This is a genomic window from Pseudidiomarina tainanensis, assembly GCF_004214835.1.
Taxonomy (GTDB): domain Bacteria; phylum Pseudomonadota; class Gammaproteobacteria; order Enterobacterales; family Alteromonadaceae; genus Pseudidiomarina; species Pseudidiomarina tainanensis.
In genome coordinates this window covers 864,151-1,092,611 of sequence record NZ_PIQJ01000001.1, presented here as the reverse complement: position 1 = coordinate 1,092,611, position 228,461 = coordinate 864,151, and the positions used below count along the sequence as shown (strand labels likewise).

Annotated in this window: 240 protein-coding genes, 14 tRNA genes, 1 other RNA gene and 1 pseudogene (2 of these 256 only partly in view); 97 read left to right on the top strand and 159 right to left on the bottom strand. The window is 47.7% G+C overall.

Annotation, left to right across the window (positions count from 1 at the left end; all coding sequences use genetic code 11):
* The 4 genes in view from truD to ftsB are tightly spaced (at most 27 nt apart) and all read right to left on the bottom strand, a layout consistent with a single transcriptional unit that may run on beyond the window.
* On the bottom strand, window positions 1-605 hold the 5' portion of the coding sequence (gene truD, locus CWI82_RS05400) for a tRNA pseudouridine(13) synthase TruD (protein WP_165383881.1). Its footprint begins 466 nt before the window's first position; the window shows 605 of its 1,071 coding nt (coding positions 1-605); it begins with the start codon at window positions 603-605; its stop codon lies off the left edge, out of view.
* Window positions 598-1,083, bottom strand: a complete 486-nt coding sequence (gene ispF / locus CWI82_RS05395) for a 2-C-methyl-D-erythritol 2,4-cyclodiphosphate synthase (protein WP_092855184.1) — start codon at window positions 1,081-1,083, stop codon at window positions 598-600. The genes truD and ispF overlap by 8 nt, the downstream gene beginning before the upstream one ends.
* Window positions 1,084-1,110: 27 nt before the next feature.
* Entirely contained in the window at window positions 1,111-1,818 is a 708-nt protein-coding gene (gene ispD, locus CWI82_RS05390) for a 2-C-methyl-D-erythritol 4-phosphate cytidylyltransferase (RefSeq protein WP_092855186.1), read from the bottom strand.
* 5 nt (window positions 1,819-1,823) lie between these two features.
* Window positions 1,824-2,111, bottom strand: a complete 288-nt coding sequence (gene ftsB, locus CWI82_RS05385; RefSeq protein WP_092855188.1) for a cell division protein FtsB — start codon at window positions 2,109-2,111, stop codon at window positions 1,824-1,826.
* Between the two features lie 108 nt (window positions 2,112-2,219).
* Here ftsB and CWI82_RS05380 point away from each other — a divergent pair, with 108 nt between their 5' ends.
* Window positions 2,220-2,945: a sulfite exporter TauE/SafE family protein gene (locus CWI82_RS05380; protein WP_130202873.1), complete on the top strand. Its 726-nt coding sequence runs from the start codon at window positions 2,220-2,222 to the stop codon at window positions 2,943-2,945.
* On the opposite strand, the gene CWI82_RS05375 is transcribed toward CWI82_RS05380, so the two are convergent.
* The 16 genes from CWI82_RS05375 to rpoE form a co-directional block, all read right to left on the bottom strand.
* Window positions 2,942-3,514: a hypothetical protein gene (locus CWI82_RS05375; protein WP_165383880.1), complete on the bottom strand. Its 573-nt coding sequence runs from the start codon at window positions 3,512-3,514 to the stop codon at window positions 2,942-2,944. The two genes, CWI82_RS05380 and CWI82_RS05375, sit on opposite strands and share 4 nt — an antisense overlap.
* 72 nt (window positions 3,515-3,586) lie before the next feature.
* A complete protein-coding gene (eno, locus tag CWI82_RS05370; RefSeq protein WP_130202872.1) occupies window positions 3,587-4,885 on the bottom strand; it encodes a phosphopyruvate hydratase in 1,299 nt (432 codons plus the stop codon).
* Window positions 4,886-4,919: 34 nt separating this feature from the next.
* A complete protein-coding gene (locus CWI82_RS05365; protein WP_092855196.1) occupies window positions 4,920-6,557 on the bottom strand; it encodes a CTP synthase in 1,638 nt (545 codons plus the stop codon).
* Between the two features lie 146 nt (window positions 6,558-6,703).
* The gene (gene mazG, locus CWI82_RS05360; RefSeq protein WP_130202871.1) at window positions 6,704-7,519 is read right to left on the bottom strand and encodes a nucleoside triphosphate pyrophosphohydrolase; all 816 of its coding nucleotides are present in this window, start codon (window positions 7,517-7,519) and stop codon (window positions 6,704-6,706) included.
* The gene (gene relA, locus CWI82_RS05355) at window positions 7,516-9,705 is read right to left on the bottom strand and encodes a GTP diphosphokinase (protein WP_130202870.1); all 2,190 of its coding nucleotides are present in this window, start codon (window positions 9,703-9,705) and stop codon (window positions 7,516-7,518) included. Before relA ends, mazG begins: the two co-directional genes overlap by 4 nt.
* Before the next feature lie 4 nt (window positions 9,706-9,709).
* On the bottom strand, window positions 9,710-11,017 hold the full coding sequence (rlmD, locus tag CWI82_RS05350; protein ID WP_130202869.1) for a 23S rRNA (uracil(1939)-C(5))-methyltransferase RlmD: 1,308 nt from the start codon (window positions 11,015-11,017) through the stop codon (window positions 9,710-9,712).
* Window positions 11,001-11,747 carry a pyridoxine 5'-phosphate synthase gene (gene pdxJ, locus CWI82_RS05345; protein ID WP_130203213.1) on the bottom strand — a complete coding sequence of 249 codons (747 nt, stop codon included), beginning with the start codon at window positions 11,745-11,747 and terminating at the stop codon, window positions 11,001-11,003. Before pdxJ ends, rlmD begins: the two co-directional genes overlap by 17 nt.
* Before the next feature lie 14 nt (window positions 11,748-11,761).
* Window positions 11,762-12,463: a DNA repair protein RecO gene (recO, locus tag CWI82_RS05340; RefSeq protein WP_130202868.1), complete on the bottom strand. Its 702-nt coding sequence runs from the start codon at window positions 12,461-12,463 to the stop codon at window positions 11,762-11,764.
* A gap of 3 nt (window positions 12,464-12,466) precedes the next feature.
* A complete protein-coding gene (gene era / locus CWI82_RS05335) occupies window positions 12,467-13,375 on the bottom strand; it encodes a GTPase Era (RefSeq protein WP_092855207.1) in 909 nt (302 codons plus the stop codon).
* On the bottom strand, window positions 13,372-14,067 hold the full coding sequence (rnc, locus tag CWI82_RS05330; protein ID WP_092855209.1) for a ribonuclease III: 696 nt from the start codon (window positions 14,065-14,067) through the stop codon (window positions 13,372-13,374). The genes era and rnc overlap by 4 nt, the downstream gene beginning before the upstream one ends.
* A 3-nt stretch (window positions 14,068-14,070) precedes the next feature.
* On the bottom strand, window positions 14,071-15,006 hold the full coding sequence (gene lepB, locus CWI82_RS05325) for a signal peptidase I (protein ID WP_092855211.1): 936 nt from the start codon (window positions 15,004-15,006) through the stop codon (window positions 14,071-14,073).
* 35 nt (window positions 15,007-15,041) lie between these two features.
* A complete protein-coding gene (gene lepA / locus CWI82_RS05320; protein ID WP_092855213.1) occupies window positions 15,042-16,853 on the bottom strand; it encodes a translation elongation factor 4 in 1,812 nt (603 codons plus the stop codon).
* Window positions 16,854-16,945: 92 nt separating this feature from the next.
* On the bottom strand, window positions 16,946-17,380 hold the full coding sequence (locus CWI82_RS05315; RefSeq protein ID WP_092855216.1) for a SoxR reducing system RseC family protein: 435 nt from the start codon (window positions 17,378-17,380) through the stop codon (window positions 16,946-16,948).
* Window positions 17,377-18,369 carry a MucB/RseB C-terminal domain-containing protein gene (locus CWI82_RS05310; RefSeq protein ID WP_092855218.1) on the bottom strand — a complete coding sequence of 331 codons (993 nt, stop codon included), beginning with the start codon at window positions 18,367-18,369 and terminating at the stop codon, window positions 17,377-17,379. The genes CWI82_RS05315 and CWI82_RS05310 overlap by 4 nt, the downstream gene beginning before the upstream one ends.
* Complete coding sequence (locus CWI82_RS05305; protein ID WP_130202867.1) at window positions 18,362-18,991, bottom strand: sigma-E factor negative regulatory protein; 630 nt, start codon at window positions 18,989-18,991, stop codon at window positions 18,362-18,364. Before CWI82_RS05305 ends, CWI82_RS05310 begins: the two co-directional genes overlap by 8 nt.
* Window positions 18,992-19,011: 20 nt before the next feature.
* A complete protein-coding gene (rpoE, locus tag CWI82_RS05300; RefSeq protein ID WP_092855222.1) occupies window positions 19,012-19,590 on the bottom strand; it encodes an RNA polymerase sigma factor RpoE in 579 nt (192 codons plus the stop codon).
* A gap of 174 nt (window positions 19,591-19,764) precedes the next feature.
* Here rpoE and nadB point away from each other — a divergent pair, with 174 nt between their 5' ends.
* On the top strand, window positions 19,765-21,366 hold the full coding sequence (nadB, locus tag CWI82_RS05295) for an L-aspartate oxidase (RefSeq protein ID WP_092855224.1): 1,602 nt from the start codon (window positions 19,765-19,767) through the stop codon (window positions 21,364-21,366).
* Here the strand turns inward: nadB and CWI82_RS05290 are convergent.
* Window positions 21,310-21,609 (bottom strand): YgfX family protein, encoded by a 300-nt coding sequence (locus CWI82_RS05290; protein ID WP_143434062.1) that lies wholly within the window; start codon window positions 21,607-21,609, stop codon window positions 21,310-21,312. The genes nadB and CWI82_RS05290 overlap by 57 nt on opposite strands.
* The gene (locus CWI82_RS05285) at window positions 21,610-21,882 is read right to left on the bottom strand and encodes an FAD assembly factor SdhE (RefSeq protein ID WP_092855226.1); all 273 of its coding nucleotides are present in this window, start codon (window positions 21,880-21,882) and stop codon (window positions 21,610-21,612) included.
* A 108-nt stretch (window positions 21,883-21,990) separates the two neighbouring features.
* On the opposite strand from CWI82_RS05285, the gene ygfZ reads away from it, so the two are divergent.
* The 3 genes from ygfZ to CWI82_RS05270 all read left to right on the top strand — a co-directional run bounded on the left by ygfZ (window position 21,991) and on the right by CWI82_RS05270 (window position 24,674).
* Window positions 21,991-22,935, top strand: a complete 945-nt coding sequence (gene ygfZ, locus CWI82_RS05280; protein WP_130202865.1) for a tRNA-modifying protein YgfZ — start codon at window positions 21,991-21,993, stop codon at window positions 22,933-22,935.
* Window positions 22,932-23,420 (top strand): FKBP-type peptidyl-prolyl cis-trans isomerase, encoded by a 489-nt coding sequence (locus tag CWI82_RS05275; protein ID WP_092855230.1) that lies wholly within the window; start codon window positions 22,932-22,934, stop codon window positions 23,418-23,420. Before ygfZ ends, CWI82_RS05275 begins: the two co-directional genes overlap by 4 nt.
* A gap of 105 nt (window positions 23,421-23,525) precedes the next feature.
* On the top strand, window positions 23,526-24,674 hold the full coding sequence (locus tag CWI82_RS05270; protein WP_130202864.1) for a trans-sulfuration enzyme family protein: 1,149 nt from the start codon (window positions 23,526-23,528) through the stop codon (window positions 24,672-24,674).
* A gap of 114 nt (window positions 24,675-24,788) precedes the next feature.
* Here CWI82_RS05270 and lysS read toward each other — a convergent pair whose 3' ends face one another.
* The 5 genes from lysS to xerD form a co-directional block, all read right to left on the bottom strand.
* Window positions 24,789-26,297 (bottom strand): lysine--tRNA ligase, encoded by a 1,509-nt coding sequence (gene lysS, locus CWI82_RS05265; protein ID WP_092855234.1) that lies wholly within the window; start codon window positions 26,295-26,297, stop codon window positions 24,789-24,791.
* Window positions 26,298-26,344: 47 nt separating this feature from the next.
* A protein-coding gene (gene prfB / locus CWI82_RS05260; protein ID WP_130202863.1) for a peptide chain release factor 2 occupies window positions 26,345-27,443 on the bottom strand; the annotation gives its coding sequence in 2 pieces (ribosomal slippage) (window positions 26,345-27,367 and window positions 27,369-27,443; 1,098 coding nt in all).
* A gap of 59 nt (window positions 27,444-27,502) precedes the next feature.
* Window positions 27,503-29,215, bottom strand: a complete 1,713-nt coding sequence (gene recJ / locus CWI82_RS05255; protein ID WP_130202862.1) for a single-stranded-DNA-specific exonuclease RecJ — start codon at window positions 29,213-29,215, stop codon at window positions 27,503-27,505.
* A 2-nt stretch (window positions 29,216-29,217) separates the two neighbouring features.
* The gene (gene dsbC / locus CWI82_RS05250) at window positions 29,218-29,949 is read right to left on the bottom strand and encodes a bifunctional protein-disulfide isomerase/oxidoreductase DsbC (RefSeq protein ID WP_130202861.1); all 732 of its coding nucleotides are present in this window, start codon (window positions 29,947-29,949) and stop codon (window positions 29,218-29,220) included.
* Window positions 29,950-29,981: 32 nt separating this feature from the next.
* Window positions 29,982-30,905, bottom strand: a complete 924-nt coding sequence (gene xerD, locus CWI82_RS05245; protein ID WP_092855242.1) for a site-specific tyrosine recombinase XerD — start codon at window positions 30,903-30,905, stop codon at window positions 29,982-29,984.
* A gap of 86 nt (window positions 30,906-30,991) precedes the next feature.
* On the opposite strand from xerD, the gene CWI82_RS05240 reads away from it, so the two are divergent.
* Window positions 30,992-31,076 (top strand) — tRNA-Tyr (locus CWI82_RS05240).
* 38 nt (window positions 31,077-31,114) lie between these two features.
* On the opposite strand, the gene CWI82_RS05235 is transcribed toward CWI82_RS05240, so the two are convergent.
* The 17 genes from CWI82_RS05235 to rpsB form a co-directional block, all read right to left on the bottom strand.
* Complete coding sequence (locus tag CWI82_RS05235) at window positions 31,115-32,086, bottom strand: NAD(P)H-quinone oxidoreductase (RefSeq protein ID WP_233340195.1); 972 nt, start codon at window positions 32,084-32,086, stop codon at window positions 31,115-31,117.
* 43 nt (window positions 32,087-32,129) lie between these two features.
* Window positions 32,130-32,960, bottom strand: coding sequence for a pirin family protein (locus CWI82_RS05230; protein ID WP_092855244.1), 831 nt, complete (start codon window positions 32,958-32,960; stop codon window positions 32,130-32,132).
* Window positions 32,957-33,916: a glutathione S-transferase family protein gene (locus CWI82_RS05225; protein WP_130202860.1), complete on the bottom strand. Its 960-nt coding sequence runs from the start codon at window positions 33,914-33,916 to the stop codon at window positions 32,957-32,959. The genes CWI82_RS05230 and CWI82_RS05225 overlap by 4 nt, the downstream gene beginning before the upstream one ends.
* 138 nt (window positions 33,917-34,054) lie before the next feature.
* Window positions 34,055-35,200, bottom strand: coding sequence for a lipid-A-disaccharide synthase (lpxB, locus tag CWI82_RS05220; protein ID WP_092855249.1), 1,146 nt, complete (start codon window positions 35,198-35,200; stop codon window positions 34,055-34,057).
* Window positions 35,201-35,238: 38 nt separating this feature from the next.
* Entirely contained in the window at window positions 35,239-36,006 is a 768-nt protein-coding gene (lpxA, locus tag CWI82_RS05215) for an acyl-ACP--UDP-N-acetylglucosamine O-acyltransferase (RefSeq protein WP_092855251.1), read from the bottom strand.
* The gene (gene fabZ / locus CWI82_RS05210; RefSeq protein WP_092855254.1) at window positions 36,007-36,459 is read right to left on the bottom strand and encodes a 3-hydroxyacyl-ACP dehydratase FabZ; all 453 of its coding nucleotides are present in this window, start codon (window positions 36,457-36,459) and stop codon (window positions 36,007-36,009) included.
* 28 nt (window positions 36,460-36,487) lie between these two features.
* Complete coding sequence (gene lpxD / locus CWI82_RS05205) at window positions 36,488-37,507, bottom strand: UDP-3-O-(3-hydroxymyristoyl)glucosamine N-acyltransferase (RefSeq protein WP_092855256.1); 1,020 nt, start codon at window positions 37,505-37,507, stop codon at window positions 36,488-36,490.
* 4 nt (window positions 37,508-37,511) lie between these two features.
* Window positions 37,512-38,027: an OmpH family outer membrane protein gene (locus CWI82_RS05200; protein ID WP_092855258.1), complete on the bottom strand. Its 516-nt coding sequence runs from the start codon at window positions 38,025-38,027 to the stop codon at window positions 37,512-37,514.
* 20 nt (window positions 38,028-38,047) lie between these two features.
* On the bottom strand, window positions 38,048-40,564 hold the full coding sequence (gene bamA / locus CWI82_RS05195) for an outer membrane protein assembly factor BamA (protein ID WP_130202859.1): 2,517 nt from the start codon (window positions 40,562-40,564) through the stop codon (window positions 38,048-38,050).
* 38 nt (window positions 40,565-40,602) lie between these two features.
* Window positions 40,603-41,958 (bottom strand): sigma E protease regulator RseP, encoded by a 1,356-nt coding sequence (gene rseP, locus CWI82_RS05190; protein ID WP_130202858.1) that lies wholly within the window; start codon window positions 41,956-41,958, stop codon window positions 40,603-40,605.
* Window positions 41,958-43,148 (bottom strand): 1-deoxy-D-xylulose-5-phosphate reductoisomerase, encoded by a 1,191-nt coding sequence (ispC, locus tag CWI82_RS05185; RefSeq protein WP_130202857.1) that lies wholly within the window; start codon window positions 43,146-43,148, stop codon window positions 41,958-41,960. The genes rseP and ispC overlap by 1 nt, the downstream gene beginning before the upstream one ends.
* 1 nt (window position 43,149) lies before the next feature.
* Window positions 43,150-44,013, bottom strand: coding sequence for a phosphatidate cytidylyltransferase (locus CWI82_RS05180; RefSeq protein ID WP_130202856.1), 864 nt, complete (start codon window positions 44,011-44,013; stop codon window positions 43,150-43,152).
* A 1-nt stretch (window position 44,014) separates the two neighbouring features.
* On the bottom strand, window positions 44,015-44,788 hold the full coding sequence (uppS, locus tag CWI82_RS05175) for a polyprenyl diphosphate synthase (protein WP_130202855.1): 774 nt from the start codon (window positions 44,786-44,788) through the stop codon (window positions 44,015-44,017).
* A gap of 81 nt (window positions 44,789-44,869) precedes the next feature.
* Window positions 44,870-45,391: a ribosome recycling factor gene (frr, locus tag CWI82_RS05170; RefSeq protein ID WP_407681423.1), complete on the bottom strand. Its 522-nt coding sequence runs from the start codon at window positions 45,389-45,391 to the stop codon at window positions 44,870-44,872.
* 76 nt (window positions 45,392-45,467) lie between these two features.
* The gene (gene pyrH, locus CWI82_RS05165; protein WP_092855274.1) at window positions 45,468-46,214 is read right to left on the bottom strand and encodes a UMP kinase; all 747 of its coding nucleotides are present in this window, start codon (window positions 46,212-46,214) and stop codon (window positions 45,468-45,470) included.
* Window positions 46,215-46,327: 113 nt separating this feature from the next.
* Window positions 46,328-47,206 carry a translation elongation factor Ts gene (gene tsf, locus CWI82_RS05160; protein ID WP_130202854.1) on the bottom strand — a complete coding sequence of 293 codons (879 nt, stop codon included), beginning with the start codon at window positions 47,204-47,206 and terminating at the stop codon, window positions 46,328-46,330.
* 25 nt (window positions 47,207-47,231) lie between these two features.
* The gene (gene rpsB, locus CWI82_RS05155; protein ID WP_092855279.1) at window positions 47,232-47,963 is read right to left on the bottom strand and encodes a 30S ribosomal protein S2; all 732 of its coding nucleotides are present in this window, start codon (window positions 47,961-47,963) and stop codon (window positions 47,232-47,234) included.
* A 269-nt stretch (window positions 47,964-48,232) separates the two neighbouring features.
* Here rpsB and map point away from each other — a divergent pair, with 269 nt between their 5' ends.
* The 3 genes from map to dapD are packed head-to-tail and all read left to right on the top strand — an operon-like array spanning window position 48,233 to window position 52,496.
* On the top strand, window positions 48,233-49,021 hold the full coding sequence (map, locus tag CWI82_RS05150; protein ID WP_092855282.1) for a type I methionyl aminopeptidase: 789 nt from the start codon (window positions 48,233-48,235) through the stop codon (window positions 49,019-49,021).
* 3 nt (window positions 49,022-49,024) lie between these two features.
* Window positions 49,025-51,628: a [protein-PII] uridylyltransferase gene (gene glnD / locus CWI82_RS05145; protein WP_092855284.1), complete on the top strand. Its 2,604-nt coding sequence runs from the start codon at window positions 49,025-49,027 to the stop codon at window positions 51,626-51,628.
* Between the two features lie 43 nt (window positions 51,629-51,671).
* On the top strand, window positions 51,672-52,496 hold the full coding sequence (dapD, locus tag CWI82_RS05140) for a 2,3,4,5-tetrahydropyridine-2,6-dicarboxylate N-succinyltransferase (RefSeq protein ID WP_092855286.1): 825 nt from the start codon (window positions 51,672-51,674) through the stop codon (window positions 52,494-52,496).
* Here the strand turns inward: dapD and truC are convergent.
* Window positions 52,493-53,218: a tRNA pseudouridine(65) synthase TruC gene (truC, locus tag CWI82_RS05135; protein WP_130202853.1), complete on the bottom strand. Its 726-nt coding sequence runs from the start codon at window positions 53,216-53,218 to the stop codon at window positions 52,493-52,495. The genes dapD and truC overlap by 4 nt on opposite strands.
* Window positions 53,211-53,555 (bottom strand): YqcC family protein, encoded by a 345-nt coding sequence (locus CWI82_RS05130; RefSeq protein WP_092855290.1) that lies wholly within the window; start codon window positions 53,553-53,555, stop codon window positions 53,211-53,213. Before CWI82_RS05130 ends, truC begins: the two co-directional genes overlap by 8 nt.
* Before the next feature lie 72 nt (window positions 53,556-53,627).
* On the opposite strand from CWI82_RS05130, the gene CWI82_RS05125 reads away from it, so the two are divergent.
* Both CWI82_RS05125 and CWI82_RS05120 read left to right on the top strand, forming a co-directional pair.
* Window positions 53,628-54,677 carry a DUF3549 family protein gene (locus tag CWI82_RS05125; protein ID WP_165383878.1) on the top strand — a complete coding sequence of 350 codons (1,050 nt, stop codon included), beginning with the start codon at window positions 53,628-53,630 and terminating at the stop codon, window positions 54,675-54,677.
* Window positions 54,674-54,985 (top strand): DUF3301 domain-containing protein, encoded by a 312-nt coding sequence (locus CWI82_RS05120; RefSeq protein ID WP_165383877.1) that lies wholly within the window; start codon window positions 54,674-54,676, stop codon window positions 54,983-54,985. Before CWI82_RS05125 ends, CWI82_RS05120 begins: the two co-directional genes overlap by 4 nt.
* A 4-nt stretch (window positions 54,986-54,989) precedes the next feature.
* Here the strand turns inward: CWI82_RS05120 and CWI82_RS05115 are convergent, their stop codons facing one another.
* The 3 genes from CWI82_RS05115 to syd all read right to left on the bottom strand — a co-directional run bounded on the left by CWI82_RS05115 (window position 54,990) and on the right by syd (window position 56,682).
* Window positions 54,990-55,316 carry a DUF962 domain-containing protein gene (locus tag CWI82_RS05115; protein ID WP_130202851.1) on the bottom strand — a complete coding sequence of 109 codons (327 nt, stop codon included), beginning with the start codon at window positions 55,314-55,316 and terminating at the stop codon, window positions 54,990-54,992.
* On the bottom strand, window positions 55,303-55,965 hold the full coding sequence (locus tag CWI82_RS05110) for a GNAT family N-acetyltransferase (protein ID WP_092855298.1): 663 nt from the start codon (window positions 55,963-55,965) through the stop codon (window positions 55,303-55,305). The genes CWI82_RS05115 and CWI82_RS05110 overlap by 14 nt, the downstream gene beginning before the upstream one ends.
* A 144-nt stretch (window positions 55,966-56,109) precedes the next feature.
* Window positions 56,110-56,682 (bottom strand): SecY-interacting protein, encoded by a 573-nt coding sequence (gene syd / locus CWI82_RS05105; RefSeq protein WP_092855300.1) that lies wholly within the window; start codon window positions 56,680-56,682, stop codon window positions 56,110-56,112.
* Between the two features lie 96 nt (window positions 56,683-56,778).
* On the opposite strand from syd, the gene queF reads away from it, so the two are divergent.
* The 4 genes from queF (at window position 56,779) to CWI82_RS05085 (ending at window position 60,480) form a co-directional block, all read left to right on the top strand.
* Window positions 56,779-57,609 (top strand): NADPH-dependent 7-cyano-7-deazaguanine reductase QueF, encoded by an 831-nt coding sequence (queF, locus tag CWI82_RS05100; protein WP_092855302.1) that lies wholly within the window; start codon window positions 56,779-56,781, stop codon window positions 57,607-57,609.
* 19 nt (window positions 57,610-57,628) lie between these two features.
* Entirely contained in the window at window positions 57,629-58,984 is a 1,356-nt protein-coding gene (gene ppnN / locus CWI82_RS05095; protein ID WP_092855304.1) for a nucleotide 5'-monophosphate nucleosidase PpnN, read from the top strand.
* Between the two features lie 22 nt (window positions 58,985-59,006).
* Window positions 59,007-59,378: a DUF3192 domain-containing protein gene (locus CWI82_RS05090; protein WP_092855306.1), complete on the top strand. Its 372-nt coding sequence runs from the start codon at window positions 59,007-59,009 to the stop codon at window positions 59,376-59,378.
* A gap of 97 nt (window positions 59,379-59,475) precedes the next feature.
* Window positions 59,476-60,480: an isocitrate dehydrogenase gene (locus CWI82_RS05085; protein ID WP_092855308.1), complete on the top strand. Its 1,005-nt coding sequence runs from the start codon at window positions 59,476-59,478 to the stop codon at window positions 60,478-60,480.
* An 80-nt stretch (window positions 60,481-60,560) separates the two neighbouring features.
* Here the strand turns inward: CWI82_RS05085 and rlmM are convergent, their stop codons facing one another.
* The 8 genes from rlmM to CWI82_RS05045 form a co-directional block, all read right to left on the bottom strand.
* The gene (gene rlmM, locus CWI82_RS05080) at window positions 60,561-61,652 is read right to left on the bottom strand and encodes a 23S rRNA (cytidine(2498)-2'-O)-methyltransferase RlmM (RefSeq protein WP_130202850.1); all 1,092 of its coding nucleotides are present in this window, start codon (window positions 61,650-61,652) and stop codon (window positions 60,561-60,563) included.
* Window positions 61,653-61,780: 128 nt separating this feature from the next.
* Window positions 61,781-62,416, bottom strand: a complete 636-nt coding sequence (locus CWI82_RS05075; protein WP_130202849.1) for an alpha/beta family hydrolase — start codon at window positions 62,414-62,416, stop codon at window positions 61,781-61,783.
* Window positions 62,409-63,311, bottom strand: a complete 903-nt coding sequence (locus tag CWI82_RS05070) for a transcriptional regulator GcvA (RefSeq protein ID WP_165383903.1) — start codon at window positions 63,309-63,311, stop codon at window positions 62,409-62,411. The genes CWI82_RS05075 and CWI82_RS05070 overlap by 8 nt, the downstream gene beginning before the upstream one ends.
* Before the next feature lie 6 nt (window positions 63,312-63,317).
* Window positions 63,318-64,082, bottom strand: a complete 765-nt coding sequence (locus CWI82_RS05065; protein WP_092855316.1) for an SDR family oxidoreductase — start codon at window positions 64,080-64,082, stop codon at window positions 63,318-63,320.
* Between the two features lie 10 nt (window positions 64,083-64,092).
* Window positions 64,093-64,986: a 3-hydroxyisobutyrate dehydrogenase gene (gene mmsB / locus CWI82_RS05060; protein ID WP_092855318.1), complete on the bottom strand. Its 894-nt coding sequence runs from the start codon at window positions 64,984-64,986 to the stop codon at window positions 64,093-64,095.
* A gap of 102 nt (window positions 64,987-65,088) precedes the next feature.
* A complete protein-coding gene (locus CWI82_RS05055) occupies window positions 65,089-66,213 on the bottom strand; it encodes an enoyl-CoA hydratase/isomerase family protein (protein ID WP_130202848.1) in 1,125 nt (374 codons plus the stop codon).
* Window positions 66,214-66,245: 32 nt separating this feature from the next.
* Window positions 66,246-67,403 (bottom strand): acyl-CoA dehydrogenase family protein, encoded by a 1,158-nt coding sequence (locus CWI82_RS05050; RefSeq protein ID WP_092855322.1) that lies wholly within the window; start codon window positions 67,401-67,403, stop codon window positions 66,246-66,248.
* A gap of 12 nt (window positions 67,404-67,415) precedes the next feature.
* On the bottom strand, window positions 67,416-68,915 hold the full coding sequence (locus CWI82_RS05045) for a CoA-acylating methylmalonate-semialdehyde dehydrogenase (RefSeq protein WP_092855324.1): 1,500 nt from the start codon (window positions 68,913-68,915) through the stop codon (window positions 67,416-67,418).
* Between the two features lie 215 nt (window positions 68,916-69,130).
* On the opposite strand from CWI82_RS05045, the gene CWI82_RS05040 reads away from it, so the two are divergent.
* Window positions 69,131-70,018 (top strand): helix-turn-helix transcriptional regulator, encoded by an 888-nt coding sequence (locus CWI82_RS05040; RefSeq protein ID WP_092855326.1) that lies wholly within the window; start codon window positions 69,131-69,133, stop codon window positions 70,016-70,018.
* A 14-nt stretch (window positions 70,019-70,032) separates the two neighbouring features.
* Window positions 70,033-70,881, top strand: a complete 849-nt coding sequence (locus CWI82_RS05035) for an EamA family transporter (RefSeq protein ID WP_130202847.1) — start codon at window positions 70,033-70,035, stop codon at window positions 70,879-70,881.
* On the opposite strand, the gene CWI82_RS05030 is transcribed toward CWI82_RS05035, so the two are convergent.
* Entirely contained in the window at window positions 70,878-72,056 is a 1,179-nt protein-coding gene (locus CWI82_RS05030) for an acetyl-CoA C-acyltransferase (RefSeq protein ID WP_177203780.1), read from the bottom strand. The two genes, CWI82_RS05035 and CWI82_RS05030, sit on opposite strands and share 4 nt — an antisense overlap.
* A 191-nt stretch (window positions 72,057-72,247) precedes the next feature.
* On the opposite strand from CWI82_RS05030, the gene CWI82_RS05025 reads away from it, so the two are divergent.
* The 10 genes from CWI82_RS05025 to CWI82_RS04980 all read left to right on the top strand — a co-directional run bounded on the left by CWI82_RS05025 (window position 72,248) and on the right by CWI82_RS04980 (window position 85,531).
* The gene (locus CWI82_RS05025) at window positions 72,248-72,673 is read left to right on the top strand and encodes a MerR family transcriptional regulator (protein ID WP_092855331.1); all 426 of its coding nucleotides are present in this window, start codon (window positions 72,248-72,250) and stop codon (window positions 72,671-72,673) included.
* 2 nt (window positions 72,674-72,675) lie between these two features.
* Window positions 72,676-73,845 (top strand): isovaleryl-CoA dehydrogenase, encoded by a 1,170-nt coding sequence (locus CWI82_RS05020; RefSeq protein ID WP_130202846.1) that lies wholly within the window; start codon window positions 72,676-72,678, stop codon window positions 73,843-73,845.
* A gap of 32 nt (window positions 73,846-73,877) precedes the next feature.
* Window positions 73,878-75,485, top strand: a complete 1,608-nt coding sequence (locus CWI82_RS05015) for a carboxyl transferase domain-containing protein (RefSeq protein ID WP_092855335.1) — start codon at window positions 73,878-73,880, stop codon at window positions 75,483-75,485.
* Between the two features lie 11 nt (window positions 75,486-75,496).
* Window positions 75,497-76,282 carry an enoyl-CoA hydratase-related protein gene (locus tag CWI82_RS05010; protein ID WP_130202845.1) on the top strand — a complete coding sequence of 262 codons (786 nt, stop codon included), beginning with the start codon at window positions 75,497-75,499 and terminating at the stop codon, window positions 76,280-76,282.
* Window positions 76,283-76,295: 13 nt separating this feature from the next.
* Entirely contained in the window at window positions 76,296-78,254 is a 1,959-nt protein-coding gene (locus CWI82_RS05005) for an acetyl/propionyl/methylcrotonyl-CoA carboxylase subunit alpha (RefSeq protein WP_130202844.1), read from the top strand.
* Between the two features lie 9 nt (window positions 78,255-78,263).
* Window positions 78,264-79,172 (top strand): hydroxymethylglutaryl-CoA lyase, encoded by a 909-nt coding sequence (locus CWI82_RS05000; RefSeq protein ID WP_130202843.1) that lies wholly within the window; start codon window positions 78,264-78,266, stop codon window positions 79,170-79,172.
* Between the two features lie 22 nt (window positions 79,173-79,194).
* The gene (locus CWI82_RS04995; RefSeq protein WP_130202842.1) at window positions 79,195-81,138 is read left to right on the top strand and encodes an acetoacetate--CoA ligase; all 1,944 of its coding nucleotides are present in this window, start codon (window positions 79,195-79,197) and stop codon (window positions 81,136-81,138) included.
* 10 nt (window positions 81,139-81,148) lie between these two features.
* Window positions 81,149-83,362 (top strand): bifunctional diguanylate cyclase/phosphodiesterase, encoded by a 2,214-nt coding sequence (locus CWI82_RS04990; protein ID WP_130202841.1) that lies wholly within the window; start codon window positions 81,149-81,151, stop codon window positions 83,360-83,362.
* 3 nt (window positions 83,363-83,365) lie between these two features.
* Window positions 83,366-85,009, top strand: coding sequence for an electron transfer flavoprotein-ubiquinone oxidoreductase (locus CWI82_RS04985; RefSeq protein WP_092855347.1), 1,644 nt, complete (start codon window positions 83,366-83,368; stop codon window positions 85,007-85,009).
* A gap of 117 nt (window positions 85,010-85,126) precedes the next feature.
* Complete coding sequence (locus tag CWI82_RS04980; RefSeq protein ID WP_092855349.1) at window positions 85,127-85,531, top strand: H-NS family histone-like protein; 405 nt, start codon at window positions 85,127-85,129, stop codon at window positions 85,529-85,531.
* Window positions 85,532-85,597: 66 nt separating this feature from the next.
* Here CWI82_RS04980 and CWI82_RS04975 read toward each other — a convergent pair whose 3' ends face one another.
* Window positions 85,598-86,245 (bottom strand): hypothetical protein, encoded by a 648-nt coding sequence (locus CWI82_RS04975; RefSeq protein ID WP_092855351.1) that lies wholly within the window; start codon window positions 86,243-86,245, stop codon window positions 85,598-85,600.
* Window positions 86,246-86,460: 215 nt separating this feature from the next.
* Here CWI82_RS04975 and tsaA point away from each other — a divergent pair, with 215 nt between their 5' ends.
* On the top strand, window positions 86,461-87,189 hold the full coding sequence (gene tsaA / locus CWI82_RS04970; RefSeq protein WP_130202840.1) for a tRNA (N6-threonylcarbamoyladenosine(37)-N6)-methyltransferase TrmO: 729 nt from the start codon (window positions 86,461-86,463) through the stop codon (window positions 87,187-87,189).
* A 70-nt stretch (window positions 87,190-87,259) separates the two neighbouring features.
* Window positions 87,260-88,966 carry a proline--tRNA ligase gene (locus CWI82_RS04965; RefSeq protein ID WP_130202839.1) on the top strand — a complete coding sequence of 569 codons (1,707 nt, stop codon included), beginning with the start codon at window positions 87,260-87,262 and terminating at the stop codon, window positions 88,964-88,966.
* An 86-nt stretch (window positions 88,967-89,052) separates the two neighbouring features.
* Here the strand turns inward: CWI82_RS04965 and gpt are convergent, their stop codons facing one another.
* Both gpt and CWI82_RS04955 read right to left on the bottom strand, forming a co-directional pair.
* Window positions 89,053-89,538: a xanthine phosphoribosyltransferase gene (gene gpt / locus CWI82_RS04960; RefSeq protein ID WP_092855357.1), complete on the bottom strand. Its 486-nt coding sequence runs from the start codon at window positions 89,536-89,538 to the stop codon at window positions 89,053-89,055.
* 5 nt (window positions 89,539-89,543) lie between these two features.
* Window positions 89,544-90,845 (bottom strand): NCS2 family permease, encoded by a 1,302-nt coding sequence (locus CWI82_RS04955; RefSeq protein WP_092855359.1) that lies wholly within the window; start codon window positions 90,843-90,845, stop codon window positions 89,544-89,546.
* A gap of 135 nt (window positions 90,846-90,980) precedes the next feature.
* Here CWI82_RS04955 and CWI82_RS04950 point away from each other — a divergent pair, with 135 nt between their 5' ends.
* On the top strand, window positions 90,981-91,301 hold the full coding sequence (locus CWI82_RS04950) for a 2Fe-2S iron-sulfur cluster-binding protein (protein WP_092855361.1): 321 nt from the start codon (window positions 90,981-90,983) through the stop codon (window positions 91,299-91,301).
* On the opposite strand, the gene CWI82_RS04945 is transcribed toward CWI82_RS04950, so the two are convergent.
* Genes CWI82_RS04945 through prmB form a run of 5 tightly spaced genes read right to left on the bottom strand, consistent with a single transcriptional unit; the run spans window position 91,298 to window position 95,138 of the window.
* Window positions 91,298-92,440, bottom strand: coding sequence for an ATP-NAD kinase family protein (locus CWI82_RS04945; RefSeq protein ID WP_165383876.1), 1,143 nt, complete (start codon window positions 92,438-92,440; stop codon window positions 91,298-91,300). The genes CWI82_RS04950 and CWI82_RS04945 overlap by 4 nt on opposite strands.
* Window positions 92,433-92,567, bottom strand: a complete 135-nt coding sequence (locus CWI82_RS04940) for an entericidin A/B family lipoprotein (RefSeq protein ID WP_233340194.1) — start codon at window positions 92,565-92,567, stop codon at window positions 92,433-92,435. Before CWI82_RS04940 ends, CWI82_RS04945 begins: the two co-directional genes overlap by 8 nt.
* Window positions 92,564-93,100 (bottom strand): elongation factor P hydroxylase, encoded by a 537-nt coding sequence (locus CWI82_RS04935; protein ID WP_130202837.1) that lies wholly within the window; start codon window positions 93,098-93,100, stop codon window positions 92,564-92,566. Before CWI82_RS04935 ends, CWI82_RS04940 begins: the two co-directional genes overlap by 4 nt.
* A 32-nt stretch (window positions 93,101-93,132) precedes the next feature.
* Window positions 93,133-94,233, bottom strand: a complete 1,101-nt coding sequence (gene aroC, locus CWI82_RS04930) for a chorismate synthase (protein ID WP_130202836.1) — start codon at window positions 94,231-94,233, stop codon at window positions 93,133-93,135.
* 32 nt (window positions 94,234-94,265) lie between these two features.
* A complete protein-coding gene (prmB, locus tag CWI82_RS04925; RefSeq protein WP_092855370.1) occupies window positions 94,266-95,138 on the bottom strand; it encodes a 50S ribosomal protein L3 N(5)-glutamine methyltransferase in 873 nt (290 codons plus the stop codon).
* 140 nt (window positions 95,139-95,278) lie between these two features.
* Between prmB and smrB the strand changes: the two genes are divergently transcribed.
* Complete coding sequence (smrB, locus tag CWI82_RS04920) at window positions 95,279-95,785, top strand: endonuclease SmrB (protein WP_092855372.1); 507 nt, start codon at window positions 95,279-95,281, stop codon at window positions 95,783-95,785.
* Between the two features lie 85 nt (window positions 95,786-95,870).
* Here the strand turns inward: smrB and sixA are convergent, their stop codons facing one another.
* The 3 genes from sixA to CWI82_RS04905 are packed head-to-tail and all read right to left on the bottom strand — an operon-like array spanning window position 95,871 to window position 97,178.
* The gene (gene sixA, locus CWI82_RS04915) at window positions 95,871-96,362 is read right to left on the bottom strand and encodes a phosphohistidine phosphatase SixA (RefSeq protein ID WP_130202835.1); all 492 of its coding nucleotides are present in this window, start codon (window positions 96,360-96,362) and stop codon (window positions 95,871-95,873) included.
* A 3-nt stretch (window positions 96,363-96,365) separates the two neighbouring features.
* Window positions 96,366-96,737, bottom strand: coding sequence for an RnfH family protein (locus CWI82_RS04910; RefSeq protein WP_092855376.1), 372 nt, complete (start codon window positions 96,735-96,737; stop codon window positions 96,366-96,368).
* A gap of 3 nt (window positions 96,738-96,740) precedes the next feature.
* Window positions 96,741-97,178, bottom strand: coding sequence for a type II toxin-antitoxin system RatA family toxin (locus CWI82_RS04905; protein WP_092855378.1), 438 nt, complete (start codon window positions 97,176-97,178; stop codon window positions 96,741-96,743).
* A 140-nt stretch (window positions 97,179-97,318) separates the two neighbouring features.
* On the opposite strand from CWI82_RS04905, the gene smpB reads away from it, so the two are divergent.
* The 7 genes from smpB (at window position 97,319) to trpA (ending at window position 104,834) form a co-directional block, all read left to right on the top strand.
* Window positions 97,319-97,798 (top strand): SsrA-binding protein SmpB, encoded by a 480-nt coding sequence (gene smpB, locus CWI82_RS04900; protein WP_092855380.1) that lies wholly within the window; start codon window positions 97,319-97,321, stop codon window positions 97,796-97,798.
* A gap of 368 nt (window positions 97,799-98,166) precedes the next feature.
* A complete protein-coding gene (locus tag CWI82_RS04895; RefSeq protein WP_267899168.1) occupies window positions 98,167-99,783 on the top strand; it encodes an anthranilate synthase component 1 in 1,617 nt (538 codons plus the stop codon).
* Window positions 99,784-99,787: 4 nt separating this feature from the next.
* Window positions 99,788-100,414: an aminodeoxychorismate/anthranilate synthase component II gene (locus tag CWI82_RS04890; protein WP_130203209.1), complete on the top strand. Its 627-nt coding sequence runs from the start codon at window positions 99,788-99,790 to the stop codon at window positions 100,412-100,414.
* A gap of 2 nt (window positions 100,415-100,416) precedes the next feature.
* A complete protein-coding gene (gene trpD / locus CWI82_RS04885; protein ID WP_092855384.1) occupies window positions 100,417-101,421 on the top strand; it encodes an anthranilate phosphoribosyltransferase in 1,005 nt (334 codons plus the stop codon).
* A complete protein-coding gene (gene trpCF, locus CWI82_RS04880; RefSeq protein WP_165383875.1) occupies window positions 101,414-102,826 on the top strand; it encodes a bifunctional indole-3-glycerol-phosphate synthase TrpC/phosphoribosylanthranilate isomerase TrpF in 1,413 nt (470 codons plus the stop codon). The genes trpD and trpCF overlap by 8 nt, the downstream gene beginning before the upstream one ends.
* The gene (gene trpB / locus CWI82_RS04875) at window positions 102,823-104,028 is read left to right on the top strand and encodes a tryptophan synthase subunit beta (RefSeq protein WP_092855388.1); all 1,206 of its coding nucleotides are present in this window, start codon (window positions 102,823-102,825) and stop codon (window positions 104,026-104,028) included. Before trpCF ends, trpB begins: the two co-directional genes overlap by 4 nt.
* Window positions 104,025-104,834, top strand: coding sequence for a tryptophan synthase subunit alpha (gene trpA / locus CWI82_RS04870; protein WP_130202833.1), 810 nt, complete (start codon window positions 104,025-104,027; stop codon window positions 104,832-104,834). The genes trpB and trpA overlap by 4 nt, the downstream gene beginning before the upstream one ends.
* On the opposite strand, the gene CWI82_RS04865 is transcribed toward trpA, so the two are convergent.
* Complete coding sequence (locus CWI82_RS04865) at window positions 104,806-105,711, bottom strand: TIGR01777 family oxidoreductase (RefSeq protein WP_130202832.1); 906 nt, start codon at window positions 105,709-105,711, stop codon at window positions 104,806-104,808. The two genes, trpA and CWI82_RS04865, sit on opposite strands and share 29 nt — an antisense overlap.
* 128 nt (window positions 105,712-105,839) lie before the next feature.
* Here CWI82_RS04865 and CWI82_RS04860 point away from each other — a divergent pair, with 128 nt between their 5' ends.
* The 3 genes from CWI82_RS04860 to CWI82_RS04850 are packed head-to-tail and all read left to right on the top strand — an operon-like array spanning window position 105,840 to window position 107,559.
* A complete protein-coding gene (locus CWI82_RS04860; protein ID WP_130202831.1) occupies window positions 105,840-106,394 on the top strand; it encodes an inner membrane-spanning protein YciB in 555 nt (184 codons plus the stop codon).
* A complete protein-coding gene (locus tag CWI82_RS04855) occupies window positions 106,394-106,693 on the top strand; it encodes a YciI family protein (protein WP_092855396.1) in 300 nt (99 codons plus the stop codon). Before CWI82_RS04860 ends, CWI82_RS04855 begins: the two co-directional genes overlap by 1 nt.
* Window positions 106,694-106,698: 5 nt before the next feature.
* Window positions 106,699-107,559: an alpha/beta hydrolase family protein gene (locus CWI82_RS04850; protein WP_130202830.1), complete on the top strand. Its 861-nt coding sequence runs from the start codon at window positions 106,699-106,701 to the stop codon at window positions 107,557-107,559.
* Here CWI82_RS04850 and CWI82_RS04845 read toward each other — a convergent pair.
* Both CWI82_RS04845 and CWI82_RS04840 read right to left on the bottom strand, forming a co-directional pair.
* Complete coding sequence (locus CWI82_RS04845; RefSeq protein ID WP_092855400.1) at window positions 107,556-110,081, bottom strand: ABC transporter permease; 2,526 nt, start codon at window positions 110,079-110,081, stop codon at window positions 107,556-107,558. The genes CWI82_RS04850 and CWI82_RS04845 overlap by 4 nt on opposite strands.
* Complete coding sequence (locus CWI82_RS04840) at window positions 110,071-110,751, bottom strand: ABC transporter ATP-binding protein (protein WP_092855402.1); 681 nt, start codon at window positions 110,749-110,751, stop codon at window positions 110,071-110,073. The genes CWI82_RS04845 and CWI82_RS04840 overlap by 11 nt, the downstream gene beginning before the upstream one ends.
* A gap of 2 nt (window positions 110,752-110,753) precedes the next feature.
* Here CWI82_RS04840 and CWI82_RS04835 point away from each other — a divergent pair, with 2 nt between their 5' ends.
* Window positions 110,754-111,377 carry an arylesterase gene (locus CWI82_RS04835; protein ID WP_130202829.1) on the top strand — a complete coding sequence of 208 codons (624 nt, stop codon included), beginning with the start codon at window positions 110,754-110,756 and terminating at the stop codon, window positions 111,375-111,377.
* A 128-nt stretch (window positions 111,378-111,505) separates the two neighbouring features.
* On the opposite strand, the gene CWI82_RS04830 is transcribed toward CWI82_RS04835, so the two are convergent.
* From CWI82_RS04830 to gltX, 7 genes are all read right to left on the bottom strand, one after another.
* Window positions 111,506-111,581: transfer RNA gene (locus CWI82_RS04830), tRNA-Glu, on the bottom strand.
* A gap of 86 nt (window positions 111,582-111,667) precedes the next feature.
* Window positions 111,668-111,743: transfer RNA gene (locus CWI82_RS04825), tRNA-Glu, on the bottom strand.
* 107 nt (window positions 111,744-111,850) lie between these two features.
* Window positions 111,851-111,926: transfer RNA gene (locus CWI82_RS04820), tRNA-Glu, on the bottom strand.
* A 49-nt stretch (window positions 111,927-111,975) separates the two neighbouring features.
* Window positions 111,976-112,051: transfer RNA gene (locus tag CWI82_RS04815), tRNA-Ala, on the bottom strand.
* Window positions 112,052-112,192: 141 nt separating this feature from the next.
* The gene (locus CWI82_RS04810) at window positions 112,193-112,804 is read right to left on the bottom strand and encodes a class I SAM-dependent methyltransferase (protein ID WP_130202828.1); all 612 of its coding nucleotides are present in this window, start codon (window positions 112,802-112,804) and stop codon (window positions 112,193-112,195) included.
* 19 nt (window positions 112,805-112,823) lie between these two features.
* Window positions 112,824-113,456, bottom strand: a complete 633-nt coding sequence (gene can / locus CWI82_RS04805) for a carbonate dehydratase (protein ID WP_092855409.1) — start codon at window positions 113,454-113,456, stop codon at window positions 112,824-112,826.
* A gap of 59 nt (window positions 113,457-113,515) precedes the next feature.
* On the bottom strand, window positions 113,516-114,925 hold the full coding sequence (gene gltX / locus CWI82_RS04800) for a glutamate--tRNA ligase (RefSeq protein ID WP_130202827.1): 1,410 nt from the start codon (window positions 114,923-114,925) through the stop codon (window positions 113,516-113,518).
* Between the two features lie 237 nt (window positions 114,926-115,162).
* Here gltX and CWI82_RS04795 point away from each other — a divergent pair.
* Together CWI82_RS04795 and CWI82_RS04790 are read left to right on the top strand one after the other, a co-directional pair.
* Window positions 115,163-115,238, top strand: a tRNA-Val gene (locus CWI82_RS04795).
* Window positions 115,239-115,265: 27 nt separating this feature from the next.
* Window positions 115,266-115,341, top strand: a tRNA-Val gene (locus CWI82_RS04790).
* A gap of 109 nt (window positions 115,342-115,450) precedes the next feature.
* Here the strand turns inward: CWI82_RS04790 and CWI82_RS04785 are convergent.
* From CWI82_RS04785 to CWI82_RS04770, 4 genes are all read right to left on the bottom strand, one after another.
* Window positions 115,451-115,918 carry a DUF2919 family protein gene (locus CWI82_RS04785; protein ID WP_130202826.1) on the bottom strand — a complete coding sequence of 156 codons (468 nt, stop codon included), beginning with the start codon at window positions 115,916-115,918 and terminating at the stop codon, window positions 115,451-115,453.
* A 31-nt stretch (window positions 115,919-115,949) separates the two neighbouring features.
* Window positions 115,950-116,159 carry a DUF2061 domain-containing protein gene (locus CWI82_RS04780; protein ID WP_130202825.1) on the bottom strand — a complete coding sequence of 70 codons (210 nt, stop codon included), beginning with the start codon at window positions 116,157-116,159 and terminating at the stop codon, window positions 115,950-115,952.
* A gap of 192 nt (window positions 116,160-116,351) precedes the next feature.
* Entirely contained in the window at window positions 116,352-118,367 is a 2,016-nt protein-coding gene (gene uvrB, locus CWI82_RS04775) for an excinuclease ABC subunit UvrB (RefSeq protein ID WP_130202824.1), read from the bottom strand.
* A complete protein-coding gene (locus CWI82_RS04770; RefSeq protein ID WP_130202823.1) occupies window positions 118,364-119,758 on the bottom strand; it encodes an MATE family efflux transporter in 1,395 nt (464 codons plus the stop codon). Before CWI82_RS04770 ends, uvrB begins: the two co-directional genes overlap by 4 nt.
* A 154-nt stretch (window positions 119,759-119,912) precedes the next feature.
* On the opposite strand from CWI82_RS04770, the gene CWI82_RS04765 reads away from it, so the two are divergent.
* From CWI82_RS04765 to CWI82_RS04755, 3 genes are all read left to right on the top strand, one after another.
* Window positions 119,913-121,100, top strand: coding sequence for a pyridoxal phosphate-dependent aminotransferase (locus tag CWI82_RS04765; protein WP_130202822.1), 1,188 nt, complete (start codon window positions 119,913-119,915; stop codon window positions 121,098-121,100).
* A gap of 631 nt (window positions 121,101-121,731) precedes the next feature.
* A tRNA-Asn gene (locus tag CWI82_RS04760) sits at window positions 121,732-121,808 on the top strand.
* A 37-nt stretch (window positions 121,809-121,845) separates the two neighbouring features.
* A tRNA-Asn gene (locus CWI82_RS04755) sits at window positions 121,846-121,922 on the top strand.
* A gap of 1 nt (window position 121,923) precedes the next feature.
* Here the strand turns inward: CWI82_RS04755 and CWI82_RS04750 are convergent.
* On the bottom strand, window positions 121,924-122,982 hold the full coding sequence (locus CWI82_RS04750) for a glycosyltransferase family protein (RefSeq protein ID WP_130202821.1): 1,059 nt from the start codon (window positions 122,980-122,982) through the stop codon (window positions 121,924-121,926).
* Window positions 122,983-123,009: 27 nt separating this feature from the next.
* On the bottom strand, window positions 123,010-123,537 hold the full coding sequence (locus CWI82_RS04745) for a phosphatase PAP2 family protein (protein WP_092856887.1): 528 nt from the start codon (window positions 123,535-123,537) through the stop codon (window positions 123,010-123,012).
* A 198-nt stretch (window positions 123,538-123,735) separates the two neighbouring features.
* Between CWI82_RS04745 and rsxA the strand changes: the two genes are divergently transcribed.
* The 11 genes from rsxA (at window position 123,736) to CWI82_RS04690 (ending at window position 131,988) form a co-directional block, all read left to right on the top strand.
* A complete protein-coding gene (gene rsxA / locus CWI82_RS04740) occupies window positions 123,736-124,320 on the top strand; it encodes an electron transport complex subunit RsxA (RefSeq protein ID WP_092855427.1) in 585 nt (194 codons plus the stop codon).
* On the top strand, window positions 124,317-124,889 hold the full coding sequence (gene rsxB / locus CWI82_RS04735) for an electron transport complex subunit RsxB (protein WP_092855429.1): 573 nt from the start codon (window positions 124,317-124,319) through the stop codon (window positions 124,887-124,889). The genes rsxA and rsxB overlap by 4 nt, the downstream gene beginning before the upstream one ends.
* A complete protein-coding gene (gene rsxC, locus CWI82_RS04730; protein WP_092855431.1) occupies window positions 124,889-126,487 on the top strand; it encodes an electron transport complex subunit RsxC in 1,599 nt (532 codons plus the stop codon). Before rsxB ends, rsxC begins: the two co-directional genes overlap by 1 nt.
* Complete coding sequence (gene rsxD, locus CWI82_RS04725; RefSeq protein WP_130202820.1) at window positions 126,484-127,542, top strand: electron transport complex subunit RsxD; 1,059 nt, start codon at window positions 126,484-126,486, stop codon at window positions 127,540-127,542. Before rsxC ends, rsxD begins: the two co-directional genes overlap by 4 nt.
* Window positions 127,539-128,186 (top strand): electron transport complex subunit RsxG, encoded by a 648-nt coding sequence (rsxG, locus tag CWI82_RS04720; protein WP_092855436.1) that lies wholly within the window; start codon window positions 127,539-127,541, stop codon window positions 128,184-128,186. The genes rsxD and rsxG overlap by 4 nt, the downstream gene beginning before the upstream one ends.
* On the top strand, window positions 128,183-128,884 hold the full coding sequence (locus tag CWI82_RS04715) for an electron transport complex subunit E (protein ID WP_130202819.1): 702 nt from the start codon (window positions 128,183-128,185) through the stop codon (window positions 128,882-128,884). Before rsxG ends, CWI82_RS04715 begins: the two co-directional genes overlap by 4 nt.
* Window positions 128,885-128,888: 4 nt before the next feature.
* Window positions 128,889-129,524, top strand: a complete 636-nt coding sequence (gene nth / locus CWI82_RS04710) for an endonuclease III (RefSeq protein WP_130202818.1) — start codon at window positions 128,889-128,891, stop codon at window positions 129,522-129,524.
* Between the two features lie 12 nt (window positions 129,525-129,536).
* Complete coding sequence (gene gloA / locus CWI82_RS04705) at window positions 129,537-129,941, top strand: lactoylglutathione lyase (RefSeq protein WP_092855441.1); 405 nt, start codon at window positions 129,537-129,539, stop codon at window positions 129,939-129,941.
* Window positions 129,938-130,567 carry a ribonuclease T gene (rnt, locus tag CWI82_RS04700; RefSeq protein ID WP_130202817.1) on the top strand — a complete coding sequence of 210 codons (630 nt, stop codon included), beginning with the start codon at window positions 129,938-129,940 and terminating at the stop codon, window positions 130,565-130,567. The genes gloA and rnt overlap by 4 nt, the downstream gene beginning before the upstream one ends.
* A 98-nt stretch (window positions 130,568-130,665) precedes the next feature.
* Complete coding sequence (locus CWI82_RS04695) at window positions 130,666-131,358, top strand: DUF5020 family protein (RefSeq protein WP_130202816.1); 693 nt, start codon at window positions 130,666-130,668, stop codon at window positions 131,356-131,358.
* 33 nt (window positions 131,359-131,391) lie between these two features.
* On the top strand, window positions 131,392-131,988 hold the full coding sequence (locus CWI82_RS04690) for a DUF2238 domain-containing protein (protein WP_130202815.1): 597 nt from the start codon (window positions 131,392-131,394) through the stop codon (window positions 131,986-131,988).
* A 12-nt stretch (window positions 131,989-132,000) separates the two neighbouring features.
* On the opposite strand, the gene CWI82_RS04685 is transcribed toward CWI82_RS04690, so the two are convergent.
* The gene (locus CWI82_RS04685) at window positions 132,001-132,438 is read right to left on the bottom strand and encodes a nucleoside deaminase (RefSeq protein ID WP_130202814.1); all 438 of its coding nucleotides are present in this window, start codon (window positions 132,436-132,438) and stop codon (window positions 132,001-132,003) included.
* 83 nt (window positions 132,439-132,521) lie between these two features.
* On the opposite strand from CWI82_RS04685, the gene CWI82_RS04680 reads away from it, so the two are divergent.
* The 3 genes from CWI82_RS04680 to CWI82_RS04670 all read left to right on the top strand — a co-directional run bounded on the left by CWI82_RS04680 (window position 132,522) and on the right by CWI82_RS04670 (window position 134,891).
* On the top strand, window positions 132,522-133,799 hold the full coding sequence (locus CWI82_RS04680; protein WP_130202813.1) for a hypothetical protein: 1,278 nt from the start codon (window positions 132,522-132,524) through the stop codon (window positions 133,797-133,799).
* Entirely contained in the window at window positions 133,796-134,149 is a 354-nt protein-coding gene (locus CWI82_RS04675; protein WP_130202812.1) for a VOC family protein, read from the top strand. The genes CWI82_RS04680 and CWI82_RS04675 overlap by 4 nt, the downstream gene beginning before the upstream one ends.
* 100 nt (window positions 134,150-134,249) lie before the next feature.
* A complete protein-coding gene (locus CWI82_RS04670; protein WP_130202811.1) occupies window positions 134,250-134,891 on the top strand; it encodes an outer membrane beta-barrel protein in 642 nt (213 codons plus the stop codon).
* 181 nt (window positions 134,892-135,072) lie between these two features.
* On the opposite strand, the gene CWI82_RS04665 is transcribed toward CWI82_RS04670, so the two are convergent.
* From CWI82_RS04665 to CWI82_RS04605, 13 genes are all read right to left on the bottom strand, one after another.
* Window positions 135,073-135,567: a gamma-glutamylcyclotransferase family protein gene (locus CWI82_RS04665; protein ID WP_130202810.1), complete on the bottom strand. Its 495-nt coding sequence runs from the start codon at window positions 135,565-135,567 to the stop codon at window positions 135,073-135,075.
* 85 nt (window positions 135,568-135,652) lie between these two features.
* Entirely contained in the window at window positions 135,653-136,507 is an 855-nt protein-coding gene (locus CWI82_RS04660; RefSeq protein ID WP_130202809.1) for a hypothetical protein, read from the bottom strand.
* Between the two features lie 212 nt (window positions 136,508-136,719).
* The gene (locus CWI82_RS04655; RefSeq protein WP_130202808.1) at window positions 136,720-137,547 is read right to left on the bottom strand and encodes a DUF7946 domain-containing protein; all 828 of its coding nucleotides are present in this window, start codon (window positions 137,545-137,547) and stop codon (window positions 136,720-136,722) included.
* Window positions 137,548-137,995: 448 nt separating this feature from the next.
* Window positions 137,996-138,496 (bottom strand): flavodoxin family protein, encoded by a 501-nt coding sequence (locus tag CWI82_RS04650; protein WP_130202807.1) that lies wholly within the window; start codon window positions 138,494-138,496, stop codon window positions 137,996-137,998.
* Window positions 138,497-138,718: 222 nt separating this feature from the next.
* Window positions 138,719-139,585, bottom strand: a complete 867-nt coding sequence (locus CWI82_RS04645; RefSeq protein ID WP_130202806.1) for an AraC family transcriptional regulator — start codon at window positions 139,583-139,585, stop codon at window positions 138,719-138,721.
* Window positions 139,586-139,651: 66 nt separating this feature from the next.
* On the bottom strand, window positions 139,652-140,056 hold the full coding sequence (locus CWI82_RS04640) for a hypothetical protein (RefSeq protein WP_130202805.1): 405 nt from the start codon (window positions 140,054-140,056) through the stop codon (window positions 139,652-139,654).
* Between the two features lie 133 nt (window positions 140,057-140,189).
* On the bottom strand, window positions 140,190-140,570 hold the full coding sequence (locus CWI82_RS04635; protein ID WP_130202804.1) for a hypothetical protein: 381 nt from the start codon (window positions 140,568-140,570) through the stop codon (window positions 140,190-140,192).
* 12 nt (window positions 140,571-140,582) lie between these two features.
* A complete protein-coding gene (locus CWI82_RS04630; protein ID WP_130202803.1) occupies window positions 140,583-141,032 on the bottom strand; it encodes an acyltransferase in 450 nt (149 codons plus the stop codon).
* A 9-nt stretch (window positions 141,033-141,041) separates the two neighbouring features.
* A complete protein-coding gene (locus tag CWI82_RS04625) occupies window positions 141,042-141,443 on the bottom strand; it encodes a GFA family protein (RefSeq protein ID WP_130202802.1) in 402 nt (133 codons plus the stop codon).
* Window positions 141,444-141,469: 26 nt separating this feature from the next.
* Complete coding sequence (locus CWI82_RS04620; RefSeq protein WP_130202801.1) at window positions 141,470-142,054, bottom strand: cold shock and DUF1294 domain-containing protein; 585 nt, start codon at window positions 142,052-142,054, stop codon at window positions 141,470-141,472.
* A gap of 63 nt (window positions 142,055-142,117) precedes the next feature.
* Window positions 142,118-143,074 (bottom strand): DUF429 domain-containing protein, encoded by a 957-nt coding sequence (locus CWI82_RS04615; protein ID WP_130202800.1) that lies wholly within the window; start codon window positions 143,072-143,074, stop codon window positions 142,118-142,120.
* Window positions 143,074-143,391: a DUF2845 domain-containing protein gene (locus tag CWI82_RS04610; protein ID WP_130202799.1), complete on the bottom strand. Its 318-nt coding sequence runs from the start codon at window positions 143,389-143,391 to the stop codon at window positions 143,074-143,076. Before CWI82_RS04610 ends, CWI82_RS04615 begins: the two co-directional genes overlap by 1 nt.
* A gap of 41 nt (window positions 143,392-143,432) precedes the next feature.
* Window positions 143,433-143,981: a DUF924 family protein gene (locus CWI82_RS04605; protein WP_130202798.1), complete on the bottom strand. Its 549-nt coding sequence runs from the start codon at window positions 143,979-143,981 to the stop codon at window positions 143,433-143,435.
* A 75-nt stretch (window positions 143,982-144,056) separates the two neighbouring features.
* On the opposite strand from CWI82_RS04605, the gene CWI82_RS04600 reads away from it, so the two are divergent.
* Window positions 144,057-144,746 (top strand): aspartate/glutamate racemase family protein, encoded by a 690-nt coding sequence (locus tag CWI82_RS04600; protein WP_130202797.1) that lies wholly within the window; start codon window positions 144,057-144,059, stop codon window positions 144,744-144,746.
* 8 nt (window positions 144,747-144,754) lie between these two features.
* Entirely contained in the window at window positions 144,755-145,240 is a 486-nt protein-coding gene (locus tag CWI82_RS04595) for a GNAT family N-acetyltransferase (RefSeq protein ID WP_233340192.1), read from the top strand.
* 80 nt (window positions 145,241-145,320) lie between these two features.
* Here the strand turns inward: CWI82_RS04595 and CWI82_RS04590 are convergent, their stop codons facing one another.
* Both CWI82_RS04590 and CWI82_RS04585 read right to left on the bottom strand, forming a co-directional pair.
* Entirely contained in the window at window positions 145,321-145,926 is a 606-nt protein-coding gene (locus CWI82_RS04590) for a peroxiredoxin (protein ID WP_130202796.1), read from the bottom strand.
* Window positions 145,927-145,952: 26 nt separating this feature from the next.
* A complete protein-coding gene (locus CWI82_RS04585; RefSeq protein WP_130202795.1) occupies window positions 145,953-146,291 on the bottom strand; it encodes a Grx4 family monothiol glutaredoxin in 339 nt (112 codons plus the stop codon).
* Window positions 146,292-146,540: 249 nt separating this feature from the next.
* Between CWI82_RS04585 and sodB the strand changes: the two genes are divergently transcribed.
* Window positions 146,541-147,122, top strand: coding sequence for a superoxide dismutase [Fe] (gene sodB, locus CWI82_RS04580; RefSeq protein WP_092855485.1), 582 nt, complete (start codon window positions 146,541-146,543; stop codon window positions 147,120-147,122).
* Between the two features lie 133 nt (window positions 147,123-147,255).
* Window positions 147,256-148,332, top strand: a complete 1,077-nt coding sequence (locus CWI82_RS04575; protein ID WP_130202794.1) for an NADH:flavin oxidoreductase — start codon at window positions 147,256-147,258, stop codon at window positions 148,330-148,332.
* A gap of 39 nt (window positions 148,333-148,371) precedes the next feature.
* Here the strand turns inward: CWI82_RS04575 and fadR are convergent, their stop codons facing one another.
* On the bottom strand, window positions 148,372-149,082 hold the full coding sequence (fadR, locus tag CWI82_RS04570; protein ID WP_130202793.1) for a fatty acid metabolism transcriptional regulator FadR: 711 nt from the start codon (window positions 149,080-149,082) through the stop codon (window positions 148,372-148,374).
* A 186-nt stretch (window positions 149,083-149,268) separates the two neighbouring features.
* On the opposite strand from fadR, the gene dsbB reads away from it, so the two are divergent.
* The gene (gene dsbB / locus CWI82_RS04565) at window positions 149,269-149,790 is read left to right on the top strand and encodes a disulfide bond formation protein DsbB (RefSeq protein WP_092855491.1); all 522 of its coding nucleotides are present in this window, start codon (window positions 149,269-149,271) and stop codon (window positions 149,788-149,790) included.
* On the opposite strand, the gene CWI82_RS04560 is transcribed toward dsbB, so the two are convergent.
* The 10 genes from CWI82_RS04560 to CWI82_RS04515 all read right to left on the bottom strand — a co-directional run bounded on the left by CWI82_RS04560 (window position 149,787) and on the right by CWI82_RS04515 (window position 159,298).
* Complete coding sequence (locus CWI82_RS04560) at window positions 149,787-150,245, bottom strand: YcgN family cysteine cluster protein (RefSeq protein ID WP_092855493.1); 459 nt, start codon at window positions 150,243-150,245, stop codon at window positions 149,787-149,789. The two genes, dsbB and CWI82_RS04560, sit on opposite strands and share 4 nt — an antisense overlap.
* A gap of 3 nt (window positions 150,246-150,248) precedes the next feature.
* Entirely contained in the window at window positions 150,249-150,893 is a 645-nt protein-coding gene (locus CWI82_RS04555) for a fumarylacetoacetate hydrolase family protein (RefSeq protein ID WP_092855495.1), read from the bottom strand.
* Window positions 150,894-150,899: 6 nt separating this feature from the next.
* Window positions 150,900-151,859 carry a lytic murein transglycosylase gene (locus tag CWI82_RS04550; RefSeq protein ID WP_233340228.1) on the bottom strand — a complete coding sequence of 320 codons (960 nt, stop codon included), beginning with the start codon at window positions 151,857-151,859 and terminating at the stop codon, window positions 150,900-150,902.
* 38 nt (window positions 151,860-151,897) lie between these two features.
* Window positions 151,898-152,179 (bottom strand): YcgL domain-containing protein, encoded by a 282-nt coding sequence (locus CWI82_RS04545; RefSeq protein WP_130202792.1) that lies wholly within the window; start codon window positions 152,177-152,179, stop codon window positions 151,898-151,900.
* Between the two features lie 2 nt (window positions 152,180-152,181).
* Window positions 152,182-153,315: a ribonuclease D gene (gene rnd / locus CWI82_RS04540; RefSeq protein WP_130202791.1), complete on the bottom strand. Its 1,134-nt coding sequence runs from the start codon at window positions 153,313-153,315 to the stop codon at window positions 152,182-152,184.
* Window positions 153,316-153,318: 3 nt separating this feature from the next.
* A complete protein-coding gene (gene fadD, locus CWI82_RS04535; RefSeq protein ID WP_130202790.1) occupies window positions 153,319-154,998 on the bottom strand; it encodes a long-chain-fatty-acid--CoA ligase FadD in 1,680 nt (559 codons plus the stop codon).
* A gap of 79 nt (window positions 154,999-155,077) precedes the next feature.
* Window positions 155,078-155,989 carry an alpha/beta fold hydrolase gene (locus CWI82_RS04530; RefSeq protein WP_130202789.1) on the bottom strand — a complete coding sequence of 304 codons (912 nt, stop codon included), beginning with the start codon at window positions 155,987-155,989 and terminating at the stop codon, window positions 155,078-155,080.
* Between the two features lie 23 nt (window positions 155,990-156,012).
* Window positions 156,013-156,585 carry a Slp family lipoprotein gene (locus CWI82_RS04525; RefSeq protein ID WP_130202788.1) on the bottom strand — a complete coding sequence of 191 codons (573 nt, stop codon included), beginning with the start codon at window positions 156,583-156,585 and terminating at the stop codon, window positions 156,013-156,015.
* A gap of 86 nt (window positions 156,586-156,671) precedes the next feature.
* A complete protein-coding gene (tsaB, locus tag CWI82_RS04520; protein ID WP_092855507.1) occupies window positions 156,672-157,376 on the bottom strand; it encodes a tRNA (adenosine(37)-N6)-threonylcarbamoyltransferase complex dimerization subunit type 1 TsaB in 705 nt (234 codons plus the stop codon).
* Window positions 157,373-159,298: an ATP-dependent DNA helicase gene (locus tag CWI82_RS04515; RefSeq protein ID WP_130202787.1), complete on the bottom strand. Its 1,926-nt coding sequence runs from the start codon at window positions 159,296-159,298 to the stop codon at window positions 157,373-157,375. Before CWI82_RS04515 ends, tsaB begins: the two co-directional genes overlap by 4 nt.
* Before the next feature lie 428 nt (window positions 159,299-159,726).
* Here CWI82_RS04515 and hisG point away from each other — a divergent pair, with 428 nt between their 5' ends.
* From hisG to hisIE, 8 genes are read left to right on the top strand one after another with little or no spacing between them, the layout of a single operon-like run.
* Complete coding sequence (hisG, locus tag CWI82_RS04510) at window positions 159,727-160,635, top strand: ATP phosphoribosyltransferase (RefSeq protein ID WP_130202786.1); 909 nt, start codon at window positions 159,727-159,729, stop codon at window positions 160,633-160,635.
* A 3-nt stretch (window positions 160,636-160,638) separates the two neighbouring features.
* Complete coding sequence (gene hisD, locus CWI82_RS04505; RefSeq protein ID WP_130202785.1) at window positions 160,639-161,937, top strand: histidinol dehydrogenase; 1,299 nt, start codon at window positions 160,639-160,641, stop codon at window positions 161,935-161,937.
* A complete protein-coding gene (gene hisC / locus CWI82_RS04500) occupies window positions 161,934-163,028 on the top strand; it encodes a histidinol-phosphate transaminase (protein WP_130202784.1) in 1,095 nt (364 codons plus the stop codon). The genes hisD and hisC overlap by 4 nt, the downstream gene beginning before the upstream one ends.
* On the top strand, window positions 163,025-164,110 hold the full coding sequence (hisB, locus tag CWI82_RS04495) for a bifunctional histidinol-phosphatase/imidazoleglycerol-phosphate dehydratase HisB (protein WP_130202783.1): 1,086 nt from the start codon (window positions 163,025-163,027) through the stop codon (window positions 164,108-164,110). Before hisC ends, hisB begins: the two co-directional genes overlap by 4 nt.
* Complete coding sequence (hisH, locus tag CWI82_RS04490) at window positions 164,107-164,724, top strand: imidazole glycerol phosphate synthase subunit HisH (protein WP_130202782.1); 618 nt, start codon at window positions 164,107-164,109, stop codon at window positions 164,722-164,724. Before hisB ends, hisH begins: the two co-directional genes overlap by 4 nt.
* A complete protein-coding gene (gene hisA, locus CWI82_RS04485) occupies window positions 164,705-165,442 on the top strand; it encodes a 1-(5-phosphoribosyl)-5-[(5-phosphoribosylamino)methylideneamino]imidazole-4-carboxamide isomerase (RefSeq protein ID WP_130202781.1) in 738 nt (245 codons plus the stop codon). Before hisH ends, hisA begins: the two co-directional genes overlap by 20 nt.
* A complete protein-coding gene (gene hisF, locus CWI82_RS04480) occupies window positions 165,424-166,200 on the top strand; it encodes an imidazole glycerol phosphate synthase subunit HisF (RefSeq protein WP_130202780.1) in 777 nt (258 codons plus the stop codon). Before hisA ends, hisF begins: the two co-directional genes overlap by 19 nt.
* A gap of 21 nt (window positions 166,201-166,221) precedes the next feature.
* Entirely contained in the window at window positions 166,222-166,836 is a 615-nt protein-coding gene (hisIE, locus tag CWI82_RS04475; protein WP_130202779.1) for a bifunctional phosphoribosyl-AMP cyclohydrolase/phosphoribosyl-ATP diphosphatase HisIE, read from the top strand.
* Here hisIE and CWI82_RS04470 read toward each other — a convergent pair.
* The 21 genes from CWI82_RS04470 to CWI82_RS04375 form a co-directional block, all read right to left on the bottom strand.
* Window positions 166,827-168,224: an MATE family efflux transporter gene (locus CWI82_RS04470; protein WP_233340191.1), complete on the bottom strand. Its 1,398-nt coding sequence runs from the start codon at window positions 168,222-168,224 to the stop codon at window positions 166,827-166,829. The genes hisIE and CWI82_RS04470 overlap by 10 nt on opposite strands.
* A 10-nt stretch (window positions 168,225-168,234) precedes the next feature.
* On the bottom strand, window positions 168,235-169,410 hold the full coding sequence (locus CWI82_RS04465) for an aminotransferase class V-fold PLP-dependent enzyme (protein WP_130202778.1): 1,176 nt from the start codon (window positions 169,408-169,410) through the stop codon (window positions 168,235-168,237).
* Complete coding sequence (locus CWI82_RS04460; RefSeq protein ID WP_233340190.1) at window positions 169,407-170,210, bottom strand: alpha/beta fold hydrolase; 804 nt, start codon at window positions 170,208-170,210, stop codon at window positions 169,407-169,409. Before CWI82_RS04460 ends, CWI82_RS04465 begins: the two co-directional genes overlap by 4 nt.
* Window positions 170,207-170,611 (bottom strand): MAPEG family protein, encoded by a 405-nt coding sequence (locus CWI82_RS04455; protein WP_233340189.1) that lies wholly within the window; start codon window positions 170,609-170,611, stop codon window positions 170,207-170,209. Before CWI82_RS04455 ends, CWI82_RS04460 begins: the two co-directional genes overlap by 4 nt.
* Before the next feature lie 106 nt (window positions 170,612-170,717).
* A complete protein-coding gene (adk, locus tag CWI82_RS04450) occupies window positions 170,718-171,362 on the bottom strand; it encodes an adenylate kinase (protein ID WP_130202777.1) in 645 nt (214 codons plus the stop codon).
* A gap of 163 nt (window positions 171,363-171,525) precedes the next feature.
* Window positions 171,526-173,412, bottom strand: coding sequence for a molecular chaperone HtpG (gene htpG / locus CWI82_RS04445; RefSeq protein WP_130202776.1), 1,887 nt, complete (start codon window positions 173,410-173,412; stop codon window positions 171,526-171,528).
* 124 nt (window positions 173,413-173,536) lie between these two features.
* Window positions 173,537-174,145, bottom strand: a complete 609-nt coding sequence (gene recR / locus CWI82_RS04440) for a recombination mediator RecR (RefSeq protein ID WP_130202775.1) — start codon at window positions 174,143-174,145, stop codon at window positions 173,537-173,539.
* Window positions 174,146-174,158: 13 nt separating this feature from the next.
* Window positions 174,159-174,491, bottom strand: a complete 333-nt coding sequence (locus CWI82_RS04435) for a YbaB/EbfC family nucleoid-associated protein (protein WP_092855538.1) — start codon at window positions 174,489-174,491, stop codon at window positions 174,159-174,161.
* A 21-nt stretch (window positions 174,492-174,512) separates the two neighbouring features.
* Window positions 174,513-176,546, bottom strand: a complete 2,034-nt coding sequence (gene dnaX / locus CWI82_RS04430; RefSeq protein WP_130202774.1) for a DNA polymerase III subunit gamma/tau — start codon at window positions 176,544-176,546, stop codon at window positions 174,513-174,515.
* Window positions 176,547-176,594: 48 nt separating this feature from the next.
* A complete protein-coding gene (apt, locus tag CWI82_RS04425) occupies window positions 176,595-177,113 on the bottom strand; it encodes an adenine phosphoribosyltransferase (protein WP_092855542.1) in 519 nt (172 codons plus the stop codon).
* An 8-nt stretch (window positions 177,114-177,121) separates the two neighbouring features.
* A complete protein-coding gene (locus CWI82_RS04420; protein WP_092855544.1) occupies window positions 177,122-177,517 on the bottom strand; it encodes a response regulator in 396 nt (131 codons plus the stop codon).
* 24 nt (window positions 177,518-177,541) lie between these two features.
* The gene (locus tag CWI82_RS11510; protein ID WP_267899167.1) at window positions 177,542-177,667 is read right to left on the bottom strand and encodes a hypothetical protein; all 126 of its coding nucleotides are present in this window, start codon (window positions 177,665-177,667) and stop codon (window positions 177,542-177,544) included.
* A gap of 44 nt (window positions 177,668-177,711) precedes the next feature.
* Entirely contained in the window at window positions 177,712-178,473 is a 762-nt protein-coding gene (locus tag CWI82_RS04415; RefSeq protein ID WP_130202773.1) for an HvfC family RiPP maturation protein, read from the bottom strand.
* Window positions 178,470-179,297 (bottom strand): HvfB family MNIO-type RiPP peptide maturase, encoded by an 828-nt coding sequence (locus tag CWI82_RS04410; protein ID WP_130202772.1) that lies wholly within the window; start codon window positions 179,295-179,297, stop codon window positions 178,470-178,472. Before CWI82_RS04410 ends, CWI82_RS04415 begins: the two co-directional genes overlap by 4 nt.
* Window positions 179,270-179,698 carry an HvfA family oxazolone/thioamide-modified RiPP metallophore gene (locus CWI82_RS04405; RefSeq protein ID WP_092855550.1) on the bottom strand — a complete coding sequence of 143 codons (429 nt, stop codon included), beginning with the start codon at window positions 179,696-179,698 and terminating at the stop codon, window positions 179,270-179,272. The genes CWI82_RS04410 and CWI82_RS04405 overlap by 28 nt, the downstream gene beginning before the upstream one ends.
* A gap of 145 nt (window positions 179,699-179,843) precedes the next feature.
* A complete protein-coding gene (locus CWI82_RS04400; protein WP_233340188.1) occupies window positions 179,844-181,151 on the bottom strand; it encodes a tetratricopeptide repeat protein in 1,308 nt (435 codons plus the stop codon).
* Between the two features lie 3 nt (window positions 181,152-181,154).
* Window positions 181,155-181,766, bottom strand: coding sequence for an energy transducer TonB (locus CWI82_RS04395; RefSeq protein ID WP_092855552.1), 612 nt, complete (start codon window positions 181,764-181,766; stop codon window positions 181,155-181,157).
* A 2-nt stretch (window positions 181,767-181,768) separates the two neighbouring features.
* A complete protein-coding gene (locus CWI82_RS04390; protein WP_092855554.1) occupies window positions 181,769-182,170 on the bottom strand; it encodes an ExbD/TolR family protein in 402 nt (133 codons plus the stop codon).
* 12 nt (window positions 182,171-182,182) lie between these two features.
* Window positions 182,183-182,707, bottom strand: coding sequence for a MotA/TolQ/ExbB proton channel family protein (locus CWI82_RS04385; RefSeq protein WP_092855556.1), 525 nt, complete (start codon window positions 182,705-182,707; stop codon window positions 182,183-182,185).
* 4 nt (window positions 182,708-182,711) lie between these two features.
* Window positions 182,712-184,073 (bottom strand): MotA/TolQ/ExbB proton channel family protein, encoded by a 1,362-nt coding sequence (locus CWI82_RS04380; RefSeq protein ID WP_092855558.1) that lies wholly within the window; start codon window positions 184,071-184,073, stop codon window positions 182,712-182,714.
* Entirely contained in the window at window positions 184,070-184,852 is a 783-nt protein-coding gene (locus CWI82_RS04375) for a DUF3450 domain-containing protein (RefSeq protein ID WP_092855560.1), read from the bottom strand. The genes CWI82_RS04380 and CWI82_RS04375 overlap by 4 nt, the downstream gene beginning before the upstream one ends.
* A gap of 371 nt (window positions 184,853-185,223) precedes the next feature.
* Here CWI82_RS04375 and priC point away from each other — a divergent pair, with 371 nt between their 5' ends.
* Complete coding sequence (priC, locus tag CWI82_RS04370) at window positions 185,224-185,526, top strand: primosomal replication protein PriC (RefSeq protein ID WP_092855562.1); 303 nt, start codon at window positions 185,224-185,226, stop codon at window positions 185,524-185,526.
* Window position 185,527: 1 nt separating this feature from the next.
* Here priC and CWI82_RS04365 read toward each other — a convergent pair whose 3' ends face one another.
* The 4 genes from CWI82_RS04365 to CWI82_RS04350 all read right to left on the bottom strand — a co-directional run bounded on the left by CWI82_RS04365 (window position 185,528) and on the right by CWI82_RS04350 (window position 188,772).
* Complete coding sequence (locus tag CWI82_RS04365) at window positions 185,528-186,622, bottom strand: tryptophan 2,3-dioxygenase family protein (RefSeq protein WP_092855564.1); 1,095 nt, start codon at window positions 186,620-186,622, stop codon at window positions 185,528-185,530.
* 132 nt (window positions 186,623-186,754) lie between these two features.
* Window positions 186,755-186,852: signal recognition particle sRNA small type (ffs, locus tag CWI82_RS04360), an RNA gene on the bottom strand.
* Between the two features lie 89 nt (window positions 186,853-186,941).
* Window positions 186,942-187,688, bottom strand: a complete 747-nt coding sequence (locus CWI82_RS04355) for an enoyl-CoA hydratase-related protein (RefSeq protein ID WP_130202771.1) — start codon at window positions 187,686-187,688, stop codon at window positions 186,942-186,944.
* Window positions 187,681-188,772 carry a ketoacyl-ACP synthase III gene (locus tag CWI82_RS04350; RefSeq protein ID WP_130202770.1) on the bottom strand — a complete coding sequence of 364 codons (1,092 nt, stop codon included), beginning with the start codon at window positions 188,770-188,772 and terminating at the stop codon, window positions 187,681-187,683. The genes CWI82_RS04355 and CWI82_RS04350 overlap by 8 nt, the downstream gene beginning before the upstream one ends.
* Window positions 188,773-188,874: 102 nt before the next feature.
* On the opposite strand from CWI82_RS04350, the gene CWI82_RS04345 reads away from it, so the two are divergent.
* The 4 genes from CWI82_RS04345 to CWI82_RS04330 are packed head-to-tail and all read left to right on the top strand — an operon-like array spanning window position 188,875 to window position 192,781.
* Complete coding sequence (locus CWI82_RS04345) at window positions 188,875-189,990, top strand: methyltransferase (RefSeq protein WP_092855570.1); 1,116 nt, start codon at window positions 188,875-188,877, stop codon at window positions 189,988-189,990.
* A gap of 2 nt (window positions 189,991-189,992) precedes the next feature.
* Window positions 189,993-190,577 carry a peptidylprolyl isomerase gene (locus tag CWI82_RS04340; protein WP_092855572.1) on the top strand — a complete coding sequence of 195 codons (585 nt, stop codon included), beginning with the start codon at window positions 189,993-189,995 and terminating at the stop codon, window positions 190,575-190,577.
* Entirely contained in the window at window positions 190,574-191,908 is a 1,335-nt protein-coding gene (locus tag CWI82_RS04335) for an AmpG family muropeptide MFS transporter (RefSeq protein WP_130202769.1), read from the top strand. The genes CWI82_RS04340 and CWI82_RS04335 overlap by 4 nt, the downstream gene beginning before the upstream one ends.
* Window positions 191,909-192,781 carry a ketopantoate reductase family protein gene (locus CWI82_RS04330; protein WP_130202768.1) on the top strand — a complete coding sequence of 291 codons (873 nt, stop codon included), beginning with the start codon at window positions 191,909-191,911 and terminating at the stop codon, window positions 192,779-192,781. It abuts the gene before it with no gap.
* On the opposite strand, the gene ribBA is transcribed toward CWI82_RS04330, so the two are convergent.
* The 4 genes from ribBA to glyA are packed head-to-tail and all read right to left on the bottom strand — an operon-like array spanning window position 192,782 to window position 196,742.
* Entirely contained in the window at window positions 192,782-193,912 is a 1,131-nt protein-coding gene (gene ribBA / locus CWI82_RS04325; RefSeq protein ID WP_092855578.1) for a bifunctional 3,4-dihydroxy-2-butanone-4-phosphate synthase/GTP cyclohydrolase II, read from the bottom strand.
* Complete coding sequence (gene ribD, locus CWI82_RS04320) at window positions 193,909-195,024, bottom strand: bifunctional diaminohydroxyphosphoribosylaminopyrimidine deaminase/5-amino-6-(5-phosphoribosylamino)uracil reductase RibD (RefSeq protein WP_130202767.1); 1,116 nt, start codon at window positions 195,022-195,024, stop codon at window positions 193,909-193,911. The genes ribBA and ribD overlap by 4 nt, the downstream gene beginning before the upstream one ends.
* Window positions 195,017-195,466 carry a transcriptional regulator NrdR gene (gene nrdR / locus CWI82_RS04315; RefSeq protein ID WP_092855582.1) on the bottom strand — a complete coding sequence of 150 codons (450 nt, stop codon included), beginning with the start codon at window positions 195,464-195,466 and terminating at the stop codon, window positions 195,017-195,019. Before nrdR ends, ribD begins: the two co-directional genes overlap by 8 nt.
* 19 nt (window positions 195,467-195,485) lie before the next feature.
* On the bottom strand, window positions 195,486-196,742 hold the full coding sequence (gene glyA, locus CWI82_RS04310; RefSeq protein ID WP_092855584.1) for a serine hydroxymethyltransferase: 1,257 nt from the start codon (window positions 196,740-196,742) through the stop codon (window positions 195,486-195,488).
* 147 nt (window positions 196,743-196,889) lie between these two features.
* Here glyA and ettA point away from each other — a divergent pair, with 147 nt between their 5' ends.
* Window positions 196,890-198,557, top strand: a complete 1,668-nt coding sequence (ettA, locus tag CWI82_RS04305; RefSeq protein ID WP_092855586.1) for an energy-dependent translational throttle protein EttA — start codon at window positions 196,890-196,892, stop codon at window positions 198,555-198,557.
* Between the two features lie 47 nt (window positions 198,558-198,604).
* On the opposite strand, the gene CWI82_RS04300 is transcribed toward ettA, so the two are convergent.
* Both CWI82_RS04300 and CWI82_RS04295 read right to left on the bottom strand, forming a co-directional pair.
* Complete coding sequence (locus CWI82_RS04300) at window positions 198,605-200,905, bottom strand: acyl-CoA dehydrogenase (protein WP_130202766.1); 2,301 nt, start codon at window positions 200,903-200,905, stop codon at window positions 198,605-198,607.
* Between the two features lie 64 nt (window positions 200,906-200,969).
* The gene (locus CWI82_RS04295; RefSeq protein ID WP_092855590.1) at window positions 200,970-201,602 is read right to left on the bottom strand and encodes a TetR/AcrR family transcriptional regulator; all 633 of its coding nucleotides are present in this window, start codon (window positions 201,600-201,602) and stop codon (window positions 200,970-200,972) included.
* Between the two features lie 140 nt (window positions 201,603-201,742).
* Here CWI82_RS04295 and CWI82_RS04290 point away from each other — a divergent pair, with 140 nt between their 5' ends.
* On the top strand, window positions 201,743-202,372 hold the full coding sequence (locus CWI82_RS04290) for a hypothetical protein (RefSeq protein WP_130202765.1): 630 nt from the start codon (window positions 201,743-201,745) through the stop codon (window positions 202,370-202,372).
* A 65-nt stretch (window positions 202,373-202,437) separates the two neighbouring features.
* Here the strand turns inward: CWI82_RS04290 and kdsA are convergent, their stop codons facing one another.
* From kdsA to hemA, 8 genes and pseudogenes are all read right to left on the bottom strand, one after another.
* Window positions 202,438-203,283: a 3-deoxy-8-phosphooctulonate synthase gene (kdsA, locus tag CWI82_RS04285; protein WP_092856901.1), complete on the bottom strand. Its 846-nt coding sequence runs from the start codon at window positions 203,281-203,283 to the stop codon at window positions 202,438-202,440.
* Window positions 203,284-203,323: 40 nt separating this feature from the next.
* On the bottom strand, window positions 203,324-204,574 hold the full coding sequence (locus tag CWI82_RS04280) for a DUF819 family protein (RefSeq protein ID WP_092855594.1): 1,251 nt from the start codon (window positions 204,572-204,574) through the stop codon (window positions 203,324-203,326).
* A 23-nt stretch (window positions 204,575-204,597) separates the two neighbouring features.
* Window positions 204,598-205,401 (bottom strand): SirB1 family protein, encoded by an 804-nt coding sequence (locus CWI82_RS04275; RefSeq protein WP_092855596.1) that lies wholly within the window; start codon window positions 205,399-205,401, stop codon window positions 204,598-204,600.
* A 123-nt stretch (window positions 205,402-205,524) separates the two neighbouring features.
* Window positions 205,525-205,896 carry a SirB2 family protein gene (locus CWI82_RS04270; RefSeq protein WP_092855598.1) on the bottom strand — a complete coding sequence of 124 codons (372 nt, stop codon included), beginning with the start codon at window positions 205,894-205,896 and terminating at the stop codon, window positions 205,525-205,527.
* A 116-nt stretch (window positions 205,897-206,012) separates the two neighbouring features.
* Window positions 206,013-206,516 (bottom strand): annotated as a pseudogene (locus CWI82_RS04265) (response regulator); the annotation flags it as partial.
* Entirely contained in the window at window positions 206,506-207,351 is an 846-nt protein-coding gene (gene prmC, locus CWI82_RS04260) for a peptide chain release factor N(5)-glutamine methyltransferase (protein ID WP_092855603.1), read from the bottom strand. The pseudogene CWI82_RS04265 and the gene prmC, both read right to left, overlap by 11 nt.
* A gap of 11 nt (window positions 207,352-207,362) precedes the next feature.
* A complete protein-coding gene (gene prfA / locus CWI82_RS04255; protein ID WP_092856903.1) occupies window positions 207,363-208,451 on the bottom strand; it encodes a peptide chain release factor 1 in 1,089 nt (362 codons plus the stop codon).
* 15 nt (window positions 208,452-208,466) lie between these two features.
* Window positions 208,467-209,717, bottom strand: a complete 1,251-nt coding sequence (hemA, locus tag CWI82_RS04250) for a glutamyl-tRNA reductase (protein WP_092855605.1) — start codon at window positions 209,715-209,717, stop codon at window positions 208,467-208,469.
* 100 nt (window positions 209,718-209,817) lie between these two features.
* On the opposite strand from hemA, the gene lolB reads away from it, so the two are divergent.
* From lolB to ychF, 6 genes are all read left to right on the top strand, one after another.
* Entirely contained in the window at window positions 209,818-210,450 is a 633-nt protein-coding gene (gene lolB / locus CWI82_RS04245) for a lipoprotein insertase outer membrane protein LolB (protein WP_165383874.1), read from the top strand.
* The gene (gene ispE, locus CWI82_RS04240; protein ID WP_092855610.1) at window positions 210,438-211,316 is read left to right on the top strand and encodes a 4-(cytidine 5'-diphospho)-2-C-methyl-D-erythritol kinase; all 879 of its coding nucleotides are present in this window, start codon (window positions 210,438-210,440) and stop codon (window positions 211,314-211,316) included. Before lolB ends, ispE begins: the two co-directional genes overlap by 13 nt.
* A 1-nt stretch (window position 211,317) precedes the next feature.
* Complete coding sequence (locus tag CWI82_RS04235; RefSeq protein WP_130202764.1) at window positions 211,318-212,265, top strand: ribose-phosphate pyrophosphokinase; 948 nt, start codon at window positions 211,318-211,320, stop codon at window positions 212,263-212,265.
* Between the two features lie 126 nt (window positions 212,266-212,391).
* On the top strand, window positions 212,392-213,063 hold the full coding sequence (locus CWI82_RS04230) for a 50S ribosomal protein L25/general stress protein Ctc (protein WP_092855612.1): 672 nt from the start codon (window positions 212,392-212,394) through the stop codon (window positions 213,061-213,063).
* Between the two features lie 6 nt (window positions 213,064-213,069).
* On the top strand, window positions 213,070-213,663 hold the full coding sequence (pth, locus tag CWI82_RS04225) for an aminoacyl-tRNA hydrolase (RefSeq protein WP_092855614.1): 594 nt from the start codon (window positions 213,070-213,072) through the stop codon (window positions 213,661-213,663).
* 2 nt (window positions 213,664-213,665) lie between these two features.
* Entirely contained in the window at window positions 213,666-214,757 is a 1,092-nt protein-coding gene (gene ychF / locus CWI82_RS04220) for a redox-regulated ATPase YchF (protein ID WP_092855616.1), read from the top strand.
* A 50-nt stretch (window positions 214,758-214,807) separates the two neighbouring features.
* Here ychF and CWI82_RS04215 read toward each other — a convergent pair whose 3' ends face one another.
* The 6 genes from CWI82_RS04215 to CWI82_RS04190 are packed head-to-tail and all read right to left on the bottom strand — an operon-like array spanning window position 214,808 to window position 221,404.
* The gene (locus CWI82_RS04215) at window positions 214,808-215,722 is read right to left on the bottom strand and encodes a sulfurtransferase (RefSeq protein WP_130202763.1); all 915 of its coding nucleotides are present in this window, start codon (window positions 215,720-215,722) and stop codon (window positions 214,808-214,810) included.
* A gap of 24 nt (window positions 215,723-215,746) precedes the next feature.
* The gene (locus CWI82_RS04210) at window positions 215,747-217,123 is read right to left on the bottom strand and encodes a YfcC family protein (protein WP_130202762.1); all 1,377 of its coding nucleotides are present in this window, start codon (window positions 217,121-217,123) and stop codon (window positions 215,747-215,749) included.
* Between the two features lie 27 nt (window positions 217,124-217,150).
* A complete protein-coding gene (locus CWI82_RS04205) occupies window positions 217,151-217,567 on the bottom strand; it encodes a group I truncated hemoglobin (protein ID WP_092855622.1) in 417 nt (138 codons plus the stop codon).
* Between the two features lie 11 nt (window positions 217,568-217,578).
* On the bottom strand, window positions 217,579-218,430 hold the full coding sequence (locus CWI82_RS04200; RefSeq protein WP_092855624.1) for a DUF3034 family protein: 852 nt from the start codon (window positions 218,428-218,430) through the stop codon (window positions 217,579-217,581).
* A complete protein-coding gene (locus CWI82_RS04195; protein ID WP_130202761.1) occupies window positions 218,423-220,729 on the bottom strand; it encodes a putative bifunctional diguanylate cyclase/phosphodiesterase in 2,307 nt (768 codons plus the stop codon). Before CWI82_RS04195 ends, CWI82_RS04200 begins: the two co-directional genes overlap by 8 nt.
* Entirely contained in the window at window positions 220,730-221,404 is a 675-nt protein-coding gene (locus CWI82_RS04190; RefSeq protein WP_130202760.1) for a cupredoxin domain-containing protein, read from the bottom strand. It lies immediately after the preceding gene.
* A 145-nt stretch (window positions 221,405-221,549) separates the two neighbouring features.
* Here CWI82_RS04190 and CWI82_RS04185 point away from each other — a divergent pair, with 145 nt between their 5' ends.
* The 8 genes from CWI82_RS04185 to CWI82_RS04150 all read left to right on the top strand — a co-directional run bounded on the left by CWI82_RS04185 (window position 221,550) and on the right by CWI82_RS04150 (window position 225,020).
* Window positions 221,550-222,935, top strand: coding sequence for a class II fumarate hydratase (locus CWI82_RS04185; protein WP_130202759.1), 1,386 nt, complete (start codon window positions 221,550-221,552; stop codon window positions 222,933-222,935).
* A 9-nt stretch (window positions 222,936-222,944) separates the two neighbouring features.
* The gene (locus CWI82_RS04180; RefSeq protein ID WP_130202758.1) at window positions 222,945-223,610 is read left to right on the top strand and encodes an SDR family oxidoreductase; all 666 of its coding nucleotides are present in this window, start codon (window positions 222,945-222,947) and stop codon (window positions 223,608-223,610) included.
* A 32-nt stretch (window positions 223,611-223,642) separates the two neighbouring features.
* Window positions 223,643-224,380 (top strand): SIMPL domain-containing protein, encoded by a 738-nt coding sequence (locus tag CWI82_RS04175; RefSeq protein ID WP_130202757.1) that lies wholly within the window; start codon window positions 223,643-223,645, stop codon window positions 224,378-224,380.
* A gap of 148 nt (window positions 224,381-224,528) precedes the next feature.
* A tRNA-Met gene (locus CWI82_RS04170) sits at window positions 224,529-224,605 on the top strand.
* Window positions 224,606-224,622: 17 nt separating this feature from the next.
* Window positions 224,623-224,707: transfer RNA gene (locus CWI82_RS04165), tRNA-Leu, on the top strand.
* Window positions 224,708-224,735: 28 nt separating this feature from the next.
* A tRNA-Gln gene (locus CWI82_RS04160) sits at window positions 224,736-224,810 on the top strand.
* A gap of 30 nt (window positions 224,811-224,840) precedes the next feature.
* Window positions 224,841-224,915: transfer RNA gene (locus CWI82_RS04155), tRNA-Gln, on the top strand.
* An 18-nt stretch (window positions 224,916-224,933) separates the two neighbouring features.
* Window positions 224,934-225,020 (top strand) — tRNA-Leu (locus CWI82_RS04150).
* Window positions 225,021-225,178: 158 nt separating this feature from the next.
* Here the strand turns inward: CWI82_RS04150 and CWI82_RS04145 are convergent.
* Both CWI82_RS04145 and CWI82_RS04140 read right to left on the bottom strand, forming a co-directional pair.
* Entirely contained in the window at window positions 225,179-226,303 is a 1,125-nt protein-coding gene (locus CWI82_RS04145; RefSeq protein WP_092855637.1) for an FAD-dependent oxidoreductase, read from the bottom strand.
* 14 nt (window positions 226,304-226,317) lie between these two features.
* Window positions 226,318-226,671 (bottom strand): DMT family protein, encoded by a 354-nt coding sequence (locus CWI82_RS04140; RefSeq protein WP_092855638.1) that lies wholly within the window; start codon window positions 226,669-226,671, stop codon window positions 226,318-226,320.
* A gap of 44 nt (window positions 226,672-226,715) precedes the next feature.
* On the opposite strand from CWI82_RS04140, the gene CWI82_RS04135 reads away from it, so the two are divergent.
* On the top strand, window positions 226,716-227,600 hold the full coding sequence (locus CWI82_RS04135; protein ID WP_092855639.1) for a DMT family transporter: 885 nt from the start codon (window positions 226,716-226,718) through the stop codon (window positions 227,598-227,600).
* Window positions 227,601-227,690: 90 nt separating this feature from the next.
* Window positions 227,691-228,461, top strand: the 5' portion of a protein-coding gene (gene miaB, locus CWI82_RS04130; protein ID WP_130202756.1) for a tRNA (N6-isopentenyl adenosine(37)-C2)-methylthiotransferase MiaB. The gene runs 672 nt beyond the window's last position; the window shows 771 of its 1,443 coding nt (coding positions 1-771); the start codon lies at window positions 227,691-227,693; its stop codon lies off the right edge, out of view.

Genomic DNA, 228,461 nt, shown 5'->3' with positions numbered 1-228,461 from the left:
AACGACCGGGCGGCAGATAAGTACAGCCCCATTTGATTGCGGTTGAGTCGGCGTTTCAGCTGGCCGCCAAACCAACGCTTGGCTTGCTCGATATTTTGACCGTTGTGCCCAAACCGTTGCGCACCGAAATAGTTCGGTACGCCAGTTTCTATAATCTGTTGCCAGCGCTTTTCAAATGCTGCCGCGTCATCGATTTGTCTGATTTTTAATACGAAATGATTGGCGCGGTGCGTCCCTATTTTCAGCTTTTTGGGTTGCAGCGCCGCTTGCAGAACCTCAAATTCAGGATGTTCAAGGGTGTTCCACGGCAAGAGTGCCTGACCAGGCAACTGCACTGAGAACCATTGAAAAGTTATTGCATGACGATCTTTTAGGCCAGAAAAGCTAACATCGCGTTCTTTAACGCCAGCAAATTTGGCTATTTGCCCTGCCACAAACGCGGTATTCGCGCCAGTTTTCTTGACCCATAGCCACTGATGTTCGCCAACTTGTTGACTGGCCTCGGTAACCGGCAACTCTAACAGTTCGGTAACCTGAAAATCCTCAGCTGAGGCTTTAAATTGGCCGTGACACAACGGTATTCCATGGAGATACGCTTCAGTCACGGGCAACGCTCGGCATCACGAGTACGACAGCATGGCAGGCAATGCCTTCTTTGCGACCAACAAAGCCGAGCTTCTCGGTGGTGGTTGCCTTGACGTTAATATGACTTACTGGGGTAGCTAATAAGCTGGCAATACGCTCACGCATGGCTGGAATATGGGCTGCTAATTTAGGGGCTTGCGCAACCACCGTAACGTCAAGGTTACCTAATTCAAAACCTTGTTCTTGTACCAGTTTGTATACATGTTGGAGTAATTGACCACTGTCAGCGCCGGCATATCGCGCGTCGGTGTCGGGGAAATGTTGACCAATATCGCCTAAAGCAACAGCACCAAGCAGTGCATCAGCCACCGCATGCAAAATCACATCACCGTCGGAGTGCGCAAGCAAACCTTGTTCATACGGGACCTGAATCCCGCCGAGTGTTAACGGCCCTTCGCCACCAAATTTATGCACATCATAGCCGTGCCCGATTCGCATGCTTTCTCCTTTATCCTTTGTTTGCCGTTACTGTTTCATAAGAGCAATAAAGCTTGCAGCCAGCTGTTCATCGCCCGGCTGCGTAATTTTAATGTTCGTTTGCCGCCCCACCACTAACTTAGGATGCCCGCCAGTTAATTCAATTGCTGACGCTTCGTCGGTAATGGCTGCGTTGTCGACCCCAAGTTTGGTTAACGCATTGCTCAGCTGTACCGTGTTAAACACTTGCGGAGTTAATGCTCGCCAAAGCCTGTCGCGCGGAATACTTTGAGCGATATCCTGTGGCCCTGAGGCTTGCGCTTGTTTGATGGTATCGGCAATGGGGAGCGCTAAAATAGCGCCATCTTCATGCGTAACGCCCGCATCAATAACAGCTTTGAGCTCGTCGGATTGCAAACACGGACGCGCCGCATCGTGCACCAGTACCCAGGCAAAGCCATCCGTTTTTGCAGCACTGACGCCGGCATAGACTGAACTTGCTCGACTAGCGCCACCCACCACCAAACGCACCGGGCAGCGCTCAGTAAAGTTTAACGTTTTAATCCACGTATCATTTGCCGCAACCGCAATATAAATGGCTTCAACCCGCGGATCAGCGGCTACCGCAGCAACACTATGCTCAAGAACGGTTTTACCGGCAATGTGAAGATATTGTTTGGGTTCAGTCAAGCCCATGCGGCTGCCAATACCGGCAGCAGGAATCACCGCGGCAATCCGAATCTGGTTCTGCATCATGTCTATTAGTTGGTTGGTTGTTTTACAGGCACTATGCGAAAAAACGTTTCATGCCGCTTGATTAAACCAAGTTCGTTACGAGCGCGCTCTTCAAGTGCAACCTGCCCTTCACGTAAATCAGCGATATCTGCCGCGAGTACCTGGTTGCGCTGCATTAATCGTGTATTGGTTTCAGCTTGTCGCACCACGTCTGACTGCAAATGCCAATAATCTGGTAAGCTGTTTTTACCGAACCACAGCCGATATTGCAGCGCAATCAAAGCGACAATAAAGATGAGTTTCAATAATCGCATAGCTGTCCCCAATTGCTGTTGTTCGTTATTATAAATAATTGCAGCAGTACTGCTAGTATATCGACCTTTATCATAAAGCCCAACGATTAATCGAGAGCGTCTTTGTCTATGGATTACACACTGATCACGTTGATTATTTTTGTTGGCGCGTGTTTACAAGGTATTACTGGCTTCGGTTCAGGCTTAATTGCCGTCCCTCTATTGACCTTACTGTTGCCCTTAAGCGTGATCACACCAACCTTATCAATTATTAATTTTGCCATGGCAACCTACCTTGCTTGGATGCTTCGTCATGCGGTACGCATTCAGCAATGGCGTTGGTTGCTAGCCACTGGCATTATCGGTACTTTAGTTGGTAACTGGCTGCTTAACCATATTCGTCTTGATTGGTTGCAAATGGGCATGGCTGTACTAGTAATTAGTGTTGCGGCATTATTTTGGTTTGGGGTGCAATTCAAGCACCGGAGCACCCCAACTCTACAAAGCTTTAGTGGGTTATTAGCTGGTTTTAGTAACGGCGCATTAACCTTAGGCGGTCCACCCGTCGTTTTATTTCTCACCGGCAATGGGCTCGATCGTATTGCCTTTCGTGCCACCCTCACCGTGTTTTTCTGGGCTCTGGCACTCACAAATATTGTGTCGTTTGGCGTTCAGCGTCGCTATGAAGCAGATCACTTCCCAATTGTTATTTGCCTGCTCATCGGCGCTATCGGTGGTGCTTGGCTGGGGCATCGCATTAGTGACAAGTTATCAGAACAGCTGTTTCGTAAAATCAGTCTGCTTCTCGTGATAATTGCCGGCTTGATTGCTTTTGTGGGCGCTTGGAACGCTTAAAATTCAACAGTGGTTGCCAATAACACTTCACGTAGCGACAACGTGCGCGGGTCAATACGGCCTTTGTGATTCCACTGGTGACCGCAAAAGGCTGGAGCCAAATTTGAGTTATCTGGGCGAACGAGATGCAGCAACTCTCCGTCTGGCTCTAAACATTCCCCTTGGAAAGAAAACCAACCGTGCATATTACAGTGCACGCGCTGTTGCTCGTGGTCAATACGATCAATGGAGTCGAGACGAACTTGTTGCAGTGGCAATCGCAAATCAACAATCGGAACAGTGTCGCCTAAACGTGCCGAATGTCTTAGCCAACGCTGCAGTTTGCTTGGTTGAGTTGCACTAATACTCAGCTGACGTTTTTGCGGAGCTTGCCAACTCGCATTCTGCACATCAAGTGTGTACGGTGCATCGCTTTCTAACATGCCTTGAGCGGCGTTTTTGACATGATACGGCAGACTTTGTAAGCGCCTTTGTAGCAGTGATATTGAAGCTTGCGGCTGTTGCGCAAGTTGTTTCAATTCGCGCTCATACAGCGCCATGCACAGCTCTGCAAAAACAGCAGAGCTCACACCTACCGCGTTGGTAGATGTGAGCTGCTGAAAAATATCACTTTGATGTGTCACAACTGTGACCAGCTCAGCTTAGCCGTGCTTCGCATTCACTTCAGCGCGACCACGATATGGCGCTTGGCCATTCAGCTCGGCTTCAATGCGTAGCAACTGGTTATACTTAGCAACACGATCTGAGCGGCATAACGAACCGGTCTTGATTTGACCCGCAGCGGTGCCTACTGCCAAATCTGCAATGGTTGCGTCTTCAGTCTCACCTGAACGATGTGAGATCACAGCTGTAAAGCCAGCTTCACGCGCCATGCGAATAGCAGCTAAAGTCTCTGACAAACTACCGATTTGATTAAACTTAATCAAAATCGAGTTACCAATGCCTTGCTCAATACCACGTTGCAAAATCTTTGTGTTGGTCACGAACAAATCGTCACCCACCAACTGCACGCGATCACCAATACGGTCGGTTAATACTTTCCAACCATCCCAATCACTCTCATCTAAGCCATCTTCAATCGAGATAATTGGATACTTCTGGCACAAGCCGTCGAGGTATTCAGCAAATCCAGCAGCGTCGAAAGATTTCCCTTCACCAGCCAGATTATATTTGCCATCGCGATAGAACTCAGATGCCGCGCAATCTAGTGCCAAGGTGATATCATCACCCATGCGATATCCAGCTTTTTCAACCGCTTCAACGATAACTGCTAATGCTTCTTCGTTACTTGCCAAATTCGGCGCAAAACCACCTTCATCACCGACAGCAGTGCTTAAGCCGCGTGCTTGCAATACTTTTTTCAAGGCATGGAATACTTCAGCACCCATGCGTAAGCCTTCTTTAAAGCTTGATGCGCCAACTGGCTGAATCATAAACTCTTGAATATCAACGTTATTATCTGCGTGCTCGCCGCCATTGAGAATATTCATCATAGGTAATGGCATGCTAAATTGACCAGCCGTACCGTTAATTTCAGCAATATGTGCATACAGTGGCATGCCTTTGCTATTAGCCGCTGCTTTTGCAGCCGCTAATGACACTGCCAAAATCGCGTTAGCACCCAACTTTTCTTTGTTCTCGGTGCCATCAAGATCAAGCATAATCTGGTCAACACGCTGTTGGTCGGTCGCATCAACACCAGTAAGCGCTGGCGCAATAGCATCATGAATATTTGCCACGGCCTTCTCAACGCCCTTACCCAAGTAACGTGATTTATCGCCATCACGTAATTCTAATGCTTCACGTGAACCAGTTGATGCACCGCTTGGCGCAGCCGCACGGCCCCAATGTCCGTTTTCTAGATAGACATCAGCTTCAACGGTTGGGTTGCCGCGTGAGTCCATGATTTCACGAGCTACAATTTTACTGATTGCTGCCATGACAGTAGCCTACTCCTGTTAATACACGCAACGCTTAAGCGCGACGCTTTTTCTGATAAATACCTGCGGCTTCAATAAAGCCACGGAACAATGGATGTCCGTCACGTGGTGTTGAGGTGAATTCCGGATGGAATTGTGCCGCCACAAACCAAGGATGCTCAGGAATCTCAATAATTTCGACAAGTCGATTATCATGTGACCAACCTGAAATTTTCAAGCCCGCCTGCTCCAACTGTTCAATATAATGGCCATTCACTTCGTAACGGTGACGATGACGCTCTTGAATAACGTCCTTACCGTAAAGGTTACGCGCCTTCGTGCCTTTGACCAAATTACATGGTTGCGCACCAAGGCGCATGGTACCACCGAGATCCGAACTTGAATCACGAAGTTCCTTTTGACCTTTTGCGTCCATCCACTCAGTAATCAAGCCAACAACCGGATGTTCAGCTTTCGCATCAAACTCTGTGCTATTTGCACCTTTAAGGTTGGCAACGTTACGGGCGTATTCGATTAACGCAATTTGCATTCCCAAACAGATACCTAGATACGGAATACCGTTCTCGCGAGCATACTGTGCAGCCATGATTTTGCCAAGAATACCACGCTCACCGAAACCGCCCGGCACGATGATGGCATCAACGTCGGCTAGTTTTGCAACGCCTTTGGTTTCCACATCTTGTGCATCAATATAGCGAATATTAACGGTTAAGCGATTCTTCAAACCAGCGTGAGCTAAGGCTTCATTTACCGACTTATAGGCATCAGGTAATTCAATGTATTTACCGACAAAACCAATAGTCACTTCACCACTTGGATTAGATTCTTGATAGAGAACTTGTTCCCATTCTGACAAATCGGCCTCTGGGCAATCCATACGGAACCGATGCACAACTAACTCATCGAGCCCTTGCGACTTCAAAATCGCTGGAATCTTGTAGATACTATCAACGTCTTTTAAGCCAATAACGGCTTTTTCTTCAACGTTGGTGAACAACGCAATCTTAGCGCGTTCGTTCGCCGGTAACGCGCGGTCTGAGCGACACACTAAAATGTCCGGCTGAATACCAATCGAACGCAGTTCTTTAACCGAATGTTGCGTTGGTTTAGTTTTCACCTCGCCTGCAGCACCCAAAAATGGTACTAAGGTGAGATGCATAAACAATGTATGATCACGTCCAACTTCGGTGGCTAACTGACGGATCGCTTCTAAAAACGGTTGTGACTCAATGTCACCCACTGTGCCACCAATTTCAATAATCGCAACATCATAGCCAGCACCGCCGTCAATAATACGACGTTTAATTTCATTGGTGATGTGTGGAATAACCTGAATGGTCGCGCCAAGGAATTCACCGCGACGTTCGCGACGAATAATATCTTCGTATACACGGCCAGCAGTGAAGTTATTTTTCTTGGTCATACGGGTACGAATAAAACGCTCGTAGTGACCAAGGTCAAGATCGGTTTCAGCACCGTCTTCGGTGACGAATACTTCGCCATGCTGAATCGGGCTCATAGTGCCCGGATCGACGTTGATATAAGGATCAAGTTTTAGAATCGTGACCTTCAGGCCACGAGCTTCAAGAATTGCCGCCAAAGAAGCTGCAGCAATGCCTTTGCCCAGCGAAGATACAACACCGCCGGTGACGAAAATATAATTAGTTGTCATGCGAAACCTAAGTCGTCAGGTTAAAAAGGGATTTGCTTCAAGACGGGAAAACAGTATACCTGAAGCATCGCTTGCCGACAATTTAAAATCGCATTGTCAGTAACATTTGCCCCTGCTGACACCAACCCGTCAACTCAATCAACCAATCAATCTTTGGCCTTCACTGCTTGCCAATGGCTTTCAAGTTCATCCAGATTCAGTTCCTCTGGATGTTTATTTAATTCACGCAAACGTTGTTCAATCGCTTGAAAACGTTGTTTAAATTTCAGATTAGTTCGCCGCAACGCATGCTCTGGATTAACTTGTGCGTGGCGGGCTAAATTCACTACCGCAAATAACACATCGCCAATCTCCGCTTCAAGCGCGGTTTGATCGCGTTCACTGCGTGCAAGTTCCTCTTCAACTTCGGCTATTTCTTCACGGATTTTAGCCAGCACCGGTTGGATTGTAGGCCAATCAAAGCCAACATTGGCAGCGCGTTTTTGTAGCTTGAGAGCTAGTAGAATACTCGGCAAATTATCTGGTATACCGTTAAAAACACTGTCTTGCTCACCTTTTTTAGCGCGTTCCTCTGCTTTAATTTGCTCCCACTGTGCTTTTATCTCTTCATCGGTTTGCGTCGTGCTGTCACCGAAAACATGCGGGTGGCGTCGAATCAACTTGTCCGCCGTTTGCTGCGCAACTTCATCGAAAGTAAACTGCTGTTGCTCTGTGGTCAGTTGCGTATAAAACACTACCTGAAATAACAAATCTCCCAGTTCATCCTTAATCTCGGCACTGTTGCCTTCAGTGATAGCGGCAGCAACTTCATAAGCCTCTTCGATAGTATAGGGAATTAAACTGGTCATCGATTGCTTCAAATCCCACGGGCAACCGTTTTTAGGGTCGCGTAAACGACGCATTACTTCCAATAACGCAGCAACGCCGGAGAAATTTTCTGTTTGGCTCAGTGAATTCGTCATTGTGTCACCCTTACTACCTTATGAATTCCTTTTAATTGACCGAGACGGCTCAGCAAACGCTGCACGTCATCGGCGTCAGCAACTATAATACCGACGGTGACAAAAGCTTGACGAGTGTTGGTATCTAAACGCGAATCAAGTTGCGCCACGTTGACCTTTTCATTAGCAAGCACGCTCGTAATGTCATGTAACAACCCTTGATGATCATCCGCATCAATACGCAAGTTAACGCGATAATTACCACGTTTCGCTTGGCTCCAACTCACTTCCAAAGCACGTTCAGGATGTTGCTCAAGCAAATGTTTCAGTTGCTCGCAATCGGTTCGATGTACCGATACCCCGCGCCCCTGCGTTACAAATCCTAAAATTGAATCACCAGGCACAGGCTGACAACATTTGGCAAACTGCACTAACAAGTTGCCGATACCCTCAACGGTGACATCACTTTGTTTGCCACTGCGCGTGGGTTTCGTCTTGCGCGCAGTTAACCGTTCAATGCGCTCAGCAGCACTATCGGTTTCTGGTCGCAATTGATTCACAACCTGCTGCAGACGTACATCACCTGCACCAATAGCGGCTAACAAATCATCTAAATGCATCATATTAAAGCGTTCTAACACGCTTTCGGCCTGCGCTAATGGAACGTTATGTTTGGCGAGCTCGGTCTCGAGTAATTCTTTACCGGCTTTTAAGTTTTTATCGCGATCGAGCTTTTTAAAATAAGTGATCACCTTGCTACGGGCACGAGCGGTCTGCAAATAACCGCTTGCTGGATTAAGCCAATCACGCCGTGGTTGCGCATTTTTTTGGGTCAGTATTTCGACTCGTTCGCCGTTTTTCAATTGATAAGTAAACGGCACAATATGTCCATCTACTTTCGCTCCCACGCAACGGTGACCAACTTGCGAATGAATATAATAAGCGAAATCGAGCGGTGTCGCGCCAGCCGGTAAATCAATCACTTCACCTTTCGGCGTAAAAACATAAACTCGGTCTTCAAATACTTGCGAGCGAATTTCATCGACTAACCCGTCATTGCCAGCCATGTCATCGTGCCATGCCAGTAACTTACGCAACCAAGCAATTTTCTCTTCAAATCCTGAACCTTTACCAGCGCTTGTACCTTCTTTGTACATCCAATGCGCAGCTACCCCGAGCTCCGCATCATCGTGCATCGCTTGCGTTCGAATTTGAATCTCGACATGCTTTTCTTGTGGGCCTAATACAACGGTATGAATCGACTGATAGCCATTTGCCTTAGGAGTGGCAATATAATCATCAAATTCAGACCCAATATGGCGCCATAAACTATGGACGACACCTAAAGCGGCATAACAATCTTTGAGTGAATCGGTAATGATGCGTACGGCACGGATATCATAGAGTTGCTCAAAGCTAAGATGCTTCTTCTGCATCTTACGCCAAATGGAATAAATATGTTTCGGCCGCCCATAAACAGTGGCCTTCACACCTTCATTATCCAATGCCTGCTGTAAGCTTTGCACAAAATCAGTTATGTAAGTTTCCCGATCAATGCGTCGTTCGTGCAACTGTGTGGCGATTGTTTTATAGGTGCTCGGATGTAAATAGCGAAAGGCTAAATCCTCAAGCTCCCATTTTAACTGACCGATACCAAGCCGATTCGCTAACGGGGCATAAATCTCATTACATTCTTTCGCAACTAAAACACGAGTTTCTTCATCCAGCGTTTTCACTTCGCGTAAAAAACAGATACGCTCGGCCAACTTGATGAGCACGGCGCGCACATCAGTGACCATAGCAAGTAGCATGCGCCGCACATTATCAATCTGAACTAAGCTGGGTTTACCATGCTGGAAGTGTTGTAAGGCGCTGATGGTTTGCATTTGCTGAACCGCTTCCAGCAGAATCGGCAAACTCTTGCCGCCCCACTGTTGCGCTTCTTCTAAGTCAATCAATTGCGCTTCAAATGCGGGACTATATAAAGCGGCAACAAGCGATTCTTGATCGAGATTGAGACCGATAAGGATCTCAACCATCTCTTCACCTTTCACCAGCAGTTGGGGCTGTTTCGCACGTTCACAAATCAGTTTTAGCCGCTCAGCGTGTTCGCGCAGTTGTGCGCAGCGTTCTTTTGAATCTAATTCTGCTAGCCAATCGCCATGTTGATTTGGCTTATCAACATGCGTACTGCGCACCCAAACCACCGCGTTACTCCCTTTCGAATCGTGTCATGACCTCAATGTGATGGGTCTGCGGAAACATGTCAACTACTTGTGCTTGCTTTAACTGGTAGCCATGTTCTTTTAAAACTTTTGCATCGCGTGCTAGTGTATCCGGTGCGCAGGAAATATAAACAATTCGCTGTGGTCGCAGTTGCGCCACTTCATGAATCGCGTGCGGAGCTCCCGCCCGAGCAGGATCCAGTAACACTTTACCGTAACCATCCTGCCGCCAGCTTTGACGATGCCATGGCTGCTCAAGGTCGCAACAAAAAGCCTCAATACTCACCTGCGCATTCTGAGCATTGGCTTTGAGTTGCTCAACCATTGTCGCAACACCTTCAATAGCCGTAACTTGCGCCCCAGCTAACGCCAACGGTAGCGTAAAGTTTCCACTACCGGCGTAGAGTTCAAGCACTTTTTCATTAGGTTGAATATCTAGCCAAACTAACGCTTGCTTCACCATTTGCTCGCTCAATTGGCGATGCGCCTGCATAAAATTAGTCGGTAAACAGCTAATACTCGTACCCACCGTGCGATAGCTGAGCGGTTCATTCGCAACTAATGGCGCCAACTGCTGATCAGATTCACACCACAGACTGACTTGATGCGCTGTTGCAAACTCTTGCAGTTGGTTTAGGTCTTGTTCGTCTGGCCATTGTTTGACGCGCAGTAACACCACCACCTGATGCTCAAATTCAATCAGTTCAACATGGCCGAGTTGTTTAACGAGTGCTAGCTGCGGCAAGAGTTGCTGCAAGGGCTGCAGCAACTTATTCAAACTCTCGGCTAACACTAAACAGTGATCAATCACGCATATTTGTTTGCTTTTAGGTGCCCGAAAACCCACCTTGAGTTGGTGCCGCTTCGCGTCATAATGCACGGCTAAACGGGCGCGCCGGCGATAGTTCCAGGCATCACCCGTTAACGGCGGAAGCCACTGCTGTGCTTCTACCTGCGCAAACTTCGCCAACATCTCAATCACAACTTGCTGTTTGTGCGCGCGCTGAGCGTCAAGCTCAAGATGCTGTAGGTCACAACCACCACATTGCTCATAAAATGCGCATGGTGGTTCAATTCGCTGTGTGCTCGATGTTTGAATGCGATCTAAATGCGCCTCATGCTTACCCTGAACGGTAATTGCGATACGTTCTGTCGGTAACGCTCCGGCTACAAACTTAACCCCTTTCGGTGTACGAACTACACCGCGCCCCTGGTGGTCCAGCCCGACGACGAGCTGATCCGTTAAGCGTTGCGGTTGACTCGTTCGTGCCTGCGGCTTATAAAACTGAGCCATGTAACCGCGCCTGTTGCATGATCGCTTTCATATCTCGCACTGCTTGCTCAAGCCCTACTAATACTGCACGCGCGATAATGGCATGGCCAATATTAAGTTCCACTAACTGCGGAATTGCCGCTATCGGCGCCGTATTGTGATAGTGCAAACCATGTCCAGCATTTACCTGAATACCCGCTGCTTGAGCGTATTCAGCGGCATCGCGTAACTGCGCCAACGCTTGTAACTGCGCCTGCTCGTTAGTTTGCTCAGCGTAATGTCCCGTATGAAGCTCGATAATCGGCGCACCTGTCGCAACAGCGGCATCAATCTGCCGTTTATCGGCATCAATAAACAAACTCGTGGCGATACCATGTTCGGCAAGCTGCGTCACTGCCGCAGTAATTTTCTGTTGCTGCCCGGCGACGTCTAAACCACCTTCTGTTGTTAACTCTTCTCGTTTTTCGGGTACCAAACAACAAAATGTTGGTTTAATACGACACGCAATACCGAGCATCTCTTCAGTGACCGCCATTTCCAAATTCATGCGGGTTTGCAACGTTTGCGCAAGAATTTCAACATCGCGATCTTTGATATGACGACGATCTTCGCGCAAATGCACCGTGATCCCATCGGCTCCAGCTTGCTCGGCTAGTGCGGCCGCTGACACAGGATCAGGATAACTTACGCCCCGGGCATTACGAACGGTGGCGACATGGTCAATGTTGACACCTAAGTAAATCGGTGGAATTCCTACGCTTGAATTCATGACAAATCCTTAAATTGAACAAATAATTGCCGACTCCGCAGTGGTTGCGGCCCAAGATAAGGTTGCAATGCCACGCGCATGAGTCGTTTAAATAAGTTTAGCAAGCGCTGTTCAGACACAGCAAAGTCGCTCAAACGAATAATATCAGCACCACTCAACAACAGCACATCGGCCTGTTCTTCGGCATTGGTTAAGCTAAATCCTGCTTCGGGAATAAATTGATACGTTTGTGTGGCACTAATGGGTTGCTCCTGCGTGTCCATATGCCAATCAAAACCGTGCCCTAAATGACACAATAACTGCCATTCGAAGCGTCGTAAAATAGGCTCAACATGGGTAACTTGGGTCAGTAGTTCGAGGGTTTCGCGGTAATCCTGAAATAGCCCGTCAACCAGGTGATATGGCGTGGTCAGTCGTTGTACCAACTCATTCACGTAAAAGCCGCTGTATAGGGCTGTCCCGCTTAACTTAAGACTGGAATCGAGCGCCTCTGCTGCCACTAAGGTTTGTAACTCGTGACGGCCACGTGTGCTGATTTGCAGTGGTGTAAAGGGCTGTAGAATACTGCGCCACGGACTTTTAGGGCGTTTTGCACCTTTAGCAATTGCGCGAAAACGCCCCTGTTCAGCAGAAAATAACTCAAGCAATAAACTGCTGTCTTGGTAGGGCCAGCGATGCAGGACAAACGCCGGTTCCACAGCTTAATCCTCGCCGTAGCCTAAGCTACGCAGAGCGCGCTCATCATCAGCCCAACCGGATTTCACTTTGACCCAAAGTTGCAGGTGTACTTTGCCACCAACCAAGGGTTCGATATCGCGTCGCGCTTCAGAGCCAATCGTTTTTAATTTGCTACCACCAGCACCAATCACCATCCGTTTCTGTCCATCACGCTCAACTAATATAAGAGCGTGTATATGCGTGGTTCCTGATGGTGCTGTTTTAAATTGCTCAATTTCAACTGTCGTACTGTAAGGTAATTCATCACCCGTAAAGCGCATGAGTTTTTCACGAATGATCTCAGCAACCATGAAACGGAGCGACCGATCGGTGACGTAATCTTCAGGAAAATGGTGAACGCCCGGCCGCGCGTATTTATGCACGATATCGCGTAATGCTTCTACTTGAGCACCAGTCGCCGCAGATAATGGAATAATTTCAGCGAAATCATGCTTCTCTGCTAATTGCTGCAGATACGGCAATAGCTCTGTTTTGTCTTTAAATTGATCAATTTTATTGATCACTAAAATAACTGGGCGTGCCGATTTTTTAAGTTTATTCAGCACCATTTCATCATCACTGGCCCACTTACCAGCCTCTACGACAAATAATACGACTTCCACACCACTTAATGAACTTGCCGCAGCACGATTCATTAAACGGTTAATAGCGCGTTTTTCATCTTGATGTAACCCCGGCGTATCAACGTACACGATTTGTCTGTCACCTTCGGTTTCTATACCTAAAATGCGGTGACGTGTCGTTTGCGGTTTACTCGAGGTAATACTAATTTTTTGCCCAAGAATACGATTCAGTAACGTTGATTTACCTACATTTGGACGCCCGACAATGGCAACAAACGCTGATTCTGAGCTGTATTGCGGTTCAGTCATGAATTATCCTGCTGAAGAAGTTGTTCAAGTGCTGCGGTAGCCGCCTGTTGTTCGGCCTTACGCCGGCTAGTGCCGGTACCACGAATCGGTTGTTCTAACCCGTCAACTTGGCAACTTACAGTAAATTGTTGGTTGTGCGCCTGCCCTTGTGTTGCCACAACTTCATAAACAGGCAGCCCGCGCTGGCGGCCTTGTAAATATTCCTGAAGCCGAGTCTTCGGATCTTTGTGACTTGCTCCGGGCTTAATTGCGGCCAGTTGGTTTGCAAACCAGTTTAGTACAACCGTGCGACAAGTGGTTAAATCACTTTCAATATACATAGCGCCGAGCAACGCTTCCATGGCGTCCGCAAGGATAGATTCGCGGCGATGACCGCCACTTTTCATCTCGCCGGGGCCAAGTACCAAAAATTTACCTAACTCGAAGCGTTGCGCTAATTTAGCCAAACTACGCCCGCACACCAAGGTAGCGCGCATGCGGCTCAAATCACCTTCATCAATATTTGGAAACTGCTCGAACAGCGCTTCGCTGATGATGATGCCGAGTACCGAATCACCTAAAAATTCCAAACGTTCATTATGTTTGGCTGCGGCACTTCGATGCGTTAACGCTTGCATCAGGGCATCACGATTTTTAAACGTATAACCAAAAGATTTCTCAAGTTGTTTCAGTGGTGGTTTTGGTAAACTCACGCCTTACTCCACAGTGCCTAGACGATGCCAACGCACGCCGGATGGAACCCAGTCAGGCAACCAATCAGGCACCCATGAATCAGCACCGCGCTTGAATTCTAAACTCATCCAAATAAACGTCGCTTGGCCAACTAAATTCTCATACGGAACAAAGCCCCAATAACGGCTATCTTCCGAATTATCACGGTTATCGCCCATCGCAAAATAATGCCCTTCTGGCACAATCCACTCATCAGCTGCGGTGCCCGCCTGCTGGAAATAATATGCCGTACGTGGTGCCACGGTTGGATCAATCAAGATTTCGTGTTCTATCTCACCAAGTTGCTCTGAATAACGCTGCAACGGCGTCGTGCGGCTAAAATACACCTCGTCTTGTTGTTGCACATTACGTTCAATAACTTGCAATTGCGGACACTGAGCTGATTCGGCTACGCATGCTGGCTCTAAATAAAGCGTCTTATTACGATAAATAATGCGGTCACCCGGTGTCGCAACAATACGTTTAATGAAGTCCACTTGCGGATTCAATGGGAATTTAAATACCGCGACGTCGCCCCGCTGCGGCGTTCCAGTTTCAAACAACTCAGTTCGGAATAGTGGGTCACGCACGCCATAACTAAACTTTTCAACCAGCACAAAGTCGCCCGCTAACATGGTTGGCATCATTGATGCAGACGGAATCCGAAACGGCTCATAAAAGAACGAGCGCACAATTAAAATGATGAATAAAATCGGGAACACGCTTTGCGCAAATTCAGCCACACGGCCTTGCGGGGCTACCCGTTCACGTTCTTCATCATCGAGTTTTTTGCTGGTCTGCTCTTCTAGTTTAGCGATAGTAGCCAAACGCCCAGGCTTCTTCATTTTGGCATCGTAGAGCCAAATCAAACCTGCCGCGATGGTCACCAACGTCAGCACAATCGAGTAAAAGTTTGCCATGTAATTTAGATTCCTAGCGCATCAAGCAAACAGCGTTACTTACCAACTTTGAGAACGGCAAGAAATGCTTCTTGCGGAACTTCAACGTTACCAAGTTGCTTCATTCGCTTTTTACCTTCTTTTTGTTTTTGTAAGAGTTTTTTCTTACGACTCACGTCACCACCATAACATTTAGCGGTAACGTTCTTACGTAATTGCTTCACTGTCGAACGCGCGATAACGTGAGTGCCGATAGTTGCCTGAATGGCGATATCAAACATTTGACGTGGTATGAGTTCACGCATTTTATCAACCAACTCACGACCACGACCTTGTGAATTATCGCGGTGCGTAATCATCGCTAAGGCATCCACCTTATCGCCGTTAATCAATACATCAACACGCACCATGTCGGCTTCTTGGAAGCGCTTAAAGTTATAATCCAACGACGCATAACCGCGACTCGTTGATTTTAAGCGATCAAAGAAGTCCATCACCACTTCAGCCATTGGCAATTCGTAGGTCACTGCCACTTGGTTGCCGTGATAAGCCATTTTGGTTTGTACACCACGCTTATCAACACACAGTGTAATCACGTTACCAAGGTACTCTTGTGGCACCAAAATATTCGCTTCAACAATTGGTTCGTAAATTGTTTCGATATCGTTCACTGCGGGCAAGTTAGCTGGGTTATCAACCTTGTGCTCTTTGCCATCTTTAGTGATGACCTTATACACAACCGTTGGTGCCGTGGTAATCAAATCGATATCGTATTCACGTTCCAATCGCTCTTGGATAATCTCCATGTGGAGCATCCCCAAAAAGCCGACGCGGAAACCAAACCCGAGTGCCGCTGAGTTTTCTGGTTCATAAAATAGCGACGCATCATTTAATGACAACTTCGCTAATGCATCGCGGAAGTTTTCATAATCGTCCGATGAAATTGGGAACATACCCGCATAAACCTGCGGTTTTACTTTTTTAAAGCCCGGCAGCGGCTGCGGCGCTGGCTGTTTTGCCAAGGTCAAGGTGTCACCCACCGGCGCACCATGAATTTCTTTAATGCCGGCAATGACGAAGCCTACTTCACCGCAGCGTAAAATACCGGTTTCGGTTGGTTTTGGTGAGAAAAATCCAACTTTATCAATCTGGTGCGTTTGTCCAGTTGACATGACTTTCATTTTGTCACCAGCACGTAACACGCCGTTTTTCACGCGTACGAGACTTACCACGCCTTGGTAATTATCAAACCAAGAATCGATAATCAGTGCCTGCAATGGCTCTTCAGGATCGCCCTGCGGCGGTGGAATTTGTGTGACAATGCGTTCGAGGACTTCGTCGATACCAATCCCTGTTTTCGCTGAACATTGCACGGCGTCAATCGCTTGGATACCAACAATATCTTCAATCTCTTCGGCAACGCGCATCGGATCAGCCTGCGGCAAATCGATTTTGTTTAATACCGGAACCACTTCAAGGTCCATTTCAATTGCGGTATAGCAGTTCGCCAATGTTTGCGCTTCAACGCCTTGGGCGGCATCAACCACCAACAACGCACCCTCACAACCCGCCAAGCTACGTGAAACCTCGTAAGAGAAGTCAACGTGTCCCGGTGTATCGATGAAGTTCAACTGATAAGTTTCGCCATCTTGCGCGGTATAGTGCAACGTCACACTCTGCGCTTTGATAGTAATCCCGCGTTCGCGCTCAAGATCCATTGAATCAAGGACTTGCTCAGCCATTTCACGATCGGTTAACCCGCCACAATGCTGAATGAGACGATCAGAAAGAGTCGACTTACCATGGTCGATGTGCGCAATAATCGAAAAATTGCGAATATTTGCTTGCTTAAACGCCTTCTCTGGCATTAATGCCCCCGCAACAACAAAAAATAAGGAATAAATACTAACCGCTGATCATACTGATTTATGCGGTTCGGGACAAAGAATTTCGGGTAAATTTAATCGATTTGTTGCACGCTCAACAGTTGCGCAACCTGAATATCACGATGTTGCAACCAGCGTTTAAGCAAATAAAAGCTCACTGCGAAGCCACTAAAGGCGCTCAGAATCACCCAGCCTTCTGACCACGACAATAGCTGGCCGGTGAATATGGCCATCACCAGTAAAGCGAAGAGAGGAACCATGTATACCAGTAACGAATAGCGTGTTAGCGCTTGCTCTGGAAGTAAAAGTTCGATTTGTTGACCTGGACGAAAGTGCCCTTGCGGCTTATGGACACGAAATTCAGCGCGACGATCAGAGAATGCTTTCGAGATGACCCCTGCACCACAAGTATTTTGCTGCGCACAACCGCTACAACCGGTTTTTAACTCAGTTGAGACCAACAAAAAGTCACTTTCCACACTGACAACTTCTGCTAGCTCTCGAATCACTGCTGCGCACTCTCAGTGGTAATGACCATGTTTTCAGCAATACGTTGTAACGTGTCCGCTGGTAATTTACCAACAACGGTAACCGCATAACCTTCAACAAACGTATTCACGAGTGACTCTGGCCCTTGATAGGCCAAACTTGGCAATTTCTGTGCTTGTTGCTCGGTGACATAAATTGATACTTCGGTCAGCCCATCACTAAACAAAAAGTAATCGGTCGGCAACTGGGTATCATATAGTTGACGATGATGAGCGCGACGCAAATCAAATCCACCCGGTAACCAATTCGGCCGCAACGCGAAGCGTAATTCACTCAGTTGTTGTGTATCGTAAAGCTTTGGAGGACGTTGAATAGCGCTAACTTCAGTGAGTTGTTCAGGAATTTCGTCGGAAAACATAATCGACGTGAGCTGTAATTGTTCTAACACTTCACCTTGGGGCGTCATCATCTGCAGTTTTAATAACATGCCCGAGTCGCGGTCAACCCATAGATCATAATGGTAACGGTAATCATCACGGCTAATCAGCCGCAGATATTGTGCTGGTCGGCCAGTAACACGCATACCACCGCTGGCGATAACTTGGTAGTGTTGAGCGATGTTAGCAAACGGTTCATAAAAGGCTGGAGGGATTAATCCAACCGTCACATCTGATTGTAACGTGTAGGAACCGCCGATTTGCGAATAATAGTATGTTTGATCACCGACCCGTAAAGCTCGGTTATCCGCGCCGTTTAAATAAATAAGAAGTTCAAGATCGGTTTGATGATCATAGTTACCATGTAACCATACCAACGGTTGTATACGTTGGCCTTGGCTCTGCACGAGAGTTGCTTCGAAATTGAGGTCACGCAATGAACGAGCCATGCGGTCAAACCAAATCTGGCCCATATTGGCGGCGCGTTCTACGCTCACTTCGGATTGTCCAGAAGCGCCAAAAGGAGCGATTGCTACAAACCAAAGAGCAATCGCGGCGACATATTTAATCATTCTGTTCGTTTAACTTCTCAACGGTTGATGATTCTTGCTGCTGTTCTTTATCCGCCTGTAAGGAAAGCTGTAACTGGCGTTGGTGATCAAGCATATAGGAATGCAGTAACTGGCGTTGCTGCGCAACTTCAGCCGCGGACGGAGCTTGTGACTCAATTACCGTGTTATAACTCACCGGATTACGACCACCGAACGGATTGGTAATTAAAGCTGGTGATGTCACGCTTGGGGTAGCTTGCTCTGTTTCAACTACCGGCTGTTGCACCGACAGTACCGCAACTAATGCAACACTTGCTGCAATCGCAATACTACCCGCCGGTTTTAACCAACGGCTAGCGGCTCGCGCCATAGCTCCGCCTTGCTGAATTGACGGTTGAACCACCACCGATTCCTGAGAAATTTGTAGCGCTACGCGAGCACTAATATCAATGTGTTGATTCGCCTGTGCATCGCCACGCATCACATGTCCCATCAACGCGTAGCGTTGCCATGTGGCACGTGCCTGTTCATCGTCCAACAATGCTGACAACTCAGCATTAAAAGGACGTTCAGCATCAGCACCTGAATCACCGAAGTGATTATCTAACAATGCTGAGGCATTTTGTTTGCAACGATCAGACATAAAGCTTCCTCAAATTCAGTTTAGCGCTCTAATAACGGCCGTAATTGTTGATCTATCGCCTCACGCGCTCGAAAAATTCGTGACCGCACGGTGCCAATAGGACAATCCATTTCAATGGCTATTTCTTCATAACCCAAACCTTCAATTTCACGTAGCGTTATAGCACGACGTAAATCTTCCGGTAAGTCATCGATGGTTCGCATTACGACGTCACGAATCTCATCCGTTAACAACATACTTTCTGGCGAAGCGCTATCTTTCAATGCGCCACTACCTTCATAAAACTCGGCTTCGTCAGCATCAACATCATTGGCTGGCGGCTTTCGCCCTTGTGCAACCAAATAGTTTTTCGCTGTATTCACCGCAATTCGGTACAACCAAGTATAAAAAGCGCTATCGCCACGGAAATTCGCTAAGGCACGATAAGCTTTTACAAATGTTTCCTGCGCTACGTCTGGCACATCTGCCTGTTGTTTAACGTAGCGCGATATCAGACTCATCACTTTGTGCTGATATTTCTTTACCAACAAATCAAAGGCTCTTTGGTCGCCCTGTTGCACTCGTTCTACCAGGGCTTTATCTGTTTCTTGTTCGCTCATCCGAGCCCGCTCTCCTCAACCCCTAGCTACGTCAGATATATAGGCCCGTTGCGTACTTGCAAACTATGACCTATGTGTGCGTAAAAAGTTCGCAAAAAAAATTCAAAAGAGTAAAATCGCCTCTATTCCTTTAGCAGATCAGCGTGTTAGCACGCTAAATATCCCACATACTTTATGGAACAAATGTCACATTATCAATGCGATGTACTTATTATTGGTAGCGGCGCTGCTGGTTTAACCTTAGCTTTACAACTCGCTGACCATGCCCGCGTTACGGTACTTTCGAAAGGTCCGTTAACCGAAGGCTCAACATACTACGCACAAGGTGGTATCGCTGCTGTATTCGACGAGAATGATAGCATTGAAAGCCACATTGAAGACACTTTAGTTGCGGGTGCCGGTTTATGTGACATCGAGGCAGTGAAGTTTACCACAAGTCACGCAAAAGAAAGTCTGCAATGGCTTATTGATATTGGGGTTGGCTTCGATCGTATTGATGATGGCCAGTTTCATCTTAACCAAGAAGGTGGCCATAGTCATCGCCGCATTCTACACGCAGCCGATGCGACTGGTCGCGCGGTGCAAACTACGCTGGTAGAACAAACCAAGCAACATCCAAATATCACCATTTTAGAACGCGTGAATGCGGTTGATTTAATCACAAATAAGCACGTCGGTGGCGAACAACGTTGCTATGGCGCTTATATTTTAAATCGGATCAATCAGCGTGTCGAAACGATTTCAGCGCGTTTTGTCGCACTTTGCACAGGCGGTGCCAGTAAAGTTTATCAGTACACCAGTAATCCAGATGTCGCCAGTGGTGACGGCATCGCTATGGCGTGGCGCGCTGGCTGTCAGGTTGCCAACATGGAATTCAATCAATTCCATCCAACCTGTTTATTCCATCCCAATGCACAGTCATTCCTGCTAACTGAAGCGCTACGCGGTGAAGGGGCAGTATTACGTCGTCCTGATGGCAGCCGTTTTATGCCAGAATTTCATCCGGCCGCAGAGTTGGCACCACGCGACGTGGTTGCACGCGCCATTGACTACGAAATGAAACGCTTGGGCGCGGATTGTATGTACTTAGATATTTCGCATAAGCCTAAGGAGTTTATCCAAGAGCATTTCCCGAATATCTATGATAAATGCTTGAGTTTAGGCATTGATATCAGCCGCGAACCGATGCCAGTCGTTCCTGCCGCCCACTACACCTGCGGCGGTGTGAAAACAGATCTGCAGGCTAGAACAGCCGTGAATAATCTCTATGCCATTGGCGAAGTTGCCTACACTGGCTTACACGGTGCGAATCGCATGGCGAGCAACTCTCTATTAGAGTGCTTAGTTTTTGCTCGCGCTGCAGCTTCTGACATCATCGCTCAGCTTGATCAGGTGTCACTGCGCACCAACCTCCCGGCGTGGGATGAAAGTCAGGTCAACGATTCAGATGAAGAAGTTATTATTCAGCATAACTGGCATGAGTTACGCTTGTTTATGTGGGACTACGTGGGTATTGTGCGCACGAACAAACGGTTACAACGAGCGCTGCGCCGCATTGAATTGCTGCAGCAGGAAATTCACGAATATTACAGTAACTTTAAAGTTAGCAATAATTTATTAGAGTTGCGTAACTTGGTACAAGTTGCTGAACTCATTGTCCGTAGCGCCATGGCACGTCACGAAAGTCGTGGCTTGCACTACAATCTCGATTATCCAGAATTACTTGCTGAAGCTCAGCCGACCGTACTGACGCCAGCGCAGCAAAAATCGAGCTAAACGGCGATATTGCGCATCACCTAACCAACTGCGCGGCAACCATAACCAACGCCGTGCAGTATCTGGACGCTGCAAAATGAGCAAAGCGCCCCACGGCGTCACCCACGATAATGGTTGCAGGTGCCAACAGACCTGATCAAGGTCATTCAGTTGTACCCAGACGCCCCGCTGCTGATCGACACCCCAAACTTGCTGCCGCAACCGCAGCCAAGCCCAAGGTTGCACGGTGAATTGCGACAGCAACTAAACTTTTACGCGACTGAGAATGTACGCCACCATGGCTGCTAATTCCTCGTCTTCGCATTTTTGATGCCCCATAAACCAAGCAAATAAGTCAGGGTCATCACAAGTCAGTAAGCGCCGAAATGCATCTTGTTGCTGCGCATTCAAATCGTCGTAGGCTTCTTCGACGAATGGCATAAATAAAACATCAAGTTCTAACATGCCACGACGACACGCCCAACGAAGTCGATTTTTATCTTTCAATGTATCGGCATTTTGTTGCAACTTTTCCATGCGAATCCTTCTTTTACGACAAAAATTATACGTCGCGAAATAAAACGGCTTGTATAATGAAAAAACATCCCCATCTATTCGAATATCGATGAGAAAGCGAGGTTTCTTGTGTTAGATACAGAGTTTACCAAAGCTCAGCCTGAATACGTAACGGTTTCATTAACAGATTACGGCGTTATTCGTCTGACGGGTCCACAAACTGACGAATTTTTGCAGGGCCAATTAACCTGCGACATGAAGCAGTTGACGGATCGCAATTGGCTGTACGCCGCGCACTGTGACAACAAAGGCAAAGCGATGAGTACATTGTTTGTCACCCGCTTCGCTGACAGTGTGCTATTGCTGAGTCATAAAGACGCAATTGCCGCCAGTTTGGCGCAGTTACAAAAGTTTGGGGTATTTAGCAAAACTGACATCGTCGATGCTTCTGAACAGTTATCACTCTTTGGTGTTTTCGGTACGGCGGCGCCTGCGCGTTTAGCTGAATGGCTTGAGCAACCGTTGAATGTCGATGAATCACAAGCGGTAACCAAAGTTGCTGATGGCGTGACCTTAACCCTAGGCAGTCACCCCGATCAGTACTTGCTTATCACCGAACGTGATAACTTTCCAACCAACGCACCAATGGATGCTTGGAATGCACTTGAAATTGAACGTGGTCGACCGACCCTCATTTCAGGTACACTATTAGAGTATGTGCCCCAAATGCTTAACGTTCAGGCGTTACATGGTATTAGCTTTACCAAGGGGTGTTATATCGGCCAGGAGACCATCGCTCGGATGAAATATCTGGGCAAGCAGAAGCGAGCACTGTTTCGTTTAGTTGGCCAAGGGCCGTCGGTTAACGCCGGCGCCACGCTAGAACAGCAACTTGGTGACAATTGGCGACGTGCCGGCACGGTAATTAATGCAGTGAGCCGTGCTGACAATCAACTCGATCTTTTAGCTGTACTGCCAAGCGATATCGAGGCAGATACCAAGCTGAGAGTGAAAGATGATGACGCGAGTCTCTTGGAAATTTACCCACTGCCTTATAACTTGGATGAATCATGAGTCAAACTATTAGCCAGGACAAAGTTGTTGGAATTCACTACACCGTGAAAACCGCCGAAGGCCAAGTTCTGGATCAATCAAAAGAAGGTCAACCGCTACAATTTATCTTTGGTCGCGGAATGTTGATCAAAGGTCTTGAGAACGCACTTGACGGCAAAGCGACTGGCGACAAATTTGAAGCTGAAATTCAACCAGCTGACGCCTATGGCGAACGTCATGAAGGTCTTATTCAAACCGTTCCACGTAGCTTGTTTGGCGACAACGAAGTAGCTGTTGGTATGCAGTTCCGTGCAAGCACTGACGCTGGTGAGCAATCAGTCATGATTGTTGACGTAAGCGACGACGAAGTTACTGTAGACGGTAATCATCCGTTAGCAGGTACTGCGTTAAACTTTGACGTTGAAGTTGTTGAAGTTCGTGATGCTGATCCAAGCGAATTGGACCACGGTCACGTTCATGCCGATGGTAACCACAACCACGGTTAATCCGCATGAATTTGCGATAAAAACGCACCTCCGGGTGCGTTTTTTTATGCGCAAATCAGCGTATACTGATGGTCACAACTGCTTATTTGACAAGTGACATCAGCCATGACGAACAACAAAGCCTATCCATATAGCTCTGCCACCGCTCTCGCGCAAGCGCTTGGTAAAATAGACCAAGAAAGCCAAGGCGTTGTATTGCCGATTCATGTTGCCACCACCTACATTCGTGGCGCCGATAATACTTATCCAACCGGCAATGTTTATTCGCGCGCTGACAATCCAACCTACAAACCAGTTGAGCAGTTATTATGCCAACTCGAGGGTGGCGAACAAGCGCTATTATTTGGTTCGGGCATGGCTGCTGCAACCGCAGTATTTTTAGGCTTAAAGCCCGGCGATCATGTTGTTGCACCTATAGTGATGTATTGGGCGCTGCGTAACTGGTTACTAAATTTTGCGACTGACTGGGGTTTACGAATCGACTTTGTCGACATGACTGATTTGAATGCAGTTGCCGCGGCGATCAAACCTAAACAAACCAAGCTGGTCTGGTTAGAAACCCCAGGCAACCCGATGTGGACAATCAGCGATATTGCCGCTATCAGTGAGCTAGCGAAATCAGCAGGCGCCGCCGTTGCGGTTGATTCAACCTGTGCCACACCACTATTAACCCAACCGCTGGCCATTGGCGCAGATATTGTCATGCATAGTGCCACGAAGTATCTCAATGGTCACTCTGATGTTATCGCGGGTGCGTTAGTAACGAAACAAGATTCAGCCTATTGGCAACGTATTCGTGCGGTACGAGCGCAAGGTGGCGCAGTTCCAAGCCCACACGACGCCGCGCAGTTATTACGCGGCATGCGCACCATGCACTTGCGGGTCCGTGAAAGTTGTAGCAACGCGATGTTTCTAGCTGAGCAACTGCAACAACATCCACAAATTCTCGAAGTCTTGTACCCAGGCTTACCAAGTTTTGCAGGCCATAACGTCGCTCGCAAACAAATGCACGGCGGCTTCGGTGGCATGCTTTCGATTCGCGTTAAAGGTGGTGAGCAAGCAGCGGTGCATTTGGCCGCCAACACCAAATTATGGAAACGCGCAACGTCACTTGGTGGCGTGGAAAGCTTAATTGAACATCGCGCCAGCGTTGAAGGCGAAGGGACGCCCTGCCCGCCTGATTTGTTACGTTTATCAGCCGGTATTGAGGACAAACACGAATTACTCGCCGATTTATTGCAAGCAATGCGTTAATCGTTAATCGTTAATCGTTAATCGTTAATCGTTAATCGTTAAAAAAATAACCCGGCGTATAACGCCGGGCTACCTCTAATATCCAATATCTAACAACTAATATCGCTTTTGCTGTTATTTCCGTGGACGCATGTGTGGGAACAGCAACACATCACGAATCGATGGCGAATCAGTCAACAACATCACCAACCGATCAATGCCAATACCTTCGCCCGCAGTCGGTGGCAAGCCGTGTTCTAACGCTGTCACATAATCTTCGTCATAGAACATCGCTTCGTCATCACCCGCTTCTTTTTGCTGCACTTGTTCACGGAAGCGTTCGGCTTGATCTTCGGCGTCATTCAGCTCAGAGAAACCATTCGCCAACTCGCGACCACCGACAAAAAACTCAAAACGGTCGGTAATAAACGGGTCGTTATCGTTACGACGCGCTAACGGTGATACTTCTGCTGGGTACGCAGTAATAAAGGTTGGCTGCATTAATTTATGCTCGGCAACCTCTTCAAAGATTTCAATTTGGATTTTACCTAAGCCCCAAACCGGTTTGACTTTAATGCCCAGAGATTCCGCGAGTTCAGTCGCTTGTTCAATACTATCCAATTGCGCTTCGGTTGCTGAAGGTAGATGTTCTAAAATCGCTTCTTTTACCGTCATTCGCGCAAATGGCTTACTAAAGTCATACTGCACGCCTTCGCTTTCAAACTGCGCTGAACCGAGGATTTCCGTGGTCATGCCGCGCAGCATGTCTTCCGTTAAGTCCATCAAGTCTTGATAATCAGCATAAGCCCAATAGAACTCAAGCATGGTGAATTCTGGATTGTGACGCGTTGATAAACCTTCGTTACGGAAATTGCGGTTGATTTCAAATACTTTCTCGAATCCGCCTACAACTAAACGCTTCAGGTACAACTCCGGTGCAATACGTAAATATAACTGCATATCTAACGCATTATGATGCGTCACAAACGGACGTGCGGCTGCACCACCTGGAATGGTTTGCATCATTGGTGTTTCAACTTCCAAGAACTGCTTATTCGCCAAATAGCGGCGAATATAATCAACCACTTTGGAGCGAACAATAAACGTATTACGCGATTCTTGATTGGTGATTAAATCCAAGTAACGCTGACGATAACGCATTTCTTGGTCAGACAAACCGTGGAATTTATCTGGTAACGGGCGCAACGCCTTAGTTAATAAGCGCACGTCATCCACTTGCACACTCAACTCACCTGTTCCAGTAATAAACAAGGTTCCTGAGGCACCAACAATGTCACCTAAATCCCATTTTTTAAATTCTTCGTTGTAAAAACCCTCAGGCAGATTATCACGCGCCACATACAATTGAATTTGGCCCGACATATCCTGAATGGTTGCAAAGCTTGCCTTACCCATAATCCGACGCGTCATCATCCGACCAGCCACACTGACACGAATGCCTTTCGCTGCTAGCTCTTCTTTTTCCGAACCGTCATATTGCTCGTGCAACTCAGCTGCTAAGCTGTCGCGACGGAAATCATTCGGGAATGCTACGCCTCGCTCGCGCAACGCAGCAAGCTTAGCCTTGCGCTGGGCGATTTGTTCATTGACGTCCAACTCAGGGGCTTGCGTTTTATCGTTCATCGGTAAGTTTCCTCTTTACGCAGAGCCGTTCGCCCTGCAACTTCAATTTATAAACCTGATTTCAAACTTGCTTCAATAAATGGGTCAAGAGCACCATCGAGTACCGCTTGCGTATTACGGTTTTCAACACCGGTACGCAAATCTTTGATACGCGCATCATCAAGCACGTATGAGCGGATTTGACTGCCCCAACCAATATCTGATTTCGAATCTTCGAGCGCTTGTTTTTCAGCGAGTTGCTTTTGCAATTCTAACTCAAACAATTTCGCGCGTAATTGTTTCATCGCGGCATCGCGGTTTTTATGCTGTGAACGGTCGCTCTGACACTGCACCACAACACCTGTGGGCTCGTGCGTAATACGAATCGCCGAGTCAGTACGGTTAACGTGCTGACCACCAGCACCTGACGCTCGATACGTGTCTACGCGCAAGTCTGCTGGATTGATCTCAATTTCAATTGAGTCATCGACTTCCGGATAGACAAACACCGAAGCAAACGACGTATGCCGACGATTACCTGAGTCAAATGGTGATTTGCGCACTAATCGATGAACACCCGTTTCGGTGCGTAACCACCCATAAGCGTATTCACCTTGCACCCGCACTGTTACCGATTTGATGCCGGCCACTTCACCTTCAGAAAGCTCAGTGATTTCAGCTTTAAAATCATGTGATTCGGCCCAGCGTAAATACATACGCAACAGCATATTTGCCCAATCTTGCGCTTCAGTCCCGCCGGAACCGGCTTGAATATCTAAATAGCAATCAGACGCATCGTGGTCACCAGAGAACATGCGACGGAACTCAAGTGTTGCCAGTTGTCCTTCTAATTGGTCAAGTTCGGCTACGGCTTCGTTGTAGGTGTCTTCATCGTCAGCCTCGACGGCTAACTCAACCAAACCTTCAACATCGTCCAGCCCTTGAGCCAGATTGTTCAATGTTTCAACGACTTGCTCTAAGCTCGAGCGTTCTTTTCCTAACGCCTGCGCGCGCTCTTGATCATTCCACACACCTGGATCTTCCAGCTCACGAGTGACTTCTTCAAGACGCTCTACTTTCTGAGCGTAGTCAAAGATACCCCCGAAGTAGCTCGCTGCGTTTTCGCATTTCTTTTATCGCAACATATGTAGCATTCGTTTCGAACATAGTTTTTCAATCTCAATAGCAATCGTTGTTTGCAAGGTTGTTTACAAAGGGGGCGTATTCTACCGCAAAGCGTAAAAATGCTCTAGTTGTAGCTGCACCGAAGTGCGACCACGAAAGTGATTTAATTGAACTTTGTATGCAGCATGCATGCGTTCGATGGAGGTATCTGGCCACACTTGTAAATCAACGTTAAACGCTATTGCATCAATGACGACACGTTGTGGTGTTTCCAATACTAATTTCAAGTGTCGCTCACCCACCAAACGTTGCTGCGCTATACGAAATTCCCCATCAAAAATCGGCTCAGGAAACCCTTGCCCCCAAGGGCCATATGCTTCAAGTTGACGCACAAACGGTTCTTGCAAATATTCGGCATCCAGTTCACCATCTGACCAGATGGTATGAGTCAAGTCATCTGCACCTAACCAGTCAGCCACTTGTTGCGTAAATGCTTCACGAAATGCCCCTAAGTTTTCCCGCGCTAGCGTCAAACCTGCCGCCATTGCGTGACCACCAAAGCGTTCAATTAATTGTGGATGCAGACTGTGCACGCGTTCTAATACATCACGAATATGTAATCCGGGAATTGACCGAGCGGAACCTTTGAGGAAGCCATCATCGCTATCGGCAAATGCGATAACCGGTCGATGACATTGTTCTTTGACCCGCCCAGCGACAATACCAACCACACCTTGGTGCCACCCAGCTTGATAGAGAACCAGTGCGGCTGGCAGTTGGTCGCTGTCAGCATTTAATTGTGCGACATAGGCTTCAGCTTCTTCGCGCATTTCAGTTTCAATACTGCGGCGCGCTTTATTTAATTCATCCAGCTTTGCCGCAAGTTGTTGCGCTTGCGTCAAATTTGTTGCCAACAGACATTCAATGCCGGCGGCCATATCATCTAATCGTCCCGCAGCATTAATACGTGGTCCTATCGCAAAGCCGAGATCGCTGGCCTGTAACTGTTGCGGATCGCGATTGGCAACTTGCAACAACGCGGCAATACCTGGGCGACAGTAACCGGCTCGAATCCGCTGCAAACCTTGTTGCACCAAAATACGGTTGACGCCATCGAGTTTGACCACGTCGGCAACCGTGCCAACAGCCACCAAATCCAACCACTGAGCCAAGTTAGGTGTATCTATGCCGCGTTCGCGCAATTCATGTCGTAACGCTAAAAGTACATAAAATGCGACACCAACTCCGGCAATATTGGGGCTGGGGAAATCGCAAGCGGGTTGGTTCGGGTTTACAATCACATCAGCTGGCGGTAATTGTGGTCCGGGTAAGTGATGGTCGGTAATAATCACTGTCATCCCTGCTGCTTTTGCCGCAGCAACGCCAGCATGACACGAGATGCCACTATCCACCGTCACAATCACCTCAGCGTCTTGTTGTTGCGCTTGTGCAACAACCGCTGGTGATAAACCATAACCATCTGCGAAACGATTCGGCACAATATAACCAACGCGTTCGGCGCCCAGCGCTTGTAATACCGATACCATCAACGCCGTGGAAGTGGCGCCATCAGCATCAAAGTCACCACAGATACATATGGCCTGCTGCTGTACAATAGCATCTGCCAGAATGCACGCCGCCGTCTCAACACCGCGAAGCAAGTTAAAGTGTGGCAGTTGTTTCGCGCTGAGATCGAGCTGAGGTGCGTCAACAATACCGCGTCGAGCTAAAATTTGCGCCAGCACAGGCGGTATACCAGTAGCCCAATCGCCTACAGTAACCGTAGGTCGACGTTGAATGCTAATTTCAGCCATTATTATTTATTCAGTTCCGCTGCGAGGCGCTCAGGTGGCACATAGCCAGGTAACATTCGGCCCGACTCAAACACAATGGCTGGCGTGCCGCGTACGCCAAATTTTTGCCCCAGCGCAAAATGCTGCGCCACTGGGTCATCACACTCTGTTGAATTGAATGGTTCGTCGTGCTTCGCAGCACTTAGTGCAGCTTGCTGATCTTCGGCGCACCAAACATTCTTCAAATCATTCGCGGCGTTACTTTGCATCCCATTTCGCGGCCATGCCAAATAACGCACGGTAATGCCGGCTGCGAGATATTCATCAATACGCTCGTGCAGTTGTCGGCAGTAGCCACAGCTCGTATCGGTAAATACATGAATAATGTGTTTTTCATTTGGCGCTTGGAATTCAATCACACTGTCTTGCACCTGTTCTAAGTCTCTCACCCGCATACTTTCAAGCACCGTTTCACTGACGTTATCAGGCTCACTGCCAGTAATTTTAAATATACGACCACTGACAATGTGGCGACCGTCGTCACTGGCATACACAAGTCCTTGATCAGTAATAACTTCCATTAATCCGTCAATATGTGCTGGTTTTGCAGATTCAACGACAAACCCCATCCGTTGCATATGAGTGGTATCAAACTCGACCTGTCCACTTTGTGACTCAACCGGCACTGTCGACGCTTGCTCAGGCGAGCAGGCCACTGCGACAATACTTAAACCTAAAACTGCCAAGTACTTCATGAAATATCCTATGTTGGCTATGTTCAATAAAATTATGCCCGCGGGTGATGGCTTGCATGCAATTGCTGCAGCCGTTCGCGCGCGACATGTGTATATATTTGTGTTGTCGATAAATCGCTATGCCCCAACAACATCTGTAACACACGTAAATCAGCGCCATGATTCAATAGATGCGTGGCAAAAGCATGTCGCAATGTGTGCGGTGACAAATGCGAACGAATATCGGCTCGTTGCGCATAATAACGAATTCGATGCCAAAATGCTTGTCGGGTCAATGGTCCACCCCGTCGGGTGACAAACACCCAATCGCCAGGTTCCGAAAACAGTTGCTGACGTCCATGTTTAAAGTAGCGTTGTAGCCACTCCAGTGCTTCCTCGCCAAGCGGAACCAGTCGCTCTTTATTGCCTTTACCGACCACCCGCACCAGTTCCTGCTGCAAGTGAATTTGGTCTACCTGCAAATGTACCAGCTCGGTAACTCGCAAACCGGTTGCATAAAGCACTTCCAGCATCGCTTTATCGCGAAGCTGCACAGGGTCATCCACCTCAGGCGCATTAAGTAAATCATCAACCTCAGCTTCGGACAAACTATGCGGAATGGATTGTGGTTGTTTCGGACGCGCCAAACGTGTCGTCGGGTCACTGGAGCACAAGCGTTCAGCTAATGCATATTGGTAGAATTTTTTGAGTGCACTTAACGCTCTAGAGGTACTGCGCGGCGAAAATCCCTGTTGTCGACGCCACAGTAAATAACGTTCCAAATCATCACTCGTCACCTGCAATAGCTCGACTTTTTGAAACGTCGTTAAGAAGCGTTGAAAACTTCTCAAGTCGGTTTGATAAGCCGCACTCGTGTGTTTACTAACGCCCTGCTTTAACCATAACTTATCGAGAAATTTTGCAATTTCTTCATCGACCGCAGGTGGAATTGGGACCGGTTGGTTCGCTGAGCTCATTGGTTCACTTTGTTGATTCATTCCAATGGCATCATCATAAACGGGTTTACAGCGACTCTCAATCTGCTATTATGCCGCCCTCGCGTGGAGGGGTTCCCGAGCGGTCAAAGGGATCAGACTGTAAATCTGACGGCTCAGCCTTCGCAGGTTCGAATCCTGCCCCCTCCACCACTTTTCTTTCGGTATTTCTTGTTGCGCTTAATTCGCGACTACCAAACCAGAATTAATTTACCTTGGGTCGTATTGTCACGTAAACGCTGAAACGCGCCGGTGACTTCACCCACGGGTACAATACCGTCAATATTTGCTGTTATTTTTTGCTGCTCAAATAATGGCCATACATGATTGTATAAATCTGCCATGATTTTTGCTTTAACGGTGAGTGGTTGGCTGCGCAAGGTGCTACCGATAATACGTTGACGCTTCATCAACAAACGCCCGGCATCAATTTCCGCGGTTCGGCCCCCCATCAAACCGATCACAATAAGGCGACCATCTTGGTTTAAGACTTGTTGATTCCAGTGTAGGTAATCACCAGCCACCGGATCTAAAATAATATCTGCACCACCCCAGGCTTTCACTGCATCAACAAAACTCCCGTCGCGGCGGTTCCAACACGCTTCAGCCCCCAGCTGCTTGGCTTGCGTAAGTTTCTCAACACTGCCAGCGGTGGCAAATGTCGGGTTGCCACGCTCTCGGGCTAACTGCAACAACGCTTGCCCCACACCACTAGCGGCTGCATGAACCAGCACTTTTTCACCTGGCTGTGCACAAGCAATGCCATAAACGTTATACCAAGCGGTGGCAAAGACTTCGCAAATACCGGCGGCCTGCGCAAGTTCCATACCGTTTGGCACGGGTAACACTTGACTTGCAGGCACCGCCACAAATTCAGCGTAACCACCACCAGCCAACAAAGCACAAACTTTATCGCCAACTTGAACCGAACTCACTTTAGCACCAACCGCATACACGATACCGCTGACTTCAAGACCCAATACATCTGAAGCACCAGGCGGTGGCGGATAATGCCCAGCAAGTTGCATCAAATCCGCCCGATTCATGCCGCTATAGGCTACTTTAATAAGAACTTCATGTGCCCCAACTTCTGGTCGCGCCCGGTGTTGCCACTGAACCTGCTGGTTTTCACCGGCAACCATCACTTGCATGTTTGTTGACATAACATCTCCTTATAAGGCACACAAATTTCTACAATGACTGCGTCTACGCAGTCAGTTTACCTGCTTGATAATCACGCAATGCCTGCTCTATCTCAGCCTGTGAATTCATTACAAATGGCCCGTATTGGGCAATTGGTTCACCAATCGGTTCACCAGCTAAAATAATAACACCGGCAGAACCCTCTGCGGCGACAATATGCAAATCGTCAGTATCATTCAATCGCACCAACTCACCACGAGCAACCGCACTTTCGTTGATAGTCACGCCACCGGCGTACACGTAAGCTAAACGTGTTTTTTGCTGTTGACTCGGAATTGTCACCTTGGCATTCGGTTCCAATCGCGCGTCGAGCATTAAGAAGCGCTGTTCAGGTTGTTGAATTGGTCCGATGCCACCGTCAAACTCGCCCGCGATGACCCGAACCTGTGCTTTTTCATAATCAATATGAGCCAATTTATCTTGCGGATAATCAGCCCAATCTGCCGCTTCCATTTTGCGTGCAGCCGGCAAATTGATCCACAACTGAAAACCCCACATCAAACCATCTTCTTGCTTTGGCATTTCAGCATGAATAATACCACGCGCGGCTTTCATCCACTGTGCACCGCCAGACTCAACCACACCTGTATTGCCGTTCGAGTCTTTATGTTCCATACGTCCAGCTAACATGTAAGTTAGCGTAACAAAACCACGATGCGGATGCGGTGGAAAGCCAGCAATATAGTCATTCGGATTATCCGAACGAAACTCATCCAGCATTAAAAACGGGTCTTGATGACGCAAACTGGGTTGATTCACAATTCGCGTAAGCTTCACCCCAGCGCCATCTTGGGCTGGCATACCACGGTGACGACTTAGAATAACCTGACTCATAACACCACCTCTTTACGCGTATGCGATGCAGAAAAATCGAGTTGTGGTCCAACTGGAACCACGCCGGTTGGATTGATCATATGATGACTACCGTAATAATGCTGTTTGATATGGTCCATCACCACGGTCTCCGCCACACCTGGCACTTGGTACAATGCTTTCACGTAATTCCAAAGATTCGGATAATCAACAATGCGTCGCTTATTGGTTTTGAAGTGCCCCACATAAACCGCATCGAAACGTACCAAGGTTGTAAATAACCGCCAGTCGGCTTCCGTTAAGGTATCGCCTACCAAGAATTGTTGGCTAGCAAGACGTTGTTCAAGCGAATCGAGCGCATCAAACAGGGCGTCGAATGCCTCTTCGTAAGCCGCTTGTGCGGTTGCGAAGCCACACTTATAAACACCATTATTAACGCGGTCGTAAACCATGTCATTAATCGCATCAATGTCGCTGTGCAAGGCCGCTGGATAAAAATCCAACGTATTGCCCGTGAGATCATTAAACGCACTATTAAACATACGAATGATGTCAGCAGATTCATTGCTCACAATCGTTTGCTCTTTCTTGTCCCACAGCACCGGCACAGTGACGCGACCACTGTAGTTCGCATCGGCTTTCAGATATAGCTGATACAAAAACTCTAAATTATATAATTCGTCATGCAACGGTTGTTCAGCAAACTCCCAGCCATTCTCTAACATCAATGGATGTACCACAGATACCGAAATATGATCTTCTAATTGCTTCAGTTTGCGAAATATCAAAGTCCGATGCGCCCAAGGGCACGCATAACTTACATATAAATGATAACGACCTGATTCAGCTGGGAATCTTGCCGACGCATCCGCTTCTATCCAATTACGAAACTGCGCTGCACTGCGTTCAAACTTCCCGCCAGTGCTATCGGTGTCATACCATTTATCTTGCCATTTGCCGTCTACGAGTAATCCCATGACGCTCTCCTTAAAACATTTTAAAATCTTAAAAAGGAGTATAACGGGTAAGTAATCGAATGATTATTGAGAAAATCACGGCTTTATATTCGAAAAAATCGAATTTAGATGGAGCTATTGTTACGGTTGAAGCCTAATTCAGCTGTTTAATAGCTGACTAACCACGTCCGCACTGAGCATGTCTGCGCGCTGCTGTAACTGTTCATGGAGCTCAGTAAAACGAGTGATGGTTTGCTCAGCGCTAGGTTGTAACTGCGTTGTCAGCGCCTGACAGAGATTCTCTTCAGTCGCTTCATGTTGCGCAAACTCAGGCACCAACAGGGTGTTAGCAAGAAGATTTGGCAAGCTGAAGAATGGTGCTTTAAATAATCGCTTGATAAGTTGATAAGTGAGCCAGTTAAATTTATAAGCCACCACCATCGGGCGCTTGATTAACATCGCCTCTAATGTCACCGTCCCGGAAGTAAGCAACAGCGCGTCACATGCCGCCATCGTGTCGCGTGATTGCCCATCAATTATGGTTAATGGTAAATCTGGTGCTATCTGTTGCTGTAAGTTTCGAAACTGCTCGGCTCGAGCAGCGCTGATCATGGGTGTGACAAATTTTAAATTGGGCTGCTCTGCGTGTAGGCGTTGAGCAACCTTTAAAAATAACGGCGCCATGCGTGCGATTTCACCCTTGCGGCTGCCCGGCAACACACCAATCCATTGCTGCTCAGTAGCTAACTGAAGATGCTCTCGTGCCGCCAGCTTTGACCAGGTCATCGGAATGCTGTCTGCTAACGGATGACCGACAAAAGTTGCCGGCAATTCATGTTCGTCATAAAAGGCTTTTTCAAATGGCAACAAGCATAATACGTGATCAACAGCTTGCTTGATGCCGTGAATGCGCCCTTGCCGCCACGCCCAAACAGATGGGCTGACATAGTGCACCGTTTTAATACCTGCAGCTTTTAAGCGTTTAGCGATAGGTAAATTAAAATCCGGCGCATCAATACCAATAAACACGTCTGGCCGGCGCTCTAAAAACGTATTGACCAACAACCGTCGATGCCCGAGTAACTTGAACAAACTCCCCAGCACCTCTGCAATACCCATGACCGCAAGATCCTCCATCGGAATCAAGCTTGTCAGGCCTTGCGCTTGCATGAGCGGACCGCCGACACCAATGAATTCGGCATCAGGATAACGATTGCGGAGTTCGCGAAGCATGCCAGCGCCGAGCAAATCACCCGAGTGTTCGCCGGCAATGACTGCAATGAGAGGAGCTGTTGAACTGGTCATGATACTTCGCCGCTACTTCGCCATTACTTCGCCGTAGCTTAGCGAATAATGCCCCGCTGACTGTTCTGGACAAAATCAATCAGTGGCGTAAGTTCAACGTCAGCATCAAGCTCGCGCATTTTTTCGACAGCTTCACTAATCGTCAAACCTTGACGGTAAAGTAATTTAAAAGCGCGCTTAATATTCAGAATCTGATTTGGTTGGAAGCCACGGCGCTTCAAACCTTCAGCGTTTATCGTACGCGGTGCGGCATTATGCCCCTGCGCCATGATATACGGTGGAATATCTTGTACCACAACCGAATTAACAGCGGTGAATGCATGCGCACCAATGTGACAGAACTGATGCACACCGGTAAAACCACCCAAGATGGCCCAGTCGCCAACATGCACGTGCCCTGCTAAGGTCGTGTTGTTCGCCAATATGACGTTATCACCAACCATACAGTCGTGAGCGACATGAACGTATGCCATGAGCAAATTATTGCTACCAATTTGAGTTAAGCCTTGGTCTTGGACAGTACCGCGGTGAATTGTCACGCATTCACGAATAACATTATTGTCACCGATCACGAGCCGTGTTGGCTCACCGTTATACTTTTTATCTTGGCAATCTTCGCCAACCGAAGCAAATTGAAAAATCCGGTTATTTTTGCCCAAAACCGTTGGTCCACGCAGCACAACGTGTGGACCAATGACGCAATTGTCTCCAATTTCGACATTCGCCCCAACAATTGAGTACGGACCAATTTCGACATTGTTGCCAATGCGGGCTGAGTCATCAATAATCGCGGTTGGATGAATCACTTAGACTTCCCTTCTTGCACAAATAATATCGCAGCTACATGCCAACTCACCGTCAACGTCTGCGCGGCCTTTGAATACCCAAATACCACGACGTTCTTTTTCAAAAGTGACGTGCAAGTTCATGGTATCACCGGGTAATACTTGACGTTTAAAACGAGCGTTATCGACACCTGCAAACAAGTATAGGTCATTCGACCCTGGGCTGCTTGCAGTTATCTTGAAGCCAAGTAAACCGGCTGCTTGCGCTAAAGCTTCCAAAATTAATACGCCAGGGAAAATCGGGTTCTCTGGAAAATGCCCAGTAAAAATAGGTTCATTGACTGAAACATTTTTTACCGCATGAATGGTTGATTGATTGTCACAAGCAACCACCTTGTCCACTAACAAAAATGGATAGCGATGCGGTAATAACCGAAGAACTTCTTTAATATCAAATGCGCCATCTGCAGACAAAGCGTCATCCTCGTTTTTACATGAATAATTATTGTTCGAGTTGTTTTTCTATTTTCTTTACGCGCTGGAACAAATCGTCTAACTGACGATAACGAGCGCCATTACGACGCCACTCTCTTTGTGGCGCAGCTGGAATACCGGAAGCATAGGCTCCAGGCTCAGTAATCTCTTTGATAACCATTGAGAAACCACTGATTTGTACGTCATCGCAAATCGAAATATGTCCGTTAATTGCGGTAGCACCACCGATCAGACAACGTTTACCAATACGACAACTACCAGCTAATACCGTACAACCAGCAATCGCAGTATCTTCATCGATAAACACGTTATGCGCAATCTGGCACTGATTATCAATAATCACACCATTGCTAATCACAGTATCGTCTAGGGCTCCGCGATCAATCGTCGTGCTCGCACCAATATCGACTCGATTGCCGATGACGACACGACCAAGCTGTGGAATTTTAATCCATTTACCGCCTTCATTGGCCCAACCAAAACCATCGGCTCCAATCACACTACCGGCGTGCACCAAACAGTGCTCACCAATCACGCAGTTGTGATAAATCACCACGTGTTGCCATAACTGCGTATGCGCGCCAATGCGTGTACCAGGGCCGACATAGCAGCCAACACCAATGGTTACATTGTCGGCGAGCTCAACATTTTCAGCAATCACCGCATTCGCACCAATGGCGACATTTTTCCCGATCTTTGCACTTGGATGAATCTGCGCACTGGCATGGATGCTTTCAGCAGCCTTTGGCGTGGTATCTAACAGCTGCGCAACTTTCGCAAATCCCGCATATGGATTTGATGTGCACAAAACTGACATGCCTGCCGGAACCTCGATATTCGGAGCCACGATGACGGCACTTGCTTTCGACGTATCAAGCTGACTTCGATATTTTTCATTCGCCAAAAAGGCAATTTGCCCCGGCTGAGCCGAGGCAAGAGTTGCAACACCGGTTACCGTGAGGGCGGCATCGCCCTGCACCTGCGCACCAATTGCGTCAGCAAGCTGCTGCAATGTGAGTGTTTGCATTAACTTAGTTTCCACCAGTCATTTTTTTCACAACTTCATCAGTCAAATTAGCTGAGTCAGCGGCGTAAATTAATGCACTGCTTTGTAATACCACATCAAAGCTTTGCTCGCTGGCAACAGCTTGTGCATTGCGCATCACGTCAGTCATCAATTTGTCACGTAATTCATTACCACGACGGCCCATGTCTTCGCGCAAAGCTTTCATTTTAAGTTGACGAGTGGTGTCGAGCATTTCCATTTCGCGTTCCATTTTAACGCGCTCAGCTGGTGACATGATTGACGCGTCACGCTGTGCTTTTTCACTCAAAGCACGCATTTGCTCTTCAAGTTTAGTCACTTCGTCAATTTGACCTTTAAATTCGTCTTGAACTTGTTGTTCAAGGTTGCGCGCTTGTGGCAAGTTCGCAAAAACTTCTTGCATGCTAACAAAACCGATTTTTTGCTGTGCTTCAGCAGCATTTGCAAACATTGCAGATGACAACAAAGCCACTGCGATACTAGATTTAACGATAGCTTTCACTATTAACTCCTTGATACTTATTAGAATGTTGTACCGATATTGAACGTAAACGTCTGCGTACGATCGGTCTCTTCTGATTTAATCGGCCGACCAAATGATAACGTGATAGGTCCCATAGGTGAAATCCATTGTATAGAAATACCGGCGGCAGCGCGATAGTGCGTTGGCTCGCTGTAATCCTTCAATGCTTCTGAGTTACCGATGAGCTCGAGTTGACTATACGTTGCGTAGTCAAACTCGGTATCCCAAACGTTACCAACATCGATATAGAAACTTGTTCTTACCGTGTTTTTATTCTCTTCAGAAATAAACGGTGTTGGCACAATTAATTCTAGACCACCAACAGCCATCGCGTTACCACCAACCGAATATTGGCTTACCGCGAGTTGATCTGCTCCTGGGTATGCTGGCAGTCCGGTTGGAATACCATCATATCCTGGCTGACCAGGAATCGTTTGTGGATAGCGATAAATCGCACGTGGGCCAATGGTGTTGCCCTCAAAGCCACGCAAGTTATCACGACCACCTAAACGGAAGTTCTCATAAAATGGGAACAAGTACTCGTTACCGTTATCATCGGTGCCATAACCATTACCGTAGCCAATACGTAAGCGTGTCATAAACACAAAGCTATGGCTGTCGGTAATTGGGAAATATTGACGATAGTCGTAGTTAGTACGGAAGTAATTCACGTCACTATTTGGCGTCGCAACTTCAAAACTTAAGCTATTCGATGAACCTGCCGTTGGAAACATCCCACGGTTCAATGTCACGCGGCTGATACCCGCCGATAACTCAAAAATATCGAATTTAACGCCAAGATTAGGATTTTGCTCATCAAGGTACGGACGATAGAAGCGTGATACTTGCTCATAACTATCAACGTTACTGATTTGCTCGTTACGGTAAGTTGCACCGAAATTCAAGCTGGTCACTTCGTTAATTGGGAAACCAATAGAACTGCCAATACCATATTGTTTTTTGTTGTAACGAATATAGTTTTCAAGGTTACCGGCATCAAACTCGCTGATATAAACCTGTCCAGACAAGCTCACACCGTCTTTGGTTAAGTAGCGGTCGGTATACGATACCGAGGCACTTTTGTTATAGCGGTTGGTATTGACGTTAATGGCAGCACGGTTACCCGAGCCTAAGAAGTTTTCTTGCGACAAACCAAGGCCAATTTGGAAACCTGAATAATCACCGTAACCCAAGGTGAAGTTGAAACTGCCTGACGGCTGTTCTTTTACGGTAAAATCGACTTCTACCCGATCATCTTCGGTGTCTGATTTGCGGGTTGAGGTTTCGACGGTCTCAAAATAACCAAGGCGTTCAAGTCGCACCTTACTTTGTTCAATCAATTGATCGTTTAATGGCGCACCTTCAAGTTGACGCATTTCACGACGCAAGACTTCATCGGCAGTAATGTTGTTACCAATGAAGTTAATTCTATCAACATAGATACGTTGACCAGGATTGACTGAAAACGTTAGATCAACCTCGTTACTACCTTCTTGCATATCTGGTATGGCGCGAACTTCTGGATACGCATAGCCAAATCGGCCGTAATAGCGCGATATCGCATCTTCAAGGAAAGTGATTTGTTCTGCGTTATAACGCGTACCAGGGTCGATAGCAGTCAGTCGTTTAATAACTTCTTCGTGCCCTTTCAGGTCGCCAATGACATTGACGTCGCGAATATCGTATACGTCGCCTTCGTTCACATTAATTGTAATGTAAACGCCCTCTCTATCTGGGGTCATGCTGACTTGAACAGATTCAACCTGAAACGCTAAATAACCACGATTACGATAAAAGCTTTCCAACTTTTCCAAATCGCCGGTTAACTGCTGCTTCTGGTAGCGGCGCTCGCCGATAAAGTTCCACCACGGCAACTGGTCTTTTAATTCGAAATCAACCAGCAACTGCTCATCAGTGAAACTACTGTTACCAACGATATTGATCTGTTGAATTTCGGCTGAATCACCTTCTTCGAATTGTAATTCGAGACGCACTCGGTTACGCGGTAACTCAATCACGTTGATATCAACTGTCGCGTTATATTTACCAACGCCATGGAAGAAATCTTCAAGACCGGTTTCAATCGATGAGATCATCGTGCGATCAAGCTGTTCGCCAACAACGATACCGCTGTCGGTCAAACTCTCTTCCAACATTTCGTCTTTAATTTCTTTGTTGCCATCAAATTCGATACTTGAAATAGTCGGCCGTTCGATGACTTCAAACACCAACGTATTACCGTCGCGTTTAACGATAATATTCTCAAAATACGCGGCAGAGTTGAGAGAACGAATACTCGCGCGGATACGATTCGCATCCACTTCGTCACCCACTCGAATAGGAATGTAGGTTAACGCCGCACCTAATGCGACACGTTGTAAACCGCGCACCCGAATATCTTCAACAACGAATTTTTCGGCATTTACTTGTGAATTATTTTCTGCACTACTCGCCTCGTGGGCCGGCAGTGACGCCGCTGCAACGAGGGCGCTTAAAAACAGCTGTTTCAACGTCATTCTGTGCTACTTAATTGTTTTATGTTGTACATGTCGTTTCATTGCGACAATCGCAAAATATCATTACTGATTGCGATTGCCATGAGTGCAAAAATTAGAATACCGCCAATACGGTAACAAATTTCTTGAACACGTTCTGAAACGGGTTTGCCTCTCGCGCCTTCAATGGCTAAAAATGCGAGGTGCCCGCCATCCAATACCGGTAACGGTACCAAATTAATGATGCCCAAGTTGACACTAATTAATGCTAGAAACCCTAAAAAATAAACGAATCCATAGCTCGCTGTTGCTCCAGCACCTTCAGCTATCGCAACAGGCCCGCTTAAATTACTTACCGAAACGGTTCCAGTAACCAGTTTACCCAGCATTTTTACGCTAAGAACCATCAATTCCCAGGTGCGCTCTGCACCCTGCCATAGCGCATCGATAACCCCAAATTGTTGGGTGAATCGATAGGCTTCAGGATACGGGGCAACGGTAGGTTCAACCCCTAAAAAGCCGATTTGTTGGCCATTTGCTTCGCGACTACCTAAACGCGTTGTCACAACCATCTGCTGGCCTTGGCGTTCGATGGTCAAATCGACCACTTGCCCTGGCGCCTGCATGATTAAGTCTCTCGTTTGAGGCCAATCAGTTACAGGAGTTCCATTAAATCCGAGAATTTTATCTTGAAGCTGTAAACCAGCCTCAGCTGCCGGCGAATTTTCTGCAACGTAACTTAACGTTAATGACACTTCCGGCTGGAACGGACGCATGCCCAACGCCACAAATGTTGGCTGTTGGTTATCATCTAAACGCCACTGTTTGATGTCTAACGTGTAGTCACGCAGGCGATTATTTTCGTCGCGGATTTGTAGCGTCACAGTTTCGTTACCAAGTGCTGCCGCCAAGTTCAGGTTAACCTGTTGCCAGTCAGCCGTACGTTGGTTATCCACCGAGACAATTTCGGCTGGCGTTTCAATTCCTGCAGCTGCTGCAATTGAGTTAGCGTCTGTGGTGCCGATAATCGGCTTCACTGATGGCACCCCCAATAGGAACATTAACCACAATACCGCAATTGCCAAAATGAAATTAGCGATTGGCCCCGCTGCGATGACTGCAGCGCGTTGCGCGACAGATTTTGAATTGAAACTTAAATGACGTTGCTCTGCAGGCACTTCATCTACGCGCTCATCGAGCATTCGCACGTAGCCGCCGAGTGGAATAAGACCAACTTGGTACACGGTACCGTCTCGCGCTTGGCGTTGCCAAATTGGTTTACCAAAACCAACTGAAAACGTCAGTACTTTCACACCACAACGACGGGCTACCCAATAGTGTCCAAATTCATGAAAGGTCACCAAAATACCAAGGGTGATGACAAAGGCACCAAGCGACCAAATAATACTGCCCATTACGAAACTTGCTCCACCTGCTGCCGCGCCATGGCGCGTGCTTCAGTATCTAAATCGATTAACGCTTCAACCGTTGTCAGTTCAGTTGCGTTCAGTTGCTGTAACACACTATCACAAATTTTAGCGATTGCGGTGAATGGAATACGTTCTTGTAAGAATGCTGCAACAGCAATTTCATTGGCTGCATTTAAACTGGTGGTCGCCCACTGTCCTTCCCAACACGCATCAATCGCTAATTGCAAGCATGGATAACGCGCCGCATCAGCAGGCATAAAGGTTAGCGCACTAAGCTGGAGAAAATCCAATGCTTGAACGCCACTCTCAATACGCGTCGGGTAACCTAAACCATAGGCAATCGGCGTACGCATATCGGGCTGACCTAGTTGCGCAATAACCGAACCGTCACAATAGCTCACCATCGAATGAATGACACTTTGCGGATGCACCAACACCTGTAGTTGTTGCTTGTTACAATTAAACAACCAGCGCGCCTCAATATACTCGAGACCTTTATTTAACATGGTTGCCGAATCAACAGAAATTTTTTGTCCCATCGACCAGTTGGGATGGTTACACGCTGCCGCCGGTGTTTGTTGCGCAAGTTGGCTTATCGGTAATTCGCGGAAAGGACCACCTGAGCCAGTTAACAAAATTTGATGGATGCCCGCTGCAGCGAGATCAGCATGCCCTAACGGCTGTTGCACTTCTGGCGGTAAACACTGATAAATCGCATTATGCTCGCTGTCGATTGGCAATAGCTCAGCGCCATGCGTCGCCACGGCATCCATAAATAGTTGCCCTGACATGACTAACGCTTCTTTATTTGCCAATAGCACGCGTTTACCTGCTTTAACGGCCGCCATCGTTGGCAGCAATCCCGCTGCCCCAACAATCGCAGCCATAACCGTATCAACTTGCGGTTCAGCGGCGACCGCAATAACGGCCTCGGCACCGCCTAAAACTTCGCAGTCAAGATCAATTAATTCTTGCTGTAAACGCAGCGCAGCTTGTTTATCTGCCATTACCGCTACCCGCGGCTTAAACTGACGACATAGTGTCGCCATATCAGTCACGTTACCGTTTGCGGTTACCGCAAACAGCTCGAAGTGCTCAGGGTGATTTGCCATCACAGCTAAAGTATTCTGGCCAATTGAGCCAGTTGCGCCAAGAACGGTAACTCGTTGCTTCATATCAGGCTAAGAACCACAAATAAGCGAGCGTAAAAATCGGTAACGCAGCGGTTAAACTATCAATACGATCAAGAATGCCACCATGACCCGGCAACAATGAACCACTGTCTTTTACGCCGGCACAGCGTTTAAACATACTTTCATTGAGGTCACCGAATACGGATGCGACAACTGTGACTAAACCTGTTACGTAGTAACCGCTAAACTGCTCGGCAGGAATTTTCAACCAATGTGCCAATACCATCATCACCACAAAAGCTAAGGTGATACCGCCACACAGGCCTTCCATTGTTTTGCCTGGGCTCACTGCTGGCATCAGTTTGTTACGGCCATAGCGCACACCGGCGAAATAGGCACCGACATCGGCAGCCCACACAAGAAGTAGTACAAACAATACCGCAAAACCGCCAAACAACGGTTGCTCAGCATAATTTAGTGAACGTACGGCAACCAAGCCGGCCCATGCTGGAACGAGGGTCAATAAACCAAACACCCCTACAATTGAACGAGTTCGTGACCACACACGACGACTTTTCGGATAATTAATCACCAGAGCTATCGCCAGCAACCACCAGACGCATCCAATTACTATTAATGCATAAATAATCGGGTCGAGCTCACCGTCTAACCAAATCTTATTCAGTGGCACTAACCACATGAGACAACCCAGTAAGATCGCGACAAACGCCGTGTATGCAATGCGAGCGCTGGTGCGCGTCACATTCATCAGTGGCGCCCATTCCCACGCTCCTGCTGCCATTAACCCAATCACGGCAATCGCAAACCAAAATAATGGCAGCCCAAACACCGCATATAAAGCTAATGGGATTAAAATAATTGCAGTTATTAAACGTTGTTTCAGCAAACTAATCCCCGGTTGTCACGTCGGTATCTAAAATGGCTTGTTGTAATTGCTCACTCGTAAGCCCGAAGCGTCTTTCCCGACAGCTAAAGTCTGCAATAGCTGCGGCAAATTCACGATCGTCAAAGTCTGGCCATAATACCTTACTAAAATAAAACTCCGCATAGGCTAATTGCCACAGCAGAAAATTGCTAATTCGGTGTTCGCCACCTGTTCTTATTAATAAATCTGGCACTGGCTGTTCAGCTAACTCAAGCTGGCCAGCCAGTTTTTCTTCGGTAATATCTGCTGGCGTGAGCTCTCCCGCCTCAACTTGTACTGCCAACTTCCGAGCGGCTTGGGTGATATCCCAATGACCACCGTAATTCGCTGCAATATTCAAGTTTAACGCCGTATTACCCGCAGTTAATGCTTCGGCCTCGTGCATTTGTCGTTGCAAACGCTCGCCAAAAGCTGACTTATCGCCGATGATTCGTAACCGAACATTATACTTGTGAAGTTTTTTGACTTCACGTTTTAGCACAGTCATGAATAATTCCATGAGCACTGAAACTTCCTGTTCTGGCCGCTTCCAGTTTTCACTACTAAACGCAAACAAGGTTAATGACTCAATACCTTTTTTGCGAGCAAATTCAACTGCTTCACGCACCGCTTGCGCGCCCGCCTTATGACCTGCGGTGCGGCGCTTGCCACGCATTTGCGCCCAGCGCCCGTTACCATCCATGATGATTGCCACGTGCCGTGGAATTTTTATTGTCGAGACTTCCGTTGTTGTCATAGGTAATGCCATACAAGAAAAAACGCCGTGCGAGTATACCTGACACGGCGCTCTCCACCAACGTGGAATACAAATGACTGCTTAAACTTCCATCAAATCTTTTTCTTTTTCAGCCAGCAGTTCATCAATTTTTGCGATGTAAGTGTCAGTAAGCTTCTGAATTTCATCAGTGCCTTTACGTTCTTCATCTTCAGTGATTTCTTTTTCTTTCAATAATTCTTTCAAATCATTATTCGCATCGCGACGAATGTTGCGAACCGCAACACGCCCCTGCTCAGCTTCAGCGCGCACAACTTTCACTAAATCGCGACGACGCTCTTCGGTCAGTGGCGGTAGTGGCACACGAATAACAGTACCTGCCGCGGCCGGATTCAACCCTAGATCTGAGGTCATGATGGCTTTTTCAACTGCAGCGCTTGAAGATTTATCAAACACCGTAATCGCCAGTGTTCGTGAATCTTCAACAGTAATGTTAGCCAGTTGCTTCAATGGCGTATCAGCGCCGTAATATGGCACCATAATACCGTCTAGAATGCTTGGGTGCGCACGCCCGGTGCGAACCTTTGAAATTTGTGAGCGCAGCGCTTCAACACTCTTTTCCATACGCTGCTTGGCGTCTTGCTTAATTTCGTTTATCACGTTTTTATCCTTTCAATTCTTAGTGCACAAACTCTTTGGTTTATGCTTGCTCAATCACGCTTTCACTGGCTATTAGTGTACCTTCTTCTTCGCCCATAATCACGGCTCTTAACGCACCGGGTTTATTCATATTAAACACACGAATCGGTAAATTATGGTCGCGAGCAAGCGTAAACGCCGCTAAATCCATGACTTTAAGCTGTTGTTGTAGTACGTCATTATAACTGATTTGACGGAACAATTTGGCGTTTGGATCTTTGACTGGATCCGCAGAGAACACCCCGTCAACTTTCGTTCCTTTGAGCACTAAGTCAGCTTCGATTTCAATGCCGCGTAGGCAAGCTGCTGAATCAGTGGTAAAGAATGGGTTACCGGTACCGGCCGAAAATATCACGACTCGACCCGATTTTAATAAACTAATCGCGTCTGCCCAATTATAGCTATCGCAAACACCATTTAATTCAATGGCTGACATCAATCGTGCGTTCACAAACGCACGATGCAGTGCATCACGCATCGCCAAGCCGTTCATTACGGTTGCCAACATGCCCATATGATCACCAACCACACGGTTCATCCCAGCTTTAGCGAGGCCTTCACCGCGAAATAGGTTACCACCGCCAATCACTAATCCAACTTGAACGCCCAGTTCAACCAATTCTTTAATTTCCTGAGCCATGCGGTCTAAAACTTTTGCATCAATGCCAAAAGGCTCATCGCCCATTAGCGCTTCACCGCTTAATTTTAAAAGTACACGGCGGTATGCAGGTTTGCTACTTGGTGTCATAAGTTCGCTCCATGTTCAGGTTTTGAGGGGGTTCACCTTAAAAAAAACCGCATCCTGCCGAGCAGGATGCGGTTTCTATTATCGACTGTCTGTCGTCGGCAGCGTCATTGGCATTAAGCCTTTTTCGCAGCTGCCATTTGCGCTTGTACTTCAGCAGCGAAGTCTTCAGCTTTCTTCTCAATACCTTCACCCACTTCAAAGCGAACAAAAGTAAGAACGTCAGCGCCTTTCTGCTTCAGTAAATCTGCAACAGTGATTGATGGATCTTTCACGAAAGCTTGACCAGTTAAGCTGATTTCGCCAGTGAATTTACGCATACGGCCTTCAACCATTTTCTCAGCGATGTCTTGTGGCTTGCCACTTTGCATTGCGATATCAAGTTGAATAGCACGCTCTTTCTCAACCACTTCAGCTGATACGTCTTCAGGCTTCACAAACTGTGGAGCGCTTGCTGCAACGTGCATTGCTAAATCTTTAGCTAGGTCAGAATCACCACCAGTGATTGCAACCAATACACCAATACGGCCGCCGTGAACGTAAGCTTCAACCAAGTCACCACCTTCAATAGTGATCACACGGCGAACGTTCATGTTCTCACCGATTTTCGCAACGAGTGCTTCGCGAACTTCTTCAACAGTGCCGTCACCGATGTTGGTCGCTTTCAGCGCTTCAACGTCAGTGTGCTTATTAGCGAATGCCGCATCGATAACTTTGCTACCAAATGCTAAGAAGCTTTCGTCACGTGCAACGAAGTCAGTTTCACAGTTCAATTCAACCAAAGTACCTACGTTACCTTCAGTCTTAGTCAGGATTACACCTTCAGCAGCTACGCGACCAGCTTTCTTAGCTGCTTTCGCTTGACCACTTTTACGCATGTTTTCGATCGCCGCGTCGATATCGCCGCCGGTCTCTTCCAATGCTTTTTTGCAATCCATCATGCCAGCGCCAGTGCGCTCGCGCAGTTCTTTAACCAGAGCTGCTGTAATAGCCATGTATTTGTCCTCTAATCAGATGACTTTATTCAGTTTCTTCAGCTTCAACGAAGTCGTCAGCTTTACCTTCAACAACAACGCCGCGCGCGTCGTTGATAGCTGCAGCTGCTGCGTTCAAGTACAGTTGTACTGCACGAATCGCATCGTCGTTACCAGGAATTACGTAATCAACGCCATCAGGGTTTGAGTTAGTATCAACAACCGAGATAACTGGGATACCCAGGTTATTCGCTTCTTTAATTGCAATGTGCTCGTGATCAGCATCAATTACAAACAATACATCTGGCAAGCCAGCCATATCTTTGATACCACCAAGGCTCTTCTCTAGCTTTTCCATTTCGCGGGTATTAACCAACGCTTCTTTCTTGGTCAGCTTTTCGAAAGTGCCGTCTTGGCTCATGGTTTCAAGTTCTTTTAAGCGCTTGATTGATTGACGGACAGTTTTCCAGTTCGTCAACATACCACCTAACCAACGGTGATTTACATAAAACTGCTTACAGTTAACTGCAGCTTCTTGTACTGAGTCTGCTGCTGCACGTTTAGTACCAACAAACAAAATTTTACCTTTGTTTGAAGCAACGTGTTGCAAGAAGTTCAACGCGTCGTTGAACATCGGCACAGTTTTCTCAAGGTTGATGATATGAATCTTGTTACGCGCGCCAAAAATGAATGGCTTCATTTTTGGGTTCCAGAAACGGGTTTGGTGACCGAAGTGTACACCAGCTTTCAGCATGTCACGCATAGACACGTTTGCCATGATAATTTTCCTTTTTAAGGGGTTATGCCTCCATACATCCCATAGTTCGACCCGTAACGTCATTGCGTATTTGGGCACCCCGAGCTATGTGTCGATGTATGTGTGTGTTTAAGTTAGTTTTCGTGCAATCAGAAATTGCGGGCGCTTTATACCATAAACCTTTACTGCAAATCAAGTTTTATGCGGCTATCACCATGCTTCACGATGCTCAGGTTTACTGGTAAACTATGCGCAATTTTATTGACTTAAGCAGGGACTTAACAAGCCTCATGAGTATTAGTATTAAAACGCCTGAAGAAATCGAAAAAATGCGTGCGGCCGGAAAGTTGGCGGCGGACGTATTAGAAATGATTGGTCCATACATCAAAGCTGGCGTTACCACCGCTGAGATTGACCAGATCTGTCACGATTATATTGTTTCTCACGGCGCTATCCCTGCTCCACTAAATTATCACGGCTTCCCGAAGTCGGTATGCACCTCATTAAATCATGTTGTTTGTCATGGCATTCCAAATGAAAAGCCATTGAAAGAAGGCGACATCATGAACTTGGATGTGACCGTTAAACTCAATGGTTACCACGGCGACACTTCGAAAATGTTTGTTGTTGGCAAACCGAGTATTTTGGCTGAGCGTCTGATTCGCGTCACTCAAGAGTCACTCTACATGGCTATCAAAATGGTCAAACCGGGTATGCGCACTGGTGACTTCGCGGCGGTTATTCAAAAGCATGCTGAACAGCACGGTTACTCGATTGTACGTGAATATTGTGGTCACGGCATTGGCGCCGTATTCCATGAAGAGCCACAGATTTTGCATTATGGCACCGCAGGTACCGGCGACCTATTACAGCCGGGCATGTGTTTTACTATCGAACCGATGGTTAACGCGGGCAAACGTCACACCAAACTCATGCGCGACGGTTGGACGGTACTCACCAAAGACCGCAGTTTGAGCGCTCAGTGGGAACACACACTGTTAGTCACCGAAGACGGTGTCGAAGTATTAACGTTGCGTAGCGATGAAGACTTGCCGCGCGTTATTCGCCACACGAGTTAAATCATGCTTAGCGCCCCACCCCGTTGGCCAAACCCGGTCACCTTAAGCACGGGGCGCGAATGCCTTGAAGCTTATCATCAATGGCAGGCCGATGCGTTTGTAACGGCCGACATCGAGTTTTTACTTGCTGATCGCAGTGCATTTATCGATACACTGCTACAACAGCTATGGCAGCAATTTGAATTAAATCAAAGCCAACTCAGTTTAATTGCGGTCGGCGGTTATGGCCGCGGCGCCTTGCATCCCCAGTCCGACATCGATTTATTATTTCTGCATGCTGAGCCGCTGTCATCGCGTGAAAAAGAACATATTCAACACATCATTCAGTTTCTCTGGGATCTGCGCCTCGATGTTGGGCATAGCGTGCGCACACCGAGCCAATGCATCGAGCAAGCTGCAGACGATGTCACTGTTGCCACCAGCTTATTGGAACAACGTTTACTCTGTGGAAACAAAGCGCTTGCCGACCAGTTTTTATGGCAAGTACAACGAGAGTTTCCATGGTCGAGTCGTGCTTACTATCAAGCGAAATACGCCGAGCAACAAGAGCGCCATCAACGCTACCATGGCACTGCGTATAATCTAGAGCCAAACGTTAAGAGCACACCAGGCGGCTTACGCGATATTCAAACCATTAGTTGGATTGCCAAGCGTCACTTTCATACGCAAAACGATGAAACCCTAGTCCAACACGGCTATATCACTGCCGAAGAGTTACTCGAGCTCAGAGAATATCAACAGTTATTGGGCCGGATTCGGTTTGCTCTACACCTTGAGGCAGCAAAAAAAGAAGACCGTTTACTGTTTGATTATCAACCGGGTGTTGCCGCTCGCCTCGGTTATGGCGAGCCCGGTAAGCATGCGGTTGAAGCCTTAATGAAGGACTACTTTAATGCCGTGGTCGGTGTCACTGAACTCAACGAAATGTTGCTGCAGTTTTTTGAGCAGAGCATCCTAAGTAGTAAACATATCGAGCCGTTGCATCTTAACGAGAATTTTGAAGCCTACGGGCCATTGATTGCGGCCCGTCACGTCAATGTATTTGACGATCCTCGTCATTTATTACAATGCATGCTGTTAGTTGCTGAGCACTCTCAATTAAAGCAGCTGCAGGCACAAACGCTCCGTTTATTGCGTAATGCGAGACGGCAACTACGCCAGCCATTAAATAATGATGCGGCGTGTCGGCAGTTGTTTATGCGACTATTACGCCATCCGAATGGTTGTGGCGATGCTTTCCGCCTCATGCATAAGCATCAAATATTGGCGAATTATTTGCCGCAGTGGCAGCAAATTGTTGGGCAAATGCAATTCGATTTATTTCATGCCTACACCGTCGATGAGCACACGTTCCGTTTGGTTCGAAACCTATACCGTTATACCGATAGCGACTACAACGAAGAGTTTCCGCTGTGCGCCGAAATCGTCAGCAGCATGGACAAACCTGAGCTGCTCTATCTTGCCGGAATTTTTCACGACATCGCCAAAGGGCGCGGCGGTGATCACTCTGAGCTTGGCGAAATTGACGCATTAAACTTTGCTCGCTTACACGAGTTGAAAGCTGAAGATGGCAAGTTGATCGCTTGGCTTGTGCGCAATCATTTAGTGATGTCTGTCACTGCGCAAAAACGTGATATCCATGATCCTGAAGTGGTTCGACAATTTGCTGAACAGGTCGGTAATCAACGATATCTTGATTATCTCTACTGTTTAACGGTGGCTGATATTCGCGCCACCAACAGTAGTTTGTGGAACAACTGGAAAGCGACATTACTTGAGAATCTCTATCAATCCACCAAGCAGTTTCTAGCCCAAAGTAAACCGTCGGCAGCTGGCGAAATGCGCCAACGGATTCATCAGCACCAAGCGCATGCAATGGGCTTGCTACTGAGCCTTGGGTTTGCCGCACAAGCAGTGAACGAATTGTGGAGCCGGTTTACAGCCGACTATTTTTTACGCCATCAACCTGAGCAGATTGCTTGGCACTCACAATATATTTTGCAAGTTCACTCGGATGAGCAATTACCACTGATTTTAGTCGGTGACGAAAATAATCAAGGTACTACCGAGCTATTTGTTTATCACCTAGAGCATGAAAACTTATTCGCTGCGGTGGCCGCGGTACTGGATAGCCAAGCACTGAGCATTCACGATGCACAAATTTTGGCGACACGCGATGGTTATGTCATGGATACCTTTGTGGTGTTGCAAGACGATGGCGAGCCTCTGACGGATATTCGTCGTATCGAATCATTGAAACAGCAACTGCACGATGTATTACGTCAACGCCAATCTGCACCAAATGCTCAACGACGACTACCGCGGCGTTTGCGTAGCTTTAATGTGGCAACCAAAATTGAGTTTGTCAGCGAACGCAATCCGCGTCGCACAGCGTTTGAATTAACGGCACTGGATCGACCCGGGTTAGTGGCACGAGTGGCAAAAGTCCTCCAAGCATTGGATTTAAATATACTTACCGCTAAAATCACCACGGTTGGCGAGCAGGCGGAGGACTTATTTATTATCACCACCCGCCGCAATGAAGCCTTAGATAACGAACAAAAGCAGCAATTGCGCAAGCAAATCATTGCTGCACTCGACCATTAAAACGTCTCATTTGACGTACGATTAAGTAGTAATAGGATATTTCATGAGCACATTACAAGCACGTATTGAAGCCGCATTTGAGCAACGCGCGGATATTTCACCCAGCCGAGTTCCGGCCGAACTACAACGTGATTTGACTGACGTGATTCAAAAAATTGATCAAGGAGAATACCGTGTCGCCGAAAAAGTTGACGGCAAGTGGGTTGTCAACGAATGGCTGAAAAAGGCCGTGCTACTGTCGTTTCGCACGCAAGATAACCACGTCATGAACGGCGGTGAAACGCGCTTCTTTGACAAAGTTGATAGTAAGTTTATTGGCTATGACGATGCTCGTTTCCGTGCCGAGGGAATGCGTGTGGTGCCACCAGCAATGGTACGAAAAGGTGCATTTATCGGTCGCAACGTCGTCCTTATGCCATCGTATGTGAATATTGGCGCTTATGTTGATGAAGGCACCATGGTTGATACGTGGGCTACGGTCGGTTCATGCGCTCAGATTGGTAAAAATGTACATTTGTCAGGCGGCGTGGGGATTGGTGGCGTCTTAGAGCCATTGCAAGCTGCCCCAACAATCATTGAAGACAACTGTTTTATTGGCGCACGCTCAGAAATCGTTGAGGGCGTAATCGTCGAAGAAGGCGCGGTGATTTCTATGGGGGTTTATATTGGCCAAAGCACCCGTATTTATGATCGTGAAACCGGTGAAATTCACTATGGCCGTGTGCCTGCAGGTGCCGTTGTTGTGCCAGGCACCCTGCCTGCAAAAGACGGTACTCACAGCCTCTATGCCGCCATCATTGTGAAAAAAGTTGATGCGAAAACACGTGCAAAAGTTGGCATCAATGAGTTATTACGTGCCGCCGACTAATCTTCGTTAGCAAACGGTAATAACAAATCCTGCGGTAACGGCAGTTCGATTCGAACTGCCGTTTTCGTATACGGATGTTCAAATGCGAGTGTCGTTGCCGCAAGCATCAAGCGGTGTAAGTTGAAGTGCTCTCTAAAAAACCGGTTATGGCGCCCGTCACCATGATGACTGTCACCAATAATTGGATGGCGTAAATGCGCCATATGGCGCCGCAGTTGATGCTTGCGGCCAGTGCGCGGCTTCAGTTCCATTAACGAGTAACGCGATGTTGCATGCCGTTTGCCAACCGCAAACGGTAACTCAATTTGTTTCAAGCAACGATACTCAGTTACGGCAGTTTGAGCTTCTTTGTTCGGATCGGCCTGAGCATCCGCAATTTTGTCGAGTTCTTCTTTTAGTGGGTAGTCCAAAACACCGTCTTGCAAATACCCACGCACCACAGCATGGTAGATTTTCTCAACCTGACGACTTGCAAATAATTCAGTGGTTAAACGGGCCGTATCGGCATCTTTTGCGAACAATAAAATACCGGACGTTGGACGATCAAGACGGTGCACGGGATACACCCGCTGACCGATTTGATCGCGCACCTTTTGCAGCGCAAATTCAGTCGCTTCGCGCGCTATCCAACTGCGGTGAACGAGCAACCCACTAGGTTTATCAATCGCCACGAAATAATCGTCATGAAAGACGATGGGCAATTCGTTGGTCGCACTAGACATCTTCGGCTAGTGGGTCTGCCCCACTGAGTAAGATATCGAATTCACGTAAACTTGAGATAAGCCCTTCATGATGCTCGAGCTCTTCACGATACACATGCGTTGCCATTGGACTTACCGCGATATTCTGCGGTAACGGATGTTCACCATCGAGCATCGCCCACATTCGTGGCAACATTATAAATTGCAGCCATTGATGAAAATCTAAGGTATCCATTGCAAACGGTTCCGTACTTTCAAGCGCTTGCGCTGACGGATAATGGGTTTGCCATAAGCCCAAACAATTTAGTTCTGCTTCAATTCGTTCCAGTAAACGCGCTGCGCGTTGTCGTTGGTCCATGACTACCTCCACGACTTATTTTAGTTATAATGGGCGACATCTTTAAGCAAAATGATAAATGTTGCAAGTTTCATGACCATGACAAACCTGGCTGAGTTACTCAGCGAAAGCCATAGTGATTACCTCGTTTACGATTTAGGCCGCCGTGTTCAGCCACTTGAATCACAAGTATTTGATGCCATTTGTGCGCAACAGCGCCCTTATCCGTATCCGCTACAAGACCATGCGTGGTTTGCTGTCGTGTTTTGGCCCAAACTGCAAGCTGAGCAGCCCGAGCCATTCTTATGGTTCCTTAAAATGCCGCTCGACGAGCGCGGTTTATTAAACCATGCCGCACAACAGGAATTCATGGCCCACGTGATTGCACTGCTTGGTCAGCAAATTACTGGCGCGCTAAGCGATGAACAAGAGCAACAATTGCAGCAATCGGCTTATTTGTTCACCCCATCAGAAGCGAAACGCGCTGCCCTTCATGCTCAGCTCATTACGACTTGGCAGCGTCCGCCCTCGCGTTATTTTAGCGCTGCGCTTACTGAGTTCCAAACGCCAACGCCTGATGGTTGGCAGCATCTTGGTCTGCAAGGTATTCATGATGTCGCGATGCGTTTGGCTGAGCATCCGGAGGTGGTTAAGGCGATAACAGAAAACTTTGCCACCTACCCTGAGCCATTACAGAATGCGTTAGCCGAAGCATTAGAACATACTCAGCCGCCCGTTCAATTACGCGATAAATTGTTACCTCTTTTAAACGCTGAGCAGATGCAGTTACGAATGAATGCACTGCGCGCCCTCGCAGGCTTTGCTAACACCGCCGAAATGCAACAAGCACTCGGCCAACGCATTCCTCTCGCAACGGCCGATGAACTGGTTATTATAACCGCGCGGCTATGGCCAGCCTTGATTGGTGCTTCACCTGAAGGTGCAAGTAGTGGTTCAAGTTTAATGGAAAGCTATCTCCTGCGCTTAGCCGAGCTCAATAATGCTGCCCTGTTTGCTGGCATTGTGCGTGACCTTTTACGATTACCAGAAACTCGTATATTTGCTTTAGGTCTAGTTCAACGCAATGACTTACCGACGCCTTTATATCAGGTATGGCAACAGTTTATTGGAGCAAAATCATGATACTAGGCGATGCTATTCTGCTTATCGTCGTTGGCTTTATTGTGCTTCTTTTCTGGCAGGGGCGACGCCAAGCTGAACAGGCTCGACGCCATGTTGAACACTACTGTAAACAACATCAATTACAGTTTTTGGATATTGCGTGGCAACGAGGGCGTCCAGCGAAATGGGCACGCCATATTGGTTGGCTGAGTACGTATGAGTTTGGTTTTAGTAGCGATGGCGAAAGCCGTTACGTCGGCCAAGCGAAATTGCTTAATTTGCGTTTGGTCGACGTGCAAGTGCCACCACACCGAGTGCCGAGTGCATAATCAATTAGTTCGGAGCCTTGGGACCCGTTTTCACGCCAATTAGGCGCAACAAGAACTGCCCATACATGACCCAGTCACCCAACAATGAGTATGCCGGATACTTAAATGTCGCCGGCTTATTATGTTCGAAACCTAAATGCCCAAACCATGCAAAACCATAGCCGACAACCGGTATAGCGAATAACCAAAGCCACTGCTGAGTAAAAATAGCGTAGGCTAACACTGCCAACACGAGTGTGCTGCCAATATAATGCATAGCACGACAGCGCGGATCAGAATGCTCAGCTAGGTAATAGGGATAAAACTCTGCGAAACTATTAAACTGCACGATTCACCTCATTCGCTTGAGCCCGTGATTGAAACAACAATTTGCCATGCACATCGCCAACGTCAAGTTCTTGAACGAGTTCATAGCCATTTTGCTCGAATAGTTTCAGGTGCTGCGGTTGTGTCACATAAACCGCCAAACCTCGCGATTGTGGTTCTTCATCAAGTGCCGCTTGAGCTGCACGAACTAACAAATCACCCCAACCTTGTTGTTGATAACGCGGGCTTACTGCAATAAACGCCAACATATGGTAATCGTCACCACCAACAGCTTCTTGAATTAAACGCTCTTTCTCAAGCAACTGCATCGTACTCACGTAACCTGCTGTTAACAGCATTTTTAAGCGCCAATGCCAATATTTGCCGGGACCAAAGCTCTTACCCGGCTGGGTCAAACAAACCACGCCGATGAGCGAGTCACCGTCAAACACGCCCAGCATCGGCTGCTGAGCTTCCCAAAACGCCATTAACTCTTCGCGTATAGCCGCACGCAAACGCTTTTCGTAGTCCGGCTTTTCCGCTTGGAAAATGGCCATCAATAACGCGTCGTCATGATAGGCTTGATAAAGCAATGAGGCCGCCATTTTTAAATCTTCAGCGACTAAGTAAGTTAACTGACCTTCACGCAATTGAGCTGGATTTATTGTTGTCATTATGTGCCCTTTCGTTCGTACTCGGTTTGGTGAGCGTTACTACACCGTTACAACCTCAACGCTCGGATACGTCACTTCTACAACGTGCTTATGCTCAAATTACTTGATCTCAATCAATTTGGCTACACCCTATTAGGCTTCTTATTACGCTGCGTTAGTGACAACTCGTGGTTGAACAATCGTCATAAGCTCGGCGAGCGACGGTGCCAAAATTTCGTGCTGCGGTTGACCGACAAACTCAAGTCCAACTTGGCCGGTCTCATTATCCACCGTAATCAACAAGTCATCGGACTCTTCAGCTAATCCAATAAATAATGTCATGGGTTGACGCAAGCGGCGTTTCATCAGTACATGACCCGCTAGATTAGCTTGTAAGCGTTCGCCGTCTTCATGACAGTGGTTTTGTAATAAAACCAGTGGATGATTATCGTATGACACATTGAGATCTGCAGCATACCAACGTCCGTAGAACGTGGCGATATCCGGATGAAATGGTTGTTCAAGTGCATTTGCAAGGTCTTGAAATTGCAGCGGCTGTTGTTGACGTACGGGTTGCCATACAACGTCTTCGCCCTGCGCTTCCGTTGCCGTTGTTTGGCGTTGATATATCGGCGCCTGCCAATCGTCATGTGCTTCGGTTAAAAGTGGTACATTAGCAGCTGCATAGGCAGCAGTATAACGTTGAATAAAGTCATCAAATACGGTATCAAGCGACATGAAACAGCCCTATGGTTTTTGCTGGTAACTCATTGACAGCGGCGCTACAATGACCGACTGCATTAAAAATGGTAGTGTAACAGGTAATTAAAATCGATGAAGCATGAGCTTGCCCATTTAAACTTGGGTCAACCCACACAATATCCCACGCATTATGACGCCTCGCTGTTGCAGGCGGTTCCACGCCAACTCAACCGGACGCCAATCGGCCTCGCCGAAGGAGCCGAAATACCCTTTCATGGTGACGATATTTGGCATGGTTATGAGCTATCTTGGTTAAACGCGCAAGGCCTTCCGCAGGTTGCGATTGCGGAATTTCGAGTGCCCTGCACGAGTAAAAATTTAATTGAATCGAAGTCGTTTAAACTGTATCTCAATAGCTTTAACGAAAGCCGCTGGGCGCACTGGCAGGACGTACAAGAACAGCTCGCACTTGATCTCTCACATTGTGCTGGGGCACCGGTATCTGTGCGCCTAAACACGGTACAACAGGCGCAACGTATGCCATTCGGTGAATTACCTGGGCACTGCATTGACGAGCAAAATATTGCAATTGAATGTTATGACTACAACCCTGAGCTTTTGCAGTTAAGCTCAACCAAGATCGTGTCTGAAACACTTCACAGTCACTTGTTGAAATCAAACTGCCTTATAACCAATCAACCGGACTGGGGGTCAGTTCTCATTCGCTACCACGGTCCGGCAATTGACCATGCAGCCCTGCTTCGCTATATCGTCTCATTTCGACATCATAATGAGTTTCACGAGCAATGCGTAGAACGGCTCTATATGGATATAAAAACGCGACTCAAACCAACACAGTTAACTGTTTATGCGCGTTATACGCGCCGCGGTGGCTTGGATATAAATCCTTTTCGTTCAGATTTCGAGCCAACACCACAGTCTGTGCGGTTAAGTCGCCAATAATAATGAACAAGGAAACACTATGAGATTCAAGATATCTCCACGTGGCAGCATGAGTTTGCTGTCGCAATTAGAAATTAACCGCTTACAACAAAGCAGTGACGAGCAATTGTATCGTCTGTTTCGTAACTGCTGCTTAGCAGTTTTAAACGCGGGCAGTAATACTGATAGCAGTGAAGAGATTTTCGAAAAATATAAAGATTTTGATGTGAACGTCATTAAATGTGAGCGCGGCGTGCAACTCGAATTAGTGAACCCACCGGCGGAAGCGTTTGTTGATGGTAAGCTGATTGCTGGTATGCAAGAGCTCGTTGAAGCGGTGCTTCGTGATATTCTATTCACGGGCGAACGTTATAATGCACAAACGCTCGATTCAGCCGACACGCATACCCTCACTCACGTTGTTTTCGACATCTTACGCAACGCCCAAGTCGTCCAACCGAACCTCGACCCGAACGTCATTGTTTGTTGGGGCGGTCACTCAATCAACGAAGTTGAGTATAAGTACACGAAAGAAGTGGGTTATCAACTCGGTTTACGTAGCCTCAATATCTGCACCGGTTGTGGACCCGGCGCAATGAAAGGACCAATGAAAGGTGCCACGATTGGCCACGCTAAACAACGGATTGTCGACGGTCGTTACTTAGGCTTCACTGAGCCTGGAATTATTGCTGCAGAGCCACCGAACCCTATCGTGAACGAATTGGTTATCCTGCCGGATATCGAAAAGCGTCTTGAAGCGTTTGTTCGCTGTGCACACGGTATTGTGATATTCCCAGGTGGTGCTGGTACTGCCGAGGAATTGCTATATATTTTGGGTATTTTGATGCATCCAAATAATCAGCGTCAGGTATTACCTATCATTTTAACTGGTCCCGAAAGCAGCCGCGGTTACTTTGAGGCAATTGACGATTTCATTGCTGAAACGCTCGGTCACGAAGCACGTAAACTGTATCAAATCATCATTGCTGATCCTGCCACTGTGGCGAAGACGATGACCCAAGGCGCGCAAGCGGTGAAAGAATATCGCCGTGATACCGGTGATTCTTATTGCTTCAACTGGACCTTACATATTGACGAAGCATTCCAGCGTCCATTTGTGCCCAATCATGATAATGTGCGTAATTTAAACCTGCATCGCGACCAAGAACCTCAAGCTCTTGCGGCTGACCTACGTCGTGCATTTTCCGCAATTGTTGCGGGCAACGTGAAAGACGATGGCATTCGTGCCATTCGTAAGCACGGTGTGTTTGAAATTCATGGTGAGCGCGACATGATGAAGAAGTTGGACGTATTGTTGCGGGCATTCGTCGAACAAAGCCGGATGAAATTGCCAGGATCGGTGTATCATCCATGTTATCGTGTCATTACTGATTAGAATTGCTAGGGAGGCGCAGTCAATGTCGAAAATGCTGAAGGTCGTATTAATCGGCTTTGCTATTTATGCGGCAGCCGCTGCGCTGGTCCTGCACTTTTATCAAGCCGATCCAGAGAATATGAGTTGGCAGGAACGTGAAACGTTCAATTTAAAGCAAATTGGACGATTAAATTTGGGCACGCCACGCGACGACGTAATTCGTTTACTTGGCTCACCAGATATCAGCGAAGCTAAGGCCACTGATAGTGGTGAAGTCCTCATTTTGTTTTATCGTACCCACCACGTAAAGTCTGATGGTATAACAACTCGTGATGAGTGTACGCCACTGCTATTCAAAGACAACGCACTGATCGCTTGGGGTGCTGATGCTTATAGTGAGTATCAATCGTTTTAATGACGCTTAACACCATTCGTTAGGTCAAAATCTGCTATAGTTCGCGCCAATTTCGTACACACATTTTGACGACCCTAGAAGTAAGAAGGTACCCGCAATGAGCACCACAATTACCGTAATCCCAGGTGATGGAATTGGTCCAGACATCATCGATGCAACACTAAAGATTCTTGATAAAGCAGGCTGTGATTTCAACTATGAATTTGCTGATGCCGGTTTAGCTGCGTTGGAAAAAACTGGCGAGCTATTACCCCAAGCAACGCTTGATGCCATTGCGCGTAACAAAGCGACTTTAAAAGGCCCACTGACGACACCAGTCGGTGAAGGCTTTACCTCTATCAACGTGAGTCTGCGTAAACAGTTTAACCTTTACGCCAATGTGCGCCCGGTTAAATCATTTAAAGGTACCAAAGCACGCTACGAAGATATCGACATTATTACCGTGCGCGAAAATACTGAAGGCATGTACTCAGGCCTCGGCCAAGTGGTGTCTGAAGACGGCTCTGAAGCACAAGCGATGAGTAAAATTACCCGCGCGGGTGCTGAGCGCATTGTGCGTTTTGCCTATGAGCTCGCACGCCGTGAAGGTCGCAAAAAAGTAACTGCGGTTCATAAAGCCAATATTTTGAAGTCTACTTCAGGTTTATTCCTGAAAGTAGCGCGCGAAATTGCTGCGGAATACCCAGATATTCAATCGGATGAGATGATTGTTGATGCGGTATGTATGAAGCTGGTGATGAACCCAGAACAGTTTGACGTGATTGTTACCACCAACCTGTTCGGTGATATTTTATCTGATTTATGTGCCGGTTTAGTTGGCGGTCTAGGTATGGCTCCGGGGGCTAACATTGGTGATAACTCTGCTATCTTTGAGGCCGTTCATGGTTCAGCACCGGATATCGCGGGTCAAAACCTAGCGAATCCAACCTCAGTTATTTTAGCTGCTATCCAAATGTTGGAATACCTTGGCATGCAAGATCAGGCGAAACGTATTCTTGCAGCGGTTACCGATGTGATTGCCACAGGCGATCGCACAACCCGCGATTTAGGCGGCAACGGCGGTACTACTGACTTCACTCAAGCAGTGATTGACCGACTGTAATAATTATTGTCGTTGGTTATGAAAAGCCCGATTCCAGTTGGTCTCGGGCTTTTTTGTGATTAACGCAAATGATTTAAAACCTACAACCAGCGAATATGAACGGTGATTTCTTCACGATCGTGATACAGCTGCTTGGCTTGTAACTCAAACCGACCACGCCCCTGCTCTACCAACGTTTGTTTAATATGTTCAAGATACTCAGCAACCGCCGCATAACGTCGTTTCATCGGTAGTTTTAAGTTAAAAATAGCTTCTTTACAGTCGCCGTCAATTAACCAACTTGTCATGAGTTCACCAACGCGCGCTGGCTTTTCCACCATGTCGCACACCAACCAAGTGACATTCTTCTTTTTCGGGCGGTATTTAAAACCGTCCTCACGAACATGTTTCACTTGGCCTGTCTCCATCAAACTTTCTGCCATGGGGCCATTATCAACCGCTTGTACCATCATCCCGCGGCGCACTAACTGATACGTCCAACCGCCCGGCGCAGCCCCCAAATCTACCGCATTCATGCCTGACGTAATCCGTTCTTCACGCTCATGCTCAGGCACAAACACCTGAAAAGCTTCGTCTAGCTTCAATGTCGAACGGCTTGGTGCGTCACTTGGGAAGCGTAGGCGTGGAATACCCATAAGCCATGGCGATTGGTTAAACGAATAAGAAAAACCAATATAGACTTCTTGGTTACTTAAAAAGAATGCATGTAAAGTTGGACGGCGATCGCTCTCTTTTGCCGTCAGCCATTCAATTTTACGCAAGCCCTGACGCAGTGGCACAGTGAACTTACGGCAAAACTTGGACAGCTCTTTGCCATCGTTGGTATCCGGTGTTTCTACCCGAATATCGCCACACGGTTTAACGCCTGCAAAAGCCTCTTGCACGTCTTCATCTAACAATGCGACCTGCACCGCACTCACCCTATCTTCTTGAGGTAAGTCTGTCACATGCGCCAAAATAACGATGAATTGCCGGGTAAAAATAAGTTCACTTAATATCAGCTTCTTAGCTAAGTGTTCGGCCTCTTCAGACTGGCAGCGATACACCACAAACCCCTGCTGTGGTTTGGTTTGGCAATAGCCATAAATACCCAGCGCTGCAGTTTTGTCTTGCAACTCGGCGGCACTATCGTTTTCAAATCCAGGCCGGCAATAGGCCACAATTCCAGTCATTCATAACCCCTTGGTGAAAACGTTTTTCGTTGTTCGATAGCTTCGCTGTTCGTCCGCTACGCTCTTCGTAGATTGATTTCACGAACGGCGCGAAGCGCGCACGAACAGTGAACGAAGTGAACGGACGACTAACGAATAACGCTCTTAATTAATTTCGTTACTTCGTTTACTGCTGCTTGCCATAATTGCTCGCGCGCATAGCCGCTGCGCTTAGTCGGCTCAAGACTGTGATCACCACCCTCAATCCATTTTACGGCAACATTAGCAGGCAAATCATAACGGCGCACTTGTTCAGGTTTGCCAAAATTATCACGCGTACCTTGAATAATCAGATTCTGTACGCAGCAATTATTTAAGTCATCTAGCCTGAGTTTTTCAGGTTTACCAATCGGATGAAATGGAAAACCTAGGGCAATAGCGGCTTTCGCATCCAGCTCATTGGCAAGTCGAAACGCCACACGGGATCCCATCGACTTACCCATTAAAAACAATGGCTTACCATCGTCAAACTGGCTTGCTACGGTGCGCATACAATGCTCGAGTTCAGGCATGCGATTAGGTGGTCGACGTACGCCAGAATCCATGAACTTTTGCCAATACGGAAAGTTGAAGCGCACGACTTCAATATCATTTAATGCCAGCGCTAGTGCGAAATACTGCATGAAATCACTTTGCAAGCCTGCACCAGCGCCATGAGCAAAAATAATCCGAGCCTTACCTTCGGCGTTGTCACGATGAATCGCAACCCGCTGACTATCACTCATAACTGTCCTCTTCTTCTTCGACTACTTGAAGTAGCCAATTTCGGAAGGTGGCGATTTTACCGACTTCTGACTGAGAGTCACGACAAACCAGATAAAAAGACTTTTGCCGCGGTAATGCTTCAGGAAAAATTTGAATCAAATGACCCGCGTCAATCTCTGGCTTTACCAACACGTTGTTGGCTAATGCAATGCCTTGCCCATGCACAGCAGCCTTCAGCGCAAGATTAGAGTGACTAAAAATAGGACCGTTATCACCTTTATCTTTATCGATTCCGACTAATTTGAACCAATCTTTCCAGGCGTTGCGGGTTTCATCATGCAATAGCGTGTGATTCAGTAAATCACGCGGTTCACGTAGCGGCTTCGTGCCGTTTAATAACAACGGCGAACAGACTGGTATCAGATATTCATTATGAAGTTTATACGCTTTTAAGCCCGGCCACTTGCCGGCACCGTAGTATATGGCCACGTCAACATCATCGGTCAACGAGCCATCCACTTCATCGACGGCGCGGATACGCACATCAATATCCGGATAAGCTTCGCGAAATCGACTTAAACGCGGTACAAACCATAAAATGGCAAAGCTAGGGGGTAATGAGATGGTCAAAGAACCACGTTGACTCGCAAACCGAACTTTTTCGGTGGCTTGCACAATGTGGTCAAAAATTTCTTTGAGTTCGAGGTAGTAGGTTTGGCCCTCTGGAGTAAGCAATAACGACCGATTGCGGCGCAAAAATAATTGTACCCCCAAAAAATCCTCAAGTGCTTTCACTTGGTGACTTACCGCAGCTTGGGTGACAAACAACTCATCAGCTGCCCGAGTAAAACTCAGTTGTCGGGCAGCTACTTCAAACGCTTTTAAGGCATTTAATGGGGGTAATTTACGCATCAGTACTCGTTATAGTCGAACGCCACCATCTATTTCTATCACACGTCCACTAAAGAAGTCATTCTCAATAATATAACGCGCACTGTGGGCAATCTCATCAGGCTGTCCCCAGCGGCGTAATGGCACCATGCTCAACGCACGCTCAATTGCCTCAGGCTTCATTTGCGCAGTCATTGGTGTTTCAATAAATCCTGGCGCAATCGCACCACAACGGATACCAAAACGGCCCAGTTCACGTGCCCAAGTTACTGTCATAGCAACCACACCAGCTTTTGTCGCTGCGTAGTTGGTTTGACCAATGTTACCTGCACGCGCCACGCTTGAAATATTTATAATCACGCCGCCATTACCAGCTTTTGCCATATGCGCAGACGCTTCGCGACCACACAAGAAGCTACCGGTTAAGTTGACGTCTAAAACCGACTGAAACTGTTGCAGCGGCATTTTATGAGTAATTTCGCCATCTTTGCATTTAATCAGCATACCATCGCGCAAAATGCCGGCATTGTTGATGAGTACGTTAACCGCACCAAAATCAGCAACGATATCATTAAATACTTGCTCAACAGCCGCTTCGTCAGTCACATTGACCACGTAACCTTTCACTTTTGGGGCGCCTTTCGCGGTACAAATACCTTCCGCTTCAGTCAACGTATCGGCATTCATATCAATCAGTGCCAATTGCGCACCTTCTGCTGCAAAATGTTCGGCCATAGCGCGGCCTAACCCTTGCGCGCCACCAGTAATTACAATGGTACTTTCAGCAATTTTCATAATTTATCCGTTATTTTTGATTCGCTTTAACGAAATTAAAGATACTGGAAAAGTCTTCGCGACCGTGTCCTAACTGTGACCAGCTACGATACAAGTTATGCGTTAGGCCACCCATTGGGGTCGCCGCACCGCTTGCCAACGCTGCTTGTTGCGCCAAACCAAGATCTTTGCTCATTAGGTCAACCAAAAAGCCACCTTGGTAGTCGTTGCTAGAAGGCACATTATCCATCACACCAGGGCACGGATTATATACATCTAAAGTCCAGTTACTACCGGAACTTTTCGACATGATCTCCGACAGCACTTTGGGATCAAGACCGTGCGCAATACCTAATTGCAATGCTTCCGACGTACCGACCATCAGCACCGATAACAACATATTGTTACAGATTTTCGCCACCTGACCAGCGCCAGTATCACCAGCACGGAAAATATTCTTACCCATGTGCTGCAGCACGTCGCGTGCGCGCTCAACCGCTGCTGGCTCGCCGCCACAAATAAACGTAAGCGTACCGGCCTTAGCGCCACCCACACCGCCGGAAACTGGCGCATCGATAAACGCAATGCCTTCTGCGGCTAGAGCTTGTCCTACCTGACGTGCGGTTGTTGCACTTATGGTACTACAATCAATCACGAGCGTGCTTTTTGGCAGATCGTGAATCAAACCGTTATCGCCTAAATAAACACCCACAACGTGCTTATCCGCCGGCAACATTGTTATCACAAAATCAACGTTTTTCGCGGCATCATGTGCCGATGCGGCGACACTGCAACCCGCTTCTTTCGCTGCTTGCAACGCTGCTTCAGCTAAATCAAAAACTTTAACTTGATGACCGCCTTTGACCAAATTAGCGGCCATCGGTCCGCCCATATTGCCGAGCCCAATAAATCCAACATTAGCCATAATTAAAATCCAATTCGATATTTGATAGTGGATATTAGATATTAGAAACCCCTATGCTACGGGCTAATATCTAATATCTAATAGCTAAAAGCGTTTTTGCTCTTATTTACCTAAATTTGCAAGTGGGTGCTCATCGGCTGCCCACGGCGACGTAAAGAAACCATCCACCTCTTGCGCAGAAACATCCGCAACCGAGGCATGCTGCCATTTCGGTTGTTTATCCTTGTCAATTAACAGAGCACGAATACCCTCGGCGAAATCACCACGCATCGCACACTGAACTGACAAGGTTAATTCCAGACGGAAACAATCAACCAAACTTAAATCAGCGCCGTGCTGTAACTGATTCCATACGATATGTGCGGTCATCGGACAGCCTGCGGCAAGCGTCTGACGCGCCCGTGCTAACCACTTGTCGTCAGTGCTGTCATTCACAATGGCTGCAACCACGGTTTCGATATCGGCGCCTTGTGTAAGCTTTTTAATCAACTGTTGATGCGCTTCAACCTGTCCCGCCGGGCGCTGACTGCTGTCACGTAAACCAATACCGTTAAGAACATCGGTAACTTTTTGGTGATTAAGCGCCGCGGTATCGCCCCATTTCACTTCTTTTAAGCCCTGCAACACATCATCTTTGCTTGAACTCGCCACAAAATGATCGGCGAGCTTTAAATAGAGCGCGTCGGTGGCATTCATGTGCGCCCCAGTTAGCCCTAAAAACAAACCGCAGCCTTCTGGCATTTGATTCAAAAAGTGAGTTGCACCAACATCTGGGTATAAACCAATGGTGACTTCCGGCATCGCTAATAACGAGCGTTCAGTCACAATACGATCGCTCGCACCGTTCATCAGGCCCATGCCGCCGCCCATAACAATGCCATGCCCCCACAACACAATCGGTTTGGGGAAAGTATGTATGGCGTAATCAAGACGATATTCTTGGCTAAAAAAGTCAGCCACTTCATCAACAAGCACACCTGGTTTGGCTTGCATCGCTTTATACATAGCCACGATATCACCGCCAGCACAGAACGCCTTATCACCAGCACCTTGCATAAATACACAAGCAATGGCATCGTCTTCTGCCCACTTTTGTAATTGTGGTTGCAGCAGTTGAATCATTGGTAGACTTAGCGCATTCAATGATTTTTCAGAATTCAGAGTGATGATGCCAATACGTTTATCATTGCTGGCATCAAGTTCTTCGAATAAGACCACTGGATCCATGATGACCTCCTTTTAAAACAGAAAAGCCACCCTTAAAGGATGGCTCGGTCCATATCGGCGAGTAAGCGACGGGCAATAATCACGCGCATAATCTCGTTAGTACCCTCAAGAATTTGATGCACCCGCACGTCGCGCACATGGCGCTCCAACGGATATTCTTTGATATAGCCATAACCGCCATGAATTTGCAGTGCTTCGTTACAAACTTGGAAGCCAACATCGGTCGCGAATCGCTTCGCCATTGCGCAGTATGTGGTTTTGTCAGAATCATTACTGTCCACTTTAAATGCCGCCAAACGCACCATTTGACGCGCAGCAACCAATTCGGTGGCCATATCGGCTAATTTAAATTGTAACGCTTGGAAATGACCTAGCTCCTTGCCGAATTGCGTGCGTTCATGCATATAGTTACGCGCTGTATCCAAGGCCGCCTGGGCAGTGCCCACAGAGCAAACAGCGATGTTAATACGGCCGCCGTCTAAGCCCATCATGGCAAACTTGAAACCTTCACCTTCTTCACCCAACAAATTGCCCGCTGGAATGCGCACATCTTCAAACGTGACGAGGCGAGTCGGTTGTGCGTTCCAACCCATTTTCGCCTCTTTTTTACCGTAACTAATACCGGCAGCATCAGCTGGTACCACAAATGCAGAGATGCCTTTTGGACCCGCTTCACCGGTGCGTGCCATAACCACTAGCACATCGGTGCTACCTGCACCTGAGATGAACATTTTTGAGCCGTTCAATACATATTCATCGCCATCTTTTTTGGCGGTTGTACGCAAGCTTGCGGCGTCAGAACCAGCACCTGGCTCAGTTAAGCAATACGAACCTAACTTTTCACCAGTAACCAACTCCGGAACCCACTGTTCAATCACGTCAGGTTTGGCAAATGAGCCAATCATCCAAGTGACCATATTGTGAATGGTCATCATCGCGGTGGTTGCCGTACAACCCATGGATAACTGTTCGAAAATCAACGCCGCATCCAAACGGCTCATACCAAAACCGCCGGCGTCTTCCGGGGTGTACATACCCATGAAGCCCATTTCGCCAGCTTTACGGAACACCTCAATCGGGAAGTGTGATTCTTCATCCCACTGCGCCGCAAAAGGCGCCAGCTCTTTTTCAGCAAAAGCTTTTGCCGTATCGACAAAAGCTTGTTGGTCGTCAGTTAAATTAAAGTTCATGACAACGTCCTATTACTTCAAATGAATCGTCATATTCGGACCATTGGCGTCAGCGATATCGCTTTCGAACCAACGGGCAGTGATGGTTTTAGTTTCGCTGTAGAAACGCACAGCTTGCTTACCGTAAGCATGCAAGTCGCCAAAGAACGAACCTTTCCAACCGGTGAATGAGAAGAATGGTAATGGCACCGGAATTGGAATGTTGATACCCACTTGGCCAACTTCGACGTTATGTTGATATTTACGCGCAGCCGCACCACTCGCCGTAAAGATCGACGTTCCGTTACCGTATGGGTTAGCGTTTACCATCGCCAAAGCGTCGTCGAGTGTTTCAACTTCAGTGGCACAAAGTACCGGACCGAAAATCTCATTTTTGTAGATTTCCATATCGGTGGTTACTTTGCTAAACATGGTCGGGCCAACCCAGTTGCCATTCGGGAAGCCTTCAACTTGGCAGTTGCGGCCATCAACCAACAACTCAGCACCTTCTTTTTGACCTTGTGTAATAAAGTTCTCAACACGCTGTTTCGCTTGTGGGCTAATCAACGGACCGTACGCCGCGTCTTTATCGTTCCAGCCGCCCGGCTTCACTTTTGCAAGTTCAGCGGCAACTTCAGGAATCCACTCACGTGCTGCGCCCACAAATACTGCGACAGAAATCGCCATACAACGCTGACCTGCTGCACCAACAGAGGCTCCAACCAAGTTGCTAATAACCTGTGACTTGTTTGCATCAGGCATAATCACGCAGTGGTTTTTGGCACCAGCAAACGCTTGTACGCGCTTCATGTTCTCGGTACCACGACGATAGATATACTGACCAACGGCCACGGATCCAACAAAAGAAATCGCTCGAACTGCAGGCTCGTCTAATAAGAAATCAACCTGCTCTTTACCACCGTGAATCACTTGCAATACGCCTTTTGGCGCGCCAGCTTGCTCAAATAATTCAACCAAACGGGTTGGCGTTAACGGATCTTGCTCTGATGGCTTCAAAATAAAAGTGTTACCGCAAGCAATGGCCAGTGGGAACATCCACAATGGAATCATGGCTGGGAAGTTAAATGGGGTAATCCCTGCACACACACCCAATGGTTGGGTGTAGCTGTAGCTATCAATACCACGCGCAACGTTTTCAACGGTTTCACCCATCAACAACGATGGAATGTTCGCCGCATGTTCGACGACTTCGATACCACGCCAAACATCGCCTTTCGCATCATCAAAGGTTTTACCGGTTTCACTCGCAAGAATTTCAGCAATTTCATCGTGATGCTCTTTGAGCAATGCTTGGTAACGCATCATCACGCGTGCACGCTCAGAAACTGGTACTTCTTTCCACGTCAAAAACGCTTTCTTGGCGCTCTCAACCGCTTTTTTCATCTCGTCTTGAGTTGCACAAGGTGCTTGCGCAATCACTTCCTGCGTGGCCGGGTTGGTCACGTCAATCCAGTTGCTGGTATTCGACTGGACGAATTCGCCGTCGATAAATAAAGGAACTTTCTTGCTCATCTGTATTACCTCTTTATTGAATTCTTCAACTGCGATATCAGCTATTGGATATTAGATATTAGTAAAAACACAAATGCCCGAAACATCAGTGCTAATATCCAATATCCAATAGCTGTTATCGTTTTTGCATTTATCCATTGTCGTTGTTTTCGAGGCCCTTTAACATCGACTATTTTGCCCCTATAATGGACAAAATTGCGATCTCGGAGCCTTCCATGAGTCAACCATCATCGTGGCCACTTCCGCCCGGAAGCTCACGGGTAGTTTTGCCACTACAATTGACCAGACAATTGTCCCGTCATCCATTGACAAAACATTTATATCCGCTTGCATACGGGCATTATGTCGATGCTCAAGGACACCAAGTTGAACGCCAACAACATACCGATTACTTACTCATATTCTGTCATCGTGGTAGCGGTTGGTATCGCACTGAGAGCGTCAGCGGCATACTGAGTGCTGGACAATTATTGCTATTACCTGCTGGCGAAGCTCACGCTTATGCCGCGCATTCAGATCATCCATGGAGTATTTATTGGGCGCATTTTCAAGGTTCTGCCGCTAGTGCCTGTCTCGAATTTCTTGAGTTGTCACAACAGCAGCCAGTGTTAACTCTCGCCCGTTGGCGTCAGTTGATTCCGGTGGTTACCGACTTGCTAAACCTGCAAACACAACGTCATCAATTTGCGGCAGCTGTCGTTGCCGCAAGCTTGTTACAGCGCATTATTGCTGAATTACCGCGCTTAACGGCAACCATGCAAGCGCCGCAAGGCTTTGACTTACCCGCCCTAGAGCGATTCATGTACGACAACTCGCATCGCGACTTAAGCCTAGACGATTTTGCTGATTTTGCTGGTCTATCGCGCTTTCATTTCAGCAAAAAGTTTAAACAATTCACTGGCACCAGCCCGATGCGTTACTTTAATCAAATTCGAGTTAAAATAGCCTGTCAGTTGCTCGACGCATCAACCGACTCAATTCGCCAAATCAGCCAACAACTTGGCTTTGATGACCCGTATTATTTTTCGCGTCTGTTCAAAAAAACGATGGGGATTTCCCCTCAACACTATCGCGAAAGCTCTGCGACCAAGAGCATTCAATAAACCAGGAGAACGCTATGTGGATTTTATGGGCAGTAACCGCACTTTGGGCTGCAAGCTTTTCGCTCATCGGAGAGTTTCTTGCCGGCCACGTCGACGGTTATATCGCCGTATTTATCCGCATGGTTCTTGCCTTAGCCCTATTTTTGCCGCTATGGCGTCCTGCTCGCCTGGCATTTAAACAACAATGGCAACTCGCAATCATTGGTGCCATTCAAATCGGCGTCATGTATCTGTTTCTCTATCACGCCTTTCTTTATTTGTCGGTACCCGAGGTACTGCTATTTACCATTTTCACCCCGCTTTACGTGACGCTAATTGACGACGTTATCTTTCAACGCCGCCACTTACCAGCGCGCTGGTGGATGGCAGCTCTCGTCGCTGTTATTGGAGCCGCCGTAATACGGTTTGAAACCCTCAGCGACTCTTTTGTGATCGGCTTTTTACTCATCCAAGCAGCCAATATTTGTTTTGCTGCGGGACAAGTGTTCTATAAGCGACTTGAGCTCGGTGATACCCGTAACCAAGTGCATGCGTTTGCGTTATTTTTTATTGGTGCTACCGCCGCTTCAGGCATTGCGATGGCACTCTTTGCCGACTTCTCGAAAGTTCCGACCAGCCCATTAGAATGGGGTATTTTACTCTGGCTTGGTCTTGGAGCCTCTGGGCTTGGTTACCTTGCTTGGAACCTTGGTGCGAAACGCGTTAACGTCGCACAGCTCGCCACCATGAACAATATGCTGATTCCCGCAGGACTTCTAATCAACTATGCCTTTTGGGGTCAAGCCGTGGACTGGCCACGGCTTGCCGCCGGCGGTGTGATCTTAATTAGCTCAGTATGGCTCGCATCACGAAAGCCGACTTAGATCATTTCAACAGCAACAGCAACCGCTTCGCCGCCACCAATGCACAGTGAGGTGACGCCGCGCTTCTTGCCACGTTGTTTCAATGCGTGCAACAAGGTGACAAGCAAACGTGCACCGCTGGCACCAATTGGATGACCAAGTGCACAAGCACCACCATGAACGTTAACTTTGTCATGGTCGATATCCATCTGTTGCATGGCCAGCATCGTCACCATCGCAAACGCTTCGTTGATTTCCCACAAATCAACGTCATCTTTGTTCCATTGCACTTTGTCGAGTAACTTGTTCATGGCACCAATTGGAGCAACGGTGAATTCAGCTGGAGCTTGTGAATGTGTTGCATGACCAACCACCCGCGCCAAAGGTTTTAAACCACGTGCTTTGGCGTCGCTTTCGCGCATCAACACTAACGCGGCTGCGCCATCTGAAATCGAGCTTGAGTTGGCGGCAGTAATGGTGCCATCTTTCGCAAACGCTGGGCGCAAACCAGGAATTTTCTCTGGCATTGCTTTACCCGGTTGCTCATCGATTTCAACGGTCACATCACCCTTACGAGTGCTGTAGGTCACTGGCGTAATTTCATCTTTAAACAAACCATCTTTAATCGCGGTTTGAGCGCGGTTCAACGAAGCTAACGCAAAGTTATCCATCGCTTCACGACCAAGACCATATTCATCTGCCGTGCTCTGTGCATAACAACCCATCGCTTTGCCTTCGTACGCGTCTTCAAGACCGTCCAGCATCATATGGTCATAAATCGCATCGTGCCCCATCCGGAAGCCAGCACGCGCTTTCTTCAGCAAATATGGCGCATTCGACATACTCTCCATACCACCAGCCACAACAACGTCTGCAGAACCCACGTGAATCAAGTCATGCGCAAACATCACCGCTTTCAAACCAGAACCACACACCTTGTTGATGGTCGTCGCACCAGCACTACGCGGTAACCCGGCATATAATGTTGCCTGACGCGCCGGCGCTTGTCCCAATCCGGCTGGCAACACATTACCCATAATCACTTCTTGCACATCGCTACCTTGCAAACCACTCTCGGCAAGCGCGGCTTTAATGGCGATAGCACCTAAATTAGGCGCGCTCACGTCGGTTAAACTGCCTTGAAAACCACCCATTGGGGTGCGTTTGGCGGCAACAATGACTACTGCATCAGACATAAAAACTCCCATGAAGATCAACTTCGATATTAGCTACTAGATATTGGATATTAGATGAAACACAAAAGCTCGATACATCAGTTCTAATATCTAATATCTAGTAGCTAATATCGTTTTCGGCCTTTCTTACCTTTACGTTAACGTCAACTTGTTTTAAGCTTAACGCCCTCAACCATGACAAGCAAGCAAAAATGAACGCAACAACCATTTACAGCATCGGCGAACTCGCCCGCGAATTCGACATCACCACTCGTAGCATCCGCTTTTACGAGGACCAAGGGCTACTGTCGCCACAGCGACAAGGACAAACACGACTTTATACCAATAAAGACCGGGTGCGGCTGAAACTGATTTTGCGTGGTAAACGGCTTGGATTCTCATTGGCAGAAACCAAAAATTTGTTTGATTTGTATGACATGGAAAATAGCAGCGCGCGCCAGTTGCATACCGTATTAGCGTTGATTGATGACAAGAAAATGTCACTCAAGCAACAACTTGAAGATATTAAGGTTCTCTTAGTGGAACTCACCAACTTAGAAGACCGTTGTCGTGATGAGCTTGCTGATATTGAAGCAAATCAGAGCACAGCGAATTCTGCAGTAACAAATCAGGAGTAAATATGATTAGTCAGTACACCACGTTTAACTTTGGTCTGGGTGAAACCGCCGAGATGATCCGCGAAACTGTGAATGCTTTTGCGCGTGATGAAATTGCACCGCGCGCTGCAGAAATTGACGAAAAGAACGAATTCCCTGCTGATTTGTGGCGCAAAATGGGCGATCTTGGCTTGCTTGGCATGACCGTGCCTGAAGAGTTTGGTGGTTCTGGTTTGGGTTACCTCGAGCACGTGGTTGCCATGGAAGAAATTAGTCGCGCATCAGCATCTGTTGGTCTAAGTTACGGCGCCCATTCCAACTTATGCGTGAACCAAATTGCTCGCAATGGTAACCAAGCGCAAAAAGAAAAGTATTTACCAAAATTATGCAGTGGTGAACATGTTGGCGCATTGGCAATGAGTGAGCCAAATGCGGGTTCGGACGTGGTCAGCATGAAACTGCGTGCCGAGCTGCAGGGTGACCATTACGTGCTGAACGGCAATAAAATGTGGATCACCAATGGACCTGACGCTGACGTGTTGGTGGTGTATGCGAAAACTTCGCCAGAGAAAAACTCTCGCGGTATCACAGCATTTATCATTGAGAAAGATTTTGCTGGTTTCAGTACAGCGCAAAAGCTCGATAAGCTCGGCATGCGCGGCTCCAACACCTGTGAGCTCGTCTTCGAAAACTGCAAAGTGCCAGTGGAAAACGTATTGGGTACCTTAGATGGCGGCGTTGAAGTACTCATGAGTGGTCTCGACTACGAACGCGCCGTACTCGCAGCTGGTCCGTGTGGCATTATGCAGGCATGTTTGGATGTGGTGATTCCATACGTTCACGATCGCAAACAATTCGGTAAAGCCATCGGCGAATTCCAACTTGTACAAGGCAAAGTTGCTGACATGTATACCCGTACCAACGCGGCTCGCGCCTACGTATATGCGGTAGCGCAGTCATGCGATCGCGGTGAAACCACGCGCAAAGACGCCGCAGGTGCAATTTTATATGCCGCAGAATTAGCCACACAATTAGCGCTTGATGCCATTCAATTATTGGGTGGGAACGGTTACATTAATGAGTATCCAACAGGACGCCTCCTGCGTGACGCCAAACTGTACGAAATTGGTGCGGGTACCTCTGAAATTCGTCGTATGTTGATCGGCCGCGAACTTTTCAGCGAATCAGCTTAATTCTGCGCAACTAATTATTAGGAGTCGCTATCGTGACGGTATTAACCAGCACAGTGAACCCAAAAGACGAAACGTTTTTGGCGAATCAACAAGCCATGCAAGAAGTGGTGAATGATTTATTCGCCAAAGCTGAACAAATTAAACAAGGTGGCGGCCCGAAATACCAGGAACGCCATCTTTCTCGCGGTAAATTACTCGCACGCCAACGTATCGAAAAGCTCCTCGACAGCGGTTCACCATTTCTAGAAATTGGTCAATTTGCCGCTTGGGATTGTTACGAAGATTACGTACCTGCAGCCGGTGTGGTTGCGGGTATCGGTCGTGTTGAGGGTGTGCAATGCATGATCGTCGCCAACGACGCCACCGTCAAAGGCGGGACTTATTATCCACTGACGGTGAAAAAGCATTTACGCGCGCAGGAAATTGCAGAGCGTTGCCACCTGCCCTGTATTTATCTCGTTGACTCGGGCGGTGCGAACTTGCCACGCCAAGACGAAGTATTTCCAGATCGGGACCACTTCGGTCGTATTTTCTTTAATCAGGCCAACATGTCCGCCAAAGGAATTCCCCAAATCGCCGTGGTGATGGGCCTGTGTACTGCAGGTGGCGCGTATGTTCCGGCTATGGCGGATGAAAGTATCATTGTTAAAGAACAAGGAACCATCTTCCTTGCCGGGCCTCCGCTCGTCAAAGCAGCAACTGGTGAAGAAGTAAGCGCCGAAGAGCTAGGTGGTGCCGATGTTCACACTCGCGTTTCGGGTGTTGCGGACCACTTTGCGATGAACGATGAGCACGCTTTAGCGTTGGCTCGACGTTCAGTTGCACGGCTGAATTATCAAGGCGCCAAGCCAGTACAGCCAAGCGCAGTAAAAGAACCCCGTTTCGATGCTAAAGAACTCTATGGCATTGTCGGTACCGATCTGCGCAAGCCTTACGATGTGCGTGAAGTCATTGCTCGTATTGTCGACGACTCTGATTTTGACGAATTTAAACAGAATTATGGGAATACCTTGGTCACTGGTTTTGCCCGTATTCATGGCTATCCAGTTGGGATTGTCGCCAACAACGGTATTTTGTTCTCTGAGTCGGCACAAAAAGGCGCGCACTTTATTGAGCTCTGTGCCCAACGCAAAATTCCATTAGTGTTCCTGCAAAATATTACCGGCTTCATGGTGGGTAAAAAGTACGAAGCTGAAGGTATCGCAAAACACGGTGCCAAAATGGTAACCGCAGTAAGTTGCGCACAAGTACCTAAATTCACCGTATTAATTGGCGGCAGTTACGGTGCCGGTAACTACGGCATGTGTGGTCGCGCTTATGACCCGACTCTGATGTTTATGTGGCCAAACGCGCGAATTTCCGTGATGGGTGGTGAGCAAGCCGCTGGCGTGATGGCCCAAGTGACCAAAGACAACTTGGCACGCAAAGGCGAAAGCATGAGCGCAGAAGACGAGCAAAAGCTAAAACAGCCAATTATCGATACCTATGAAAAGCAAGGACACCCCTACTACGCTTCAGCACGATTGTGGGACGACGGTATCATCGATCCGGCGCAAACGCGCACTGTTTTGGGATTGAGCTTAGCTGCTGCCAACAATGCACCAATTGCCGACACCAAGTTCGGCGTATTCCGCATGTAAAGGAGCGATAGATGGCATATCAAGCAATTGATCTCAGCATAACTGGTCATGTCGCGTACCTGACGTTAAATCGTCCTGAAGTGCACAACGCTTTTGATGATCGCATGATCGCGGAGCTATTAGCTGCGCTCGGCGCAGTTCGTGGTAACGACCACGTTCGAGCTCTGGTTCTGCAATCCAACGGAAAGAATTTTTCGGCCGGCGCGGACTTAGGCTGGATGCGTTCAATGGCAGCGAAAGATTATGATGAGAACATGGCCGACGCCGGCGAGCTTTCGCGCCTAATGCAAGAGCTCGATGAACTACCAAAGCCAACCATTGCGCTCGTACAAGGTGCAGCATTTGGCGGCGCAGTTGGTTTAGCCGCTTGCTGTGATATCGCGTTGGCGACGCCAGCGAGTAGCTTCTGTTTGAGCGAAGTGAAAATTGGTCTTATCCCAGCAGTGATTAGTCCATATGTCATGCGCGCCATGGGTACTCGCCAAGCGCGCCGTTATATGGTGACGGCCGAACGCTTTGGCGCGGGAATCGCGCAACAAATTGGTTTAGTTCACGACGTTGTCGATGACCTGCAAACTGCAGTGCGCCCGCTACTTGATACGTTGGTTGGCAACAGTCCTGCCGCGGTTACCGCAGCTAAACAACTAGCACTCGATATCGACCAACAACCGTTGAACGCAGGAACACGGCGCGTGACTATTGAACGAATCGCAGCAATTCGGGTATCGGCTGAAGGCCAAGAAGGTCTGAGCGCATTTTTAGAAAAGCGCACACCGAACTGGAAAAACACTCAATAATTAAGGAACAGCAATGTTGCAAAAATTGCTAATTGCTAACCGCGGCGAAATCGCTTGCCGCATTATTAAAACGGCTCGACAGCTTGGTATCCGTACCGTAGCTGTTTATTCCGATGCCGATCGTCGTGCGCAGCACGTCCAACTTGCCGATGAAAGTATTCATATCGGCGCGGCACCAAGTGCTGAAAGCTATTTGGTTATCGACAAAATTATTGCCGCAGCCAAGCAAACTGGTGCTGATGCTATCCATCCAGGCTATGGATTTTTGTCTGAGAACGAAGATTTCGCCGATGCTTGTGCCAGCAACAATATTATTTTCGTTGGCCCGCCAACCAGTGCCATTGCAGCAATGGGTTCAAAAAGCGCGGCCAAGGCCATCATGAGCGAAGCCGGCGTGCCTTTGGTGCCTGGCTATCATGGCAGTGACCAAAGCGCAGAGGTATTGCGCGCTGAAGCTGAAAAAATTGGCTTCCCCGTGCTTCTCAAAGCAGCCTATGGTGGCGGCGGTAAAGGGATGCGCGTGGTTGAAAATGCTAAACAATTTGACGAAGCATTAAGCTCAGCGAAACGCGAGGCGCAAGCGGCGTTTGGTAATGACAAAATGCTCGTGGAAAAGTTTATCGGTAATCCACGTCATGTTGAAATCCAAGTATTCTGTGACGAACACGGTAATGCCGTTTATCTTGCTGAACGTGATTGCTCGGTACAACGTCGCCATCAAAAGGTTATTGAAGAGGCGCCGGCACCGTCCATGAGTTCAAGCACCCGCCAAGCCATGGGTGAAGCAGCTGTTCGTGCCGCGCAAGCAATTGATTATGTGGGTGCGGGTACCGTTGAATTCTTGCTTGATACCGACAACAAGTTCTATTTCATGGAAATGAATACACGCTTGCAGGTTGAACACCCAGTAACCGAAATGGTAACCGGTCAAGATCTGGTAGCCTGGCAATTAATGGTTGCCAGCGGCGCTCCCCTGCCACTGGCGCAAGATCAAATTGAAGTCAACGGCCACTCGTTTGAAGCGCGAATCTACGCTGAAGACCCAGATCACGAATTTTTACCAAGTACTGGCACGTTACACGTATTGCAACCGCCGCAGAGCAATGATTACGTGCGTATTGACAGCGGTGTCGTTGCTGGCGATGAAGTGAGTTCGTACTATGATCCAATGATCGCAAAACTCATCGTCTGGGGTGAGAATCGAACCATCGCGCTACGTCGTCTCATTCAAGCATTGAACGATTATCGCGTAGCTGGTGTGCGCACCAACATCGATTTCTTACGCCGAATTACCAGCCATAAGAAATTTGGCCAAGCCGAATTAACCACGCGCTTTATCGAGAAATATGAACAAGACTTGTTCCCAGACACCAGCCATTTGGTCAACGACTATGCCATTATGGCGACCTTGGCTGAACGTTTTGATGAAAAGGCTACAGACAATGAAAACCCGTGGTTTACCCAACATAGTTTTCGCCTAAATCAACCGCGTCAATTCGCCTTGAGTTTACAGTTCGGTGATAACTTACATGAAATTCAGCTGATTGAACGTGACCAATCATGGTTCCAAGTTGACAGTGATGATGCTTGGCAAGTTGAACGCATCAACGACCAATGGTTCTTCAGTAAAAACGGACATCGCTTCCAAGCGCATATTTTGCGTGCAGAACACGATATTGTCGTGATGACCGAACACGCAAGTTTACGCTTCAATCGTCACAACGTGACCGATACGCTTGAGCAGGAAACCGCTGCGGGTAGCCTAACTGCACCAATGAACGGCACGGTTGTTCAAGTTATGGTGAAAGCTGGCGATAATGTAACTGCAGATCAAGCACTTGTGATTATGGAAGCAATGAAGATGGAATACACGATTCGCGCACCACGGGATGGCGAAATTGCGCAAGTATTCTATCAAGCTGGCGATTTAGTCAGTGACGGTGCTGAATTAATTAGTTTGAAAGATGAATAAGGACGCTTTATGAGCTTGCCACAACAAGTGAAAATTGTTGAAGTTGGCCCGCGCGATGGCTTGCAAAACGAGCAAGCCGTGCCCGTTGAGGCAAAAATAGAACTTGTTAATGCACTGGCTCATGCAGGGCTGTCTTATATTGAAACAGGCGCCTTCGTAAGCCCCAAATGGGTGCCGCAAATGGCCGATAGTACGGCTGTTTTTGATGGTATTGAACGCCTCGATGGTCGCACTTATGCTGCGTTGACGCCTAATTTGAAAGGCTTTGAGGCAGCTATCGCAGCAAGTGCCGATGAGGTTGCAATTTTCGGTGCGGCTTCAGAAGCGTTCAGCCAGAAAAATATCAACTGCAGTATTGCCGAAAGCCTCAAACGGTTTGCTCCTGTTATCGAGGCAGCAAAAGCGCACAACATGAAAGTTCGTGGCTATGTGAGTTGCGTACTGGGTTGCCCGTATCAGGGCGAGGTCGCACTCAGTGATGTAGCTTATGTTGCGGAACAACTGTGGCAGATGGGCTGTTACGAAGTATCGTTAGGCGATACCATCGGGGTCGGTACACCGTTACATGCGCAGCGTATGCTTGCGAGCGTTGCCGAGAAAGTACCGATGCAACAATTAGCCCTGCATTTTCATAATACCTATGGCCAAGCCCTAGCGAATATTGCGAGTTGTTTACCAATGGGCGTTGCAACCATCGACAGCGCGGTCGCTGGGCTTGGTGGTTGCCCGTACGCAAAAGGTGCAAGCGGCAACGTCGCCACTGAAGATGTAGTTTATATGCTGCATGGGATGGGTATTGATACCGGTATTGATTTGAACCAATTAGTGCAAGCTGGCGCGACAATCTGTCAGCACTTAAACCACGGGCCGCGCTCAAATGTCGCGCTTGCCGAGCTGGCCAAGCGCAACGCTTCATAAACTTGCTCAACAGGAACACAAAATGACAACGAAAATAATGTGGCAACCTGATTCAAGCCAAATTGCAGCCACTCGCATGAATGATTTCATGCAACATATCAGTCGCGCGCAAAACCTTGAGCTAAATTCCTATGCGCAGCTACACGACTGGTCTGTTCAGCATCACGAAACATTTTGGCGCAGTATTTGGGATTATTTTGATGTGCTCGGCGAGGCTGGCGAACGCACTTTAGTTGATGGTGACAAACTCCCAGGGGCACAATGGTTTCCAGATGCTCAACTGAACTTCGCCGAAAACCTATTGCGCTATCAAGATGATCACATCGCACTGATTTTTCGTGGTGAAAACGGTGCTCGACAACAACTCACGTATGCCGAATTACGCCATGAAGTCGCTGCTTTAGCAGCAGCATTTAAACAGCAAGGTGTAGTTGCAGGTGACCGCGTAGCAGCGATGATGCCAAACTGCATTGAAACCATTATTGCGATGCTGGCAACCACCAGCTTGGGTGCCATTTGGTCAAGCTGCTCGCCTGATTTTGGCGTACAAGGGGTTGTTGATCGCTTTGGTCAAATTGAGCCGAAGCTATTTATCACGGTCGATGGCTACTTTTACAACGGTAAACAACTTGATATTAGTGAAAAAGTTAACGCCATTCGCACCGAATTAAAGACTCTAGAAACCACTATCATTGTCGATTTTGCCGGTCTTGAACATCGTTACGATGCAACATCGGTGGCATGGAATGATTATTTAGACCGCTCAGCAACCACGCTTGAGTTCGTCAAAATGCCATTTAATGCGCCGTTGTATATCATGTTTAGTTCAGGCACCACCGGTGTACCAAAATGTATCGTGCACGGTGTTGGTGGTACGTTGTTGCAGCATCTTAAAGAACATGCACTGCATACCGATATTGATCGCGATGACGTGTTTTTCTATTTCACCACCTGTGGTTGGATGATGTGGAACTGGCTGGTCTCAGGTCTCGCACAAGGTGCCACGCTGGTATTATTCGACGGCTCACCATTCTATCCAGCCCCTACTGTGCTATGGGATATCGCCGAACAAGAAAAAATTAGCGTGTTCGGTACCAGTGCGAAATATTTATCTGCGCTTGAGAAAGCCGAATGCACACCGCGCACCACCCACCGTCTTGACTCCTTACGGGCTATTTTGACGACCGGTTCTGTACTTGCGCCTGAAAGCTTTGATTATGTGTATCGCGATATCAAAGCCAACTTATGTTTATCGTCAATTTCCGGCGGCACTGATATCGTCTCATGCTTCGCATTAGGTAATCCGATTTTACCGGTATACCGCGGTGAATTGCAGTGCAAAGGGCTCGGCTTAGACGTCCAGGTATGCAACGACAACGGCGAGGCCATCACTCAAGAAAAAGGCGAACTAGTTTGTCGTAATAGCTTCCCTTGCATGCCAATCGGTTTTTGGAATGATGACGACGGTCAACGCTACTTCAATGCCTACTTCGCGCGCTTTGAAAACACTTGGGCACATGGCGACTATGCTGAAATTACCGAGCACGATGGCGTGATCATTTACGGTCGTTCAGATGCTGTATTGAATCCAGGTGGCGTCCGCATCGGTACTGCAGAAATTTATCGCCAAGTTGAAAAGATTGATAGCGTGCTCGAAAGTATCGCCATCGGTCAACGTTGGCAAGATGATGAACGCGTTGTTTTGTTCGTGCGCTTGCGCGACGGCGTTACACTCGACGAGCAATTGGAACAAGACATTCGTAAAATCATTCGAAGCAACGCAACGCCAAGACACGTGCCCGCCATTATCGCACAAGTCACCGACATACCGCGTACCATTAGCGGAAAAATCGTTGAGTTAGCCGTGCGCCAAGTCGTCCATGGTGAAACCGTTAAAAACACTGATGCTTTAGCGAATCCTGAAGCGCTCGAGCAGTTCCGCAATCGCGCCGAACTGAACCAATAGGAATACTGGCATGAAGCAATGGCGCTCGTTGATCATCACTGCCGCAGTTGGACTTGTACTTACCATTGCGGCAGCACTGCTGCTTGAACAGTATGACCACAAGCGCATTGCTGAACGTATGCGCGCCGATGCGCAAAGTTTAGAAGGGAATGTGCGCGGTAGCTTAATTCGCTTGCTTTATGCCGGTGAAATTGCCGGCGAATTATTAAAAGTAAGCGACAACGAGCCAGCACAATTACTGCCACAACTGCGCCGCGCAGTGAATTCGTTCTATCAATCAGTGCAGCATATTACAGTGCTCGATCAACAACTCAACTTTGTTGATCAAGAACTCTTAAATGGTTCCGAAGAAATTATCATTGAAAGCTATCAAGGAAACCCTGAGCAACGACTCGAATTACAACAGTCCAACAACACGACAGTGTTGATGCCTGCACTGAACCTCTCACTTAAGCCCCATGACTTAGCGTTATTCTTGCCAATAATGAATGTCGACCAACATTATTACGTGGCGATGGTGATTGATGCGCAAGAACTGTTAAAAAGCACCATTCATCATCACATTATTGAAGGCTATCAAGTTGAGGTAAAACAGAATAATGAAACCATTTATACGTTTGCTGGTAACAGTGAATTAAAAAACGAATGGAATACTGAATTTACAATTCGCGTTGCTGATCAACAGTGGCAATTTATGGTTTGGCCAACGCCTTTAAAATTCTCCGAAATGCATGTTGTGAATTCATATATTGTACCGTTGCTAGGTATGTTTATGACCGGCTTTTTTATGGTACTCGTGTCACGTATTAAGCTTCAGCAGCAACGTTACGACAGACTTAAATTAAATAACGAAGAGTTAAATCGACAGTTACAAAAGCGTGACGAAATTGAGAAACAACTCGCCTATTTATCAGAACATGATGCGTTAACGGAAGTCCCCAACCGCAACGCCCTGCTCCGCTATTTACAAGAACGCTTACCTGAACTTGCCATTCGCCAAGGTCAGTTGGTCGCCATTCAACTTAACGTTGATCATTTTAAAGAAATCAATAACGCTCTGGGTCACAAAATTGGCGATGAACTATTGCGTCGCCTCGCGCACCGTATTCAACGCTGCCCAATCACCTTTGACTTTATTGCCAGAATTGGTGGCGATGAGTTTTTAGTCGTCAAAGAAGGCGTTACCACAGACCAACAAGCCACTGAAATCGCTGATCAATTAGTGCGTATTGTGAAACCTGAGTTTTATATCAATAGCCATGAAGTGTATGCCTCGGCTTCGTTAGGAATTGCGTTTGCCAACGATGCTGACTTTGATGCAGATAATCTTTTACGACACACCGATGCTGCATTAAATCAGGCAAAGAAATCAGATTACCACGGCATCACAATTTACAACCGTGCGCATCAGTCAGAGCTATCCAAGCGTCAATTCTTGCTCGAGCAATTGCATAAAGCCGTAGAAGCCCACCGCGTCGAAGTGCACTACCAGCCTATTTTTGACCTTCGCTCAAAGCATGTCACAGGCTTAGAAGCGCTTATGCGCTGGCGCCAAGACGACGGTGAGCTCGCCTTACCGGAAGAATTTTTATCGTTAATTGAAGACACCGGTTTAATTGTTCCTTTAACCGATAATTTGTTGAAACGCGTTCTCAACGATTATCGCGAATGGCTCGCGGCTGGTTATTCACAATTAACCATTCATATCAATTTATCGGGTAAACAACTGGCCTTGCCTGAACTCCCTGAGTTACTGCGAACCAACTTGCGTCGCTACAATGTCCCGCCAGAGAATTTATACATCGAAATTCGCGAAGAGCTGTATTGTAGCCATGCCTGCCAAGAAGACGGTGTATTAGCAAAACTGCGGGCCATTGGCGTTAAATTGACCGTCGATGGTACCGGTCTCAACTTTATTACCATGAAAGCAATGCAGTTATGTCCGCCATACTTGCTGAAAATCAGTCAAGCGCTACTCTCAGACATACCGCACAATAAAGTACAGGCGTTGATTGCCGACACCATGATAAAATTTGCCCATGAGCGCGGCATTCACATTTGCGCCGTGGGTGTAGAAACACAACAACAAATTGATTTTTTATTGCAGCGTGATTGTTTATTAGCGCAAGGTTACTTCCTCGCGCGCCCTGTTCCTGCAGAACAAGTTAAAGGTATGCTCGAACAGCCCGAACCCACAAATAATGACACGCCTTTTCAGGAGTAAACTATGCAACGCGAAAGTATGGAATTTGATGTCGTCGTCGTTGGTGCAGGCCCTGCGGGCTTAAGTTGTGCCATTCGTCTCGCTCAACAAGCGCAAGAGAACAACCAAGAACTGATGATTTGCGTGGTCGAAAAAGGCTCAGAAGTTGGTGCGCATATCTTGTCTGGCGCCGTGTTTGAACCGCGTGCACTTAACGAATTAATCCCAGACTGGAAAGAGCGTGGCGCGCCGTTAAATACAGCCGTAACTGGCGATGACATTATGCTGTTCAAAAGCGCGGAATCGGCAACCAAGTTACCGGGCTTTATGGTACCCAAAACATTCCATAACAAAGGCAATTACATCGCCAGTATGGGCAATGTCTGTCGTTGGCTCGCAGAGCAAGCTGAGCAACTGGGCGTCGAAATTTTCCCTGGCTTTCCGGCTGCCGATATTATCGTTGAAGACGGCCGCGTCGCTGGCATTATTACCGGTGATATGGGGATTGATAATAAAGGTGAACAAAAACCTGGCTTTGAGCCTGGCATGGAATTGCGTGCGAAATATACCGTATTCGCTGAAGGTTGCCGCGGCCATTTAGGCAAACGTTTGCAACAACAGTTTAATCTTGCCGAAGGTAAATCACCGCAACATTACGCCATTGGTTTCAAAGAAATTTGGGATATTCCAGCCGAACAGCATCAGCCTGGTCTCGTAGTACACAGCACCGGCTGGCCACTTACTGACGATGCGAGCGGCGGCGGTTATCTATATCACGCTGAAGACGGCCAAGTGTATGTTGGTTTGATTGTCGATTTAAACTATAGCAACCCATATCTGAACCCGTTCGGTGAGTTCCAGAAATTTAAAACTCATCCAAAAATCGCTAAAACACTACAAGGTGGCAAACGCGTTACTTATGGCGCACGCGCCATTGCTAAAGGCGGTTTCTATTCACTACCGAAAATGACCTTTGCTGGTGGTGTCTTAGTTGGCTGTAATGCGGGTACATTAAACTTTGCCAAAATTAAAGGGAACCACACGGCAATGAAATCGGGTATGTTGGCTGCGGAAAGCATTTTCGCGGCGCTGCAACATGACGAAGCACCAGCAGTGCTTCCTGATTTTGCTGAGCGTTTTGAAAAGTCTTGGTTATACGATGAGCTGTATCGTTCACGTAATTTTGGCCCCGCAGTACACAAATTTGGTACGATTTTAGGCGGCGCTTATAACACCATCGATCAGAACTGGTTTGGTGGTAAATTACCGTTCACGATTAAAGATGATCACGCTGACTATAGCCAAATGCGTAAAGCCAGCGAATGTCAGCCGCTTGAATATCCAAAACCGGATAATAAATTGACCTTTGATCGGTTATCTTCAGTATTTCTTTCAAATACGAATCATGAAGAAGATCAACCTTGTCACCTTCAATTAAAAGATAGTTCGATTCCATTAAAAGTTAATCTGCCAGAATACGCTGAACCGGCACAACGTTATTGTCCGGCTGGCGTTTATGAAGTCGTTGAAGAAAATGGCGAAGCAGTATTTAAAATAAACGCGCAAAACTGCATTCACTGTAAAACTTGCGATATTAAAGATCCGTCGCAAAACATTACTTGGGTAACGCCTGAAGGCACCGGTGGTCCGAACTACCCGAATATGTAATTTATTTAAATGAATTAACTTTGTGTGTAAGATATTTAAGACAAATTTTTAAGATTGTCGTCTTATTAAACTCTGTATTAAATTAATTACACACATTGTTAATAACTTGGAATAAATATGAGCGAGTTTTTGAAAATCTTAACCCATGGACGACGTTTAAAGGCAGCAGTAAAGGATTTATCTGTCACTGAATTAGAAGAAGTACGCGAAAAATTGAATAAAGTTATCGAAGATCGCCGCGAAGAAGAAGCCGAGCTGAGAAAACTTGAAGCTGAAAAACAACGCAAAATCGATGAAGTAAAACGCTTTATTGATGAAGCTGGCATTGAATTATCTGAACTCGTTGGCGAAGTAGCAACGACAACGAAAACCCCAAAGAAGCGCGCACCGAAGCCACCTAAATACGAAATTACCGATGCTGAGGGTAATCACGTGACTTGGACTGGACAGGGCCGTATGCCAAAAGCATTAAAGGCAGCTGTTGATTCAGGTCAGCCGTTAGAAAAGTTTCTAATTAAATAAAAACTTATTATATAAAAAAAGCCCCGTTCAAACGGGGCTTTTTCTTTAAACAAACTTAATCAATGATTAATGCACGTGAATATTGATATCACCTACGCCGGCATCAACGTTCACTCGGTGAGTACCTGACGAAGTCGCACGACTATTCGCTGTCATGAGAAAACGATTATTCTCAATGTTGCCCATACCTTTAATTGAACTATCACCTACGCCAACATCGGTTTTAATAGTTTTATAATCGCCATAGATATCTAAATCAACTTCACCAACACCCAAATCAATTTGAATGTTTGTGGTCCATAAATCGCCACTAATTTCACCCACACCTAAATCAGTCTCTACACGGCTAACCTTTGGCATTTTAATAACCCAATCCAATTGAATGCCGTCTTGATTTGGAACCCGTAACGTGAGTTGATCGCCTGATTGTTCTGCAACTAATTCAGCGTCCTCAACGTTACCGTCTTTGTCAAAAACCGTATCATCGTCTTTGTAAGCACGAACTGAAACTTCCATCACATCGCCTTCACTGCGTTCAAACTTGATGGTGCCAACGCCTGAATCAAAATTCAGTTCAGTGGCACTGGTCACACTATACTCGGCATTCATGTGCTTCTCATGCTGCTGTGCGCTGGCGGTAAATGGCAAACTGATCACGGTAATACCAGCAATCATTCCTAATGCAATACTCCAAGTGGTGCGTTGACGGTTCATTGTTGTTGTCTCCCTAATGATTCATATTGTCATCGTCGTTATGTGACGTAAAAATTTCACTCGAAGTTTATAAAGCAATTATCATGCCAATTATTTTTAATATAATTATCAGGAGGTTACACAAAATGAGTGTCTTATTTAATTATTATAAATTAGTCAAAATCACAAAATTATGCTGAAATAACTCAAATTTAATTCAGTCAGAAACGCCAATCATGTCCGAGCATCAGCACAGCCAATCTCATGTTCTTGAACCCATAGGGTTCATTGAGTCGCCCTATACCGAGAAATTTGCGGTACCACGACAACCAGGGTTGGTGCCAGCAGCTACTGCTCGGATTGTTTTGCACGGTGACTATGCGAACCCTGACTGTGTGCGTGGGCTGACCGAGTTTTCACACATTTGGGTACTGTTTCTATTTCACCAGACCACTGCGCAAGGTTGGAAGCCATTAGTGCGCCCACCGCGGCTCGGCGGCAATGAAAAGCGCGGTGTTTTTGCAACCCGTTCAACTTTTCGTCCCAATAATCTCGGAATGTCGGTGGTGAAAGTAATTGGCATCACGTATCGCGACAAACAAACGATTATCGAAGTACAAAGCGCTGATTGGGTGAACCACACGCCAGTGATTGATATTAAGCCCTATGTACCCTATGCCGATGCGATACCTGAAGCCGTTGGCGGATTTGCTCCGTCAGCACCTGAACAATCTCTAGCAACAACGTTTAGTGCGGATGCACAGCAACAGTTACAACAGCTAAATCAGCAATATCCAGAGTTACAGGCGTTGATTTCACAAGTGCTTGCGCAAGATCCCCGCCCTGCCTATCAACAAAATGATACTGCTGAACGCGAATACGGTATGACCCTATACGACGTAAATATCCGTTGGCAGGTGAAGAATCAACAAAATCACGTAATAAGTATCAGTAAAGGCTTTTGACACAGGCCCGCTACTGATAGAATTTCATCCCAATAACACCATTGGAATTTTGCTGGAATTTGAGGATCACATGCGTACCAGCCAATATTTATTAGGAACATTAAAAGAAACCCCTGCCGATGCCGAAGTCATCAGTCATCAATTGATGCTGCGCGCCGGTATGATTCGCAAAGTTGCTGCTGGCCTCTATACGTGGACACCGACCGGCTTGCGCGTACTCCGCAAAGTTGAACGAGTGGTTCGCGAAGAAATGGAACGCGCCGGCGCTTTAGAAGTTCTTATGCCAATGGTTCAACCCGCTGATTTATGGGAAGAGTCTGGTCGCTGGAATGACTATGGTCCAGAATTGTTACGCTTACATGATCGGAACCATCGTGATTTTGTATTGGGACCAACCCACGAAGAAGTGATAAGCGAATTAGCGCGCAAAGAAATTAGTAGCTATAAGCAACTGCCACTGAATTTATTCCAAATTCAGACCAAATTTCGTGATGAAATTCGTCCGCGGTTCGGTGTCATGCGTTCACGCGAATTCATCATGAAAGACGCTTACTCATTCCATCTTGACCAAGAGAGCTTGCAACAAACGTACGACGTGATGCATGCAGCCTACTGCCGTATTTTCGAGCGTTTAGGTCTAGATTATCGTCCAGTGATAGCTGACACCGGTTCAATCGGTGGTAGTTCATCGCACGAGTTCCATGTTTTAGCGAGCTCAGGTGAAGATGATATCGCCTTCTCAGATAGCTCTGATTACGCCGCGAACGTCGAAATGGCAGAAGCCGTCGCTCCTACCGGCAACCGCCCTGCGCCGTCTGCAGCAATGGAAAAAGTTGCAACGCCAGATGCGAAAACAATCGCAGCGCTGGTCGAGCAATTTAAGTTACCGATTGAGAAAACGGTAAAAACACTGATCGTTCACGGTGCTGAAGAAGGTCAATTGGTTGCCTTAATGATTCGCGGTGACCATGAATTGAACGAAATTAAAGCAGCCAAACATCCATTGGTTGCCAGCCCATTAGTGTTTGCCAGCGATGAAGAAATTCGAGCAGCGATTGGCGCCGGCCCAGGTTCATTAGGACCAGTTAATTTGCCAATGCCATTGATTATTGACCGAAGTGTTGCCGTACTTGCAGATTTTGCAGCCGGCGCTAACGACGATGGCTACCATTACTTCAACATCAACTGGGAACGTGACGTTGCGCTGCCTGAAACGTTCGATTTGCGTAACGTGGTTGCCGGTGATCCAAGCCCATGCGGTCAAGGAACCTTGCAAATTAAGCGAGGTATTGAAGTTGGCCATATCTTCCAGCTGGGTAAGAAATATTCAGAAGCTATGAAAGTCGGCGTGTTGACGGAGACGGGTAAACACGAAACCTTAACCATGGGTTGTTATGGTATCGGCGTGTCACGCATCGTAGCTGCTGCTATTGAGCAAAACCACGATCAATACGGCATCATCTGGCCTAACGCATTAGCGCCATTCCAGGTTGCGTTGGTTCCAATGAATATGCACAAGTCAGCACGTGTACAAGAAGTTGCTGAGAAGCTCTATAACGAGTTAACGGCAGCTGGTATCGAAGTCTTATTCGATGACCGCAAAGAGCGCCCTGGCGTGATGTTCGCTGATCTTGAATTGATTGGGATTCCCCATCAAATCGTGATTGGTGAGCGTAATCTGGATGAACAAGCCGTTGAGTACAAGTCGCGTCGTAGTGGCGACAAAGAAAAACTGGCGATCGATGCAGTATTGGAGCATTTGCAAAGCAAGCTCTAATTGTTCGCTGACCTATACGCATTGTCATTACAAATAAAAAAGCCCGAATTTAATTCGGGCTTTTTTGTCTCTTTGTGACCGCACAATTAGCTTTCGGAACCAGCCAACGGCTCAACATAATGCAAGTGCATATCCCACGGGAAGTGAATCCATGTTTCTTGCTCTAAGTCAGCAACGTAATCATCAACCAGTTGCATACCTGCTGGCTTTGCGTAAACCGTGATGAATTTTGCTTTAGGAAAGCGCTCACGTAAAAACTTCAGTGTATTGCCGGTATCAACCAAATCATCAATCACCAAGAAGCCTTCGCCATCGTCGGTGGCGTTTACGTCTTTCAACATGGTCACGCTGTCGCGTTGGCTATCATGGTCATACGAACTCACACACACTGAATCGACCACACGTACGTTCAACTCACGCGCAACAATTGCCGCAGGTACAAGTCCACCGCGACTCACCGCAATAATACCGCGCCATTGCTCTGCTGGTAACTGACGACGCGCCAGTTCCTTTGTGGCCCGATGTAACTCTTCCCACGATACGAAAAACTCGCGATTTGAATGCCATCCCATAGTGATTACCCCAACCAAATAAATTTAGCGACAAACAGCGCTGCTAAGATTGCAACACTCCAATTTAATTCACGCATTTTACCGCCGAGCGCTTTCACCACCACGTAGCTTATAAAGCCCAGGGCGATGCCATCAGCAATCGAAAACGTCAGCGGCGTCATCAACAATACAACGGCTACCGGAGCCGCTTCGGTAATGTCGTCCCAATCGACGGAACGCAGTGTGAACAACATCAATACCGACACATAGATAATTGCGCCAGCCGTGGCATAAGCAGGCACCATACCTGCTAACGGTGCAAAAAATATTGCTAAAACAAACAACAAGCCAACCACAACAGCAGTCAGTCCGGTTTTACCGCCCGACGCTACCCCTGAGGCTGATTCAACATAACTGGTTGTCGTTGAAGTACCCAAAGCGGCACCGGCAATGGTTGCCGTGCTATCGGCCATTAATGCGCGCTCAAGCCGTGGTAATGAGCCATCTGGTTTGGCTAAGCCAGCGCGCTGAGCAACAGCCATTAAGGTGCCTGAGGTATCGAATAAATCAACGAACAAAAATGCAAAAATAACGCTTAACATGGCAACGTCAAAGGCAGCCGCAATGTCCATTTGCATGAATGTCGGCGCTAAGCTTGGCGGTGCTGCAACAATGCCATTGTACTGCACATCACCCAGTAAAAAGCCGGCCACGGTCACTAAAAGTATACTAATAAGTGCCGCACCTTGAATGCCGCGCGCAACCATACCAATAATCAAAAAGAAGCCAGCACCGGCAAGCAATACCGACAGTTGCGACATGTCACCAAGCGATACTAACGTCGCGTTATCGGCAACAATAATGTTCGCGTTTTTTAAACCAATGAGCGCCAGAAATGCACCAATACCGGCGGCAATCGCCAACCTTAGTGTGACGGGAATCGAGTTGATGATCCATGAACGAATCCGCAACGCCGAGAGCAAGAAAAATAAAATACCAGAGAAGAACACAGCGCCCAGTGCGGTTTGCCAGGTGTAGCCCATACCTAACACAACGCTATAGGTAAAGAATGCGTTGAGACCCATGCCCGGTGCTAACGCGACCGGATAATTTGCCCATAACCCCATCACCAAACAACCAATGGCTGCGGCCAAACAAGTTGCGACAAACACGGCACCATAGTCCATCCCAGCTTGGCTGAGCATGGAAGGGTTCACGAAAATAATATACGCCATGGTTAAAAACGTCGTGATACCCGCAATCACTTCACGTTTTACCGTACTTCCTTGCGCTTTGATTTGAAACAATCGCTCCAATAAAGCCTGCATAAGCCCCCACTCTCGCTCTGCTGATTAAAAAATTGCGGTATTCTACAATAATTTCATCACTTTTGCCGCACTGATTTGTGCTAACCTTAACGTCCACAATGCACCCGGCGACCATTATTTAAGGAGTTTTTTGTTATGCCTCGTGTCATATACATTGATGCCCAAGGTGGCGAATTTGAAGCAGAAGTCGAAGTGGGTCAAAACCTGATGGAAGGTGCTGTTGATCACATGATCGACGGTATTCTCGGTGAATGCGGTGGCGTCATGTCGTGTGCAACATGTCACTGTTATGTCGATCCGGCTTGGGTTAACAAAATACCGCCAGCCAGCGAAATGGAAGAAGATATGCTGGATATGGTAATCGACCCGCAAGATAACAGCCGTTTGAGCTGTCAAATTGACATGACCGAAGAACTCGACGGTATTGTCGTACGCTTACCGAAATCGCAATTTTAAGCGCTTTCTACCCGCACAAAGACTTCATCATGGTAGCCAGTTGTCACGCGCATCAAGCCTGACAACTCGGCATCCAAATCAGGTTCACCAGTATCAACCAACAACGGTCGCTGACCAAGCGCTTGCAACTTCGCTTTGGTTGCCACAATTTGAATATTGTCCTTACCAATCATGCGAATCACTGCTGGGCTAAGTTGTTGATTTCCGCGCCCGAAGATATGCCCTTGCCCACCGATGACCGTGATAATCAAGCGCACCGGGCCTTGGTGCTCACTGATCAGCTGTTCAAGCTGATGTGCCGTAACGTCACTGGCAATAACCTCACCTGCACGCACAACATCGACGCCCAACAAAGTATTCGGTAAGTTTAAATCTTCCATTATAAACGCGACGGTTGAGCCGGATCCCATCACATAAAGCGTGTCATCTTCCATGCTCTCAATAACATCGGCGGCAATATCAGCAAGCACTAATTCATCGCTTTCTTTGCCGCCCATTTTTACCGCTTGCACGTAACGTAGCTCGGCTGGTACTAACATTTCGCCGTAGCGGCGCGCTTTTACTGTGCCTTGGCGAAACGCCTCTTCATCAATGTCCATGACATCCGCATTCGTTACACTGGTCAGCTGCCCTTGAATTAATTGCTCAAGTACTTTGCCTGCAGCGGTTGGCGAAATCGCATAAACACCCGAATGAATTTTAACCCCAGCCGGAATTCCCAGTACGGGTCTCAACTCCGGATACACAGCACAGACATCACGAGCCGTGCCATCACCGCCGGCAAACAGTAATAAATCAATATCGTCACGCTGGCCTAATAAACGCGCCAATTCACGGGTGTCGGTGGCACTGGTTAGGCTTTGCTCAGGGGTATAAATGACATCACAGGAAAAACCGAGGTCGTGCACAATATCAGCACCGAGACCGTTCGCCCCAGTGACAAACTGCAATTGCTCTGTATGCGGCTGAATAACCTGCAGGGCTTGTTTGACGCGTTGCGGCGCTTTCGGTGTTGCGCCTAACGCAAGTGCGCGCTGCGCGGTCTCAGCGCCGTCACTACCTTTCAGAGCGACGGAACCGCCAAGACCTGCAAACGCATTAACGATTAAACCAATACGAAACAACGGAGACTTATTCACCTTTATCGCGAGTACCTTCTTGAATAGCTTCACCGGCACTTTCTAGGTCTTTGCCAATGCCTTCAATGGTGGCACAACTGCTTAAACCTAACGCGACTAACAGCATAATAAAATAGCGATTCTTCATGTTATGTTCCATGTAGTTATTGTTGTTGCAGGCCATGGCTGCTGGTAGTAATCAGCCAGAGCGCGGGCAAATTTTTCCGCTCGTGGCGGCAGTCCGTTAATTATATAGCGAGATAATTGCTCTTGAACAGCTTTTGTAAACGCACTGCGGTCCACCTCAATACCACCGAGGTTATCCACACTCACCTGAAATGGCACGCCGGCGCATAATGAAAATAACCATTCGAGTGCCTGCGGCTTGCGTTCAACTTGCTCAAATTCAGCTTGTTGCTCGGTATTACGGCCATCCGGTTCATACCAATAACCATAATCGAATACCTGCCGACGCTGTTCACCAGCAATACACCAATGTGCAATTTCATGTAACGCCGAGGCGTAAAATCCGTGCGCAAAGACAATTTGATGACTCTCACCGGCGCATTGTGCTGGCTGATAATAAGGTTCGTCGGTACCGGCCACCAACCGTGTATTCAATTCATCAAAAAAGCATTGTTCGAACAACTGAATAAGTTGCTGATAATGATGTTTTATCATACGTCGAGAATATACCTACTGCGAAAAACCAACTAATCAATCTTCGGCACGGTTGATTGTACGTCACCATTTTGCGCACGCTGGCGCAGCCAGTGATCCATGATCACAAGCGCAGCCATCGCTTCGACCACCGGCACACCGCGAATACCGACACACGGATCATGTCGACCACGCGTCACAATGCTACTTGGTTGACCTTGACTATCGATGGTTTCCCCAGCAATGGTAATGCTTGATGTCGGTTTAAATGCGACTTCCGCTATGAGTGGCTGACCACTACTAATACCGCCAAGTACGCCGCCGGCATGATTGCTCGCAAAACCAGTTGGAGTTAGAGCATCCCGGTGTTCACTACCACGTTGGCCGGCCACCGCAAATCCATCACCAATACTCACCGCTTTCACCGCATTAATACTCATCAGTGCTTTGGCTAAATCAGCATCGAGTCGATCGAACACCGGCTCGCCTAAGCCAACCGGCACACCGCTGACTTCAAGGCGCACACGAGCACCAACCGAATCACCATCTTTAAGGAGTTGTTTCAAATAGTCCTGAGCTTGCGCGGACATTGCGGGATCCGGACAAAATAACGGATCATCAGCAACGTGCGACCATGCAAAGTCGGGCTGCGCAGCATCCGTGTTGTGCGGTCCAATTTGCACCACCCCAGCATGAAACGTCATACCGAATTTTTCTGCTAAATACTTTTGCGCAATAGCGCCGGCAGCAACGCGCATTGCGGTTTCGCGCGCAGACGAGCGCCCACCACCGCGGTAATCACGAATACCGTATTTGTGCGCATAGGTATAATCGGCATGGCCGGGGCGAAATTTATCTTTAATATCGCCGTAGTCTTTACTGCGTTGGTCAGTGTTTTCAATCAACAGCCCAATCGGCGTTCCCGTTGTTTTACCTTCGAACACGCCAGACAGAATTTTTACTTGGTCCGCCTCACGACGCGCCGTGGTGAAACGGTTTTGACCTGGCTTGCGACGATCCAAAAATGGCTGAATATCAGCTTCGGTCAGCTCTAAACCTGGCGGACACCCATCAACGACAGCACCTATCGCTACGCCGTGACTCTCGCCAAAGGTTGTCACTCGAAATAATTCACCCCAAGTATTCGCCGCCATTAGTCTGTCTCTTTGTTAATTCATCAAGATGGTTAGAATTTATCGCGATGCGCAACAAGGTCGGCATAGCTCAAAACAAATACACCATCGCCGCCGTGTTCAAATTCAACCCAATCAAACGGTACTTCTGGAAACTCTTCCGCAAGCGCAACCCACGAGTTGCCCACTTCGCAGACCAAAACACCCTGCTCGGTCAAATGATCCGGCGCTTCGCGTAAAATCGTTCGAACCAAATCTAAACCATCATCGCCAGCCGCCAATCCAAGTTCTGGCTCATGGCGGAATTCCTCTGGCAAATCGGCCATGTCCTCAGCATCAACATACGGCGGATTCGTGACAATTAGGTCATAACGCTGTTTCGGCACGCCATCATAAAGATTCGATTGAATGGGAATAACGCGCTCTTCAAGACCATGCATCGCAATATTTTCTTCAGCGACCGCTAATGCATCAATCGACAAATCAAGGGCATCAACTTCGGCGTCATCGAACGCATAGGCACAAGCAATCGCAATACAGCCGCTTCCCGTGCACAGATCAAGAATCCGCTTTGGTTCTTGGGCAAGCCATGGTGTGAAGCGCTTTTCAATCAATTCGGCAATCGGTGAACGCGGCACCAGTACCCGTTCATCAACCATAAATGGCAACCCTGCAAACCATGCTTGACCAATCAAATAAGCCGCGGGTTTACGTTCTTCGATACGCGTCGTCACAAGGCCAACAAACTCTTCAAATTCATGCGGTTGTAATCGCGCTTGTTGAAATTCAGCTAGCTGCTCAAACGTCAGTTGCGTCACGTGGCCCAGCAATAATTGCGCTTCACTTAAGGCATTATCGGTGCCGTGACCGAAATAAACATCCGCGCCCTGCATAGCGCTCACTGCCCAACGCAGTGCATCATGCATACTGGTGGACGTAAAGTTGACAGATACCTGTGACAAGGTAGGTTCTCCGAAGTTGTTCTACTCTGAGCCATAAGATACCCTAATAGCACTGAGTTCGCATCCTAAGATGCAGATAGATAGGCACAAAAAAGCGACGTGTTATGAGTGAAGATACAGATGATTTCGCGCTATTTCGCGAGCAAGTTAAGGTTGACCGCCGTATTCGTAGCGAAACGGTTGCGGCACCGCGCCCCAAACTCACGCCACGTCGCCGTGCGGAAAATACACCTGAGCGCCAACAACAAGCCGAGTTCTTTTTCTCTGACACTTTTCGTGCCCACTTTCCCGAAGGCCCAGTGCGCTATTGTGTCGAAGGTGAATCATCACACATACTCAAGCAACTGAGGCGCGGCGACTTCCCGCCAGAATTATTCCTTGATTTACATGGTATGACCCAAGCCGAAGCAAAGCGCGAACTCGGAGCATTGTTACACGCGTGCGCCAAACAACATATTGAATGCTGCGCGGTCATGAGTGGGCATGGTAAAGGGGTATTGAAGGAGAATTTACCGCATTGGTTGGTTCAGCATCCGGCAGTACGAGCTTTTCATCAAGCACCGGCAGCCCACGGCGGCAACGCCGCCCTACTCATCCTAGTTCAAAGGTGATATTAGCTATTGGATATTAGATATTAGAAAAACCTGAAACATCGGGGCTAATATCTAATATCCAATAGCTAATATCGTACTTGTTTTAAGGAACAATCATGCGGATAAAGTCTGCGCGCTGCATCGCCACATCCAACTTCAGCTCCGCCATTCCCGCAGTCGGAAACAACAACGGCGGCGTCTTCTTATCCAACGTCGCAACCAAATAACTCACAAACGGCATATGCGACACCAAAACAACCGATTCGGCATTGGGATAGCGACTTTGCAACATGGCAAAGAACCAATCTGAAAAATCTTGCGGATCACTTTCAGGAATCGCATCGTCAACAATATCTCGCTGTCCAGAGGGAACAATCGATTCGACGATAGTGGCGGTTTGTTGTGCGCGAATAAACGGGCTCGCAAGTAGCCAATCAAGCTTGCCATGATGCTCCTGGAGATGCTCGTTTAGCCAATTTGCACTGGCTAACACTTCACTTTCGCCCAGCGCACTCAATGGTCGAATGGCATCGGCTTTCAGTGCCTGAGGTGGTTCTGCGTCGCCATGACGCATAATAAACAAAGTAACAGCCACGATTTATTCGTTCTCCTCAGCTGCATCAGCTGATTCATCTGTACGTTTACGCCGACGTCCACCAGTCACCGGATCTGCACGCCCTTCATCTTTCGCTTGATCAGCACGACGGCGGCGGACGGCTTTCGGATCGGCAATCAATGGTCGATATATTTCGATACGATCACCGTCTCGTAGTTCATGGTCTAGCTTAACCGCTTTACTCCAAATACCAACCTTTTGTTCGGCTAGATCAATTTCCGGAAAGTATTGTTTGATTTGTGAACGCTCAATCGCATCCGCAACAACCGTCCCAGCGGGAACGCGTAGTGGGATAATTTGCTGACGCTCTGGCGTGGCGTAAGCCACTTCGATTTGAATTTGCTGCGGGGCCATGAGTTACTGAGATCCATAAACTTGCTGTGCACGTTGCACAAACGCATCAACCATTCGACTTTGAAGCTCATTGAAAATTTTACCAAAAGCCATGCCCAACAGCCGGTTGGCAAATTCAAATTCGAGCTTTAACACGATTTTACAGGCGTTTTCGTCCAACTTGTGGAAGCTCCAACCACCGCGTAAATACTGAAACGGACCATCGACTAATTCCATATCAATCCGCTCATATGGCACTAGCGTGTTGCGCGTAGTAAACGACTTGCTGATACCTGCTTTACTAATATCGAGACGTGCAACTTTATTCTGCTCGTCGTTTTCCAAAACCGCTGCGCTGCGGCAGCCAGGTACAAATTCTGGATAACGATCGATATCATTCACCAATGCGTACATCTGCGCATTGCTGTATGGCACTAAAGCACTTCGTTCGATAGTCGGCATTGGCATCCTCGTTTGCTGAAAATGAAGCGCATGATAGCGCATTTCATACGCTGAATCACCCTTTCAAATACGCCAAATAAACCCGTGATTTTGCAATAAAAGACATTTTTATTTTTCCTACCATCGGTATAATACTAGGCATGAGCAAAACTAAAAAAAGTCAAAATTCCAACACCATCGCGCTAAATAAAAAAGCGCGTCATGAATATTTCCTCGAGGACAAGTTTGAGGCTGGTCTCGCCCTGCAAGGCTGGGAAGTAAAAAGTATTCGTGCCGGAAAGGTAAATATCAGCGACACCTACGTCATTATTAAAAATGGCGAAGCGTATTTACTGGGCGCCCAAATACAACCGCTTATCTCCGCTTCAAGCCATGTGGTATGCGATCCGGAACGCACGCGTAAACTCCTATTAAAGAAGCGCGAACTCGATAAACTCATCGGAGCCAGCGAACGTGAAGGCTATGCGATAGTCGCCACCGCCATGTATTGGAAAAAACACTTGGTGAAGCTAGAAATTTATCTGGCTAAAGGTAAAAAATCGCACGACAAACGCGACACCATTAAAGAGCGCGATTGGCAACGTCAAAAAGCACGCATCATGAAGCACAACGTGCGTTAATGGTGCTGATCAAAATTGACCAGCAATTCAGCGTTGACATCATTTTTTAATCGCGATACATTCAACCCATCAATTAGACAAGCTAACGATTTAACGAATAAATCGATAGTTTTAGTCACGAAAGAAATAAAGGAAGCAATCGTGTTAACGACATCACAGCAATCACAACTACGTAAAAACTGGTGGTGGCATTTCCCGAGCTAGCGGGCGATGTATCTGTGCGTGTGAATCACGTTTGCTACAAACCCGCTTCGATAAGCGGGTTTTTTTATGCACGCTTATCGGCATCAAGCGGTAGACAAAAAGTTATACAACTTTTAAATACCAATCGTTATCGACAATAACTCAACTATAAAAGAGTACGAAGCGTGAACATTATTGAACAACCTGGCTTTCTTACAAGTTTGCGAATGAAGCTGCCGTATCAAGCGGATACGCTAGCTCTTTACAAACGGCTGTGCTCACCTAAACAGCCGAGCTTGTTACTTGATTCCGCTGAAATTCAATCCAGACAAAACCTCAAAAGCTTGCTGATGGTGAATGCTGCAGTACAGTTTACCTGTCAGGGGCAAACCGTCACGATTGAGGCACTAACCAATAACGGCGCAGCGCTACTGCCGTGGTTAGCCGAGCGTTTGCAGCAACTTGGTGCGGACGTATGCCAAGTGACGGCGACCGATAAGCAGTTAGTATGCGAGTTTCAGTCATCCACGGTTGCAGCGGACGAGGATTCACGTTTACGCGCTGCCAGCAATATCGAGCCGTTACGGATTGTCCAGCAACAACTACAAACCAAAGCCCAGTTGGGCGCGCCACATGCGATGGCCATTTTTATTGGCGGCGTGTTTGCCTACGATTACGTGGCAACCTTCGAACAACTCCCTGAGGTGGCGAGTGCGGACAACAGCTGTCCCGATTATCAGTTCTACCTTGCGGAAACATTATTGGTGATCGACCATCAACAGCAAACCACCGAACTACTCGCTAGTTTGATCAGCGGCCCTGATAGCGCTAGTTACTATGCCGACATTGCCGCACAAGTGGGACAAATCGCCGCGCTCTGCCAATTTCCATCGATACAGCAAGGAGCTAACGCTACGTTTGTAAGTAATGAGGTACAAGCAACCCCATCAGCCAAAGAGTTTGCGCAACAAGTATTAAAGTTAAAAGAGAACATAAGTGCCGGCGATATATTCCAAGTGGTGCCCTCACGCCGTTTCCAATTGCCGTGTAGTGATAGTTTGCTGGCTTACGCCCAACTCAAACAAGCCAATCCATCGCCGTATATGTTCTATTTGCGCACTAATAGTTTTGAATTGTTTGGCGCATCGCCAGAATCAGCGCTCAAGTATACCGCGGCGACAAATCAAGTTGAGTTATATCCGATTGCCGGCACCCGCCCACGGGGTAAAAATGCCGACGGTACGATACATGCCGACCTCGACAGCCGCTTAGAGCTCGAGCTTCGGCTTGACCAAAAAGAACTATCGGAACACATGATGCTGGTGGATCTTGCTCGAAACGATCTGGCCCGCATAGCGCAGCCGGGCACACGTTATGTCGCTGATTTATTACAGGTCGACCGGTATTCACACGTCATGCATCTCGTGTCACGTGTGGTAGCTCAGTTGGCCGATGACTTAGACGCACTGCACGCCTATCGCGCATGTATGAACATGGGTACTTTGGTTGGTGCGCCGAAAATCAGTGCCGCCACGCTCATCCGGCAAGTCGAAAAACAACGCCGCGGCAGCTACGGCGGCGCCGTTGGCTATGTGAATGGCGCGGGAGATATGGATACCTGCATTGTGATTCGCTCAGCTTTTGTGAAAGACGGTTTAGCAACCATTCAAGCAGGCGCTGGCATTGTCCATGACTCCGACCCGGCGGCTGAAGTCGCGGAAACCGAAAACAAAGCACGTGCGGTCATTGAAGCTGTGCGCAAGGCCAATCAACTGATTCAGGAGGCAACCCGTGAACGTTAATCCAATGACTAACTCAACGGCTCCTGATCGGATTGTCATGCTCGATAACTTCGATTCGTTTAGCTACAACCTCGTGGATGAATTACGCCAACTTGGTTATCCGTTGGTGGTGTATCGCAATGACATGGATGCACAGCAACTGATTGCTAACATGCGTAACTATTCAGGTCGCCAATTGCTGTGCTTATCGCCTGGGCCGGGTCACCCTGCTCACTCGGGGAATCTGCTTGCATTGATTAAAGCAGCCAAAGGGCAATTCCCCGTGCTTGGTATCTGTCTGGGCTTTCAAGCGCTCATTCATGCTGCAGGCGGTGAAGTGGATAGATGTCCCGATATTGTGCACGGTAAAAAAGCACTAATCGAAACCCGCCCGCACGCCATATTTGAACAATTGGATAATCCGTTAACGGTTGCGCGTTACCACTCGTTATGTGGCTATAAATTACCTGACTCGATCAAAGTACTTGCAGCGACCGGCGCTATTCCGATGGCTGCAGAGTTTCCAGAGTTTCAGGCGCTTGGCTTTCAATTCCATCCGGAATCGATATTGACTAGCCGCGGCACGCAATTATTAGCACAAACCGTTGCCTATTTATTTCAACAATACCGATTTGAGCCGTACGGGAGTTAAACATGCAGGCACTTCATACATTACTCAACGGCGAGCCATTAACCTTGCCCCAAGCAGAAAAGCTATTTGATCACCTAGTCAAAGGTGAACTGAATGATATCCAAATTACCGCGGCGTTAACGGCAATGAAACTGCGCGGTGAGCAGCCGGCTGAAATGGCTGGCGCAGCGCAAGCATTGCGACGCGCAGCCAAACCATTCAAACGCCCTGCGCGCGCGGTTATCGATAGCTGCGGTACCGGTGGTGATGGCAGTAACACCATGAATATTTCAACCACTGCAGCGTTGGTAGCAGCCAGCATGGGGCTCGCCGTCGCGAAACACGGTAATCGCAGTGTGTCATCACGTTCGGGTTCTGCCGACGTGCTCGAAAGCTTGGGTTTGTCGGTTACTCAAGATCCAGAAATAGCTGAGCAGCAACTTGATGCTCTCAACTTTTGCTTCTTGTTTGCACCGCACTATCACCCGGGTATTCGTTATGCGATGCCGAGCCGTCAAACCTTAAAAACTCGCACGTTATTTAATTTATTAGGGCCACTGGTGAACCCAGCCCGACCGGATGCCCAAGTGCTTGGCGTATACGATCCGAGCTGGTGCCGACCGATGGCGGAAACCTTGCAATTGTTAGGTTGCCAACGCGCAATGGTCGTGCATGGCTCAGGGCTGGATGAAATTGCGCTGCATGGCCCAACTCATGTGGTCGAGCTGCGCAACAACGAGCTCATCGAATATACCCTTGATGCCACCGATTTTGGAGTTCAATCAGCGCAAGTTGCCGAACTCATGGGTGGTGATGCTGATTTCAATGCCCAGTTACTAAAAAACGTACTCGCTGGCACAGCAACGCCTGCACAAAGCAACGCCGTTGCGGTCACTGTGGCGGCGATGCTGTATGTCACCGATCAGTACACCAATCTCAAACAAGCCACAGCGGCGGTACAAGAGCACTTGGCGTCAGGCGCTGCGTTGTCGCACTTAGCAAAGCTTCAGGAGTTTAATCGTGGCTAATTCAATACTTGATGGAATTGTGACAACACGGCGCAACTCCGTACAAGAATTCTTAACCCAGTTAGATATCGACGCAATTGAACACAACTTAGCGCCGAGTCAACGGAGTTTATATCAAGCGCTAGCGCAGCCGCGGGCAAGCTTTATCCTTGAATGTAAAAAGGCTTCGCCGTCCAAGGGCCTAATTCGACCTGACTTTAATCCGGTGAGTTTGGCGCAAACCTATAGCCGTTATGCCGATGCCATTTCAGTATTAACTGAGCCGGATTACTTTCAGGGCGACTACCGGTACTTAGCTGCCGTTGCTGCGGCAGTGCCACAACCGGTGCTGTGTAAAGACTTCATTGTGATGCCGGAGCAAGTATTACTTGCCCGTCATTTTGGTGCCGATGCTATTTTGCTAATGCTGTCGGTATTAAGCGATAGCGCCTACCAGCAACTCGCCGAGCTTGCGGAACAGCTAAAACTTGATGTACTCACCGAAGTCGCAACCGATGCCGAACTTGAGCGCGCGCTACAATTAAACGCCAACATCATTGGCATTAATAACCGCAACTTGCATGATTTAAGCATCGATGCGCAACGCAGTATTACCATGAGCCAACGTATACCTGAAGGTGTGCTCGTTGTTGCAGAATCAGGTTATAGCAAGCACCAAGAAGTCAAAGAGGCAGCCAGTTATGTCGATGGCTTCCTCATCGGTAGCGCCTTGTCGCAGCAAAAAAATGTCGACCAAGCCTGTCGCGAGCTCATCTATGGCTCGCATAAAGTCTGTGGTTTAACCGAACCTGCCGATGCCACGGTTGTTCGTGCGGCGGGTGCTGCATTTGGCGGACTCATCTTTGTTCAGCACTCGCCACGCTATGTCAGTACACAGCAAGCACAGACAATCGTCGCCGCTGAACCGCTATTAAATTTCGTCGGTGTGTTTGCCGATCAACCCTTGCAACAGGTTGTAGACATCGCGAGTACCTTGAAGCTCGCGGTTGTGCAACTCCATGGGCAAGAGGACATTGATTACATCAGCGAGCTACGTAAAGCCTTGCCTGGTGTACGAATTTGGAAAGCAATTGGGGTCGACGAACCACTTATTTTGCCGCAAATTGAAGTGGATGCATTTCTGCTCGATAACCGCTTCGGCGGCAGCGGTCAACCGTTTGACTGGTCATTGCTCAACGATCTCAGTGCCACGCAGCTCGAACAATGTATTTTGGCCGGCGGCCTGAGCTTAGACAATTTAAACGAGGCGCAAGCCACCGGTATTCAGCAACTCGATGTTAACTCTGGCGTCGAATATGCCAAAGGCTGCAAAGACGCCGGAAAAATCGTGCAATTTTTTGATCATATTCGAACTTACGGAAAATCAGATAACCAGATCCAGCCGGATCAGGAGGCAGTATCATGACGCAACCAAGCGAAAAATTATCCGCTTATTTTGGTGATTTTGGCGGGCAATTTGTCCCTGAGATTTTATTACCTGCACTCGATCAACTCGAACAGGCCTTCATTGAAGCACAAAATGATCCGGCCTTTCAGGCGGAATTCGCGGATCTATTGAAAAATTATCTAGGCCGTCCGACGCCATTATCACTGTGTCGTAACTTGCCATTAGATTCGCCGAATGGCACGCAGATTTACTTGAAACGCGAAGACTTGCTCCACGGTGGCGCTCATAAAACCAATCAGGTACTTGGCCAAGCGCTACTGGCTAAACGGATGGGCAAAAAACGGATTATTGCCGAAACCGGTGCGGGTCAGCATGGCACGGCTACCGCCTTGGCGTGTGCGTTATTAGATCTCGAGTGCATCATCTACATGGGTGCGAAAGACGTTGCCCGCCAGCAACCCAATGTATTCCGAATGGAATTAATGGGCGCGAAAGTGGTGCCCGTTGATTCAGGCAGCGGCACACTGAAAGATGCAGTTAACGAGGCCATGCGTGACTGGACCGCCAGCTATAGCACCACGCACTATTTGTTAGGTACAGCAGCCGGCCCGCATCCGTTCCCAACGATAGTGCGTGAATTTCACCGGATGATCGGTGCCGAAGCGAAAGCCCAAATGCTCGAGCGCATCGGCCGCTTACCCGACGAAGTGATTGCCTGTGTTGGTGGCGGCTCCAATGCAATTGGTATGTTTGCTGAGTTTATCGATGAGCCTGAAGTTGCGTTAGTCGGTGTGGAGCCAGCCGGAAAAGGCGTTGAAACTGCCCATCACGGCGCCACGCTCACTGCAGGTAAGCCAGGCATTTTGCACGGCTGCCGTTCATTTTTGATGCAAACTGACGAAGGCCAAATCGAAGAAAGTTACTCGGTTTCAGCTGGTCTTGATTACCCAGGAGTTGGTCCGCAGCATGCCTACTTGCGCGAAATTGGCCGTGCTCGTTATGAGTCGGTGACCGACCAAGAAGCGCTGGATGCGTTTCAAATTCTGGCGCAACACGAAGGCATCATTCCAGCTCTGGAATCCGCCCACGCACTCGCCTATGCGCTGCGTCGCGCTGCCGAACCCGATGCACCGAAGGTGTTACTGATTAACCTTTCGGGACGCGGCGACAAAGATATCGACCACGTGCGTCGCATTTTTCAACAAGGAGAGTCAGCATGAGCCGTTATCAACGCCTATTTAAGCGCTTAGAACAGCAACAAAGCGGCGCTTTCGTGCCATTTGTCACATTGGGTGATCCAACACCTGAGCTCAGCTTAAAAGTTATTGAAGCATTAATTGCAGGTGGCGCCGATGCACTTGAATTAGGGCTTCCGTTTTCTGATCCAGTTGCCGACGGTCCCACCATTCAAAAAGCGAATATCCGCGCGCTCGCCGCCGGAACACGTATTGCGGATGCGTTTGAGATCATCAAACAGGTGCGTGCGAAGTATCCCGACTTGCCAATCGGTCTTCTGGTCTATGCCAATTTAGTGGTCAGCAAAGGGACTGCGTCGTTTTATCAGCGTTGCGCTGATGCGGGTGTTGATTCCGTATTAATCGCCGATGTGCCAGTACGCGAGGGCCTCAACTTTGCGCAGGTGGCAAAGCAGCACGGCATTGCTCCTATTTTTATTGCACCACCAGATGCGTCAGCGCAAACCTTAGCCAACGTCGCAGCTCATAGCGAGGGGTATGTCTATTTGCTTAGCCGAGCAGGCGTCACTGGCGCCGAAACGCAAATGCAAGCACCAGCGAGTGCGGTGATTAACGAGCTTCGCGCTCAGCATAGCGCACCGCCACTGCTAGGCTTTGGTATCGCTTCGCCAGAGCACGTTAAAGCGGCGTTGGCAGCGGGCGCTGCTGGTGCAATTTGTGGTTCTGCTATCGTGAAAATCATTGAGCAATATCAACACGATGAAAACGCCTTAGTTGATGAACTTACAGCGTTTATAAAACCTATGAAGGCGGCAACAAGCACTGCTTGAGTGCGGCCTCCACATTAGGATATTTAAAGTGATAACCGGCCTGTTGCAAACGCTCAGGCAGAACCAATTGGCCGGTTAATAACATCTGCGACATTTCACCTAACATCAGTTTTAATGCCCACGCCGGAACCCGCATAAAGTGAGACTTTCGTAACACGCGAGCCAGAGTTTTACTGAACTCCTGTTGTTGCACGGGGTGCGGCGCTGTCGCGTTAAAAATACCGCGTGCTTGCTCGTTCGCAAGTAAAAACTGAATAATTCCCACCATGTCGTCTAAGTGCACCCAACTGAAGCCTTGCGTGCCATCGCCAAGTGGTCCGCCAAGCCCAAGCAGATAAGGCGGTAACATCTTTTGCAGCGCACCGCCTTCAGGGGCGAGCACCACACCCGTACGTAATACGCACACCCGTGTTTTATCTGAATCAGCAGCGAGAGCTAAACGCTCCCACTCCGCACACAAATGATGCGCAAAATCATCTTTTTCTACTTTTGTGTTTTCAGTTACCGGCGTGTCGCCTTGTGCACCGTAGTAGCCAATGGCCGAGCCACTGATAAATACTTGTGGCGGTTGCACCGCTTCTTGAATTGCTTCGGTAATTTTGCGCGTAATATTCCAGCGGCTTTGCTCAATGCGAAGCTTTTGCCGTGAACTCCAACGTTTATCCGCAATCCCCTCGCCTTGCAAATTAATCACCGCAAAATAATCACTTATATCAGTTACCTCATCCAAGCTTCGAATCACATGGACTTGACCACCTAAACGTTGAATTGCGCGCTGTGGGTTTCGACTAATCACGGTAACCTGATATTCCGTCAATAAGTGCGGAATTAATGCCGAGCCAATTAGACCGGTACCACCTGTAATTAAAATTTTCATGCTGGCCTCTCGCGTCGGAAAAACTATACTAAGAAGTTGCTGAACGTGTAGTAAGTGTAGTCATTGAATCTAGTACCTAACAAACTTTTCTGGCACACTGCGGGAATAAGAATAAAGCGGGCATCATCATGTTGTTAGTACTCGAATATTTACCAATCATTTTATTTTTTCTGTTTTATCTGTTGGGCGATATTTTTATTGCGACCGGCGTATTGATGGTCGGAACCGTCATGCAAATTGTCGTCATGAAATTTATGCGCGAACCGGTCGCCATGCGCCATTGGATTGTCATGTGGGCAGTGCTTATATTTGGCAGTATCACCTTGTTTTTACGTGATGAATGGTTCGTGAAGATCAAAGTGACCGTGATTTATGTTGCTATCGCCCTATTTCTGTTGATTGGCATGTGGTGGAAAAAGCGTAGCCCGCTGCAAAGCATGCTCGATAGCGAAATCAATCTGCCCCCGTTTGCTTGGCGTCGCCTCACTTATGCATGGGTGATATTTTCACTCGCGTTAGCGGTGATTAATGTGTATATCGCCGAAGCGATGAGCTTAGATGCATGGGTTAACTTCAAAGTATTTGGTACCCTCGGCGCCACGCTGATTTTCAGCGTATTCTCGGGGGCATATATGTTTAAACATCACACTGATCGTGAGAAAGATGCAGAGGAAATTGAATAATGTGGTTCGTTATTTGGGCTGAAGATGTACCAAACTCATTAGCGGCGCGCCGCGCCACTCGTCCGGCTCATCTTGAGCGACTGCAGCAACTCAAAGCCGATGGTCGGCTGCTGGTTGCTGGCCCTTGTCCTGCGATTGCATCGAATGATCCGGGCGAAGCTGGTTTTACCGGTTCAATGGTCGTTGCTGAATTTGACTCCCTCGAAGAAGCCCAGCGCTGGGCCGATGCCGACCCTTATATTGCCGCAGGGGTCTACGCTAAAGTGACCGTGAAGCCATATATCAAAGCACTCCCTTAGCAGCTATGGAAAACTCTCAACGCGTCAGTATTCAGTCGGCGCCCGCACGTACAGTCATCGCTTATCATTGGCAGACACCGCAACCACGCGGTGTCATCATTATGGCGCCTGCTATGGCGGTGCCACAGGCATTTTATCAACACTTTTGCCAGTGGCTGAGCGAACAACACTATGATGTGATTAGTTTCGATTATTATGGCATCGGCGCGTCCATTGATAAGCCATTAACGCAATTGCAAACCACAGTCACTGATTGGGCGACATACGACGCCGCTGCAGTCATTGATTACGCAGTGACACAACGCCCTGGACTCCCGCTCTTGTGGTTCGCGCATAGTATCAGTGGCCAATTGTTTGGCATGATTCCAAATTATGAACGGGTTGACCAAATGCTTACGGTAGCCACGGGCACCGGATTTTGGAAAGACACGACACCACAGCTCAAATACAAGTCATGGGTACTCTGGCGCGCCATTACACCTTGGCTTATCCCATTACGCGGCTATTTCCCGGGGCGTAAATTAGGCATAGTTGGCGATGTGCCAGCGGCAGCCATGCAACAATGGCGTCGTTGGTGTTTACATCCAGATTATTTAGTCGGTGCGGAAGCGTTATATGATGATTATGCGGCGATTCGTACGCCGATCACGTCGTTGAGCTTTACCGACGACGAAATGTTAACCGCGCAGAATATTCAGGCGATGCATGACTTCTACGCGAGTGCTCCCCAACAGCGTCACGTCATTGCACCGGCTGATTTGAATTTATCCCGCATTGGTCACTTTGCGGTGTTCCGAAAAGACTATCAACCACAATGGCAACAGCTTTTCGGAACCCACATCGAGACAGCGCTCAAAGCGAATTAAGCCAGCTTGCGAATCAATTGAGCCGTGTTGCGACGCACCAAGCGTGCACAAGCTAAGCGGCCCAATGTACCGACCACAATCGCACCAGCTAACGGACCAACCAGCCAGAATCGCCAATGAATCGTCGCAGCCATTTCAAATACTTGCGTTTGCAAAATCCACAACGACAGCTCCATTGCCAAGGTGGCAATTAATCCGCTAATCGCACCGAGTATCAGAAACTCGTAGGTGACGCTACGACTCAATAATTTTGCCGGTGCACCTAGCGTGCGCAAGATAACCAGCTCTTGTTGCCGCTCTTCCATCGACGCTTGCACCTGAGCCAGCAATACTAGCACCCCAGCCACCAACACCAGCACCAATACAAACGCGATAGCGATACTGACTTGGTCAATGACCTCACGTAACTGCTCCATAATGGCATCGAGATCAATCAACGACACCTCAGGGAACGGCTTAAACAGATCATAAAGCTCGCTTTGGCGTTCTTTCGGCAAATTAAAGCTCGAAATAAACGTCGCCGGAAAATCTTCCAATGTGCTGGTATTAAAGATCATGAAGAAATTCGGCTGCAATGATCCCCAGTTCACCTTGCGAATACTGGTAACTGGCACAGTGAAAGTATTCCCACCGATATTGAACTCAAGCTCATCACCTATTGATAGGCGCATGCGCTCAGCAACTTCTTCTTCAATGGATACCTGCGGCTGAGGATTGTCACCCCACCACTCACCAGCAATAATCGTATTGTTCGGCGGCAGGTCATCGCGCCACGTTAACGACAGCTCACGACCAAAGCCTTCGCGTTGCTCGGCATTGTTGGTTTGCGTATCAGCCTCGTCACCACCAGCTTCCTTGGTCACTTCATCGCGCACTGGCACACCATTCACCGCAGTCATACGACCAGGCACCACCGGATACATATCATTCGATTCAATATCGCGCGCCGCAAAGCGTTGCTCTAACTGATCAACATCGTCCGGCGCTACATTCACAATAAAGTAGTTCGGGGCATCATCAGGAAGTTGACGTTCCCAATCCGCCAACAATTCGTTGCGAAGAGCCAACACTAATAACAACAACATGATCGCTGTTGAGAAACTCAGCATCTGTACACTATTGGCTTGCGCACGGCGCTGCAAACCGGCCATCGCCAAGCGCCATGCACTGCCCGCTTGCATACCGGCCTGGCGGCTGGCACGAATAAAGAAACGCCCGACCGCTAACAACAACACAGCCGCTACTGCACCACCAGCAAACAGCGCCGAAGACAGCAGCCATTGCTGGCTGTAAATCAATAACAACGCGTAAATGGTTCCGGCCGAAGCCACCCAATGCAACCAACGTAGCTTATCGGTGCCAGTGAGCTCACGGTTCAGTACCCGCAACGGCGGAATCGCAATGAGCCGAAGTAGAGGATACAAAGTGAACATCACCGCACTCACAAAGCCCGTTGCTGAGGCTAACACATAAGGCTTAAGACCAGCAGCTGGCAGCTCTGCCCCTAATTGCGCGGCAACAAATTCAATCACCTGTGCTTGGATAATCCATCCCAAAAGCAAGCCAACGCCAATACTAATCAAGGTCAGCAATAACAAATGCAAAATAAAAATACGTTGAATTTGACGACGCTCTGCACCGAGCGTTTTGAAGATTGCGACGACGTCATAGTTACGTTGACAATATCGCTGCGCAGCAACGGCTACGGCAGTTGCTGCCAATACCACGCCAAGTAAGCTCGCTAATAACATAAACCGCTCTGCGCGCTGTAAACTCCGAGCCAGCGGACTATCGCCATCCTCTATGCTACGCCAGTTATGTGTATCGTCGTTAAGTTGTGGTGCTAGCCACTCGTAGTAACTATCCAGTTGCTCGGCCGTACCAGCAAACAACACGTTATAGCGTACTCGTGAGCCCGGCTGAATTAAGCCCGTTTGCTCGAGCTGATCATAATGGATCAACACATTAGGGCTATCGGTAAACACCGAAAAACCAACGTCGGGCTCATATGTCAGCACCCGCGTCACTTCAAATTTACTTTGACCAATTTCAAGCGTATCGCCAACTTGCAGACTTAGCTCTTGAAACAGTGCCGCTGCTACCCATGCCTCGCCCTCACCCGGTAACTGATTGATCACCGTGGTTTCTTCGCCGAACGGCTCCGATGCCGTGCGCAAACTGCCCCGTAATGGATAGCCATCGCTAACCGCCTTGATATCAACCAAGGCTAAATTATCTTTGGCAAACGCCATACTATTGAAAACCACACGGTTCGCCGTTTTAAGTTCTCGCTGTTGCGCTTGTTGTAGCCAATCTTCAGCAATCGGACGCCGCGAACTCAAGACTCGGTCAGCAGCTAAAAACTCAGCACTACGCGCCAATAATCCCGATTGCAAACGTTCAGTGAACAGCGATAACGACAGCACCGCCGTAACCGACAGCACAATAGCCGCCGCCATAATCGTCAATTCACCGCGCTTAAGCTCGTGGCGCAACAATCGCCATGAAATCTTATGCCACATTGTTGCTTACCTCGGTTAATCGACCTGCGTCCATTTTCAAGATGCGCTGACAACGCTTCGCCAATTCCGCATCATGCGTCACCATCACCAGCGTTGTGCCCGACTCTTGGTTCATTTCAAACAGTAAATCTTCAACTTTATGTCCAGTCGTAGCATCAAGGTTGCCGGTCGGTTCGTCTGCAAACAAAATTTTTGGCGTACCAATAAAGGCCCGCGCAATTGCAACGCGCTGTTGCTCACCACCAGATAATTGATTTGGATAATGCTTTAAGCGCTCGCCTAAACCAACCTTGGTTAATAGTTCACGCGCCTGCTGCTCGGCATTTTTGTGACCCGCTAACTCTGCTGGCAACATCACATTCTCCAGTGCGGTTAAACTTGGAATCAACAAAAACGATTGAAAAATAAAGCCAATCTTCTCTGCACGTACTTTCGCACGTTGCTCCTCATCCAAATCCCCTAAATTTACGTTATCTATGGAAACATCACCGCTACTTGCGAGGTCTAATCCAGCAAGTAAAGACAGCAAGGTCGATTTACCAGAGCCTGAGGCACCGACTATCGCCACGGTTTGCCCAGCTTCAATAGACAGGTCAATTGGCTGTAAAATGTGTAGAATGCCGTCTTGTGTTGTAACTTTTTTTTCTAATTGAGTGGTTTGAATAAGCATTTATGAAAAACTTCCTAGCTAAATTGTTAGTAATCGTCGCATTGTTCGTTGTTATACGTCCAGTTTCGGCAAATGTCTCACTTGTCGTTTTAGGAGATAGCCTAAGTGCCGGTTATGGTATGGCGCAAAGCGAGTCTTGGGTGGGAGTTTTGCAGCAGCGCTGGGCCGAAAAATATCCTGACATTACGCTCATTAATGCCAGTATTAGCGGCGACACCACCCAAGGCGCATTAAATCGTTTAGCTGGCGTCATCGAACGTCATCAACCTGATGCCGTATTCGTTGAACTTGGCGGCAATGACGGTCTCCGTGGATTTAATCCAGCCAGCATCTCCGACAATTTGGTACAGATTATCATGCAATTGCAACAGCAAGACGCAAAAGTTGCGTTAAGTCAGGTGAGAATTCCGCCGAACTACGGGCAGCGCTACAGCGATATGTTTGCGGACATTTTTCCAACGGTAGCGGATAAACACGACGTGCCGTTAATTCCATTTTTCATGGAACAAATTATCGAAAACGAGGCGTTAATGCAGAACGATGGGATTCATCCGAATCGTGAGGCGCAGCCGCTTATCGCCGACATCATGGAACCCTATCTACTGGAACTAGTGCAAAAACGATAACAGATATTGGATATTGGATATTGGATATTGGATATTGGATATTGGATATTGGATATTAGAAAAAGCTTAAGACATCAGATCTAATATCTAATATCTAAGTGCTAATATCACTTTTGGTATTCAAGAAGTGGCGTCCCCTAGGGGATTCGAACCCCTGTTACCGCCGTGAAAGGGCGGTGTCCTAGGCCTCTAGACGAAGGGGACAAGGACTGGCAAATCTTATTGGTACTTGAAATCACTCGCTAATATCGAATATCTAATTGCTAATATCGCTTTTGCTTTTCAAGAATTGGCGTCCCCTAGGGGATTCGAACCCCTGTTACCGCCGTGAAAGGGCGGTGTCCTAGGCCTCTAGACGAAGGGGACCCCGGACTGCTTTATTTGCTCTGTTCTTCAGGCTTTCGCTAATATCTAATATCTAATATCTAATATCTAATATCTAATATCTAATATCGCTCTTGCTCTTCAAGAAGTGGCGTCCCCTAGGGGATTCGAACCCCTGTTACCGCCGTGAAAGGGCGGTGTCCTAGGCCTCTAGACGAAGGGGACGCACCAGAACAAATCACTATCAAGTTTTCACTACTGTAACGCGCAGCTTTGGTGGAGCTAAGCGGGATCGAACCGCTGACCTCTTGCATGCCATGCAAGCGCTCTCCCAGCTGAGCTATAGCCCCACACCAACACTGAAATTCGTGTGCTGCATCAGTACCCTGACAGCGGGGCGAATTCTAGGGTAATTGGCGCACTACCGTCAACCTTTTTTTTGGTAATTTCGATTGTTTGACGAATTTTACGCCAGTTCGAACAATTCGCGATCAATTTCGCCTAAGTACGCAGTAATTAAACTTTTGTTCCGCCCCGTGCGGCGTTTTATGAATTTCCCGTTCAGTATGTACCAAACTGAATTGCGGCGCGAAAACTTCGGCCAATTGTTGCGCCGAATACCGTTGTACTGGCAAGCCGCTACATTTCTCTGGGCCATCTTCGGCAAAGGTTGCAATCACGACATAACCACCCTGCTCAACCGCGTGCGCAGCTTGCTCAACATAGCGCTGTTGTTGCTCTGAAGTGATTAGGAAATGAAACACGGCACGGTCATGCCAAATCGCAAACTGGCCTGCAGCAAACGCACTCTCAAGCACATCACCAACCAGCCAGGTAACCTGCTCTGCTTTGGCTTTCAGACGTTTTTTAGACGCATTGAGTGCGCTGGTGGAAATATCCAACGCCGTAATCTTGGTGAAGCCACTGGTAATTAAATTATCGATGAGTCGCGAAGCACCGCTACCAATATCAATGAGCGGCGCATCGTGGCTCATGCCGGTGTCGGTAATCAAGCGCAGTGAGGTTTCCGCCTTTGACTGAAACCAACTGACCCGATCAACAGCTTTCGTTTGATAGACCTCTTCCCAATGTTCTTCTTGCATAAATTGAATTACCTAAAGATTACTCATCAAAGTGATAAATTCGCTCCAACGATGCGCGATCACGTACCGTTACTTCCATGTCTCGCACAAGACCATCTTCAATACTGTAGACCCAACCATGAATTGCTAGTTCTTGGCCACGATCCCATGCCTGCTGAATAATCGTCGTTTTCGCTAAGTTCCGAACTTGCTCAATCACGTTTAATTCGCACAACCTATCGAGTCGTTGTTTATCGTTAGAAATACTCTCTAACTCATCGTGATGAATGCGGTAAATATCTTTAATTGGAAATAACCAATGGTCAACCAAGCCATGACTGCAACTTTCGGTTGCTGCACGAACGCCACCACAACCATAATGACCGACCACTAAAATATGCTTCACATGCAACGTTTCTACCGCGTATTGCACAACGGATAGGCAGTTAAAGTCAGTTTGAATAACCTGATTCGCCACATTACGGTGTACAAATAACTCACCCGGCGCCATCCCCACCACTTGATTTGCAGGCACCCGACTATCTGAACAACCAATCCATAAATATTCAGGACTTTGTTGCGCCACGAGATTATTAAAAAACGTTGGATCTTGCTCGAGCATTCGTTTCGCCCAAGCTTGATTGTTGGCCAACAACTTATCGGTTTCTAGCATGTTTTATATCTCAATCAGACGTAGAAAAAAGGCGCCAACTTAGGGCGCCCTTTCACGAGTTACTGCGCTTGTTCACGTTCTATGATAAACGAAATCGCGCGCGCAATACGTCCTACCACTTGTTCTTGCGACAATAATTCTAAAGTCACGTCAAGAGATGGTGAGTTGCCTGAACCCGTTACCGCAACACGCAGCGGCATACCAACCTTGCCCATGCCCACTTCTAAGTCGTCAGCGGTTTGTTGAATGGCCGCCTGAATGCTCGCTGCATCCCATGTCTCAAGGCTAGCCAAACGATCTTGCACCGCTTCAAGTGCTTCGCGTGCCACTGGGCGCAAGTGTTTCTTGGCCGCAGCTTCATCAAACGCTTCATATTCTTCATAGAAATAACGGCTTTCCTCTGCCATTTCTTTCAGTGTCTTCACACGGTCAGCCATTAATGGAATCAGCTTCTCAAGCGCTGGACCTTTGCTGACATCAATCGCTTGGTCACTAAAGTGCCATTGTAAAAATGGTACCACGCGCTCAACCGGCAACGATTTCATATAATGCTGGTTCAACCAATTGAGTTTTTCGGTATTAAATGCCGACGCCGCTTTATTCACATCGTCTAGACTAAACAGCTTGATCATTTCATCAACGCTGAAAATTTCTTGATCGCCGTGTGACCAGCCTAAACGAACCAAGTAGTTCAGTACCGCTTCTGGCAGGTAGCCGTCATCACGATATTGCATGACGCTGACAGCGCCATGGCGTTTTGACAACTTCTTACCATCGTCGCCTAAAATCATCGACACGTGCGCATATTCAGGCACCGGCGCACCCAGCGCCTGCAAGATATTAATCTGACGTGGCGTATTGTTAATGTGGTCTTCACCGCGAACCACGTGGGTAATATTCATTTCCCAATCGTCAATGACGACACAGAAATTGTACGTTGGGGTGCCATCGCTACGCGCAATAATCAAATCATCTAACTCGGTATTCGCAAATTCAATTGGCCCACGAATATGGTCATTGAATTTCACACTACCTTGCTGCGGGTTGCGAAAACGCACCACATATTTATCACCAGAAACATTCGGGTTATCGCGACAATGACCGTCATAACGCGGCTTTTGGCCCGCTTCCATTTGCTCTTCACGCATTTTCTCAAGGCGCTCAGTTGAGCAATAACACTTATACGCTTTGTCTTCTTGCAACAGCTTATCAATGTAGTGTTCATAGCGGTCAAAACGCTTGGTTTGATAGTACGGACCCTCATCCCACGTTAATCCTAACCATTCCATACCTTCTAAAATGGCATCAATGGCTGGCTGAGTTGAACGTTCACGGTCAGTATCTTCAATACGCAGGACAAACTTCCCGCCAGCTGCTTTGGCAACTAACCAGGAATAAAGAGCGGTGCGCGCACCACCCACGTGAAGGTAACCAGTCGGACTTGGGGCAAATCGGGTGACCACTGTCATAATTCTTGCTTTCTCCGCATTATTCGGGTTATTTTGCAGTTTCGTTGTGGATGCATTCTACCAAGAAGCAACGGCAGGCGCATTAGGCGAAAGCATAGATTCTTGTCTTTTTACGAAGCAGGATGTTGATTTTTACAGCAAAGCGGGGAAAAAACCAGCAGTCGAACAAATCAAGTGAGATTTCCTGTTGACAGTATCGTCAAGCTCCCTATAATACGCCCCGCAACGCAGAGAAAAGGATGGTTAGCTCAGCTGGGAGAGCACCGCCCTTACAAGGCGGGGGTCACTGGTTCGAACCCAGTACCATCCACCACTTCTTCATTTTCTCTGTCTCCCTGATGGATGGTTAGCTCAGCTGGGAGAGCACCGCCCTTACAAGGCGGGGGTCACTGGTTCGAGCCCAGTACCATCCACCACTTCTTTGAAAACCAAAAGCGATATTAGCAATTTGATATTAGATATTAGATCTGATGTCTTGCGCTTTTCCTAATATCCAATATCTAATATCTAATATCGTCGTTGCACTTAACTAACGATTAACGCAATAAATCTTTTTAAGTGGCGTGAGAACAGCAGCATCCAACCGGCCGCTAGCCAGCCGAATAACAGCAACGCTTTCACCAAAGAGAACGTTGGCCACAAGTTACTGATCAAGCTCAGCAATAACACGCCATCAATCAGCCAGCTACACCACAGTAAAATCGGGACCACCGCAAATGAGCGTGCAACCCACTCTGGTGTTTCCGCTTTTAGTTGCGTCAAAAGAATAAAGACAAATAATGCGGGTAAGCCCACAAGTAACGCGAGGCTAAATTGGTCGGTGCTGGTGTAAAAGAATTTAAGCAGACGCGAACGGTCTTCCATAAAGGTAAGAGAAATAATCCACGCAGCGTAACCACGCAGAAAAAACAACAGAATAAAAAGCAGGCTCGACGGCGTTTTTAATTTGCCGTCGGGTGTCACATAGCGCTCATCGCCAGGTTGTAAATGCACGTATCATCTCTAACACTAACCAAAAGTGTCGCTATGCTACGTGCACCGTATCCATTTGTCGACTCTGCTGTCGCTTTTGCCGCGCCGCCCAAAATTTCTCGTGAAAGTAATAAGCTACGGTGTTCACCACGGGCTCAATCAAAGCCACAGCACCACCTAACACAATATCACCGGTCATCAACCACACGAGGGTGAACGCCACGCTAATGTGCATAACGCCAAAAGAAACTGTTTTCGCCATATCGGTATCCCCCATGAATTTTCTCATGGATAGATAATATCAATTACCATATATTTATCTAACCGAAAATACCGATGGACGTGAAATGCAAAATCGATATCAGCTATTGGATATTAGTTATTAGAGAAAACACAGATACCCGATACTTCGTTGCTAATATCAAATATCTAACAGCTAATATCGTACTTGTTCTTAAAGTCTTTTAAGTTGTTCGCGGAGTTTGGCTACATCATCACGCAATGCCGCAGCCTTCTCAAATTCCAGATCTTTTGCCGCCTGATACATCGCCTTCTCGGTTTGCTCAATCTTCTGAACAAGCGCTTTTGGATCAAACATCGCTGGATCGTAAGCTGCTTCTGGTTCGGCAACGCGCTGTTTCTCGCGACGCGGTGCACGAATACCACCACCGAGATCCATCACGTCAGTTACGCGCTTGTTCAAACCTTTCGGGGTGATGCCATGTTCTTCGTTGTAAGCAACCTGCTTGGCGCGGCGGCGGTCGGTTTCGTCAATCGCGCGTTGCATCGAACCAGTAATGCGGTCCGCATACAGAATGGCGCGACCATTAAGGTTACGAGCAGCGCGCCCGATGGTCTGGATCAGTGACCGATCGGAGCGCAAGAAGCCCTCTTTGTCAGCGTCAAGAATGGCGACCAAAGAAACTTCTGGCATATCCAAGCCTTCGCGCAACAAGTTAATGCCAACCAAAACGTCGAATTCACCAAGGCGCAAATCGCGAATAATTTCCATGCGCTCGACGGTATCGATATCCGAGTGCAAATAACGCACGCGAATACCATGTTCATCCAAATAATCCGATAAATCTTCGGCCATCTTCTTGGTTAACGTCGTCGCTAACACACGCTCGTTACGCTCAACGCGTAAGCGAACCTCCGACATTAAATCGTCAACTTGCGTGGCAACTGGACGGATTTCGATTTCTGGGTCGATAAGGCCGGTTGGACGCACAACCTGCTCAACAATTTCGCCGGCAGATTTTTCGATTTCATACTTACCCGGTGTTGCCGACACATAAATAGTTTGCGGCGCAATGGCCTCAAACTCTTCAAATTTCAGCGGTCGGTTATCCAACGCAGATGGCAAACGGAAGCCATAATTTACGAGGTTTTCTTTGCGTGAACGGTCACCTTTATACATGGCGCCAATTTGCGACACCGTCACGTGAGACTCATCAATAATCAGCAACGCATCATCTGGTAAATAGTCGAGTAGCGTTGGCGGCGGCTCGCCCGGTGCGCGCCCAGACAAATAGCGTGAATAGTTTTCGATACCCGAGCAATAACCAAGCTCCAGCATCATTTCAATATCAAATTGGGTACGTTGACTTAAGCGCTGTTCTTCCACCAGCTTATTCGCATCTAACAGCTGCTGCTTCCGCTCTTTCAGCTCTTCTTTAATGCGCTCAATGGCATTTAAAATAGTTTCGCGAGGCGTCACGTAGTGCGTTTTCGGATAAACCGTTGCGCGCGCGACATCAGCCTCAGTCACCTGCCCTGTTAACGGTTCAAAAAAGCTAATCCGATCAATTTCGTCATCGAATAGCTCGACACGAATCGCAAGCTGTTCAGATTCAGCGGGGAAAATATCAATCACTTCGCCACGCACCCGATAAGTGCCCCGCTCAAATGCCGCATCGTTGCGCTTGTACTGTAGCTGTGCCAAACGACGAAGAATATCGCGCTGGTCAATCAAATCGCCACGGCGCAAATGCAGCATCATTTTCATGTACGATTCAGGATCACCCAAACCATAAATACACGACACCGACGCCACCAACACAACGTCGCGGCGCTCCATCAGCGCCTTCGTCGCTGACAACCGCATCTGTTCAATGTGGTCGTTAATTGAGGCATCTTTCTCAATAAACGTATCGGTCGTCGGCACATAGGCTTCCGGCTGATAGTAATCGTAGTACGAAACGAAATACTCAACCGCGTTGTTCGGAAAGAATTCTTTCATCTCGCCGTACAATTGCGCCGCCAAGGTTTTATTGTGCGCAAGAATCAACGTCGGGCGTTGAATTTTTTGAATCACGTTGGCCATGGTAAACGTCTTACCTGAGCCCGTAACCCCAAGTAACGTTTGGTGCGCTAAACCGGCATCGAGATTATCAACGAGTTTCTCAATCGCCGTCGGTTGATCACCCGCTGGTTGATAGTCAGATTTGAGTTCAAACTCTCGACTCATCGGCTTACTCCTTCTACCGCACCTTCCGCATGGTTGTGACGCTCGCGGGCGGTTTCAATACGCAAGCCGCGATGGAACCAGAACCACGCAATCACGCCGGTGATTACATTGGCCACCACACCACCAATAAACAATCCGGGAATATCGTAAATTAACGCGCCAATCCAACTCAGCGGCACAAACATCACAAATAAACGTACGATGCTCAGCACCAATGCGTTCATCGGCCGGTGTAACGCATTTAAACTGGAGTTGGTTAAAATAATCACGCCCTGTACGCCGTAACCAAGCGGCATAATATAAATAAATAAGCGAATCAGTCGCGCTACTTCAGGGTCATCGGTAAATGCTGCAGCAATCCATGGTGCTGTTGCGACTAACAAACCATAGATAAATAGTTGCACGACCAAAACGCTACGCACGGCAACGCGATAAGCCGCGCCCACTCGGTCAAAGGAGTGTGCACCAAAGTTCTGGCTAATCAACGGCGGCAATGACATCGACAGCGCCAAAATAATGACGCTTGCCAGTGACTCAAGGCGTGTACCCACACCAAAAGCAGCAACTGCCGGTGCGCCGTAGGCCGCAATAATCGCCGTGATGACCGCCATGGCTAACGGCGTCAGCATATTGGCGCCAGCAGCTGGAATACCGATATTGAGGATCTGCCGCGATGAGCGTAACCAACTGGCATCAGCCGGCGCTTTAAACGATAACAATTGCTTGTAGTTCAAATACCAAAGTACCAATGCTGAACCGATAATCCACGAGATTAAACTCGCCAGCGCCGCACCCTGTACGCCCATGGCTGGAATTGGCCCAACGCCGAAAATTAGAATCGGATCAAAAATCGCATTCAATAAACCACCCGAGGCCATAATCAACGACGGTGTACGCGTGTCGCCAGCAGCACGCAATACCGCGTTACCGACCATTGGCGTCACTAAGAGCACCGCGCCTAAAAACCAGATGGTCATATAATCATGAATATAGGGAATCAGGCGTTCTTGCGCGCGTAATGCGGTGAAAATGGGATCCATTGCCACATAGCCGATCAGCGACAAGACCACGACCAATAAAGCGGATACCGATAACGCCGTGGTGCCGTCAAACTTGGCATGCTCTTCGCGGCCAGAGCCACGTTTGCGCGCAATCACGGCAGAGGTACCAATTCCTAAACCAATCGCAAGGCTGACTACGGTAAACGTGACTGGAAAGGTAAAACTGACCGCCGCTAACGGGTCGGTACCGAGCATACCGACAAAAAAGGTATCCACCACGTTAAAGCTGATGAGCGTCAACACCCCAATGATCACTGGCCACGTCATGCGCCAGAGGGTGGGCTGAATAGGATCATGGAGTAAAGATTTTGCCGCTACAGCTTGGCTCATGTGCTTCTTATACCGGTGTTGAAAAAAGAAGCCGTAGTGTAACGAATTTTGCGCTTTTTCGCTATGTTATAAGCAGCCCCTCAATAGACAAAATTCAGCGAAAACGATATAGTAGCGACAACCTTTTCACCCCTTCTATGTTTAGGATCGCACTGTGAAATACCAATTATCTGACCGTGTTAACGCTATTCAACCATCGCCAACGCTCGCTGTGTCGCAAAAAGCGGCTGAACTTAAAGCAGCAGGCCATGATGTGATTGGTTTGGGTGTGGGTGAACCCGATTTTGATACCCCAGAGTTTGTGAAAACCGCTGCCAAGGCTGCAATTGATGCAGGCCATACCAAATACACCGCGGTGGATGGTATTCCGCAACTTAAGCAAGCCGTTGTTGATAAATTTAAACGCGATAACGGCTTAACGTATGAAACCAGCGAAATATTAATTTCCGCGGGCGGCAAACACAGTATCTTCAACTTGCTGAGCGCTTGGTTAAACCCAGGTGACGAAGTACTGATTCCTGCGCCATATTGGGTGTCGTACCCAGATATGTCGATTTTGGTTGGTGCGGTACCGAAGTTCATTGAAGCCGGTATTGAGCAACGCTACAAAATCAGCGCTGAGCAACTCGCCGCAGCGATTACACCGAAAACACGCTTGTTGTTCCTAAATAGCCCATCGAACCCAACGGGAACGGCGTACACCAAAGCTGAATTAGAAAGCTTGGCAGAAGTATTGCGTCAGCATCCACAGGTTCTGATTGCTACCGACGATATGTACGAACATATTTTATGGAGCGACGAAAGCTTCCATAACATCGCCATGGTGGCACCAGCTTTGAAAGATCGCATCGTCATTCTGTCCGGCGTATCAAAAGCCTACGCAATGACTGGCTGGCGTATTGGTTATGCTGCAGGTCCGAAACCTTTGATTGCTGCCATGAAGAAAATTCAATCACAAAGCACTTCGAACCCAGCGAGTATCAGTCAGTGGGCAGCGCTTGCTGCACTCGAAGGCGACCAAAGCTGTATTACGGACATGGTCAAAGCCTTTAAACAACGCCACGATTACTTAGTGGACGCACTCAACGAAGTGCCTGGCATGAAGTGTATTGCCGGCGACGGTACTTTCTACACGTTTGCGAACATTGATGAGCTGATTCGCCTAAAAGGCGCTGAGTCGGACGTTGAACTGTGTGAAATGATGTTAAACGAAGCCAAGGTTGCCTTAGTACCGGGTACTGCATTTGGTGCACCAGGTCACTGTCGCTTCTCGTTTGCGTGCAGCCTCGATACACTCAAAGAAGCTGTAAAACGTATCAAGGCGTTTGCCGAGAAAGCATAATTTCGTTTCTTGCTGTCGCAAGAACATCATCATTAGAAAGCTGCAACTTGTTTGCGGCTTTTTTTATGACTAGCTTTTATGACCAGCAGATGACAAACACATTAAAACAGCTGTTTAAAATTTATTCGTCACAAATAATTAATCTTCGCAAATACACTGGTTTATAGACACACAATTGGTGTTGCTTTTGTGAACAAATAAGGTAAGAAATACACAATCACTGCGTCAAAATGCGACGGATGACATGTCGCAAATAAAAACTTTCAAGGAACTGTAAAGTGCGTTTATAACCAATTGTTTAATAAGCAGTTTTATTTTCTTAGTCAATTTTTAAGCAATCGCTAAATCACGCCCAAATGCCCACCGTTTAAAGCAACTCACATACTTTCCCACAAGGTTATCCACAGATTTAGTGGATAAGATTGTCTAGCCTTTGAAACACGTGCGATCTGCTTTCATGTGGATAACCAGTACAGCCAACCATGTATATTATTTGATATATAGACAAGTCAACCGATCACTTGACTTTAATTTTTTTAAACGGTTTGCGCACAAAACAAGCAAACAGCATTTTTTAGTATTGACAGAGGCCGCAACCGCCTTTAACATTCGCACCCGTTGTCAGATGTGTTCCCCAGTAGCTCAGTTGGTTAGAGCGGTGGACTGTTAATCCATGTGTCGTTGGTTCGAATCCAACCTGGGGAGCCAAGACATCTCACAACACCCCCGAATACCCCTTAAGTATTCCCCAGTAGCTCAGTTGGTTAGAGCGGTGGACTGTTAATCCATGTGTCGTTGGTTCGAATCCAACCTGGGGAGCCACTTAATAACTCTTTAAGCACTCCATATAATCTTCAAACTCCGTTCGCTGCCACAAGCGCGCACTTAGCTGATGTACCGGTTCTACAGCCCCATTATGCAGCCATTCTGCTACCGCTTGCGCGACATTTGGCCATCGGCACGCATTACCCTTATCTAAATACAAAAACGCCGCTACGGCTTCGATATCGAGTGACCACATCACTTGCGCTAAACGAGAACGCTCCAAACACTGTGCGTTAGCTGTTTGTTCGAATTGTCCCGTTAACGGCTTCACTAATAGTTTCTTACCCGCGGCCAACGCTTCACTCGACGTTTCAAACCCAGCATTACTAATAATGCCTTCAGCACACGCAACCGCTTCCGCGAAACCAACCCGTGACGGTGCGAAATAACGAATGTGACCGACCTCACGCTGCTCGGCCTGCGGATGAAACACATCAAATGTCACATTTTCAAATGGCAGCAATAGCTTATGTACCGCTGCTAATGGCTCAAATGGCAAATACACCACATAATGGCGCGGGCGAACCGATGCACTGCGACCACGTTGGTGGATAATGGGTGGCAATACATGCGAGGCATCATCAAACCAATGCATCCCGACCGCAATATCAGCTGGCGCAAACCAGCGGAGCATTTGTCGATGCGCAACCGCAATGGGCAAACTCGGCGTGGGCTTATAGAAAGCATACTGCCGCCCTAAACCAATCACTTGTTTGCGTTGCAAGCGCCCTGCCCATGCAGTAATCGGTTCATAATCGCTGACTATCAAATCATAGGCGCTCACGTCGAGTTCACGAACATCATGCCAAAACTGTTGCCACTGATTGCGGCGCACCGTTTCAAACACATTCACCTTGCCCTGCTCAACAACAAACGACAGCCCCTGACGCCATTGCCAGTCACCAAAGGCTTCCATATCAAACAATTGACTTTTATCACGGCCAGAAATTAAAAATTGCACATCTATATCTGGAAAGTGTGCCAATGCTTCTGCAAGTGCAGAACAGCGACTCAAATGGCCATTTCCCGTTCCCTGCACACCTATCAAAATTCGCATACTGCCTCCTTGAACATTATTAAGGTGTTAAAGTGCCAAACTGACGGCATACCCACTAATCACATAACCAAGCGCAGCTCCTGCGGCAATATCACCGGGATAATGCACACCTAAGAGCACCCGCGACGCGCCAATGGCTGCTGCCCAGCTGTATAGCAACCATGCCCAGGTGGGAAAGAAGGAGCTCATAATGCCGGCAAATAAGAATGCGGCGGTGGTATGTCCTGACGGGAAACTAAATTGATCATGCGCCAGTATCACTGACGTGAAGTGAGGATTTTTATGATAGGGGCGTTGGCGTTTTAATACGCGTTTGAGTAAACAAAATAGCGGCACCTCTATGGCAAAACCAATTACTAATGCAGTGATTGGAACCACGCTCGCGGCGCCTAAATACAAGCTCATCACGAGTGCAATAATGGCGTACACGTAACCATCACCTGAGCGCGATACCCAGCGCACAAGTTGATGACGACACCATCGCTGTAGGCGGCGATTCAACCAACGAAAACTGCGTTGATCATATTGGCAAAACTTATCAATCCATCTGGCCATAAATGCGGTCATCATCAGTGCCTCACGTGGCTTGCCGTTGCTGGCTTGATGAAAATTTAGACAGTTGGCGTAACAGCACCATGACAGTTTTATGAATATTCAGTGACAAACTTGAATAACACTACAGTTCATCGGTTGTTTCACAGCGCTAAAAATTCGATAATAGGCACTATTCAATGTAATGGGACGGATTTTCGCATGGGTGACTACTTGCTACTGTTGGTGGCAACGGTACTAGTCAACAATTTCGTGTTGGTTAAATTCCTTGGGCTGTGCCCGTTTATGGGGGTTTCTAACAAGCTAGAAACTGCCATCGGCATGTCTGCGGCAACCACCTTTGTACTGACCTTAGCGTCGGTTTCAAGCTATTTGGTGAACCAATACATTTTGGCGCCGCTGGATTTAATGGCGTTGCAAACGTTGAGCTTTATTCTGGTGATTGCCGTGGTGGTCCAATTCACCGAAATGGTCGTGCATAAAACGAGCCCTACTTTATATCGCTTGCTCGGTATTTTCTTACCGCTCATCACCACCAACTGTGCGGTACTCGGTGTCGCGTTGTTGAATATCAACGAGCAACACAACTTTATTGAATCCATTGTGTATGGATTTGGCGCTGCGGTCGGTTTCTCATTAGTCCTTATTTTATTCTCCGCATTACGCGAGCGGCTCGCTGCTGCAGATGTGCCAATCCCGTTCAAAGGCGCCGCAGTGGCCATGATCACCGCCGGCCTTATGTCATTAGCCTTTATGGGCTTTAGCGGCTTGGTGACCACCTCATGACCGTGGTAACCGCACTCATTGTATTGGGCGTTCTGGCGCTCATTTTCGGCTTAATCCTTGGCTTCGCAGCAGTTCGCTTCCGCGTTGAAAGTGACCCGATCGTGGATCAAATTGATGCGATTCTGCCACAAACCCAGTGTGGTCAATGTGGCTACCCCGGTTGTCGCCCGTATGCCGAAGCCATTGCCAATGGCGACGAAATTAATAAATGCCCCCCAGGCGGTCAATCAACGATTAATGCGCTTGCCGATTTGATGGGCGTTGAAGCAAAACCGCTGGATTCAGCTCATGGCGAAGAAGACGTGAAAAAAGTCGCGGTCATTCGTGAAGATGAATGTATCGGTTGCACCAAATGTATTCAGGCGTGTCCAGTGGACGCCATTTTAGGCGCCGCAAAACAAATGCACACCGTGATTGCTCATGAGTGCACCGGCTGTGACCTTTGTGTCGAGCCTTGCCCGGTGGATTGTATCGACATGGTTCCGGTACCAGTGCGTCCGGATAATTGGCAGTGGGATCTGAAGCAGATTCCGGTTCGCGTGGTAGATGCAGTGGAGTCGTCAAACTAATGTCAGCAGCAACCAAAGCCATTGAAGCCGGCCACATCTGGACCTTTCCAGGCGGTATTCACCCGCCTGAGCGCAAAGAGATATCGAACCAGACGCCAATCGCACCATTGCCATTGGCGCAACAATACACGATCCCGGTGAAGCAGCACTCAGGTGCGCCCGGCGAAGTACTCGTGCAGGTCGGCGATAAAGTAAAAGCTGGCCAAGCCCTGACCCAAGTGGGTGCGAATAACGGCTTACCAGTGCATGCGCCAACCTCAGGCACGGTTACCGCCATCGGTCCCGGCATGATTGCGCATCCGTCTGGACTTACCGACACTGTCATAACCATTGAAGCCGATGGCAATGATGAGCATGTAGCGTTCGAACCACTGGCCAATTACACCGAAATCAGCCGCGCCGAGTTGCTCGAGCGCATTAAAACGGCAGGTATCGCCGGCTTAGGTGGCGCAGGCTTTCCAACCGCACAGAAGCTTGCTCTACAGCGGCCGTTGGATTACTTAATTATTAACGGCGTTGAGTGCGAACCCTATATCAGCGCCGATGACCGCTTAATGCGTGAGCATGCGCAAACCATCATTGATGGCACCGAGATACTCTTGCATATTGCCGGCTGTGAAAAAGCACTCATTGCTATTGAAGCGAATAAGCCAGAAGCCATTGCCGCATTTGAAGCCTTACTCGATAAACATCCGCAACTCTCATTGCGTGTGGTTCCGGTAAAATATCCATCAGGTGGTGAGAAGCAGTTAATTCAGTTGCTCACTGGGCGCCAAGTACCCAGCCGTGGGTTGCCAATTGATGTTGGCTTGGTGATGCAGAACGTGGGCACCGCCTACGCCGTCGCACAAGCGACTTTGCAAGGCAAACCGTTGTTGGAGCGCGTGGTCACGGTAACCGGCGAAAACGTTGCGAAACCTGGTAATTACTGGGTTCGTATCGGCACCCCTGTTGCCTATTTGCTGGAGCAGTGCGGCTTCAAACCAGAGCCAGAGCAACGCGTAATTATGGGTGGCCCAATGATGGGCTTTACCCTCGCTGATCTGTCGGTGCCGGTGGTCAAAATCACCAACTGTATTCTTGTGCCAAGCAGCCAAGAGCTTGCACCAGCGCAAGACGAAATGGCCTGTATTCGTTGTGGCGCCTGCGCTGACGTCTGTCCTGCCCAGCTGTTGCCACAGCAATTGCAGTGGCTCGCCAAAGCCAAAGATTACGACGGTTTGGAACAGCAAAACCTATTCGATTGCATTGAATGCGGCGCTTGCGCGTATGTCTGCCCAAGTGAAATTCCGCTGGTGCATTACTATCGCAAAGCCAAAGCGGAAGTACGCAACATTGCCCGTGAAAAGGCCAAGGCTGAAGTGGCACGTGAGCGTTTTGAAGCGCGCCAAGAGCGCCTTGAACGCGAAAAACAAGAGCGTCTTGAGCGTCATCGCAAAGCCGCCGAAGCACGGAAAAAAGCGCAAGCGGAAGCTGTCGCCCAAGGCGGTGATAACCCACAAGATGCCGTGCAAGCAGCCATTGCTCGCGCCAAAGCCCGTAAAGCAGCGCAAGCCGCCGCGGCGGAACAACAAAATAAAGATGGTGACGACGCATGACGTTTAAAATAGCAGCTTCACCCCACGCTCATCAGCGCCGCACCACGCAGCAAGTCATGCGTTGGGTCTATTTAGCGTTGATTCCGGGTGTGTTAGCACAAACCTACTTTTTCGGGTTTGGGGTATATGTTCAATTGGCGCTGGCATTATTAACCGCATGGGCAGCAGAAGGCATCGCTATGCGCCTGCGAGGCCGTCCAGTTGCACATGCATGGCAAGATCACACCGCTATCGTCACGGCGGTATTACTCGCCATCAGTATCCCTGCCCTAGCGCCCTGGTGGATTATCGTCATGGGCACTGCCTTTGCCATTATTGTCGTGAAGCATGTGTATGGCGGTGTTGGCCAAAATCTCTTTAACCCAGCGATGGCCGGCTATGTACTGTTGCTAATTTCGTTCCCAGTGCAAATGACCAGTTGGCCAATCCCGAATGAACTTGCTCAATTGCAAGTGAGTATCAGCGATACCGTGAGCCTCATTTTTAGTGGTTTCACCCAAGCCGGTTACAACCTTGAGCAACTGCGCATGGGCGCCGATGGCATCACGATGGCGACGCCGTTAGATAGCCTGCGCAATGACCTCAATCATCAAATGACCCTGAGCGAAGCGTTGAGCAAGCCGATTTTCGGCGAGCTTGGCGGCATTGGTTGGGCGTGGATCAACATCGCGTTTTTACTCGGTGGTTTGGTGCTGATTAAACAAAAGATTATTAGCTGGCATATTCCCGGCGGCTTTTTAGTGGGCTTGTTAGTGCCTGCGGCCATCTATTGGCTGTTTAACCCGGATCAAGCCATCACCCCGATGCTTCATGCGCTAAGCGGAGCGACCATGCTCGGCGCCTTCTTTATTGCAACGGATCCGGTTACCGCTGCCACGTCTAATAAAGGCCGTTGGTTGTTTGGTTTGCTCGTCGGTTTCTTAGTCTTCGTGATTCGCACTTGGGGTGGTTATCCAGACGCCGTGGCTTTTGCGGTGTTGTTGGCGAATATGACCGTGCCGGTGATTGATAAATACACCCAGCCCGTTGCCTACGGCCATGGAGGTCGCTCATGATTATTAAAAGTATGGGCCGCAATGGTTTGATCTTGGCAGGCTTTGCTATCGTCGCGACATTTTTAGTCATTGTCACCTCGTTGGTGACCAAAGAGCCAATTTCGCGTCAGCAAGAACAAGAATTATTGCGCGTTCTCAACCAGATCATTCCACCTGAGCAGCACGATAACGACCTGTATCAGAGTTGTACGATCATCAATAACGCTGAACTCGGCTCAACCCCACGTCGTGTATACCGAGCATACGTGAACAACCAACCAACTGCCGTTGCGGTAGAAGTCACCGCTCCTAATGGCTATAGCGGTGCGATTCACTTGCTTGTTGCGCTGAATGCAGATGCCTCAGTCGCCGGTGTGCGTACGTTACAACATCAAGAAACACCGGGGCTTGGCGATAAAATCGAAATTCGCAAAAGCGACTGGATCGCCAGCTTTAATGGCCAGCGCGTCAATGGCGAAGACGATCCGCGCTGGGCGGTGAAACGCGATGGCGGCATGTTTGATCAGTTCACCGGCGCAACCATTACACCACGTGCCGTGGTACAAGCGGTGAAACGTGCGGCTTTGGTATTTGAAAATAACCAGCAGGAATGGTTTAGCGCACCTGCAAACTGTTATGGCGAAAGCTCAGGAGCACAATCATGAGCAACGAAGTAAACACCTACAAAGAACTCACGTGGCAAGGCTTGTGGAATAACAACCCTGCCCTTGTGCAGCTATTAGGTTTATGCCCACTCTTAGCGGTGACCGCCACGGTAACGAACGCCCTTGGTTTGGGGTTAGCCACCTTATTGGTGCTGGTTGGCTCGAATATTACCGTCAGTTTGGTACGTGAATTTGTGCCAAAAGAAATCCGAATTCCGGTATTTGTCATGGTGATTGCGACCTTCGTGACCGTGATTCAGTTACTCATGAACGCTTACGTGTACGGCTTATATCAAGCGCTAGGTATCTTTATTCCGCTGATTGTGACCAACTGCGCCATTATCGGTCGCGCCGAAGCCTATGCTTCGAAAAACCCATGGCATCATGCGGCATTTGATGGTTTGATGATGGGCTTAGGATTTACCCTCGTATTGGTGCTACTAGGCGGCATTCGCGAGATTTTAGGCAACGGTACCCTATTTGATGGCGCCAACTTATTGCTCGGAGAATGGGCGGCAGATCTTCGCGTTGAATTATTCAGCGTGGATTACCCACTGTTGCTCGCCATATTACCGCCGGGCGCATTTATTGTGATGGGCTTTATTATTGCCGGTAAAAACTGGATTGATAATTACCGTGCAGCCCATGCGGAGAAACCAGAAAGACACGTGACACGCGCTCGTGTAACGTCACAATAGAGCTATGAATAAACAAAAACGCGTTGAAATATTAGAGCGCCTGCGCGCCAATAATCCGAACCCAACCACTGAGTTGGAATACAACTCAACCTTTGAGTTGCTGATTGCCGTGTTGTTGTCTGCGCAAGCCACCGATGTTGGCGTGAATAAAGCGACACGGAAATTATTTCCCGCAGCTCCAACACCACAAGCAATGCTTGATTTAGGCGTGGATGGCGTCAAAGAACACATCAAAACTATCGGTTTATTTAACGCGAAAGCCGAAAATGTCATTAAAACCTGTGAGATTTTGGTGAATCATTATGAAGGCGAAGTGCCCGAAGACCGGGCTGCCCTCGAAGCACTACCGGGCGTGGGACGCAAAACGGCAAATGTGGTGTTGAACACCGCCTTCGGTTGGCCAACCATCGCCGTCGATACCCATATTTTTCGCGTCGCAAACCGAACCAAGTTTGCCCCAGGTAAAACCGTTCGTGCCGTTGAAGACCGCTTAGAAAAGGTGATTCCAACCGAGTTCAAAGTGGACGCGCACCACTGGTTCATTCTGCATGGTCGCTACACCTGCATTGCGCGCAAACCGCGCTGTGGCAGCTGTATCATCGAAGATCTGTGCGAATTTAAAGACAAAACATCTGATTAATAGGAGCACCACATGCGTTTACTACACACCATGTTACGCGTTGGCGATATGCAGCGTTCAATTGACTTTTACACCAAAGCATTGGGCATGAAATTGCTCCGTACCGCCGACAACGAAGAGTACAAGTACTCGCTCGCTTTTGTCGGATATGGTGACGAAGTCGATCACACCGTATTAGAACTCACCTACAACTGGGGTGTCAGCGAATACGAACACGGCGGCGCCTTTGGTCATATCGCGATTGGTGTGCAAGATATTTACGCCACTTGCGACAAGCTCAAAGAAGCCGGTGCTGACGTGTATCGTGAGCCAGGCCCAGTCAAAGGCGGCAAAACCATTATCGCTTTTGTGCGTGACCCTGACGGTTACGCGATTGAGTTGATTGAACGTAGCGCAAAGAATCCTGGGGATTTATGAGTAACGACAACGCCAATGCGTTAATGCAACAGCGCTTTCGCGGCTACATGCCGGTGGTGATTGATGTTGAAACCGCCGGCTTTAACGCGAAAACCGATGCGCTATTAGAAATTGCCGCCGTCACCTTGAAGTTCAATGACGACGGCTTATTGGTGCCCGACCAAACCTTGCATTATCACATTGAGCCTTTTGAAGGCGCGAACATTGAGCAAGCAGCCATTGATTTCAATGGCATTGACCCGCACTCGCCCCTGCGTGGCGCAGTAGAAGAAGGTCCGGCACTCAAAGAAATGTTCAAACCGATTCGCAAAGCGCAAAAAGAAGCGGGCTGCCAACGCTGCATTTTAGTCGGCCACAACGCCACTTTTGATCACGGCTTTGTGATGGCAGCCGCCGAACGCGCTAACCTCAAGCGCAACCCATTTCACCCATTTGTGACCTTCGACACCGCAGCCCTCGCCGCCGTGTTCCTTGGCCAAACGGTGTTAATTAAAGCCTGCCAAGCGGCCGGTATTGAGTTCGACAACAAGCAAGCACACTCGGCGGTCTACGACACAAAGCGCACCGCTGAACTGTTTTGCTACATGGTCAACCGCTACCAAACCCTCGGCGGCTGGCCCCTGTAGCCCGGCGTTCCACGCCGGGTAGCGCAAAGCGCTGTAATTGCCGAATTCAACCACAGTGCTCGCAGCGAATAACGAATAACGACCTTAACGAGACGACCATGAAAACTAAACTACTCACAACCCTAGCCCTAACCGCATTGGCTGCACCAACCGCCAACGCGAAAATATTCTGGCAAGACATCAGCGCCACTTACTTAAACGGCTCCAACTACGAAGTTGGCGACAGCGACCGCCAAGTGTTCACCTTTGAACATGCCGGTGGCTACAGCTGGGGCGACTCGTTCTTATTTGTAGACCGGTTGAAATCAGACGACGGCTTCACTGAAACGTACGCAGAAATCTCACCACGTTTTAAAGTGTATGACTTCGCCGAAGACAGTTTGGTGAAAGCGGCGTACGTAGCCACCACGTGGGAAGTAGGTGATGGTTTTGATAACTACCTCGTGGGCGTAGGTACTGACCTCAATGTCACCGGTTTTGATTACTTACAACTCAACGCGTATCGTCGTAGCAACGAATTTTATGAAAGTAACTATCAGCTCACCGCCGTTTGGGGCGTGCCATTTGCTGAGAACTTCTACTACGACGGTTTCTTAGATTGGTCATCGGCTAGCGAAGGTCATGCCGCTGAAATGAACTTCACTTCACAGCTGAAGTACAACATTGGCCCGATGATTGGCTACAGCAGCCGTTTCTACGTGGGCGTTGAGTACGCGCACTGGAATAATAAATTCGGCATTGACGGCGTGAACGAACGTAACCTAAATTTATTGGTGAAAGTTCACCTGTAACACCGAATTAAAATAATAAAAAAGGACGCACACATGGCTTGGCAACAACGAATTCCTCATCTGCTCGCAGTAATCATTGTTGCCACCATGGTGTGGTCATTTATCAATCCGTACGACATGCGCGTATGGTGGGCCGAAATGACGCCTATTTTGGCCATTTTTATCGGCCTTGTTGCCACCTTTCGCAAATTTCAGTTCAGTAATACCAGTTACGTGCTCATGAGTGTGTTGTTGATTATGCACACCATTGGTGCCCATTACACCTTTGCCCGCGTGCCCTTCGAATGGGTGACCGAACTGTTTGATTTTGAGCGCAATCATTACGACCGCATCGCGCATTTCAGCGTCGGCTTTTATGCCTATGCCGCCGCCGAATTGCTGGTTCGTAACAAATGGGCGCGCCCCGTGACAGCGATGTTCTTTGGCTTATTCTTCATCATGGCAATCGCAGCAAGCTACGAGATCATTGAATGGCAATTCGCAGTGATTGAAGGTGGCGATGCCGGTATAGAGTTCCTTGGCTCGCAAGGCGACGAGTGGGATGCGCAACAAGACATGCTAGCCGATACGCTCGGCGCACTGGCAGCATTGGTGCTGTTTTGGTTCTCTAAATACCGCCGCCAAAGTTAGCTTCTAAAGGGCTTACTCACCAATATCTTCGTTCCAGAGCTCGGGATTATTCGCAATGAACGAATTCATCAGCTCAATGCAGGTTGGGTCTTGGAGGACATCTACCTTGATACCAGCTTGGCGCAGGCGCTCTTCAGCACCCATAAAGGTTTGGTTTTCACCGACAACCACGTGTGGAATGCCATATAGCTCAATCGCACCCGAGCACATACAGCACGGCGATAGCGTCGTGTAAATGGTGCACTCGCGGTAAACCTTCGCCGGCTGACGCCCAGCGTTTTCAAACGCATCCATTTCACCATGCAAAATAGGACTGCCGCTTTGTACCCGACGGTTATGCCCACGCCCAATAATCTTGCCATCGTGCACAATCACCGAACCAATCGGCACACCGCCCTCTTCCATTCCCTTTTTGGCTTCCTCAATGGCTGCCTGCATAAATTTATCCATTTGTTATTCTCATTTTTGGTTTGAATCTTAAAACTGCTATGCTCAAGTCATTCCAACAATAAAAACTTCAAGGAAGATAGTCTATGAAAACTTTGCATATCGTTGCGGTATTCATCGTGACATTATTCACTGCGGCACCGCTTGCAGCCGAAGAATCGTCTAAAGAAGAGTTATCGAAAGAAGAATATTTAAAGGAAGTGAATAAGGCGTTTAGTCGGATATACGAAGCAACCAATGGCAAAACGTTAAGTGCTCAACTCGTCGCACTAGAGGCGCTTTCTGTTGAATACAAAGATAATCGACCCGTGTTTGATTTGCTGCTGCAAGAGCGCGGCACCGCCTATTCATTGATGGGCAAGCACCAACAGGCCTTATACGCATTTGATCAACATGATCCGAATCCCGATGAATTAAACACTGAAGTCAAAAACTTAGAAATACGCGATGCTGTGACAGCTATTGCTGAAGCAGCAGATAGCTACCAAGTTGTCATGATTAACGAAGCTCACCACGTTCCTCAGCACCGCGTTTTAACCTATCGATTATTAGAACACTTATGGGACCAAGGTTTTCGGTATTTTGCGTTAGAAGCTCTCTCGCCGGATGCCGAAAACGAGATCCCCGATGATTATGTTCACAAGCGAGCCGGTTTCTACACCGAAGAGCCGCTTTTTGCGAATTTACTGCACTACGCCCGTCAACTTGGATTCCAACTTGTATCCTACGATTACGGCTCGGAAATCGGCACCGGAACCGAGGCGCGTGAACGTAGCGCTGTGAAGAATCTGCGCGAGAAAGTATTCAATGACGAGCCCGATGCCAAAATGCTGATTCATGTGGGATATAGTCATATCAACGAAGATAGCTGGCTCGCTCACTATTTAAAGGAAGCGACAAAGATTGACCCACTGACAATCAATCAAACTGACTTCACCGAGCGAAGCCACGTCAAACATGAGCCAAAAAGTTACACGTGGCTCATCGAGAACCATGATTTCAATAAACCTGTTGCACTTACCAAACCGGACGGCTCTTATTGGTCACCGACTCCAGAAGAATACGATATGACGGTCATCTGGCCACGCACGCAATACCGCTTAAACCGCCCCCATTGGGCTAGTTTGGGGCGAGAGTTGATGCCCGTAGATATTTCGTGGTGCGAGCAACACTTCCCTTGCACCGTCGAGGTTTACCGCGTGGGCAATGAAGACGAAGTGCCCTCCGACCGTATCGTCATCACCGAGCCAACTGCGCAAACCGGTATTTTCGTCTCGGAGTCGAGCCGAATGATCAAAGTTACCGACACCGAAGGTAAGCTAATACAAACCGAGACGCTTCCATTTCAGGAGCCTACGCCATGACACACGAAAAAATTAACTATGTGGAATTACCTGCCCGCGATATCGAAGGCACGAAAGCTTTTTTTAGTAAAGCCTTCGGCTGGACATTTGTTGATTACGGGCCGGACTACGCCGCTATAGAAAACGCCGGTCTAGACGGTGGCTTTTTTCGCTCCGACTTAGTGGCATTGACAAGTGCTGGGAGTGCGTTGGTTATTCTTTACAGCAATGCGCTAGAAACGAGCCAATCGAAGGTTGAGGATGCTGGCGGGCAGATCATCAAACCCATATTCAGCTTCCCTGGCGGGCGCCGCTTTCACTTCACCTGTCCTAGTGGCAATGAGTATGCGGTTTGGTCTGATGTCGCGTGATCAGTTGGTGAAGTCAATCTTTCCGAAGTTTGAGATTGACTTCATTTAGTTAACTTGTTCTTATTCGAAACTTAATTTGAAGTTTTAATAAGGACATTAAATGTTATTAACTAAAAAAATTGCTCAACTAGTAGCAATCTCATCGCTCGTTATCTCTCCTTTAGCCGTTGCCAATGAAGACGCTGCACCCAGTTTCGACCTTGTCGGCGCAAGCTATGTAAATTACGACATTCTCGACGAGTCGCTCGCTGGTTTCGGGCTTCACGTTGAAAAGTCGTTTAATGAGCACGTATTCTTCAGCGCCAAACATACGGATGTATCCGAGGAATTTTCTTCCGTCACAAACCAAGGGACATTCAACACCGAACTTTCGGCGTTGTTGACTCACGGTAATCTCGGCTACAAATTTTTCAACAATGGCTCGACCGTCGTGTACGGCAGTGTCGGGTATACACGCATGAAAATTTCCGCTAGTGCAAGCGATTCTTCTGGCGTTTCATTCGGCGAAGTCAGTGAGGGTGAATCCGGCGTAAACGCACAGCTAGGCATGCGTTCACGTTTTGCCTCAAACGTAGAGTTTGACCTCGCAGTCCGTCACATCGACATTGCGGATGAAACCGATCAGGAAGTGAGCCTTCTCGCCCGTTATTACGGACAACAGAACTTAAGCTTTTTCGCTGGCTACAGCCGCTTAGATAGCGAATCGAGCAGCTTTAATCTTGGTGTGAGTTACCATTTCTAAATTTTGAAAAGCCTCAGCGTATTTTCGCCGAGGCTCTCTTTAAACCTGCGGGATTTTCAATTCGGTTATTTGCGAGAAAGGTCTGCTTTGTGCCAGAAGCGGACGTTGGCGCCGCCAGCACGCGCAACTTTGTAGTGTAGGCGCAGCCGCAACGAAAAAGCCGTCGCCGTGCCTGGCCTTGTTAACTGTGTATGGCACGCTGCTTTGCATCCCTTTCTCTATCACTATCCTCGACTGCATTAACCGAATTGATTTTAGCTTCGATATAGCCCGATGGAAGCGATGCCTCGGCTGCGCCTACTAGGACGTGATTTACATACCAAGAATATGGTTTTAAGTTCTCATCTATATTCGTAGCAATGTAGGTTGTCGCCACTATTGATGAGTCGTCATGAGCTCTGACCGTCACTTCCTTTTCAGCGTACCCGTACCCAAGCCCCTCTGCCTTGTCTAAAGCAGACTTCTCGTTTGGATCAATTTTGAACAAGACGCCATATATAATATCCCCGGAATCTGAGGTGAAATAAGCGTCACATTTTCCTGATCCATCCTTGCTCGACTTGTGAAACCTCAAATCGTGACCGGCGAGAACGAAACAACCAACAGCTTCTGCACTTGGAACTCGTTCTCTTAATCGAGAAAGTGACATATTCGATCCGTACGCGAAGTAATGCATTATTTTCCTAAACAGTTAACGCTGAGCTTTGCGGCAATTTTGGAGCCGCGAAGCGGTGGAAAAATTGTCCGGCTACAGCGACTGGTTATGAAGCGTTTTCCTCAGTCTGCCCGTTTGACGCCCCATTACTCCACCTCATTATTTCTATCTCCACGCGGGATCGAAGATCAGAGGCAACTGTTTCTGGGTGCGCTGAAATCAAATCAAAAGTGTCCTTCTCTTCTGGCTTTGCTTTGCTGAAGTCCAGGGGAACGCCATGAAAGAGAAAGTCTCTCAGGATTCCTGCTCCTAGGACCACATCATAATCATACTTTCGCCCCCCTAAAGAAACCTGCCCGGTGCGCCCTTTCTCTAAGCCCAGTAACTGCCGCACTGCGTCCCTGGCACCCTGACCCTTCTTAATTTTGTATGCCAAAGCCTCGAGACATGAAAAATACCTAGCGATTTGGAACCGAACATTCTTCTCATGGTTTGCATCGTGCACCATGGACAAAACAAATGAGAAATGTTCATCGCAATCGGCACACTTCAGGATTGACGTTATTGATCGGAGAAAGTCTTCGTCTGTATTCCCAAAACCTAGCCTTGTCCGTTTCCTGTTGTTGGGAGGTAATAAACGAAAATAAGATTCGCTTTTCTCCGGTCCGAGAGTCACGTAACCAAACGGTTCAACGTGGTTGCCAGTAGCCCAAGACACAAGAGCCCTCAATCGTTCCAGCCTGTCTTGCACGGAGGCTTCAGCAGCCTCAGGGCCTTTCCACTCGTCGAGGGCAATAACAATAGCTATGCAGGGGTTAGCGTCATTGCCTTGTCCAATCAACTGCTGGACCCCAGCAGCCTCAACGCCCGCGCCACATTCCTTTGCATACATAGCTAACCACTTAGCGGGTGTCTCAAAACCCAAAGGCTGCAAAGGGGCGAACGCCTCAGAATCTGACATCTTCACCGGAGCTTGGAGGTAGCAGCCATAGCAGAGTAGGTGAACACTTGGCCTCTTCTGAATAAAATCCTTCAAGTTACCATCCCTGTTGGATATTGGTTGCCTTCATAACGCCCCGCTTAGGGGAAATAACACGTGGGTAAAATTGGAGCGAAGCGACTGAGCCCACGTGTTATTGTCCCAGGGAGCTTGCGACCGACTACAGCAGTTTGTTAGCTTTCTGCCGATTCAACCTTATAAACTAAGTATCGTTTCAATACACCTTTTGCTGAAGTTACACGCTTCACGTTTAACTTAATTTTACCGCCATTACCGTTTTGCGCATGATGCATTGACCACGTGAGCAGTTGTTTTTGAGCAGAAGTAACTTCATCTTCTAATTTAAAGGATACAGTTCGTTCCAACTCATCATCATAAAACCTGCCAAAAGGGGATAATATATTGTAACGAGTTACATTTCCGACAATTCCGGTTTCCAAATTTGGGTTGGTTCTAATAGAAACACTCTTAAGTGTCTGAGCATCGAGCCTAATAACATTACCGACTTGTTGCCTCTTTATGACTATGGCCATATCTTCACATTGCTTAATTGGTTTATGTGCCTGCTCTAAGGGTATTTCTAAGGCTTCTTCCATTTCGCCTATAAATGGTTCAATTCGTTCATCAAGTCTTTTAACATGCGGAGTTTCAGGAGAGTAATCTAGTTCTAACGTTTTGGACCATGTCCATTTGAGTAAGTCATAGAATACGTTTGCGACGATGCTAGTGCCGATAGAGGTAGCAATTGGATGCTCAACTGCAATAGCGATTAGTTCCTCAAAGCTACCTTTTCGTGATGGATGAATATAAATTTTTGCACCACTCACCTTGTTACCGTGCTTTTTTACTTCTCCTTCGTTCAGCAACGCATGTGTTGTAATTGACAGAGCTTTTGCAAAACCTTGGAGTGATACAGAAGCATCATACATATCTAGTCGGCCATCGTTAGCATCACCATGGTGGTACGAGATTTTGAACTTTATTATCTTAGGGGAAGCCATGATTACTCCTTGTGGCAAATATTCCTAGTTTGAAAGCTAACATTTATATATTGTGCGTGCGCACTTCATAACTAGTTCAATTGATAGGCGCTGACTCTCACGTTACTGAGCTAACCAAGCTTCCGACCTTGAAACGCTCTTAATGAGCAAAAGCAATTTGAGCATGCTCAGTTACACTTCAACGAGCGCACAATATCTAACCTTTATTTTTTTGTTATATCATTGACAGTAAACGACTTAAATAAACAACACAACAACAAAACGCGCAACATTGCCGAAGTTAACGTGCCGTGACTCATTTTCATCACACACACATACTAGCGAGGGGACGGCAGTCATTCGTTGAAGCAGACCGAAAAGCCAAAAGGTCAGCAATTCGCTCAAAGCTGACGGTCCGGTTAGTGCCTGGTGCCGCTTATACTGTTAATGAACACTTTACGAATCCGCTTTAATTTAGTTTTTTTAATGCTTCAGTCACACATCTATTGACGTTCAACAAGTCTGATTCCGATTGTATGGAAATATAGTCACAACCTTTGTAAACCAAATGCATGTAGTTAGCAGTCAGTTCAAATGGCTCCGCAAAACACCGACGTAATTCAATGTCGAAGCCCGTTGACAAGACTGAACATGACTTGCCTTTTAGTTGCCGACCAAGCTCTTTGTTCACAGTTAAAAGATCTGACAAACGATCGAAGAACGTCTTTAGTTGTGCTGACATTGAATACCAATAAACGGGTGAGGAAAACACTAGATGGTCAAATTTAACCAGTTCACGAATAAGTGGTAAAAAGTCATCGTCTTTATTTTCGTGCGTATAATCGTAAGCTGATATTTCGTAATCCGCTAAGTTAAAGAAGGCAGCATTGGTTTGCTCTACAAATTTATCAGTGAGGTGTCGAGTATTTCCGTCTGAACGCGAACTTCCTAGTATGACCGCTATCTTCATTAAAGCCCCTATTGCGTTACACTCTTAATAACTCTCGTTAATAAGTGCCAAAATAAGATTGGGAAAACCTGATACTAGACGACGCATTTGTCTGCTGCAAATCTATTGAAACGGCTTGAGTTTTAGTATGCAATGAAAAAAACTCCCGCTTTTCGCTCGAAGCCGATATGAGTTCGGTGTAACTAGCAAACACGTTCAAAAATAAGCTGGCAACGATATTTTTTACTCAATCGGTAAATAAATATCGGTAATCATTTCGTTCTCTGGAACGTCGGGGAAGAAGCTGACTCGCTCGAAATAAATAGGAAAGTCTCGTAACTCAGCGCCAGTATTTGTTAGCCATGTGGTGTAAAGGAAACTCACGATTTCACCGATCGAGTCATCGCTACCCATATGCCGAACAACCGCGCATCGTCCAGCTGGAATCACTTTGTTGACTATACCGAAGTCATTAGCGGCTATCGGTGTATCAACAGAGCAAGCGATATCGAAGCGATAGTCTTCGGGTGCAGTAACATTCGGATCGTCGTATACCAAATTAAACGTCTTACTTTTACTTGGCGGTAGGTTATTACGCTTTCGCCACTCAATAAATTTTTGAATCGAGTGTCCCACCAAATTCGGTGCCCCCCGATGTTCCATCACCGCGATTAGAGTTTCGGGGAACGCTTTTACTTCAACGTTAAAATTCGTATCACCACTCATCATATCCTTCCTTAGCTGTAATATCGGTTCGTATTTGAGGTGCCAAGGATCCCAATTAGGCTCTTTTCTGAATTCGGACGGACTTTGCTCAAAATATTTTTTAAATATCCGAGAAAACGCTTCGTGACTCTCGTAGCCATTCGCTAACGCAATATCCAGAACTTTCTCATGCTTTCTGTAGGCTAGCTGATATGCCGCTCTTTTAAGCCGTAGCAATCGAATCAGCCTAATAACCGACACGCCTATAAATGCCGAGCACTGCCTGTGAAAATGATACTTCGATAAATACGCAAGCTTGCACAACGTATCAACATCAAGCTCTGAATCTAGATTCGCCTCGATATGATTGATAACTTTCTCGAACCGGCCTTGGTAGTCAGACATAAAAGTAACTCTCCTTAGCGGTTCAATCCTAAAACCGAATCAAAGACCGATCTTGATTAAAATTGCTCAATTCTGTCCGACAACCTGACACTCATTTACAGCCGCAAGCCCCAAATCAATATGTGCAACAATATAACCGTACTGCTTGGCAGAAATTAAACCTTCGTCATATTGAGCTTCTGCGAGGTCATGATCCCAAGCTCGTCCGCATGGTGCCTCTGGAATTGATGTGTCGAGCGTTAGAAGATATTGGTAATCATCATCCAGTTGATGTCCCTTACTAACCACACTTTTAGCGCAGTAACTTAATGCATATTCCACAGCGAACTTATCAACGCTGGGCAATCCGACAAACTCGACGTCACAACCCAGTACACGATTACCCGATTGGTCGGTGTAATACAGTTGCCCCGTGGTGCAAGCTGAAATGAAAAGTGTTGCTATGAAAGTTAGTACAAATTTATAAATCAAAATCAAATCCCTTGTTAGTTATCATCAACATCACGCAACAACTCAATCACCGCATGTGCAGAATTCGTTCGACCTTTTTGACGCCATCGTAATCGCTCTCTTGCCTCTGGGCGAAGCCTAAACTTCGATTTCTTCACTTATATCCTGGCGTTATAACGACCATTCCAGCTCCATTTATGTCTTTTACCGACTGCAATATTGGCATAAGAACATCGATGAAATGGGTAATAATCGGATCTTTAATCACTTGTTCTAAAAAATTTATCTCTGCGTAAAGTTCTAGGATATTAATTCTGTCGAGTACCATTTCACTATTAGGCCGCAGTAACTTCATTGTTTGGAAGTCATAAGCACGGCCTAAGTGATAGAGTCGATACATTATTGGAATGGGTATTTCTATCGGTTCGCCAATTTTTTCGCGTTGAGTATTATCGACAAATTGAATGAGTGTTTTATCTGCCTTCTCATACTTGCTTAGCTCTAACATATTGTTCCATGCGTTGAATCTAGACATAGTTTATTCCCTTTAAATGTAAATACTTTCAACGAAATACATGAGTCCGAGTGTCGCACCAATTATCAAAACATTGATTGAAGCTCTTATAGGCCACCCGAAAGAGCCATAAGAAATATTAAATTTATTCGATGCAACAACGATTAATCCCATCATGCCAAACCATGGTGTAAAAAAGAAAATCGGCTGGGATTTAACGAATGAAACGGCTAAGTCATGAAGTGCGCCACTAACTAAAAATGTCAGAAAAATAGCTATCCATGCTGGTAGAAAACGATTCAGCGGCTTCATCACATTGCGTGATAAGTAATATCCCCAAATCGGATTCCAGTATTGCCAAAAGATTGGAAATGACTTCGCACCTAACGATCGCGATAACATATTTCTCATCGAGCCACTTGCACCTAACAGAACACCATTTCTTTTTTTAACGTAGCTCGATAATGACAGTGTTTTTCGCATGTTTAATCGCTATTTCGGTAATTTATTAAACGTTGGCAAACTCTCAAGTTCGTTATCCCAGCTCGCTTTGCTTGCGATAAATAGGTGGGCATTTGGCACCTTGGAAATCTCTGTATCCAAGCTCCCAGCAGGAACAACGAGCAAGCCCTCAATCGCAGTACTTGGCAACGCAGAGCCGCACGTTTTGCAAAAGCATTTGTTGTGGCGTGTACCGGCAAGTGTAAATGATGTGATGTTGTCAGCGCCTGCCCGCCAAATTAACTCGGCCGATTGAGAGAACAAATTGGCGGCATGCGCCGAACCCGTGTCTTTTTGACAGTGATGACAGTGGCACAGATAGAAGCTATCAAACTCGCCTTTTATCTCAAATTTCACGTCACCACAAAGGCAAGATCCCACGTAATCACTCATTTCGCATCCCCTTGCAAGCTTGGCTTCTATAACCAGCGCCAGAATTGATCAGCATAAACAATAAAGTACATCACTGCGGCAATATTTAATAGAACGGTGAAGTAAAAGCCGACGCGAAAAGATGTTTTGCGGGTTTTATGGCGGAACTGCTGTTGAGCAATTAAAGCACCCGGCCAGCCGCCTAATACAGACAACCAATGTAAGACTTTTTCTGGCGTACGCTGGTTGCTTTGTTGTGCGGCGCGCTTGTCGAGCGCATAAAGCAGATAGGTCACGGCACTCAAAAGTGCAAAAGCCCAAGATACTTCAACCGGTAAATTAGTCATGAGGCTGGCGTATCCAACGCCACCAATATAGCCAAAGGCGATCATCAAAATTGGAAACATCAACCAATCGATGCTTTCTCGAACATAGGCCACGCCCGTTGCTCTACACTTGCCATCAGGTTGCTGCTGCAATTTAAAGGTAACTTCGTCACCGACTTTTGGCTTGCGACGTCGATTTTCAAATTCTTTAATATGCGCAAATGTTTGCTGCTGTGAGCTTGCCATTTGCACAAATCCGAAGCCTTTGTCCTCATTCCATTTCACCAAAACGCCATTGTGTCGCATGCCTTTATGTCCTTATATCGAAACACTCTGCGGATAATCTTTTCGCAATATTACATTTGGGTATCACAAATATCGACGGCGAAACTCAGCTTTACGTTGTTCTTGCGTTCCCTTAGATAACCCTTTGCAACGGTGTGCCGCATGAGCGTCCCATCCCCAAGGCCAGCGTTTAAATTCATGTTCATGACAAGCCGGGCAAACCTTTTTATATTCGTCTAAATTTACATGTGTTTTGAGTAGCTTTCGAGATGGCACCCAAACCGCATCCTGCTTTTCAACATCACCGAACACTTCTAACTCATTACCACGCAAGCTGGCGACCCAGGCGGCACTATAAGCATCGACTTGATCATGCATACTGCCGGCGCTAATTTTCTTTAATACCTTCCAATCTTTCGGCGTTGATGGCCAGCCGGTGTAACGGGCTATCGCTTCCAATTGTAATTTCGGAACGCCTTTACCTGTTTTATGCGGCGCATTTGGTATTAATCGACGGATGTTTGCTTGCGGAAACACCTCTAAAATCGGTGCGAGTTTCGCTAACTCTCGTGCAATCTCAAATCCCGCAAGCATCCATAACTGCATCGCATGCGGAACACGAGCTACCTCCCCACCACGCGACAGATGGTGACGCACTTTGCTGATTATTTCATCAAATTCAGGCTTTGAAGGCGTTTTGTAGCAACGAATGCCTGCTTGGTTGAGTTCGCGTTCAGCAATTCGATAATCTAACGCTTCTGCGCGCGGTCGCAACGGCGAGTCAATGGCAATGCGCTCAGGTTTCACATCATAGAAGTGACAAACATCCGTAATGTATTCACGTATCTGCTGTGCGTAGGCTAGGTTGTATTCGTGCTCAACAACGAGCTTATTGCCATGCCCATACGGCGCCGCAAATGGCAGTTCTTTCACGGGCAACGGAATCAACCGCCCTTCCCGCTTTTCCGCAAATACAATCGGAATGCGCTTCTTCACCGCACAAGAAACATCAACCCCGATATATATAGATTTGGTACCCATTAACGATTCACTTGCTTCGTTTCAATGTTAACCACTTTGTTTGCTGCAAACTGAACCGTGAGATAGTAATCACCACCGATATCACCTTGAACAATGTAAGACCATGATTGAACAGTGCGTCCACCACGACCATATCCATCATTGACACCTATTGAGTCTATGCTGGTATATTCCGGCGAACCTATCTTATTAATTACTTCAATTTTCGACATGCCACACCTAATCAATTCACCACCGGATATACGAAAAGAGCATGCTTCAACTGTTGAAGAATAAAAAACTGCAAAGGCGAAAAATAGAACAAAAATATATTTCATTACGTCATCTCCCTATAAATTCCATTCCATAAACTCAAATTTTAAAACGAGGAGCCCGGTTGCTGTAAAAACGCCAATTCTTCCGCTGTAGATTCTCGCCCAAGAAGCGAATTGCGATGCGGATAACGGCCATATTTATCAATAATAGCTTTATGCTTCAGTTCGAAATCGTAATTATTTTCCAAGCCGGGTTGATTAAATAAAATAACCGCTTGTTGGTGAATCACCACCGATTCACTGTGCATGTATGGCATATAAAGAAAGGCTTTTTCAGCGGCATTAAATTCTGCGTCAATTCCCAACGAAACTGCTTCTTGAGCCAGTGCTAAAGCCATCGGATCTTGCGCAAAAGCCGCAGAGGTATCGCGATAAACGTTGCGGGAGAATTGGTCGAGTACAATAATTTCCGCCAAGCGCCCTTTCGATGACTCACGCCACTGCCATAACTCACCCTGAGCGGCAGCTGCCAGCATACTACCAAAGCGTTTTTTAATGGCGTCATCAAGTGCGTCACTTTTCGCAAACCATTGTTGTGGGGTGAGTTCTTTAAACCAAAAATTTAAAACATCCGCAAAATCGTATATTTTCATGCTATAAATTCCTATGTACTTGTTTGAATGTAACTGTTCATATCTCGGCGCACAAGTTCACAGGAGTCAGAACGCATGAAAACAATTGGGATTATTGGTGGCATGAGTTGGGAATCTACTCAAACGTATTATCGGCTGATTAATCAGAAGGTGCGCGAACAACTGGGTGGCTTACACTCAGCCAAACTTATTCTATATAGCGTCGATTTTGCGGAAATAGAACCGTTACAACATGCTGGTGATTGGGCTGGAACCGCTGATATTCTAACTGAGGCAGCGCAAGCCTTAGAAACTGCCGGCGCCGATTTTATTGTGCTAGCTACTAACACCATGCACAAGGTGGCTCCTGAAATTGAACTAGCGGTGAATATTCCCCTGCTCCATATCGCCGATGCCACTGCCGCCGCATTAGAAGCCCACAATATAAAAACCGTCGGTTTACTGGGCACCAAATTCACGATGGAGCAAGATTTCCATCGCGACCGCCTCGAGTCACATGGTATTTGCGTCGTCGTACCGAAACTACGCGAGCGAAACCGAATTCATGAAATTATCTTCAAAGAGCTCTGCCTCGGCAAAGCCGAACCGCAATCAAAAGCTGACTATCTCAAAATCATCGACACGCTAGCCGGTTATGGCGCTGATGGCATTATCTTGGGCTGTACCGAAATCGGTTTACTTATTTCGCAAACAGACACACCAGTAAAACTTTTCGACACAACCGAAATTCACGCCGACCAGGCTGTCAAATTTGCAATTAATTAAGACAGGACATGCAAAAGAATAATATCACGCTCAAATTTCTAGCCGATGAGCCAGAGCTTTCAGCCACAATCGCCAAGTGGTACTACGATGAATGGGGTTCGGACGAAAATGAGATCACTTTTGACTATATTCACGACGTGGTAATCAACAAAGCATCCAATAAAAACCAGTTACCGCTGAGTATTATTCTGATGGTAAACGACGAGTTGGCCGGTGTGGCTGAGTTAAAGTATCGAGAGAATAAAAATCACCCACAATATACCCATTGGCTCGGTGGTATTTATGTCGATTCAAAATTTCGTGGCTTGGGTCTATTCGCCCAACTGCTCGAACGCGCAAAACAAGTGGCTAAAGAACTCGCGGTAAAAGATCTCTATCTACAAGCCGAGCCTCACAATGTTGCCCTCTACGAAAAGCACGGCTTTCAACAGTTTCATGAAGCCGAGCATGCCGGCATAAAAACCACCATAATGCTCACCCATCTGCCCAAATAAAAAAGGCCGCCAAAAGGCGACCTCTTTCTTTTGTTTTTCGCTAATATCTAATATCTAATAGCGAATATCGCTTTTACCTTTTACAGCTTGCTAGCGTTCTTCGACAGGTAATCAGCAACACCCTTCGGATCAGCCTTCATACCTTCATCACCTTCTTTCCAGCCAGCAGGACATACGTCACCGTGCTTCTGGTGGAAGTTCAACGCGTCAACCAAACGAATCATTTCGTCAATGTTACGGCCTAATGGCAGGTCGTTCACGATTTGGTGACGAACTAAACCGTCTTCGTCAATCAAGAATGACGCACGGAAAGCAACGCCTGCTTCTGGGTGCTCAACGTCGTATGCACGGCAGATAGAGTGCTTCACGTCAGCAACCAATGGATATTTCACTTGGCCGATACCGCCGTCTGCTTCGGCAGTGTTACGCCATGCGTTGTGCGTGAATTGTGAATCGATAGAAACACCGATCACTTCTACGCCACGCTTTTTGAATTCTTCTAAACGGTGATCGAATGCGATCAACTCAGAAGGACAAACAAACGTGAAGTCGAGTGGATAGAAGAAAACAACAGCTTTCTTGCCTTTAATTTGCTCGTGCAAGTTAAAGTTTTCAACGATTTCGCCAGTACCAAGTACAGCAGCTGCAGTGAAGTTAGGAGCCTTACGACCTACTAATACACCCATGGTTAATCTCCATTTAGTTGTTTAAGTTATTCAGCTTCTGGCGCCGGATGACGCGCAGCAACTTCGTTAATTAATTCTTGTAGTTCGCCCTTTTGGAACATTTCCAAAATAATATCACAACCACCTACTAATTCGCCCTCAACCCACAACTGCGGGAACGTTGGCCAATCAGCAAATTTTGGTAATTCAGCGCGGATATCTGGGTTTTGCAAAATATCCACGTATGCAAACGATTGTCCACAGCTCATCAGAGCCTGTGAAGCTTGCGAAGAGAAGCCACAGCTAGGTAACTTCGGTGAACCTTTCATGTACAACAGAATCGGGTTTTCTGCGATCTGTTGTTTAATTTTCTCAACAGTTTCCATGACTACCTCAGGTAATGAGCGTTTCAAACGGTGCGCATTATACCATGTTCAATGAAGACAATCAGTACGCGAAACCGTCATAAAGAAGTTATACTTTAGGGTAAAGTTAACCCTTGAAATAAACTTTTGTGCCACAATCTAACTATATAGTGACGGCAAGTTTTGAATTCAATGGTAAAATAGCCAGAGTTCAAAACAAGTGTTAGAAACAACAATACATTCATTTTTCAATAACAACGGAGAGTCGACATGGCATTTGAATTACCAGCATTGCCTTACGAGAAAAATGCACTTGAGCCACATATCTCAGCAGAAACCATTGAATACCACTATGGTAAGCATCACCAAACTTACGTGACCAAGCTGAACGATGCGGTTAAAGGCACCGATATGGAAGGCAAGTCACTCGAAGATATCATCAAGACTTCTAAAGGCGGCGTTTTCAACAACGCAGCTCAAGTTTGGAACCACACGTTCTACTGGCATTGCTTAAGCCCAAATGGCGGCGGTGAGCCAACGGGCGCAGTTGCTGATGCAATCAACGCAGCATTTGGTTCTTTCGACAAGTTCAAAGAAGAATTCAGTGCACAAGCAGCAGGTAACTTCGGTTCTGGCTGGACTTGGTTGGTGAAAAAAGCCGACGGTTCAGTAGCTATCGTTAACACCAGCAACGCTGAAACACCACTGACTGATTCTTCAGTAACTCCTATCCTGACCGTTGACGTTTGGGAACACGCTTACTACATCGATTACCGTAACGCGCGTCCTAACTACTTAAACGCGTTCTGGAACTTGGTGAACTGGGACTTCGTTGCGAAAAACTTCGCATAAGTCTGATGAGTTCGAACGGCCAATACCCATGCGGTATTGGCCGTTTTTTATGCCCACCGTCCTGATCAATATTCTTGAAAATCACGTAATCATCCCCACTGAAGTTATATAACTTATTTAAAAGTGAGGGCTTATGTTTATTGATGTACCCAATCGTTTTACCGTCGCACCAATGACCCGTACGAGTGCTGATGAGCACGGCGTGCCAACCGCGATCATGGGTGATTATTACGAGCGATTTGCCAAAGGTGGTTTTGGTTTGGTCATCACTGAGGGTGTTTACACCGATGATCGCGCGGCACAAGGCTACGTGAATCAACCTGGGATCATCAATGCTGCGCAAGCTGATGCATGGCGAGGCATTGTTGAGCGTATTCACGCACACGGTAGCAAGGCAATTATGCAACTGATGCATGCCGGCGCCCAGATGCAGCATAGTAACTATGTTGATCAGCCGATTGCCCCGAGTGTGGTGCAGCCTAAAGGCGAACCGTTGAGTTTATACGGCGATGTTCCGGGTTGGTTGACGCCAAAAGAAGCCTCGCTCAGCGATCTTGAACATGCCTTAAATGGCTTTGTCGCGTCCGCCAAGCGTGCCGAAGAGATTGGTTTTGATGGTGTTGAACTTCATGCCGCCAACGGCTACTTGTTAAACGAGTTCTTGAGCACTCATTTCAACCAGCGTGAAGATGAGTTTGGTGGTTCACTCGATAAGCGTATTGCTTATGTCGAACGCGTCTTACGTGCGGTACGCAATGCTGTAAGCGATGACTTTGTCGTGGGTATTCGCATTGGCCAAATTACCGTAACCGACAACGATTATCAGTGGCCAGAAGGTGAAGCAGCTGCGGTTCGCCTCGTACGCGTGCTTGCTGAAGCTGGCGTTGATTTTATTCACACCACCGATACCACGGTTGACCGTAAACCATTTGCGGATGGTAGCGATAGAACGTTAGCAGAAGTGGTTGCGGCAGAAACCAACGTTGGATTGATTATCAACGGCGGCATCGATGAATCGAACTATGCGGATTATGCGGCGCAGTTCCCGAACGCCCTGTTGGCGCTTGGTAAAAAAGCATTAGCCAATCCAGATTTCCCAGAGCGTTTCAAAAACGGCGGAACGATTACGGATCTAGATTTTCAGATGTTGTTGCCAAAAGCAACGTTAGAAAACGAATGGAAGTGGCGTGAAGCACAAGGCGTTGAATAACGCCTTGCCGACCTGAATGCGTTGGTCGAGTAACAGCCGTTACTCGACCAAGTTGTCAGGAATATCACCGCGCATGCTATGCCAGATACGGCCTGACTGATAACCATATTCCCGCACTAATAAAACAGCGTCATCGCGGCGCGAATCAGCTGCCATTTCACTCAAATCAGCGTAATACTTGCGAGCTAATTTGCGCGCATCGTCGTTGGAGAAATAGAAGTTACCAATACGCGAGTACAAGCCTTTAAAACCGTTAAGAACGAGCACGTAAATTGGATTCCCCGACGCCATCGCTAAGTCATGATTCAAACGGTAATCGAACTGACTAAAGGCTTCGGCAGAATCTTCGAGCGTTTCGGCTTCTTTCAATAGCTCAACCACTTTTTCTGGCGCGTTGCGAACCGCTTGACGAATATAGATAGCACTAATATTGGTGCGAGCAGACAATAACTGGTCAACCAATTCTGGCATACCGTCTTCATCAAGGCGTGCCAGTGTTTCAAGAATATTGAGACCAGAAGTTTCCCAGAAGTTATTCACGCGAGTCGGTTTGCCGTGCTGAATGGTTAACCAACCATCACGCGCTAAACGCTGCAACACTTCGCGCAAGGTCGTACGGGTAACACCAATCAGTTCGGACAACTCACGCTCTGCTGGTAAGATAGTGCCGGGTGCAAAATGCCCGTTCCAGATTGATTTTACGATGTATTCCTCGGCAAAACCTGCTGGACTTTGTGCCTTAATAATCATGAAGTGGCCTGTGTTTTGAATAACGTTACCTAAAGTAGGGTTACTATTTGTTATAATCCGTTGCCTGATTCTACCAGTCTTTTCAATGGTCGGACAAGTTTTGTAAAGCTTCTTAACCCAATCTTATCGACAATCAATTTAGGCTCAGGTATCGTTCTTGGCAAATTATTATAAGGCGGTGATTTTATGCTAACTTTTTTGGCCAAACTTCCAACACAGCGGCGCGCGTGGGCAATCCTCTCTGCATCATGCTTTGCATTGTTAGCGGCAGCTCTATTTTTTCAATACCAACTTGGCCTTGAACCTTGCGTGAAGTGTATTTATCAACGCACGGCAGTATTAGGTATCGGTTTAGCCGCACTCATTCCATTGTTTGCACCGCAACTGTTCATAACTCGTCTAGTGGGTTATAGCGGTTGGCTTGTGGCGGCCATTTGGGGCTGGCTGATTGCGCGTGAACACCTCGAAATTCAAAACTCGGAAAATTCTTGGTTTATTGTTTGCGATACCTTTCCAAATTTCCCAAGTTGGATGCCATTGCATGAATGGTTCCCGAACTTCTTTGCCGCGCCTGGACAGTGTGGAGAAATCGACTGGCAGTTTGTCGGTTTGAGTATGCCGGGTTGGATGCAGATTATTTTCGCAACTTACACCGTGATTGGCGTTGCTGTGGTATTAGCGCGCTTGGTTCGATTCAAATCGCTTTAATTGGTGTCGCGTAACGGCCACGTCACAATGCGAAGTTCCAGATCTTCTTCGACGGTATCTTCACTATCGACGAGGCCCGTAGCGCTCATTCCCGCCGCAATCATTGGCTCACGTGAGCCGTCATGGTACAACGGATGCCACGAAGCAAGCCCGCGTCCCTCCGCTAACCGCCGATAGGCACAGCTGGTTGGCATGTAATCCAACTCATACACATTGTCAGGGGTAATGACGACGCAATCCGGTACATGTTGCTTACGATTGGGATAATCGCGGCACTGTGCTGTTTTTGTATCCAACAGGCGACAGCTGACGTCGGTATAGTGAATCACCTCTTCGGCGTCAGCTTCATCAATGAGTTTGTGCAGGCAACATTTACCGCAACCATCACAAAGACTTTCCCACTCTTGGTGGGTCAGTTCGGTGAGTGCTTTTTCTTCCCAAAAATAACCGCTCATGGGTTACTCGGCCGCGCTGACGTTGCCGGTCCATTGCCATTGCTGGTTATCGTTCTTGAGGGTCAGTTCCAATGCGTCGTTTAAACCAAGTGCCGCAACCCCTGCCGGAGTTCCAGTTAACACAACATCGCCTGGTACTAACGTAAATTGTTGTGAAATATCCGCGAGTAAATCGGCAATCGAAAAAATCATCTCGCTTGATTTGCCCTGCTGACGCAGTTCGCCATTCACCTTCAAGGCGATTTCGAAATCGCTTTCCGGGTTAAATTCGACGCGCCCTACCATGGGTCCAAGAACACAAGAGCCATCAAATGCTTTCGCTCGTTCCCACGGCTGTCCTTGTGCTTTTAACTCGCTTTGTACTTGGCGTAAGGTTAAATCCAGCGCAACGCCATAACCTGCAATTGCTTTAAGCGCCTGTTCTGACGTTGCTTTGCGTAGTGGGATTCCAATGTATACGGCCAGCTCGATTTCATGCTGACATTCGCCTTGGTCGGTCGGAATGCGCACCTCTGGCAACCGTGTAATCGACGACGGCGGCTTCATAAATAACAGGGGCCGAGTCGGCACTGGGTTATTTAATTCTGCCGCGTGGTCCAGATAGTTACGGCCGACACAAACGATTTTACTTGGCGGTTGTAATCCCATGCCAGCTTACCTCGGGAAACGAATACGATCAGACAAGTAACCGACCGCAGCCACAAAATAATGCGAGCGGTTCCAACGCATCAACGCGTCGTAGTTGTTGTAGGCCAAGAATACGCGGCCTTGCTGGTCATCAGGAATCACCACCGACGCTTCAATATCGTCACGAACCGGTAAATCCCCGCCATCGTAACGACGCACACCTAAAGCTTGCCATTCTGCTAATGGCTTTTTCACTTTCAATGATGCCAATTCAGCATCAAAGTCTTCTGGTAATTGAACTTGGCGCCCCCAGGTCACGTCATCACGCCAGCCTACTGATTTCAGGTAGTTGGCAGCTGATGCGAACACATCACCCTGCGAGCCCCAGATATCTTTACGACCATCGCCATCGTAGTCCACAGCGTATGACATAAACGAGCTTGGCATAAATTGCGCTTGACCCATGGCGCCTGCCCACGAACCTTTCATTTGGTCAATTGGAATATGGCCTTCTTGAACAATCGTCAGTGCGTGCCACAGCTCTTTTTTGAAAAACGCTTCACGGCGACCTTCATATGCCATGGTGGTTAATGCTGAAATTACGTCCATGCCGCCAGTGAACGATCCAAAGTTAGTTTCAATGCCCCACAGTGCCACTATAAATCGTGGTTGCACGCCATATTCAGCGCCGATCTTTTCTAACAGCTCACGATGCTCAGCGTACATTTCAACCGCTTTCTTCGCCTTCCACTCAGGTACCGCGCGCGGCAAATAGGTATCCAGCGTCAACTTAAATTCTGGTTGATTACGATCTGCCTTCACTGAGCGCTGATAAAACTGTACATCGGCGAATGCGGTTTCTAACGTTTCCGCGCTGTAACCATCAGCAAGCGCTTCTTGTTTGATTTGCTCAACGTAAGCGGCAAAGCCTTCTTCACCTTTCTCTGCCTTTTCTTCTTGCGCCAGCGCCTGCCATGGCAACGCCATCAACACAACCGCTAAGGTTAAACTACGGACTACTTGAATCATGACGCAGACTCCTGTTGTTGTTTCTTATGCGCATCCAATAAGCTTTCTTGTTTGGGTGGCATCTGCAAATAAAATCCCGCTTCGTTGAGATGTTCGGTGAGCTCCTCAACCGTTAATCGTGCTAACTGGCGTTCTGGTTTCAGCGCAATCGTCATCACGTGTATAGGTTGACCGAAGCTTTTCTGCAAAGGTTCAGGGATTTTTGTAAAGTCCGCAGGGTGCGGCATGTAAAGATAGGTGTCAGCCCGGCGTGGGCTGCGATAAATCGCACACAACATGATTAACGATCTCGCTGTAATATCGCTTCCAAAGATGCTTTCAGCTTAGCCCCTCGCCAGCTCCGGTACAAGTCAGGGAGCGACAGGTCAGACTTGGCAACAGCAGGTACTTGCCATTCCCAATGAATTACATCATTGATTTGTCGCCGCGAAGCAATCAATCCGGGCTCGACGCTTAACTCTTTCGCTAAACTCGCTACCGCTTGCTTGATGGCGTTAAATACCGGCTTATAACCCCGCATATCGGTTAAGCGCTCTAGTGGAGCTGGTAAGCTCTTTGAGGCCTGCCCTGCCCGTACCGCTGCTAACAACGATTCACCGGCATAACGAATCGTCACCGGTGATAAATCAGTAATGCCACGCAGATGTCCAAGGTTCTGCGGCATCCGTCGCGCCAGCTCGAGTAACGTATGATCTTTCGCCACGAAGCCCAACGGAATATCAGATTTTTTCGCGCGCTCCAATCGCCACGCCATCAACTCACGCAACACAGCCAGTTGCTGTTGATTGCATTGCCAAGCGTTACCGAAGAATAAATACAGCCACTGCGGCGGCACCTGCTGTGCTCGACGAATGACTTGCTCAGCGCTTTCGGCTTCCACTAAAGCGATTTTTTCTGGGCTTAATTCGGCGCGCAAACGCGGATAAATATCATGTAGGTAATAGACGTCAGCCGCAGCATAATCCAACTGCTCAGCTGACAATGGACGCTGCAACCAATCAGTGCGCGACTGTGATTTATCTAACTCAACTTGATAGTAATGGTTCACCATAGCCGCATAACCCATGGCTTCTCCATGTCCAGCAAAGGCTGCAGCAATTTGCGTATCGAAAATATGAGTCGGAATCTGTCCCATATTTTGGGCCAAGATTTCGTAATCTTCACCGCCGGCATGAATCACCACATGCACATTGGGATCTTTTAGCAATTGCCAGAATGGTTCAAGATCAACACCCGAAACCGGATCGATTAAGACAAGGTGATCGCCTGCGCGCACTTGCAGCAAACCTAAACGGGCATAGTACGTGCGCGTACGGACAAATTCAGTATCGAGAGCAAGGTAAGGTGCTTGCCGAGCTTGCTCGCAGAAAGCGAGCAAGTCAGCGTTAGTGGTAATGAGCTGAAATGGCAACATGCGTTATTTCGACTTTGCCTCTTCTTCGTCACGAAGTTCACGACGCAGAATTTTACCAACGTTTGTTTTCGGTAACTCGTCGCGGAATTCAACGAGCTTCGGAACCTTGTAGCCCGTCATATTCTCGCGAGCGTAGGTAATCAGCTCTTTTTCAGTCAAGCTTTTATCTTTGCGAACCACAAAGATTTTCACTTGCTCGCCTGATGCTTCGTGTGGCACTCCAACGGCAGCAACTTCGAGTACTTTTGGATGATCCGCAATCACGTCTTCAATTTCGTTTGGATACACGTTGAAGCCAGAGACCAAAATCATGTCTTTTTTACGATCCACGATTTTAAAGAAGCCGTTTTCGTCCATCACCCCGATATCACCGGTTGCAAACCAATCGCCATCTTTCATAACTTTTTCAGTTTCGTCTGGGCGATTCAAATAGCCGACCATGACTTGCGGGCCTCGCACTTGAAGTTCACCCGGCTCGCCTTGTGGCACTTCTTTACCAGTTTCGGTATCAACAATACGTACTTCGGTGGATGGCAGTGGAATACCGATAGTGCCATTGTAATGCTCAATGTCCGTTGGATTGACGGTGACAACCGGTGAACACTCAGTTAATCCATAGCCTTCCAGCAAACGTGATTTGGTGACTCGTTCCCAATGCTCAGCAACTGAACGTTGCACCGCCATACCGCCACCGAGCGCAATTTTGAGGTGAGAGAAGTCTAAATCTTTGAAGCCCTCAGCGTGCAGAAGGCCGTTAAACAGTGTATTTACACCGGAGATCATCGAGAATGGATACTTCTGTAACTCTTTCACGAATCCTTTCATGTCACGTGGGTTGGTAATCAGAATATTACGACCACCGTGCTTCATGAAGGTTAAGCAATTCGCTGTCAACGCAAAGATATGATACAGCGGTAACGCCGTCACAATCGTCTCTTCACCGTCATTGACCAGTGGTGCGACGATGGCTGATACCATCTCCAGGTTCGCAACCATATTACGGTGCGATAGCATTGCGCCTTTCGCTAGCCCTGTGGTACCGCCGGTATATTGTAAAAACGCGAGATCATCGCCGCTCATTTGCGGGCGTTGATAGGTTGCTTTTTCGCCTTGGTTTAACGCGGTACGGAAGTTCACCGTATTTTTGAGCGTGAAGCTCGGAACCATCTTCTTCACATATTTGACGACCGCATTCACCAACCAGCGTTTTGGTGCCGGTAGCATATCGCCAATGGCCGTTAGAATGACCTTTTCGACGGGAATGTCAGCTTCTACTTTCTCGAGCGTATGCGCAAAATTATCAAGAATCACGATGGCTTTGGCATTGGCGTCAGTCAACTGGTGCTTCAGCTCGCGCGGAGTATACAGCGGATTGACATTGACAACCACCAGCCCCGCACGCAATGCACCAAATAGCGCAATCGGATACTGCAACAAGTTAGGCATCATAATGGCTAACGCATCACCTTTTTTAAGACCTTGCTGTTGCAGATATGCAGCGAAATGACGCGAAAGTACGTCAAGTTCGTTGAAAGTTAGTTCGGTATCCATATTCACATAGGCAACTTTGTCACCATAGTTTTGGATACTTTGCTCGAAAATGTCGACCAGCGAATTAAAATGGTCCGGATCGATAGTCTCCGGTACACCAGCTGGATAACGTTTAAGCCAAATTTTATCCACGCGCTTCATGCTCCTGAACAATTTATGTCATTTTTATATGTTAATAACGCGCAATCATCGCATATCCGACCAGTGTTGCCTAGCCGTTGTGTGCACGAATCATCTGTGATAATGCGCCAATAATCGCACTTGGCTGCTCCATATGCACGTGATGTCCACCTTCAACTTCGCTGACCTCAAGCTGCGGCACAAACTGCTGCCACTGCTGTAGCGCTTGCTTGAGGCGTTGATGCCCCGTGCTGCCCAAAATCACCTGAAACGGACATTCAATATGTTTTAATACGTCGGCAATTTGTTCTGCGGTCAATCTAACGGGAGATTTTAGTCGTAATTGCCCATCGGCGCGAAAGCGAAAGTCGTTCTCGCCCAGTTGCTCGATACCCCGTTCGACCAACAGTGCCGCCAGTTCGCGGCTAAAATCGCCAGCGTGTTTGCGCGCCATTACTGCGGTTGCTAAATCGCGATAATGAGGACGATGCTTGAATTGTTGCTGCCAGCGGCTTTCAAAGCCTTTGCGTAAATCCTCGGTCGTTTCACTGGCGTCGGATGCCAGTAATCCGAACGCTTCAATCGCCAATAACAACCGCACCTTTTGCGGCGCAATACCGGCGAACATATTCGCAACGTAAGCTCCCATCGAATGGGCGACAATGCTGACTTTCTGCCACTGCTGTTGTTCACAAATGTGCCAAAGGTCGTAAACATAGTCCATAAACGGATAATAGTTGCCCGCTGGGCGATGATCACTGTGACCATGGCCGGCCCAATCGAGCGCAATAAGGTGATATTTTTCAGCGAGTGGACTGTGTAAAAATGCCTCAGCTATCGGCAAAAAACTATGCGCATTATCAAGCCAGCCATGCAGTGCAAGTAGCGGTTCGTCTTGCGGGTTGCCCCAACTGAGCCCGCGAACATTGCCCCACGGCAACTCAAAAGAAACAGGCTCAGCAAACTGCCGAGCCTGTTGATATACCAATGTTTGTTCAGTCATTGAATCTAACAGCTTCCGTTTAATTAATTATCTTTTGTCGGCTTAGGACTTTTATCCATCACCGGGCCGGGATAATAAATACGACGTGGATACGTCGGTTGTGAATACCAATAGTGACGATACCAGAGTGCATCATAATTCACTTCTAAACGCGCTGGTTCTTTACGTACCGGCCACAGGTATTTGCTAGAAACCGTGATCACCGGGAATAAATAGGTGTACTCATCAATCGCACCTGTTTCTGGCTCTGCCACGGTGCCGACAAATGTTACCGAGCTGCCTTGCTTCCACACCATGGGGTCGACAAAACCACTTATTTTGGCACGAAAACGGCCTTGGCTCTGATCACTCGTTAATGGTCGGCCCCAACGTTGGAGATCAAAGTTGACGACCTCAATCACCGTGCCCGAATCTGAGTTACGCACGTCAGCGATCACGCCACCCCAACGCGCTGTTCTGCCAACAGCCGCTTGCGGTTGCTCTAGCGCAGCGCTATACGAAACCAATTGCTCATCATCAGCAACTTGCAATGCGTCCGGAAATGACGAACAGGCACTGAGTAACAATGCTGAAAAAATAGCGGCGATGCGTTTCATAATCGGTACCTCACTGATTTTTAATTCGTACTAGTTATAGCACTTTGATTAAGCTTATGCTCAGTAAGTTCCGGTGTTTTAGTGATTTATTCACGCCCCGGCAACTTTTTCCAAGCCACTTCATTACGTACATACAACGGCTCAAGATCGGCGGCATCAACTGCTTTACCGTGAACCAACGCCCAGTGCAACATATCTTCCGCCAGTGGCAGGGTAACCTCATCAAGTACAGTCACTTGCTGCGCAGGATTAAGCGCATCCGCATAAGCCTGCCAACCAGTACCCGCGCCCATAACTTCACCAACGCCAGCTACCTCAGTCCACCAAGGTTGCGCACTCATATCTGCCAACGGCGCCATCTGCTCTGGAGCCACCTGCTCTGCCATGCCTTGTACGTTGCGAAACGGTGCAACGTACACTTCTTGCATGCGCGCATCGATAGCACTAATGACGACTTGTGTATCGTGCTTGCGAATTGCTTGTTGCGCGAGAGCCGTTAATGTACTGACGGGAAAAACGGGCAAAGTGTGACTAAATGCCAAACCTTGTGCGATAGAAACACCAATTCGTACGCCGGTAAAACTGCCAGGACCGTGGCCAACCACCAACGCATTAACGTCCGCGAGCTTGATGTTCTGCTCATCTAATACTTCTTGCACAAAGCCTAGAATGCGTTGTGAATGCTCACGTGGGGTAATCGCAGCACGACTGACAACTTTGTCGCCAACCTTCAGTGCTACTGAGCATTGTTCGGTCGAAGTATCGAGGGCTAAAACCGCATGTAAGTTCACTCTGCATTCTCCAAAGAATCTAAAAAATCTAGTGCGACCGTAAAGTCACGAGTACGGCGCATTGTTGGCAAGCTTTGCAAAAATATTCCGCCATAAGGTTTGGTAACCAATCGCTGGTCACAAACAATCAATACCCCGCGATCATCTGCATCACGAATCAAGCGCCCCGCACCTTGCTTGAGCGCAATAATAGCTTGCGGCAATTGTACCTGAGCGAATGGGTCAACTCCACGCAAACGACAGTCTTCGACACGCGCCTGTAACAATGGATCATCGGGGCTGGCGAATGGCAGTTTATCGATGATCACGCAACGCAACGCGTCACCGCGAACATCAACGCCTTCCCAAAATGACGCTGTACCGAGCAAAACGCCGTTGCCACTGGCAATAAACTGCTGTAACAGCTCGCGTTTACTGGTGCTGCCTTGCACAAATAACGGTCGATCGGTCTTCTGTTCAAGTTGCTGTGCAATCATCTGAAGCATGCGATGGCTAGTGAATAAAACAAAGGTGCCACCGGTGTGATTGTGCTCAATCACTTGCTCAACGATGCTGAGTAGACTTGCTGGCATTTCACGCTCGTGCGGCTGCGGCAAATAACGCGGCAAACACAGCAACGCTTGTTCGGCGAAATTAAACGGACTGGCTAAACACAAGGTTTCGGCATGATTGATCCCGAGCTGTTCGGTGAAGTGACGAAAATCCTCTCCCACCGCTAGCGTCGCCGAGGTAAATACCCAAGCCATATCGCTGCGATCGAGATAACCGCCAAACTTTTCTGCCACACTAAGTGGGGTTTGATGCAAGGTGACTTGGCGTGCGGTGGTCTCGAACCAAAAGCTATAGCCGGTACGGCTCACATCCTGCAACTGTTCCCACTTGTGAAGAAATTGCACACAACGCTCATACGCATTATCGAGGTCTTGATGACGGCCGAGCGCACTTTTACAGACTTCTCGCAAAAACGTGAGATGCTCGGCAACAACTCCCGCCGTCAAGGTCACTGCCGGTTGCTGCGAAAACTGACGCCAGTTACCTCGCATCGGATCTTTGGGAAACACTAACCGCCAGTCATTTAAACTACCCAGTAACTTATCCGCCGCCTTATCGAGCTGACGTAAATCTTTCACTTCGGTTAGATATAAAACTTTCAGTTCGTGCGCCAGCTCTTGCAATTGGCGGCTCGATACCGCCTCGCCGAAATACTGGCTAGCAATATCTGGTAACTGATGTGCCTCGTCAAACACCACCGCATCGGCTTGCGGCACCAATTCGCCGAAACCGACGTCTTTTAATGCCATATCAGCGAAGAACAAATGATGATTGACCACCACCAAGTCGGCATCCATGGCACGCTTACGGGCTTTTACCAAATAACAATCGTCGTAATCTGGGCAGTCACGGCCTAAACAATTGTCAACGGTACTGGTAACGGACGGTAGAATCGCAGCGTCTTCTTGTAGAATGTTAATCGTGCCGACATCGCCATCATCGGTTCGCTGCGCCCATTTTCTGACTTCGACTAATTGCCCTTGGAGTTCTTTGCTGAGCTCACCACTGTGTGCAACCGCCTGATTCATGCGATGTAAACACAAGTAATTTGCGCGCCCTTTCAACAGCGCAACCATCTTTTTCGGTGCTAAGGTATCCCGTAACGCCGGTAAATCGCGATGATACAACTGTTCTTGTAGCGCCTTGGTTCCAGTTGAGATAATGGCCTTACCGTCATCGAGTAACACCGGCACCAAGTAAGCGAATGTTTTACCTGTTCCTGTTTCAGCTTCGACCACCAGTTGCGACTTTTTTGCCAAAGTTCGCTCAACTGCGGCCGCCATTTCGCTCTGTGCTGCGCGTGGGCGAAAGCCTTGCAAAGTGCGCGCTAACACGCCATCCGCTTGAAATTGTGAAGTTACGTTAGACATGAATTGAGTTCGAAATTAATGATGCGCCAAATGTAACATAAAACCGAAGAGCGTTGTTCGTTGTTCGTGCGCTTCGCTGTTCGTGCGTTTCACTGTTCGGTAGATACATCCTTCGAATTAAAATAAAAATAAAATATACAACTTGATACAAGAAATTATAAAACATCAATATATTAAAGGTTGATAGCGAAGTTATTTTCTATACAATTATCACATCTAACAGCGAAGCGTACGAACAGCGAAGCGCACGAATCACGAACAGCGAAGCATACGAACTTATGTTTTTAAAGCAGCACCACCATCACATACATCCGTGTTAGCCCAGAAATTCTCTGAAGGCTAACTCAAGTATTTTGGGGCTGCCTTCACTGATTTCATAAAAAACCCCGCAAGGCGCCCTTTGCGGGGTTTTTTATTAGGAGTTTTACATGGTAGTCGACAAAAATTCACAGCGTTTAACCATCGCCATTCAAAAATCTGGACGTTTAAGCAAAGAATCCATTGCCTTGCTGCAGGCGTGTGGATTCAAGTTCAGTTTGCACGAGGCTAGATTGTTGGCACACAGCAGTAATCAATCAGTCGACCTACTCCGTGTGCGCGATGACGACATCCCTGGTTTGGTCATGGATGGTGTCGTTGACCTTGGCTTGGTTGGCGAAAACGTCCTTGAAGAAGTGCGCCTTGAGCGCCAAGCGACGCAACTCGCTTGCAAAGTACAACGTTTACGTGCACTTGATTTTGGTCAGTGTCGCTTATCAATCGCCGTCCCCAAAGAAGAAGCTTATGGCGGCATCCAAGATCTCGATGGCAAGCGCATCGCCACCACTTATCCGTACTTGCTACAAAACTATTTGCAACAACGCGGCGTATCAGCCAATAACGCCATTCTAACCGGTAGCGTTGAAGTAGCGCCACGCGCTGGGCTTGCCGATGCCATTTGTGATTTGGTGTCAACGGGCGCAACACTGGAAGCAAATGGTTTGGTGGAAAAAGAAGTAATTTTCCGCTCACAGGCGCAATTAATTCAACGCCCGGAGCCGTTATCCGCTGCTAAGCAAGCCATTGTTGATCAACTATTACCTCGGATTGACGGCGTGCAAATGGCGCGTGAAAGCAAATACATCATGCTACACGCCCCGGTTAAAGCCCTTGAGCAAGTGGTTGAGCTATTGCCAGGTGCAGAGCGTCCTACCATTTTGCCTTTAAGCCACACCGATGAGCTTGTCGCAGTGCATGTGGTGAGCACTGAGAAGTTGTTCTGGGAAACCATGGAAGAGTTGAAGGAAATTGGCTGCAGCTCGATTTTAGTGCTGCCTATTGAGAAGATGATGGGGTAAAGCATGCGCGCATTTCAATGGTCACAACTTACCGACCAACAGCAAGCCGAAATATTGGCACGACCGGCCCAAAGCCAGTCTGCCGAGCTGCAACAACAAGTGGCGGCAATTATTGATGCGGTTGCCAATGAAGGCGATGCAGCGGTATTACGATATACCCGTCAGTTTGATTGCGAGAATTTGAGCAAACTACGATATAGCGAGGCTAAAATTGCTGAACGTGCTGAACAACTTTCAGCTGACATAAAGCAGGCGATTGATACTGCCTATGAAACGATTCGTACGTTTCACCTGCAACAACAGCCTCAGGACATCAGTGTAGAAACTGCGCCAGGCGTTGTCTGCACGCAACGTTTCGAAGCATTAACTGCAGTGGGTCTTTATATTCCGGGCGGTACAGCCGTATTACCATCCACCGCATTGATGCTTGGGGTACCAGCGCAGATTGCCAACAATCCTCGGCGCGTTTTAGTCAGCCCACCGGATAGCAATGGTGAGCTCAGCCCTGCTCTGATGTATGTTGCGCAAAAATGCGGTATTACCGAAGTGTATTGCTGTGGTGGTGCTCAAGCGATTGCCGCGCTTGCGCTAGGTACCGAGAGTATCGCGCCAGTGGCGAAGATATTTGGCCCAGGCAATAGCTATGTGACAGCGGCCAAACAGCAGGTTGCTCAACGCAGTGGCGGTCCGGCCATTGATATGCCGGCGGGCCCATCCGAGTTATTGGTGATTGCTGATGATACTGCTAATCCTGCTTTTGTCGCGGCTGATTTATTGTCGCAAGCGGAACACGGCGCTGATTCACAAGTGATTTTGGTGAGCCCCAGTGCAGCATTAATTAGTGCAACCCAAAGCGCCCTTGAGCAACAACTCGAAGTACTTCCGCGTGCTGCAACAGCGCGCAAAGCCCTCGAACAAAGCTCATTGATTCAAGCCGATTCACTTGAACAAGCTTGCGAAATCAGCCAACGGTATGCGCCTGAACACTTATCGGTGCAATTAGACGATGCCGAACAGTATTTGGCTCAACTTTCCTTGGCGGGCTCGATTTTTGTTGGTCACTACACGCCAGAGTCCGGTGGTGACTATGCAACCGGAACCAATCATGTGTTGCCGACGTATGGCTTTGCACGGAACTACAGCAGCTTAGGTTTATTAGATTTCTATCGCCGCTACACCACGCAAACCGTCACAAAACAAGGTTTAGCGCAACTCAGTAAGGCCATTATTACTTTGGCGGAAACTGAAGGCTTAAGAGCGCACGCGCGCGCCGTTAGCATTCGTTTGGAGAATCAGTCATGACCATAGCGGCATCTTTACAGCGTGCACACTTAGCTGTCTTAACGCCTTATGCTTCAGCACGCCGAAGCATGAGTGGTGGCGCAGTTTGGTTGAATGCGAATGAAGCGCCAACAACACCGGCTCTAGCCGCCAATGAAACACAATTGAATCGGTATCCGAGTTTTCAAAGTGCGGCGCTCAATCAAGCGTATGCAAACTATGCACAAGTGAATGTCGATCAGGTATTGAGCTGCCGTGGTAGTGACGAAGCCATCGATTTATTGATTCGTAGTTTCTGCGAGCCACAGCAAGATGCGATTATGATCACCACCCCCACATACGGTATGTACGCCATCAGCGCGCAAACCCAAGGCGCTGGTGTGGTTGATGTGCCACTGATGAGTGCAACTGATGGCTCCTTGCAATTAAACGTAGATGAAATGCTGCGCGCGTTTACCAGCAGCCAACAACAAATCAAGTTAGTGTTTGTTTGTAATCCATCCAACCCGCTTGGTAACAACGTGAACTTGGCGGAGCTCGAGCGCCTGATTGTCGGCGTCGGTGAGCAAGCTTTGGTTGTAGTTGACGAGGCCTATATTGAATTTGCCGCACAAAGTAACGTGCAACCGCTCAATCACATCACCCAGTGGCTCGCGAAGTACCCACAATTGGTGGTGATGCGTACGCTCTCGAAAGCCTTTGGTCTAGCTGCCATACGTTGCGGCTTTGCCTTGGCAAACAGCGATATCATTGAGGTATTACGCAAAGTCATTGCGCCTTACCCAATGCCACAACCCTGTTTAGATATTGCCGAGCGAGCCCTGTCTCAGCAAGGGGTTTCCGCGATGCAACAAGAACTTGCGACAACTACGGCGCAACGCCTCGCCTTCATCCAAGCAATTTCAGCAAAGCCGTGGGTGAAGAAAGTTTGGCCAAGCTGCACCAACTTCGTATTGCTCGACGTTGATAATGCCGAGCAATTGGTTGAGCAATGTCGCCTCGGCGGTGTGTTAATTCGTAATCAATCATCGCAGCGCGGACTCAATAATAGTGTCCGAGTAAGTATCGGTAGCGAAGCCGAAATGCAGCAGTTAATGGAGGTATTGCCATGAGTTCAACCAGCCCACAGAAAATTTTGTTTATTGATCGCGATGGTACGCTGGTTGAAGAGCCACCGATTGATAAACAACTCGATAGCGTTGCTAAGTTAGTCTTTGAACCACAAGTGATTCCAACGTTGTTAGCGTTGCAAAACAAAGGCTACCGCTTGGTCATGGTATCCAATCAAGATGGCTTGGGTACCGATAGTTTTCCGCAAGCTGATTTCGACGCACCGCATGACTTGATGATGGCAATTTTTAAGTCGCAAGGTGTGCGTTTTGATGACGTACTCATTTGTCCACACTTCGATGAAGATAATTGTTCGTGCCGTAAACCGAAGCTTGGTTTGGTGCGTGACTATCTCGTGCAAGGCAAAGTTGATTTTACCGATTCTTACGTGATTGGTGACCGTGAAACCGATATGCAGCTTGCTGAAAACATGGGGATTCAAGGCATTCGTTATGACCGTGCTGATAATAATTGGCAAGCCATCGGTCATACGCTGATTCAACGCCCGCGGACCGCCGAAGTGCAGCGCACCACGCGCGAAACCGATATCAACGTAGCGGTTGATCTCGATAAGTCACAACCGATTCGTATTCACACCGGCATTGGCTTTTTTGATCACATGTTGGAGCAAATTGCGACTCACGGTGGCTTCTCATTAGCTCTTGAAGTTAAAGGTGATTTGCACATTGATGAACACCACACGGTTGAAGACACGGCCTTAGCGTTTGGCCAAGCACTGCGCCAAGCGTTGGGCGATAAGCGGGGTATTGGCCGTTTTGGCTTTGCCCTGCCGATGGATGAGTGCCGCGCTGAGTGTTTAATCGACTTGTCGGGTCGTCCATATTTGCAGTGGCAAGCTGAGTTTAGTCGCGACAATGTTGGCGAACTGTCGACGGAGATGGTCAGCCACTTCTTCCGCTCACTCAGCGATGCGATGGCGATTTCACTTCACTTGAGCACCACTGAAGGCAATGCGCACCACCAGGTAGAAAGTTTGTTCAAAGTTTTCGGCCGCGCGTTACGGCAAGCGATTGCTCGGGGCGCTAGTGACGAACTTCCATCAAGTAAGGGAATGTTGGCATGAGCGCAACAAACTTAGTGATTGTCGATACCGCCTGTGCGAACTTAAGCTCGGTACGCTTTGCTTTTGAGCGTCTGGGAGTCAAACCAGAAGTGACTGCCGATGCGGCACGAATCGCGGCTGCGGATAAAGTGATTTTGCCAGGCGTAGGCACCGCGCAAGCAGCGATGCGTAATCTACAAAAGCTGGAATTGGTTGAAACCCTAAGGGATTTGCAGCAACCGGTGCTCGGTATCTGTCTCGGCATGCAGTTGCTCACCGACTGGTCAGCCGAAGGCGAAGTGAACTGCTTGGGAGTTATTCCAGCGCAAACAGTACGTTTGCAAGCCGGCGACTTACCGTTGCCGCATATGGGTTGGAACACCGTGACTGCGGTCGACGACAACCCGCTTTTAAAGAATATGGATGCGGAAGCTTGGTTCTATTTTGTACATAGCTTTGCCGTGGCCAAAGACCAATCAACCATCGCGCAATGCCAATATGGCCAAGAGTTTGCTGCGATGATTCGCCACCACAACTATTTTGGTGCGCAATTTCACCCAGAGCGCTCCGGTAAAGCTGGTGCGCAACTATTGAAAAATTTTTTGGAGTTAACTGATGCTGATACCCGCGCTTGATTTAATTAACGGCGAAGTTGTGCGTTTGCAGCAAGGTGACTTCGCTCGCCAGACAACCTATTCGAGTAATCCATTAACGTTGGTTAATGCCTACGAAGAAGCTGGCGCACAATGGTTGCATTTAGTTGACCTAGATGGCGCGCGCGACACCTCGAAGCGCCAACTCGAACTTCTGAAAAAAATAACCTCGAATACCAACATGAACGTTCAAGTGGGTGGCGGCATTCGTACGCAACACGACCTCAAGCAATTGTTCGCAGCGGGTGTGCAACGCGCCGTTGTGGGCTCAGTTGCAGTGCGTGAACCGAAACTGGTACAACATTGGCTACAAGAATTCGGTCCCGATGCGATTGTGTTAGCGCTCGATGTGAACATTGATGATCAGGGCGTGGCTTATGTGGCCACCCATGGCTGGCAAGAAACTTCTAATACCACGTTAACCGAGCTGATTGATGGCTATTTACCCTTTGGCTTACGTCATGTCTTGTGTACTGATATCAGTCGCGACGGTATGCTCACGGGCACCAATGTTGCGTTATACGAACAGCTGAAACAACAGTACCCGCAGCTCCAATTTCAAGCATCAGGTGGTGTCGCTAGCCTTGACGACTTAACAGCATTGCAAGCCATCAATTGTGACTCAGTGATTCTTGGCAAAGCCTTACTGACGGGTAAATTCACCTTAACGGAGGCGCTACAATGCTGGCCAAACGCATAATTCCCTGTCTGGATGTTCGTCACGGAGAAGTGGTCAAGGGCGTACAATTTCGTAATCACGAAGTGATTGGCGCAATCGAACCATTAGCTGAACGCTATGCACAAGCCGGTGCTGATGAACTCGTGTTTTATGATATTACGGCAAGTTCTGACGCGCGCGTGGTCGACAAATCTTGGGTGGAGCGCATTGCTCGACTCATCGATATCCCGTTCACCGTTGCCGGTGGTATAAGTTCAGTTGCCCAAGCACAAGAGATCTTAGCCATGGGCGCGGACAAAATATCGATTAATTCGCCAGCTCTGCGCGACCCAAACCTGATCAACACGCTGGTTGAGGAGTTTGGTCAGCAATGTATTGTGATAGGCATTGATAGCTTCTATAACGCGGAAACCAACACCTATGAGGTGTATCAATTTACCGGTGATGAAACACGCACACAAAAAACAGCATGGCAAACCCGTGATTGGTTGCGCGAAGTTGTCGCGCGTGGCGCTGGTGAAATCGTGTTGAACTGCATGAACCAAGACGGTGTGCGCAAAGGCTATGATATTGAACAACTGCAACTGATGCGTGCGGATTGCCCGGTACCGCTGATTGCTTCTGGTGGCGCTGGCAGCATTGAGCATTTCGAGCAAGTCTTTGCGCAGGCTGATGTTGACGGTGCCCTCGCCGCTTCGGTATTTCATAAAGGAATTATTGAAATCAAAGCGTTAAAACAATCGTTACAGCAGGCAGGCATTGCCATTCGGCCGGTGTAATCTGGCGCCAAGGAGAACAAGATGCGGATTAATCAAACAAACATCGATGCAGTTAATTTCGCCAAAGGTGATGACTTGCTGCCGGCTATTGTTCAGCACGCGCTGAGTGGTGAAATTTTAATGCAAGGCTATATGAACACAGATGCCTTGCAGCAAACCTTAAATACGCAACAAGTGACGTTTTTCAGTCGCTCTAAGCAACGGTTATGGACCAAAGGTGAAAGCTCAGGCAATACGTTGACTTTAGTCAGTGTGCATACGGATTGTGACCAGGACAGTTTGCTCGTGCTCGTGAAACCGACCGGCCCGACTTGTCATTTGGGTACCCGTAGCTGTTTTACCGATGCGCAATCGCAACCAATGTTACAGCGTTTGATGGATACCATTGAGTCACGTCGTGGTGCACCAGTCGATAGTAGCTATACCGCCTCGTTATTTGCCGAAGGAGTGAAACGAGCTGCGCAAAAAGTTGGCGAAGAAGGTGTTGAGGTGGCACTAGCAGCTGCCGCCGGCGATGATAAAGAGTTGCTCAATGAAAGCGCGGACTTGCTGTATCATTTGATGGTGACACTAGCAGCCCGCGACTTAAGCTTAAATGACGTGCTTGAGGTATTACACCAACGGCATCAGTCTTGAATTGTTGCTGACTCACTAAAGTTTGCTGCATGAGCAACTTTGTAACGGCGACTGACAACCAGCAGTCGCCAGCTTAACAACACGGCAGCGCAGCTTAAGCCAATAATAAAGCCAATCCACATACCCGCAGCGCCCATCGCCGGCACAATCCAATCGGTTAATGACAAGATAACACCCAAGCTTAAACCAAATGGCCAGTACGATACGAAGGTAATAAACATCACCACTTTGGTGTCTTTATAGCCGCGCAAGGTTCCCATCGCGATGGCTTGGAACGTATCTGAGAGCGTGAATATCGCCGCTAAGCCCATTAAGGTTGCCGCCAACTGAATCACCGCTTGGTCTTCAGTATATAAGCCAGCAAGCCACGCACCCGCTAGGTACATAATCACACCGTTGATCGCCGCAAACGTCATCCCATAAAACGTTGCCAATTTATGGCTAAGCATGGCATTCGCAGGATTACCTGCGCCGAGGGCAAAACCGACGCGCAACGTAACCGCCATCGACAAACTCAAAGGCACCATGTAAACCAACGAGGAAATATTCAACGCAATTTGGTGACTGGCCACCACGGTTGCACCCAGTGGCGCAATAACCAATGCCGCTGCGGCAAACAGGCTCACCTCAAAAAACATCGAGGTCGCGATTGGGAAACCAATTCGAACGATATACCAAATGTCGTCCCAATTCGGCGCATGAAAGGTTTTAAAAATTGCCAATTTCTTAAAACGCTGCACCACGGACACGTACACCAGCATGCCCAGTGCCATCACCCACAAAACAATTGCGGTGGCAAGGCCACAACCAGCACCACCAAGGGCCGGCATGCCGAACTCACCGTAGATGAAGATGTAGTTCACCGGAATGTTAACGAGTAAGCCCAGTACCCCAATGATCAGCGAAGGCACCGTATGCGAAAGCCCTTCGCAGAAATTGCGCAACACCATATACAGCACGAGCGCTGGAATCCCGAAGCTAACATAAAACAGGTAATCAAGCGTCACCCGACGAAACTCATCTTCGACAGACATGGCGTTAAGAATAACTGGGGCGGCTTGTATTACCGCAAAACATAACACCCCACCAATCATGGCTGTGTAAATGCCCTGTTGCACCATATTGCCGACTTTGTGGTGCTTTCCAGCACCATCGAAATGCGAAATAATCGGCGCCAGTGCCAGCGCAAGCCCCATAATAATTAGCGTCGACGGCACCCAAATGCTACCCCCAACAGAAACGGCGGCAAGGTCAGTCGCGCTCACGCGACCGGCCATTAAGGTATCGACAACGCTCATCAACATTTGTGTGAGCTGCGCGATTAAAATAGGGCCAGTGAGTCGAGCCAGCTTGATTGACTCGGTCCACCAATGATTGGGTTGTTGCACGTCTGTACTCCTAGTCTGAACCGAATAAGGCCCAGCCAGCGTCCAAGGTTTCAAGAAAACGGTTTATTTGGTCGGCGGTATTATACGCCCCTAAAGAGATTCTGACGACCGCTGGTAGTTGCCATTGTTGCAATAATAGTTGTGCACAATGATGACCTGCGCGCACGGCAATGTGGTGTTGGTCTAACCAAGCCGCAATATCAAACGCCTGAAACGCGTCGCTGTAAAACGAAATGGTAGGGGTTGCTTGCGCTCCGCTTGGTAATACGGTTAACCAAGCACGTTGCTGCAATTCTTCAACGAGCTGATGGCGTAAGCTGGCGAGTTGTTGCTGTAAATGTTGTTGCTGTAACCAATCGACCGCTGTTGCGGCGGCGACAGCGGCTGCAGTGTTAGGGCTACCCGCTTCGAATTTGTGAATACCATCAATCAACTCAGCCTCGGTTGCGCTCACGCGCTGGACAATACCGCCGCCGACCCAAAATGGTGCCATCGCATCACGCAACGCATCACGGATATACAATACTGCACAACCGTTTACGCTATAGAGCTTGTGCATGCTAAATACTAGCGCATCGCATTCAAGCTGATGCACATCAATGGGCACATGTGCCGCAGCTTGAGCAGCATCGACGAGCGTCCAAGCCCCCTTTGCCTTCGCTGCTTGCAACAACGGCTGTAGATGAAACACAGTGCCTGTAATGTTGCTGGCGGCAGTAACACTCACCACCCGTGTCCGTGGGGTCAAAAGCTCACGCCATTCGCCTAACTCGCCGGTCTCGCGGTCTATAGGAATATAACGCAGGGTCAATTCATATTGTTTCGCAAGCCGTTGCCACGGCAATATATTGGCGTGGTGTTCAGCGCTTGAAAGCAAAATTTCATCGCCAGCTTGCCACTGCACCGGAAGTTGCTCTGCCAGTCCGTTCAAAGCCGCCGTGGTCGAAGCAACCAAAGCAACTTGTTCGGCGCTTGCGCCAATAAATTCAGCCAACTTAGCTCGTGTGGTTTCTAGCGCCGTAGTCGCCGCCCGCCCCAACTGATGGCTTGCTCGATGCACATTAGCATGGTGTTGCTGGTAATAATCAGTATACGCCTGTAACACGACATCAGGCACTTGGCACGTTGCCGCGCTATCGAAATAAATCAGTTCCGGATGCTGACGTAACAAGGCAAATTGGTTCATGCCACCACTTCATGCGATTGAGTTACAAAAGCAACAATTTCAGGATTCACCAAGTGTGCATGAGTTACCGGCCCCATATGGCCACAATCGAGCGTGACTTCGCTCGCATTTGGCATCACTTGCAATAAATGATGTGCCACACACCGCGCGCTCTCTTGCGTGTGCTGGCCTTGAAGTACTAAGACTGGCATATCAACGTGGCGATAGTCCTGCAACTTATGGGGCTCGCCCATCAGCGCCGCAAAATCCTTGGTCACTTTTGCTGCTTGCATGACCATGCCGGCACGAATGCGCTCCGGTAAAGCATCGAAATAGCCAGGCTGATTCCAATAATCAACAAATGCTCGAGTCGCCGCTTCGCTGTCATGTTGATACATTTGCGCCGCAATTTTTTCAATTTCAATACGCGCTGGCTCATTCGCTTCTAAAACATGAAACGCAACCGGTTCGAACACTACGAGCTGTTGCACCGCAACCGGCTTTTCTAGGGCAATTTTTAGTGCCAAAGCACCACCATAGGAATGACCAACAATGGTCACTGGTTGCTGCCACTGTGCTGCGGCCATAGCTTCTAATACACGCGGTAGCTCGTCGCTAAAACGAAATGCTTCCGGTTCGATATCTTCAGCCGCAGGTGCCTTGCCATAACCCAATAAATCAATCGCTAGAATATCAAACTGACTTTCAAGCTGCTGGATTAGCCCCCGCCATTGGCCACTATTGCTTTGTGAACTGTGTAGCAACAATAGTGGTGGTTTACCTAATACGCCGAAGCGGTGTACGCCGGGTAACAGCATCATAGTGCACCGCCAATAAACACACCAATCACATAACCGGCCTGCAGTAGCAATACCGCAAAAGTACCGAGTACCCCAACGGTGCGTGCCCACGACGGACCAACTGACAACGTAAGACCCAATGCGTGACAGACACGAGCAACAAACAATGCCGCACCGAGAGCATGTAGCAACGCTGCCGATGCCCCTTGCAATTCAATCAGTACCAATAAAATTAACGATAGCGGCACATATTCAGCAAAATTTCCGTGAATACGCACAGCCACTTTCAAATCTTGTGACTCGCCAGTGCCAATACCAACGCGATCGCGCCAACGTAGCCGAATAATATTTACCGACAAAGCGAAATAAAGCAGCGTCAATAAGCCCGCATACAACATGCTGATCATTAACGTCATGTCCATGATTGTTATCCTTTTTTATGAACAAAGAGTGTAAGAACGAACCGTTAGTTTATACAAAAAAGCCCACTCAAGGTGGGCTTTTGAAATCTATTGGTTAACGTGAAGTTTATTTTAGCAAGCTACCTAACTTGTTGCTAATGTCTTCAACATCACCGGTTCCATCAATATTATGGAATTTAACCTGACCTTGTTCGGCTAGTTTACGATAATACGCAACCAAAGGCTCGGTTTGTTCATGATAAATTGCCAGACGCTTACGCACGGTTTCTTCTTTGTCATCATCGCGGATAACGAGAACATCGCCAGTTTCATCGTCTTTACCTTCCACTTTTGGTGGATTATAGGTGACATGATACACACGGCCTGAGCCAGGGTGGACACGACGGCCAGCCATACGCTCAACAATCACTTCATCCGGCACATCAAATTCAAGAACCACGTCAACATCGATACCTGCAGCATGCATACCATCCGCTTGCGGAATCGTGCGCGGAAATCCATCGAGTAAAAAACCGTTTTGGCAATCAGGCTGTGCCACGCGCTCTTTCACCAAGCCAATCATAATGTCGTCTGAAACGAGTTTACCGGCATCCATCACCGCTTTGGCTTGCTTACCTAATTCGGTACCGTCCTTAATTGCAGCTCGTAACATGTCGCCGGTTGAGATTTGCGGAATCCCAAACGTTTTCATTAAGAACTGCGCTTGTGTACCTTTCCCTGCGCCTGGTGCGCCCAACAGGATAATGCGCATGAACAACCTCTTTTACTTAATTTGTTTAATGCGGATAAGTTAAGGTCGAACTTTACCTTGCACAAAGAGGCTTTACAAGTCCGAGCATTGCCGACTTTCGTCGGACAATGCGCAGACTCACACTATTTGCTGAATTTTTCCGCAACTTTGAACGTCAACGTGCTTATGCCTGAGTTAAATCGAGCATCAGCTTGTTCATACGCGCCACAAATTTTGCTGGGTCTTTTAAGCTACCGCGCTCTGCTAAGGTTGCTTGATCCAGCAATACGTGTGCCCATTCGCTAAAGCGGCTGTCATCATCGAGCTCGACAATACGCTGTACCAACGTATGTTCTGGGTTTATTTCAAAAATATACTTGGTTTCTGGCACCTTCTGACCCGCTGCTTCCATCAGCTTCGCCATTTGTGTACTCATATCGTTTTCGTCGGTAACAATACACGCTGGTGAATCCGTTAAACGATGGGTGACGCGAACGGTCTTCACGCTATCGCCTAATGCTTTCTCAAAGCGTTTTAATTGCTTTTTGAACGCTTTTTCAGATTCTTCGTGTTGCTTTTTGGTTTCCGCGTCATCAAGTTCACCGAGATCTAAATCACCACGTGTGACCGACTGGAACGCTTTTTCCTTATATTCGGTTAAATGGCTCATGAGCCACTCGTCAATACGCTCGGACAGCAACAGGACTTCAATGCCCTTCTTGCGGAAGATTTCCAGTGCTGGATTATCACGTGCCGCCTCATAGCTGTCCGCGACAATGTAATAAATCTTCTCTTGTTTCTCTGACATGCGCTCAAGATACGCATCCAAGCTCACTGTCGCTTCGCTGTTATCTTCGTGCGTTGATGCAAAGCGCAATAAACTCGCGATCGTTTCTTGGTTACCGTGATCTTCCGCCGGTCCCTCTTTTAAAACGGTACCGAACGTATTCCAAAATTCTTGATATTTTTCAGGATCGTCTTTGGCAAGTTTGCTCAACATGCTCAAAATTTTCTTCGTGCTACCGTTGCGCATTGAACGCGTGATTTTGTTATCTTGCAAAATTTCACGCGACACGTTCAACGGTAAGTCAGATGAATCCATCAGACCACGAACGAAACGCAGATACGTTGGCATCAATTGCTTCGCGTCATCCATAATAAAAACGCGTTTAACGTATAGTTTGATACCGGTCTGATTATCGCGATTCCATAAGTCCCATGGCGCGCGTTTTGGAATGTACAACAAGCTCGTGTACTCCGACGTACCTTCAACCTTGTTGTGGCTCCATAGCAACGGCTCATCGAAATCATGCGCGATGGTTTTATAGAACTCTTTGTATTCCTCATCAGAGATTTCTGATTTTTCACGAGTCCATAACGCTTGGCCAGAGTTCACCGCTTCCCAGCCATCTTGTTTATTGTCGTCGTCACGTTTTGGCATTTGCACCGGAATACTCAAATGATCCGAGTATTTGGTGATAATGCTTTTCAAACGCCACTCATCGAGGTACTCGTTGGCGTCATCACGTAAATGCAAAATGATATCGGTACCACGCTTCGCTTTGTCGATATTGCGTAACTCGTACTCGCCCTCACCGCGTGAGAACCACTCAACAGCGCTATCAGCACCTGCGGCGCGAGTGCGCACAGTGACGCTATCGGCAACAATAAAGGCTGAGTAGAAACCAACACCGAACTGACCAATCAAGCGGCTGTCTTTTGTCTGATCACCCGATAACTGACTAAAGAAATCAGCGGTTCCTGACTTGGCAATGGTACCTAGGTTCGCCATCACTTCATCACGCGTCATACCAATACCATTATCGCTAATGGTAATAGTGCCAGCATCTTTGTCTGCACTTACACGAACATAGAGTTCAGCGTCGTCAGCTAACAAACTGCTGTCACTTAATGCTTTGAATCGTAGCTTATCAGCAGCATCCGATGCATTCGATACAAGCTCGCGCAGAAAGATTTCTTTATTGGAATAAAGTGAATGAATCATCAAATGAAGCAACTGCTTCACTTCGGTTTGAAAACCGTGGGTTTCTGCTTGACGGGTCTCCGCCATAGTGATTTCTCCTACACTATCTGTCAGTAAATCAACAATGATTAGATGGGTATAGGACAAAGATGGGGATGGCGCTTCGCATTTCAAGCGCCATTTTCATGAAATTATTCGACGTCAGGATAGATTAGTTGTGATCAATCACTTTACGGCCACTGAAAGCATGGCCCAATGTGGCTTGATCAACATACTCCAGCTCTCCACCCACTGGCACACCGTGCGCAATACGCGAGGTACGTATATTGCGTGAGCGCGCTAAATCAGCAATAAAATGCGCTGTTGCCTCGCCTTCGACGGTTGGATTCGTTGCCAAAATGACTTCTTCAATCGCTTCTTGCTGCAAGCGCTTAGCCAGCACATCTAAGCCAATATCTTCGGGACCAATGCCGTCAAGTGGCGATAAATGCCCCATCAGCACAAAATAACAGCCTTGATATTGACCCGTTTGTTCAATCGCTAAAACATCGGCTGGCGTTTCAACAATACACAGCAGGCCACTGTCACGTCGCTTCGCATCAGCACAAATTGCACAGGTTTGCTCTTCGGTTAGTGTGCGGCACTGATTGCAGTGACCGACTTTTTCGACCGCCTCAGTTAACGCCTGCGCTAGGCGCAAAGCGCCTTCACGTTGACGCTCCAACAATTGAAACGTCATTCGCTGAGCGCTTTTGGGGCCAACCCCAGGTAGCAGCCGTAACGCTTGTACAAGCTCTTGAATGGTCGGACTAAGACGCATGCTTCACCTATGCTTAAAATGGCATCTTAAAGCCAGGTGGAAGGTTCATACCGCCGGTAACTTCAGCCATTTTCTCTTTGCTGGTTTGTTCAACGCGACGCACCGCGTCGTTAATTGCCGCAGCAACTAAGTCTTCAATCATTTCGCTATCGTCATCTTCGAATAAGCTCGGATCGATACTGACACGACGTACATTGTGATTACCAAGCATGGTTACCTTAACCATACCGGCACCCGCTTCGCCAGTTACTTCTAGGTTTGCAATTTCAGCCTGCGCTTTTTGCATACGTTCTTGCATCTGCTGCGCTTGCTTCATCATGTTGCCTAAACCACCACCTTTAAACATATCTACCTCTATTTTCTAGCTTTAATCTGGTTTCACAGAGTCAGCTTTCAGCTGAGCTCCAAATTCATTCTCGAGCTGTTGTGCAATTGGGTCTTGTGCCAACGTGTGCTGCGCAACATTCATCCGATGGTTATTAATGCGCTGCTGAATTTCAACTGGCGTCGCCGCCTCGGCATCGCCAACCAAAATATCTCGCAGAACCATGTCAAACTGCTCGGCCATAGCTTCTTTAATGGTGATAACTGCGCCATCATTCAATAGGTAAGCCCAGTTTTTTCGCACCATTAGTACATATTGATCATGTTCTTTTTGCAGCACACTGTTGCGCGCTAATTGGCGAGTTAATCCATGTAAATCAAGCCCATCTATCATCGCCGACCAGCGATCGATTTCGGCCGCACGTTGCGTGCTATCAGTAATCTGCGCATCAATTTCTGGCAACTCAACTGGCGTATTTGCCTCTTCGGAGCTTTCTTGCGCTTGAGCAGCAGGTTCTGATGTTGCCGCTTCTGTCTGTTCGGGAAGTTCGTTAACCGGCTGTGTTTCTGCTGGTTTCTCAGCCGGAATCGCCGGTTGCTTGGTATCTTCAGTTGGCGTATTTACTTCACGATTTTTTTTTTGCGCCAATGCACTACGTGTTGCAAGTAGTGCTTGCAAATCATGTTGCGGCGACTGTTCCGCTTGCTCTGGTGCAGGCTGCTCCGTCACTGATTGTTGCGACTGTTCCGTCACCGATTGCTGTGACTGAGGCGCTTCGTCAAGCGCAGCTTGATAGTCTGGTTCAAACTCGTCCTCTAGCCCATCATTTGAGTCGTACTCAGATTCGGGTTCAAACTCTGGCTCAGCAACATTTGCTTCAGGTTCCGGCTGACTTTCAGGTAACGGCGTACTGAGTGCCGACGGTGGTGGCGTCTTTGCCGTAACTGGTTTCACTTTGGTAACCATTTCAGGCGGCGCTTCAACTACTTCGAGATATTCCGGGCGAAACGCCATTAAGCGCAGCAAGGTCATTTCTACACCACTGCGCACATCACTGGCATAATTTAAATCGCGTCGGCCTTGCACCAAAATGTCATAAAACACCTGCAACAATTCTGCTGGTAACTGTTGTGCCAGATGTTGCCCGGCAGGTTCTAAGCCTGTTGCATGCGCGGTTTCTGGAACAGCCTTGTACAACGCCATTTGATGAATCAGATTCTGTAACTCGGGTAACAAGCCGCTTAAGTCAGGTACCTGACCAGCCACTTGCTCGAGTGTTTGCAGCATAGTTTCAGCATCACCGCTCAACACGTTCTGCATTAAGCTAATTAATTGATAACTTGGCACACTGCCAAGCATTTGCTGCACGCCATGCACCGTTACGGCATGGTCGCCCTGAGCAATAGCTTGATCAGTCAAACTCAATGCATCACGCATACTACCTTGCGCTGCTCGGGCTAACGCCTGAATTGCCGGCTCTTCAAAAGAAATATTCTCAGCACCGAGCACCTGCATTAAATGCTGTGTAATCTCATCCCGTGATAGCGCTTTGAGGTTAAATTGGAGGCAACGCGACAACACCGTGATCGGCAGTTTTTGCGGATCAGTCGTCGCTAGTAAAAACTTCACATGCTCAGGCGGTTCTTCCAAGGTTTTTAACAACGCATTGAAACTGTGCCGTGACAGCATATGAACTTCGTCAATCAAATAGACTTTGAAGCGGCCTTGAGTCGGCGCGTATTGAACGTTATCGAGTAGTTCGCGGGTATCTTCTACTTTAGTTCGCGATGCGGCATCTATTTCAAGTAAGTCGACAAATCGACCTTGATCAATCGCAGTACAAGCGCCGCACTGACCACAAGGTTCCGCGGTAATACCCTGCTCGCAATTAAGGCTTTTCGCAAGAATGCGAGCAATGGTTGTTTTACCAACGCCGCGGGTTCCGGTCAGTAACCAAGCATGGTGTAATCGACCAGTTTGTAACGCATTAAATAGGGGCTTCAACACATGTTGTTGCCCTACTACTTCAGCAAAATTGCGGGGTCGCCACTTACGTGCGAGAACTTGATAGCTCATGGCCAATATCTTCTCAATCTGTCGCTTCAGATAAGTAGCTAACTTACCTTAAAATGAGCACAGGGTATAGTATGGAATCTTGGCTTGTTGTAAACGCTGAGCGCCAGGTAAATCAGCGAGCGTAATAATAAATACGCATTCTGCGATGGTCGCTTGTTGCTTATTGAGCATTTCAACGGCAGCCAAAATTGTTCCGCCAGTTGCTAGCAGATCATCCACCACCAGTACTTTGTCGGCTGCGCTAATGTCCTCAGCGTGCAATTCGAGCTTGTCTTCACCATATTCCAGCGCATAAGTTTGCGAAACCGTTTTGCGCGGCAGCTTTCCGGGCTTACGCAAAGGTACGAAACCGATGCCGAGCGCATAAGCTAACGCCGTAGCGAAAATAAAACCGCGCGCTTCAATGCCAACAATTTTCGTAATGCCTTGATCACGGTAACGTTCAGCGAGAATGTTAATCGTGTGCTGGAAAGCAGCACCATCGGCGAGAAGCGGCGTAATATCACGAAATAAAATGCCCGGCTTCGGATAATCCGGAATCGCACGGATATAATTTTCTATCTGCATCAATCGTCTCAGACAGTTGTTTGTTGCGGGTTACCGGTAGTTGCCGCTAAGTCGTTGAGTAACCCCAACAAGCGTTGTGCTTCTACGGGTTTAGGCAGACACAAGTTTGCACCGGCTTTGTCAGCCAAAGGCTGCACATGTGCGGCATCTTGCGTGGTCATCAAAATAATTGGTGTCTGTTGATAATGCTCAGACTGGCGTAGGCTCTTAATTAAAGCCAAACCATCCATTAATGGCATTTTGTGATCAACCAACACCACATCATAATGCTGACTTTTACTACGGTTTAAGCCGTCGAGGCCGTCATTGGCACAACTTACCGTAAACGGGCTTTGCTCAATAATCTGTAGCAATTGGTCCCGTGTCGCTGGTTTATCCTCAACCAGCAATAATTGGAGTGACATAATCTGCCTATTTAATTAAACAGCTTAAGCTGAAAAAAACTTATACCAAGCTAGAACTGCTGGTAACACTGGTACAGCAAGAAATACAATTACTGCAAGCCAGCCCATTTTTACGCCCGATTCATCACGGAAGTTTTCATCATGTGCCATAAAATACATCCTCACTGACTAAAATTTGCGGTGCGGATCATACTTTAATTGCGACTGGGGAACAACATACCTCGTTGATAGAGTTCCGGCACCGTTGCCAACAAGCCTTGATGCAGTTGCTCGGCGGGAAATTGCGGTAGTTGTTTGGCAAGATGTTCGGCAATTTGCGCTACGGTTAGCTTTGGGTGCTGCAATAAAAAGTCCACCAGTAACATGGTAACCGCATTAAGTTGCAGAAATTTGACGTTAGCCGAAATCATCTCATTGTTAAATTCATCAACACGATAAACGGCTAAATAGCAGGCCTGCTCCAGCGGTTGTTCTGGAACAAGTTCAGGCTGAATGGTATGAACGGGGTAGTCGAAAGCATGCCATTGCAGCGACGGATTGACCTGCCACAATGTGGCTTCTATAGCCGTTTTTAATGGTGGCAAAATACAGGCAGATTCATGGTTATACGCTTCTACCTCCATGCGCTCGTATACGGCAAGCTGATAGCTCCAAGCAGGCAACCAATCTTCGTCATAGTCAGCCAAAAATTCAACAAACTCTGCGCCTATTGCTGAAAATAGCGGTGTCTTTGCTTGGTGTTGAGAAATAAAGGCTTGTAACAAGGTACGCGATTGTTCGGCAGTCAGAATACTAAACAATACCGGGAAACCGCGGGTCACAAATCCGTCGAGGTTATTTCTGACTAAGCGCTCATACACCTGCAGTCGACGTAATTCGGCAACAGGTTGTTCGCTACCTTTCGGATCTCTTAACCAACGCGACCACTGCTCTTGAATACGTTGGAACTCTGTCATGCTACTTCTGTATTTTGTGTTACAGCCTTTATGGCCTCTACTTCTGCCAATAACTCCGGTAACGGCGGAATATTGAAATCACGCTCTAACAGAACCGGAAATGGTCCATGAGTTTCATAGCTAAGCGCTAATAACTCCATGACCTCTTGGCGCACAGCAGCGCCATGGGTGTCAATTAACAGGTCAGGTTCTTCTTCGTAGTGTCCAGCAATATGCCCGTAATTAATGCGCTCTGATGGTAAACCTTGAATAAACGCCACGGGGTCATATTTGTGATTCACGCTATTCACGAACACGTTATTCACATCAAGCAATAAGTCACAATCCGCTTGCGTGAGAACGCGTTTAATAAATGCGAGTTCACTGATTTCTTGCGCCGCAGGAGAGTAATACGAAACGTTTTCTAAAATGAGTTTACGTTCAAGCAATTCTTGGACTCGACGAACGCGCTGCGCCACGTAGTCCGCCGCTTCTTCGCTAAACGGTATCGGCAACAAGTCATAAAGATGACCGTTGGCTGAGCAATAACTTAAGTGTTCGCTGTAGCGCTCTATATTAAAGCGATCGAGAAATGCCTTAACCTTTAGAATGAAGGCTTCGTCAAGGGGGTCTGGACTACCAATTGATAGCGAAAGTCCGTGGCTATACAGCGGATATCGTTCACGCAACCTATCGAGCTGGTAAGAGGCTTCGTAACCACGCTCAATCCAGTTCTCAGGTGCTATTTCCCAAAAGTCTACGGCGGGATTCTGCTGTAATACTTCAGTTAAGAATTCCCGCCGGAGTCCTAAGCCAACTATGCGCCGCACTTCCCTTCGCCACATTTGCCTTCGCCGCATTTACCTTCTTTGGCTTTTTCGTTCATGCGCTCTTTCGCTTTGTCGTCCATTTTTTGCATGGCTTTATCACCGCCACATTTGCCTTCGCCGCACTTCCCTTCGCCGCATTTGCCTTCTTCATATTTCTTGGCATGCTCTTTGGCTTTATCGCCACCGCATTTACCTTCACCACATTTACCCTCGCCGCATTTGCCTTCTTTGGCCTTTTTGGCGTCTTTATTGGCACCGCAACGCATCTCTTGCTGTTGCTGCTGTTGTTGCTGTTGCTGTTGATAGCCACCAGGCAATTCGGTAAAGCCAAAAGGGTTTGCTGAAGCTGCAACGCTACCAGCGCTTACCATCAATGCGCCTACCGCTACTGAAACTGATTTTTTCATCGCTTTCATTTGAATTTCCTCATTTGTTGTTCTTGATCAACAGACTATCACTTTTTATTTTGACATGTCTTGTATAACAATAGTTCAAGACCAATAAAAAACCCCGCTAAGTCGCGGGGTTTTACCAGATATTTAACTGAATACTGTATATCGATTACAGTGAAACACCGCGGTTCGAAGCTTTTTGGCGAATATACTGTTCCCAACTGGTCGCGTTGCGACGCTGGTCACGGAATTTCTTCGCTTCTTGCACGTATTTTAATGCTTCACGGAAGTTATTCTCATAGAAATAAGCTTCGGTTAAAGACATATATACGCGGCCTGGTTCTTCTACATTCTCCTGTAGCGCTTTCATATAAGCATTCGCTGCTTTTGAATATTCTTCAGCGCGAAGATATGCATTGCCTTGACGGCGGAAGAAGTCAGCCTTCTCAGCCTGAGTTTCTTGTAAGTTAGCTGATAAACCGTACATTTCAGCAGCTTTCGCGTACTCGCGCGCTTGCTCGAAACTACTTGCCGCACTTTGATAGTTACGCGCAGTTTTCTCGATGTCGCCAGCATTTAAATGCTTCACCATCAAGGTTGCTGCTTTGTAAGGAATTGACGAGTTAGCATATAACTGGACAACCGCCTTAATTTGGCTTTCCTTGTCCAAGTAACCTGCTAAGTACGCAATTTCTAACGTTTGTAACGCTTTGTCGATGTTTTCAGTCAGCATATAAAGCATGCCTAACTGACTCCACCATACTTTTTCAGTAGGTAGTTTATTCAAACCGACTTCAAGTACTTTAATCGCTTCTTTGTACTGTTCAGTTTCGTAGTAAGCTGCAACTTTCAACACATATGGGTTTTTGTTGACTTCGCCTTCTGCTTCATAAGCTTGAATCGCTAAATCGGCAGGACGAACAATTTTATCAAACTGCTTCAGCTCATAATAAGCATTGGCAATTCGCAAAAACACATCTGGGTCAGCTTCACCAGTAAACTGGAGCCACTTACCGTAATAGGTTAATGCATTACGATATTCTTCAAGCTGTAACGCTAGGTCTGCAGTTAGCTTCAATACTAATGCTTGGTCAGCATGACCTAACACATCAGCATCAGCTGCACGCTTCACTAAATCGTAAGCTTTACGTTCTTCGCCATCGGCTGCATACAGGTTACCGAGGAAGCGGTTGACATAAGCAGTATCAAACTCGCTACTTGGGTCAATTTCGACCAAGATTGCGATAGCACCCTTTGTGTCTTCTTCTTCAGTGTACAAATCCAATGCAGTCATCAAACGACGACCAACACGCTCGCTTACGGTTTGGTTACGGCGACTCTGCTTCGCAGCTTCGACTTGTTCAGCTGATGGCAAGTTGTAATTGATTTCTTGTGATGCGGCAGGCGCAGGAGCGGCTGCCATCACAGTACACAATACACTCGCACTAATTAATGTTGTGAGTTTTTTGTGCATCATCTATTACTCCATATCCAACGTGAAGTCGAGCTGGACCGTTTGACCAGGCTGGCGTACAGCTTTACCGTCAACAACCTTCGGCTTGTATTTCCAACGCAACAAGGCGCGGCGAGCTTCTTGGTCAAATACACGGCGTGGTTCTGAGTCGATAACTTCAACATCAGTTACCCCACCTGTTTCATCGATGGTAAAACGTAATTGCACCCAACCTTGGATACCGTCACGTGCCGCAGCCGGCGGATAACGCGGGTTAATACGTACGATAGGTGTTGCTTCACCATCGCGAACCATGAGTCCGCCCGCATTTAGCCCTGTATCGGTTCCACCAACATCTACCTCAAAACCCAAGTCAAGATTCATACCATCTGAGTCTGACGTGTCAGGCTCGTTTGGCGGAGTCTCAGGCGGTTGCTGAGGTGGAGGCGGAGGTGGTGGTGGCGTACGGCGACGCTGATCCACATCCGAATCCGGTGGCGTTGTTACAAGTTCGATCGGTGCAGTCGGTGGTGGACCTTCGTTACGTCCCTCACCGCCGCTAATCAAAAAAGCCATGAAAGCGAACAGAAGGAACGTAGCTGCAGCACCTAATAGTATTGATACTATAAAGCGCACCATAATTAATCGTCCTCTGCGGCTATGGATATCTTGTCAATACCCGCTTCCTTAATTTGATCCATGACTTTAACGACAACACCATGCTTGGCTTCTTTGTCCGCCTGAATCACTACGATATCAGTTGGCTGTTCTGCCAATAGACGTTCGATGTTCGCGCCTACACGCTCTACATCAACCATACGCTTGTCCATCCATACTTCGCCGTTCGCACGAATAGCGATAAAGATGTTAGCAGAAGGTTTCTTCTCTGCCTGACTCGCTTCTGGCTTGTTCACGTCAATACCAGCTTCTTTTACGAAAGAGGTGGTTACGATGAAGAAGATCAACATGATGAATACGATGTCGAGCATCGGCGTCATATCGATCGCTGCATCTTCCTCTTCACGAAAACGTTTACGTGCCATAATTCTTCTCTCTTAATGATGTGGCAAACTGTCGATCAATCTTTCTTTCGCTCGACGCACCCGTGCTTCTAAGCGAGAGGCGAAGAACATACCTGACAATGCTGCAACCATGCCCGCCATTGTCGGGATAGTTGCCATCGAAATTCCCGACGCCATCAAGCGTGGGTTACCAGTACCTTGTACCGCCATGATTTCAAATACTGCAATCATACCGGTTACGGTGCCAAGTAGTCCGATTAACGGACAAATCGCTACGCAGGTTTTGATCAACAAAATACGCGCATTTAGTTTTTCGTTGGCTTCAGAAATCCATGCATCACGGATTTTGTGAGCGTACCATGAGGTGGTATCTTTCCGAGCGTCCCAGTCGCTGATGATTTGTTTCTTCAGCTTAGGAAATACGCCGGTGAGGAACCAATAGCGCTCAATCATGAGAACCCACATGAGAAAGAGCGCCCCCATGACGACGTACAAGACGTCGCCACCGGTACCCAGAAAATCCCTGATAGATTCCCAGAGCTCCACCAGGTAGACCATAGGATTACTCCTTCTTCTCCGCGTGCGCGGCGACGATACCTGCAGCCTGTTCATCTAATACATGAACAATAGACTTAGCGCGTGATGCCACAATCGCGTGTACAAGAATCAATGGCAACGCAGCAATCAGACCCAATGCGGTGGTAACCAACGCCATTGAGATATCGCCTGCCATGATTTTCGGATCACCAGTACCAAACAAGGTAATTGATTGGAAGGTACCGATCATACCAACAACTGTACCTAAGAGACCGAGTAATGGCGCGATAGCTGCCAAAATCTTGATGATGTTTACGCCGCTGTCGATACGTGGTGTTTCACGCAAAATAGCTTCGTCAAGTTTCAACTCAAGGTTCTCAGTGTCTGCAGTTTTGTTCTCTTGATACACTTTCAAGATACGGCCAAGTGCGTTTTTGTCAGATGGGTTCGCAGTGTTTTTCAACTGAGCGCGCATCTTCGCACCTTCAATACCTAAAGTGATGAACTTGTAGATTGCAATCAAGAAGCCAACAATAAGCGCAACAGTGATTACGTAACCAACTGTACCACCTTGGTGATAACGCTCTTCAAGCGTTGCTTTTTGAGTTGCCAAGTTCAAGATTTGACCACGAGCCGGGTCAATATATAAACCTTCGTAACCAGTTTCAGTGTTTTCAAACGCTTCAACAGTTGCCAAAACGAAACCTTCTGGCTGACGACCTAATGGCTGAATCTCTTCAGCAGCGTCGTTGTAGTTGAAGTATTCGCCGTTTGAAATCAAGTTGAATACACCAATACGAGTTACATCACGGTTTTCAGTTGAACCGTCAAGCAAAGTCACGTCACTGTTGAAAGTTACAACACGACCAGACTCTTTCATTTCGGTCAACCAAGCTAACCAAAGCTCTTCAAGCTCAGCAATCGTTGGCACTTCTTTCGCTTCAGCGATAGTTTCCAAAACGTCTTCACGACCTGGATACTGCGCGCTCACGATAGAGGTTGCGATACGACCGATAGTTTCGCCTGCTGCACCACGTGCAACACCAACGATTTCACCCAAAGTACCAAGAGCGTTTTGCAACTCTTGTTCTTTGTTAGCAAGTGCGATTTCGTTTTCAGCGAATTGAGCTTGTAAACGCTCGCCGCGAGCTTTTTCGTTCGCTAGCTGACGTTTTGCGTCGTTCAATAATGCTTGCTTGTCAGCACGAGCTGAAGTGAATTCAGCTTCACGCTGTGCGTTGATACGCTGTGAGGCAGCACGGTTTTCTTTCACTAGTTCAAGAAGTTGGTCTAGTGATTTCGCTTCATCTTGCGCGTAAGCAGAGCTCGCGCCAGCTGATAATGAGAATGCTGCTGCGACCAGCAAAGATTTCACTAGTTTGTTCATTCTGCACGCTCCGCTGCGTAGATAGGCAGTTTAATCAGATCAGGTGCGGTTTGCTTCCGCGCCATACGAATCGCTTTGGTCAAAGAGCCCAGGTAAGCGTCATCAAGAGCTTCCCATGCGCCCGCTTCTTTGTTGTAAATCCAACCGTTTTTCAGGTCCAAAGATTGAGCCATTAAAGCTGCGCGACCTAAGTGGAAGAAGTCAACAGAGATTTCTTCACCTTCGAACTGCAACTTGCCTTCGTATGCGATCAGACCTGCGCCGTAATCCATTTCAGCTTGATAAGCTTCAGTGATTTGACGGAACTGCTCAGAAGTCGTGACGTTTGAAGCACCCATGATTTCGCGTAAACGCTCAACACGAGCCAAACGACGCTCTTTGTGAATAGGCAGATCTAGCTCCACAAACTGCTCCAAAGCGTCGATCATTTTGTACATCAAAGGAACCACACCTTGCTTGGTCGCTTCGATGCCGTCGATCTGGCGCTGTAGAGAAGCCAGTGATGCATTCTGGTCATCAACGAGACGCTGAACGTGATCATTGTAGACTTTTAAGTTTTCGTATTCGTCTACAACTGCACGGTACTCATATAACAACTCTTGGCTCTGTTCGAACAAAGAATCGATTTTTTGCTGAGACCGTTTGTCAGCAGTGTGAATTTTTGCTTCTTCGTTTTGCAACGTCGAAAGATCTTGGGCAGCTGCGCTAGCGCTACCTGCAATTGCGAACATCCCGATTAGGGCTGCAGCAACTTTGCTTTTATTGATTACTTTGGTCATAGTTCCCAACCAATTTGACTTAACTTTAAGCTCAACGACCTAATGTCGCCAGCCTCCCAGTTATTTGAGTGACGAAAAGAGTTTAATCAACACTTGCAGCTATTACCGACAGAAAGCCGACGGTAATAATGCATCAATACTCCCACGATCGACGCGGCGATGTCAACAACGGATATCAGCTAAAATTAACACTAAATATAGATAAAATGCCGTTTACAGCATCTTAACAGTTGTGCATAAAAGTAACTTCTGACTGCATATTTACCCACAACAGTAGCTCTCAGAAATCTTTATTTTTGAAAGTCATCGAGTTGCGCTAAACTGTGCCATCAACAACTTAAGTTTCATGTCGCCACCAAACGAGCATTTGCATGTCTAATCAAAGCATTTTCAATCACCAGCTGCAAACCCGCCTCGAGCATGAAATCAATGCATTAGAACAACGTATTAAGCAGTTGAATATATCCGAAGAAAATTTTTCTGATTGGTTTGATGCACAATTGTTTAATGCTGAGGCCAGCCAACCGCTTGATTACGTTCATGAGCTTCGACAAACCCTAGTGAGTCTCACCAAAGCAACAACCACCAGCCGTAGCCAGTGGTTGTCAGAACGCCTTGCCCATCAACTGGGCGCACTGCATCAAGCGCTTCGCTGGTTCGAGCACCACCGCTAAGTTAGTCGTCGTGCCGGAAATAAAAACCGAGTGCCTGTCGAACCGCACTGGGTAGCTCAGGTAACGCACTTTTCGGTAACAAATAAGTGGCCATGGCAAAGAAATCTTTGAATACTCGATTTTGTTCCGTCGTACGACGCAAATAATCATGCCCCGAAGAGCCGCCAGTGCCAATCTTAGTCCCCAACATGCGTTGCACCATCATTGCATGTTTATAACGCCAAATAGTGAGCTTCTCATCCATTTCGGCTAACGAGGTAATCACCTGATGAGCAAGATGGAATGCCGGTTCTTCGCGGTACTGTGTAATAAACAGCGCACTTAACATTGCGCGTTGGGATAGACGAACTCGGTTATCTTCCTGTAACGATTTATAACGTTCGTTATTAAATAATGCCGAAAAATTATCCCGATTAACCTGCAAACTGGCCAATTCTGTCTCTAATTGCCCATCATCGGCAGCATTTTGCCGAATAATTTCTTCGTCACGGTCAAGCGAATCTGTTACCGCCTGCTGATAGACGTCCCAAAAACTAAAATCATCAAACTGTAAAAACGGCATACGTGATAGCCACTGATCAACACAATCAAATAAGCTCGGTTGCGTTTCTAGTTCTTCTAAATATGTTCGATGTTCATCGTTCAGGCGGTTATAAAACGATTGTTGATCAAATGCGATACGGGTGTCTCGGGTCAGTCCAAGAATAATTTCGAGTTCTTTAAATTGAATGCTCTGAAAACCGGAGGCTGGAACGAGGTAATCACGAAACTCCAAGAATTCTTGCGGCGTCATCGTCTCAATCACGCCAACTTGGTCATTCATCAAGTCTTGAATTGTCAGTACACGGCGCAGTCGATGCGCAACCAGTTGTAGCGCCCGGTCATCCAATTGTTCTGCGCGAAACTCTTTATAAATCGCCCGCAATTCATGCAAAACTTGCTTAAACCAAAGCTCATACACTTGATGCACAATAATGAACAACATTTCATCGTGCGCTTCAGGCCCGTACATTTTGCTATGCGGTTGCTGAGAATCTAGGAGTTTATCTAATTGCAGGTAGTCGCCGTAATAAACCGGCTTCACATTCTTCGGCATGTCATCCTCGTTAAAAAACAAAAGCGATATTAGATACTGGATATTTGATATTAGAAACACAAGTTTTAACTGGTCTAATATCAAATATCAAATAGCTAATATCGCTCTCGCTTTTCGAAGATTGGGTGGCGACCTCACCAGCCAGCACCCCGGCACCCACATCCCTGACTACGGCTGCTCCCTTCCGGGCCTGACCGGGTTCGCCAGTTCGTGTTGCGGGGGGACCGATGAGGTCACCATAACGGCGGGCATTATCCCTCAAAGCCAGTGTACTCGCAAGGCAAGTACAGCTGACTGCTGAGAAATTAAGCGATTTTGATTATTTCTTTTTAGTTAGGCGGTCTTTTATCGCTTGGCGAGCCGCGTCAGAGCTTAAAGCACGGGCAAAGATCTTCGCTTCACGCTCTATTCTATCGGCTACTGGTTCAGCTGGCTGTTTGATAAGCTTCTTAGCTGCTCGTAAACCACCGTGTGGTTTGCTCGCTAATGAAGCAGCAACTTGTTCAAGCGTTTCGCTCAACTCTTGCGGTGCCACAACTTTATTAACTAAGCCATATTGCAACGCTTCTTGAGCATCAAAGCTATCGCCAAGCAACAGCAACTCAGAGGCTTTCAGGTGACCACATTGCTGCGGTAGCAATAAGCTCGATGCGGCTTCAGGTACTAAACCTAAATTAATAAATGGCAACGCAAAAATAGCGTCGCTACTCGCATACACTAAATCGCAGTGCAGCAAAATCGTCGTGCCGATACCAATCGCTAAACCGTTAACACCAGCTACCAATGGAACACTAAGGCGACTTAAGGTATACAGAAACTCGAACGGTGGCGCACTATCATCAAGATCTTCAATCGCCAAAAAGTCATTTAAATCGTTACCTGCAGTAAAGCTATCGCCTTCACCGGTAATAACCACCGCTGCAATTTTTTCGTCACGATCAGCAGCTTGTAACGCCGAGCTCAGGGCCGTATACATATCCTGAGTCAACGCATTTTTTTTATCTGCGCGCGCTAACGTCAACCACAGAACGTTATGGCGAACTTCTTCTTTTACCAAGTTACTCATGGCCGCGTTTTTCCCAAGCTGCTTTGGTGCCTTCGTATAACGGCAAAATCAACTCCAGTGCCGTTTGCCCATTGCTTGGTAAGGTTTCATTGTAATCACGAATTGGTGTGACACGCTGACCCCATTTAATAATACCAGCACCACAGGTTAAGCCACCGCCGAACACAGCTGAAACAATCGTATCACCCGGCTTCACAATGCCCTGCTCTACTGCTTCACAAAACGCGATGGGTAGCGTTGCTGAAGACGTATTGCCGTATTTTTGAATATTAATGACGGTTTTTTCTTCCGGCACCTTACACATTTTTGCAAGATAGTCGATGAGGCGCTTGTTGGCCTGATGTGGAATCAACGAGTCGATATCGTCGGTGGTAAGACCGGTTTCTTCGAAGACTTTTTCAACTGCGGTATTCATGCCTTTGACAGCGCGTTTGAAAATTTCCTGGCCAACAAAGTTGAATGGCATAATGCCATCGAAACCAAAGCGATTAAAACTCATACCGAATTCTAGCGCTAACACATCACGGGCATCCGCATCACAAGTAACATGTGAAGCTAATAAGCCACTTTCATCGTCGCTCGCTTCAAGAATCATCGCCCCTGCGCCGTCACCAAACAGCACCGCGCTCTCGCGCTTGGTCCAATCAAGAATACGAGTCAAACGCTCGGCACCAATAATGAGAACTTTCTTGTGCGCGCCGGTGCGGATGGCTTGCGTTGCGTAATGCATGCCATATAAAAAGCTACTACAGGCTGCATTCAAATCGAACGCCGCAGCCGTTTTATTACCTAAGTCGCGTTGTACTGCCGACGCTACGTTTGGGATAATTTCATCAGGCGTACAGGTACCGACGATAATTAAATCGAGTTCCTCAGCATCAAGACCAGCCGCGGCTAAAGCATTACGCGCTGCCACAGTTGCCATCTTTGAAGTGCCAACCGCACTCACGCGACGCTCTTCTATGCCCGTGCGGGTACGAATCCATTCATCAGACGTCTCTAAAAACGTCGCCAAATCATCGTTGGTCATCACAGCAGGCGGTAAACATTTACCCCAGCCGGTAATTTCTGCGTATTTTTTCACGAGTTAAAACCTATAGTCATCTGTCGTTTTTCGCTATCATAGCACGAATGTGACCGAGTGAAATGTCCGACCATTGATAACCCAACAACGAGCAACCTATTTATGACTTTATTCACCACTGCCGCCGGCACTTGGCAACTACAACGTTTTCCTGCACGTAGCCACGATACGCTGCAAGCGTGGGAAGCGGCAGATGAATTACTGCATGAGATCATTGTCACCCGCAATGACGAAAGGCCGCTACTCGTGAATGATCAATGGGGTGCTCTGTTGATGCCATTTGCTGGTTTAGACACAGCCAGTTTAAGCGACTCCTATGTGAGTCATTTAGGCTGGCGTCATAATCTCACACTCAATCAATTGCCTAAAACTCTTAGCGCACTGTCGCCACTTGATCAATTGCCGGATGATCGCGACGTCGTGTATTTAAAAATACCGAAGAGTTTAAGCTTGCTTGAATTTCAGTTAGCAAAAATCGCCGCGGAATTGCCTGCCGGCGTACCGATAATTGCCGCTGCCAAAAGTAAGTTGCTTACACCAGCTGTACGCGAACTCTTTGCCAAATATTGCGATGCTGTGGAGGTTTCATTGATTCGCCGTAAATGTCGAACGGTGAATGCTGTGGTGCGTAATACGCCATTAGACGCAGAGCACTTTGTGAGTGCGTGGCAAGTGCCTGAATTGAATCTCACCTTACATCACCACGCTGGCGTCTTTGCGCGCAATCAACTCGACATAGGCGCCCGCTTTATGTTGGACAATATGCCTCCGGCAGGAGCCCAGCAGGTGATTGATTTAGGCTGTGGTAACGGTGTATTAGGTATACATTTTGCTCGGATGTCGCCGGATAGTGACATTACGTTTGTCGATGAATCCTTCCTCGCCATTGCGTCAACGCATCGGAATATTATTGAGAATCTTCCCGCTGAGCACATCACGCAATACCACACCCGCGTTGACGATTGCTTGGCACAAACAGCTACTGACAGCATCGATCTCATTCTCTGCAATCCGCCATTTCACCAAGAACATGCCGTGACGGAGCATATTGCACGCCAGATGTTTAGAGATAGTCGGCGAGTTTTGCGTAAAAATGGTGAATTATGGGTAGTGGCGAACCGTCATCTCCCGTATTATCAGTCGTTAAAGCGCTTATTTAAATCAGTGCACCAAGTCGCACAAAATAGTAAATTCATTATTTTACAAGCACGAGGATGATTATGCGTTACCTGCTTTTAGCCTTCGTTTTTTGTTTCAGCAGTATGAGTTTTGCTGCGCAAGTGCAGCCCAACAATCTCTTCCCCAAAGTGAAATTTATTACCACTGAGGGTGATATCGTGGTTGAACTGGATCGTGCCAAGGCACCGATAACCGTTGAAAATTTCTTAATGTATGTGCAGGCAGGTAGCTATAACAACACGATTTTTCATCGCATTATTCCCGGCTTTGTTGTGCAAGGCGGCGGTTATAATGAAAATTTTGAAGCGAAAACCATGTTTGACCCTATTTTTAATGAGTCCGGCAATGGCAAGCTCAATAACTACGGGACCATTGCGATGGCTCGCACATCGGATCCGCATTCAGCCACCCGCCAGTTTTATTTCAATATGAATGACAACGAATCGTTAAATCCATCCACCAAAGGTTGGGGTTATGCGGTGTTTGGCTGGGTTATCGCTGGTGAGGAGGTATTAGAGAAGCTCGCCAGTGTTGAAACCTCGCCTTATCATGAGCAGACAGGCTGGCCAGACGTACCTAAACAGCCGCCGGTTTTGAAAAAAATTGAAATTGTTCCGCAACAGTGAGTTCTTCAACCCAAACTCCTTGGTATAAAGACCTCGCGGTGTATCGCGAACCGCGCGTATGGGTTATTTTTGGTTTTGGTGTCATCAGCGGGTTTCCATGGGTGCTTATCGGCTCCATGCTGTCCGCTTGGTTACAAGAAGTCGGGGTCGACCGCTCAGCCATCGGGTTATTCGGAGTTGTGTTTGTTGCCTACTCCATTAATGCACTGTGGTCACCACTGATTGATCGCGTCAAAATTCCACTACTGAATCGATGGGTTGGGCAACGTCGCGCCTGGCTTATTTTCTGCCTTATTGGCATTTTGTTTGCCACCAGTGTGTTAACCCAAATCAACGTGGTTGAGCATTTGTGGTGGGTTGCCCTCGCCGCGCTAGTAATCGCAATATTCTCTGCCACGCAAGATATTGCGATTGATGCCTTTCGTATTGAAACCTTTGGCCCGCACGAAGCTCGCCTTCAGTCTGCTGGTGCAGCAATGGCTACCGCCGGCTGGTGGAGCGGTTATAGCGGGCTTGGTGCCATTCCCTTCTTCCTGGTCGACGGTGCTACACTGACCTGGCAAGACGCCTACGTTGTGTTGTGCTTTGTCATAGTTGCACAGCTTTTATTTGTGCTCGCGGTAAAAGAGTCGAAGCGCTATCGTCCGGAACTGCCAAAGTTCAATCATTGGCTCGACTGGCTCCGCAACACATTGGTTGATCCAATTACCGAATTTTTCAAACGCAATGGCTGGCAACTTGCCATCGGCATGCTTGCGTTTATTTTCTTATTTAAAATTGGCGAGGCCTTTTTAGGTCGCATGTCGATTGTGTTCTACAAAGAAGTTGGCTTTAGCAACGATGACATTGCGGTTTACTCAAAAATGGTTAACTGGTGGGTCACCATCATTTTCGCCATCCTCGGCAGTTTCGTGAATTTACGTCTTGGGATTGTGCGAGGTCTCATGTTGGGTGGCATCGCCATGGCCGGCTCGAATTTAATGTTTGCTTGGATAGCCGGCGTTGGTCCGAATACTAACTTGTTGCTAGCCGCGGTAATCATTGATGGCTTTACCGCCGCATGGTCAACGGTTGCATTTGTTGCCTTCATTAGTTTGCTTGCCAACCGTGCGTTTACAGCCACCCAGTATGCGTTATTTGCATCACTCGGTAACTTAGGGCGAACCTTGCTGTCCTCCTACAGCGGTTATGTGGTTAATTGGCTCGATGGTAACTGGCAGCTATTCTTTATTCTCACCGCGGTGATGGTTATTCCAAGTCTTATTATTCTGTTTGCACTACGAAAGTCATTGACTCGATTAGAGCAAAATTATCATCGGGAGCTTGAGTAAATGCATTGGTTAGTGGTTGGTACAGGCGCAGTGGGTAGCTTGATGGCGGTCAATTTACGCCGTGTGGGCGAGCATGTTTCCCTGAAACCACGCAGTGCAACACCTCACCCCATTGAGATTATTCATGAGGCTCATACCTTACAATTCAATACGCAACAGTTACCGATTAACGCACCGACACAAATTTTTGCCGCAGTGAAAGCGTACGACGTCGCTACCTTTTTGGAGGAACTCAAACAATCACCGCTTCCAGATGATTCATCGATTATTCTGAGCTACAACGGGATGCTCGATAACGAGAGTACGATCATGCCAGAACGGGCTTTGCATTGGGTTACAACGCACGGTGCTTATCGTCATAACAATGAAGTTGTTCATGCCGGTGTGGGCGAAAGCTGGTTGGGCTGGGCTCGCGTCGAACATGCTTCAAGCCGTCGTCCAACCGAAGTTTTTAACGTATTAAATAACGCCTTACCATTGCTGAATTGGAGCCCTGCTATTGATCAGCGCCGGTGGCAAAAGCTCGCTATTAACTGCCTCATCAATCCGTTTACAGTGTTACATAACTGTCGTAATGGCGAACTACTTCAGCACGATATTACCGCGCAACAACAGCAAGTCGCTGAGGAGATTTGTTGGTTGGCTGAACATAAAGGCATTCGCTTACACGCTGAGACACTAGTTGAAAGCGCACTCACAGTGATTAAGAATACCGCCCGCAATTACTCATCAATGTTGGTTGACGTACAACAGCAGCGGCGTACCGAAATTGATTTTCTCAATGGTTTTGTTGCGCGACAGTCGCTTCAGGCAGGAAAAGCGGCGCCAGCGAATGAATTACTCTGGCACCGTGTACAAGAATTAGCGAACTGATTACTCGCTATCAGCTTGCTCGTCTTCAATGAAGTCAACAACTTCTAGGCCAAAGCCCGAAAGCGCTGAATAGCGTTTTGGTGAGCTCATCAAGTGCATATGGTGAACGCCCAAGTCAGCGAGAATTTGTGAGCCGATTCCCACATTTCTTGATGCGTTAGAAGCAGCCGCTGTTGGTTTCACTTCGCCACGATCTTCAGCAGCAAAGCTCATCACCTGCTCTAAGATGTCTTGCGGGTTCTGATGCCGGCCAATCACCACCAACACACCATCGTTTTGTCCGATATATTCCATTGCATGACCCAGCGGCCAACTGCGTTTCGCTGCGCGCTCAGTAGCGAACAAATCATTGAAAGTATCTTGCAAATGAACACGCACGTTCACCGGTTGATCGGGTTCAATAGCACCGTGAACCAACGCATAATGAACTTGTTTATCAATCGTGTCTTGATAGGTGATTAATTCAAACTCACCGTATGCGGTTGGCAGTTTACAATGCGCTTTACGCTCAACCGTTTTCTCTTTCAACGAACGATATTCGATTAAATCAGCGATGGTACCAATCTTCAGGTCGTGCTCAGCGGCAAACTTCTCTAAATCTGGGCGACGCGCCATGGTGCCGTCTTCATTCAGAATTTCGACAATCACAGCGGCTGGTTCAAAGCCAGCTAATCGCGCCAAATCGCAACCGGCTTCCGTATGGCCAGCGCGGTTTAATACACCACCTGATTTCGCTTTCAGTGGGAAAATGTGACCCGGCATCACCAAATCAGTCGGTTGCGCATCTTTTGCTACAGCCGCTTGTACGGTGCGAGCGCGATCGGCAGCTGAAATACCGGTGGTTACGCCCTCTGCAGCTTCAATTGAAACCGTAAAGTTGGTTGCATAAGGTGAGTTATTTTGATCTACCATGAGTGGCAAGCGCAATTGCTTACAACGTTCTTCGGTTAGCGTTAAACAGATAAGGCCACGGCCGTAGCGCGCCATAAAGTTAATCGCGGTCGGCGTGACACACTCTGCAGCTAGAATTAAATCACCTTCGTTTTCACGATCTTCATCGTCCATCAAGATAACCATTTTACCTTGACGAATATCTTCAATGATTTCTGCTGCACTATTTAATCGAGTCACGACGTTAAGTCTCCTCTCACCCGGCGCGGAACTGCAATAATTCGAAGATCTTCCGCAACCTGACGAACATCTTTAAAGGTTAATTCTGGCACTTGGCTCATGTGAGAAAATGCCGGTAAATTCAAAAGTCCAAGACCACTGGCGCCAACAAGTTTGGGCGCTAAATACACCACCACTTCATCCACTAACTCAGCGTTGAGCAAAGCACCTGCAAGCTGAGCACCGCACTCAGTCCATACTGAATTGATGTGGTGCGCTGCTAAAGCGTGCATCAGCTCTACTAAATCGATATGTTGTGTTTCGTTGCGTGTGACTGTGATGCATTCAACATGCGCCGGCCAATTGCGTTCAACAGCCGTATCGGGTGCATGGACCACAATCACCGAGGCTAATTCTTGAAACAGCGTTTCGTTGCCGGTTAACAAGCCATGAGAGTCTATAATCACCCGTGTTGGCTGAATCACGGTTTGCGGATGGCGAGCGGTCAACACCGCATTATCTGCCAGCACCGTTCGCGCGGTACTCAATATCGCGCTACTTTGGGCGCGCCAGCGATGTACATCGCGCCGCGCATCGATACTAGTTATCCACTGACTTTCACCATTCGCGAGCGCCGTGCGGCCATCTAAGCTGGCTGCCATTTTCAACCGTAGCCAAGGACGTTGGCGTTGCATCCGTGCCACAAATCCGCAATTAAGCGCTAACGCTTGTTGCTCAAGCACGCCAACAATCACCTCAATACCATGAGCGCGAAGCCGTTCGATGCCCTCACCGCTTACTAACGGATTTGGATCTTTCATCGCCACCACAACAGTGGCAACTTCAGCTTTGATTAACGCATCTGCACAAGGCGGCGTGCGACCAAAATGACTACAAGGCTCCAACGTCACGTATGCGATAGCACCCTTCGCTGCGGCACCTGCTTCGCGCAAGGCATGCACTTCGGCGTGCGGTTCACCAGCACGTTGATGCCAACCTTCGCCAACAATTTGATCATCGGCAACGATAACACAGCCAACCATCGGGTTTGGTGCGGTGGAAAAACGCCCTTGAGCGGCAAGCTCAAGGGCGCGTTGCATATAACGTTGATGGCAAGCGAGCGGATCAGTCATTGAGACGAGCAATCTCCTCGCCAAACTCACGAATATCGTCAAAAGCTCGGTACACCGAGGCAAATCGGATATAGGCAACTTTATCGAGAGCTTTCAGGTTTTCCATCACCAAACCACCAATCACTTGACTGGTAATTTCACGCTCCCCAGTTGCCCGTAGCGATGATTTGACGTTCTGAATTGCTTGTTCCATCGCCTCTAAACTAACTGGACGCTTTTCTAGAGCGCGCAGTAGCCCGTTGCGCAACTTGTCCTCATTAAATGGCTCGCGAGTACCGTCCGATTTAATCACGCGAGGCATAATTAATTCGGCTGTTTCAAACGTAGTGAAACGCTCTTTACACTCGGTACACTCGCGCCGACGACGCACAGAGGCGCCGTCCGCAACCAATCGCGAATCAATCACTTTGGTATCTTGTGTGCCACAAAAAGGACAATGCATCGGCGTGTTCCTTCGCTAATTATTTATAAACAGGAAACTGTTTACACAATGCCTTAACTTGTTCACGAACCCGTTCGATAACACTCTCATCAGACATATTATCAAGTACGTCACAAATCCAGTTGGCGACCTGCTCTGCTTCTGCTTGCTTAAAGCCACGACGAGTAATCGCTGGGGTACCTAAACGCAAACCAGAGGTCACAAACGGTGAACGTGGGTCATTCGGAACCGAGTTTTTGTTCACGGTAATGTACGCGCGACCTAATGCTGCGTCAGCGTCTTTACCAGTAATATCTTTATCGATAAGGTCAACCAAGAACAAGTGGTTCTTAGTGCCGCCTGAAACGATTTTGTAGCCACGCTCTTGCATGACTTTAACCATCGCATTGGCGTTGTCTAAAACTTGTTGTTGGTAAGCTTTAAACTCTGGCTCCATGGCTTCTTTGAACGCCACCGCTTTAGCCGCGATAACATGGCAAAGTGGGCCGCCTTGGCTACCAGGGAATACACCACCATTGAGTTTTTTGTGCAGATCTTCGTCGTCTTTACCTGACAAAATCAAACCGCTACGTGGGCCGGCAAGTGTTTTGTGCGTAGTAGTCGTCACCACATCAGCAAAAGGCACTGGGTTTGGATATAAACCAGCAGCAACCAAGCCTGCAACGTGAGCCATATCGACTAACAAATAGGCACCAACTTCATCAGCAATTTCGCGGAATTTAGACCAATCAACAACACCTGAATAGGCCGAGAAACCAGCCACAATCATTTTTGGCTTGTGCTCAAGCGCTAATTCACGCACTTCTGCATAGTTAATTTCACCCGTTGTTTCATCCAGACCATACTGTACTGCGTTGTACAATTTACCAGAGAAGTTAACGTGTGAACCGTGAGTTAAATGGCCGCCATGCGCCAAGCTCATACCCAGCACTGTATCGCCAGCGTTTAGCAACGCCAAAAATACGGCTGAGTTGGCTTGTGAACCAGCATGCGGTTGTACGTTCGCGTACTTTGCACCGAACAGCTTTTTCGCTCGTTCAATCGCGAGGTCTTCCACCATATCGACATATTCACAACCACCGTAGTAGCGCTTGTGTGGATAACCTTCAGCATACTTGTTGGTCAGCTGTGAGCCCTGCGCTTCAAGTACACGCGGGCTGGTGTAGTTTTCTGAAGCGATTAATTCAATGTGCTCTTCTTGGCGTTGAACTTCGCCAGTCATTGCCTGCCATAAATCTGCATCGTAATCGGCAATATTCATTTCATGTTTTAACATCGGGGCTCCTGACTTCACAAACTGTCAAACGAAAATAAGTGGCGCCTAGTTTACCAATATACTTGGGTTAGCGCCAACTTAAGGGTTAAAATAAACAATTACGATTTTTGCTTAAATATATCGCCTCAAAAAGGAACGCATGCTGTTATGGCACAATACATTTATTCCATGTCGCGGGTCAGTAAAGTCGTCCCGCCGAAAAAGACGATTTTAAAAGACATTTCACTCTCGTTTTTCCCTGGCGCGAAAATTGGTGTACTCGGTTTAAACGGTGCGGGTAAATCAACGTTATTGCGCATTATGGCTGGCGTCGACAAAGAATACGAAGGTGAAGCACGTCCACTGGCTGGTATTCAAATTGGTTACCTGCCGCAAGAACCGCAACTCGATGAAGACAAAACAGTTCGCGAAACGGTTGAAGAAGCCGTTGCTGATGTGAAAAACGCATTGGCTGAGCTCGATCAAGTTTATGCGGCCTATGCGGAAGAAGATGCCGACTTTGATGCGTTGGCGAAAAAACAAGGTCAACTTGAAGCGATTATTCAAGCCAAAGACGGACACAATATCGATAACATGCTCGAGCGTGCGGCCGATTCACTCCGTCTGCCGCCGTGGGATACTAAAATCAAAGTACTCTCAGGTGGTGAACGTCGCCGAGTTGCCATTTGTCGCTTGTTACTCAGTAAGCCAGACATGCTGTTACTTGACGAACCAACCAACCATTTGGATGCTGAATCGGTGGCTTGGTTAGAGCGCTTCTTGCATGACTACGAAGGTACTGTTGTAGCGATTACCCACGACCGTTACTTCCTCGACAACGTTGCCGGTTGGATTCTTGAGCTTGACCGTGGTTACGGTATTCCTTGGGAAGGCAACTATTCATCTTGGCTTGAGCAGAAAGAGAAACGTCTGGAGCAAGAAGAGAAGCAAGAGAAAGCGCGTCAACGTAGCATTAAGCAAGAGCTTGAGTGGGTTCGTCAGAATCCGAAAGGCCGTCAAGCAAAAAGCAAAGCGCGTATGGCGCGATTTGAAGAGTTACAAAGTGGCGATTACCAGAAACGTAACGAAACCAATGAGTTGTTCATACCGCCAGGCCCTCGTTTAGGCGACAAAGTACTCGAAGTTAACCACTTGAAAAAGGCCTATGACGGGCGCGTGTTGATTGATGATTTAAGTTTCAGTGTACCTAAAGGCGCCATCGTCGGAATTATCGGACCAAACGGTGCCGGTAAATCAACGTTATTCCGGATGATTACCGGCAAAGAGCAACCGGATTCGGGTACTGTTGAAGTTGGTGATACTGTACAACTGGCAAGCGTTGATCAGTTCCGCGACAGCATGGTCGACAAAAACACAGTGTGGCAAGAAATCTCCGAAGGCCAAGATATTTTGCGCATTGGTAATTTTGAAATTAACAGTCGCGCTTACGTGGGTCGCTTTAACTTCCGCGGTAATGATCAGCAGAAACACATCGGCGAACTTTCAGGTGGTGAGCGCAACCGTGTGCATTTAGCGAAACTACTGAAAGCTGGCGGTAACTTATTGCTGCTCGACGAACCAACCAACGACCTTGACGTCGAAACCTTGCGTGCACTCGAAGAAGCATTATTAGAGTTCCCAGGTTCAGCGTTAGTTATCTCGCACGACCGTTGGTTCCTTGACCGTATTGCAACGCACATTCTTGATTATCGTGATGAAGGTAAAATTAACTTCTATGAAGGTAACTATACTGATTACGAAGAGTACATGAAGAAAACTCATGGCGAGCAAGCGATGGAACCACATCGCACACGTTACAAGCCGATTGGCGTATAGCGGACAAAAAAGGGCTGTTTAAACAGCCCTTTTTTATGCGTACCTGCTTAGTAAAACTTACGCTTCTCAATCACGCCCGGTGCAAACTGATCCACACCGATAGCGGTCATGCGCAATTGTTCAGTTTTCTTCAAAGCTTTGGCCTCATCAGCGGTAATCACTTCCGCTTTACGAGCCGCTTTCACCAACTCATCACCGCTTAAGTCTTCGGCAATATCACCATGCTTCACTGCTTTGCGAATACGCTTATAAATATTTGCATGTTCACGCATTGCCAAGAACGCCAGCTCCATATGCCCTGTCATGTCTTTTGCATCGTCTTTCCAGAAACACAAGAAAGTATGACGGTCACGGGTAACGCCTGGTTCCATCATGCTTTTCGCAACAGCTTGCAGGTTGGCATCAGACGGTTTGTGATAATGAATACCTAATGGGAAAATTGCTAAGCGCAAGGTCCATGCCACAATTCGGTTTGGGAAGTTCGCAAAGAAACCTTTGAACGCTTCACCAGTTTCATATAGATGATGCTCAAGCGCATATTCAACAAACGGCAGGTCACCAGATTGGCGGCCATCGTCTTCATAGCGTTTCAACACTGCTGATGCCATGTATAAATGGCTGAGCACATCACCTAAACGCGCCGATAGCATCTCGCGACGTTTTAAATCGCCACCCATCACCAGCATGGCCATATCAGCGGTTAATGCTAATGCACGACTCATGCGTGTGAGCTGCTGGTAGTAACGCGCGGTAGGACCGCTCATTGGGCTTGCATTAAACCGTGCACCGGTTAGCCCCATGAACAAGCTTCCGAAGAAGTTACCGGCGGCGAAACCAATGTGTTTCAGCAGTAAGCTATCAAATTGCTGCAAACCCTCGTCTTCATTTGGATTTGACGCCGCTTCCATTTCTGCCAGTACATATGGGTGACAACGTGTTGCACCTTGGCCAAAAATCATTAAGTTGCGGGTAAGAATGTTTGCGCCTTCAACGGTAATCGAAACCGGTGTCGCCATATAACCATGGCCTAGGTAGTTACGTGGACCCAATTGAATACCTTTACCAGCATGTACGTCCATCGCTGCGTCCATTACCTGGCGCCCCATTTCGGTCATGTGGTATTTGGTCATTGCGGTAATCACCGAGGGGCTCTTACCTTCGCACAATGCGGTTACCGTTAAGCGGCGCATCGATTCCAGCGTATAGTTGGTACCACCGATTTTACCCATCGCCGCTTGTACGCCTTCGAACAAACCAATTGGCATACCAAATTGCTGACGGACATACGCATAAGCACCCGTCATACGCTCGGTGACATGTCCGGTTGCGGCCGCAAGTGCTGGTAAACTAATACCACGCCCTGCTGACAAGCACTCCATGAGCATCCGCCAACCTTTACCAGCGTAGTCTTTACCACCGATAATCCATTCAAGCGGAATAAATACGTCCTTCCCGTAAGTTGTACCGTTCATAAACGCTTGGTTTAACGGCAAGTGACGTTCGCCAGTTTCAACACCTGGATGATTCGTCGGAATCAAAGCACAGGTGATACCAATGTCTTTTTGCTCACCCATCAAGCCATCAGGATCATACAATTTGAACGCCAAGCCTAATACTGTCGCAACTGGCGCTAAGGTGATGTAACGCTTGCTCCAATTTAAGCGAATACCAACAACTTCTTTGCCTTCAAACTCGCCTTTACAAATAATTCCAGTGTCTGGAATCGCACCTGCGTCAGAACCAGCTTCTGGGCCAGTCAACGCAAAGCACGGGATGTCAGTGCCGTCCGCCAAACGCGGCAACCAATAATTTTTCTGTTCATCCGTACCATAATGCGTGAGTAGTTCACCTGGGCCCAATGAGTTAGGTACCATGACTGATACCGCAGCACTAATTGAACGTGTCGCAATACGCGAAACAATGTGTGAATTCGCTGCTGGCGAAAAATCGAGACCACCAAATTCTTTGCCAATTATCATCGCGAAGAATTTTTCTTTGCGAATGTAATCCCAAACTTTCTTTGGTAGGTCTGAATCTTGCTGAACAATACGGAAATCGTCGAGCATCGCTAGTAAGGTTTCTAGCTGATTATCAATGAAGGCTTGCTCAGCTTCGGTAAACTGCGGCGCTTTTGTCTGGTGGAATTTATGCCAATCAGGACGTCCGCTAAAAAGGTCGGCATCCCACCATGTGTCACCAGCTTGCATCGCTTCGCGTTCAGTTGGCGATAACGGCGGTAGTACGCGTTTAAAGAATGCAAACGCAGGTCGTGTAATTAAGCTGCGGCGAATATCGGGTACAGCAACAAGCAATACCACCACAACGACTAACAGAATAATAATTTCCATCTCAAAACACCTTAACCTTTCGGTACAACGGGCAGAAAACCATGCCCCAATAAAGCATAGTCCATTATTCGGTGAGTGCGTCCACACCACCGGCCAAAAACGGAATCAATCGGTCAATGACTTGATCGGCTTCAATAGCCTCACCAAAGTCTGCCGCAGCAATCTCACGCAATGCTGGGCCAGAAACTTGCGCAAAGACTGTCGCGCCTAACACAAAGTGCAAGCGCCAGAACATATCAACTGGACTCAATTGCGGATTTGCTAAATGCAATGTGGCCAACAACCGCTGCATGACATCGCCAAAATGATCCATGGTATAGCGACGCAAATGACCTTGGATATCCGCATAGGCATAACCCAATAAGCTCAAAAATATGGTCGGCCCATGTTTTCTAACCTCGCGCAGCTCATTTAACGGTGCGCGAAAACAATCAAACACTGCTCGCGTGCTCACCTGAGGCTGCTCAGCCAGTTGAATCAGTTCCCGCTCAAGGGCTGGCATTAAAACTTCCAGATAACGCGCCATCACAGCTTGAATCAAAGCCTTCTTTGAGCCAAAGTGGTAGTTAACCGAAGCGAGATTTACCTCTGCATCTGCGGTAATTTGACGTAATGATGTCTGCTCAAACCCATGTTCAGCAAACAACGCCTCCGCAGCATTCAGTATTTTATCTTTTGTTGATACTCGCTTTGCCATACAAACGTGTCTCTCTTCTTCGTTTCGCACGTTTAGAACGCACATTTTAAACATGCGTTTTAATTTAAATCAGTTTGTGTATGAGCGCAAGCCAAAGGAAGAGAATATAAGGGAGAGAATAAAAGGATGAAAATATAACAATGACAAAAGCCATGCATGGAGTTTATATAGCGATAATTGCTGCACTTCTTTATTTTCTTTGGAGCTCCCCAGAAACCGAGCAATCGCCACAAGTAACCAAACAAATGGTGGTGGAGAAGGAAATTATTTCCAACAATAATGCTGAAGTTGAAGCCACCATCACAACCACTGACCTAACCGATGCGACTGCACCTGACGAACAACAGGACATAGAGACCGTTGCCATTGAGCGTCGAATTGAGCAACCGGTTAGTTCTGATCGCACCACTAAAAGCGAACATCAACGGGAAATCGAAGAAATAATGCGCAATGCAATTGATGTTGATGAAGTGCAACAGCGGATTCACACCGAATCGATCGACCAAGATTGGGCATATATGATGCAAGATAGTATTGTGCGTTTATACGATGAAAACGAGGAATTACAAGGCGCAACATTAGCTGGCGTCGAATGTCGGACAACAGTATGCCGCGTTGAATTTACCGGCATCGACACCCCGATTGACCACATGCAAAAATTTCATAAGCAAATAGTCAATTCACCGTGGTTTAATACTGGCTATCAGAGCGTGATGATCTCAAACTCGAAAGACAAAAAGCACGCGTTTTATATTGTTCGACCGCAATAACCCATCACAAAAAAGCGCTCAATGTGTTTCACACGGAGCACCTTCTTAATCAGTATTTCACGTAATTAATTGCTGGTATCGAGCGTTGCAAATCCTTTCACCAGTTCATCAACTGCTTTCATTTGTTGTAAATATGGTTCAAGTTTCGCTAACGGTAACGCACACGGGCCATCACATTTCGCTTGATCAGGATCAGGATGCGCTTCAATGAATAATCCGGCTAAACCAAGAGCCATGCCCGAACGCGCAAGCACCGCGGCTTGTGCACGACGACCATCGGCTGAATCTTCACGGCCGCCTGGGCGCTGTAATGCATGCGTTGCATCAAACATCACCGGCGCCATCTGTTTCATTTCATCCATTCCCAGCATATCAACGACAAGATTGTTGTAACCGAAACAACTACCCCGCTCACACAAAATCACATTGTGATTACCCGCTTCGCCGAATTTCTTCAGAATATGGCGCATTTCATGAGGAGCAAGGAATTGCGGTTTCTTAACGTTAATCACCGCACCGGTTTCAGCCATTGCCACAACCAAATCAGTTTGGCGCGCTAAAAACGCCGGTAACTGAATGATATCTGCTACTTCTGCCACAGGTTTAGCTTGGTACGGCTCGTGTACATCAGTAATAACCGGTACGTTAAAGGTACGTTTAATTTCCGCGAAAATCTCTAAGCCTTTATCCAGCCCCGGGCCACGGTATGAGTGAATAGACGAACGATTCGCTTTATCAAAGCTTGCCTTAAATACATACGGAATACCAAGACGCGTGGTGACTTCAACATAATGTTCAGCGATGCGCATTGCTAAATCGCGTGATTCCAATACGTTCATTCCGCCAAACAACACAAACGGCAAGTGGTTACCCACTTGCACGTCGCCAACTTTGATTACTTGCGTGTTTATCACGTTACATTCCTTTATTTATCTATTGCGCGGAGGCTGCTTATCCGGCAGCAATAACCCGCAAAATCTGACCACAAATATAGGCCATATAGGTGCCTAACGCATAACCAAACACAGCAAGAAGCACACCAACTGGCGCTAAAGACGGATGAAATGCCGATGCAACAACCGGTGCAGATGCTGCGCCACCGACGTTTGCTTGGCTACCGACCGCCATGTAAAACACCGGCGCTTTTAATAAACGCGCAACTATGAGCATTAAACTGGCATGAATAATCATCCAGATAGCACCAATTAGGAAATACTTCGGCACATCGACAATGGCTGTCACATCCATATGCAAACCAATTGTGGCGACAAGGATATAAACGAACATCGAACCGTACTTCGATGCACCAACACCTTCAAGCTTACGAGCTGGCGTAAATGACAGAGCGACACCAACCGTCGTCGCAATCACTATCAACCAGAAGAATTTCTTGTCGAGGCTAAAGTCTTTGAGCGCTGGCACATTATCAGCAATATACGGTGCGATGACATCGGCGCCCCAATGCGACAAGCCAGTGACACCAAATGCCACCGCCACAATAAACATCAGATCAGGTAGTTTTGATTCACGGCGATGTTCAGCTTCGTACTGTTCCATACGCTGTTTAATCGCTTCAATGGCGCTAGTATCCGCGCCAATACGCTTATCGATTGCCTTGTTATTGGCAGCCATATACAGCAACACGGCCATCCATAAATTGGCAACAATAATATCGACGGTAACCATTGCTGAGAAAATCTCACCGCCCACTTCATAGACTTCTTTCATTGCCGCCTGGTTGGCACCGCCACCAATCCAACTGCCGGCAATTGTCGTCATACCGCGCCATACGGCGTCAGGCCCAGCGCCACCAAGCATTTCAGGGAAAATAGCGCTAACAATTAATAGCGCAATGGGGCCACCGATAACGATACCCACGGTACCGGTCAAAAACAAAATCAGTAGCTTAGGACCGAGACGTAAAATCGCTTTTAAGTCTAAGCTCAAGGTGAGCAACACCAAACACGCCGGTAACAGATAATCCATAACTAATGGATAGATGCCAGTATTGGCACCATCAACAACACCGAAAGTGTTCAATAATGAAGGGATAAAATAGCAAAGCAGCAGGGCCGGAACCCATTTATAAAACTTCTGCCAAAAACTATTTGAACTGGTTTGCGTGTAGAAAATAAGACCTAGAATAACGGCGAGCAAACCAAAAATAATACCGTCATTGGTAATCAATGCAGAGCTTTCCACAAGAACCCCTTTTATTTTTTATTTTAATGAAGGACGTGCTGGGGGGCCGCCCACGTTTCTAACTGCAAGCGCAACAGCTGTGCGCTTGGATCATCTGGGCATTGTTCGACAAAATACTGGTAATCGTCAACTGCTGCTTGTTGACAATCGAGTTCCTCGAGCACATAACCGCGGTCACGTATTTCGTATGGGTCATCCGGGGATATGGCCAGTAGCATGTGCACCACCGTTAGCGCATTCGCAAATTCACGATCATGAATCATGGCATGCTTTAGCTCAGTTAAGTAGCGCATCAATATCGTCTTTTGATCCGCCGCCTCAAACATGTCCCACGAAAATTCAAGCGCATCATCGGTGACATCTTCGAACCGTTCTTGCACTTGCTGGCCTTCTAACAATTCGCCGTGCAATGGATCAACAAAATAGCTTTCATGGTCAAAATCAAATCGCAATAACGGATAGCCAGGAAAATCCACCAACTCAGTTTGAATGCCAGCATAAGCCGCTGTTTCTTGCAGTAATAACGCCAAACTAATCGGCAAACCGGTACGGTAGCCAATCACTCGATCAAGGAGGATGCGCTGCGCCCCAACAACCGGCTCCGGCGCATCACTAAACCCTAAATCGAAATAAAAGTCCTGAATCACCGCTTGCAGTTTTTCAATACCTGCGAGTGCTTCATGTTTATGCGTCATCTCACGTATTTGTTGATAATAATCACTAACGTACTGGTCACTATCAGAATGAAAGGTACGGCTAATCTCCCACACTATTTCGATAGTTGGGAGAATTTCATGAGCAACATGTTCTAAATATGAAAAACGCATAAACCCTTAATTCGTTATTCGTTATTCGTACGTTCGCTATGCTCACTGTTCGTGCGTGCTGCGCACTGTTCGAAAAGCGAAGCGGACGAACAGCGTAGCGGACGAATAACGAATAACGCTTTATTAAATCAGTGCTTGTTTGCTGAACGCGATGTGAAGCAGGAACATAATCCAGCTCAGCGCACCAACAAAACCGACATAACGCAGCCAGCTCACCGATGCCTTCATCGCTACCAAGCCAAACAAAATATAGCCTAACAAACCAATGATTTTATTAATCAACCATGGTGTTTCCCACGGCCACATCTGCCAGTGAATCAACATACCGACAATCGTCAACAACAAACCGGTGTCGATAATGTGCGGTACTATCTTTACCCACTTTTGATTCGCTATGCCGGCGCCAATGCTGCGCCAGAAAAAACGAAGCATGAATAATACCACACTTATGGCCACAAAGGTGACATGGAGGTGTTTTAGAGCTATGAATGACATCAAGAACGTCCTTTTTAATCGTTATTTTCGGTTAAACGTTGATAGGCATCAGCAACTTGCTGACGCACTTGCGGCTGGTGTTCAAGCAGCCAAGTTTGGTAAAAACTCAACTCATGCTCAACTCGTTCGAGTTGCTCTTTAACGCGAATGATGTCGCGATACGAACGCAGTGCCGACATCACACAGGTAAATAGCTTTTGCGCAGTTAATTCGGTTTTCGCTTTGTAATCATTGATATCATAATTAATAACTACCGAGCGTTCGGGCGCTTGACCCGGCTGACCAGTGCGTAACACGATACGGCTGGTGCGGTTACCAACGGTTTCGCGAATGTATTTGGCGACCTGCAAACCAGCGTCATCGGTGTCCATCACAACATCAAGCAGCACAATCGCAATATCGTCGTGCTCAGAAATCAGTTGCTCCGCCTCACGACGTGAATACGCACTGAGAAAATTCAAACCCTTGCCTTCAAATACCAAGTCCATCAAGGCTAAGCGGGTTACCGCATGCACTTCACGCTCATCATCAACAATCAATACCTTCCAACCTGCTTCAGTTGTGTTGTCAGGTACTTCTTCTTGATCGTTTTCTTCAGCGAAAATGAAATCATTGGCCATCGGTAGTACTCCACTGTCCCATCGTTACTCGCTCCAGATTAGCATAATCACGAATACTCGTAACCGCTTTAAACTGTGCTTGTTGCATCAGTTCACGAACGGCTGCAGCTTGCGTCCAACCATGCTCGATGAGCAGCCACCCTTCGCTGCGTAAATATTGTTTCGAACCCTGAATAATCGTTTCGATATCTGCCAAACCATTATTTGCAGCAACTAATGCGCTTTTCGGTTCAAAGCGTACATCACCCTGTGCCAAATGCGGATCATTTGCATCAATATACGGCGGATTCGACACAATCAGGTCAAACTTTTGCTGCGGTTCTAAAGCGTCAAACCAATCACTTTGAGTTATCGAAATAGAAAGTTTAAGCGTTTGTGCATTTTGCTGCGCCAACGCAACGGCCGCAGCCATTTTATCCACTGCCCACACCTGCCATTGCGGGCGACTACTTTTTAATGCCAGCGCTATTGCGCCGGTGCCAGTACCTAAATCAAGTACTGTAGCCGCTGATGGCATTGGTAGGTTTAATGCTTGTTCGACTAAAACTTCGGTGTCTGGGCGCGGTATCAAGGTACTGTCATTGACAGTCAATGGTAGCGACCAAAACTCGCGTTGTCCTACCAAATGAGCAACCGGCGTACCTAGCTTGCGGCGCTGTACCAGTTGCTCGAAACGCTCTTGCTGTAACGGTTCGAGAATTCGGTCAGCCCAAGTAAACAAATAGGTACGATCACGCTTAATGGTATGCGCCAATAACACTTCTGCATCAAGCTTTGGGGTTTCGCTAAGCGTCATGTGTTGCGTCGCCCAGCGCAATGCTTCTGCAATTGTCATTGGCGTCTTTATCATTGATTCTCAGCAAGCGCTGCAAGCTGATCGGCTTGATGTTCTTGCACGATGGCATCCAAAATCAAATCCAGTGCCCCTTCCAAAACTTCATCTAAGCGATACAACGTCAAATTGATGCGGTGATCGCTGACACGGCCTTGTGGGTAGTTATACGTGCGAATACGCTCTGAACGATCGCCACTACCAACCAAACTACGGCGGGTAGATTGTTCTTCGAGACGACGTTTTTCGTCTTCTGCCTGTTGTAATCGAGCTTGAAGCACCGACATCGCTTTCGCACGGTTTTTGTGCTGCGAGCGCTCGTCCTGACATTCCACCACAAATCCTGTCGGAATATGCGTGATCCGAATCGCTGAGTCAGTTCGGTTAACGTGCTGACCACCAGCGCCCGACGCACGGAAGGTATCCACGCGTAAATCCGCTGGGTTAATTTCGATGGCTTCAGCTTCTGGCACTTCAGGTAACACCGCGACTGTACATGCGGATGTGTGGACACGCCCTTGTGACTCTGTTTCCGGTACACGTTGTACGCGGTGGCCACCGGATTCAAATTTAAAGCGACCATAGGCACCATCACCCGATACGTGAGCGATAACTTCTTTAAAACCGCCGTGCTCACCCTCGTTACAGCTCACCATGCTCACACGCCAACCATGTTGCTCAGCATAACGGCTGTACATACGGAACAAGTCACCAGCAAAAATCGCCGCTTCATCACCACCAGCACCAGCACGGATTTCAAGATAACAAGGGCGATCATCGTTTGGATCTTTCGGTAACAGTAAAATCTGTAGTTCTTGCTCAAGCTCTTCTTGTTTCGCTTGTGCTTCATCCAATTCAACTTTTGCCATTTCGCGCATTTCAGCGTCGTCTTCTTGCATCATCTCTTGCGCCGCGGCTTCATCCGCTTGCGCTTGTTGGTAGCTGGTAAAACATTTCACCAGCTCTTCAAGCTGCGAATATTCTCGCGACAAGCCACGAAACTTATCTTGGTCCGCAATAACACCCGGGTCACTTAATAAGTGTTGTACTTCTTCATAGCGCTCAAGCAGCGCTTCTAGTTTTCGAATAATCGAAGGATTCATCATGCGGTGAGGACCTTACTCGTCATCTGCTATTAATTTTTGAAATACCGCCAAGGTCTCAAAATCACCTGCGGCGCCAGCATCACGCATCATACGCGTCGGCTGGTGAAGAAATTGTTTGGTTAATCTTTGGGTTAATTCCGCGAGTACATCATCAGCGTTTTTACCTGCTGCCAACTGGTTTCGAGCACGCAACAATTGCTCTGCGGCCATTTGCTCCGTGCGCTGACGATAATCCCGAATCACATCAACATGATCAAGTTGACGCAACCACGCCGTAAACGCTTCGGAGTGCTCGGCAATTATAACTTTCGCTTCGGCAGCGGCTTCTTCACGATTGCGCAGGTTTTCAGTGATAATGCCTTGCAAATCATCAACGGTGTACAAGAAGGCGTCGTCTAATTCGTTGACTTGCTCTTCAATGTCCCGTGGTACCGCCAAATCAATCAGGAGAATCGGTTGGCGTTTGCGAGCTTTCAATGCCTTTTCAACCAGACCTTTGCCGATAATCGGCAGCGGACTTGCGGTCGAACTAATAACGATATCAGCTTGCGGTAGTAGTTCGGGTAACTCACCCAGTGTATGTGCCTGACCATGAAACTGTTCAGCCACAGCATTCGCTCGCGCCAGCGTTCTGTTGGCAACCATCAATTGCTTCACGCCGTGCTCGGTCAAATGCTGTGCGACTAACTCGGCAGTATCGCCGGCGCCAACCAATAACACACGCGATTCTGGTAATTCAGCAAAAATTTGCCGCGCCAAGTTGACTGCTGCAAACGCAACGGAAACGGCATTTTCACCGACTTTGGTTTCACTGCGAACCGTTTTTGCAACGCGAAACGTACTTTGGAATAAGCGTTCAAGCACGCTTCCGACACTGGCTTGGTTTCGAGCAAATTGATAGGCCTGCTTAACCTGGCCAAGAATTTGCGGCTCGCCCAGAACTAACGAATCAAGCCCACTAGCTACCGCCATCAAATGCTCAATAGCTGGGCCATCTTCGTAGGTGTAGCAATGCTCACGTAATTGCTCTAACGGAATGCGGTGGTACCCAGCTAACCAACCAATCAACATATCCGTCGAGGTTGCGCCATGACAGTACAATTCAGTTCTATTACAGGTGGACAGAATAACCGCTTCAGCCACGCCCGTCTGTTCACGCAAAGCTTGCAGCGCTTGGTGTAGCTGCTCTGGCGAGAAGGCGATTTGCTCCCGTAACGATACGGAAGCTGTTTTATGGTTAACACCTAGCGCGAAAATGGTCATAATAACGAAAAATTGCGAGCCTCTAACTACTGCGAAACGCTGGCAATTGTACGTGAAAGCCCGCATGATGAAAAGCGCACGAACAGGGATAGCAAAACCAATGAAACGTCTCCTTTTAGTAGTACTCACAAGTGCTTGGTTGACTGCCTGTAGCAGCGTTCCCGAGCCACCCAGCGTATCAGATGTCGATAGCGCGGCAGTTGCTGCACAACAGCAACAACTCAAAAACTTAGCCAACTGGCGATTAAGTGGACAAATGGCGCTATTTGACTTACGCGCCGACGACCGCCATGGTCTTTACATCGATTGGTATTCAAGCGCTGAGCAACTCACCATGCGCTTCTCTCACCCGCTACGCGGCACCTTGGCAAAGCTGGAACAGGCTAACGGTGTCGCTTTGCTCACAGACGAAGATGGCAAAGAATATCGTGCCACAACCGCGCAAGAATTACTGTGGCAATATTTTCGATTGGATTTACCGGTGAATCAGATTAGCGCTATTGTCACGGGTCGCGAGTTACCTGAAATGGTGCAAAAGCAATACCAACTGCAACAATACCAGCAACAACAATATGCGTTGCTCTCAGACTTTACTATGGTTGCCGCCGATCAACTTTGGCGCGCACAACTCGGGCAGTATGAACTGACCGATGGGATATTTTTGCCGTACAATATTAACCTAACAACCGATGCTTGGCGGCTGAAATTGCAGGTGTCACAATGGCGCTTCTAACCTTGCCGGCGGTTGCCAAGTTAAACCTATTTTTGCACATTGTTGGTCAGCGCGCTGATGGCTATCACAACTTACAAACGCTGTTCCAGTTTATCGACTTTGGCGATGAATTATCATTTACCTTGCGTGATGACTCTGAAATCACTTTAAGTTGTACTGAGCCAACGTTGGAAAGCGCTGATAATCTGGTACTTCAAGCAGCGCACTTATTGGCTCAGCATGCCCACAAAACACGACCTGGCGTGCATATACATATTCATAAAAAGCTCCCGTTTGGTGGCGGTTTAGGTGGTGGCTCATCCGATGCAGCAACCACATTATTGGCACTACGGCATCTCTGGCAGCTGCCTTTAAGCGACACCCAACTTGCAGAATTAGGTTTGCAACTTGGTGCTGATGTCCCAGTATTTGTGCGCGGACAAGCAGCTTTTGCGGAAGGTGTTGGCGAATTTTTACAACCGGCACAACCGCCCTGCCCGTGGTATTTGGTTATTCATCCGGGCGTTCAAATTAGTACCCCAAGTATTTTTAAACACCCCGACCTACCGCGCCAACATTTGCCATTGAATTGGCCAAATTGGAGTTGGGAAAATACCAGTAACGATTGCGAAGCGCTGGTCTGTCAACTCTATCCAGAAGTTGCCAAGGCCCTCGACTGGTTGGTAGAATACGCGCCGTCTCGGTTGACTGGCACAGGTGCATGCATCTTCGGTCGCTTTGAGAACGAGACAGATGCCCGTGCTGCGCTAGAAAGGATGCCTGCACAATGGACAGGGTTTGTCGCGCGAGGTCTCAATGAAAACCCGGTCTGCCAGCAACTGCGGCAGGCTTCAACTGTGAACCTAACCAACAAGACTGAGGTTTAGTGTGCCTGACATGAAGCTCTTTGCTGGCAATGCGACGCCAGAACTCGCCCAAAAAATTGCCGACCGCCTATATATCAAACTTGGTGATGCTGAAGTAGGCCGTTTTAGCGACGGTGAAATCAGTGTCATGATCAACGAGAATGTTCGTGGTTCTGACGTTTTCATTATTCAATCAACGTGTGCCCCTACCAACGATAACTTAATGGAGCTTATCGTCATGGTGGATGCATTGCGTCGTGCTTCAGCGGGTCGTATTACCGCCGTCATGCCATATTTCGGCTATGCACGCCAAGACCGTCGTGTTCGCTCTGCGCGCGTACCAATCACTGCGAAAGTTGTTGCTGACTTCTTGTCGAGCGTTGGTGTCGACCGCGTGTTAACGGTTGATTTGCATGCTGAACAGATTCAAGGTTTCTTCGATGTACCGGTCGACAACGTATTCGGTAGCCCAGTATTGATGGAACATCTGCGCCAGCAAGACTTCCATAACCCAGTTGTCGTATCACCTGACATTGGTGGTGTTGTGCGAGCTCGTGCAATTGCCAAGTTGCTCAACGACATTGACTTGGCCATTATCGATAAACGTCGCCCGCGTGCCAACGAATCGCAAGTTATGCACATCATTGGTGATATTCAAGATCGTGACTGCATCATTGTTGACGACATGATTGATACCGGCGGTACCTTATGTAAAGCCGCAGAAGCATTGAAGAAAAATGGCGCGCGTCGGGTATTTGCGTATGCTACGCACCCAGTATTCTCAGGCAATGCGTTTGAAAACATTCGTGACTCGCACATCGATCGCGTCGTGGTCACTGACAGTATTCCATTGAGCCCAGAAATGAAGGCGCTCGATAAGGTACATCAATTAACCTTAAGTGGCATGCTGTCTGAAGCGCTACGCCGCGTCAGCAACGAAGAATCAATCTCGGCAATGTTCGAGTATTGATTGAATTTTGAGGGCGCCAGTGGTAATATTCCGCGCCCTCAAATAAGCAAAACAAGTTTTTGAGGAACACGTCGGGTATTTGGTCGCGAATATCCGGCTTATTTTTATTTAACGGAGACACTCCACATGTCAACTATCGATTTTACTATTCAAGCAGAACTCCGTACGGATACAGGGAAAGGTGCGAGCCGCCGCCTGCGTCGTGCGGAAAAAGTGCCTGCAATTTTATACGGTGCCGATAAAGAAGCGGTATCAATCACGTTGGATCACAACAAAGTGAACAACATGGCTGACCACGAAGCTTTCTACTCGCACATTTTGACTTTGGTTATCGACGGCAAGAAGCACGAAGCAATCTTGAAAGACGTTCAACGTCACCCGTACAAGCCAAAATTAACTCACTTGGATTTCCAACGTGTTGTTAAAGGTCAAAAACTTCATACTCACGTTCCAGTTCACTTCGTTAACGAAGCAAGTGCTGTTGGCGTGAAACAAGAAGGCGGCGTTGTGGTTCACCACATTGCAGACTTAGAAGTTTCTTGCTTGCCAAAAGATCTGCCAGAGTACGTTGAAGTAGATATCGCGAACTTGAAGTTGGGCGAAACCTTGCACTTAACTGACTTAAACATGCCTAAAGGCGTTGAATTAGTTGAGCTGACTAAAGGTGAAGACCACGACCAAGCAGTTGTATCAATCACTGCTCCGCGTGTAGAAAAAGAAGCGGAAGAAACTGAAGAAGTATCAGCTGAAGTTCCGACCGCTAAAGAAGCGAAAGAAGAAGACAAAGACGCTGAATAAGGTCTTATGTCGACCATTCGCTTACTCGTGGGCCTGGGTAATCCAGGCCCCGAATACTCCCAAACCCGACACAATGCAGGCTTTTGGTTAGTCGAGCAATATGCTCGCATGCATGGCCAAACACTCCAGCCTGAAACCAAATTTTTCGGACACACCGCTCGTATTCAAAAAGGCGCCATGGATTTACGTCTGTTGCTGCCAATGCAATTTATGAATCGAAGCGGCAACGCTGTCGCAACCCTCGCTAACTTCTATAAAATTGAGCCGCATGAAATATTAGTTGCCTATGATGAGCTCGATTTACCACCTGGCGTGGCGAAGTTTAAAACCGGCGGTGGCACAGGCGGACACAATGGTATCAAGGACATTGTTGCACGATTGGGAACTCAAGATTTTCATCGCTTACGTATCGGTATCGGTCATCCAGGTGACAAAACTAAAGTCACCGGTTGGGTGCTCGGGAAAGCGCCACAAGCTGATCAACACTTGATGGACGATACCATTACGGAAGCCTGCCGCAGCATCGATATTTTAATGCAGCAAGATCTGCGCGCGGCAACACAGTATTTACATAGTTTCAAAGCACAGAGAGAGAAATAAGCATGGGATTCAAGTGTGGTATCGTCGGCTTGCCGAACGTAGGTAAATCAACGCTGTTTAACGCGCTGACTAAAGCAGGTATTGAAGCTGCAAACTTCCCTTTCTGTACCATTGAGCCAAATACGGGTGTTGTTGCAGTACCCGATCCACGCCTCGACGAACTGGCTAAAATTGTTAATCCACAACGCGTGGTGCCAACCACCATGGAGTTTGTGGATATCGCCGGATTAGTGAAAGGCGCCTCAAAAGGTGAAGGATTAGGTAACCAATTCCTTGCAAATATTCGTGAAACCGATGCAATTGGTCACGTTGTGCGTTGCTTTGAGAACGACAACATTGTTCACGTGGCGGGTAAGGTTGACCCAGCTGAAGACATTGAAGTGATTAATACCGAGCTTGCCCTCGCCGATTTGGATAGCGTTGAAAAGGCGATTCATCGTCAAGGTAAAAAAGCCAAAGGTGGCGATAAGCAAGCTGCAGCTGAAATTGCAGTATTACAAAAATTATTGCCAGCACTTGAAAGCGGCGAAATGGCTCGTTCTGTGACGTTAACAGACGATGAAAAAGCCACGATTCGTAGCTACAACTTGCTGACTATGAAACCAACCATGTATATCGCCAACGTGAACGACGATGGCTTCGAGAATAACCCGTACCTCGATAAAGTGCGCGAAATCGCCAGCAAAGAGAATGCCATTGTGGTGCCTGTTTGTGCTGAAATTGAGTCAGAAATTGCGGAGCTTGATGACGAAGAAAAGGCAGAATTCATGGCGGATTTGGGTCTTACCGAGCCAGGTTTGAATCGGGTTATTCGCGGCGGCTACCAGTTGTTGAACCTACAAACCTACTTCACTGCTGGTGTGAAAGAGGTTCGCGCTTGGACTATCCCAGTTGGCGCAACGGCACCGCAAGCTGCTGGTAAAATTCACACCGACTTCGAGAAAGGCTTTATTCGCGCTGTGGTTGTTGGTTTTGACGACTACATTCAGTTTAAGGGTGAGCAAGGCGCGAAAGAAGCGGGTAAACGTCGCGAGGAAGGTAAGGATTATATCGTGAAAGACGGCGATGTGATCTTGTTCCGCTTTAATGTTTAGAGAGCAAGAGCGATATTAGATATTAGATATTAGATATTAGATATTAGATATTAGTTATTCGAAGAAGAGTTTGGTTCGATGGGGAGCTGAGAATTGGCGCCCCATTCGGACCATGACCCGTCATAGAGTTGTACTTCAGTAAAACCCGCTATTCTTGCTGCTACCAATAGAATACACGCTGTAATACCGGAACCACAGGTCAAAATTAGGTGAGGTGATTTCGGTCCAACGAGTGAAATAAAAAGCTCTTCAAGCTCATCTGGCTTGCGATAGCGATTGTCATCCAATACATCGAGAAATGGCAAGTTGAATGAGCTACGAATGTGCCCACTGCGCATACCCTCTCGCGGTTCTGGCTTTAAGCCGTTGAAGCGATCCGGCGAGCGGGCATCAATAATACTACTTGAACCACTTTGCGTGGCTTTGAGTACGTCTTTTGAGGTCACTAGCCAACTTTTATCGAACTTAGCAACAAAATTACCGCGTGCCGTGCGTGGGAGTGAGTGCTCTGTTGCAGCAGGGTAATTATCCGATAGCCATTGCGGCAAACCACCGTCCAAGATAAAGACATTTTTAAAGCCCATGGCTTTAAAAATCACCCAGGCTCGAGGAGCCGAATAAATTCCTTGGTTGTCGTATAACACCACGGTATCGGTTTTGTTAATTCCCAATTCTTGCAGGGCGAGCGTCACCTGTTCTGCTGACGGAAAGGTATTTGGCAACGATGCGGTAGTATCTGTGAGGCGCTGCTCTAAATCCAAATGAACTGAATTAGGAATAACCGTGAGTTCGTTGTAGTCAAGCGGCGTGCGACCAACCACTTTCCTCATGCTTGCATCTAAGACATGCACATGACTCTTTTTCAGGTTCTCTGCCAACCAGCGGGTCGATACTAAATAATGCGGTACAGCCTCCGGTACCGCATTATCTTGCGCTTTTTCAAGCATTGTTGTTGCACTATCCATATCGCAAAGTCTATCCGGGTCTCGTTATTGATAACCAATCGCGACAGCAACAATCATTGCTATCGCGCAGGCGAATAACAACTTTAACATCAATGGCGCAATGAATTTGAACCAACGCTCGTACGGAACGCCAGCCAAGCCCAATATCCCCATGAGAACAGGATTGGTAGGCACAATCATATTCATCAAGCCATCTCCCATTTGGAATGCGAGTACCGCGATTTGTCGGCCAATACCAGCAGTATCCGCTATCGGCACCATAATCGGCATGGTTACAAATGCTTGGCCGCTACCCGATGGTATGAATAAATTAAGTATACTTTGAATGACCAGCATACTGACCGCACCAAAATACGCACCAAAGGCCTCAACCGGCATCGCTAAGTAATAGATAACCGTATCAAGTACTTGCCCCTGCTCCATAATCATAGCAATTGAACGAGCAAAGCCAATTAATAATGCCGTTGCAGTAAGTTCTGCGGCGCCTTCAATAAACTTATTAGCCGCCTCGCTGGCAGTCATTTGAGCAACGATTGCCGCAAACAAACCGAAGCCTAAGAATAATGCGCTCAATTCGACCAGGTACCAACCATGTACTTTAATCCCCCAAATAAGCACACCGAGTACCGCAACAAAACCTAGTAAAATAATTTTATGACGACCATCAAGTGCCGGATATTCTTCTCGAACATCGCTTTTGGCTGGCGTGATGTCGGCTAAAAACGAAGCTTTTGGATCAGCAGCGACACGCTTGGCATAGCCATAAACATGATGGAAGGCAATCCCGAACAAAATCGGCCACAACATGAGTCGGTACCATAATCCCGACGCTGGTGGCACTTCAGCAACCGCTTGCGCAATCAGTAAAGTGAACGGATTAAAAAGCGACAAGCCATAACCGATGCCATAACCGACAATCAAAATACCCATGGCGGTAATGCCATCGAGCTTCAATGCCCGACACAACGCAACCAACATCGCAACAAAAATAAGGTACTCTTCAGCGACACCAATTAATGCTGAAAAAATCCCAAAAGTAAGCATGCCGCCCAGAATCAGCAAACCGGTTTTATCCGCGAATTTTTTTAGTAGCAGACCAATCAATGCATCCAGCATGCCGGTTGCACGCAAGATACCCATCACCCCACCAATTAATAGCACAAAGAAAATGACCGCCTGTGCGTCACCTAAGGCTTGAGGGATAACGGTAAAGAGGGTCAATGGGCTCAATGTGGGCTGTTCTGCGAGCACAGTGTAAGTACCTGGCTGAACAACTGTTTGTCCAATATCGTTGACCGTTCGCTGAAATTCGCCGGCTGGAATAATCCAAGTCAGGATCAACGCAGCAATCATCATGTAAAGCATCAGCACTAATGTATGCGGTATTTTTATTTTTATCATGGCGGGGAAAACTCGCTCTCATTCTTGTTATTGATGTATCACTTCCTTATGGAATGCTGCGAGTATAGCAAGTAATCGGTTTTGTGTACTAACTGGGAGTTGTTGTTCATCCATTGCTGTCATTAAATGTTCAACCACAGCATTGAATTCCGCTCGCGAAATATTCATACCGGTGTGTACCGTGACCATCGACTCGCCCGTGTACTCACAAGGTCCGCCGGACAACTCACAAATGTGCTCAGATAACATGCGATGGAAACGATCGATATCGACGTTTTCAAAGTGATGAATAATGCGCTCGTCGGCAGCTATTTCCAGCACAAATAATTCCATCAGTTGGCTAATACCCTGCTGCTGGCCAAGCTCATCGTAAAGCCTTTGTTCAGCGGCATGTAATGGCGACATGAACAGGACAATTAAACTAACTAAGTAGACTCGAAGCATGAGAAGTTTCCTTAAAACGTAACTTGAACGGAGCCATAAATTCCATCTTGATCATCGGCACCGGCAATAGATTCTAGTTGCGTGTAAGCCAAGGCGACGGCGATGCGCTTATGCGGAAACCAACCAACGAAAATATCATGCCAATCATGTTCTTCGGCAAAGCCTAGATTATTTGGTTTTTGCCGATACTCCATACCAACCACCCAATGCCGATTGATAAACATACCAACGGCTAGCTCGCCCTGCAGTTTATAACTGTCGTTAACATCACCACCAAAACCAAGCAGGCCCATTTCATTCGCTTTGGTTGCTCTTAGTGTGATATTTGCCAGCCAAGTACGATGAAACAAACCATCGAGCCATACTTTCGCACTGCTGAAGTAAATATCGGTACCCGAATCATCTTTAGCGCCAACCGCAGACGGTAGCTCAAATGATTGATTGCGCTTGTGTTGTAAGCCAATCGCCAATTGGGGTAAATCTCCATATAAAATATCGCCTGCTAGTCGGTATTTTACGCCGTAAATATCTTGCTTTAAGCTGCCTCCAAGGCGCAATAAATCAAACTGCTGTTGCGCAATACTAAACTCCCAACGGTTATCGAATGACACGGTTGCCGCTTTAACCGCTAACTTATAGTCATCGACATCGGCTTGATTATAAGCAACGGTTGCGCCCCACTGCCCCTCTTCAGCATAGCTTGATAATGTCGCCCAGGGCACTAATCCACCTCCGCCACTGCCTTCAACCGAGGTTAAACCGCCCGTTGCAATAATACGGCCAAAATCGGCCATCGCAGTCTGACTGCAAAACATTGCCGCGGTTATCACTACCCCTGCAAGCAAGCTAGTTTGTCTATGCATTCGAATTTTCTCCATGGTAGTCACGCCACCAGCGTTCAAACTGCGCTGCAGCCAACGGTCGACTAAAATAGTAGCCTTGCACTAAATCACAGCCTAACCGTTTCAGAACTTGCCACGCGGCATCTTCTTCAATGCCTTCAGCAACCGTGGTTAAGTTTAAATCGTGAGCTAACAATATAGTCGAGCGCACAATCGTTTCATCCTCTGGTGTGGTTGCTATATTCTGAATAAATGAGCGATCGAGCTTTAATTCATCGGCTGGCAAACGTTTCAGCTGAGCTAATGACGCATACCCAGTACCATAATCATCGATTGCAATTTTAAAGCCAGCCTCTCGTAACTCCTGCAATCGCAATATGGCTTGTTCAGGATCAACCATGACCGCACTCTCGGTAACCTCCAAGGTTATCGATGCTGGCGATAACCCGCGTTGATGCGTTGCAGTTGTCACAAACTCAACTAATTCAGGCCACTGTAAATCAAGTGCCGACAAGTTAATTGCTAGCGTTAAATCGAAGCCTTGTTCATGCCAAAGTTGCAATTGATCGAGTGCCGCCGCACAGACCCAACGGGTAATACGCTGTATTTCGCCGGTTTGCTCCGCTAAAGGAATAAACTCATCGGGGCGCACAACACCGAGTTGTTCATCGCGCCAACGCAACAGAGCCTCTACCCCTATAACTTGACCTGATTGGCACGATAATTTGGGCTGAAAATGCAGTTGCAATCGATGTTCACGAACGGCACTAGGTAGCGCTTGAACAATTTGTAATCGACGCAAGTATTGTTCATCCATTCCTTGACTGTAGGCAACTGCAAAGCGGTTATCTCGTTTCGCTTGGCGAGCACATAGTTGCGCCCGACGAAGGATGCTATCAGCGTCGTCGGCGGCATGTGGAAAAGCTAAGTAGCCAGCGTGGAAACTAAGTAAATAACTCGTTTCCTCAAGCCACCACGGTAACTCCAACGCATTTTTTAATACCGCAATCAACTGCGCCACTTGGGGTTCACTTTGCAACTCGCCAACAACCACAAACTCGTCACCACCCAGATGCCCAACATGCCAATTTGTCGGCACCGCATCGCGCAAGCGTTGCGCAACCATGCGCAATAATTCATCACCAACACGCTGACCAAACCGATCATTCACCTCACCGAACCGCGCCACGTTCAACAATACAACATAGCCACTTTGTGCCGATGCGATAGCCTGTTTTAACAAGGAGCGAATCGACACTCGATTGGGCAAACCGGTGAGTAAATCGTGTTCGAGTTGGAATACAATTTGTTTCTCTCGCTCAGCTATACCACGACGCATTCCTTCAAAAGCATCGCTTAAGGCGCCGAACTCATCAGCACGCTGCAGTGTTAAAGGAGCTCGATAGTCACCTTCACCAAGCTTTTTCGTCGCTTCGGTGAGCACTGTAATCGGTTGACTGATTTTGCGTGCCGTTATGGTTGCTAAAACTCCTGCAAATAAAAGGGTGACTAAGGCAATACCAATATATTGACGTTGCAGAGTAAGGAACTCGTGAGTGGCTTCAAGCTTGTCGGTGCTAAATACAATCAACAAATCTGTTTCGGTGTTTACTGCGGCATTGTTGTCATTGAACTGTGAAATATGGGCGGCGATATCATTCTTCGCAAACACCTGCTGCAAAGAGCCGGCATTCGATGCCATGAGTTCACGCAATTCAGCTTGCAAACTCGTCGCAAAGATAAGCCCGCTACTGCGATGTAAAAAGGTGATGTCAGCATGAGTTAATTGGCGCATCAATGTCGCAAATTCATCGTCAACTGCAAACCCCAAGGTTGCCCACGCAATCAGGTTCGGGGCGTTCACGGGCACTGTCACTATCTGAAAAATCTGTTCTTCTACAGTAACAAACTGGGCTTTGGCTTGAGCATTCGTCAATACTGCTAATGACGGCAGTAATTGTGCTGCATGTGTAGCGGCAATCTCGACGCCTTGTGGCGTCTGCACGACAATGAGATCAGTACCAATGCGCTGACCATGATTCACTAACGCTGAAACAATCGTGTTTTCATCGCCACTGGCAACTGCTTCGCGGAAACCAAAATCTGTCGTTAATACCTCGGCCGCTTGTTGCAACTGTTGTGCACGAACATCAACGAGCTCGGCAAAAACACGCTCACTAACCGCCAATTCGCGTTCCAGAGTTCGTTCAGATTGCTGCGAAGTTGCTAGCCAAATAGCAATCAGCGCAAACAGTAAAACAGCACTCGCTAGCGCCGTAAATACCAACAGTAATCGTGAACGAAAACTTTTTATTTTCATTTAATTATTGTTTTTCCGTTGATTAAATCGTTGTTGTAAGGCCGACATAGGGGGCGGTTGTTGCTGTTGTGTTTGCACCGGCAAAACGACCGTGACTTTTGTCTCCCCCGCTGCCACCGTGACCACGGTTTCGTCGGTTATTGTATTGGCGAGTGATGGATACCAAACATGCAATTGGCTGTCTCCGCGTGGCATGTTTACGCGCCCGGTTGCATCAGTTGTTCGTGAAAGATCATGCGGGCTCACGTAGATATAGGCTTGCATGTGGTCATGAATATTACAGCCAAGCACCGCAATACCCGATTTATCAAAGTTTATTTCGGGTGCTTCACGGTTGCTATAAAGCGGTAATTCAAATGGTCGAGCTTCAGAAAACGAATACACTTGATGTCGAATATTATCGCTATTCGGAAACTTTACGCGGGTATTTTGTGGAATGGCTAGTACATAAGGCACAAACAACCGATCAACTTGATCCATAACTGCTGTGGACGGCTCGGCTGATGTTGCCACGCCATTCACACTAACGACTGCCAGCGCTAATGGTTGCTGATTTTGGTCAAGTACCGTTACCTCGAGTTGTGCAGATGCGGTGATCTTTTCTTGTGCCGCAACGCTAGGTAAACCATGGGCCAACCCAATGATAACGAGCAATGTTATTTGAAACTTGGTCATTGTGTCCCCATGCTTAAAGTAATGCTTAGAAATTGTGCTTATAAAAATAAGCTTATGATTCAATACTCAATTGAATCGACTAAGATAAGCTTACCTGAATGAATGAAACAAATGCACGACATTTGTTAACCCGTAGGGGGCAACTATGCATAAGAGTAGCAGCAAACATACCGAAACCCGCACTGAAACCGATAGCATGGGGGCAGTAGAAGTACCTAAACATGCTCTTTGGCGCGCACAAACCGAGCGAGCGCGGCAGAATTTTCAGCTAAGCAACATGCACTTCCCGCTCGAATTCATTTACACGCTAGCCCATGTTAAAGCGGCCGCGGCAGATGCCAACCTCGAAGCCAAAGCTATTACTAAGCCGCAAGCTGAAGCGATTCACGCTGCCGTTGAGGTCATTTTGTCGGGGCAAGCTGACGATGCGTTCCCACTCGATATTTTTCAGACTGGATCTGGCACCAGCACTAATATGAACATGAACGAAGTGATTGCATCGCTGGCTCAACACCAAGGCCACGAGTCGATTCACCCGAATGATCATGTCAATGCCAGCCAAAGTAGCAACGATGTCATCCCGACAACAATTTTGGTGAGTAGTGTCCTAAATTTGCGCCAGCAACTTTTACCTGCGCTCGCCCACCTGAGACAAATGATTGCCCGCAAAGCCAGTACGCTGACGGAAACTATAAAAACGGGTCGCACGCATTTGATGGATGCAATGCCTTTAAGCATGGCGCAAGAATTACATGCTTGGCGTACGCAGCTGGAGCATATTGAAGATGGATTGAACCAAGCGATTAAGACGGCAAGTCGATTGCCGCAAGGTGGCACGGCTATTGGTTCAGGTATCAATGCGCCAAAGAACTTTGGTGAGCGTTTCTGTCACTTTCTGAGTCAGCGCACGGCGACAGAATTTCATGCTAGCGATAATCCGTTTGCTGGAATTTCTGGGCAAGAAGTTAATTTAATGATTAGCGGACACTTAAACGCGCTTAGTGCTGTCCTGTTGAAAATAAGCAATGATTTACGTTGGATGAATAGCGGACCGCTTGCCGGATTAGCCGAAATTAGCCTCAAAGCGTTGCAACCTGGCAGTAGCATTATGCCCGGCAAGGTCAATCCGGTGATTCCTGAGGCCGTAGCTATGGTGTGTGCACAAGTTGCCGGTAACCATCAAACTATCACCGTTGCGGCGCAACAAGGTAACTTCCAATTAAACGTGATGTTACCTGTTATCGCATACAACCAATTGCAGAGCATCGCATTGCTGAACAATGCCGCACGTGCGCTCGCTGATCAGGCAATCGTCGACTTTACTGTGAATCACGATCGGTTAAATGAAGCTTTAGCAAAAAATCCGATTCTGGTGACCGCATTAAATCGTGAAATTGGTTATAACAAAGCGGCTGAAATTGCTAAAAAAGCCTATCAGCAACAACGCCCTATCCTCGATGTCGCCGAGGAAATGACCGATATTCCGCGTGAAAAACTCGAGCAATTACTCGACCCTAAAAATTTAATATAAGGAGTACACATGACACAGCATATTGTGATTACTGGCGCTAACCGCGGTATTGGCTTGGCCCTTGCAACGCAATTCAAGCAACGCGGCGATAACGTGACAGCGGTCTGTCGCAAGGCGTCAGAGGAACTCAAAGCACTTGGAGTGAGCATTATTGAAAATATTGATGTCACTCATGCCGATAGTATTTCTGAATTGAGCCAACAACTCAGTGGACACTCTATTGATATTTTAATTAACAATGCTGGCTTGCTCGAGCGCGAACACCTCGGGAGCTTGTCCACCGCAACCATTGAGGCACAATTTAAAGTGAATGCAATGGGACCATTGCTCGTGACCGATGCGCTGCGAGACAACTTACACAAAGGCAGTAAGGTCATTATGATAACAAGCCGCATGGGTTCAATGGCGGATAATGGCTCTGGTGCCTATTATGGTTACCGTATGAGTAAAGCTGCGCTGAATGCGGCTGGTGTTTCACTGGCGAATGATTTGAAAGATGACGGCATCGCTGTGGCAATGCTCCACCCTGGGTTTGTGCAAACTGAAATGGTTAACAATGCAGGTGATATCAGCGCCGATACTGCAGCTGAAAGATTAATTCAGCGTATCGATGAACTAACGATTGATACCACGGGTCAATTTAAACACAGCAACGGCGACTCCTTGCCGTGGTAACTTTTACCGTTTCGATTCGCTAGGATACAATCATGACAACTTCTCACTCAAACAGTACCGATGGCGCCAATGTTGGCGGCATTGTTTTGGCCGTCGCGATAATTATTGGCGCCGGATTGTTGAGTTACGGGCTTAGTAATAGTGTACAAAGCTTTCGTAATTTCGACCGCGTCGTTGAGGTTAAAGGCTTAGCTGAGCGAGAAGTTAAAGCGGATACAGCTATTTGGCCACTGAAGGTGGTTCGCGCGGGTAATACGCAGAACACCATTTATGAAGAACTCGATAAAGACATCCAAGCCATTCGCGCATTTTTACTGGTGAATGGCTTCGATGAAGCCGAGCTTTCCGTTTCAGCACCGAATGTACTCGATAAACTGGCCGAACGCTGGGCGACCGAAGATGTTGGATTACGGTACACCGGCGAACAAACGTTGACTGTTTACACTGAAAAAGTCGACCGCGTACGTGAATTGCGCCAGCAACTGTCTGAACTTGGTAAACAAGGTGTTAGCCTGAGCGGTAATAATTACGACAGTGCCGTCGAATATCACTTTAACGGTCTTAATGCGATTAAACCAAGTATGATTGAGGAGTCTGCGCGTAACGCCCGAGAGGTCGCTTTACGTTTTGCTGAACACTCGGATAGTCAGCTCGGTAAAATCCGCAGTGCGAACCAGGGCCAATTCACAATTTACGATCGTGACTCGAATACGCCACATTTAAAAATTGTGCGTGTTGTGTCGACAGTTTCGTATCAATTAGTCGATTAGTCGTCGATTAAATAAGCAAACTATCCGTTTTTTAAGCAATCGCGCAGAAATCATGGATTTTTTGAGAAAAAGAGGTTGACGCTTTCGCCCCTGATTTGCATAATACGCGCCGCACTCAACGAGTGCAGTTTGATGAAAATTTGATGTTGGCTACGTAGCTCAGCTGGTTAGAGCACAGCACTCATAATGCTGGGGTCGCAAGTTCGAATCTCGCCGTAGCCACCAATCAAAGACCCTTTTGGGCGGACGTGGTGGAATTGGTAGACACGCTGGATTTAGGTTCCAGTGCCTCACGGCGTGAGAGTTCAAGTCTCTCCGTCCGCACCAACTCAAACTGTCAGGCGGTATATTCAGTTGGGGTATAGCCAAGCGGTAAGGCAGCGGGTTTTGATCCCGCCATTCCCAGGTTCAAATCCTGGTACCCCAGCCATCGCCACTCTCTTCTTGATGCACCCAGTGTTGGGGTATAGCCAAGCGGTAAGGCAGCGGGTTTTGATCCCGCCATTCTCAGGTTCAAATCCTGATACCCCAGCCATTTTTTCCCCTGTGTATTGCGGGGGTGGCGGAATTGGTAGACGCGCTAGCTTCAGGTGCTAGTGAGCTAACGCTCGTGGGGGTTCAAGTCCCCCCCTCCGCACCACCTCGGTGGTGAACCGCAATGAACAGCAAGAACGCTATTAGATATTAGCTATTCGATATTAGCTAAAACCTAATAGCGTTTTTTTGTTGGCCATCCCCTAATATCTAATATCCAATATCTAATATCTAATATCCAATATCTAATATCGATTTTGCACTTTAAAAGCCGATGGCCTTGCGTACTAGTAGCCGTTTCATTGGCGCGACCCTATCCACTAACGTCAAACCAGCCGCCAGCAAACCGCGAGGCAGGAAATGCTGCGAACGAAAGCCCACATGAATCGCATCCATCGCTCGCATCATTTGCTGATTTTCATGCATACGAATCCGTTCATAGTTCTTTAATGCCTGCAGCAAAGAGTTTGCGGCAAGTTGCGTTGTGAGTTCTTGCACATCAGCAAAACCTAAGTTCACGCCCTGGCCCGCCAATGGATGGATGCTATGTGCGGCATCGCCAATCAATGCAACAGAATCGTGACTGGTGTAGCGCAATGCACGTTGGCGCCGCAATGGAAAACCCGCAAACTTGCTGATGGTGTGTGCACCAATGTGCGGTGCAAAAACTTCACACAAGCTTTGCTTTATCGCATCGCTATTACCGGCAAATTCTTGCCACTGTTGCTGCGAGCGATAATCGATCAAACAAGCTTGGTTTGGTCCTAATGGCAACAGCGCAAAAGGCCCCTGGTGACGAAACACTTCCCAAGTTGCCGCAGGTAATGGCTGTTCAACGTCTGCAATGGCAAGCATACAATGCATATCGTAGTCCCAACCACGCTGACCAATTTGGGCAGCCTTTGCCACTTGTGATTGCGCCCCATCGGCACCCAGCAGCAAATCATATGTGAGCTTCTCGCCGTTGCTTAGCGCCACAGTGCGATCAGCTAAATCAAATTGCTCGACACGCGTTTCGCTATATACCCGAATATTGTGCTCTGAGAATTGCCCCCATAACGCTTCTTGCAAGGCATTATTTTCGACCATTGCACCAAGCGCTGAGCAATCAACGTCGGTATTAGAAAAGTTCAACCGTTGACCATCAACAGTCTGCACCGCTAAATCGGTATACATGAATTTGCGTTCAGCGCGAATGTTGCTCCAAGTAGCTAATTCTTCTAGCCACTCCACATTGCGCAGGTGAATGGATGAAATACGTAAATCCCAATCCCCCTCGCTTGCTGCAGCCTTGCCCGCTTCTATAACGGTTACGTGATGCCCCTGTTTCGCTAAAGAAACAGCAGCACCAGCGCCCACCATACCACCGCCGACAACGACTACGTTCATATGAAAATACCTATTTAACCGGTTAACTTACTTCGCATAATAAAAAATACTGCGCCACAAATACACAGCCCAGCCCATAAATAATCCCAGGTTAGCTTCTCTTTCATGTAAAACAATGCGAATGGAACAAATACAGATAATGTGATCACTTCCTGCAAAATTTTTAATTGCCCAAGATTCATAACTTCATAACCAATTCGGTTTGCGGGTACTTGCAGTAAATATTCAATAAGAGCGATACCCCAACTCGCAAAGGCGGCAATTATCCACGGTTTGTCAGCCATATTTTTCAAATGTGCATACCAAGCAAATGTCATAAAAACATTGCTCAACGTGAGTAAAGTGATCGTGATAAGATAGCGGTTCATTTTTCTCTTCTCTGGGTGCGGTGCAACAACCGCGTAAGGACTTTATGGACACCCCACAACGAACGGTGGTGATCGCTTCTGCTTTAGTACTTGGCGCCGAACTTTGTTTTGCTGGCGTCAGTGCGTTAGTGAAGTATTTGAGCACTGATTTGCCGTCAGAACAATTAGTGTTTTTTCGTAATTTAATGGCGTTTGTCGTATTACTGCCATGGTTATGGCGTAAAGGTCCTGACGCATTCAAAACCAAAGCGTGGCGTTTCCATTTAACACGCGGTTTAGCTGGGCTTGCCGCGATGTATTTGTTTTTCTATGCCATTGCCAATTTGCCGCTGGCACAAGCAACTTTAGTGCTACTATTGTCGCCCTTTATCATTCCAATTATCGGGCGGTTGTGGTTGAACGAGCGCGTTTTAGCGCAAACTTGGCTAGCCATTGGCATCGGTTTTATTGGGGTGTTTATATTCCTTAATCCAGCGCAAGCGCAGTTGTCGCCGATTATTGGTGTGGCATTTATTGCTGCCTGCTTAGCTGCGTTCACCAAAACTTTGATCCGACAGATGTCGGCAACCGAGTCTTCGAGTAAAATTGTTTTCTATTTTTCGACATTGGCGACGGTTATTTCTGCAATTCCACTAATTTGGCGAGGTGAATCTATTGCCAGTGAACATTGGCTCGGTATCATCGCCATGGGTGGATTGGCCGTAGCTGGTCAACTGGGTATGACCAAAGCTTTTGCTCTTGCCCCAGCTGCTCGCGTTGGTGTTTTCACCTACAGTTCAGTGATTTTTGCCGCAATTATGGGCTATTGGTTTTGGGACGAACCCATTACTTTCAGTATGATTTTAGGCGCGGCCGTTATTACGGTAGCGGGATATTTGGCCATTCGCACGCGACGCAAGGCAGAAACTGGTCACAAAGTTGGCAGTTAGGCGTGGTTCGGGCTAAAATAGCAGCCCTTTATAGACGTAGTCATCGTGTGCGGTGTCATCAACGCAATAAGCAAGTGAGCACAGAGGTTTATGAGTAAGAAGTTATATATAAAAACGTGGGGTTGTCAGATGAACGAGTACGATTCAGCAAAAATGGCTGATCTACTCAAAGCAACGCACGGTTATGATGTGGCAGCTGAGCCTGAAGAGGCTGACTTGATTCTGCTCAATACCTGCTCGATTCGCGAAAAAGCGCAAGAAAAAGTGTTCCATCAATTGGGACGCTGGAAGACACTGAAAGACAAGAACCCTGAGCTTGTCATTGGTGTAGGTGGCTGTGTGGCATCACAAGAAGGTGACCACATTCGTCAGCGTGCACCATATGTCGATATTGTGTTTGGTCCACAAACCTTGCACCGACTGCCTGAGATGGTTAAACAAGTTCAAACCAACCATACACCGATGGTTGATATTTCCTTTCCAGAAATTGAAAAGTTTGATCGCTTACCTGAGCCGAAAGCTGACGGCCCAACCGCGTTTGTTTCAATCATGGAAGGCTGTAGTAAGTACTGTACCTTCTGCGTAGTCCCATATACTCGTGGCGAAGAAGTGAGTCGCCCCGTTGATGACGTGCTGTTTGAAATTGCGCAACTTGCTGAGCAAGGCGTTCGTGAAGTGAACTTGTTAGGTCAGAACGTGAATGCGTTCCGCGGCGAACATCATGACGGTACTGTTTGTCGATTTGCTGAGCTACTCCATTTAGTGGCCGCTATCGATGGTATCGACCGGATTCGTTACACTACTTCGCACCCAGTGGAATTTACTGATGACATTATCGAGGCTTATGCCACGATTCCGGAG

What these genes read in the sequence shown, in the direction of transcription:
- ispF (WP_092855184.1), bottom strand. Translation starts at nt 1,083, where the DNA reads ATGCGAATCGGGCACGGCTATGATGTGCATAAATTTGGTGGCGAAGGG.
- ispD (WP_092855186.1), bottom strand. Translation starts at nt 1,818, where the DNA reads ATGATGCAGAACCAGATTCGGATTGCCGCGGTGATTCCTGCTGCCGGT.
- ftsB (WP_092855188.1), bottom strand. Translation starts at nt 2,111, where the DNA reads ATGCGATTATTGAAACTCATCTTTATTGTCGCTTTGATTGCGCTGCAA.
- CWI82_RS05380 (WP_130202873.1), top strand. Translation starts at nt 2,220, where the DNA reads ATGGATTACACACTGATCACGTTGATTATTTTTGTTGGCGCGTGTTTA.
- eno (WP_130202872.1), bottom strand. Translation starts at nt 4,885, where the DNA reads ATGGCAGCAATCAGTAAAATTGTAGCTCGTGAAATCATGGACTCACGC.
- CWI82_RS05365 (WP_092855196.1), bottom strand. Translation starts at nt 6,557, where the DNA reads ATGACAACTAATTATATTTTCGTCACCGGCGGTGTTGTATCTTCGCTG.
- mazG (WP_130202871.1), bottom strand. Translation starts at nt 7,519, where the DNA reads ATGACGAATTCACTGAGCCAAACAGAAAATTTCTCCGGCGTTGCTGCG.
- rlmD (WP_130202869.1), bottom strand. Translation starts at nt 11,017, where the DNA reads ATGGCTCAGTTTTATAAGCCGCAGGCACGAACGAGTCAACCGCAACGC.
- era (WP_092855207.1), bottom strand. Translation starts at nt 13,375, where the DNA reads ATGACTGAACCGCAATACAGCTCAGAATCAGCGTTTGTTGCCATTGTC.
- lepB (WP_092855211.1), bottom strand. Translation starts at nt 15,006, where the DNA reads ATGGCAAACTTTTACTCGATTGTGCTGACGTTGGTGACCATCGCGGCA.
- lepA (WP_092855213.1), bottom strand. Translation starts at nt 16,853, where the DNA reads ATGCCAGAGAAGGCGTTTAAGCAAGCAAATATTCGCAATTTTTCGATT.
- CWI82_RS05310 (WP_092855218.1), bottom strand. Translation starts at nt 18,369, where the DNA reads ATGATTAAATATGTCGCCGCGATTGCTCTTTGGTTTGTAGCAATCGCT.
- CWI82_RS05305 (WP_130202867.1), bottom strand. Translation starts at nt 18,991, where the DNA reads ATGTCTGATCGTTGCAAACAAAATGCCTCAGCATTGTTAGATAATCAC.
- rpoE (WP_092855222.1), bottom strand. Translation starts at nt 19,590, where the DNA reads ATGAGCGAACAAGAAACAGATAAAGCCCTGGTAGAACGAGTGCAACAG.
- nadB (WP_092855224.1), top strand. Translation starts at nt 19,765, where the DNA reads ATGGAACAAATGTCACATTATCAATGCGATGTACTTATTATTGGTAGC.
- CWI82_RS05285 (WP_092855226.1), bottom strand. Translation starts at nt 21,882, where the DNA reads ATGGAAAAGTTGCAACAAAATGCCGATACATTGAAAGATAAAAATCGA.
- CWI82_RS05275 (WP_092855230.1), top strand. Translation starts at nt 22,932, where the DNA reads ATGAGTCAAACTATTAGCCAGGACAAAGTTGTTGGAATTCACTACACC.
- CWI82_RS05270 (WP_130202864.1), top strand. Translation starts at nt 23,526, where the DNA reads ATGACGAACAACAAAGCCTATCCATATAGCTCTGCCACCGCTCTCGCG.
- lysS (WP_092855234.1), bottom strand. Translation starts at nt 26,297, where the DNA reads ATGAACGATAAAACGCAAGCCCCTGAGTTGGACGTCAATGAACAAATC.
- recJ (WP_130202862.1), bottom strand. Translation starts at nt 29,215, where the DNA reads ATGGCTGAAATTAGCATTCAACGTCGACCTACGGTTACTGTAGGCGAT.
- dsbC (WP_130202861.1), bottom strand. Translation starts at nt 29,949, where the DNA reads ATGAAGTACTTGGCAGTTTTAGGTTTAAGTATTGTCGCAGTGGCCTGC.
- xerD (WP_092855242.1), bottom strand. Translation starts at nt 30,905, where the DNA reads ATGAGCTCAGCGAACCAACCGGTCCCAATTCCACCTGCGGTCGATGAA.
- CWI82_RS05235 (WP_233340195.1), bottom strand. Translation starts at nt 32,086, where the DNA reads ATGTCAACAAACATGCAAGTGATGGTTGCCGGTGAAAACCAGCAGGTT.
- CWI82_RS05230 (WP_092855244.1), bottom strand. Translation starts at nt 32,960, where the DNA reads ATGAGTCAGGTTATTCTAAGTCGTCACCGTGGTATGCCAGCCCAAGAT.
- CWI82_RS05225 (WP_130202860.1), bottom strand. Translation starts at nt 33,916, where the DNA reads ATGGGATTACTCGTAGACGGCAAATGGCAAGATAAATGGTATGACACC.
- lpxB (WP_092855249.1), bottom strand. Translation starts at nt 35,200, where the DNA reads ATGACCAGTTCAACAGCTCCTCTCATTGCAGTCATTGCCGGCGAACAC.
- lpxD (WP_092855256.1), bottom strand. Translation starts at nt 37,507, where the DNA reads ATGCAAACACTCACATTGCAGCAGCTTGCTGACGCAATTGGTGCGCAG.
- bamA (WP_130202859.1), bottom strand. Translation starts at nt 40,564, where the DNA reads ATGACGTTGAAACAGCTGTTTTTAAGCGCCCTCGTTGCAGCGGCGTCA.
- rseP (WP_130202858.1), bottom strand. Translation starts at nt 41,958, where the DNA reads ATGGGCAGTATTATTTGGTCGCTTGGTGCCTTTGTCATCACCCTTGGT.
- ispC (WP_130202857.1), bottom strand. Translation starts at nt 43,148, where the DNA reads ATGAAGCAACGAGTTACCGTTCTTGGCGCAACTGGCTCAATTGGCCAG.
- uppS (WP_130202855.1), bottom strand. Translation starts at nt 44,788, where the DNA reads ATGACAACAACGGAAGTCTCGACAATAAAAATTCCACGGCACGTGGCA.
- frr (WP_407681423.1), bottom strand. Translation starts at nt 45,391, where the DNA reads ATGGAAAAGAGTGTTGAAGCGCTGCGCTCACAAATTTCAAAGGTTCGC.
- pyrH (WP_092855274.1), bottom strand. Translation starts at nt 46,214, where the DNA reads ATGACACCAAGTAGCAAACCTGCATACCGCCGTGTACTTTTAAAATTA.
- tsf (WP_130202854.1), bottom strand. Translation starts at nt 47,206, where the DNA reads ATGGCTATTACAGCAGCTCTGGTTAAAGAACTGCGCGAGCGCACTGGC.
- rpsB (WP_092855279.1), bottom strand. Translation starts at nt 47,963, where the DNA reads ATGGCAAACGTGTCTATGCGTGACATGCTGAAAGCTGGTGTACACTTC.
- map (WP_092855282.1), top strand. Translation starts at nt 48,233, where the DNA reads ATGAGTATTAGTATTAAAACGCCTGAAGAAATCGAAAAAATGCGTGCG.
- glnD (WP_092855284.1), top strand. Translation starts at nt 49,025, where the DNA reads ATGCTTAGCGCCCCACCCCGTTGGCCAAACCCGGTCACCTTAAGCACG.
- dapD (WP_092855286.1), top strand. Translation starts at nt 51,672, where the DNA reads ATGAGCACATTACAAGCACGTATTGAAGCCGCATTTGAGCAACGCGCG.
- truC (WP_130202853.1), bottom strand. Translation starts at nt 53,218, where the DNA reads ATGTCTAGTGCGACCAACGAATTGCCCATCGTCTTTCATGACGATTAT.
- CWI82_RS05130 (WP_092855290.1), bottom strand. Translation starts at nt 53,555, where the DNA reads ATGGACCAACGACAACGCGCAGCGCGTTTACTGGAACGAATTGAAGCA.
- CWI82_RS05125 (WP_165383878.1), top strand. Translation starts at nt 53,628, where the DNA reads ATGACCATGACAAACCTGGCTGAGTTACTCAGCGAAAGCCATAGTGAT.
- CWI82_RS05120 (WP_165383877.1), top strand. Translation starts at nt 54,674, where the DNA reads ATGATACTAGGCGATGCTATTCTGCTTATCGTCGTTGGCTTTATTGTG.
- CWI82_RS05110 (WP_092855298.1), bottom strand. Translation starts at nt 55,965, where the DNA reads ATGACAACAATAAATCCAGCTCAATTGCGTGAAGGTCAGTTAACTTAC.
- syd (WP_092855300.1), bottom strand. Translation starts at nt 56,682, where the DNA reads ATGTCGCTTGATACCGTATTTGATGACTTTATTCAACGTTATACTGCT.
- queF (WP_092855302.1), top strand. Translation starts at nt 56,779, where the DNA reads ATGAAGCATGAGCTTGCCCATTTAAACTTGGGTCAACCCACACAATAT.
- ppnN (WP_092855304.1), top strand. Translation starts at nt 57,629, where the DNA reads ATGAGATTCAAGATATCTCCACGTGGCAGCATGAGTTTGCTGTCGCAA.
- CWI82_RS05090 (WP_092855306.1), top strand. Translation starts at nt 59,007, where the DNA reads ATGTCGAAAATGCTGAAGGTCGTATTAATCGGCTTTGCTATTTATGCG.
- CWI82_RS05085 (WP_092855308.1), top strand. Translation starts at nt 59,476, where the DNA reads ATGAGCACCACAATTACCGTAATCCCAGGTGATGGAATTGGTCCAGAC.
- rlmM (WP_130202850.1), bottom strand. Translation starts at nt 61,652, where the DNA reads ATGACTGGAATTGTGGCCTATTGCCGGCCTGGATTTGAAAACGATAGT.
- CWI82_RS05075 (WP_130202849.1), bottom strand. Translation starts at nt 62,416, where the DNA reads ATGAGTGATAGTCAGCGGGTTGCGATTCATCGTGACAACGCCGAAGGT.
- CWI82_RS05065 (WP_092855316.1), bottom strand. Translation starts at nt 64,082, where the DNA reads ATGAAAATTGCTGAAAGTACCATTGTAATTACTGGTGGCGCGCAAGGG.
- mmsB (WP_092855318.1), bottom strand. Translation starts at nt 64,986, where the DNA reads ATGGCTAATGTTGGATTTATTGGGCTCGGCAATATGGGCGGACCGATG.
- CWI82_RS05055 (WP_130202848.1), bottom strand. Translation starts at nt 66,213, where the DNA reads ATGGATCCAGTGGTCTTATTCGAAGAACTTGATGCCAGCAATGATAAA.
- CWI82_RS05050 (WP_092855322.1), bottom strand. Translation starts at nt 67,403, where the DNA reads ATGAACTTTAATTTAACTGACGACCAACAAGCTTTTGTCGATACGGCA.
- CWI82_RS05045 (WP_092855324.1), bottom strand. Translation starts at nt 68,915, where the DNA reads ATGAGCAAGAAAGTTCCTTTATTTATCGACGGCGAATTCGTCCAGTCG.
- CWI82_RS05040 (WP_092855326.1), top strand. Translation starts at nt 69,131, where the DNA reads ATGAGTCAACCATCATCGTGGCCACTTCCGCCCGGAAGCTCACGGGTA.
- CWI82_RS05035 (WP_130202847.1), top strand. Translation starts at nt 70,033, where the DNA reads ATGTGGATTTTATGGGCAGTAACCGCACTTTGGGCTGCAAGCTTTTCG.
- CWI82_RS05030 (WP_177203780.1), bottom strand. Translation starts at nt 72,056, where the DNA reads ATGTCTGATGCAGTAGTCATTGTTGCCGCCAAACGCACCCCAATGGGT.
- CWI82_RS05025 (WP_092855331.1), top strand. Translation starts at nt 72,248, where the DNA reads ATGAACGCAACAACCATTTACAGCATCGGCGAACTCGCCCGCGAATTC.
- CWI82_RS05020 (WP_130202846.1), top strand. Translation starts at nt 72,676, where the DNA reads ATGATTAGTCAGTACACCACGTTTAACTTTGGTCTGGGTGAAACCGCC.
- CWI82_RS05010 (WP_130202845.1), top strand. Translation starts at nt 75,497, where the DNA reads ATGGCATATCAAGCAATTGATCTCAGCATAACTGGTCATGTCGCGTAC.
- CWI82_RS05005 (WP_130202844.1), top strand. Translation starts at nt 76,296, where the DNA reads ATGTTGCAAAAATTGCTAATTGCTAACCGCGGCGAAATCGCTTGCCGC.
- CWI82_RS05000 (WP_130202843.1), top strand. Translation starts at nt 78,264, where the DNA reads ATGAGCTTGCCACAACAAGTGAAAATTGTTGAAGTTGGCCCGCGCGAT.
- CWI82_RS04995 (WP_130202842.1), top strand. Translation starts at nt 79,195, where the DNA reads ATGACAACGAAAATAATGTGGCAACCTGATTCAAGCCAAATTGCAGCC.
- CWI82_RS04990 (WP_130202841.1), top strand. Translation starts at nt 81,149, where the DNA reads ATGAAGCAATGGCGCTCGTTGATCATCACTGCCGCAGTTGGACTTGTA.
- CWI82_RS04985 (WP_092855347.1), top strand. Translation starts at nt 83,366, where the DNA reads ATGCAACGCGAAAGTATGGAATTTGATGTCGTCGTCGTTGGTGCAGGC.
- CWI82_RS04980 (WP_092855349.1), top strand. Translation starts at nt 85,127, where the DNA reads ATGAGCGAGTTTTTGAAAATCTTAACCCATGGACGACGTTTAAAGGCA.
- CWI82_RS04975 (WP_092855351.1), bottom strand. Translation starts at nt 86,245, where the DNA reads ATGAACCGTCAACGCACCACTTGGAGTATTGCATTAGGAATGATTGCT.
- tsaA (WP_130202840.1), top strand. Translation starts at nt 86,461, where the DNA reads ATGTCCGAGCATCAGCACAGCCAATCTCATGTTCTTGAACCCATAGGG.
- CWI82_RS04965 (WP_130202839.1), top strand. Translation starts at nt 87,260, where the DNA reads ATGCGTACCAGCCAATATTTATTAGGAACATTAAAAGAAACCCCTGCC.
- gpt (WP_092855357.1), bottom strand. Translation starts at nt 89,538, where the DNA reads ATGGGATGGCATTCAAATCGCGAGTTTTTCGTATCGTGGGAAGAGTTA.
- CWI82_RS04955 (WP_092855359.1), bottom strand. Translation starts at nt 90,845, where the DNA reads ATGCAGGCTTTATTGGAGCGATTGTTTCAAATCAAAGCGCAAGGAAGT.
- CWI82_RS04950 (WP_092855361.1), top strand. Translation starts at nt 90,981, where the DNA reads ATGCCTCGTGTCATATACATTGATGCCCAAGGTGGCGAATTTGAAGCA.
- CWI82_RS04940 (WP_233340194.1), bottom strand. Translation starts at nt 92,567, where the DNA reads ATGAAGAATCGCTATTTTATTATGCTGTTAGTCGCGTTAGGTTTAAGC.
- CWI82_RS04935 (WP_130202837.1), bottom strand. Translation starts at nt 93,100, where the DNA reads ATGATAAAACATCATTATCAGCAACTTATTCAGTTGTTCGAACAATGC.
- aroC (WP_130202836.1), bottom strand. Translation starts at nt 94,233, where the DNA reads ATGGCGGCGAATACTTGGGGTGAATTATTTCGAGTGACAACCTTTGGC.
- prmB (WP_092855370.1), bottom strand. Translation starts at nt 95,138, where the DNA reads ATGCATGATGCACTGCGTTGGGCAGTGAGCGCTATGCAGGGCGCGGAT.
- smrB (WP_092855372.1), top strand. Translation starts at nt 95,279, where the DNA reads ATGAGTGAAGATACAGATGATTTCGCGCTATTTCGCGAGCAAGTTAAG.
- CWI82_RS04910 (WP_092855376.1), bottom strand. Translation starts at nt 96,737, where the DNA reads ATGGCCCCGCAGCAAATTCAAATCGAAGTGGCTTACGCCACGCCAGAG.
- CWI82_RS04905 (WP_092855378.1), bottom strand. Translation starts at nt 97,178, where the DNA reads ATGCCGACTATCGAACGAAGTGCTTTAGTGCCATACAGCAATGCGCAG.
- smpB (WP_092855380.1), top strand. Translation starts at nt 97,319, where the DNA reads ATGAGCAAAACTAAAAAAAGTCAAAATTCCAACACCATCGCGCTAAAT.
- CWI82_RS04890 (WP_130203209.1), top strand. Translation starts at nt 99,788, where the DNA reads ATGACTAACTCAACGGCTCCTGATCGGATTGTCATGCTCGATAACTTC.
- trpD (WP_092855384.1), top strand. Translation starts at nt 100,417, where the DNA reads ATGCAGGCACTTCATACATTACTCAACGGCGAGCCATTAACCTTGCCC.
- trpB (WP_092855388.1), top strand. Translation starts at nt 102,823, where the DNA reads ATGACGCAACCAAGCGAAAAATTATCCGCTTATTTTGGTGATTTTGGC.
- trpA (WP_130202833.1), top strand. Translation starts at nt 104,025, where the DNA reads ATGAGCCGTTATCAACGCCTATTTAAGCGCTTAGAACAGCAACAAAGC.
- CWI82_RS04865 (WP_130202832.1), bottom strand. Translation starts at nt 105,711, where the DNA reads ATGAAAATTTTAATTACAGGTGGTACCGGTCTAATTGGCTCGGCATTA.
- CWI82_RS04860 (WP_130202831.1), top strand. Translation starts at nt 105,840, where the DNA reads ATGTTGTTAGTACTCGAATATTTACCAATCATTTTATTTTTTCTGTTT.
- CWI82_RS04855 (WP_092855396.1), top strand. Translation starts at nt 106,394, where the DNA reads ATGTGGTTCGTTATTTGGGCTGAAGATGTACCAAACTCATTAGCGGCG.
- CWI82_RS04850 (WP_130202830.1), top strand. Translation starts at nt 106,699, where the DNA reads ATGGAAAACTCTCAACGCGTCAGTATTCAGTCGGCGCCCGCACGTACA.
- CWI82_RS04845 (WP_092855400.1), bottom strand. Translation starts at nt 110,081, where the DNA reads ATGTGGCATAAGATTTCATGGCGATTGTTGCGCCACGAGCTTAAGCGC.
- CWI82_RS04840 (WP_092855402.1), bottom strand. Translation starts at nt 110,751, where the DNA reads ATGCTTATTCAAACCACTCAATTAGAAAAAAAAGTTACAACACAAGAC.
- CWI82_RS04835 (WP_130202829.1), top strand. Translation starts at nt 110,754, where the DNA reads ATGAAAAACTTCCTAGCTAAATTGTTAGTAATCGTCGCATTGTTCGTT.
- CWI82_RS04810 (WP_130202828.1), bottom strand. Translation starts at nt 112,804, where the DNA reads ATGCAAGAAGAACATTGGGAAGAGGTCTATCAAACGAAAGCTGTTGAT.
- can (WP_092855409.1), bottom strand. Translation starts at nt 113,456, where the DNA reads ATGCTAGAAACCGATAAGTTGTTGGCCAACAATCAAGCTTGGGCGAAA.
- gltX (WP_130202827.1), bottom strand. Translation starts at nt 114,925, where the DNA reads ATGACAGTGGTCACCCGATTTGCCCCAAGTCCGACTGGTTACCTTCAC.
- CWI82_RS04780 (WP_130202825.1), bottom strand. Translation starts at nt 116,159, where the DNA reads ATGGCGAAAACAGTTTCTTTTGGCGTTATGCACATTAGCGTGGCGTTC.
- uvrB (WP_130202824.1), bottom strand. Translation starts at nt 118,367, where the DNA reads ATGAGTCGAGAGTTTGAACTCAAATCTGACTATCAACCAGCGGGTGAT.
- CWI82_RS04770 (WP_130202823.1), bottom strand. Translation starts at nt 119,758, where the DNA reads ATGAGCCAAGCTGTAGCGGCAAAATCTTTACTCCATGATCCTATTCAG.
- CWI82_RS04750 (WP_130202821.1), bottom strand. Translation starts at nt 122,982, where the DNA reads ATGCGAATTTTGATAGGTGTGCAGGGAACGGGAAATGGCCATTTGAGT.
- CWI82_RS04745 (WP_092856887.1), bottom strand. Translation starts at nt 123,537, where the DNA reads ATGGCCAGATGGATTGATAAGTTTTGCCAATATGATCAACGCAGTTTT.
- rsxA (WP_092855427.1), top strand. Translation starts at nt 123,736, where the DNA reads ATGGGTGACTACTTGCTACTGTTGGTGGCAACGGTACTAGTCAACAAT.
- rsxB (WP_092855429.1), top strand. Translation starts at nt 124,317, where the DNA reads ATGACCGTGGTAACCGCACTCATTGTATTGGGCGTTCTGGCGCTCATT.
- rsxC (WP_092855431.1), top strand. Translation starts at nt 124,889, where the DNA reads ATGTCAGCAGCAACCAAAGCCATTGAAGCCGGCCACATCTGGACCTTT.
- rsxD (WP_130202820.1), top strand. Translation starts at nt 126,484, where the DNA reads ATGACGTTTAAAATAGCAGCTTCACCCCACGCTCATCAGCGCCGCACC.
- rsxG (WP_092855436.1), top strand. Translation starts at nt 127,539, where the DNA reads ATGATTATTAAAAGTATGGGCCGCAATGGTTTGATCTTGGCAGGCTTT.
- CWI82_RS04715 (WP_130202819.1), top strand. Translation starts at nt 128,183, where the DNA reads ATGAGCAACGAAGTAAACACCTACAAAGAACTCACGTGGCAAGGCTTG.
- nth (WP_130202818.1), top strand. Translation starts at nt 128,889, where the DNA reads ATGAATAAACAAAAACGCGTTGAAATATTAGAGCGCCTGCGCGCCAAT.
- gloA (WP_092855441.1), top strand. Translation starts at nt 129,537, where the DNA reads ATGCGTTTACTACACACCATGTTACGCGTTGGCGATATGCAGCGTTCA.
- rnt (WP_130202817.1), top strand. Translation starts at nt 129,938, where the DNA reads ATGAGTAACGACAACGCCAATGCGTTAATGCAACAGCGCTTTCGCGGC.
- CWI82_RS04695 (WP_130202816.1), top strand. Translation starts at nt 130,666, where the DNA reads ATGAAAACTAAACTACTCACAACCCTAGCCCTAACCGCATTGGCTGCA.
- CWI82_RS04690 (WP_130202815.1), top strand. Translation starts at nt 131,392, where the DNA reads ATGGCTTGGCAACAACGAATTCCTCATCTGCTCGCAGTAATCATTGTT.
- CWI82_RS04685 (WP_130202814.1), bottom strand. Translation starts at nt 132,438, where the DNA reads ATGGATAAATTTATGCAGGCAGCCATTGAGGAAGCCAAAAAGGGAATG.
- CWI82_RS04680 (WP_130202813.1), top strand. Translation starts at nt 132,522, where the DNA reads ATGAAAACTTTGCATATCGTTGCGGTATTCATCGTGACATTATTCACT.
- CWI82_RS04675 (WP_130202812.1), top strand. Translation starts at nt 133,796, where the DNA reads ATGACACACGAAAAAATTAACTATGTGGAATTACCTGCCCGCGATATC.
- CWI82_RS04670 (WP_130202811.1), top strand. Translation starts at nt 134,250, where the DNA reads ATGTTATTAACTAAAAAAATTGCTCAACTAGTAGCAATCTCATCGCTC.
- CWI82_RS04665 (WP_130202810.1), bottom strand. Translation starts at nt 135,567, where the DNA reads ATGCATTACTTCGCGTACGGATCGAATATGTCACTTTCTCGATTAAGA.
- CWI82_RS04660 (WP_130202809.1), bottom strand. Translation starts at nt 136,507, where the DNA reads ATGTCAGATTCTGAGGCGTTCGCCCCTTTGCAGCCTTTGGGTTTTGAG.
- CWI82_RS04655 (WP_130202808.1), bottom strand. Translation starts at nt 137,547, where the DNA reads ATGGCTTCCCCTAAGATAATAAAGTTCAAAATCTCGTACCACCATGGT.
- CWI82_RS04650 (WP_130202807.1), bottom strand. Translation starts at nt 138,496, where the DNA reads ATGAAGATAGCGGTCATACTAGGAAGTTCGCGTTCAGACGGAAATACT.
- CWI82_RS04645 (WP_130202806.1), bottom strand. Translation starts at nt 139,585, where the DNA reads ATGTCTGACTACCAAGGCCGGTTCGAGAAAGTTATCAATCATATCGAG.
- CWI82_RS04635 (WP_130202804.1), bottom strand. Translation starts at nt 140,570, where the DNA reads ATGTCTAGATTCAACGCATGGAACAATATGTTAGAGCTAAGCAAGTAT.
- CWI82_RS04630 (WP_130202803.1), bottom strand. Translation starts at nt 141,032, where the DNA reads ATGCGAAAAACACTGTCATTATCGAGCTACGTTAAAAAAAGAAATGGT.
- CWI82_RS04625 (WP_130202802.1), bottom strand. Translation starts at nt 141,443, where the DNA reads ATGAGTGATTACGTGGGATCTTGCCTTTGTGGTGACGTGAAATTTGAG.
- CWI82_RS04620 (WP_130202801.1), bottom strand. Translation starts at nt 142,054, where the DNA reads ATGCGACACAATGGCGTTTTGGTGAAATGGAATGAGGACAAAGGCTTC.
- CWI82_RS04615 (WP_130202800.1), bottom strand. Translation starts at nt 143,074, where the DNA reads ATGGGTACCAAATCTATATATATCGGGGTTGATGTTTCTTGTGCGGTG.
- CWI82_RS04610 (WP_130202799.1), bottom strand. Translation starts at nt 143,391, where the DNA reads ATGAAATATATTTTTGTTCTATTTTTCGCCTTTGCAGTTTTTTATTCT.
- CWI82_RS04605 (WP_130202798.1), bottom strand. Translation starts at nt 143,981, where the DNA reads ATGAAAATATACGATTTTGCGGATGTTTTAAATTTTTGGTTTAAAGAA.
- CWI82_RS04600 (WP_130202797.1), top strand. Translation starts at nt 144,057, where the DNA reads ATGAAAACAATTGGGATTATTGGTGGCATGAGTTGGGAATCTACTCAA.
- CWI82_RS04595 (WP_233340192.1), top strand. Translation starts at nt 144,755, where the DNA reads ATGCAAAAGAATAATATCACGCTCAAATTTCTAGCCGATGAGCCAGAG.
- CWI82_RS04590 (WP_130202796.1), bottom strand. Translation starts at nt 145,926, where the DNA reads ATGGGTGTATTAGTAGGTCGTAAGGCTCCTAACTTCACTGCAGCTGCT.
- CWI82_RS04585 (WP_130202795.1), bottom strand. Translation starts at nt 146,291, where the DNA reads ATGGAAACTGTTGAGAAAATTAAACAACAGATCGCAGAAAACCCGATT.
- sodB (WP_092855485.1), top strand. Translation starts at nt 146,541, where the DNA reads ATGGCATTTGAATTACCAGCATTGCCTTACGAGAAAAATGCACTTGAG.
- CWI82_RS04575 (WP_130202794.1), top strand. Translation starts at nt 147,256, where the DNA reads ATGTTTATTGATGTACCCAATCGTTTTACCGTCGCACCAATGACCCGT.
- fadR (WP_130202793.1), bottom strand. Translation starts at nt 149,082, where the DNA reads ATGATTATTAAGGCACAAAGTCCAGCAGGTTTTGCCGAGGAATACATC.
- dsbB (WP_092855491.1), top strand. Translation starts at nt 149,269, where the DNA reads ATGCTAACTTTTTTGGCCAAACTTCCAACACAGCGGCGCGCGTGGGCA.
- CWI82_RS04560 (WP_092855493.1), bottom strand. Translation starts at nt 150,245, where the DNA reads ATGAGCGGTTATTTTTGGGAAGAAAAAGCACTCACCGAACTGACCCAC.
- CWI82_RS04555 (WP_092855495.1), bottom strand. Translation starts at nt 150,893, where the DNA reads ATGGGATTACAACCGCCAAGTAAAATCGTTTGTGTCGGCCGTAACTAT.
- CWI82_RS04550 (WP_233340228.1), bottom strand. Translation starts at nt 151,859, where the DNA reads ATGGCGTTGCCATGGCAGGCGCTGGCGCAAGAAGAAAAGGCAGAGAAA.
- CWI82_RS04545 (WP_130202792.1), bottom strand. Translation starts at nt 152,179, where the DNA reads ATGTTGTGTGCGATTTATCGCAGCCCACGCCGGGCTGACACCTATCTT.
- rnd (WP_130202791.1), bottom strand. Translation starts at nt 153,315, where the DNA reads ATGTTGCCATTTCAGCTCATTACCACTAACGCTGACTTGCTCGCTTTC.
- CWI82_RS04530 (WP_130202789.1), bottom strand. Translation starts at nt 155,989, where the DNA reads ATGACTGAACAAACATTGGTATATCAACAGGCTCGGCAGTTTGCTGAG.
- CWI82_RS04525 (WP_130202788.1), bottom strand. Translation starts at nt 156,585, where the DNA reads ATGAAACGCATCGCCGCTATTTTTTCAGCATTGTTACTCAGTGCCTGT.
- CWI82_RS04515 (WP_130202787.1), bottom strand. Translation starts at nt 159,298, where the DNA reads ATGTCTAACGTAACTTCACAATTTCAAGCGGATGGCGTGTTAGCGCGC.
- hisG (WP_130202786.1), top strand. Translation starts at nt 159,727, where the DNA reads ATGGTAGTCGACAAAAATTCACAGCGTTTAACCATCGCCATTCAAAAA.
- hisD (WP_130202785.1), top strand. Translation starts at nt 160,639, where the DNA reads ATGCGCGCATTTCAATGGTCACAACTTACCGACCAACAGCAAGCCGAA.
- hisC (WP_130202784.1), top strand. Translation starts at nt 161,934, where the DNA reads ATGACCATAGCGGCATCTTTACAGCGTGCACACTTAGCTGTCTTAACG.
- hisB (WP_130202783.1), top strand. Translation starts at nt 163,025, where the DNA reads ATGAGTTCAACCAGCCCACAGAAAATTTTGTTTATTGATCGCGATGGT.
- hisH (WP_130202782.1), top strand. Translation starts at nt 164,107, where the DNA reads ATGAGCGCAACAAACTTAGTGATTGTCGATACCGCCTGTGCGAACTTA.
- hisA (WP_130202781.1), top strand. Translation starts at nt 164,705, where the DNA reads ATGCTGATACCCGCGCTTGATTTAATTAACGGCGAAGTTGTGCGTTTG.
- hisF (WP_130202780.1), top strand. Translation starts at nt 165,424, where the DNA reads ATGCTGGCCAAACGCATAATTCCCTGTCTGGATGTTCGTCACGGAGAA.
- hisIE (WP_130202779.1), top strand. Translation starts at nt 166,222, where the DNA reads ATGCGGATTAATCAAACAAACATCGATGCAGTTAATTTCGCCAAAGGT.
- CWI82_RS04465 (WP_130202778.1), bottom strand. Translation starts at nt 169,410, where the DNA reads ATGAACCAATTTGCCTTGTTACGTCAGCATCCGGAACTGATTTATTTC.
- CWI82_RS04460 (WP_233340190.1), bottom strand. Translation starts at nt 170,210, where the DNA reads ATGATGCTGTTACCCGGCGTACACCGCTTCGGCGTATTAGGTAAACCA.
- CWI82_RS04455 (WP_233340189.1), bottom strand. Translation starts at nt 170,611, where the DNA reads ATGGACATGACGTTAATGATCAGCATGTTGTATGCGGGCTTATTGACG.
- adk (WP_130202777.1), bottom strand. Translation starts at nt 171,362, where the DNA reads ATGCGCATTATCCTGTTGGGCGCACCAGGCGCAGGGAAAGGTACACAA.
- htpG (WP_130202776.1), bottom strand. Translation starts at nt 173,412, where the DNA reads ATGGCGGAGACCCGTCAAGCAGAAACCCACGGTTTTCAAACCGAAGTG.
- recR (WP_130202775.1), bottom strand. Translation starts at nt 174,145, where the DNA reads ATGCGTCTTAGTCCGACCATTCAAGAGCTTGTACAAGCGTTACGGCTG.
- CWI82_RS04435 (WP_092855538.1), bottom strand. Translation starts at nt 174,491, where the DNA reads ATGTTTAAAGGTGGTGGTTTAGGCAACATGATGAAGCAAGCGCAGCAG.
- dnaX (WP_130202774.1), bottom strand. Translation starts at nt 176,546, where the DNA reads ATGAGCTATCAAGTTCTCGCACGTAAGTGGCGACCCCGCAATTTTGCT.
- apt (WP_092855542.1), bottom strand. Translation starts at nt 177,113, where the DNA reads ATGCAGATAGAAAATTATATCCGTGCGATTCCGGATTATCCGAAGCCG.
- CWI82_RS04420 (WP_092855544.1), bottom strand. Translation starts at nt 177,517, where the DNA reads ATGTCACTCCAATTATTGCTGGTTGAGGATAAACCAGCGACACGGGAC.
- CWI82_RS11510 (WP_267899167.1), bottom strand. Translation starts at nt 177,667, where the DNA reads ATGGCACATGATGAAAACTTCCGTGATGAATCGGGCGTAAAAATGGGC.
- CWI82_RS04415 (WP_130202773.1), bottom strand. Translation starts at nt 178,473, where the DNA reads ATGACAGAGTTCCAACGTATTCAAGAGCAGTGGTCGCGTTGGTTAAGA.
- CWI82_RS04410 (WP_130202772.1), bottom strand. Translation starts at nt 179,297, where the DNA reads ATGTGGCGAAGGGAAGTGCGGCGCATAGTTGGCTTAGGACTCCGGCGG.
- CWI82_RS04405 (WP_092855550.1), bottom strand. Translation starts at nt 179,698, where the DNA reads ATGAAAGCGATGAAAAAATCAGTTTCAGTAGCGGTAGGCGCATTGATG.
- CWI82_RS04400 (WP_233340188.1), bottom strand. Translation starts at nt 181,151, where the DNA reads ATGATGCACAAAAAACTCACAACATTAATTAGTGCGAGTGTATTGTGT.
- CWI82_RS04395 (WP_092855552.1), bottom strand. Translation starts at nt 181,766, where the DNA reads ATGGTGCGCTTTATAGTATCAATACTATTAGGTGCTGCAGCTACGTTC.
- CWI82_RS04390 (WP_092855554.1), bottom strand. Translation starts at nt 182,170, where the DNA reads ATGGCACGTAAACGTTTTCGTGAAGAGGAAGATGCAGCGATCGATATG.
- CWI82_RS04385 (WP_092855556.1), bottom strand. Translation starts at nt 182,707, where the DNA reads ATGGTCTACCTGGTGGAGCTCTGGGAATCTATCAGGGATTTTCTGGGT.
- CWI82_RS04380 (WP_092855558.1), bottom strand. Translation starts at nt 184,073, where the DNA reads ATGAACAAACTAGTGAAATCTTTGCTGGTCGCAGCAGCATTCTCATTA.
- CWI82_RS04375 (WP_092855560.1), bottom strand. Translation starts at nt 184,852, where the DNA reads ATGACCAAAGTAATCAATAAAAGCAAAGTTGCTGCAGCCCTAATCGGG.
- priC (WP_092855562.1), top strand. Translation starts at nt 185,224, where the DNA reads ATGTCTAATCAAAGCATTTTCAATCACCAGCTGCAAACCCGCCTCGAG.
- CWI82_RS04365 (WP_092855564.1), bottom strand. Translation starts at nt 186,622, where the DNA reads ATGCCGAAGAATGTGAAGCCGGTTTATTACGGCGACTACCTGCAATTA.
- CWI82_RS04355 (WP_130202771.1), bottom strand. Translation starts at nt 187,688, where the DNA reads ATGAGTAACTTGGTAAAAGAAGAAGTTCGCCATAACGTTCTGTGGTTG.
- CWI82_RS04345 (WP_092855570.1), top strand. Translation starts at nt 188,875, where the DNA reads ATGACTTTATTCACCACTGCCGCCGGCACTTGGCAACTACAACGTTTT.
- CWI82_RS04340 (WP_092855572.1), top strand. Translation starts at nt 189,993, where the DNA reads ATGCGTTACCTGCTTTTAGCCTTCGTTTTTTGTTTCAGCAGTATGAGT.
- CWI82_RS04330 (WP_130202768.1), top strand. Translation starts at nt 191,909, where the DNA reads ATGCATTGGTTAGTGGTTGGTACAGGCGCAGTGGGTAGCTTGATGGCG.
- ribD (WP_130202767.1), bottom strand. Translation starts at nt 195,024, where the DNA reads ATGACTGATCCGCTCGCTTGCCATCAACGTTATATGCAACGCGCCCTT.
- nrdR (WP_092855582.1), bottom strand. Translation starts at nt 195,466, where the DNA reads ATGCATTGTCCTTTTTGTGGCACACAAGATACCAAAGTGATTGATTCG.
- glyA (WP_092855584.1), bottom strand. Translation starts at nt 196,742, where the DNA reads ATGTTAAAACATGAAATGAATATTGCCGATTACGATGCAGATTTATGG.
- ettA (WP_092855586.1), top strand. Translation starts at nt 196,890, where the DNA reads ATGGCACAATACATTTATTCCATGTCGCGGGTCAGTAAAGTCGTCCCG.
- CWI82_RS04300 (WP_130202766.1), bottom strand. Translation starts at nt 200,905, where the DNA reads ATGGAAATTATTATTCTGTTAGTCGTTGTGGTGGTATTGCTTGTTGCT.
- CWI82_RS04295 (WP_092855590.1), bottom strand. Translation starts at nt 201,602, where the DNA reads ATGGCAAAGCGAGTATCAACAAAAGATAAAATACTGAATGCTGCGGAG.
- CWI82_RS04290 (WP_130202765.1), top strand. Translation starts at nt 201,743, where the DNA reads ATGACAAAAGCCATGCATGGAGTTTATATAGCGATAATTGCTGCACTT.
- CWI82_RS04275 (WP_092855596.1), bottom strand. Translation starts at nt 205,401, where the DNA reads ATGCGTTTTTCATATTTAGAACATGTTGCTCATGAAATTCTCCCAACT.
- CWI82_RS04270 (WP_092855598.1), bottom strand. Translation starts at nt 205,896, where the DNA reads ATGTCATTCATAGCTCTAAAACACCTCCATGTCACCTTTGTGGCCATA.
- prmC (WP_092855603.1), bottom strand. Translation starts at nt 207,351, where the DNA reads ATGACAATTGCAGAAGCATTGCGCTGGGCGACGCAACACATGACGCTT.
- prfA (WP_092856903.1), bottom strand. Translation starts at nt 208,451, where the DNA reads ATGAATCCTTCGATTATTCGAAAACTAGAAGCGCTGCTTGAGCGCTAT.
- hemA (WP_092855605.1), bottom strand. Translation starts at nt 209,717, where the DNA reads ATGACCATTTTCGCGCTAGGTGTTAACCATAAAACAGCTTCCGTATCG.
- lolB (WP_165383874.1), top strand. Translation starts at nt 209,818, where the DNA reads ATGAAACGTCTCCTTTTAGTAGTACTCACAAGTGCTTGGTTGACTGCC.
- ispE (WP_092855610.1), top strand. Translation starts at nt 210,438, where the DNA reads ATGGCGCTTCTAACCTTGCCGGCGGTTGCCAAGTTAAACCTATTTTTG.
- CWI82_RS04230 (WP_092855612.1), top strand. Translation starts at nt 212,392, where the DNA reads ATGTCAACTATCGATTTTACTATTCAAGCAGAACTCCGTACGGATACA.
- pth (WP_092855614.1), top strand. Translation starts at nt 213,070, where the DNA reads ATGTCGACCATTCGCTTACTCGTGGGCCTGGGTAATCCAGGCCCCGAA.
- ychF (WP_092855616.1), top strand. Translation starts at nt 213,666, where the DNA reads ATGGGATTCAAGTGTGGTATCGTCGGCTTGCCGAACGTAGGTAAATCA.
- CWI82_RS04215 (WP_130202763.1), bottom strand. Translation starts at nt 215,722, where the DNA reads ATGGATAGTGCAACAACAATGCTTGAAAAAGCGCAAGATAATGCGGTA.
- CWI82_RS04210 (WP_130202762.1), bottom strand. Translation starts at nt 217,123, where the DNA reads ATGATAAAAATAAAAATACCGCATACATTAGTGCTGATGCTTTACATG.
- CWI82_RS04205 (WP_092855622.1), bottom strand. Translation starts at nt 217,567, where the DNA reads ATGCTTCGAGTCTACTTAGTTAGTTTAATTGTCCTGTTCATGTCGCCA.
- CWI82_RS04200 (WP_092855624.1), bottom strand. Translation starts at nt 218,430, where the DNA reads ATGCATAGACAAACTAGCTTGCTTGCAGGGGTAGTGATAACCGCGGCA.
- CWI82_RS04195 (WP_130202761.1), bottom strand. Translation starts at nt 220,729, where the DNA reads ATGAAAATAAAAAGTTTTCGTTCACGATTACTGTTGGTATTTACGGCG.
- CWI82_RS04190 (WP_130202760.1), bottom strand. Translation starts at nt 221,404, where the DNA reads ATGACCAAGTTTCAAATAACATTGCTCGTTATCATTGGGTTGGCCCAT.
- CWI82_RS04185 (WP_130202759.1), top strand. Translation starts at nt 221,550, where the DNA reads ATGCATAAGAGTAGCAGCAAACATACCGAAACCCGCACTGAAACCGAT.
- CWI82_RS04180 (WP_130202758.1), top strand. Translation starts at nt 222,945, where the DNA reads ATGACACAGCATATTGTGATTACTGGCGCTAACCGCGGTATTGGCTTG.
- CWI82_RS04175 (WP_130202757.1), top strand. Translation starts at nt 223,643, where the DNA reads ATGACAACTTCTCACTCAAACAGTACCGATGGCGCCAATGTTGGCGGC.
- CWI82_RS04145 (WP_092855637.1), bottom strand. Translation starts at nt 226,303, where the DNA reads ATGAACGTAGTCGTTGTCGGCGGTGGTATGGTGGGCGCTGGTGCTGCT.
- CWI82_RS04140 (WP_092855638.1), bottom strand. Translation starts at nt 226,671, where the DNA reads ATGAACCGCTATCTTATCACGATCACTTTACTCACGTTGAGCAATGTT.
- CWI82_RS04135 (WP_092855639.1), top strand. Translation starts at nt 226,716, where the DNA reads ATGGACACCCCACAACGAACGGTGGTGATCGCTTCTGCTTTAGTACTT.